Source organism: Ruania zhangjianzhongii, from assembly GCF_008000995.1.
Lineage (GTDB): Bacteria > Actinomycetota > Actinomycetes > Actinomycetales > Beutenbergiaceae > Ruania > Ruania zhangjianzhongii.
On the sequence record NZ_CP042828.1, the window covers coordinates 3083560 to 3313022 of the forward strand.

General features: G+C 69.1%; 216 protein-coding genes, 3 rRNA genes and 3 pseudogenes (2 of these 222 only partly in view). 74 read left to right on the top strand and 148 right to left on the bottom strand.

Annotated features, from left to right (window positions below; genetic code table 11):
- Positions 1 to 427, bottom strand: partial view of an SIS domain-containing protein gene (locus tag FU260_RS14360; RefSeq protein WP_147917687.1) — the 5' portion only. Its footprint begins 458 nt before the window's first position; 427 of the gene's 885 nt are visible here — the first part of the coding sequence; its start codon is at positions 425 to 427; the stop codon falls past the left edge of the window.
- A 108-nt stretch (positions 428 to 535) separates the two neighbouring features.
- Between FU260_RS14360 and FU260_RS14365 the strand changes: the two genes are divergently transcribed.
- Positions 536 to 1318, top strand: a complete 783-nt coding sequence (locus tag FU260_RS14365) for a DeoR/GlpR family DNA-binding transcription regulator (RefSeq protein WP_147917688.1) — start codon at positions 536 to 538, stop codon at positions 1316 to 1318.
- 40 nt (positions 1319 to 1358) lie between these two features.
- Here the strand turns inward: FU260_RS14365 and FU260_RS14370 are convergent, their stop codons facing one another.
- Positions 1359 to 2336: a 5'-3' exonuclease gene (locus FU260_RS14370; RefSeq protein ID WP_187368442.1), complete on the bottom strand. Its 978-nt coding sequence runs from the start codon at positions 2334 to 2336 to the stop codon at positions 1359 to 1361.
- 99 nt (positions 2337 to 2435) lie between these two features.
- Here FU260_RS14370 and FU260_RS14375 point away from each other — a divergent pair, with 99 nt between their 5' ends.
- Entirely contained in the window at positions 2436 to 3587 is a 1152-nt protein-coding gene (locus tag FU260_RS14375; protein ID WP_147917689.1) for an epoxide hydrolase family protein, read from the top strand.
- Between the two features lie 21 nt (positions 3588 to 3608).
- Here the strand turns inward: FU260_RS14375 and FU260_RS14380 are convergent, their stop codons facing one another.
- On the bottom strand, positions 3609 to 4556 hold the full coding sequence (locus FU260_RS14380) for an NAD-dependent epimerase/dehydratase family protein (protein ID WP_147917690.1): 948 nt from the start codon (positions 4554 to 4556) through the stop codon (positions 3609 to 3611).
- 186 nt (positions 4557 to 4742) lie between these two features.
- Here FU260_RS14380 and FU260_RS14385 point away from each other — a divergent pair, with 186 nt between their 5' ends.
- Positions 4743 to 5438 (top strand): TetR/AcrR family transcriptional regulator, encoded by a 696-nt coding sequence (locus FU260_RS14385; RefSeq protein ID WP_147917691.1) that lies wholly within the window; start codon positions 4743 to 4745, stop codon positions 5436 to 5438.
- A gap of 33 nt (positions 5439 to 5471) precedes the next feature.
- On the opposite strand, the gene FU260_RS14390 is transcribed toward FU260_RS14385, so the two are convergent.
- The 8 genes from FU260_RS14390 to FU260_RS14425 all read right to left on the bottom strand — a co-directional run bounded on the left by FU260_RS14390 (position 5472) and on the right by FU260_RS14425 (position 15323).
- Complete coding sequence (locus FU260_RS14390; RefSeq protein ID WP_147919506.1) at positions 5472 to 6260, bottom strand: TrmH family RNA methyltransferase; 789 nt, start codon at positions 6258 to 6260, stop codon at positions 5472 to 5474.
- 66 nt (positions 6261 to 6326) lie between these two features.
- Positions 6327 to 7499 carry a glycosyltransferase family 4 protein gene (locus FU260_RS14395; protein WP_147917692.1) on the bottom strand — a complete coding sequence of 391 codons (1173 nt, stop codon included), beginning with the start codon at positions 7497 to 7499 and terminating at the stop codon, positions 6327 to 6329.
- Between the two features lie 134 nt (positions 7500 to 7633).
- Positions 7634 to 9658: an ABC transporter ATP-binding protein gene (locus tag FU260_RS14400; RefSeq protein ID WP_210418092.1), complete on the bottom strand. Its 2025-nt coding sequence runs from the start codon at positions 9656 to 9658 to the stop codon at positions 7634 to 7636.
- Positions 9655 to 11385 carry an ABC transporter ATP-binding protein gene (locus FU260_RS14405; protein ID WP_147917693.1) on the bottom strand — a complete coding sequence of 577 codons (1731 nt, stop codon included), beginning with the start codon at positions 11383 to 11385 and terminating at the stop codon, positions 9655 to 9657. The genes FU260_RS14400 and FU260_RS14405 overlap by 4 nt, the downstream gene beginning before the upstream one ends.
- Before the next feature lie 56 nt (positions 11386 to 11441).
- The gene (locus tag FU260_RS14410) at positions 11442 to 12608 is read right to left on the bottom strand and encodes an SPFH domain-containing protein (RefSeq protein ID WP_147917694.1); all 1167 of its coding nucleotides are present in this window, start codon (positions 12606 to 12608) and stop codon (positions 11442 to 11444) included.
- 89 nt (positions 12609 to 12697) lie between these two features.
- The gene (locus FU260_RS14415) at positions 12698 to 13207 is read right to left on the bottom strand and encodes an NfeD family protein (protein WP_147917695.1); all 510 of its coding nucleotides are present in this window, start codon (positions 13205 to 13207) and stop codon (positions 12698 to 12700) included.
- A gap of 77 nt (positions 13208 to 13284) precedes the next feature.
- On the bottom strand, positions 13285 to 14127 hold the full coding sequence (locus FU260_RS14420) for an ABC transporter ATP-binding protein (RefSeq protein ID WP_147917696.1): 843 nt from the start codon (positions 14125 to 14127) through the stop codon (positions 13285 to 13287).
- Between the two features lie 11 nt (positions 14128 to 14138).
- Positions 14139 to 15323: an FAD-dependent monooxygenase gene (locus FU260_RS14425; RefSeq protein ID WP_235912492.1), complete on the bottom strand. Its 1185-nt coding sequence runs from the start codon at positions 15321 to 15323 to the stop codon at positions 14139 to 14141.
- Between the two features lie 60 nt (positions 15324 to 15383).
- Here FU260_RS14425 and FU260_RS14430 point away from each other — a divergent pair, with 60 nt between their 5' ends.
- Positions 15384 to 16136, top strand: coding sequence for a hypothetical protein (locus tag FU260_RS14430; protein WP_147917697.1), 753 nt, complete (start codon positions 15384 to 15386; stop codon positions 16134 to 16136).
- 9 nt (positions 16137 to 16145) lie between these two features.
- Here FU260_RS14430 and glgA read toward each other — a convergent pair whose 3' ends face one another.
- A complete protein-coding gene (gene glgA, locus FU260_RS14435; RefSeq protein ID WP_147917698.1) occupies positions 16146 to 17345 on the bottom strand; it encodes a glycogen synthase in 1200 nt (399 codons plus the stop codon).
- A gap of 97 nt (positions 17346 to 17442) precedes the next feature.
- On the opposite strand from glgA, the gene glgC reads away from it, so the two are divergent.
- From glgC to FU260_RS14455, 4 genes are all read left to right on the top strand, one after another.
- The gene (glgC, locus tag FU260_RS14440) at positions 17443 to 18687 is read left to right on the top strand and encodes a glucose-1-phosphate adenylyltransferase (RefSeq protein WP_147917699.1); all 1245 of its coding nucleotides are present in this window, start codon (positions 17443 to 17445) and stop codon (positions 18685 to 18687) included.
- Entirely contained in the window at positions 18684 to 19343 is a 660-nt protein-coding gene (gene serB, locus FU260_RS14445) for a phosphoserine phosphatase SerB (RefSeq protein WP_147917700.1), read from the top strand. The genes glgC and serB overlap by 4 nt, the downstream gene beginning before the upstream one ends.
- A gap of 8 nt (positions 19344 to 19351) precedes the next feature.
- The gene (locus tag FU260_RS14450; RefSeq protein WP_147917701.1) at positions 19352 to 20362 is read left to right on the top strand and encodes an endonuclease/exonuclease/phosphatase family protein; all 1011 of its coding nucleotides are present in this window, start codon (positions 19352 to 19354) and stop codon (positions 20360 to 20362) included.
- Positions 20363 to 20450: 88 nt separating this feature from the next.
- Positions 20451 to 21674, top strand: a complete 1224-nt coding sequence (locus tag FU260_RS14455; RefSeq protein ID WP_147917702.1) for a macrolide family glycosyltransferase — start codon at positions 20451 to 20453, stop codon at positions 21672 to 21674.
- On the opposite strand, the gene FU260_RS14460 is transcribed toward FU260_RS14455, so the two are convergent.
- Genes FU260_RS14460 through fabG form a run of 3 tightly spaced genes read right to left on the bottom strand, consistent with a single transcriptional unit; the run spans position 21671 to position 23753 of the window.
- Positions 21671 to 22204 carry a SixA phosphatase family protein gene (locus FU260_RS14460; protein WP_168211779.1) on the bottom strand — a complete coding sequence of 178 codons (534 nt, stop codon included), beginning with the start codon at positions 22202 to 22204 and terminating at the stop codon, positions 21671 to 21673. The genes FU260_RS14455 and FU260_RS14460 overlap by 4 nt on opposite strands.
- A gap of 4 nt (positions 22205 to 22208) precedes the next feature.
- On the bottom strand, positions 22209 to 22976 hold the full coding sequence (fabI, locus tag FU260_RS14465) for an enoyl-ACP reductase FabI (RefSeq protein ID WP_147917704.1): 768 nt from the start codon (positions 22974 to 22976) through the stop codon (positions 22209 to 22211).
- 36 nt (positions 22977 to 23012) lie between these two features.
- The gene (fabG, locus tag FU260_RS14470; RefSeq protein ID WP_210418093.1) at positions 23013 to 23753 is read right to left on the bottom strand and encodes a 3-oxoacyl-ACP reductase FabG; all 741 of its coding nucleotides are present in this window, start codon (positions 23751 to 23753) and stop codon (positions 23013 to 23015) included.
- A 127-nt stretch (positions 23754 to 23880) separates the two neighbouring features.
- On the opposite strand from fabG, the gene FU260_RS14475 reads away from it, so the two are divergent.
- The 3 genes from FU260_RS14475 to FU260_RS14485 are packed head-to-tail and all read left to right on the top strand — an operon-like array spanning position 23881 to position 25339.
- The gene (locus tag FU260_RS14475) at positions 23881 to 24189 is read left to right on the top strand and encodes a DUF3099 domain-containing protein (RefSeq protein ID WP_147917705.1); all 309 of its coding nucleotides are present in this window, start codon (positions 23881 to 23883) and stop codon (positions 24187 to 24189) included.
- On the top strand, positions 24186 to 24392 hold the full coding sequence (locus FU260_RS14480) for a hypothetical protein (protein ID WP_147917706.1): 207 nt from the start codon (positions 24186 to 24188) through the stop codon (positions 24390 to 24392). The genes FU260_RS14475 and FU260_RS14480 overlap by 4 nt, the downstream gene beginning before the upstream one ends.
- A complete protein-coding gene (locus FU260_RS14485) occupies positions 24389 to 25339 on the top strand; it encodes an SURF1 family protein (protein WP_147917707.1) in 951 nt (316 codons plus the stop codon). The genes FU260_RS14480 and FU260_RS14485 overlap by 4 nt, the downstream gene beginning before the upstream one ends.
- Here the strand turns inward: FU260_RS14485 and abc-f are convergent.
- The gene (gene abc-f, locus FU260_RS14490) at positions 25312 to 26910 is read right to left on the bottom strand and encodes a ribosomal protection-like ABC-F family protein (RefSeq protein WP_147917708.1); all 1599 of its coding nucleotides are present in this window, start codon (positions 26908 to 26910) and stop codon (positions 25312 to 25314) included. The two genes, FU260_RS14485 and abc-f, sit on opposite strands and share 28 nt — an antisense overlap.
- A gap of 89 nt (positions 26911 to 26999) precedes the next feature.
- Between abc-f and FU260_RS14495 the strand changes: the two genes are divergently transcribed.
- Positions 27000 to 27932 (top strand): GNAT family N-acetyltransferase, encoded by a 933-nt coding sequence (locus tag FU260_RS14495; protein WP_147917709.1) that lies wholly within the window; start codon positions 27000 to 27002, stop codon positions 27930 to 27932.
- 20 nt (positions 27933 to 27952) lie between these two features.
- Here FU260_RS14495 and FU260_RS14500 read toward each other — a convergent pair whose 3' ends face one another.
- From FU260_RS14500 to FU260_RS14535, 8 genes are read right to left on the bottom strand one after another with little or no spacing between them, the layout of a single operon-like run.
- Complete coding sequence (locus FU260_RS14500) at positions 27953 to 28291, bottom strand: metal-sulfur cluster assembly factor (RefSeq protein ID WP_147917710.1); 339 nt, start codon at positions 28289 to 28291, stop codon at positions 27953 to 27955.
- Entirely contained in the window at positions 28288 to 28785 is a 498-nt protein-coding gene (gene sufU / locus FU260_RS14505; RefSeq protein WP_147917711.1) for a Fe-S cluster assembly sulfur transfer protein SufU, read from the bottom strand. The genes FU260_RS14500 and sufU overlap by 4 nt, the downstream gene beginning before the upstream one ends.
- Complete coding sequence (locus FU260_RS14510) at positions 28785 to 30077, bottom strand: SufS family cysteine desulfurase (protein ID WP_147917712.1); 1293 nt, start codon at positions 30075 to 30077, stop codon at positions 28785 to 28787. Before FU260_RS14510 ends, sufU begins: the two co-directional genes overlap by 1 nt.
- Before the next feature lie 2 nt (positions 30078 to 30079).
- Entirely contained in the window at positions 30080 to 30838 is a 759-nt protein-coding gene (gene sufC / locus FU260_RS14515; RefSeq protein WP_147917713.1) for a Fe-S cluster assembly ATPase SufC, read from the bottom strand.
- A gap of 24 nt (positions 30839 to 30862) precedes the next feature.
- The gene (locus FU260_RS14520) at positions 30863 to 31210 is read right to left on the bottom strand and encodes a non-heme iron oxygenase ferredoxin subunit (protein WP_147917714.1); all 348 of its coding nucleotides are present in this window, start codon (positions 31208 to 31210) and stop codon (positions 30863 to 30865) included.
- Entirely contained in the window at positions 31207 to 32481 is a 1275-nt protein-coding gene (gene sufD / locus FU260_RS14525) for a Fe-S cluster assembly protein SufD (RefSeq protein ID WP_147917715.1), read from the bottom strand. Before sufD ends, FU260_RS14520 begins: the two co-directional genes overlap by 4 nt.
- Positions 32481 to 33923 (bottom strand): Fe-S cluster assembly protein SufB, encoded by a 1443-nt coding sequence (sufB, locus tag FU260_RS14530; protein ID WP_147917716.1) that lies wholly within the window; start codon positions 33921 to 33923, stop codon positions 32481 to 32483. The genes sufD and sufB overlap by 1 nt, the downstream gene beginning before the upstream one ends.
- Positions 33920 to 34612, bottom strand: coding sequence for a helix-turn-helix transcriptional regulator (locus tag FU260_RS14535; RefSeq protein ID WP_222848005.1), 693 nt, complete (start codon positions 34610 to 34612; stop codon positions 33920 to 33922). The genes sufB and FU260_RS14535 overlap by 4 nt, the downstream gene beginning before the upstream one ends.
- 318 nt (positions 34613 to 34930) lie before the next feature.
- Here FU260_RS14535 and FU260_RS14540 point away from each other — a divergent pair, with 318 nt between their 5' ends.
- Genes FU260_RS14540 through FU260_RS14550 form a run of 3 tightly spaced genes read left to right on the top strand, consistent with a single transcriptional unit; the run spans position 34931 to position 37538 of the window.
- Positions 34931 to 35809: an ABC transporter ATP-binding protein gene (locus tag FU260_RS14540; protein ID WP_235912493.1), complete on the top strand. Its 879-nt coding sequence runs from the start codon at positions 34931 to 34933 to the stop codon at positions 35807 to 35809.
- Entirely contained in the window at positions 35806 to 36549 is a 744-nt protein-coding gene (locus FU260_RS14545; protein WP_147917718.1) for an ABC transporter permease, read from the top strand. Before FU260_RS14540 ends, FU260_RS14545 begins: the two co-directional genes overlap by 4 nt.
- A 29-nt stretch (positions 36550 to 36578) precedes the next feature.
- Positions 36579 to 37538, top strand: a complete 960-nt coding sequence (locus FU260_RS14550; RefSeq protein WP_235912494.1) for a COX15/CtaA family protein — start codon at positions 36579 to 36581, stop codon at positions 37536 to 37538.
- A gap of 111 nt (positions 37539 to 37649) precedes the next feature.
- Here the strand turns inward: FU260_RS14550 and FU260_RS14555 are convergent, their stop codons facing one another.
- The 27 genes and pseudogenes from FU260_RS14555 to argC all read right to left on the bottom strand — a co-directional run bounded on the left by FU260_RS14555 (position 37650) and on the right by argC (position 69185).
- Positions 37650 to 38285, bottom strand: a complete 636-nt coding sequence (locus tag FU260_RS14555; protein WP_328593033.1) for an NUDIX hydrolase — start codon at positions 38283 to 38285, stop codon at positions 37650 to 37652.
- Positions 38278 to 39952 (bottom strand): annotated as a pseudogene (locus FU260_RS14560) (CTP synthase). Before FU260_RS14560 ends, FU260_RS14555 begins: the two are co-directional and overlap by 8 nt.
- Before the next feature lie 42 nt (positions 39953 to 39994).
- On the bottom strand, positions 39995 to 41080 hold the full coding sequence (locus FU260_RS14565) for a glycosyltransferase family 4 protein (RefSeq protein WP_210418094.1): 1086 nt from the start codon (positions 41078 to 41080) through the stop codon (positions 39995 to 39997).
- On the bottom strand, positions 41073 to 42683 hold the full coding sequence (gene murJ / locus FU260_RS14570; protein ID WP_235912495.1) for a murein biosynthesis integral membrane protein MurJ: 1611 nt from the start codon (positions 42681 to 42683) through the stop codon (positions 41073 to 41075). The genes FU260_RS14565 and murJ overlap by 8 nt, the downstream gene beginning before the upstream one ends.
- The gene (locus FU260_RS14575; protein WP_235912496.1) at positions 42680 to 43567 is read right to left on the bottom strand and encodes a hypothetical protein; all 888 of its coding nucleotides are present in this window, start codon (positions 43565 to 43567) and stop codon (positions 42680 to 42682) included. Before FU260_RS14575 ends, murJ begins: the two co-directional genes overlap by 4 nt.
- Positions 43564 to 44574, bottom strand: a complete 1011-nt coding sequence (locus FU260_RS14580; protein WP_147917719.1) for a copper transporter — start codon at positions 44572 to 44574, stop codon at positions 43564 to 43566. Before FU260_RS14580 ends, FU260_RS14575 begins: the two co-directional genes overlap by 4 nt.
- 27 nt (positions 44575 to 44601) lie before the next feature.
- Positions 44602 to 45795, bottom strand: a complete 1194-nt coding sequence (steA, locus tag FU260_RS14585; protein ID WP_147917720.1) for a putative cytokinetic ring protein SteA — start codon at positions 45793 to 45795, stop codon at positions 44602 to 44604.
- Positions 45796 to 45800: 5 nt separating this feature from the next.
- On the bottom strand, positions 45801 to 47528 hold the full coding sequence (gene recN / locus FU260_RS14590; RefSeq protein WP_147917721.1) for a DNA repair protein RecN: 1728 nt from the start codon (positions 47526 to 47528) through the stop codon (positions 45801 to 45803).
- Entirely contained in the window at positions 47525 to 48373 is an 849-nt protein-coding gene (locus FU260_RS14595; RefSeq protein WP_235912497.1) for an NAD kinase, read from the bottom strand. The genes recN and FU260_RS14595 overlap by 4 nt, the downstream gene beginning before the upstream one ends.
- Entirely contained in the window at positions 48370 to 49230 is an 861-nt protein-coding gene (locus FU260_RS14600; RefSeq protein ID WP_147917722.1) for a TlyA family RNA methyltransferase, read from the bottom strand. Before FU260_RS14600 ends, FU260_RS14595 begins: the two co-directional genes overlap by 4 nt.
- Complete coding sequence (locus tag FU260_RS23620) at positions 49230 to 49367, bottom strand: hypothetical protein (protein ID WP_168211780.1); 138 nt, start codon at positions 49365 to 49367, stop codon at positions 49230 to 49232. Before FU260_RS23620 ends, FU260_RS14600 begins: the two co-directional genes overlap by 1 nt.
- A gap of 61 nt (positions 49368 to 49428) precedes the next feature.
- Positions 49429 to 50487: an HAD-IIA family hydrolase gene (locus FU260_RS14605; protein WP_147917723.1), complete on the bottom strand. Its 1059-nt coding sequence runs from the start codon at positions 50485 to 50487 to the stop codon at positions 49429 to 49431.
- Positions 50480 to 51190 (bottom strand): hypothetical protein, encoded by a 711-nt coding sequence (locus tag FU260_RS14610; RefSeq protein ID WP_147917724.1) that lies wholly within the window; start codon positions 51188 to 51190, stop codon positions 50480 to 50482. The genes FU260_RS14605 and FU260_RS14610 overlap by 8 nt, the downstream gene beginning before the upstream one ends.
- Positions 51191 to 51938: 748 nt before the next feature.
- Positions 51939 to 52056 (bottom strand): 5S ribosomal RNA (gene rrf / locus FU260_RS14615).
- 143 nt (positions 52057 to 52199) lie between these two features.
- Positions 52200 to 55337: ribosomal RNA gene (locus FU260_RS14620) — 23S ribosomal RNA — on the bottom strand.
- A gap of 313 nt (positions 55338 to 55650) precedes the next feature.
- A 16S ribosomal RNA gene (locus FU260_RS14625) occupies positions 55651 to 57181 on the bottom strand.
- Together the 16S, 23S and 5S rRNA genes form the textbook arrangement of a ribosomal RNA operon.
- A 575-nt stretch (positions 57182 to 57756) precedes the next feature.
- The gene (gene tyrS, locus FU260_RS14630) at positions 57757 to 59055 is read right to left on the bottom strand and encodes a tyrosine--tRNA ligase (RefSeq protein ID WP_147917725.1); all 1299 of its coding nucleotides are present in this window, start codon (positions 59053 to 59055) and stop codon (positions 57757 to 57759) included.
- A gap of 73 nt (positions 59056 to 59128) precedes the next feature.
- Positions 59129 to 59770, bottom strand: a complete 642-nt coding sequence (locus tag FU260_RS14635; protein WP_147917726.1) for a DNA-3-methyladenine glycosylase — start codon at positions 59768 to 59770, stop codon at positions 59129 to 59131.
- Entirely contained in the window at positions 59767 to 60330 is a 564-nt protein-coding gene (locus FU260_RS14640; protein ID WP_147917727.1) for a nucleoside/nucleotide kinase family protein, read from the bottom strand. Before FU260_RS14640 ends, FU260_RS14635 begins: the two co-directional genes overlap by 4 nt.
- Positions 60331 to 60341: 11 nt before the next feature.
- Positions 60342 to 61766, bottom strand: coding sequence for an argininosuccinate lyase (argH, locus tag FU260_RS14645; RefSeq protein WP_147917728.1), 1425 nt, complete (start codon positions 61764 to 61766; stop codon positions 60342 to 60344).
- Entirely contained in the window at positions 61766 to 63196 is a 1431-nt protein-coding gene (argG, locus tag FU260_RS14650; protein WP_147917729.1) for an argininosuccinate synthase, read from the bottom strand. Before argG ends, argH begins: the two co-directional genes overlap by 1 nt.
- Positions 63193 to 63729: an arginine repressor gene (locus tag FU260_RS14655; RefSeq protein ID WP_147917730.1), complete on the bottom strand. Its 537-nt coding sequence runs from the start codon at positions 63727 to 63729 to the stop codon at positions 63193 to 63195. Before FU260_RS14655 ends, argG begins: the two co-directional genes overlap by 4 nt.
- 16 nt (positions 63730 to 63745) lie before the next feature.
- Complete coding sequence (argF, locus tag FU260_RS14660; protein ID WP_147917731.1) at positions 63746 to 64717, bottom strand: ornithine carbamoyltransferase; 972 nt, start codon at positions 64715 to 64717, stop codon at positions 63746 to 63748.
- On the bottom strand, positions 64714 to 65967 hold the full coding sequence (locus FU260_RS14665) for an acetylornithine transaminase (protein WP_147917732.1): 1254 nt from the start codon (positions 65965 to 65967) through the stop codon (positions 64714 to 64716). Before FU260_RS14665 ends, argF begins: the two co-directional genes overlap by 4 nt.
- Entirely contained in the window at positions 65968 to 66930 is a 963-nt protein-coding gene (gene argB, locus FU260_RS14670) for an acetylglutamate kinase (RefSeq protein ID WP_147917733.1), read from the bottom strand.
- 12 nt (positions 66931 to 66942) lie between these two features.
- Positions 66943 to 68118 (bottom strand): bifunctional glutamate N-acetyltransferase/amino-acid acetyltransferase ArgJ, encoded by a 1176-nt coding sequence (gene argJ, locus FU260_RS14675; protein ID WP_147917734.1) that lies wholly within the window; start codon positions 68116 to 68118, stop codon positions 66943 to 66945.
- Positions 68115 to 69185 (bottom strand): N-acetyl-gamma-glutamyl-phosphate reductase, encoded by a 1071-nt coding sequence (argC, locus tag FU260_RS14680; RefSeq protein ID WP_147917735.1) that lies wholly within the window; start codon positions 69183 to 69185, stop codon positions 68115 to 68117. The genes argJ and argC overlap by 4 nt, the downstream gene beginning before the upstream one ends.
- Before the next feature lie 176 nt (positions 69186 to 69361).
- On the opposite strand from argC, the gene def reads away from it, so the two are divergent.
- Genes def through FU260_RS14695 form a run of 3 tightly spaced genes read left to right on the top strand, consistent with a single transcriptional unit; the run spans position 69362 to position 71321 of the window.
- On the top strand, positions 69362 to 70018 hold the full coding sequence (gene def, locus FU260_RS14685) for a peptide deformylase (RefSeq protein WP_235912480.1): 657 nt from the start codon (positions 69362 to 69364) through the stop codon (positions 70016 to 70018).
- 5 nt (positions 70019 to 70023) lie between these two features.
- Entirely contained in the window at positions 70024 to 70626 is a 603-nt protein-coding gene (locus tag FU260_RS14690; protein ID WP_147917737.1) for a pentapeptide repeat-containing protein, read from the top strand.
- Positions 70623 to 71321: a YggS family pyridoxal phosphate-dependent enzyme gene (locus FU260_RS14695; protein WP_147917738.1), complete on the top strand. Its 699-nt coding sequence runs from the start codon at positions 70623 to 70625 to the stop codon at positions 71319 to 71321. Before FU260_RS14690 ends, FU260_RS14695 begins: the two co-directional genes overlap by 4 nt.
- Positions 71322 to 71327: 6 nt before the next feature.
- Here FU260_RS14695 and FU260_RS14700 read toward each other — a convergent pair whose 3' ends face one another.
- On the bottom strand, positions 71328 to 71795 hold the full coding sequence (locus FU260_RS14700) for a PPOX class F420-dependent oxidoreductase (protein ID WP_147917739.1): 468 nt from the start codon (positions 71793 to 71795) through the stop codon (positions 71328 to 71330).
- Positions 71796 to 71904: 109 nt separating this feature from the next.
- On the opposite strand from FU260_RS14700, the gene trxA reads away from it, so the two are divergent.
- On the top strand, positions 71905 to 72297 hold the full coding sequence (gene trxA, locus FU260_RS14705; RefSeq protein ID WP_147917740.1) for a thioredoxin: 393 nt from the start codon (positions 71905 to 71907) through the stop codon (positions 72295 to 72297).
- Between the two features lie 4 nt (positions 72298 to 72301).
- On the opposite strand, the gene lplAB is transcribed toward trxA, so the two are convergent.
- The gene (lplAB, locus tag FU260_RS14710) at positions 72302 to 73351 is read right to left on the bottom strand and encodes a lipoate-protein ligase LplAB (RefSeq protein WP_147917741.1); all 1050 of its coding nucleotides are present in this window, start codon (positions 73349 to 73351) and stop codon (positions 72302 to 72304) included.
- A 54-nt stretch (positions 73352 to 73405) separates the two neighbouring features.
- The gene (cimA, locus tag FU260_RS14715) at positions 73406 to 75025 is read right to left on the bottom strand and encodes a citramalate synthase (protein ID WP_147917742.1); all 1620 of its coding nucleotides are present in this window, start codon (positions 75023 to 75025) and stop codon (positions 73406 to 73408) included.
- A gap of 593 nt (positions 75026 to 75618) precedes the next feature.
- Here cimA and FU260_RS14720 point away from each other — a divergent pair.
- A complete protein-coding gene (locus FU260_RS14720; protein WP_147917743.1) occupies positions 75619 to 77301 on the top strand; it encodes a bifunctional 3'-5' exonuclease/DNA polymerase in 1683 nt (560 codons plus the stop codon).
- Between the two features lie 81 nt (positions 77302 to 77382).
- Here the strand turns inward: FU260_RS14720 and FU260_RS14725 are convergent, their stop codons facing one another.
- The 5 genes from FU260_RS14725 to FU260_RS14745 all read right to left on the bottom strand — a co-directional run bounded on the left by FU260_RS14725 (position 77383) and on the right by FU260_RS14745 (position 81819).
- Positions 77383 to 78495, bottom strand: coding sequence for a branched-chain amino acid aminotransferase (locus tag FU260_RS14725; protein ID WP_147917744.1), 1113 nt, complete (start codon positions 78493 to 78495; stop codon positions 77383 to 77385).
- A gap of 81 nt (positions 78496 to 78576) precedes the next feature.
- Complete coding sequence (locus FU260_RS14730) at positions 78577 to 79704, bottom strand: branched-chain amino acid aminotransferase (RefSeq protein ID WP_147917745.1); 1128 nt, start codon at positions 79702 to 79704, stop codon at positions 78577 to 78579.
- Between the two features lie 111 nt (positions 79705 to 79815).
- The gene (locus FU260_RS14735) at positions 79816 to 80859 is read right to left on the bottom strand and encodes a 3-isopropylmalate dehydrogenase (RefSeq protein WP_147917746.1); all 1044 of its coding nucleotides are present in this window, start codon (positions 80857 to 80859) and stop codon (positions 79816 to 79818) included.
- Positions 80860 to 80947: 88 nt separating this feature from the next.
- Positions 80948 to 81451: an ASCH domain-containing protein gene (locus FU260_RS14740; RefSeq protein ID WP_147917747.1), complete on the bottom strand. Its 504-nt coding sequence runs from the start codon at positions 81449 to 81451 to the stop codon at positions 80948 to 80950.
- Between the two features lie 110 nt (positions 81452 to 81561).
- Positions 81562 to 81819, bottom strand: coding sequence for a hypothetical protein (locus FU260_RS14745; RefSeq protein ID WP_147917748.1), 258 nt, complete (start codon positions 81817 to 81819; stop codon positions 81562 to 81564).
- On the opposite strand from FU260_RS14745, the gene FU260_RS14750 reads away from it, so the two are divergent.
- A complete protein-coding gene (locus tag FU260_RS14750) occupies positions 81808 to 82137 on the top strand; it encodes a DUF4870 domain-containing protein (protein ID WP_147917749.1) in 330 nt (109 codons plus the stop codon). The genes FU260_RS14745 and FU260_RS14750 overlap by 12 nt on opposite strands.
- 68 nt (positions 82138 to 82205) lie before the next feature.
- Here FU260_RS14750 and FU260_RS14755 read toward each other — a convergent pair whose 3' ends face one another.
- From FU260_RS14755 to FU260_RS14790, 8 genes are all read right to left on the bottom strand, one after another.
- On the bottom strand, positions 82206 to 82604 hold the full coding sequence (locus FU260_RS14755; RefSeq protein ID WP_147917750.1) for an ASCH domain-containing protein: 399 nt from the start codon (positions 82602 to 82604) through the stop codon (positions 82206 to 82208).
- A complete protein-coding gene (locus FU260_RS14760) occupies positions 82601 to 83233 on the bottom strand; it encodes a hypothetical protein (protein ID WP_147917751.1) in 633 nt (210 codons plus the stop codon). Before FU260_RS14760 ends, FU260_RS14755 begins: the two co-directional genes overlap by 4 nt.
- Positions 83234 to 83352: 119 nt before the next feature.
- Positions 83353 to 84381, bottom strand: coding sequence for a ketol-acid reductoisomerase (gene ilvC / locus FU260_RS14765; protein WP_147917752.1), 1029 nt, complete (start codon positions 84379 to 84381; stop codon positions 83353 to 83355).
- A 67-nt stretch (positions 84382 to 84448) separates the two neighbouring features.
- A complete protein-coding gene (gene ilvN / locus FU260_RS14770) occupies positions 84449 to 84973 on the bottom strand; it encodes an acetolactate synthase small subunit (protein ID WP_147917753.1) in 525 nt (174 codons plus the stop codon).
- Between the two features lie 12 nt (positions 84974 to 84985).
- Positions 84986 to 86824: an acetolactate synthase large subunit gene (locus FU260_RS14775; protein WP_147917754.1), complete on the bottom strand. Its 1839-nt coding sequence runs from the start codon at positions 86822 to 86824 to the stop codon at positions 84986 to 84988.
- A gap of 362 nt (positions 86825 to 87186) precedes the next feature.
- Positions 87187 to 87849 carry a VOC family protein gene (locus FU260_RS14780; protein WP_147917755.1) on the bottom strand — a complete coding sequence of 221 codons (663 nt, stop codon included), beginning with the start codon at positions 87847 to 87849 and terminating at the stop codon, positions 87187 to 87189.
- A gap of 81 nt (positions 87850 to 87930) precedes the next feature.
- A complete protein-coding gene (locus FU260_RS14785) occupies positions 87931 to 88380 on the bottom strand; it encodes an SRPBCC domain-containing protein (RefSeq protein ID WP_147917756.1) in 450 nt (149 codons plus the stop codon).
- A 187-nt stretch (positions 88381 to 88567) separates the two neighbouring features.
- Positions 88568 to 89176, bottom strand: coding sequence for a TetR/AcrR family transcriptional regulator (locus tag FU260_RS14790; RefSeq protein ID WP_147917757.1), 609 nt, complete (start codon positions 89174 to 89176; stop codon positions 88568 to 88570).
- A 132-nt stretch (positions 89177 to 89308) separates the two neighbouring features.
- Between FU260_RS14790 and FU260_RS14795 the strand changes: the two genes are divergently transcribed.
- The 12 genes from FU260_RS14795 (at position 89309) to FU260_RS14850 (ending at position 98450) form a co-directional block, all read left to right on the top strand.
- Positions 89309 to 90049, top strand: coding sequence for an SDR family NAD(P)-dependent oxidoreductase (locus FU260_RS14795; RefSeq protein WP_147917758.1), 741 nt, complete (start codon positions 89309 to 89311; stop codon positions 90047 to 90049).
- Positions 90046 to 90480 carry a DMT family transporter gene (locus FU260_RS14800; RefSeq protein ID WP_147917759.1) on the top strand — a complete coding sequence of 145 codons (435 nt, stop codon included), beginning with the start codon at positions 90046 to 90048 and terminating at the stop codon, positions 90478 to 90480. The genes FU260_RS14795 and FU260_RS14800 overlap by 4 nt, the downstream gene beginning before the upstream one ends.
- A complete protein-coding gene (locus FU260_RS14805) occupies positions 90480 to 90797 on the top strand; it encodes a DMT family transporter (protein WP_147917760.1) in 318 nt (105 codons plus the stop codon). The genes FU260_RS14800 and FU260_RS14805 overlap by 1 nt, the downstream gene beginning before the upstream one ends.
- Before the next feature lie 119 nt (positions 90798 to 90916).
- Positions 90917 to 91570, top strand: a complete 654-nt coding sequence (locus tag FU260_RS14810; protein ID WP_147917761.1) for a TetR/AcrR family transcriptional regulator — start codon at positions 90917 to 90919, stop codon at positions 91568 to 91570.
- Complete coding sequence (locus FU260_RS14815) at positions 91567 to 92691, top strand: acyltransferase family protein (RefSeq protein WP_147917762.1); 1125 nt, start codon at positions 91567 to 91569, stop codon at positions 92689 to 92691. Before FU260_RS14810 ends, FU260_RS14815 begins: the two co-directional genes overlap by 4 nt.
- 104 nt (positions 92692 to 92795) lie before the next feature.
- Positions 92796 to 93650, top strand: coding sequence for an ABC transporter ATP-binding protein (locus tag FU260_RS14820; RefSeq protein ID WP_210418096.1), 855 nt, complete (start codon positions 92796 to 92798; stop codon positions 93648 to 93650).
- On the top strand, positions 93647 to 94303 hold the full coding sequence (locus FU260_RS14825) for an ABC-2 transporter permease (protein WP_168211782.1): 657 nt from the start codon (positions 93647 to 93649) through the stop codon (positions 94301 to 94303). Before FU260_RS14820 ends, FU260_RS14825 begins: the two co-directional genes overlap by 4 nt.
- 9 nt (positions 94304 to 94312) lie before the next feature.
- Entirely contained in the window at positions 94313 to 94678 is a 366-nt protein-coding gene (locus tag FU260_RS14830) for a GntR family transcriptional regulator (RefSeq protein WP_147917765.1), read from the top strand.
- A gap of 81 nt (positions 94679 to 94759) precedes the next feature.
- Positions 94760 to 95287 carry a DUF6506 family protein gene (locus FU260_RS14835; RefSeq protein WP_147917766.1) on the top strand — a complete coding sequence of 176 codons (528 nt, stop codon included), beginning with the start codon at positions 94760 to 94762 and terminating at the stop codon, positions 95285 to 95287.
- Positions 95288 to 95402: 115 nt separating this feature from the next.
- Positions 95403 to 96596 carry a DUF418 domain-containing protein gene (locus FU260_RS14840; protein ID WP_147917767.1) on the top strand — a complete coding sequence of 398 codons (1194 nt, stop codon included), beginning with the start codon at positions 95403 to 95405 and terminating at the stop codon, positions 96594 to 96596.
- A complete protein-coding gene (locus FU260_RS14845) occupies positions 96593 to 97834 on the top strand; it encodes a sensor histidine kinase (protein WP_147917768.1) in 1242 nt (413 codons plus the stop codon). Before FU260_RS14840 ends, FU260_RS14845 begins: the two co-directional genes overlap by 4 nt.
- On the top strand, positions 97827 to 98450 hold the full coding sequence (locus FU260_RS14850; RefSeq protein WP_147917769.1) for a response regulator: 624 nt from the start codon (positions 97827 to 97829) through the stop codon (positions 98448 to 98450). The genes FU260_RS14845 and FU260_RS14850 overlap by 8 nt, the downstream gene beginning before the upstream one ends.
- A gap of 22 nt (positions 98451 to 98472) precedes the next feature.
- On the opposite strand, the gene ilvD is transcribed toward FU260_RS14850, so the two are convergent.
- Together ilvD and FU260_RS23625 are read right to left on the bottom strand one after the other, a co-directional pair.
- Complete coding sequence (ilvD, locus tag FU260_RS14855; protein ID WP_147917770.1) at positions 98473 to 100179, bottom strand: dihydroxy-acid dehydratase; 1707 nt, start codon at positions 100177 to 100179, stop codon at positions 98473 to 98475.
- A gap of 59 nt (positions 100180 to 100238) precedes the next feature.
- Positions 100239 to 100376, bottom strand: coding sequence for a hypothetical protein (locus FU260_RS23625; protein WP_168211582.1), 138 nt, complete (start codon positions 100374 to 100376; stop codon positions 100239 to 100241).
- Between the two features lie 172 nt (positions 100377 to 100548).
- On the opposite strand from FU260_RS23625, the gene FU260_RS14865 reads away from it, so the two are divergent.
- Complete coding sequence (locus FU260_RS14865; protein WP_235912479.1) at positions 100549 to 101103, top strand: aromatic ring-opening dioxygenase LigA; 555 nt, start codon at positions 100549 to 100551, stop codon at positions 101101 to 101103.
- Between the two features lie 9 nt (positions 101104 to 101112).
- Positions 101113 to 101733: an alpha/beta hydrolase family protein gene (locus FU260_RS14870; protein WP_147917772.1), complete on the top strand. Its 621-nt coding sequence runs from the start codon at positions 101113 to 101115 to the stop codon at positions 101731 to 101733.
- Positions 101734 to 101899: 166 nt separating this feature from the next.
- On the opposite strand, the gene FU260_RS14875 is transcribed toward FU260_RS14870, so the two are convergent.
- The 8 genes and pseudogenes from FU260_RS14875 to FU260_RS14910 form a co-directional block, all read right to left on the bottom strand.
- Complete coding sequence (locus tag FU260_RS14875; RefSeq protein ID WP_147917773.1) at positions 101900 to 102715, bottom strand: bifunctional allantoicase/(S)-ureidoglycine aminohydrolase; 816 nt, start codon at positions 102713 to 102715, stop codon at positions 101900 to 101902.
- On the bottom strand, positions 102712 to 104055 hold the full coding sequence (allB, locus tag FU260_RS14880) for an allantoinase AllB (protein ID WP_147917774.1): 1344 nt from the start codon (positions 104053 to 104055) through the stop codon (positions 102712 to 102714). Before allB ends, FU260_RS14875 begins: the two co-directional genes overlap by 4 nt.
- Positions 104056 to 104065: 10 nt before the next feature.
- On the bottom strand, positions 104066 to 105196 hold the full coding sequence (locus tag FU260_RS14885) for a glycerate kinase (RefSeq protein ID WP_147917775.1): 1131 nt from the start codon (positions 105194 to 105196) through the stop codon (positions 104066 to 104068).
- A 3-nt stretch (positions 105197 to 105199) separates the two neighbouring features.
- Positions 105200 to 106981: a glyoxylate carboligase gene (gcl, locus tag FU260_RS14890; RefSeq protein WP_147917776.1), complete on the bottom strand. Its 1782-nt coding sequence runs from the start codon at positions 106979 to 106981 to the stop codon at positions 105200 to 105202.
- A gap of 92 nt (positions 106982 to 107073) precedes the next feature.
- A pseudogene (locus tag FU260_RS14895) lies at positions 107074 to 107958 on the bottom strand (2-hydroxy-3-oxopropionate reductase); the annotation flags it as partial.
- A gap of 39 nt (positions 107959 to 107997) precedes the next feature.
- A complete protein-coding gene (locus FU260_RS14900; protein ID WP_147917778.1) occupies positions 107998 to 108810 on the bottom strand; it encodes a hydroxypyruvate isomerase family protein in 813 nt (270 codons plus the stop codon).
- Between the two features lie 94 nt (positions 108811 to 108904).
- Positions 108905 to 110143 (bottom strand): DUF6986 family protein, encoded by a 1239-nt coding sequence (locus FU260_RS14905; RefSeq protein WP_147917779.1) that lies wholly within the window; start codon positions 110141 to 110143, stop codon positions 108905 to 108907.
- Positions 110143 to 111594, bottom strand: a complete 1452-nt coding sequence (locus tag FU260_RS14910) for an NAD-dependent malic enzyme (protein WP_147917780.1) — start codon at positions 111592 to 111594, stop codon at positions 110143 to 110145. The genes FU260_RS14905 and FU260_RS14910 overlap by 1 nt, the downstream gene beginning before the upstream one ends.
- Before the next feature lie 152 nt (positions 111595 to 111746).
- Here FU260_RS14910 and FU260_RS14915 point away from each other — a divergent pair, with 152 nt between their 5' ends.
- Positions 111747 to 112520, top strand: a complete 774-nt coding sequence (locus tag FU260_RS14915; protein WP_147917781.1) for an IclR family transcriptional regulator — start codon at positions 111747 to 111749, stop codon at positions 112518 to 112520.
- An 87-nt stretch (positions 112521 to 112607) separates the two neighbouring features.
- On the opposite strand, the gene FU260_RS14920 is transcribed toward FU260_RS14915, so the two are convergent.
- The 12 genes from FU260_RS14920 to aceB form a co-directional block, all read right to left on the bottom strand.
- Complete coding sequence (locus FU260_RS14920) at positions 112608 to 114167, bottom strand: nucleobase:cation symporter-2 family protein (RefSeq protein WP_147917782.1); 1560 nt, start codon at positions 114165 to 114167, stop codon at positions 112608 to 112610.
- 33 nt (positions 114168 to 114200) lie between these two features.
- Positions 114201 to 115133, bottom strand: coding sequence for a factor-independent urate hydroxylase (gene pucL / locus FU260_RS14925; protein ID WP_235912478.1), 933 nt, complete (start codon positions 115131 to 115133; stop codon positions 114201 to 114203).
- A gap of 13 nt (positions 115134 to 115146) precedes the next feature.
- Positions 115147 to 115488, bottom strand: coding sequence for a hydroxyisourate hydrolase (uraH, locus tag FU260_RS14930; RefSeq protein WP_210418324.1), 342 nt, complete (start codon positions 115486 to 115488; stop codon positions 115147 to 115149).
- Positions 115485 to 115982 carry a 2-oxo-4-hydroxy-4-carboxy-5-ureidoimidazoline decarboxylase gene (uraD, locus tag FU260_RS14935; RefSeq protein ID WP_328593028.1) on the bottom strand — a complete coding sequence of 166 codons (498 nt, stop codon included), beginning with the start codon at positions 115980 to 115982 and terminating at the stop codon, positions 115485 to 115487. Before uraD ends, uraH begins: the two co-directional genes overlap by 4 nt.
- A gap of 344 nt (positions 115983 to 116326) precedes the next feature.
- Positions 116327 to 116992 (bottom strand): MBL fold metallo-hydrolase, encoded by a 666-nt coding sequence (locus FU260_RS14940; protein ID WP_147917784.1) that lies wholly within the window; start codon positions 116990 to 116992, stop codon positions 116327 to 116329.
- Positions 116989 to 118119, bottom strand: a complete 1131-nt coding sequence (locus FU260_RS14945) for an S-(hydroxymethyl)mycothiol dehydrogenase (protein ID WP_147917785.1) — start codon at positions 118117 to 118119, stop codon at positions 116989 to 116991. The genes FU260_RS14940 and FU260_RS14945 overlap by 4 nt, the downstream gene beginning before the upstream one ends.
- An 84-nt stretch (positions 118120 to 118203) precedes the next feature.
- The gene (locus FU260_RS14950) at positions 118204 to 119640 is read right to left on the bottom strand and encodes a nucleobase:cation symporter-2 family protein (RefSeq protein ID WP_235912477.1); all 1437 of its coding nucleotides are present in this window, start codon (positions 119638 to 119640) and stop codon (positions 118204 to 118206) included.
- Positions 119559 to 120173, bottom strand: coding sequence for a glutathione binding-like protein (locus tag FU260_RS14955; RefSeq protein ID WP_168211783.1), 615 nt, complete (start codon positions 120171 to 120173; stop codon positions 119559 to 119561). Before FU260_RS14955 ends, FU260_RS14950 begins: the two co-directional genes overlap by 82 nt.
- Positions 120174 to 120230: 57 nt before the next feature.
- The gene (locus FU260_RS14960; protein ID WP_147917787.1) at positions 120231 to 121997 is read right to left on the bottom strand and encodes a Rieske 2Fe-2S domain-containing protein; all 1767 of its coding nucleotides are present in this window, start codon (positions 121995 to 121997) and stop codon (positions 120231 to 120233) included.
- A gap of 29 nt (positions 121998 to 122026) precedes the next feature.
- Complete coding sequence (locus FU260_RS14965) at positions 122027 to 122923, bottom strand: aromatic ring-hydroxylating oxygenase subunit alpha (protein ID WP_147919521.1); 897 nt, start codon at positions 122921 to 122923, stop codon at positions 122027 to 122029.
- Between the two features lie 294 nt (positions 122924 to 123217).
- Positions 123218 to 123694, bottom strand: a complete 477-nt coding sequence (gene bcp, locus FU260_RS14970) for a thioredoxin-dependent thiol peroxidase (protein WP_147917788.1) — start codon at positions 123692 to 123694, stop codon at positions 123218 to 123220.
- Positions 123694 to 125292: a malate synthase A gene (gene aceB / locus FU260_RS14975; RefSeq protein ID WP_147917789.1), complete on the bottom strand. Its 1599-nt coding sequence runs from the start codon at positions 125290 to 125292 to the stop codon at positions 123694 to 123696. The genes bcp and aceB overlap by 1 nt, the downstream gene beginning before the upstream one ends.
- 327 nt (positions 125293 to 125619) lie before the next feature.
- On the opposite strand from aceB, the gene FU260_RS14980 reads away from it, so the two are divergent.
- The gene (locus FU260_RS14980) at positions 125620 to 126987 is read left to right on the top strand and encodes an 8-oxoguanine deaminase (protein ID WP_147917790.1); all 1368 of its coding nucleotides are present in this window, start codon (positions 125620 to 125622) and stop codon (positions 126985 to 126987) included.
- On the opposite strand, the gene FU260_RS14985 is transcribed toward FU260_RS14980, so the two are convergent.
- The 15 genes from FU260_RS14985 to FU260_RS15055 form a co-directional block, all read right to left on the bottom strand.
- The gene (locus tag FU260_RS14985) at positions 126984 to 128174 is read right to left on the bottom strand and encodes a PP2C family protein-serine/threonine phosphatase (RefSeq protein WP_147917791.1); all 1191 of its coding nucleotides are present in this window, start codon (positions 128172 to 128174) and stop codon (positions 126984 to 126986) included. The two genes, FU260_RS14980 and FU260_RS14985, sit on opposite strands and share 4 nt — an antisense overlap.
- Positions 128171 to 129070: a patatin-like phospholipase family protein gene (locus FU260_RS14990; protein WP_168211784.1), complete on the bottom strand. Its 900-nt coding sequence runs from the start codon at positions 129068 to 129070 to the stop codon at positions 128171 to 128173. The genes FU260_RS14985 and FU260_RS14990 overlap by 4 nt, the downstream gene beginning before the upstream one ends.
- Positions 129067 to 129996, bottom strand: coding sequence for a patatin-like phospholipase family protein (locus tag FU260_RS14995; protein WP_147917793.1), 930 nt, complete (start codon positions 129994 to 129996; stop codon positions 129067 to 129069). Before FU260_RS14995 ends, FU260_RS14990 begins: the two co-directional genes overlap by 4 nt.
- Complete coding sequence (locus tag FU260_RS15000) at positions 129986 to 130324, bottom strand: STAS domain-containing protein (RefSeq protein WP_147917794.1); 339 nt, start codon at positions 130322 to 130324, stop codon at positions 129986 to 129988. The genes FU260_RS14995 and FU260_RS15000 overlap by 11 nt, the downstream gene beginning before the upstream one ends.
- 18 nt (positions 130325 to 130342) lie before the next feature.
- Complete coding sequence (locus tag FU260_RS15005) at positions 130343 to 130795, bottom strand: ATP-binding protein (RefSeq protein ID WP_168211785.1); 453 nt, start codon at positions 130793 to 130795, stop codon at positions 130343 to 130345.
- The gene (locus FU260_RS15010; RefSeq protein WP_147917795.1) at positions 130792 to 131166 is read right to left on the bottom strand and encodes a response regulator; all 375 of its coding nucleotides are present in this window, start codon (positions 131164 to 131166) and stop codon (positions 130792 to 130794) included. Before FU260_RS15010 ends, FU260_RS15005 begins: the two co-directional genes overlap by 4 nt.
- Positions 131163 to 133325, bottom strand: a complete 2163-nt coding sequence (locus tag FU260_RS15015; protein ID WP_147917796.1) for a response regulator — start codon at positions 133323 to 133325, stop codon at positions 131163 to 131165. The genes FU260_RS15010 and FU260_RS15015 overlap by 4 nt, the downstream gene beginning before the upstream one ends.
- Positions 133326 to 133521: 196 nt before the next feature.
- Positions 133522 to 135012, bottom strand: coding sequence for an Asp-tRNA(Asn)/Glu-tRNA(Gln) amidotransferase subunit GatB (gene gatB / locus FU260_RS15020; RefSeq protein ID WP_147917797.1), 1491 nt, complete (start codon positions 135010 to 135012; stop codon positions 133522 to 133524).
- Positions 135009 to 136526, bottom strand: a complete 1518-nt coding sequence (gene gatA, locus FU260_RS15025) for an Asp-tRNA(Asn)/Glu-tRNA(Gln) amidotransferase subunit GatA (RefSeq protein WP_147917798.1) — start codon at positions 136524 to 136526, stop codon at positions 135009 to 135011. The genes gatB and gatA overlap by 4 nt, the downstream gene beginning before the upstream one ends.
- Positions 136523 to 136822 carry an Asp-tRNA(Asn)/Glu-tRNA(Gln) amidotransferase subunit GatC gene (gene gatC / locus FU260_RS15030; protein WP_147917799.1) on the bottom strand — a complete coding sequence of 100 codons (300 nt, stop codon included), beginning with the start codon at positions 136820 to 136822 and terminating at the stop codon, positions 136523 to 136525. The genes gatA and gatC overlap by 4 nt, the downstream gene beginning before the upstream one ends.
- Positions 136823 to 137050: 228 nt before the next feature.
- Positions 137051 to 138160 carry a DinB family protein gene (locus FU260_RS23845; protein WP_147917800.1) on the bottom strand — a complete coding sequence of 370 codons (1110 nt, stop codon included), beginning with the start codon at positions 138158 to 138160 and terminating at the stop codon, positions 137051 to 137053.
- Between the two features lie 28 nt (positions 138161 to 138188).
- Positions 138189 to 139058 carry a 5-oxoprolinase subunit C family protein gene (locus FU260_RS24190; protein WP_147917801.1) on the bottom strand — a complete coding sequence of 290 codons (870 nt, stop codon included), beginning with the start codon at positions 139056 to 139058 and terminating at the stop codon, positions 138189 to 138191.
- Positions 139055 to 139675, bottom strand: a complete 621-nt coding sequence (gene pxpB / locus FU260_RS24195; RefSeq protein ID WP_147917802.1) for a 5-oxoprolinase subunit PxpB — start codon at positions 139673 to 139675, stop codon at positions 139055 to 139057. The genes FU260_RS24190 and pxpB overlap by 4 nt, the downstream gene beginning before the upstream one ends.
- Positions 139672 to 140421, bottom strand: a complete 750-nt coding sequence (locus tag FU260_RS15050; protein WP_147917803.1) for a 5-oxoprolinase subunit PxpA — start codon at positions 140419 to 140421, stop codon at positions 139672 to 139674. Before FU260_RS15050 ends, pxpB begins: the two co-directional genes overlap by 4 nt.
- A 49-nt stretch (positions 140422 to 140470) precedes the next feature.
- On the bottom strand, positions 140471 to 141343 hold the full coding sequence (locus tag FU260_RS15055) for a hypothetical protein (protein ID WP_147917804.1): 873 nt from the start codon (positions 141341 to 141343) through the stop codon (positions 140471 to 140473).
- 93 nt (positions 141344 to 141436) lie between these two features.
- Between FU260_RS15055 and FU260_RS15060 the strand changes: the two genes are divergently transcribed.
- On the top strand, positions 141437 to 142642 hold the full coding sequence (locus tag FU260_RS15060; protein ID WP_147917805.1) for an aspartate transaminase: 1206 nt from the start codon (positions 141437 to 141439) through the stop codon (positions 142640 to 142642).
- A gap of 31 nt (positions 142643 to 142673) precedes the next feature.
- On the opposite strand, the gene FU260_RS15065 is transcribed toward FU260_RS15060, so the two are convergent.
- Entirely contained in the window at positions 142674 to 143561 is an 888-nt protein-coding gene (locus FU260_RS15065) for a helix-turn-helix domain-containing protein (protein ID WP_147917806.1), read from the bottom strand.
- Positions 143562 to 143641: 80 nt separating this feature from the next.
- On the opposite strand from FU260_RS15065, the gene FU260_RS15070 reads away from it, so the two are divergent.
- The 5 genes from FU260_RS15070 to FU260_RS15090 are packed head-to-tail and all read left to right on the top strand — an operon-like array spanning position 143642 to position 151555.
- Positions 143642 to 147088 (top strand): DUF5107 domain-containing protein, encoded by a 3447-nt coding sequence (locus FU260_RS15070; protein WP_147917807.1) that lies wholly within the window; start codon positions 143642 to 143644, stop codon positions 147086 to 147088.
- On the top strand, positions 147085 to 148386 hold the full coding sequence (locus FU260_RS15075; RefSeq protein WP_147917808.1) for a cellulase-like family protein: 1302 nt from the start codon (positions 147085 to 147087) through the stop codon (positions 148384 to 148386). Before FU260_RS15070 ends, FU260_RS15075 begins: the two co-directional genes overlap by 4 nt.
- Before the next feature lie 52 nt (positions 148387 to 148438).
- Positions 148439 to 149758: an ABC transporter substrate-binding protein gene (locus tag FU260_RS15080; protein ID WP_147917809.1), complete on the top strand. Its 1320-nt coding sequence runs from the start codon at positions 148439 to 148441 to the stop codon at positions 149756 to 149758.
- Positions 149755 to 150681 (top strand): carbohydrate ABC transporter permease, encoded by a 927-nt coding sequence (locus FU260_RS15085; RefSeq protein ID WP_235912476.1) that lies wholly within the window; start codon positions 149755 to 149757, stop codon positions 150679 to 150681. The genes FU260_RS15080 and FU260_RS15085 overlap by 4 nt, the downstream gene beginning before the upstream one ends.
- 1 nt (position 150682) lies before the next feature.
- A complete protein-coding gene (locus tag FU260_RS15090) occupies positions 150683 to 151555 on the top strand; it encodes a carbohydrate ABC transporter permease (RefSeq protein ID WP_147917810.1) in 873 nt (290 codons plus the stop codon).
- 25 nt (positions 151556 to 151580) lie between these two features.
- Here the strand turns inward: FU260_RS15090 and FU260_RS15095 are convergent, their stop codons facing one another.
- Positions 151581 to 151877, bottom strand: a complete 297-nt coding sequence (locus tag FU260_RS15095) for a hypothetical protein (RefSeq protein ID WP_147917811.1) — start codon at positions 151875 to 151877, stop codon at positions 151581 to 151583.
- Positions 151877 to 152173 (bottom strand): BrnT family toxin, encoded by a 297-nt coding sequence (locus tag FU260_RS15100; protein WP_147917812.1) that lies wholly within the window; start codon positions 152171 to 152173, stop codon positions 151877 to 151879. Before FU260_RS15100 ends, FU260_RS15095 begins: the two co-directional genes overlap by 1 nt.
- A gap of 470 nt (positions 152174 to 152643) precedes the next feature.
- Between FU260_RS15100 and FU260_RS15105 the strand changes: the two genes are divergently transcribed.
- Entirely contained in the window at positions 152644 to 152814 is a 171-nt protein-coding gene (locus tag FU260_RS15105; RefSeq protein ID WP_235912475.1) for a hypothetical protein, read from the top strand.
- Positions 152815 to 152823: 9 nt separating this feature from the next.
- On the opposite strand, the gene FU260_RS15110 is transcribed toward FU260_RS15105, so the two are convergent.
- The 5 genes from FU260_RS15110 to FU260_RS15130 are packed head-to-tail and all read right to left on the bottom strand — an operon-like array spanning position 152824 to position 159749.
- Positions 152824 to 154092 carry a hypothetical protein gene (locus tag FU260_RS15110; protein WP_147917813.1) on the bottom strand — a complete coding sequence of 423 codons (1269 nt, stop codon included), beginning with the start codon at positions 154090 to 154092 and terminating at the stop codon, positions 152824 to 152826.
- Complete coding sequence (locus tag FU260_RS15115) at positions 154089 to 156317, bottom strand: hypothetical protein (RefSeq protein WP_147917814.1); 2229 nt, start codon at positions 156315 to 156317, stop codon at positions 154089 to 154091. Before FU260_RS15115 ends, FU260_RS15110 begins: the two co-directional genes overlap by 4 nt.
- Positions 156317 to 157930 carry a type 2 periplasmic-binding domain-containing protein gene (locus FU260_RS15120; protein WP_147917815.1) on the bottom strand — a complete coding sequence of 538 codons (1614 nt, stop codon included), beginning with the start codon at positions 157928 to 157930 and terminating at the stop codon, positions 156317 to 156319. The genes FU260_RS15115 and FU260_RS15120 overlap by 1 nt, the downstream gene beginning before the upstream one ends.
- 38 nt (positions 157931 to 157968) lie before the next feature.
- Positions 157969 to 158889 carry a carbohydrate ABC transporter permease gene (locus FU260_RS15125; RefSeq protein WP_235912474.1) on the bottom strand — a complete coding sequence of 307 codons (921 nt, stop codon included), beginning with the start codon at positions 158887 to 158889 and terminating at the stop codon, positions 157969 to 157971.
- A complete protein-coding gene (locus tag FU260_RS15130; RefSeq protein ID WP_147917816.1) occupies positions 158886 to 159749 on the bottom strand; it encodes an ABC transporter permease in 864 nt (287 codons plus the stop codon). Before FU260_RS15130 ends, FU260_RS15125 begins: the two co-directional genes overlap by 4 nt.
- Positions 159750 to 160033: 284 nt before the next feature.
- Between FU260_RS15130 and FU260_RS15135 the strand changes: the two genes are divergently transcribed.
- Positions 160034 to 161149, top strand: a complete 1116-nt coding sequence (locus FU260_RS15135) for a LacI family DNA-binding transcriptional regulator (RefSeq protein WP_168211786.1) — start codon at positions 160034 to 160036, stop codon at positions 161147 to 161149.
- A 7-nt stretch (positions 161150 to 161156) separates the two neighbouring features.
- Here the strand turns inward: FU260_RS15135 and FU260_RS15140 are convergent, their stop codons facing one another.
- The 4 genes from FU260_RS15140 to FU260_RS15155 are packed head-to-tail and all read right to left on the bottom strand — an operon-like array spanning position 161157 to position 165338.
- Positions 161157 to 161990 (bottom strand): ECF transporter S component, encoded by an 834-nt coding sequence (locus FU260_RS15140; protein ID WP_147917818.1) that lies wholly within the window; start codon positions 161988 to 161990, stop codon positions 161157 to 161159.
- A complete protein-coding gene (locus FU260_RS15145) occupies positions 161987 to 163549 on the bottom strand; it encodes an ABC transporter ATP-binding protein (RefSeq protein ID WP_147917819.1) in 1563 nt (520 codons plus the stop codon). The genes FU260_RS15140 and FU260_RS15145 overlap by 4 nt, the downstream gene beginning before the upstream one ends.
- Positions 163546 to 164637, bottom strand: a complete 1092-nt coding sequence (locus FU260_RS15150; protein ID WP_147917820.1) for a CbiQ family ECF transporter T component — start codon at positions 164635 to 164637, stop codon at positions 163546 to 163548. Before FU260_RS15150 ends, FU260_RS15145 begins: the two co-directional genes overlap by 4 nt.
- Positions 164637 to 165338: a hypothetical protein gene (locus FU260_RS15155; protein WP_147917821.1), complete on the bottom strand. Its 702-nt coding sequence runs from the start codon at positions 165336 to 165338 to the stop codon at positions 164637 to 164639. Before FU260_RS15155 ends, FU260_RS15150 begins: the two co-directional genes overlap by 1 nt.
- Positions 165339 to 165648: 310 nt before the next feature.
- On the opposite strand from FU260_RS15155, the gene FU260_RS15160 reads away from it, so the two are divergent.
- The 4 genes from FU260_RS15160 to FU260_RS23635 are packed head-to-tail and all read left to right on the top strand — an operon-like array spanning position 165649 to position 167020.
- Positions 165649 to 165876, top strand: coding sequence for a ribbon-helix-helix protein (locus tag FU260_RS15160; protein WP_147917822.1), 228 nt, complete (start codon positions 165649 to 165651; stop codon positions 165874 to 165876).
- On the top strand, positions 165854 to 166213 hold the full coding sequence (locus FU260_RS15165; RefSeq protein ID WP_147917823.1) for a type II toxin-antitoxin system PemK/MazF family toxin: 360 nt from the start codon (positions 165854 to 165856) through the stop codon (positions 166211 to 166213). Before FU260_RS15160 ends, FU260_RS15165 begins: the two co-directional genes overlap by 23 nt.
- 45 nt (positions 166214 to 166258) lie before the next feature.
- Positions 166259 to 166807: a cob(I)yrinic acid a,c-diamide adenosyltransferase gene (locus FU260_RS15170; RefSeq protein ID WP_147917824.1), complete on the top strand. Its 549-nt coding sequence runs from the start codon at positions 166259 to 166261 to the stop codon at positions 166805 to 166807.
- A 60-nt stretch (positions 166808 to 166867) separates the two neighbouring features.
- The gene (locus FU260_RS23635; protein WP_168211787.1) at positions 166868 to 167020 is read left to right on the top strand and encodes a hypothetical protein; all 153 of its coding nucleotides are present in this window, start codon (positions 166868 to 166870) and stop codon (positions 167018 to 167020) included.
- A 25-nt stretch (positions 167021 to 167045) separates the two neighbouring features.
- Here the strand turns inward: FU260_RS23635 and FU260_RS15175 are convergent, their stop codons facing one another.
- From FU260_RS15175 to FU260_RS15230, 12 genes are all read right to left on the bottom strand, one after another.
- Positions 167046 to 167912 carry an EamA family transporter gene (locus FU260_RS15175; RefSeq protein WP_147917825.1) on the bottom strand — a complete coding sequence of 289 codons (867 nt, stop codon included), beginning with the start codon at positions 167910 to 167912 and terminating at the stop codon, positions 167046 to 167048.
- Positions 167913 to 168440 carry a MarR family winged helix-turn-helix transcriptional regulator gene (locus FU260_RS15180; protein WP_147917826.1) on the bottom strand — a complete coding sequence of 176 codons (528 nt, stop codon included), beginning with the start codon at positions 168438 to 168440 and terminating at the stop codon, positions 167913 to 167915.
- A gap of 60 nt (positions 168441 to 168500) precedes the next feature.
- Positions 168501 to 169385, bottom strand: a complete 885-nt coding sequence (locus FU260_RS15185; RefSeq protein ID WP_413038360.1) for an ABC transporter permease — start codon at positions 169383 to 169385, stop codon at positions 168501 to 168503.
- Positions 169375 to 170343, bottom strand: coding sequence for an ABC transporter ATP-binding protein (locus FU260_RS15190; protein ID WP_147917827.1), 969 nt, complete (start codon positions 170341 to 170343; stop codon positions 169375 to 169377). Before FU260_RS15190 ends, FU260_RS15185 begins: the two co-directional genes overlap by 11 nt.
- Entirely contained in the window at positions 170340 to 171383 is a 1044-nt protein-coding gene (locus FU260_RS15195; RefSeq protein WP_147917828.1) for a LolA family protein, read from the bottom strand. The genes FU260_RS15190 and FU260_RS15195 overlap by 4 nt, the downstream gene beginning before the upstream one ends.
- Positions 171384 to 171504: 121 nt before the next feature.
- Complete coding sequence (gene puuE, locus FU260_RS15200) at positions 171505 to 172437, bottom strand: allantoinase PuuE (RefSeq protein ID WP_147917829.1); 933 nt, start codon at positions 172435 to 172437, stop codon at positions 171505 to 171507.
- Positions 172438 to 172493: 56 nt separating this feature from the next.
- Positions 172494 to 172949: an alternative ribosome rescue aminoacyl-tRNA hydrolase ArfB gene (gene arfB / locus FU260_RS15205; RefSeq protein ID WP_328593027.1), complete on the bottom strand. Its 456-nt coding sequence runs from the start codon at positions 172947 to 172949 to the stop codon at positions 172494 to 172496.
- A 141-nt stretch (positions 172950 to 173090) separates the two neighbouring features.
- Positions 173091 to 174098, bottom strand: a complete 1008-nt coding sequence (locus FU260_RS15210; RefSeq protein ID WP_147917831.1) for a sugar phosphate isomerase/epimerase family protein — start codon at positions 174096 to 174098, stop codon at positions 173091 to 173093.
- 40 nt (positions 174099 to 174138) lie between these two features.
- Entirely contained in the window at positions 174139 to 175320 is a 1182-nt protein-coding gene (locus tag FU260_RS15215; protein ID WP_147917832.1) for a Gfo/Idh/MocA family protein, read from the bottom strand.
- A gap of 272 nt (positions 175321 to 175592) precedes the next feature.
- Positions 175593 to 176657: a substrate-binding domain-containing protein gene (locus FU260_RS15220; protein WP_147917833.1), complete on the bottom strand. Its 1065-nt coding sequence runs from the start codon at positions 176655 to 176657 to the stop codon at positions 175593 to 175595.
- An 85-nt stretch (positions 176658 to 176742) separates the two neighbouring features.
- Positions 176743 to 177819 carry an ABC transporter permease gene (locus FU260_RS15225; protein ID WP_147917834.1) on the bottom strand — a complete coding sequence of 359 codons (1077 nt, stop codon included), beginning with the start codon at positions 177817 to 177819 and terminating at the stop codon, positions 176743 to 176745.
- Positions 177812 to 179332: a sugar ABC transporter ATP-binding protein gene (locus FU260_RS15230; protein ID WP_147917835.1), complete on the bottom strand. Its 1521-nt coding sequence runs from the start codon at positions 179330 to 179332 to the stop codon at positions 177812 to 177814. The genes FU260_RS15225 and FU260_RS15230 overlap by 8 nt, the downstream gene beginning before the upstream one ends.
- Before the next feature lie 115 nt (positions 179333 to 179447).
- Between FU260_RS15230 and FU260_RS15235 the strand changes: the two genes are divergently transcribed.
- Complete coding sequence (locus tag FU260_RS15235) at positions 179448 to 180683, top strand: ROK family transcriptional regulator (RefSeq protein ID WP_168211788.1); 1236 nt, start codon at positions 179448 to 179450, stop codon at positions 180681 to 180683.
- 24 nt (positions 180684 to 180707) lie between these two features.
- Here FU260_RS15235 and FU260_RS15240 read toward each other — a convergent pair whose 3' ends face one another.
- The 3 genes from FU260_RS15240 to FU260_RS15250 all read right to left on the bottom strand — a co-directional run bounded on the left by FU260_RS15240 (position 180708) and on the right by FU260_RS15250 (position 187864).
- Positions 180708 to 181403 (bottom strand): 3-keto-disaccharide hydrolase, encoded by a 696-nt coding sequence (locus FU260_RS15240; protein ID WP_147917836.1) that lies wholly within the window; start codon positions 181401 to 181403, stop codon positions 180708 to 180710.
- Positions 181404 to 181533: 130 nt separating this feature from the next.
- Positions 181534 to 186402, bottom strand: coding sequence for a PQQ-dependent sugar dehydrogenase (locus FU260_RS15245; protein WP_168211789.1), 4869 nt, complete (start codon positions 186400 to 186402; stop codon positions 181534 to 181536).
- Between the two features lie 304 nt (positions 186403 to 186706).
- A complete protein-coding gene (locus FU260_RS15250) occupies positions 186707 to 187864 on the bottom strand; it encodes a polyprenyl synthetase family protein (RefSeq protein ID WP_147917838.1) in 1158 nt (385 codons plus the stop codon).
- A gap of 149 nt (positions 187865 to 188013) precedes the next feature.
- On the opposite strand from FU260_RS15250, the gene FU260_RS15255 reads away from it, so the two are divergent.
- The 8 genes from FU260_RS15255 to FU260_RS15290 all read left to right on the top strand — a co-directional run bounded on the left by FU260_RS15255 (position 188014) and on the right by FU260_RS15290 (position 196368).
- On the top strand, positions 188014 to 189207 hold the full coding sequence (locus tag FU260_RS15255) for an inositol-3-phosphate synthase (protein WP_147917839.1): 1194 nt from the start codon (positions 188014 to 188016) through the stop codon (positions 189205 to 189207).
- Positions 189204 to 190073, top strand: coding sequence for an SCO3242 family prenyltransferase (locus FU260_RS15260; RefSeq protein ID WP_147917840.1), 870 nt, complete (start codon positions 189204 to 189206; stop codon positions 190071 to 190073). Before FU260_RS15255 ends, FU260_RS15260 begins: the two co-directional genes overlap by 4 nt.
- The gene (locus FU260_RS15265) at positions 190070 to 190942 is read left to right on the top strand and encodes a sugar phosphate isomerase/epimerase family protein (protein WP_147917841.1); all 873 of its coding nucleotides are present in this window, start codon (positions 190070 to 190072) and stop codon (positions 190940 to 190942) included. Before FU260_RS15260 ends, FU260_RS15265 begins: the two co-directional genes overlap by 4 nt.
- Positions 190939 to 191625 carry an EboA domain-containing protein gene (locus FU260_RS15270; RefSeq protein WP_147917842.1) on the top strand — a complete coding sequence of 229 codons (687 nt, stop codon included), beginning with the start codon at positions 190939 to 190941 and terminating at the stop codon, positions 191623 to 191625. Before FU260_RS15265 ends, FU260_RS15270 begins: the two co-directional genes overlap by 4 nt.
- Positions 191626 to 191646: 21 nt before the next feature.
- Complete coding sequence (locus FU260_RS15275; protein ID WP_147917843.1) at positions 191647 to 192513, top strand: TatD family hydrolase; 867 nt, start codon at positions 191647 to 191649, stop codon at positions 192511 to 192513.
- Between the two features lie 4 nt (positions 192514 to 192517).
- Positions 192518 to 193696 carry a metabolite traffic protein EboE gene (gene eboE / locus FU260_RS15280; RefSeq protein WP_147917844.1) on the top strand — a complete coding sequence of 393 codons (1179 nt, stop codon included), beginning with the start codon at positions 192518 to 192520 and terminating at the stop codon, positions 193694 to 193696.
- A complete protein-coding gene (locus FU260_RS15285; RefSeq protein ID WP_147917845.1) occupies positions 193693 to 195072 on the top strand; it encodes an alkaline phosphatase family protein in 1380 nt (459 codons plus the stop codon). The genes eboE and FU260_RS15285 overlap by 4 nt, the downstream gene beginning before the upstream one ends.
- A gap of 108 nt (positions 195073 to 195180) precedes the next feature.
- Positions 195181 to 196368 (top strand): ROK family transcriptional regulator, encoded by a 1188-nt coding sequence (locus tag FU260_RS15290; protein WP_235912444.1) that lies wholly within the window; start codon positions 195181 to 195183, stop codon positions 196366 to 196368.
- 236 nt (positions 196369 to 196604) lie between these two features.
- On the opposite strand, the gene FU260_RS15295 is transcribed toward FU260_RS15290, so the two are convergent.
- Positions 196605 to 197573, bottom strand: a complete 969-nt coding sequence (locus tag FU260_RS15295) for a type IV toxin-antitoxin system AbiEi family antitoxin domain-containing protein (protein WP_147917846.1) — start codon at positions 197571 to 197573, stop codon at positions 196605 to 196607.
- A gap of 305 nt (positions 197574 to 197878) precedes the next feature.
- The gene (locus FU260_RS15300) at positions 197879 to 198244 is read right to left on the bottom strand and encodes a DUF4345 family protein (protein WP_147917847.1); all 366 of its coding nucleotides are present in this window, start codon (positions 198242 to 198244) and stop codon (positions 197879 to 197881) included.
- Between the two features lie 245 nt (positions 198245 to 198489).
- Between FU260_RS15300 and FU260_RS15305 the strand changes: the two are divergent.
- Positions 198490 to 198621, top strand: a pseudogene (locus tag FU260_RS15305) (type I glyceraldehyde-3-phosphate dehydrogenase); the annotation flags it as partial.
- A gap of 34 nt (positions 198622 to 198655) precedes the next feature.
- Here FU260_RS15305 and FU260_RS15310 read toward each other — a convergent pair.
- From FU260_RS15310 to ligA, 5 genes are all read right to left on the bottom strand, one after another.
- Positions 198656 to 199414 (bottom strand): metallophosphoesterase family protein, encoded by a 759-nt coding sequence (locus FU260_RS15310; protein WP_147917848.1) that lies wholly within the window; start codon positions 199412 to 199414, stop codon positions 198656 to 198658.
- Positions 199415 to 199505: 91 nt separating this feature from the next.
- On the bottom strand, positions 199506 to 199772 hold the full coding sequence (locus FU260_RS15315) for a hypothetical protein (protein WP_147917849.1): 267 nt from the start codon (positions 199770 to 199772) through the stop codon (positions 199506 to 199508).
- Complete coding sequence (locus FU260_RS15320; RefSeq protein WP_147917850.1) at positions 199769 to 200791, bottom strand: trypsin-like peptidase domain-containing protein; 1023 nt, start codon at positions 200789 to 200791, stop codon at positions 199769 to 199771. Before FU260_RS15320 ends, FU260_RS15315 begins: the two co-directional genes overlap by 4 nt.
- Before the next feature lie 79 nt (positions 200792 to 200870).
- A complete protein-coding gene (locus FU260_RS15325; RefSeq protein ID WP_147917851.1) occupies positions 200871 to 201281 on the bottom strand; it encodes a pilus assembly protein CpaE in 411 nt (136 codons plus the stop codon).
- A 9-nt stretch (positions 201282 to 201290) separates the two neighbouring features.
- Entirely contained in the window at positions 201291 to 203762 is a 2472-nt protein-coding gene (gene ligA, locus FU260_RS15330; protein ID WP_147917852.1) for an NAD-dependent DNA ligase LigA, read from the bottom strand.
- 462 nt (positions 203763 to 204224) lie between these two features.
- On the opposite strand from ligA, the gene FU260_RS15335 reads away from it, so the two are divergent.
- The 4 genes from FU260_RS15335 (at position 204225) to FU260_RS15350 (ending at position 207613) form a co-directional block, all read left to right on the top strand.
- The gene (locus tag FU260_RS15335; RefSeq protein ID WP_147917853.1) at positions 204225 to 204524 is read left to right on the top strand and encodes a hypothetical protein; all 300 of its coding nucleotides are present in this window, start codon (positions 204225 to 204227) and stop codon (positions 204522 to 204524) included.
- Entirely contained in the window at positions 204521 to 204955 is a 435-nt protein-coding gene (locus FU260_RS15340; protein WP_147917854.1) for a hypothetical protein, read from the top strand. The genes FU260_RS15335 and FU260_RS15340 overlap by 4 nt, the downstream gene beginning before the upstream one ends.
- A 108-nt stretch (positions 204956 to 205063) precedes the next feature.
- Entirely contained in the window at positions 205064 to 206908 is a 1845-nt protein-coding gene (locus FU260_RS15345) for an HNH endonuclease signature motif containing protein (RefSeq protein WP_147917855.1), read from the top strand.
- A 90-nt stretch (positions 206909 to 206998) separates the two neighbouring features.
- Positions 206999 to 207613: a class I SAM-dependent methyltransferase gene (locus FU260_RS15350; protein ID WP_147917856.1), complete on the top strand. Its 615-nt coding sequence runs from the start codon at positions 206999 to 207001 to the stop codon at positions 207611 to 207613.
- A gap of 55 nt (positions 207614 to 207668) precedes the next feature.
- On the opposite strand, the gene FU260_RS15355 is transcribed toward FU260_RS15350, so the two are convergent.
- A complete protein-coding gene (locus FU260_RS15355; protein ID WP_147917857.1) occupies positions 207669 to 208019 on the bottom strand; it encodes an ArsR/SmtB family transcription factor in 351 nt (116 codons plus the stop codon).
- Between the two features lie 79 nt (positions 208020 to 208098).
- Between FU260_RS15355 and FU260_RS15360 the strand changes: the two genes are divergently transcribed.
- Positions 208099 to 209271, top strand: a complete 1173-nt coding sequence (locus FU260_RS15360; RefSeq protein ID WP_147917858.1) for an MFS transporter — start codon at positions 208099 to 208101, stop codon at positions 209269 to 209271.
- A gap of 29 nt (positions 209272 to 209300) precedes the next feature.
- Here the strand turns inward: FU260_RS15360 and mnmA are convergent, their stop codons facing one another.
- Positions 209301 to 210425: a tRNA 2-thiouridine(34) synthase MnmA gene (gene mnmA, locus FU260_RS15365; RefSeq protein ID WP_147917859.1), complete on the bottom strand. Its 1125-nt coding sequence runs from the start codon at positions 210423 to 210425 to the stop codon at positions 209301 to 209303.
- Positions 210425 to 211633 (bottom strand): cysteine desulfurase family protein, encoded by a 1209-nt coding sequence (locus FU260_RS15370; protein WP_147917860.1) that lies wholly within the window; start codon positions 211631 to 211633, stop codon positions 210425 to 210427. The genes mnmA and FU260_RS15370 overlap by 1 nt, the downstream gene beginning before the upstream one ends.
- 71 nt (positions 211634 to 211704) lie before the next feature.
- Between FU260_RS15370 and FU260_RS15375 the strand changes: the two genes are divergently transcribed.
- Entirely contained in the window at positions 211705 to 212766 is a 1062-nt protein-coding gene (locus tag FU260_RS15375; protein ID WP_147917861.1) for a GNAT family N-acetyltransferase, read from the top strand.
- Here FU260_RS15375 and FU260_RS15380 read toward each other — a convergent pair.
- Together FU260_RS15380 and add (FU260_RS15385) are read right to left on the bottom strand one after the other, a co-directional pair.
- Positions 212757 to 213743, bottom strand: coding sequence for a LacI family DNA-binding transcriptional regulator (locus tag FU260_RS15380; RefSeq protein ID WP_168211790.1), 987 nt, complete (start codon positions 213741 to 213743; stop codon positions 212757 to 212759). The two genes, FU260_RS15375 and FU260_RS15380, sit on opposite strands and share 10 nt — an antisense overlap.
- Positions 213744 to 213765: 22 nt before the next feature.
- Positions 213766 to 214803 (bottom strand): adenosine deaminase, encoded by a 1038-nt coding sequence (gene add / locus FU260_RS15385; protein WP_168211791.1) that lies wholly within the window; start codon positions 214801 to 214803, stop codon positions 213766 to 213768.
- Positions 214804 to 214974: 171 nt separating this feature from the next.
- Here add (FU260_RS15385) and FU260_RS15390 point away from each other — a divergent pair, with 171 nt between their 5' ends.
- A complete protein-coding gene (locus tag FU260_RS15390) occupies positions 214975 to 216306 on the top strand; it encodes an NCS2 family permease (RefSeq protein ID WP_168211792.1) in 1332 nt (443 codons plus the stop codon).
- Here FU260_RS15390 and FU260_RS15395 read toward each other — a convergent pair.
- The gene (locus tag FU260_RS15395; RefSeq protein ID WP_147917865.1) at positions 216290 to 216574 is read right to left on the bottom strand and encodes a hypothetical protein; all 285 of its coding nucleotides are present in this window, start codon (positions 216572 to 216574) and stop codon (positions 216290 to 216292) included. The two genes, FU260_RS15390 and FU260_RS15395, sit on opposite strands and share 17 nt — an antisense overlap.
- Before the next feature lie 112 nt (positions 216575 to 216686).
- On the opposite strand from FU260_RS15395, the gene add (FU260_RS15400) reads away from it, so the two are divergent.
- Both add (FU260_RS15400) and FU260_RS15405 read left to right on the top strand, forming a co-directional pair.
- Positions 216687 to 217703 carry an adenosine deaminase gene (gene add / locus FU260_RS15400; protein ID WP_235912446.1) on the top strand — a complete coding sequence of 339 codons (1017 nt, stop codon included), beginning with the start codon at positions 216687 to 216689 and terminating at the stop codon, positions 217701 to 217703.
- Between the two features lie 143 nt (positions 217704 to 217846).
- Positions 217847 to 219199: an outer membrane protein assembly factor BamB family protein gene (locus FU260_RS15405; protein ID WP_147917866.1), complete on the top strand. Its 1353-nt coding sequence runs from the start codon at positions 217847 to 217849 to the stop codon at positions 219197 to 219199.
- A 6-nt stretch (positions 219200 to 219205) separates the two neighbouring features.
- Here FU260_RS15405 and FU260_RS15410 read toward each other — a convergent pair whose 3' ends face one another.
- The 4 genes from FU260_RS15410 to FU260_RS15425 are packed head-to-tail and all read right to left on the bottom strand — an operon-like array spanning position 219206 to position 222702.
- A complete protein-coding gene (locus tag FU260_RS15410; RefSeq protein WP_147917867.1) occupies positions 219206 to 220006 on the bottom strand; it encodes a hypothetical protein in 801 nt (266 codons plus the stop codon).
- The gene (locus tag FU260_RS15415; RefSeq protein ID WP_168211793.1) at positions 220003 to 220965 is read right to left on the bottom strand and encodes a phosphotransferase family protein; all 963 of its coding nucleotides are present in this window, start codon (positions 220963 to 220965) and stop codon (positions 220003 to 220005) included. The genes FU260_RS15410 and FU260_RS15415 overlap by 4 nt, the downstream gene beginning before the upstream one ends.
- Entirely contained in the window at positions 220955 to 221923 is a 969-nt protein-coding gene (locus FU260_RS15420; protein ID WP_147917869.1) for an electron transfer flavoprotein subunit alpha/FixB family protein, read from the bottom strand. Before FU260_RS15420 ends, FU260_RS15415 begins: the two co-directional genes overlap by 11 nt.
- Positions 221920 to 222702 (bottom strand): electron transfer flavoprotein subunit beta/FixA family protein, encoded by a 783-nt coding sequence (locus FU260_RS15425; RefSeq protein ID WP_328593023.1) that lies wholly within the window; start codon positions 222700 to 222702, stop codon positions 221920 to 221922. The genes FU260_RS15420 and FU260_RS15425 overlap by 4 nt, the downstream gene beginning before the upstream one ends.
- Before the next feature lie 76 nt (positions 222703 to 222778).
- Between FU260_RS15425 and glgX the strand changes: the two genes are divergently transcribed.
- The 6 genes from glgX to FU260_RS15455 all read left to right on the top strand — a co-directional run.
- Positions 222779 to 224971 (top strand): glycogen debranching protein GlgX, encoded by a 2193-nt coding sequence (gene glgX, locus FU260_RS15430; protein ID WP_244951240.1) that lies wholly within the window; start codon positions 222779 to 222781, stop codon positions 224969 to 224971.
- Between the two features lie 115 nt (positions 224972 to 225086).
- Entirely contained in the window at positions 225087 to 225674 is a 588-nt protein-coding gene (locus tag FU260_RS15435) for a GNAT family N-acetyltransferase (RefSeq protein WP_222848001.1), read from the top strand.
- Positions 225675 to 225727: 53 nt separating this feature from the next.
- The gene (locus FU260_RS15440) at positions 225728 to 227383 is read left to right on the top strand and encodes an FAD-binding dehydrogenase (protein ID WP_147917871.1); all 1656 of its coding nucleotides are present in this window, start codon (positions 225728 to 225730) and stop codon (positions 227381 to 227383) included.
- Between the two features lie 72 nt (positions 227384 to 227455).
- Complete coding sequence (gene trpS, locus FU260_RS15445) at positions 227456 to 228532, top strand: tryptophan--tRNA ligase (RefSeq protein ID WP_147919531.1); 1077 nt, start codon at positions 227456 to 227458, stop codon at positions 228530 to 228532.
- 7 nt (positions 228533 to 228539) lie between these two features.
- Entirely contained in the window at positions 228540 to 229370 is an 831-nt protein-coding gene (locus FU260_RS15450) for an aldo/keto reductase (RefSeq protein ID WP_235912448.1), read from the top strand.
- Between the two features lie 38 nt (positions 229371 to 229408).
- A protein-coding gene (locus tag FU260_RS15455) for a maleylpyruvate isomerase family mycothiol-dependent enzyme (protein WP_147917872.1) crosses the window boundary here: on the top strand, positions 229409 to 229463 show its 5' portion. 725 nt of this gene lie beyond the right edge of the window; only the first 55 of its 780 coding nucleotides appear in the window; its start codon is at positions 229409 to 229411; the stop codon falls past the right edge of the window.

Sequence of the window (229463 nt, forward strand, 5' to 3'; positions counted from 1 at the left end):
GGGTGGTGGTGGCGAACCGGGTCTGCACCACCGAGGTCTCGTCGGCGTCGGCCAAGACGATCTCGGCGTCGGCGTTCGCTGCGGCCGGCCCGCCCGCCACGGCGGTGATCAGCACGCTCGGGGTGGTGCTGGCCTGGAGCAGCTGCACGATTTCGGTGGTGGTACCGGAGCGGGAGATGGTCACGATCCGGTCGTACCGGCGCCCGGCCGGGAACTCGGACGCGGTGAACGCCTCAGTCTCGCCCTGGCCGAGACTCTCCCGGAGCGCGGCGTAGGACTGGGCCATGAACCAGGAGGTGCCACAGCCCACCACTGCCACCCGTTCGCCCTCGGCCGGTAGGCCCTCGGCAGTGGTCAGCGTGGCGCCAACACCGGCCCACAGCTGTGGTTGGCTGAGCACCTCACGGATGGTCGACGACTCGGTCACGGTGTACTCCTCGGGCAGCAGACGGGTTGCAGCCCCTCACGGCCGGCTGCATGATCATGATCAGTCTAGAGTGTTTCCAATCAGAATCCATCATGATCGGAGCGGGCTGTGAATAAGCACGAGCGGCTGGGTGCCCTGCTGAATCTGATCATCGAGCGGGAGCAGGTGCACGTCGATGAGGTGGCCGCCGCGCTCAGCATCTCCCCCGCGACCGTGCGGCGTGATCTGGACACTCTGGCCGACCAGCAGCTCGTCGTGCGCACCCGCGGTGGCGCCGCCGCGCACCCCAGTACCGGTGACCTGCCGCTGCGGTACAAGGCGACACGCAGCGGTGAACAGAAGGCACGGATCGCGGCCGCCGCTGCGGCGATGGTCTCCCCCGGCCAGGTGGTCGGTCTGAACGGTGGCACCACCACCACCGAGGTGGCCCGGGAGCTGGCGGTGAGCGCGCCGCTGCGCGCGCACGAGGGACCGCCCGCGGTCGTGGTGACGAACGCCGTCAACATCGCCGCCGAGCTCGCGGTCCGCCCGCATCTGCGGGTGGTCCTCACCGGCGGCGTGGTCCGGCCGCTGTCGTATGAGCTCACCGGCCCCTTGGCCGACCTGCTCCTCGGTCAGGTGAGCGTGGATGTGCTCTTCCTCGGTGTGAACGCCTTCGGCGCTGAGCTGGGTGCGGCGTCGCACGATGAGGGCGAGGCCGCGATCGGGGCAGCGCTGGCGGCCCGCGCCCAGCAGGTGGTGGTCGTCGCCGATGCGAGCAAGCTCGGCCGCAACGCCTTCGCCCGGATCATCGACACCGATCAGGTGCACACCCTGATCACGGACACGGCGGCCGACCCGGACGTAGTAGCGGCGGTACGCGCGGCCGGCGTCGAGGTGCAGCTCGTCTAAGCCCGGGTCGTCCTGTCAAAGGTGCGCTCTGGCGCACGCCTCACCTGACGACCTCGGCAGGCAGCGCGGCCAGCAGCCGGTCCACCGAAGAACCGAGCCCCCACCTCTCGGTCAGGGTGGTGAGCGCGTCCACGTCGGCCGGCGCAGGACGGTCCGCGGCACTGCCGGGCAAGCGCAGGTCCGGCTCGCCCAGGTCGAGGTCGCGGGCCACGGCGACGACCTGCACGGCGGCATCGAGGTAGTCCCCGGCGGCGTTCAGCTTGCCGCGCAGTCCGGCCGCCAGCGGCGTAGCCGAATCGGCAGCTGCTGACCGGATCCCGGCCAGGTCGCCGTAGGAGGCGAGCAGGGAGGCGGCCGTCTTGTCCCCCACGCCCGCTACTCCGGGCAGCCCGTCCGAGCTATCCCCGCGCAGCGTGGCGAAATCCGCATACTGATCCGCGCGCACGTGATATTTCTCCTGCACGACGGCGCCGGTCACCACTTCGTGCTTACTCACCCCGCGGGCGGTGTACAGCACCCGGATCGGGCCATCGCTGGCGTCGTCATCCACCAGCTGGAACAGGTCCCGATCGCCGGTGACCACATCAACAGGCATCCCGGCGCCGGTGGCCAGGGTGCCGATCACGTCGTCGGCCTCGTAGCCGTTAGCACCGAGCACCGGGATCCCGATGGCGGCCAGGGTCGCGGCGATCACCGGCACCTGCACGCCGAGCGGGTCCGGCACCTCTTCCACGTCGGTGCCGACCGGGACTTCCTCGACCACCCGGTGCTGCTTGTAGCTGGGGATCAGGTCGACCCGCCACTGCGGGCGCCAGTCGTTGTCCCAGCAGCAGGCCAGATGGGTGGGCCGGTACTGAGCGGTCAGCCGGGTGATGAAGTCCAGCAGCCCGCGCACCGCGTTCACCGGAGTTCCGTCCGGCGCCCTGATCGTGTCCGGAACACCGAAGTAGGCGCGGAAGTAGAGGCTCGCAGTATCCAGCAGCAGCAGTCGGCTCACAGGAGAGACCGTAGTCGTCATGTCACCCGTGCGCTATGACGCACCCCTGACATGACGACCTGAGGTGGGGTGGCGGATTGCGGCCATCAGCTGGCCTCAATGGTGCCTAGCGTGGCGATCATGACCGATGACACCGCTCTGATCCCGTTCACCATCGACATCCCGCAGGCCCAGGTCGACGATCTGCGAGCGCGCCTGGCCGCTGCCCGCTGGCCGGACCAGCTGCCCGACGTCGGGTGGAACCAGGGTGTCCCTGTACCGGAGGTGCGCGATCTCGCTGAGCACTGGCGGTCCGGGTATGACTGGCGCCGCCACGAAGCCCGGCTGAACGAGTACCCGCAGTTCACCACCGAGATCGACGGCCAGCACCTGCATTTCGTCCACGTCCGCTCACCGGAGCCGGCGGCGCTCCCGCTGGTGCTGGTGCACGGCTGGCCCGGCTCGCCGGCGGAGTTCACCGAGCTGATCGGGCCACTGACCGACCCGCGCGCCCACGGCGGCGATCCGGCGGACGCCTTCCACGTAGTCCTGCCGACGCTGCCCGGCTTCGGCTTCTCCGGGCCGACCCAGGCGGCAGGTCAGGCCTCCACTGACCGTGCCGCCGAGCTGATCGCCGCCCTGATGGACCGACTGGGCTATGCCCGGTATGGCACTCAGGGCGGCGATGCCGGCTCGTTCATCGCGCCACAGCTGGGCCGCCTGCATCCGGACCGGGTGGCCGGTGTGCACGTGAACGCGCTGATCACCATCCCGCCGTGGGACGAGGACGGTGCCGACTTCAGCCCCGCCGACCAGGCGAAGCTGGCCGAGCTGAACGACTGGAGCAGCAAGACCACGTCCGGGTACGCAGCCATTCAGTCCACCCGTCCGCAGGCGCTCGCCTACGGGCTCACCGACTCACCGGTCGGCCTGCTCGGGTGGATCGCGGACATCTTCCACATCTTCACCAACCCCGCCCATGACCGGCTCGCCGACGCTCTGGACGTGGACGCGTTCCTGACCAATCTGAGCATCATGTATTTCACTGGCACGGTCGGATCGTCGATGCGGCTGTACACCGAGGGCGAGCAGTGGGGCGCCGCCCTACCCTCCTCCGGTGTGCCGACCGCCTGTGCGGTGTTCCCCGGCGACAGCACGATCCGCGCGATCGCGCAGCAGCAGAACAACCTCGTCCGGTGGACGGAGTTCGACCGCGGTGGTCACTTCGCCGCGCTGGAGGCTCCGGATCTGTTGCTGACCGACCTGCGGGAGTTCTTCACGCCGCTGCGCTGAGGTCGTCCTGTCGGGAGTGCGCTATACCGCACTCCTCACAGGACGACCCTGGCGCCAGTACGCGATCGTGGTGGCCATCCCCTCCGGCAACGGGGTGGGTCGCAGGCCGAGCAGCTCTTCGGTCACCGCGGAGGTCATCACGAACGATCGATCGAACATGTAGCTGGTCTCCGCAGCCTCCCGGATCGCGGGAATGACCACGCCGAGCACGCGCAGCACCTGGGCCGGAACGGCGAGGATCCGGGGCATCGGTACACCAGCCACCTGGGCGAACTCTTCGACCAGGTCGCGCTGGGTCAGCGCCGGGGCGGTCGGGGCGTGCAGCACCCGGTTCCAGGCCTGCGGGCGGTCAGCGGCAGCGATCATCGCTGCGGCCAGGTCGGGCACATAGGTGAACGAGTGCGGCTGGTCCAGCCTGCCGATCACCTGCACGCTCTGACCCGCGAGCAGCCGCGTGACCATTCGCTCCCCCGCCATCGCCGCCCGCACCCGGGGGCCATAGAAGTCCGAGGCCACCACGCTCACCGTGTCCGCTGCGTGCTCGCGCCTCGCGCGCAGCAGCTCGGTACGGACACCGAGCTTGCCGGTAGTGGCCGCCGACGGCGTTCCTTCCGCCATCGGGCCGCTCACCTCGCCGTAGGAGTACAGGCTTTCCGGGAAGACCACGACCGCGCCGGCTTTCGCGGCGGCGTCCATCACCGCCTGTTCTGCGGCCGGGAGCTCAGCTCGCCAGGCGGCCGCCTGGTAACGGCTGCCGTGGATGGCATGGAACACGGCGGTCACGCCGTGCACCGCACGCTCAAGACCGGCGGCGTCGTTGACGTCCAGCCGGATTCGCTCGATCTTCTCGTGCTCGGGCCCGCTACCCGAACGGGTGGCCAGGCGGACCTGGTCGCCGCGCTCGGCGAGCTGAAGAGCGAGGGTGGCACCGACAGGTCCGGCGCCGGTGACGAGGTAGGTGGCAGACATGATTTCTCCTGGTCGAGTCGTGCGGTCAGATGAGGAGCAGGAAACTCAGAGAGCACTGCTCACACATTGACTATCCGCCCTTCCAGATCCGCTGTCAAGAGCGCTGCTCACTTTTATGTCCTACGCTCGCATCAGTGAGATATAGTCGGTAGGCTGAGCGGCGACGTCCAGCCCAGAAGGAGCACGATGACCCCCACGCCACGAGAGCTTGCCCGGGAGCGCACCGAAGCCGAGATCCTCCGCCTCGCCCGGGAGCAGCTCGCCACGTCCGGGCCCGCCGAGCTCTCGTTGCGGGCGATCGCCCGCGAGCTGGGCATCGTCTCATCCGCGATCTACCGGTACGTGCGCAACCGGGACGAGCTGCTCACCCTGTTGGTGATCGACGGCTATAACGACCTGGGTGACGCGGTGGACCAGGCGACCTCCGCCGTCGACGATGAGGACCACCTGGGCAGGTTTCTGGCCCTGGGCCGGGCGGTGCGCACCTGGGCGTTGGCCGAATCTGCACGGTACGCACTGCTGTATGGCACCCCGGTGCCCGGTTACGACGCGCCCGGTGAGCGCACGATCGAACCGGGCACCCGGGTGATCGTGTCGCTGGCCCGGATCGCCGACGACGCCTGGGCTGCCGGTGCGCTGGGCAGCGAAGGCCCGGCGATCCCGGAGACGGTGGTGGGTGACTTCGAGCAGATCCGCGAGGAGTTCGGCCTGGCCGCGCCGGCGGGGGTACTCGCCCGCGTCATGCTGATCTGGCCGGCGCTGTTCGGCTGCGTCACTTTCGAGACCTTCGGCCAGTACGGCACGGACACGTTCACCGACAACGCCGTGCTGTTCGAGCTACAGCTACGCCAACTGGCCGATCTGCTCGGCCTGACCGGCTGAGGCGCTAGTCCCAGGCGACCGCGTCCGGATCGCTCACCGTCGATCTCCTTGCGCGTGTGGCCATGACCGCGTCGCGTAGAACGCCACTGCTGAGGAAGCGGCGACGTTGAGCGAGTCGACGCCGCCGGCCATCGGGATCCTCACGTGCACGTCAACGACAGCCGAGGTTCGCCGTGACAGCCCATCTCCTTCGGCGCCGAAGACGAGCGCAAGGCGTGGGTGGTTCTGCTCGGCCAGCTCGTCCAGCGTGATCGCACCGTCGGCGAGGGTCATCCCCGCGACCACGAATCCGGCTTCCTGCAGCAGTGCGACACCTCCAGGCCAGGGATCGATGCGGGTCCACGGCACCTGGAAAATCGTGCCCATCGACACCCGGATGGCACGGCGGTAGAGCGGATCGGCACATCGAGGCGTCACCAGCACGCTGTCCACGCCCAGGGCAGCCGCCGACCGCACCACGGCACCCACGTTCGTATGGTCGACGATGTCCTCGAGCACGGCGACCCGCCGAGCACCGGCGAGCACGTCGGCCACCGGCGGCAGCACGGGGCGGTGCATCGCCGCGAGCGCACCCCGGTGCAGGTGGAAGCCGGTGATCGAGTGCAGCAGGTCCTCCTCGGCGAGGTAGACCGGGACGTCGCCGTACTCCCCCGCGCCCACCTCGCGAAGCAGCTCATCGAGGTCGGGCAGCCATTTGGGGGCCATCAGGAAGGAGCGGGGCCGATGTCCGGCGGCCACCGCCCGGCGGATCACCGTGGAGCTCTCCGCCATGAACAGACCGCGCTCGACCTCCAGCGTGCGGCGCAGCGCCACGTCGGTCATCCGGGTGTAGTCGGTGAGCTCGGTGGCGTCCGGGGAGTCCAGGGTAAGGATCGGCACCCGGTGAGGTTACCGGGTGATCAGCCAACGCCTGGCCGGCCGGTACCCGGCAGCCCGGTCCGCCGCGGCGAACTCGATCGCGTTCTCGTAGTGGCGCACCACCTGGGCGTTCACCGCGTCCCAGGTGCGCCCCGCCGTCGCCTCCCGGGCGCGCATCCCCATCGCGCCGCGGGTCAGCGGGTCCGCCGCCAGTGCCCGCACATGGGCGCGCAGCGCCCGCAGGTCCCCGGGCGGGTACAGGTAGCCGGTGCTGCCGTGGTCCACCAGGTCGATCGGCCCGCCGCGCGCCGGTGCCACCACCGGCACTGCGCTAGCGTGCGCCTCCTGGACGGTCTGGGCGAAGGTGTCCATCTCACCGGTGTGCACGAACACGTCCAGGCTGGCCATCGCCCGGGACAGGTCGGTTCCGCCGAGGTGACCGGCGAACAGTGCATCGGGCAGACGCCGAGCAAGCCGGGCCCGCTGCGGCCCGTCCCCGACGATGACCAGCCGGACGCCGGGCAGGTCGCCCAGCACGGCCAGGTCCTCCACCTGTTTTTCCCGGGCCAGCCGGCCGACATAACCGACCAGCACCTCACCACCGGGACCGAGCTCGGCGTGCAGCGCCTCGCTGCGGTGGGTGGGCGAGAACCGGTCCCGGTCCACCCCGTGCGGCCAGACCGCCACCCGGTGCACTCCGCGGTCGACGAGCTGCCCGCAGGCGTAGCTGGACGGTGCCAGGGACAGGGTGGCGCTCTTGTGGATGTCCTCGATCCGGCGCCAGAGCAGCGGTTCGATCTGGCGCACCTTGTATCGCTTGGCGTAGGTGGGCACCTCGGTCTGGTAGACCGCGACCGAGGGCAGGCCGAGGGCCTGGGCTGCCCCGATCGCCTGCCAGCCGAGCATGAACGGTGCCGCCAGGTGCAGCACGTCCGGCGCGAAGCAGCGCAGGTGCTCCTCCAGGGTGCGCACGCGGGGGTTGGACACCCGCATCTCGGAGTACCCGGGCAAGGAGACCGCGCGGTAGCGGCGCACGTCCGCACCGGCGTAGTGCGTGACCGCATCCTGACCGCGGCCGGGTGCCGGGGCGAGGACGAGCACGTCGTCGCCCCGCTCCCGGAGGTACTCCAGTAACCGGAGCAGGGTGACTGTCACCCCATTGGCCTGCGGGAGGAACGATTCTGCGACTACCGCGATGCGCACTCTCACATCGTGGCAGAGCGAGCCCCGCAGGCGGGTCAGCCGTAAGGCTGATGTTTCGCAGCCGTGCCTCCTCCTCGCGTATCCCTTCAGGCACCGTTCGCGAGCGCCCGGCTGGGGCAAGAGGCGGGAGTGGGTCAGTCGACCGGGGCAGCAGCAGCAGCGAACTGCGACTGGTACAGCTTGGCGTAGGCACCCTCGGCGGCGAGCAGCTCGTCGTGGCTGCCTTGTTCGACGATGTCACCGTGCTCCATCACCAGGATGATGTCGGCATCGCGGATCGTGGACAGCCGGTGAGCGATGACGAAGCTGGTCCGCCCCACCCGGAGCGCGTTCATCGCCTCCTGGACGAGTACCTCGGTGCGGGTGTCCACCGAGCTGGTGGCTTCATCCAGGATGAGGATCGGCGGGTCGGCGAGGAATGCCCGCGCGATGGTGAGCAGCTGCTTCTCCCCCGCGCTGACGGCGGTGCCGTTGGTGCCCTCATCGTCGAGCACCGTGTCGTACCCGTCGGGCAGCGTGCGCACGAACGGGTCCACGTGGGTGGCCTCCGCGGCCTGCAGCAGGCGCTCGGTGGGGACCTCTTGGTGCGCGCCGTAGCTGATGTTCTCCGTGACCGTGCCGCCGAAGAGCCAGGTGTCTTGCAGCACCATGCCGATCTTGCTGCGCACGTCCGCACGGGGCAGATCGCGGGTATCGACGCCATCGATGGTGATCCGGCCGTCGATCACGTCGTAGAACCGCATGATCAGGTTGACCAACGTGGTCTTGCCCGCTCCGGTGGGGCCCACGATCGCCACCGTCTGACCGGGTTCGGCCACGAAGGACAGGTCCTCGATCAGCGGCTTGTCCGGGAGGTAGGAGAATTTCACGTGCTCGAACGCGACCCGGCCCCTGACCTCGCCCAGGCGCGCCGGGGTGACCGGGTCACCCGACTCCTCCTCAGCGTCGAGCAGGTCGAACACCCGCTCGGCCGAGGCGGCTCCGGACTGCACCATGTTCATCAACGAGGCGATCTGGGTGATCGGCTGGGAGAACTGGCGGGAGTACTGCACGAACGCCTGCACGTCACCCAAGGACATCGTTCCCGACGTGATCCGCACCGCGCCGAGCACGGCGATGACCACATAGCCGATGTTGGAGATCCAGCCCATCACCGGCTGGATCGTTCCGGTGATGAACTGTGCCTTGAACGAGGCGGTGTACAGCTGCTCGTTCTCCCGGCGGAAGGTCGCCACCGCGTGCTTCTGCTGGCCGAACACGGTGACCAGGTCATGCCCGGTGTACATCTCTTCCACGTGCGCGTTCACCGTGCCGGTGCGCTTCCACTGCTCCACGAACTGGGGTTGGGAACGTTTCGCGATCTGGGACACCACGACGGCGGAGATCGGGATGGTCACGACCGCCACCAGGGCGAGCTGCCAGGAGATCCACAGCATCATGCCGAGCACACCGATCACGGTGAGCACCGAGGTGATCAGCTGGGAGAGGATCTGCTGCACGCTCTGGGCGATGTTGTCGATGTCGTTGGTCACCCGGGAGAGCACCTCGCCGCGGGCCTGTCGGTCGAAGTAGCGCAGCGGAAGGCGGGCCAGCTTGGTCTCCACCCGCTCACGCAGCCGGTACACGGTCTGCTGCACCACGGTGGTGATGATCCGGCCCTGCAGCCAGGTGAACAGGAACGCACCGATGTAGACGACGAACACCACGGCCAGACTGGACGCCAACCGGTCGAAGTCGACGCCCTGCCCGGGCACCACGTTCGGCATTCCGGTCAGCGTGTCGGCAAGGGTGTCCCGGCCGGCGGCGCGCAGCGCTTCGATGGTCTCCGCGCGGGTCATCGACGGATCGAGCATCGCCCCGACCACACCGTCGAAGATGACGTTCGTCGCGTTGCCGAGCAGCTTCGGCCCGACCACCATGCCGGCCGTGGCGAGGAGGCCGAAGACCACCGCGGTGATGATCCGCACGCCCTCCACGCGCAGCTCGGTCACCATCCGGCGCAGCGTGCCAGCCAGGTCGGAGGGCTTCTCCGCCGGCATACCTGCACCACCGCCGGGGCCATGCCCCCGCGGCGCGCGGGCTGCGGCAGAGCTGTCGGCCTTCAGCTCGGAGTCGTCGGCCTTCTCCCCTGCGGTCGGGTCGTGCTGCTCGGTACTCATGAGGCCTCCTGAGCGGTGAGCTGGGAGGAGACGATCTCCTGATAGGTCTGATTGCCGTCAAGCAGCTCGGCGTGCGTGCCCCGGCCGACCAGCCGGCCGTGCTCAAGCACCAGGATCTGGTCGGCGTCGCGGATGGAGGCGACCCGTTGGGCCACCACGATCACGCTGGACTGGCGGGTCTGCGGTTTCAAGGCGGCCCGCAGTGCCGCGTCGGTGGCGTAGTCCAGGGCGGAGAAGGAGTCGTCGAACAGGTAGACCGCAGGGCGCCGCACCAGCGCACGGGCGATCGCCAGGCGCTGACGCTGCCCCCCGGAGACGTTGGTGCCACCCTGCGCGATCGGGGCGTCCAGAGCGCCGTCCATCGAGGTGACGAAGTTGGCCGCCTGCGCCACTCGCAGCGCCTGCCAGAGCTCCTCGTCGGTGGCGTCCTCACGCCCGTAACGCAGGTTGGAGGCGACCGTGCCGGTGAACAGGTACGGCCGCTGCGGTACCAGTCCGATGATCTGCTGCATCAGCTCGGGGTCGAAGTCGCGCACATCCACACCGTCGATGCTGATCGAGCCACTGGTGGCGTCGAACAGCCGAGGCACCAGCGTGACCAGCGTGGTCTTCCCGGCTCCGGTGGAGCCGATGATTGCCGTGGTCTGCCCAGGTTCGGCGGTGAAGCTCAGCTCCTCGATCACCGGCTCCTCGGCGCCGGGGTACTTGAACGAGACTCCGGTGAAGCGGACCTGCCCATGCAGCGCCTCCGGGCGCTGCGCCCGCTCCGGTGGCAGCACAGTGGGTTCGGAGGACAGCACCTCCATGATCCGCTCGCTGGAGACGGCCGCCCGCGGGGCGAACATGAACATCATCGTGGAGATCATCACGGCCATCATGATGAACATCAGGTAGCTGAGGAAGGCGATGATCGAACCGACGTCGGCCGCCCCTTCCTCGACCCGGTGGCCACCGAACCAGATCACACCGATCGAGCCGATGTTCACGATCAGCATCACCAACGGCATCGCAAACGCCATCACTCGGCCGACCTTGACCGAGACCTTCCGCAGATCGGCGTTCGCGCGCTCGAAGCGCACCGCCTCCGCACCCTCCTTGACGAAGGCACGCACCACCCGGATTCCGGTGATCTGCTCGCGGAGCACGCCGTTGATCGCGTCCAGCCGCTTCTGCATCGCGCGGAAGAACGGCACCATCCGCCAGGCGACGACGGCCATCGTCCCGCCGAGCACCGGCACCACGGCCACCAGCAGCAAGGAGAGGCCCGGATCCTGGTTCACCGCCATGATCACCCCGCCGATCAGCATGATCGGCGCCATGATGATCACGGTCATGCCCATGAACACGAACATCTGGACCTGTTGCACATCGTTGGTGGACCGGGTGATCAGCGACGGTGTCCCCACCTGGGTCATCTCCTGGGTGGAGAAGTCCATCACCCGGGTGAACAGGCCCTCGCGCACGTCCCGGCCGAGCGACATCGCGGTACGGGCACCGAAGTAGATCGCCACGACGTTGGTGAGCGCCTGCACAGCGCTGATAGCCAGCATCAGGCCACCGGTGCGCCAGATCAGGTCGACGTCACCGGTGACTACACCCTCATCGATGATTTGGGCGTTCAGCGTGGGGAGGTACAGCGCAGCGAGGGTCTGCACGAACTGCAGGACGCAGACGAGCAGGACCTCCGTGCGATACGGCCGGAGGTATCGCCGGATCAGTTGGAGCACATAGCGAAACTACACCGCGTCAGATACCCGGTACCAAGCGCATTAGCCGAATTGAGCTACTGATTCGCTGACGGCGGAACGTCCCCGTCGTCGGCAGGACGCTGTCCCGCGGACGCACTCGGGTCGAACGGTGCACCGGAGCTCTCCCCCGCCTGGGTCGCCTCCGCGGTGGCCTCCGAGGCCTGGCCGCGAGCCTCCCGCAGCGCCTCTGCCGGGTCCTGCAGCGAGGTCTCCGGCAGCTGCACGTCGAGGGCGTCGAGGTGGTCCGGGGTCTGCACCGAGGGACGGTTGCCGCCACCATCGCCGGAACCGCGGCCACCGGTGGGGGCGCCGCCGGAGGGTTCCGGTCCGAAAGCGGAGGTGATCGAGCCGAGCGCGGCGGTGAACTCGGTGGGAATGACCCAGAGCTTGGAGGAGGTGCCGTTGGCGATCTCCGGCAGCATCTGCAGGTACTGGTAAGCCAGCAGCTTCGGGTCCGCATCGCCGCGGTGGATCGCATCGAAGACCTGCAGGATCGCCCGGGACTCACCCTGAGCTTTGAGGATCGAGGCCTGGGCCTGACCTTCGGCGGTGAGGATCGCCGACTGCTTCTCGCCCTCGGCGGTGAGGATCGCGGACTGCTTGACACCTTCGGCGGTGAGGATGGCGGCGCGTCGGTCCCGCTCGGCGCGCATCTGCTGCTCCATCGCGCCCTGCACGCTCGGCGGCGGGTCGATCGCCTTCAGCTCCACCCGGTTCACCCGGATCCCCCACCGCCCGGTGGCCTCGTCCAGCACACCACGCAGCTGTCCGTTGATCTGGTCACGGCTGGTCAGCGTCTGCTCCAGGTCCATCGACCCGATGATGTTACGGATGGTGGTGACGGTGAGCTGCTCGATCGCCTGGATGTAGTCGGCGATCTCGTAGGTGGCGGCCTTGGGGTCGGTCACCTGGTAGTAGACGACCGTGTCGATGCTGACCACCAGGTTGTCGGAGGTGATCACCGGCTGTGGCTGGAACGGGACCACCCGTTCACGCAGGTCCACCCCAGCACGGATCCGGTCGATGAACGGAATGAGGAAATGCAGACCCGCGTACATCGTGGACTGGTACCGGCCCAGCCGTTCGATGATCAGGGCACCCGCCTGGGGCACGATCCGGATCGAGCGTGAGATCGCGACGATGACGAAGATCGCCACCAGCGCGATGATGATGAAGCCGATGATCTGTCCGGGACTGTCCACGTGCTCGGTCTCCTCGTCTCTGCCAGCGGATCCTTCGCCGGTGCTCTGAGTCTACGGGGGATGGGTGACGGCGGGTGCCGCGGCCTGCCTCAGTGGCCGGAGGCCGCGGGCGGGTAGGGCTGGTCCGGTCCGGTGTAGCCGTAGGGCTGGCTCGGGTCGGCGACCGCCTGAGGACCGACGATCGCCGTGGCTCCGTCGATCCGCAGCACGGTCACCGTGCTCCCGGTCGGCAGCATCACACCGGCCTGCTCGATCCGGGCGGTCCACACCTCACCGTGCAGCTTGACCCGTCCGGCTCGGTCGGTCACGTCCGAGACCACTGTCGCACTGCGCCCGATCTGCGCGTCCACTCCGGTCTTCGCGTCCGGGGTGGAGGTCTTGAGCTTGGCCAGCGCCCAGGGCCGGACCCCGAACAGCAGCAGCACCGCGACCACGGCGGCCACCAGCAGCTGCACCCAGAACGGCAACCCGAGAGCACCGGCCACGGCGGCGGCCACGGCACCACCAGCGAGCATCAGGAACAGCAGGTCGACGGTGAGCATCTCGACGACCCCGAGCACCAGCGCGGCACCCAGCCACCACAACCAGCCCAGATCCATCCCGATCTCCGTCTCCTCAGGTCAACACCGCGCACGAGCAGGGTCGTCGACACCCTGGTGTCGAGTCTAAAGGAGAACTAAAACGGTCGCGCGGAAATCCCGGAATCGTGCGCATGGCGTGCCTCTGCGGTGAGGTCGCCGGCTGCTCGGGCGGACCAGCGCTGACCGTAACGCTGCACATCCAGCTCCAGCCCGAAGGTGCGGGAGAGGTGCTCCGGGGTGAGCGACTGCTCCAGCGGCCCGGCAGCGACCACCTGGCCCTCCCGGAGCAGCATGGCATCGGTGAACCCTGGCGGGATCTCCTCGACGTGGTGGGTGATCAGCACCAGGACAGGAGAGGCGAGGTCTCCGGCCAGCTCGCCGAGGGCACCGACCAGCTCTTCGCGCCCACCGAGGTCGAGCCCGGCGCCCGGCTCGTCCAGGATCAGCACCTCCGGGTCGGTCATCAGGGCGCGGGCGATCTGCACCCGCTTGCGCTCTCCCTCGGACAGGCTGCCGAAGTACCGGTCCTCGAAGGCCGCGACACCGAAGGCGGCGAGCAGGTCCCGGGCGCGGGCGGTGTCCAGGTCCTCATACGATTCCCGCCACCGACCGGTCACTCCGTAGGAGGCGGTGAGCACGACGTCGAGCACCCGCTCCCCGCCGGGGATCCGGTCGGCCAGTGCGGCGCTGGCCAGGCCCACCATCGGGCGCAACTCGAACACGTCCACGGCGCCGAGCCGCTCACCGATGATCTCCACTGTGCCGCTGGTGGGGTGCATCCGCGCGGCGGCGAGCTGCACCAGAGTGGTCTTGCCAGCCCCGTTCGGCCCGAGCACCACCCACCTCTCGCCCTCGTCGACCGACCACGACACCTGGTCCAGGATGGTCTTCTTGCCGCGTCGTACCGTCACGTCGTCGAACTGGAGCACGTCTCCCATAGCCCCTGAGCCTACGGCACTTGCCAGCCGACCAGACCCGCCCCGGACCGCACCACCAGAGCGCCCGGGACCAACCGGACGAGCGCGTTGCGCACCTGCTGCGGCCAGCCGCCGCGAAGGTCGGCACCGAACCGCGCCATCAGCAGGGCCTGCCGGGCGATCGCCGTGCACCGGGGGCGGCGCTCGGCGTCGAAACCGGCCAGCGCTGCCGCCAGTGCGGCTGGTCCGGTGCCGGCGGCATCGACCAGACTGCCCAGAGTGGCACCGTCCTCGAGCGCCGTGGCCGCCCCTTGGCCCATGGTCGGCAGGGCACCATGGGCCGCATCGCCGACCAGGACGGTGCGTTCCCGGGTGTAGCCGGGCAGTGCGGGCGGGAGGTGGTACACGTCGTGCCGCATCAGGTCTTCCGGCCGGGTGCGGGCGATCACGCTGTGCACCAGCGGGGCGAAGCTGGCGAACCGGTCGGTCACCGCGGCGTGCTCATCGGCGACGTGCCGGCCCTCGTCCTGGCGCACGTATCCGTACCAGTACACCTGGGTGGGGCTGATCCGCATGATGCCGAACTCCGCTTCCGGGCCCCACAGCTCCACCAGAGGCGCGGGCAGGGATGCGTCGGTGAGCAGTCCGCGCCAGCTACTGGATCCGGAGTAGGCGGCGCGAGCATGCGGGTACAGGGCGCTACGCACGGAGCTGAACATCCCGTCGGCACCGACCAGCAGGTCGGTGCTGAGCTGCTGCTCACCGTCGGCGCCGGTCCAGCGCAGCTGCGCCGGCCGGCCGTTCCGCTGACCAGGGTCCACGGAGCTCACCCCGGCGCCGGGGACCAGCTCCACCCCGGCGGCGAGGGCCTGAGCCAGGAGCAGACCGTGCAGGCGCTGCCGGTGCACGCCCCAGACCGCAGCGACGTCACGCCCCGGCCTCGGCGCCGGGATCCGCAGTAGTGCTCGCCCACTCTGGTCCCGGAAACCGGAGCCGTATCCCGCCGTGCCCAGCTCGTCGATCTCTGCCTCGGTGGCACCCAGAGCGCGCAGCGCGGTGATGCCGTTGGTCGGCAGCGCGACGGCGGTGCCCACCTCGGAGAAGTCGCTGTGGGCTTCCAGCACCCGCACCTGCCGACCTGCCCGGGCCAGGCCGCAGGCAGCGGCCAGGCCCGCGATACCGCCGCCGACGACGACGGCGGGAGCGGCAATGGTCACGTCACCTCCCGTAGGGGCTCCATCGTGCCACCGCCCGGCTCGGCGCGATACGTTCAGCCGGTGAGTATCGAACTGCCTCGGAGCGTGCTGACCGCCCTGTGGCTGGACGCGCTGTACCGCGGGTCCGGGGACCTGGCGGACGCCGTGGTGGCGATCCAGGGCGAGGATGAGCCACACAGCACCACCGACGGTGGCACGTTGACCGACCTGCTGACCACGCTGAGCACTGCGGCCGGGATCGAGGTGGTGCACGCGGCGCTGCCGGTGCCCGGAGCGGCCGGAGTACCCGCCGACGCTGCCGAACCGGCACTGGCCGCCGGGGAGGCGGTGCTGGTCCGCGCTGCCGGCGGGCAGACGAGGACTGCAGTACCCCTGGTGACGGAGTTCGGTTCCGCCTGGGAACCCGGCGCGATGGTGACCTGGCAGCTCAGCGTGAGCTCCGCCGTCGTGAGCATGCCGGACTCTCTCGGTGAGGCACGGCGAGATCTCACCGAGGCGCTCGAGCTGGCGATCGAGGCCCTCACCCAGATGGACGTGGCCCGCTGGCGGGAGGAGGCGGCCACCGAGATCGCCTCGCTCGCCTCCGCCGAGGTACCGGCGACGATCGCCGGCGTGCTGCCCCCGCAGCTGGACACCCGGGCCCGGGACCTGCTGGTCCGCGCCGCCCGCCTGCAGGCGATCGTGGAGCTGGCCACCGAGGACGACGGCGCCGCGGTGAACGTGTGGCAGGCGGATCAGCGGGCCGCAGCGATGCGGCATGTGGGCAGCACCGCCCGGCGGGCGATGATGGCCGCGACGGTCAGCGCACGCTGACCCGCCCGGTCACTGCCCGAGCACGTCGCGATAGACGGCCAGGGTGCGCTCGGCGATCGAGTCCCAGGCGAAGTGCTCCTCGGCGCGGGCCCGCCCGGCGGCGCCCATCGCCGCGGCCCGGGCCGGATCGCTGGTCAGCTCGGTGAGCGCGGCGGCCAGGTCGGCGACGAACCGGTCCGGATCCAGCGGGGTGCCGGTGCCGTCACTCAGCTGCTCCAGCGGGACCAGCAGCCCGGTGGTGCGATCGTCGACCACCTCGGGGATGCCCCCGGTGGCCGAACCGACCACAGCGGTGCCGACGGCCATCGCCTCCAGGTTCACGATGCCCAACGGTTCGTAGATCGAGGGGCAGACGAACACGGTGGCCACCGCCAGCAGAGCGGTCACCTGCTCCCGGGGAAGCATCTCGGAGATCCATACCACCCCGGTGCGGCGGGTCTGCAGCTGCTCCACCCCGGCGCTGACCTCAGCGGCCAGCTCGGGCGTGTCCGGGGCGCCGGCGCAGAGGATGAGCTGCACGTCCTCCGGCAGCGACTCGGCGGCGGCAAGCAGGTAGGGCAGGCCCTTCTGCCGGGTGATCCGGCCGACGAAGATCACCGCAGGGCGCTCGGGGTCGATTCCGTGCGCGGCGGCCACCCGGGTGATGGTCGCCTCGTCCGGGCGCTGCCAGGCGGCCAGATCGATGCCGTTGTGCACGACGACGACCTTCTCCGGATCGATCTGGGGATAGGCGTGCAGGATGTCGGCGCGCATCCCCGCACTGACGGCAATCACCCGGGCGGCCCCCTCATAGGCGGTGCGCTCGGCCCAGCTGGAGAGCGCGTACCCGCCGCCGAGTTGTTCGGCCTTCCACGGCCGGAGTGGTTCCAGGCTGTGTGCGGAGAGCACGTGCGGGATGTCGTTCAGCAGCCCGGCCAGATGCCCGGCGAGGTTGGCGTACCAGGTGTGCGAGTGCACCAGGTCCGCGCCGGCCACGTCCGCGGCGATGCGCAGGTCGACGCCGAAGGTGCGCAGCGCGGGATTGGCCTCGGACAGGTCGGCGGGTTCGGAGTAGCCGGTGACGTTCGGCGTACCCGGGCGCGGTCCGTCGAAACAACGCACCTGGACGTCGATGTGCCGGGCGAGCACAGCGGACAGCTCCGCGACGTGCACCCCGGCCCCGCCATACACGTGCGGGGGAAACTCGCGGGTGAGGAGGTCCACACGCATCTTCTCGCTCCTTCTGTGCCGAGGTGTCGACGATCACAGCGGATCCACACCGCGATACCGATGGTGTGCTCCGCTCTCTGACTCTATGGTTCAGAGCATGGCAGCACCACGAGTTCTCGCAATCGTTCTGGCCGGCGGTGAAGGCAAGCGGCTGATGCCGTTGACACAGGACCGCGCCAAACCCGCAGTGCCGTTCGGGGGGATCTACCGGCTGGTGGACTTCGCCCTCTCGAACGTGGTCAACTCCGGCTACCTGAAAGTCGTGGTGCTGACCCAGTACAAGTCCCACTCCCTGGACCGGCACGTGGCCAAGACCTGGCGGATGTCCCACCTGCTCGGCAACTACGTGGCCCCGGTACCCGCCCAGCAGCGCGTGGGCAAGAACTGGTTCCTCGGCAGCGCGGACGCCATCTACCAGTCGCTGAACCTGCTGGACGACGAGAAGCCGGACATCGTGGTGGTGGTCGGCGCCGACCACGTCTATCGGATGGACTTCTCCCAGATGGTCTCCGATCACATCGACTCCGGTGCGGAGATGACCGTGGCCGGGATCCGGCAGCCGATCTCTCTGGCCGACCAGTTCGGGGTGATCTCCGCCTCCGAGTCGGACCCGCGGCGGATCGCGGAGTTCCTGGAGAAGCCGACCGACCCACCCGGACTGGCCGACTCGCCCGAAGAAGTGCTGGCCTCGATGGGCAACTACGTGATGAACGCCGATGCGCTGGTGGATGCGGTCACCCGGGACTCCCGGTCGACGATCTCCCGGCACGATATGGGTGGGGACATCGTGCCGTACTTCGTGGACAAGGGGCAGTGCGGCCTGTACGACTTCATCGAGAACGACGTCCCTGGCTCCACCGCCCGGGACCGGGACTACTGGCGGGACGTGGGGACTCTGGACGCCTACTACGACGCCAACCAGGACCTGATCACCGTGGAGCCGGTGTTCAACCTGTACAACAACCAGTGGCCGCTCTACACCGGCTACACGGGCCTGCCGCCAGCGAAGTTCGTGCACGAAAGCGGCGACCGGGTGGGCCATGCCACCGACTCGATCATCTCCCCCGGTGTGGTGGTCTCCGGGGGTGAGGTGAGCTCCTCGGTACTCTCCCCGGACGTGCGGGTGCACTCCTGGTCCCAGGTCTCCGGGTCGGTGCTGATGGACGGGGTACAGGTGGGGCGCCATGCCACGGTCAGCAACGCGATCCTGGACAAGTCGGTGGTGGTGGCCGAAGGAGCCACTGTGGGAGTGGACCGGGAGCTGGATGCCGCCCGTGGCTTCACCATCACCGCCGACGGCGTGACGGTGGTGCCGAAGAACGGGCGCGTGGACGCGCAGTGACCGATCCGGCAGCAGCCCATGGCACGACCCGCTTCCTCCTGGTGCTGGACGTGGACTCCACGTTCATTACCGCCGAGCAGATCGATCTGCTCGCCGCCCATGCCGGCTCCGGCGAGCAGGTGGCCGAGATCACCGCGCGAGCGATGGCCGGTGAGCTGGACTTCGCCGCCTCGCTGACCGAACGGGTGGGCACCCTGGCGGGGGTGGCCGTGGGCGTGCTGGACCAGGTGCGCGCGCAGATCGAGCTCAGCCCGGGTGCCGCTGACCTGGTGGCGGGAGCCCACGCCCGCCACTGGCCGGTGGCCCTGGTCTCCGGAGGGTTTCACGAGATCGTCGATCCGATCGCCGCCGAGCAGCGGATCACCCGGGTGCGGGCGAACCGGCTCGCCGTCGCCGACGGTGTGCTCACCGGCGGGCTCGACGGTCCGATCGTGGACCGGGCCGCGAAGGCGCACTGGTTGCGCACCTTCGCCGCCGAGGAGGGCGTTCCGTTGGCTCGGACGGTCGCGATCGGCGACGGCGCGAACGACCTGGACATGCTCGCTGCTGCGGGTCTGGGGGTCGCCTACTATGCCAAACCGGTGGTGGCGGCCCAGGCGGACGTGGCCATCGACTCCGGGGGGCTGGAGCAGGTACTGGCACTGCTCGGAGCCTAGGGGGCGCTGTGGTCGATGAGCTAGTCGAGCCGGCTGCCGCCGGTCCGCGGCGCCGGCTGCGCTGGCAGCCGTGGCTGACCGTTCCGGCCGTGGTGGCCGCTGTGGTCGTGGCCCTGCTCCCGCACGTCGCAGTGGTCCGGCCCTGGGTGGTGCCCTCGCTGCAGGCCGTCGTTCCGGTGGTGGGCCTCGCGTTGGTGGTGCTCGCCCTGGTGCTGGCGCTGGTGCGCCGCTGGCTGCCGGCGCTCGTTCTGGTCCTCGGCGCGGTGCTCGGTGTGGCCCCGGCCCTGGTCCCGTGGCCGATCGGGACCGGTACCGAGCAGTCCGCCGGCGGCGCAGAGCTGACCATCCTGAGCCTGAACGTCCAGTACGGTCGCGCTGACCGCCAGGCGGTTGTGGACGCGGTGACCAGCCACGATGTGGACGTCCTGGTGCTGCTGGAGGCCGATGAGGCGTTGCTGGCCGACCTCGCGGCGCTCGGCCTGGCCGGCCAGCTGCCGCACCGGACGGAGCCGATCGCCTCCGGCGGGGCGGCCGGGAGCGCCATCCTCTCCGCCCACCCGCTCCAGCTCGAGGGTCGGATCCGCCTGCCGGAGGGGGTGGCTCAGTTCGACCAGCCGGTCGCCGTCGTCGAGCACCCGGAGCTGGGACCGGTCCGGGTGGCCGCGGTACATCCGGTACCCCCGATCGATGCCGTGGCTTCGTGGCAGGCGAGCTTGCGCGGGCTGGACGACTGGCAGGCCACCCACGCCGACCTTCCTCTGCTGCTGGCCGGGGACTTCAACGCCGGGTACCCGCACCCGCAGTTCCGGGCGATCGCCGCGGACCTGACCGATACCGCCTCGTTGGCCGGTCCGCTCCCCCGGCCGACCTGGCCGCTGGGTGCCCGGGTGCCCGCGTTCACCGCGATCGATCACGTGCTGGTGCGTGACCTGGTCCCGGTCGGCTGGGAGCAGGTCACCGTGCCCGGTACCGACCACCGCGGCATTGTGGCCACCGTGACGTCGGCCGCGGCGGATTGACCGGAGCCGCTGATATTTTCTCGCGACAACAGGCAGCTCCTGTGACAGGCTCACCAAGGCCCTGGGAGGTACCGTGCCCCGTCTTGTCATGACCGCCATGCCCGCCGCCGGCCATGTCAACCCGAGCGCCCCACTGATCGGCGAGCTGGTCGAACGTGGCGTGGACGTGGCCTACTACGCCACCGAGGAGTTCCGCCCCCTGGTCGAGCGGCTGGGCGCCGAGTTCTGCGCCTACCCGGAGCGGACGATCTCCTCCGGCGTCATTGCCGAGGCCACGAGAGATGGCGGCCCGCCCAAGGTCGCCCAGCGGCTCTTCGAATCGACACGCCTGGTGGTGCCCTTCCTGCAGGCCGAGCTGCGTGATCGCCCACCCGGGGCAGTCATGTTCGATTCCAACGCCCTGTGGGGACGGATCGTGGCGACGAGCCTCGGACTCCCAGCCATCTCGTTGATGACCACGATGCGGATCGGCGCCTCCGAACTACGCGCACTGAGCGCACGTGAGTCGCTGCCGCTGATCCGGGAGACCTTCGCCGCCCTGCCGGGACTGCTCCAGGCCAGACGTCGCCTCCGACGCGACGTCGGTGCTGGGCTGCTCCCGCCCAGTCCGATCTTGCCGGCGCAGGGTGATCTGACGATCTTTCCCCTGCCGGAGTGGATGCAGCCGGACAGCGATCGGAACGATCCCACGTGCCACTACGTCGGCCCGTCGATCGCTACCGACACGCGCACAGAAGAGGCCGATAGCCCACTGCGGGAGCTCCTGCGCCGCAACGAGCCACTGGTCGTGGTCTCGCTCGGCACGCTGCACAGTGGCGGCGAGGACTTCTTCCGTTCTTGCGTCGAGGCGTTCGCAGCGCTGCCAGCGACCGTGCTGCTGGTCGTAGGCCGGCGCACCGACCCGCCGGCTCCCGAATCACTACCGCCCAACGTCGCAGTACGCTCCGTCGTACCGCAGCTGGAGGTCCTTCAGCATGCCGCGGTGTTCGTGACGCACGGTGGAATGAACAGTGTGCTCGAGGCGCTCCAGCTCGGCGTACCGATGGTGATCATCCCGCAGCAGGTCGAACAGCTGTGCATCGGAGCGGCAGTAGCCGACCGGGGCGCAGCGATCGTGCTCCGGCACCACCTCCACGGGCGAAAGATCGGCGCCGAGGAGCTGCGCACAACCGTCCGGGCGCTGCTCAGCCGCAAGTCCTACCGTGCCGGGGCGAAAGCCCTGGAGCAGTCCTTGCACACGGGTGGCGGCGCCGCAGCGGCCGCCGACCAGATCGAACGCCTCCTCCCGGGTGCGGCGCCTTCGGCTGACTAGCCGCGGCAGGTCGCCAGTGCGGTGAGTACCCCGCCGTGCCGCTCCAACCGCTGCCACGGTCCGTGGTAGGTGAGCAGCGCGGCGGTGGCGGTGGACATCCCGGTGCGCACCCGCAGGGCCGCCGCCTCTTGGGAGGACGGTCCAGCCAGATAGTGCGCGACGGCGGAGGTCACCGGCTCGTGCCCGACCACGAGCACCTCGCTCACCTGCTCACTCACCCCGTGCAGCAGGTCGAGGACCTCCTCCAGGTCGGCACCGTAGAGCAGGTCCAGGAACTGGGTGTCGATCGCTTCGGCGGCATCGCCGTAGGCGTTCGCCGCCAGCTCCCAGGTCTGCCGGGCGCGGGTGGCGGTGGAGCACAGCACCAGTTGGGGCACGATGCCGCTCTCTTGCAAGCGCTGCCCGATCGCGCGCGCGTCGGCGCGCCCGTCCAACGTCAGGGTCCGGTCGATGTCGTGGGTGGCGTGGTGTTCAGCCTGGGCGTGCCGGAGCAACGTCAGCCGCTTCGTCGGAGCCTCGAAGTCACTCATGTCTCTAGAGTCCCATGGCATGCACGCCACCGTCGACGTGAACGATCTCCGCGGTCGTGGCCGGTAGCCAGTCCGAGAGCAGCGCGACGATCGTCCGGGCGGTCGGCTCGGTGTCCGAGACGTCCCAGCCGAGCGGGGCACGGTCTGGCCAGCCGCCCTCCATCTCCTCGAACCCGGGGATCGACTTGGCAGCCGTAGTGCGCAGTGGCCCCGCGGAAACAAGGTTCACCCGGATACCTTCCGGGCCCAGGTCCCGGGCCAGATAGCGGGCGGTGGACTCGAACGCCGCCTTGGCTACCCCCATCCAGTCGTAGACCGGCCAGGCGTACTGCGCGTCGAAGGTCAGACCGACCACGGAGGAGCCGCGGCCCAGCAACGGCTGAGTGGCCACGGCGAGCGACTTGAGCGAGTAGGCCGAGACCTGCAGGGCCGTCGCCACGTCCGGCCACTCGCCGGACAGGAAGTTGCCACCCATCACGCTCTGCGGAGCGAAGCCGATCGAGTGCACCACCCCGTCGAGGTGGTCGACGTGCTCACCGACCCGGTCGGCCAGAGCCGCCAGGTCATCGGCGTCGGTGACGTCCAGCTGTACCACCGGCGCCGGCTGCGGCAGACGGCGGGAGATCGCCTGGGTGAGCTTGAGCTGGCGTCCGAAGGAGGACAGCACCACCTGGGCGCCTTGCTCCTGTGCCAGCCTGGCCACGGTGAACGCGATGGAGCTTTCCATCAGTACCCCGGTGACGAGGATCTTCTTCCCGTCCAGCAGACCCATCTGTTGTGCCTTCCTCTCGTGATGAACAGGTGCGGTTCAGTGCCCCATGCCCAGTCCGCCGTCGACCGGGAGCACTGCCCCACTGATGTAGCCGGCCTGCTCCGAAGACAGGTAGGTGACGGCGTCGGCGACGTCGGCCACCTGCCCGAACCGGGCGGCCGGGATCGAGGCGAGGTACTGCTTCTGGGTGGCCTCGGGCAGCTCCTGGGTCATCGCGGTCTCGATGAACCCCGGGGCCACCACGTTCGCGGTGATGCCGCGCGCGCCCAGCTCCCGGGTGACCGAGCGGGCGATGCCCACCAGCCCGGCTTTCGTGGCCGCATAGTTCACCTGCCCCGGCGAGCCGTAGAGGCCGACCACCGAGGAGATCAGCACGATGCGCCCACCCCGGCGGCGGATCATGCCCTTGGTCACGCGGCGCACACAGCGGAACACCCCGGTGAGGTTGACGTCCACCACATCGGTGAACTCCTCATCGCTCATCCGCATCACCAGGGTGTCCTTGTTGATGCCGGCGTTCGCCACCAGCACGTCGGTGGGGCCCTGGTGGCCTTCGATCGCGGTGAAGGCGGCGTCGATCGATGATGCCGTGTCCCGCATGTCTCCGACCGCAGCGAACACGCCCTCCGGGGCCTCGCCGCTGCGGGAGATCCCCGCCACCCGGTACCCCTCGGTCATCAGGCGCTGCGCGATCGCGGCCCCGATGCCACGGTTGGCCCCGGTCACCACGGCGGTGCGGGGGGTGGCGTCCTCAGTCACGACAGTGCTCCGTTCCACGTGCTCACCTTTGGCTGCTCGGACACGCTAGCGCGGATTGCCGCCCCGGCGCCGCATCTGCCACGGCGCGGACGCCGAGGTACTCCCAGCGGACGTGCACACGCCCAACTCGGCGTACTCTGGAAAGGTGCCTGAGGTTCACACGATCACCACGGCCGGGCGCCCGCAGAGCGAGCGGTCCCGCGAGAAGATCAGGCGCTACCTGATCACCATGGGGATCCGCACCGCCTGCTTCATCGCGGCGATCGTGACCGAAGGCTGGATACGCTGGGTGTGTGTCGCGCTGGCGGCGGTACTACCGCTGATCGCGGTGCTGCTGGCGAACGCCGGGGGCGACGTCCGGCGGACAGGAGATTCCGTGGTGAACGCCTCCGGGCTGCCGACCGCCGAGAAGCACAGCGAGAGCGACGACGACCCCCCAGGAGCGAACCGATGAACGACCTGATGTGCAGTGCGAAGGGGTGCCGCGAGGTGGCTCTGTGGGCGTTGCGCTGGAACAACCCCACGCTGCACGATGAGCAGCGCCGGAAGACGTGGCTGGCGTGCGAGGACCACCGCGTGCACCTGGAGAACTTCCTGTCCGCCCGCTCGTTCCTGCGCGAAACGATCAGCGTGACGGAACTGCCCCGGGACGCATGAGGAACCGGTATGCGTTCCTGCGCAGCACCAGGTGGCTCGGTATCGCCGCCCTGGTGCTGGCGGTGAGCGTGACCTGTGTGCTCCTCGGGCGCTGGCAGCTGAGCCGGTACGAGACCAAGGCTGACCAGGCCGATCTGGTCACCACCAACTATGACGCCGCACCGGTCCCGGCCACTGAGCTGCTGCCTGGCCCGGAGGCCGCGCTCGTGCACCAGGACACCTGGCGCACCGTGCAGCTGGACGGCGAGTACCTGTCCCCCGGCCTGCTGCTGCCGCAACGTCCGATCGAAGGGTCCGCGGCCGACCATGTGATCGGCGTGTTCGCCGCCGATACGGCGCAGGGCACCTGGTTGTTCGTGGTGGACCGCGGCTGGTATCCGACCGACTCGTTCACCGACCACTCCGCCCAGGCCGAGCTGCCCGAGGGGGAGGTGAGCCTGACCGTGCGCCTGCGGGCCGCCGAACCGGCCAGCGATCGAGACCTCGGACCCGGCCGGCTGCATGCGCTGCACCCGGAGCAGGTGCTGGCCGAGCTGGCGTCGCTCAGCGGTGCCGGCACCGACCTTGAGGACGCGGCACTGGTCACCGGTGCGTACGGCACGCTGGCCACCGAGGTGCCGAGCACCGCCGAACCGCCGGCGCCGCTGCCGCGCCCGTCCACGGACCTGGGCAACCACCTGTCCTACGCGTTCCAGTGGTGGGTGTTCGCCATCGGAGCCTGGGTGGGCTTCGTGGTGCTCGCCCGCCGGGAGGCGGCAGGTCTCGGTGCGGCCCAGCCCGGCGCCGGCGATAGCGATGCGACCACTGGCAGCAGGCCGGCATCGGCCACCGGGCCGCGACGGCGGAGGAGCTTCGCGGACGATGCCGAGGAGGATGCGCTGATCGATGCCCAGCTCGGCGGGCAGCACGCGCAGTCGCTTCAGGCCAGGGACACCAGCTCGAGGTAGGACTCGTTCCACAGGTCTTCGTCGCCGTCCGGCAGCAGCAGCACGCGCTCCGGCTGGAGCGCGGCGACCGCACCTTCGTCGTGCGTGACCAGCACGACGGCGCCGGTGAAGCTGCGCAGGGCGGCGAGGATCTCTTCCCGGCTGGCCGGGTCAAGGTTGTTCGTCGGTTCGTCCAGGAGCAGCACGTTCGCCTGGGAGACCACCAGCAGCGCGAGCGCCAACCGGGTCTTCTCCCCGCCGGAGAGCACCCCGGCGGGCTTGTCCGCATCGTCCCCGGAGAACAGGAACGAACCGAGCACGCTGCGCACCTGGGTGTCGGTCAGGTCCGGCGCGGCAGTGCGCAGGTTCTCTACCACCGTGCGGCTGGTGTCCAGCGTCTCGTGCTCCTGGGCGTAGTAGCCGATCTTCAGCCCGTGGCCGGGCAGCACCTCACCGGTGTCGCTGGGCTCGATGCCGCCGAGCAGCCGCAGCAGCGTCGTCTTGCCGGCACCGTTCAGACCGAGCACCACCACTTTGCTGCCGCGGTCGATGGCCAGGTCCACATCGGTGAACACCTCCTGCGATCCGTAGGACTTGGACAGTCCCTCGGCTCGCAGCGGGGTGCGCCCACAGGGTGCTGGGTCCGGGAAGCGCAGCTTGGCCACCTTGTCCGCGGCCCGCACCTCCTCGAGGCCCGAGAGCATGCGCTCGGCCCGGCGGATCATGTTCTGCGCGGCGACCGCCTTGGTGGCCTTGGCGCGCATCTTGTCCGCCTGGGCCATCAGCGCCGACGCCTTCTTCTCCGCGTTCGCCCGTTCTCGGCGGCGGCGGCGCTCGTCGGTCTCTCGCTGCTCCAGGTAGGCGTCCCAGCCGAGGCTGTACACGTCCAGCACCGACCGGTTGGCGTCCAGGTGGAACACGGTGTTCACGGTCGAACGGAGCAGGCCGGTGTCGTGACTGATCACGATGAACCCACCGGGATAGCTGCCGAGGAACTCCCGCAACCAGGCGATCGAGTCGGCGTCGAGGTGGTTGGTCGGCTCGTCCAGGAGCAGCGTCTCGGAGTCGGAGAACAGAATCCGGGCCAGCTCCACCCGGCGGCGCTGACCACCGGAGAGGGTGCGCAGCGGCTGGCCGAGTACCCGGGTGGGCAGGCCCAGGTTGGAGGTGATCCGGGCCGCTTCGCTCTCTGCGGCCCAGCCGCCCTGGGCGGAGAACTCGGCATCCAGGCGCGTGTAGCGGTCCATCGCCTTCTCCCGCACCGCGTCGTCCTCGCTGGCCATATCGGTCTCGGCGCGACGGATCCGCCGGAGCACCTCGTGCAGGTTGCGTGCGGAGAGCACCCGGTCCCGGGCCAGTTGGTCCAGGTCACCGGTGCGCGGGTCCTGCGGCAGGTACCCGACCGTACCGTTGTTGGTGATCGTGCCGCTGGTGGGCTGTCCTTCGCCTGCGAGCGTCCGGGTCAGGGTCGTCTTCCCCGCACCGTTGCGACCGACCAGGCCGATCCGCATCCCGGCGTCGATGCGAAAGCTCGCCCCGGAGAGGAGCTGACGAGCCCCGATCCGGAGCTCCACGTCTTGCGCACTAATCACTGGTCGCACTCTACCGGCGGGGTGAGGACCGAATGCACAGGAATTTCGGTCCCGGCACGTGAAGTTGCTCGCACTGAGATACTCGGGCCATGACGATCAGCTACCGCCCCTGGCGGGAGGGGGACGAGGTCGCAGTGCGCGAAGCGCTCGGCGACCCGGACACCCCACAGTCAGCCCTGGACCGCCCTCTGCTCGGTCCGGACGCCGCCGACCCGTGGCGCCGGTGCCTGGTCGCCGTCGAGGGCGAGCAGGTCGTGGCCGCTGCCGCGGTCAGCGAGGCCCGGCTCCACCCCACCCGGTTATGGCTGTACGTGGAGGTAGCGGCCAGCCACCGGCGTCAGGGCATCGGTACGGAGCTGGTACGGCGTCTACGCGAGGAGGAAGCGCCGTCGGGGGTGCGGGCTGTACGCAGCCGGTACACCGGTGCGGCCACCGCGGCGGCGGGCTTCGCCGCTGCCCTGGGGATGGCCCAGATCCAGCAGAGCAAGATCGTACGCATCCCGGCGGGGATACTGCCCGAGCCGATGCTCGGGCCGGCCGGCCCGGTGCTGGAGGACCTGGCCACAGGCAGCGTGGAACTGACCAAGCTGGTGGCGGCCTACTACGACGAGGTGCACTCCTCCTGGGACCCGTCCGAGATGACGCTGGGCCGGGCACAGGACCTGCTCCTCGCCCCGCAGACAGGTGCCCACGGTGCTGTGGTGCTGCGGGACCGGGCCAGCGAGCTGGGTGGGCGCATGCTGGCGTTCGCGGTCTCCTATCCGCCGGCACCCGCGGAAGGCGAGGAGTCGGCGCCGCGGCCGGAGACCGAGCTGCTGGTCGGGTATGCCACCGAGCTGGCGGTCTCTCGGGCCCGGGCAGCGGTGCGTCAGCTGCTGGCGATGACCACGGCGCGCTACCCCGTGCAGGTCGAGGTCGACGATGCGATGACCCCGGTGGCCGACGTCGTCGCCGCTCTGGTGAGCGCTGAGCAGGCCGAACTGGTCACCGAGACCACCCTGGTCGCCTCGGACGCGAGCTAGCGCTCAGCCGTTCACGCCGCTCAGACGTTGAAGCCCAGCGCCCGCAGCTGCTCGCGGCCGTCGTCGGTGATCTTCTCCGGGCCCCACGGCGGCATCCAGACCCAGTTGATCCGCATCCCGGCGGTGATGCCTTCGAGCGCTTGCGACGCCTGGTCCTCGATCATGTCGGTGAGCGGGCAGGCGGCCGAAGTCAGCGTCATGTCGATGACGGCCTCGTTCGTCTGGTCGATAGTCACGCCGTAGACCAGGCCCAGGTCGACGACGTTGATCCCCAGCTCGGGGTCGATCACGTCGCGGAGGGCTTCTTCCACATCGGCGGCAGTGGGTACCGCGGTGACGTCGTTGGTGGTGTCAGTCATCGTTGTTCATCCCGTTCTTCTCCTGGGCGGGCGCCTTGGGTGAGTGCGTGTGCGAGGGCGTCCCGCAGAGCCATCCAGCCGAGCAGGGCGCACTTGATCCGGGCCGGGTACTGCGCCACACCGGTGAAGGCGGCTGCATCTCCCAGCATCTCATCCTGCTCGGCCGAGAGCGAGCGGCCGCGGTTGTTCATCAGTGCCCGGAAGGTTTCCGCCAGCTGATCCGCCTCGGACACACTCACCTGGCGGACCAGGTCGGTGAGCACGGAGGCGGAGGCCTGGGAGATGGAGCAGCCCACTCCCTCCCAGCTGACCTTCTCGATCATCGGGGCAGTGCCGGTGACATCCAGGTGCACCCGCAACCGGATCTCGTCCCCGCAGGTGGGGTTCACCTGGAAGGACTCCCCCGCGTGCGGAGCCACCAGGCCGTAGCCGTGGCGTTCCCGGGCATGGTCCAGGATCACCTGTTGATAGAGCTGGGTCATCGCATCGTTCATCAGGGCCTCCCGAAGAACTGCCGCACCCGGGCGAGGTGCTCAGCGAAGAAGTCGATCTCCTCGATAGTGGTGTGTATCCCGACCGAGGCGCGCGCCGAGGAGTGGGCACCCAGGCGGCGGTGCAACGGCTGGGCACAGTGGTGCCCCACCCGGACGGCGATCCCGGCGGCATCCAGCAGCTGGCCGACGTCATGCGGGTGTACGCCGTCCACGACGAAGGACACCACACCGATCCGCGTCGCCGGGTCGGTGGGGCCGAGGATCCGTACCCCTGGCACATCCCCGACCCGCCGGAGCAGGTGGGTGGTGAGCTCGGCCTCGTGCGCGGCCAACGCCGGCATCCCCAGCTCGGACAGGTAGTCCGCAGCGGCGCCCAGGCCAACGGCTTGAGCGACCATCTGGGTGCCGGCCTCGAACCGGGCCGGCGGCGGGGCGTAGGTGGTCGAGGTCATCGTGACCACCTCCACCATCGACCCGCCGGTGAGCACCGGCGGCATCGCCTCGAGCAGCTCACGTCTGCCGTAGAGCGCGCCGATCCCGGTGGGGCCGAGCATCTTGTGCCCGGAGAAGGCGGCGAAGTCGACGTCCAGGGATCGCACATCCACCGGCAGGTGCGGCACGCTCTGGCACGCGTCCAGCACCACCAGTGCCCCCGCTGCGTGAGCGGCGGCGACCACCTCGGCCACCGGGGAGATCGCGCCGGTGACGTTCGAGACATGGGTGAGGGCTACCAGCGCGGTGCGCTCGGTGATCACGTCCAGGCTGGTGGTGTCGATGCGGCCGTCGTCGGTGACCGTCAGATAGCGCAGGGCGGCACCGGTGCGCGCACACAGCTCCTGCCAGGGCACGAGGTTGGCGTGATGCTCCGCCTCGGTGACCACGACCTCGTCTCCGGGGCCGATCCGCAGCCGCTCGGAGGCCGGTGCGCCGCGCCCGGCGGAGGCGTTCGACATCGCATAGGCGACCAGGTTGATCGCCTCAGTGGCGTTCTTGGTCCAGACCAGCTCATCCGCACCGGCGCCGATGAAGCCGGCGACTGCGGCCCGGGCGTGCTCGTAGGCGTCGGTGGCTTCTTCGGCGAGTGCGTGTGCACCGCGGTGCACGGCCGCGTTCCGGCGCAGGTAGAAGTCCTGCTCGGCGTCGATGACACACTCGGGCTTCTGGCTGGTGGCTGCCGAGTCCAGGTAGACCAGTGGCTGACCGCCCCGGACCGTGCGCTCCAGCAGCGGGAAGTCCGCCCTGACGGCGGCCAGCTCCGCCGCCGTCAGGGTGTGCTCCGCTGTGGTGGACATGCTCAGGCCGGGGTGAGGAAGCGGTCGTAACCCTCGGCCTCGAGCCGGTCGGCCAGCTCTGGGCCGCCCTGCTCGGCCACCCGTCCGTTCACGAACACGTGCACGAAGTCCGGGGTGATGTAGTTCAGGATCCGGGTGTAGTGGGTGATCAGCATGATGCCGACCTCCGTGTTGTCCTTCACCCGGTTCACCCCTTCGGCGACGACGCGCAGGGCGTCCACGTCGAGGCCGGAGTCGGTCTCGTCCAGGACGGCGAACTTCGGCTTGAGCAGCTCCAGCTGGAGGATCTCGTGACGCTTCTTCTCACCGCCGGAGAAGCCCTCGTTCACGTTCCGCTCGGCGAATACCGGGTCCATCCGCAGGTCCTTCATCGTGCCGCGCACGTCGGAGACCCAGTGGCGCAGTGCGGGTGCCTGGCCGTCGATCGCGGTCTTGGCGGTGCGCAGGAAGTTCGAGACGGTCACGCCCGGTACCTCCACCGGGTACTGCATGGCCAGGAACAGGCCGGCGCGGGCGCGCTCGTCCACGCTCATCTCCAGCACGCTCTCCCCGTCCAGCAGCACCTCGCCGCTGGTCACCTGGTACTTCGGGTGGCCGGCGATGGAGTAGGCCAGAGTGGACTTGCCGGAGCCGTTCGGTCCCATGATGGCGTGCGTCTCGCCGCTGTTGATGGTCAGGTCGACCCCACGCAGGATCGGCTTGGCGGTACCGTCCGGAATGGTGACGCTGACGTGCAGGTCGCGGATCTCAAGGGTGGACATACGTTCTCTTCTTTCGTTGCTGTATCAGTCTGTGACGGTGGCCGGGACGTCCACGTCCACCAGGACGTGGTCTCCGTCGTAGGTCACCGGATATACGGGCACCGGCCGGGTGGCCGGTAGAGCGAGCGGGCGGCCGGTGCGCAGGTCGAACATGGAGCCGTGCAACCAGCACTCCAGCGTGTCCCCGTCGATCTCCCCCTCGGAGAGGGAGACCTGACCGTGGGAGCAGATGTCGTTGATGGCGTAGTACTGCCCGTCCTCGGCCCGGGCGAGCGCTACCTCCACCAAGGATCCGTCTGCGCCGTCCAGCTCGAGCCGCATCGCCTCACCGGGCTCCAGATCATCGCGGGAGGCGACCACCTGTGCGGTCACTGCCTCGCCCCGGACTCGATCGCCTCGATCACGGCGCGCTCGTCCTCGGTCTCGTCGTAGGCACCGGTGAGGTGTCCGAGCACAGTGTCCAGCTCGGCGTCGATCGCAGCGAGCAGCCGCTCCTCCACCGAGGCGACACCGATCTTGTGGATCATCTCGGCGAAGAATCCGCGCACCACCAGGCGGCGGGCGGCGTCCTCGGGGATCCCGCGCGAGCGCAGGTAGAACAGCTGCTCGTCGTCGAACCGGCCGGTGGCCGAGGCGTGCCCGGCACCCTCGATCTCGCCGGTCTCGATCTCCAGGTTCGGCACCGAGTCGGCGCGGGCACCGTCGGTGAGGACCAGGTTCCGGTTCAGCTCGTAGGTGTCGGTCCCTTCGGCCTCCTTGCGGATCAGCACGTCGCCGATCCACACGATGTGCGCGTCCTCGCCCTGCAGTGCGCCCTTGTAGGTGACCCGGGAGATGCAGTTCGGCACCGCATGGTCCACGAACAGCCGGTGCTCCTGGTGCTGGCCGGCGTCGGCGAAGTACAGACCGTCCATCTGCACGTCCCCGCCGGCACCGGTGAAGATCGACTCCGGGGTGAGCCGGACCACGTCCCCGCCGAGAGTGACCACGACGTGCCGCAGGGTCGCGTCCCGGCCGAGCGTCGCGCGGTGGCTGCTGGCATGCACGGCACCGGCGTCCCAGTCCTGCACCGAGACCACCCGCAGGTGTGCGCCGTCGCCGACGTGCACCTCCACGGTCTGGGTGAGCGCGGCATCACCGCGGTGGTCGAGCACCACGACCGCCTCGGACAGTTCCTCGGCGATGATGCTCACGTGCTGCGCCGCGGGCGTGCTGTCGGTCCCGGTGAGGGTGATCAGCACCTCCTTGGTGGCGGCGTGCTGGCGGGGGATGGTCACCACGAGGGCTTCGGTGAAGGACTCCCAGGCGATAGCGGCGAGCCGGTCACCGGGGGCGCCGGCGGTGCCGAGGCGTTCGTCCGCACGTCCGACGTGCTCGATCCGCACCTGCTCGTCGGCGTCCACCTGCACCTGCGGGCCGGTACCGGTGAGCCCGCCGCCCATCAGCGGGGCGAGGCGGTTCATCGGGGAGAACCGCCACTCCTCCTCGCGCCCGGTCGGGGCGGGGAAGTCCGCCAGGGCGAAGGACGTCGCGCGGTCTCCGCGGGACGATTCCGGCACCAGTCCGTGGCTGTGCGCACCGTCGGCCGACGCCTGGGAGTGATCGGTGCTCAGCGTGGTGTTCTCAGTTGTGGTGGTCGACATCAGCCGACGGCCCCTTCCATCTGCAGTTCGATGAGCCGGTTCAGCTCAAGTGCGTACTCCATCGGCAGCTCGCGCGCGATCGGCTCGACGAAGCCGCGCACGATCATCGCCATCGCCTCGGTCTCTTCCAGGCCGCGGGACATCAGGTAGAAGAGCTGTTCCTCGCTGACCTTGGAGACGGTGGCCTCGTGCCCCATCTCGACGTCGTCCTCGCGCACGTCCACATACGGGTAGGTGTCCGAACGGGAGATCTGGTCCACCAGCAGCGCATCGCAGAGCACCGTGGACTTGGAGCGTTCGGCGCCGTCGAGCACCTGCACCAGTCCGCGGTAGGAAGCCCGGCCGCCGCCGCGTGCCACCGACTTGGACACGATCGAGGAGGAGGTGTGCGGGGCCATGTGCACCATCTTGGAACCGGTGTCCTGGTGCTGGTCCGCGCCGGCGAACGCGATGGACAGCGTCTCCCCACGGGCGTGCTCGCCCATCAGGTACACCGCCGGGTACTTCATCGTCACCTTGGAGCCGATGTTCCCGTCGATCCACTCCATGTTGCCGCCCTCAGCCACGGTGGCCCGCTTGGTCACCAGGTTGTAGACGTTGTTGGACCAGTTCTGGATCGTGGTGTAGCGCACCCGGGCGTCCTTCTTCACCACGATCTCCACGACCGCTGAGTGCAGCGAGTCGGAGGAGTAGATCGGGGCGGTGCAGCCCTCGACATAGTGCACGTAGGAGCCTTCGTCGGCGATGATCAGCGTTCGCTCGAACTGGCCCATGTTCTCGGTGTTGATCCGGAAGTAGGCCTGCAGCGGGATCTCCACGTGCACGCCCGGCGGGACGTACACGAACGAGCCCCCGGACCAGACCGCAGTGTTCAGCGAGGCGAACTTGTTGTCCCCGGCCGGGATGACGGTGCCGAAGTACTCCTCGAAGAACTCCGGGTGCTCGCGCAGCGCTGTGTCGGTGTCCAGGAAGAGCACACCCTGACGCTCGAGCTCCTCGTTGATCTGGTGGTAGACCACCTCGGACTCGTACTGGGCGGCCACCCCGGCGACCAGTCGCTGCTTCTCCGCCTCGGGGATGCCGAGCCGGTCGTAGGTCTCCTTGATCTCCGCCGGCAGGTCTTCCCAGCTCTGCGCCTGCTTCTCCGTGGAGCGCACGAAGTACTTGATGTTGTCGAAGTCGATCCCGGAGAGGTCGGCACCCCAGTGCGGCATCGGCTTCTTCTCGAACAGCCGCAGCGCCTTGAGCCGGTTCTTGCGCATCCAGTCGGACTCGTCCTTCAGGTCCGCGATGTTGTTCACCACGTCCGCGGACAGACCACGCGCGGCGTTCGCGCCGGCGTCATCGGCGTCGTGCCAGCCGTAGCCGTAGTTGCCGAGGGACGCGATCGTCTCTTCCTGCGCCAGCAGCGCCTGTTCCTTGCTGGTGGTCGGTGTCGTCATTGGTGTGTACTCATTCCTTTCCCCGGGCTGGGGATCGTCACCGGGATATGGGTTGTGCAGACATGTTCGCCACCAGCGAGGGTGGCCAGGCGCTGCACGTGCACGCCGAGCAGGTCGGCGAAAGCTCGGGTCTCTGCCTCGCAGAGCTGGGGGAACTGGGTAGCGATCTGCTGCACCGGGCAGTGGCCCTGGCACAACTGGACGGCGAAGCCTCCGAGCGGCCTGGAACTAGCAGCGTAGCCGTCCTCGCTGAGCGCATCGGACAACGCTGCGGCGCGGGCGTGCAGATCCTCACCGGCAGCATCGACCTGGGCCTGGTAGCGGCGTTGCAGGTCGTCGGAGCGTTCTTGTGCGAACGCCTCGATCGCTTCCGGTCCAACCTTCTCGCCGAGTTCGGTGAGCGCGCGCACGGCCATCTGGGCGTAGGCGGCGCCGGCCTGCGGGTGCGCGGCCGAGGTGGCGATGTAGCGCTTGGCGGGGCGTCCTCGGCCCCGCGGCAGCGCCGAGGTGTCTTCCCGGACCGCTACCTGTCCGGAGCGCTCCAGGACTGCCAGATGTCTACGGATGGCCGCTGAGGTCAGCTCCAGCTCGGCAGCCAGCTCGGCGGCAGTGATCGGCCCGAGCTCGATGATCAGCCCGCGGACCCGCTCCCGCGTGGTGGCCTCAGCTTCCTCGATGTCGGTCGTCACGCTCTCACCTCCTCAGGGCTCAGCCACCGGCAGCAGTGGCCGTGAATTACTCAACATTCTCGTTGCCCAAATCAGGTTGTGCAAGCAAGGCAAGCCTTAGAAGTGACCAAAGTCTCATCGGTTCGACGCAGCTGGTCGATGCCACCCGGCCGGCAGCTCGATGCCACCCGGCCGGCAGCCGGGCATCGGAGCTCACTGCGACGATCTGAGGTTGGCGTGGCTGACCTCCGATCGCCGCCGGTACCTGCGATGGATCGGACCGGGCGTCGGAGCATCAGGTGGGGCGGCGGGTGCCGCTATCTCGCATACCCTTCAGCGGTGACCTTCTGTGTCGAGCTGACCGGCGTGCGCAAGGCCTTCGGGGCCACCCGCGCGCTCGACGAGCTCTCCTTCTCCGCCGCGCAGGGCCAGATCACCGCAGTGCTCGGGCCGAACGGTGCCGGCAAGTCCACGGCGATGGCGATCTGCGAGGGTCTCACCCGCGCCGACGCCGGCACCGTCCGGGTGCTCGGACTGGACCCGGCCACCGACGGCGGGCGTCTTCGCCCACGGGTCGGGGTGATGATCCAGGACGGCGGTCTGCCGGTGATGGCCCGCTCCGAGGAGCTGCTCCGACATGTGGCCCGGCTGTACGCCCGGCCGCGGGACGTCGACGAGCTGACCAGCACCCTCGGGCTCGGCGCGTTCGCACGCACGTCGGTGCGCCGCCTCTCCGGTGGTCAGCGCCAGCGGCTGGCGATGGCGATCGCTCTGGTGGGCCGGCCGGACCTGGTGTTCCTCGATGAGCCGAGCGCCGGGATGGACCCGCAGACCCGGCTGGCGGTGTGGGAGATGATCGAGACCCTGCGCACCGACGGGGTGAGCGTGCTGCTGACCACGCACCTGATGGACGAGGCGGCGCGGCTGGCTGACCAGGTGGTGATCATCGATCACGGGGCGGTGATCGCCCAGGGCACCGTGACCGAGCTGACCGGACCGGAAGCCGGTGACGGCGCCCTACGCCCGGCCACCGAGCCCTCCCCTGCCGCACCGACTGCCGCCCACCTGACCGGCAGGTTCACTCCCGAGGCGAGGACCGCCGTCGAGAATCTCGCCCGCACCCACGGACTCCGCCTGCAGATCGAGACGGAAGCCGCCTCCCCTGGGCGCACGCTCGAGGACGTGTTCCTCGAGCTGACCGGACGGAGCCTGCGATGACCGCTCACGCCGGGGCCAGCCCGTGGCCCACCCGGGTGCTCGCGCACGCCGGGTTCGAGATGCGCAACCTGCTCCGCAACGGGGAGCAGCTCCTGCTCATGGTGATCCTGCCGGCGATCGTGCTGGTGGTGCTGGCCCGCACCGACCTGATCCGCCTGGACCTCGGCGGCCAGGACCCGGTCCAGGTGGCTGCTCCCGGCGTGCTCGCCCTGGCGGTGATGTCTACTGCCTTCACCTCGAACGCGATCGCTACCGGGTTCGACCGGCGCGCCGGTGCGCTCCGGCTGCTGGCCACCACCCCGCTGGGCCGCAGCGGCCTGCTCGGGGGCAAAGTCGTCGGGGTGTGCGCGGTGGAGGTCGTGCAGATCGTCCTTCTCGGTGCCCTCGCCCTGGCCCTCGGCTGGCGCCCGATGCTGGCTGGGCTCCCGGTGGCGATCGTGGCGGTCCTGCTGGGTACGGCTGCGTTCACCGCACTGGCCCTGCTGATCGCCGGCACGCTGCGCGCCGACGCCGTGCTCGCGGGCGCGAACCTGCTCTGGCTGCTCCTCGTGGTCGGCGGCGGGGTGATCGTGCCGATGGGTGGTGTGCTCGCCTACCTGCCGTCCGCCGCGCTCGGGGACGCCCTGCGAGCCGGCCTGACCGACGGCGCTCCCTCCGATGCCCTGCTCCCGCTGGCGATCCTGGCGGCGTGGACCGTGCTGCTCGGCGCTGCGACGGTGCGCTGGTTCCGCTGGGACTGACCCGGCGCCGGGCGGGATATCGTGATGGGGTGTCCGCGCTGACGTACTCCAAGCTCACCGGTCGGGTGATCGTGGCCAACCTGGTGGCCCAGATCGTCATCATCGCCACCGGTGGTGCCGTGCGGCTGACCGGCTCGGGACTGGGCTGCTCCAGCTGGCCGAACTGCGAACCGGGCGAGTTCAGCCCGCAGTTCCACACCGCTTCCTCGATCCACCCCTACGTGGAGTGGGGGAACCGGATGATGGGCGCAGTGGTGGTGATCGTGGCGCTCGCAGTAGCGGTGCTGGTGTTCTTCGCGGCGCGGCGGGGAGTGCGGCCGGTGCCGTCCACGCGGCTGCTCTGGCTGGCCACGGTGCCGCTGCTGCTCTCCCTGGTGCAGGCGGTGCTCGGCGGGCTGACCGTGGTGCTGGCGCTGCACCCGGCGCTGGTCGGCTCGCATTTCCTGTTCTCGGCGGCCCTGGTGTGGCTCTCCACCTGGCTGGTGATCGAGTGGTACCGGCCGGGGCGGCCGCACCCGATCGTGCCGGCAGGGCTGCGCACCACCGGCTGGGTGCTGGCGGCGGTCGGGGCCGTGGTGGTGGTGCTGGGGATGGTGGTCACCGGTGCCGGGCCGCACTCTGGTGACGATGAGGTGGGCTACCGGTTCGCTGTGGACCCGGTTCTGATCGCCAGGACGCATGCGGGGTTCGTCTGGCTGTTCCTGGCGGTGCTCGCCGTGTTCCTGGTGCTCGCCTTCCGCGCGGCCGACGACGGCGCCGGTCAGGTGCGCAGACTGCGGCACCGTGGGATGGCGCTGCTCGCCGTAACGCTCGCCCAGGGCGCGATCGGCTATGTGCAGTACTTCACCGGGCTCCCGGAGCTGCTCGTGGGCATCCATATGGTCGGTGCGGCGCTGCTGCTGGCCACGTTGGCGTGGACGGTGGCCGGGATGTCCGAACGCGCCACGCGTGCAGAGCTGACCCGGGCCGACTCCGCGGTGCCCGCTTAGACCCCCGAGGGCATTCGTCACGTACTGCGGCAGCTCGATACCCGGGAGCACGACTCACCGCAGTGGGTAACGAGTGCATCGATTCAGCGCGCAGTGGGTGGGTCGGGTGGTTCAGGGGTGCGGGGCGTCGGCGGACCGCAGCGTCTGCCAGCCGGAGGCCCGGGCGGCATGTGCGGCGAGGATGCCGGCGACGGCACTCGGGTTGTGCAGGCGACCGTCGAGGACTGCGGCCAGCGCCTCGTCCAGGTCCACCCAGCGCAGCGGCATGTCGAGCTCCTCGGCCTCCCGCTGATACCGGTCGGCCTCGGGCACCTCGCCCAGGTCGCGGGCCAGGAAGATCCGGATCCGTTCGTCGCTGCCGCCGGGCGTGGTGCAGAAGTCCACCAGGGTGTGCCACGTGCCGGCCACCAGGTCCGCCTCTTCGGCGAGCTCACGCCGGGCCGCGGCGGCCGGCTCCTCCCCGGGCACGTCCAGCAGCCCCGCAGGTACCTCCCACAGGTAGGCCCGCACCGGGTGCCGGTACTGGCGCACCAGCGCCACCTGCTCCTGGTCGTCGAGTGCGACGATCGCCACCGCGCCGGGGTGGGCGAGGAACTCCCGGTAGACCACTCCCCCGGCACCGAGATCCACCTGCTCACCGACCAGGTCGAATACCTTGCCGGTGTGCAGCATGGTCCGGTCCGTCACCGGGAGTTCGGCCGCCTCGTCCTGCAACCTGCTCTGCTGCGGATCCCCGCCCTCAGCCACGGGGGCTGGGCTCCACCTCGAGCAGCCGGGTCTCCCGCTGGCGCTCCAGGGCCGCACCGATCAGTCCGATGAACAACGGATGCGCCCGGGTGGGCCGAGACTTGAACTCCGGATGCGCCTGGGTGGCCACGTAGTACGGGTGCTTCTGGCGGTCGAGCTCCACGAACTCCACCAGCGAGGAGTCCGGTGACCGGCCGGAGATCAGCAGCCCCGCTTCGGCGAGAGCGTCCCGATAGCTGTTGTTCACCTCGTACCGGTGCCGGTGCCGCTCGGAGACCCGTTCGCTGCCGTACACCTCGGCCACCAGGGAACCGGGCTCGAGCACGGCGTCATAGGAGCCCAGGCGCATCGTGCCGCCCAGGTCACCGGCACCCTCGACGATGCTGAGCTGTTCTTCCATCGTGGCGACCACCGGGTCGGCGGAGTCCGGGTCGAACTCGGTGGAGGAGGCTCCGCTCAGGCCGAGCACGTTGCGGGCGTACTCGATCACCATCGCCTGCAGGCCGAGGCAGATGCCGAGCGTGGGGGACCTGGTGCTCGCGGGCCCAGCGTAGGGCGCCGAGCTTGCCTTCGATCCCGCGGACGCCGAACCCGCCGGGAACGAGGATGCCGTCGACGCCGCTGAGCGCCTTGCGGGCACCGTCCTCGGTGGCACAGTCGTCGGAGGGCACCCAACGCAGCTTCACCCGGGTGTTGATGTGGAAGCCGCCGGCGCGCATCGCTTCGGTCACCGACAGGTAGGCATCCGGCAGGTCGATGTACTTACCGACCAAGGCGACCTCGACCTCGTCCGCCGGGTGGTGCACCCGCTCGAGCAGGGTGTGCCAGGTGTTCCAGTCGACATCCCGGAACGGGATGGTCAGCCGCCGGATCACGTAGGCGTCCAGCCCCTCGCTGTGCAGCACCTTCGGGATGTCGTAGATGCTCGGGGCGTCCACACAGGTGATCACCGCTTCCCGGTCCACGTCGCACATCGCGGCGATCTTCGCCTTGACGCCCTCCGGGATGTCCCGGTCGGCGCGGCAGACGATCGCGTCCGGCTGGATACCGATGCTGCGCAGTGCGGCCACCGAGTGCTGCGTGGGTTTGGTCTTCAGCTCACCACTGGGCCCGAGGTAGGGCACGAGGGAGACATGCACGAAGAACACGTTGTCCCGGCCGACGTCCTGGCGAACCTGGCGGGCGGCCTCGAGGAAGGGCTGAGACTCGATGTCACCGACCGTGCCGCCGATCTCGGTGATGATGACGTCGGGCAGCGGTCCGGGGCCGCTCGCCTGGGCACGCATCCGCCGCTTGATCTCGTCGGTGATGTGCGGAATGACCTGCACGGTGTCGCCGAGGTACTCCCCGCGCCGTTCCTTGGCGATCACCGTGGAGTAGACGACGCCGGTGGTCACGTTGGCGCCGGCGTCCAGGTCGACGTCCAGGAACCGTTCGTAGTGGCCGATGTCCAGGTCGGTCTCGGCGCCGTCGTCTGTGACGAACACCTCACCGTGCTGGAACGGGTTCATCGTGCCCGGGTCCACGTTCAGGTATGGGTCGAGCTTCTGCATCGTCACCCGGAGACCGCGGGCACGGAGCAGATGGCCCAGGCTGGAGGCGGTCAAACCCTTGCCGAGCGAGGAAGCGACCCCGCCCGTCACGAAGATGTGCCGCGGAACATTCACGAGTTGCCCGGAGTGCCGGTCCGAAGAGATCACCACGGGCTTCTACGCTATCACCCTGGCGTAGATTCCGAGGCTCTGTCGCAGCGCATCGGCGAGGCCGGGCAGCTCGCCGGCTCGTCGACGCCCGGCGCGCCGCAGATCGTCGGCGAGCTCCGGATCGGTGAGGACGGCGGTGATCTGCGCCGCCAGTGCGTCCGGATCCGGGTACGGGACCAGGCGCGCGGCATCGCCGGTGACCTCCCGGGTGCCGCCGACGTCGGTGGCCACGACCGGCACTCCGGCGGCGAGCGCTTCCTGCACGTTGATCGGCTGCCCCTCCCAGGCGCTGGTGGAGACCAGCAGCTCGGAGCTGGCGAGCAGATCGGGCACGTCGCTGCGCCGACCGAGCAGGATCACCGGAAGGTCCTCGCCGATCACCTGGTCGGCGAGCTCGTCCAGCAGCGGGCCGCCGCCGGCCACCAGCCAGCGCGCCTCGGGTACCCGATCGGCAAGCAGTGCTGCGGAGTCGGCAAGCAGACCGAGACCCTTCTGCGGTGCCAGGCGCCCGACGGTGAGCACCACCCGGTGCTCGGGGGCCAGACCGAGGGCGCGCCGGGCCGGGCCGTGCAGCGGTGTGCCGGCGGTGGTCTCCGGTGCCGGCACCAGGGCTCGCTCGGTCAGCCGTGCGCCGTGCCGGGCGGCCCAGTCCACCAGGTCCGCACTGACGCCGAGCACGGCGTTCGCGCGAGCGGCGATCGCCCGGAGCAGCGCGCCGGCCACGGTGCGCACCCCACCAGAACCGACGGGAGAGTTGTGCAGCGTGACCACGAGCGCCGTGTGCGCCAGCGCTGGGGTGCTCAACGCGAGGGCGGCGAGTGCGCCGGCGCGCAAGCCGTGCGCGTGCACCACGTCCGCCCCGCGGGCCAGCGTCCGGATCCGGGTGAGGTTGCGAGCGTCGGCCACCTGCGGCCGGTCGCTGATCTCGACCCGGACCGCGTGCACTGCCCCGCTCGCTCCGGCGATCACGTCCGCCGGGCCCGCCAGGATCACCCGGTGGTCAGCGGACATCGCAGCGGCCAGCGAGCGCACGTGGCGGCCGATACCGCCGGCAGTGCTGCCGGTCAGCTGAACGATGCGTAGATCAGGCACGGGTCCTCCTCAGGGTGCTCAGGATGCCACGATCTGCCACGAACACGGCACCGGCGACCATGCCGGCGGCGAGGATCGCACCCAGGCCGCCGGCCATCACCGCGGCGAGCAGGGACGAACCGGTCAGATCGAGCACGAGCGTAGTGGCCCACCGACCGGCGAGCGCGCCGAGCCCGGCGCTGACGATGCCGACCGCTATGGTGCGGACCGTCCCGGCCGTCACCGAGCCGGGCAGCGCTCGGGCCAGCGCGAGCAGCAACGCGACTGCGGCAGCGGACATGCCGATGCTGTGCGCCAGACCGAGGGCGGCGAGCGTGTCCGCAGGGCGCCCGCCGTCCGGCGCCACGATCTGCACGCCGATCACGGCAGCCAGGCTCACCACCAGCCAGCCCATCGCTGTGCCGGCGACTGCGGATCGCTGCCGGTCCAGGGAGAACAGCGCCCGGGAGATGTGGAAGATCAGCGCCAGCCCGATCACCCCCGGGGCCATCAGGGTCAGTGCCGTGGTCATCCCGGTGGTGTCGTTGCGCTGGGCGAAGACCAGTTCGGCGGCCGGGGCGACGGCGATCAACGCAGCCACGCCGAGGAAGGAGACCGCCAGCACGGCCCGGGTGGAGCTCTGCGCGGTGCGGGCGAACAGGTCCCGGTGGCCGCCGGAGGCAAGCTCGGCCAGTTTCGGGAACACCGCTGTGGCCAACGGGATGGCGAGCACCGCGTACGGCAGCAGGTACACCGCCTGGGTCCACTGGAAGATGTTGATCGTTCCCTCGGAGCCGCCGGCACGAGAGAGCCAGACCACCACGATCACCGAGATCTGCTGAGCCACCAGAGAGCCGAGCCCGGCCATCGCCAGAGCTCCCGCGCGGCGGGCCACTCCGGGTGGGAACCGGAGCGTGGGGCGCAGGCGCACCCCGCAGCGCCACACCGGGATGAGCATCGGCAGCGACATCACTGCCACCCCGGCGGTCGTTCCCCAGGCGAGCCAGGCCAGGGCAGCATCGGAGAGGCCCTCCGGGCTGTCCTGCATCCCGGCGGCCAGTCGACCAAACACCAGATAGCTGGCGATCACCACAGCGGTGGAGGCGATCGGGGCCAGCGCGGGGGCGAGGAACCGGCGGTGGGCCTGGAGCACTCCGGTGAGCACCACGCCGATCCCGTAGAGCACGATCTGTGGGGCGAAGACGATCAGGAAGTAGGTGGTCAGCTCGACCTGTGCGGCCGGGTCGCCACCGGCCGACTGCGGCAGCAGCTCGGCGATCGGGCGGGCCAACAGGGTGACCACCAGCCCGACCGGCACCAGGGCGAGCACCGCCCAGGTGAGCAGGGCCGAGGACGTCCGGTTGACGTCGTCGGCGACCTTGCGAGCGATCGGTGCCGCGAGCAGTGGCACCACGGCACCGGCCAGGGCGCCTCCGGCGACCACTTCGTAGAGCACGTTCGGGATGGTGTTCGCCGTGGCGTAGGCGTTACCGACCGCACCGGCCTGGACGGTGGCCGCCTGCGCGAGCCAGCGGCCGAAGCCGAGGACCCGGGAGACGATCGTCAGCACGGCGATCATCGTCGCCGCGCCCGCCACCCCGGTGATCAGGCGCCGCGTACTCACGGGAGGCGACCCCAGCGGTCCGCGGCGTGAGCCAGTGGCGTGCGGTCGATGACGGCGGAGAAGCTCACCTTCTCGCTGAGCACGATCAGAGCGACCACACCGGTGAGGGCTCCGGCGCGTACCGCGGCCGAGGGCACCAGTGCCAGCCCGGTGCCCACGAGTGCGCCGAGGGCGTTGGCACCGGTGTCGCCGAGCATGGTGCGCTCGCCGAGGTCGTCGGCCCAGGCAGCGGCTACCACACCGCAGGCGCCTGCACCGAGGCGGCCAGCAGGTCCGGGAAGCACGGCCAGCGGCGCGGCGATCACGGTGGTGGCCTTCAACGCCCGCCCGGGCCGCAGGTCGAACAGGTTGATCAGGTTCGCGGTGCCAGCGATCAGCGCCCCGGAGGTGAGCACGTCCAGGCCACGCCGGATCAGGCTGCTGCCGATCGGGCGGCCTTCCCGGTCCATCACCGCCGCGGCCACCAGGGACAGCGCAGGAATACCGAAGAGCTTGAGGGTGCCGGTGGTGATCTGACCGTGGGCGAGCGCGCGCAGGTGCCCGCGCAGGCCGCGAGCCGTGCCCGGATCGGGGTCACGGTCATCGACCAGGCCGAAGGCGGCGGCACCGGCGGTGGCCAGGGCGGCTGCTGAGGCGGTGCGGACCGTTCCGCCACCGGTCGCGGCAGTAGCGGTGGTGCCCGCCGCAGCCGCGATCCCCCCGCTGAGGCTGACCGTGCGGCCGCGGTAGTTGGTGCGCTCCCAGCTCTGTGGGGGGCTGTCGACGTCGCCGGTGGCACGATCGGGCTGCCCAGTCGCTGCTGCGGGTCGCTGCTGACCGGCCCATACTCCCGCAACAAGTGCGGTGACGGCGCCGCCGGCCAGCGCAGCGACCGCTCGCTTCACCCCTGCTCCTCGATCGGACCGACGGCGAACTGCTGCGGATCGGGTGCGGAGAGGTTCTCCTGTGCCGGAATCACGGCGTCGACATTCTCGGCGACCCCGAAGTGCCCGCCGTCACCAGCCACAGCGGCGGCGACCGCCAGTGGCACGGTGACCTGGCCGGTGATGGTCCCGACGCCGTCGACAGTGGTCAGCCCCTCGGCGAGGTCGTCGTCCGCGCGCAGCGCGGTCAGCAACGAACCCGGGCCGTCGTCGGAGCCGGCGAGCACCGAGGCCTCACCGGTGGAGCTCATCCCGGTGGCGACGGTGGCGAAGGCGGCGTTCAGCTCATCCAGGTGAGCGGCCTCCTCCTCGGTGGGTGCTTCCTCCAGCGACGGCGGGCCGACGATCACCGTGGTGTAGGCGGGACCGTCGATCGCCGAGTCCTCGGTGATCAGCTCGCTGGTGCGGAGCAGCTCCAGCATCTGGGTGGCCTCCGCAGAGCTGGCATCGGTCTGGTCCGGGTTGCGCAGCGTGAGTGCCTGGCCGAGTGCCTGAGCGAGGATCTGGTCCGACGGTGCGTCCGCGGCCGGGGCCGGGTTCATCGACGGCACAAGGTTCTGCGCGATCCCGGAACGGAAGGACACCTGCCCGGTGTCCACCCAGGCATCGCTCAGCGTGACGGTGCCCGTGACGGTGGCATCGGCCTGGTCCAGCCGGGCAGTGACCGCCTCGGTGACGTCTTCGTCGGCACCGGGCAGCTCCACGATCGCCACGGACCGGTCGGTCAAGGTGCCGGCGAGCAGCCGGCCGGCGGACTCGGTGATGAAGGTGCTCCGGTTCTGCGAGGAGATCTGCGCGGCGTCCAGCTCGGCGCGCAGCGACTCCTTCTCTGCCCGGAGCTGGTCCACCTGTCCGGTGAGCTCGTCGGCGATGGAGTCACGCAGCGGGCCGGCACCGAGCACGATCCCCACGGCGAGCGCGAGGAACACCGAGATCAGCGAGACGATGTGGTAACGGAAGTCGATCACGTAGGTGGTCTTTCTCGAGCCGGGGGCTTAGAACAGCCCAGAGAACAGGTCACCGATCCAGGACCAGATGTCATCGAACCGGGCGAGCAGGAGGCCGAAGAATGTCTGGCCGGCGGGCGTGGCGGCAAGTGCCGCGATCAAAGCAGCAAGGCCGGCGAGGATGAGCACGCTCACCTGCCAGTTGGAGATGCGGTGCCGGTAGAGCCGGGAGACGCCTTTGGCGTCGATCAGCTTGCCGCCCACGCGCAGCCGGGTGAGGAAGGTGCTCGCCATCCCGGCCCGGCCCTTGTCCAGGAACTCCACCAGGGTCTCGTGCGTACCGACCGCCACGATCAGGGAGGCCCCCTTCTCGTCCGCGAGCAGCATGGCGATGTCCTCGCTGGTGCCGGTGGCGGGAAAGACCACGTGCTCCACGCCGAGGTCCTTGACCCGGTCGATCCCCGGGGCGGTGCCGTCCCGGTAGGCATGCACCACGATCTCGGCGCCGGATTGCAGCGCCTTGTCCGAGACCGAGTCCATATCACCGACGATCATGTCCGGGCGGAGGCCTTCGTCCAGGATCGCATCGGCGCCGCCGTCCACCCCGACCAGCAGCGGCCGGTACTCGCGGACGTAGGAGCGGAGCATCGCCAGGTCCTCCTTGTAGGAGTACCCGCGCACCACGATCAGCACGTGCCGACCCTCGAACTCGGTCGCGACAGTCGGCACCCCGACACCGTCGAGGAGGAGCTCCCGCTCTCGGCGCATGTAGTCCATCGTGTTCGCCGCGAACGCCTCGAGCTGAACGGACAGACCTGCCCGGGCCTCCTCCATCGCCGTACCGACGGACGCCTCAGTCTGCCGGGTTCCCTCGGCGATGAGCGTCCCGTCGGCGCCGTAGACGCTGTCGCCGTCGATCCGCACTCTGCTGCCCTCGGTCAGCGTCATCACGTCCGAGCCGAGGTCGTCGATGAGCGGGATATCCGCAGCGAGCAGGATGTTCGGACCCATGTTCGGGTAGCGGCCGGAGATCGAAGCGGCCGCGTTCAGCACGGCAGCGGGCCGGCAGGCCACCAGCGCCTCGGCTGAGACCCGGTCGATGTCGAGGTGGTCGATCACGGCGACCTCACCGGCGCCGAGCCGCTTGGTCAGCGACTTGGTCCGCCGGTCCACGCGCGCCACAGAGAGCGCCTCGGCGGAGGCGTCCTCGTCGCGAGAGCGACCACGGAGCAGAGAGATCATGGCTCCTATGCTCCCACGCCGGGGCGCGCGAGGAGCTCGGCTGCGTGCTGGCGGGCCGTAGCCGAGTCCGGGTCGCCGGAAAGCATCCGGGCCAGCTCGGTCTCCCGGTCCGCACCGGTGACTGCCCGGATGTCGCTCGCGGTCACGGCTTCGCCCCGTTCCCGAGTGCTCTTGGTGACCACCAGGTGCCGGTCGGCGAACGCGGCCACCTGAGGGAGGTGGGTGACCACGATCACCTGGGTGTGCTCGGCGAGCTCGGCGAGTCGGCGGCCCACCTCGACCGCGGCTCGACCCCCGACGCCGGCGTCGACCTCGTCGAAGACGAACGTGGGCAGCGGCAGGTCGCCGGTCTCCGCCTGCTGCCGGGCCAGGGCCACCTCGAGCGCGAGCATCACCCGGGAGAGCTCACCACCGGAGGCACCCTTGCCCAACGGCCGAGCCGGCGCTCCGGGGTGCGCGCTGAGCAGCAGCTGCACGTCCTCGCCGCCCCACGGGCCGAGCTCGGCCAACGGGGTAGTCTGCACCGTCAGCGACGCACCGGGCATGGCCAGTCCGCGCAGCTCGGCGTCGGTGGCCTCGGTCATCGCCGCTGCGGCGCGAACCCGGCCGGCGGTGACCCGCTCGGCGAGGCTGCGCTCGGTCTCCTGCAGATCGGTCAGGCGAGCGATGAGGGCGTCCCGGCCGGCGCCGGGGGCGGTCAGCTCCGCGACCCGCGCGCGTGCTTGGTCGGCAAAGGCGAGCAGGTCGGCGAGCGTGCCGCCGTCGGTGTGGGCACGGACCAGTTCGTTGACCGCGGCACGCCGTTCGTGCACCTGCTCCAGCCGGTCCGGGTCGGCCTCCAGACCGGCGAGGTAGCTACCCATCTCGGTGAGCAGGTCGGAGAGCTGGTAGCTGACCGTGTCCAGCCGTTCGGTCCACTCGGACAAGGTCGGATCGTGCTCGGCCGCCGGCGTCAGCGTGCGGCGGGCGTGGTCGATGACGGCGAGCACGCCCTCGGGCGCGTCCGGGTCCTCGATCCCGCCGACCGCGTCGCGGGCGGTGCCGGCGGCCAGGCGGAGGTCCTCGACGTTGCCCAGCCGCTCCGCCTCGGCCCGCAGGTCACCGTCCTCACCGTCCCGGGGATCCAGGGCGTCGATGGCCTCGAGCGCGCGGGTGAGGTGCTCCAGCTCGTCCTCGCGAGCGCGGGAGTCTGCGTCCCAGCCCGCCAGCTCCTCCTCGGCACTCTGCCGGGCGGAGTGTGCCTCGGTGTAGCGGTGCAGCTCGGCGAGGTGGTCGCCGCCGGCGAAGCTGTCCAGCGCTCGGCGCTGCTGAGCGGGTGAGCGCAGCCGGAGCTGGTCGCTCTGCCCGTGCACGGTGATCAGGTCCGCCCCCACCTCGGCGAGCAGGCCCTGAGGCACGGATCGACCACCCAGATGTGCCCGAGAACGCCCCTGGGAGGCGACGGTGCGGACCACCAGGAGAGCGCCGTCGTCGAGAATCGCACCGGCCTCGGTGGCGCGCTCCAGGGCAGGGTGACCAGCGGGAGGGACGAACGTCCCTTCCACCGTGGCCCGCGCGCAGCCGGGCCGGACCGATTCCGGGTCGGCCTTACCGCCCAGGAGCAGGGAGAGGCCGGTGAGCACCATCGTCTTGCCTGCACCGGTCTCTCCGGTGATCACGGTCAGTCCGGGGTCGAGCTCGATCGGCGCCGACTCGATCACCCCGAGGTCGGTGATCGCGATCTCTTCGATCATGGGGCGTCCTTGCCGCCGCGCCAACCCGCCACCGGCAGGTTGAACTTGCCGACCAGGCGGTCGGTGAACGGGCTGAGGTTGAACCGGGCCAGACGTACTGGCTCGCTCCCCCGGACCACGTCGATACGTGAGCCCGGTGCGGCATCCAGGCGGCGGCGGCCGTCGCACCAGAGCACCGCCGGGGTGAAGCTGCGGCCGAGGACCTCCACGGTCATCCGGGAGTCCGGGCCGACCACCAGCGGGCGGGCGAACAGGCTGTGCGCGCTGATCGGGACCAGCAGCATCGCCGCCACGTCGGGCCAGACCACGGGCCCACCGCCGGAGAAGGCGTAGGCGGTGGAGCCGGTCGGGGTAGCCATCACCACGCCGTCGCAGCCGAACGTGGACAGGCCGCGATCGTCGATCCCGATCGCCACCTCGATCATCCGTTCCCGGTCCACCTTCTCCACACTGACCTCGTTCATCGCCCAGCCGTGCTCGCCAGGGCCGCCACCGGGTGGGGTGAGCGTCAGGTCCAGGGTCATCCGCTGCTCGACCTGGTAGTCATGGTCCGCGGCGCGGGCGACGACGTGCGCCACTCGGTCCACCTCGGACTCGGCGAGGAAGCCGACGTGGCCGAGGTTGATCCCGACCAGCGGGGTGCCCCGGCCGCGGACCAGCTCGGCGGCACGCAGGATGGTGCCGTCCCCGCCGAGGACGATCGCCAGCTCGATATCCCCGCCGTCGATCTCGTCCTCGCCGATCGGGGTCATCGCGTGCCGGCGCAGCTCGGTAGCGACCAGCTCGGCGGTGTGCAAGGCAGCGGGGCGGCTGGGGTGGGTGAGGATGAGGACGCGGCGGCTCACAGGTCCCTCTCCTCTGCCCGCTGCGGTGCCTCGCCCCGGCCTGCGGGGCCGGCGGCGATCGCATCGTCGATCATCTGCTCGATCTTCTCCTGGCTGTCGGTGCCACCGGCGTGCAGGTGCAGGAAGTACTCCACGTTGCCACTGGGCCCGGGCAGCGGGCTGGCGATCACGGCTCGCACTCCGCGGCCGAGCTCACCGGCCTTGGCGGCGACGGTGCGGACGGCCTCGGCGTGCAGGGCGCCATCGCGGACCACTCCCCCAGCGCCGAGACGGTCCTTACCGACCTCGAACTGCGGTTTGACCATCAGCAGCAGATCGGCGTCCGCAGCGGTCGCTGTCACCAGCGCAGGAAGTACCAATGTCAACGAGATGAAGGACAGGTCTGAGACCACCAGGCCCGGTGGGGGCGCGACAGCGGCGGGATCGAGCGTGCGGACGTTCGTGCGGTCCAGGACGGTCACCCGGTCATCGGTCTGCAGCGACCAGTCGAGCTGGCCGTAGCCGACGTCCACCGCCACGACGTGCACCGCTCCACGGCGCAGCAGCACATCGGTGAATCCGCCGGTGGAGGCGCCCGCGTCCAGAACCCGGCGGCCCGCGACCTGCGGAGCCGCGTCACCGAGGCCGTCCAGGGCGCCGGCGAGCTTGTGCCCGCCGCGGGAGACGTACTCCTCGGTCCCCTCCGGTGGGTCGAGCAGGCGTACGGCCCGGGCCGGATCGAGCTGGGTAGCCGCCTTGGTCGCCACGGTGCCGTCCAGCAGCACCCGCCCCTGACCGATCAGCTCCGAGGCGTGCTGCCGGGAGCGCGCCAGCGAGCGGCGCACGAGTTCGGCGTCGAGCCGTGCTCGGCGCGCCATCAGTCCTCCGCGTGCGCGAGCTGGTCCTGCAGCGTCGCCAGCACGTGCTCGAAGGCCGCCACATGCTCGGGGAGCGGTCGGTCGGCCAGGCCTTCCACGGCAGCGACGGCGGACTCGACCGGCTCGTCTGCATCCATGGCGGATTCCTCCCACTGTGTGTCGGCTGTCGGTCGTTACGCTACCTGGCCGGAGGCTCGCTCAGTCGGAGGCTAGGGCCACGGGTGCTGCGTTCGCGGCGAGCACGGTGGGCACGTCGGCCTCGTCGCTGGCTGCCCAGGCGGCGGCGCATGCGGCGCGCAGCTCGTCCAGCGTCACCTCTCCACCATCGACCGGCACGTCCCCGTCGGGGCGGCGCACGATGACGGTATCGCCACGTACCTCGGCGACGGCGTCCCGGCAGGTCCAGCTGCCATCCTCACCTCGGTCGGGGGCCGGGTGGGGCTCTCCGAGAGCGCGCAGGTCCGCGCCGAGGAACGTCGGGCGTTCCTCGGGCCGGGCGCGCAGCACCTCGGCCGGGCCGTCGACGCCGGTGAATACGTGCAGGCCCGGGTACCCGGCGGCGCGGGCGCCGGCCAGATCGGTGTTCAGCCGGTCACCGACCACTACCGGGTTCCGGGCGCCGGCCCGGCTGGCGGCCTGGGCGAAGATTCCCGGTTCCGGTTTGCCCGCTGACCGCGGCTGGACTCCGGTGGCGTGCACCACGGCAGCCACCAGCGCACCGTTGCCGATCGCCATCCCCCGGTCAGTGGGCAGGGTCGCGTCCAGGTTGCTGACCACATAGGTGGCACCGGCATTCAGCGCGTAGGTCGCTTCCGCAAGGTCGTACCAGCCCAGGCCCTTGTCCAAGCCCTGGACGACGACCGTAGGTCCTTCGTCCGCGCTCTCGACGACGGTGAGCCCCTCGTCCAGGAGTGCGCGGCGCAACCCCTCGCCACCGACCGGGAGTACCCGGGTGCCGTCGTCCGCATCGGCGGCGATCAGCCGCGCAGCGGCCTGCGCGGCCGTGGTCACCTCTTCCGGACCGGTCGGCGCACCGAGGTCGGTGAGGTGGCGGGCCACTGTGTCCGGGGTCCGGGACGCGTTGTTCGTGACGAACATCATCTGCATCCCGGCCTCGCGCGCCTCGGTCAGTGCACCTGAGGCGAACGGCACGGCGAGATCGCCGCGGTAGACCACCCCGTCCAGATCGAGCAGCGCGACATCGAAGGCCACTCGCAACGGCTCTTCGCAGCCTTCCAGGGTGTTCGGGTCAGCCATCGGCCGCCCCGTCCTCTCGGCCGTGGCCGGGTGAGCGTCGATCATTCGCTCCGGCGGGGGCGTCATTCTCGACAGGGATCGCCAGCTCCGCGAAGGACACCTCTTCCTCCTCGGGCTCCACGTCGGGGATCGTGGCCTCCAGTGCGTCAGCGTCCGCATCCCGACCGGCGGCGCGCAGTGCGGTGACACGTGCGTGCGCTACCCGGACCTTCATGTCGTCGTCGCTCACACCGCGGACGAGGTCCTGGTCCAGTACGAGCAGAGCGGCTTGGGGCTGATCCAGGTCCAGCCGGGCGCCACTGGCCACGATGGCCAGCTCGACCCGGTCCGTCTCGGACATGTCCTTGCTCGGTGGCGCGGCGGCAAGGTCCAACGCACGCTCGGGCCGGCCCAGCCCGCGTTCGCAGTCCGCCTCGATCGCCCGGAGAGCGTCCAGGCCGCTGAGCCGGCGGACGGTACGGATCTCGCGGAGCGCTTCGGCATACCGACCGGTGGCATACGCGGTCAGCGCCACGGCCTCGCGGACCACGTCCACGCGACCTGCCCGACGCATAGCGGACTGTGCGTGCTGGTAAGCGAGCTCGGGGTCACTCTCGACAAGGTTTCCGGCCATCACGAGGTGACGACCGACCCGATTCGCGCTCTCCTTGCTCAGCGTGCGCAACCGCTGCCGGGCCTGCCGGTCCAGCTGATCGAACGTCACGTCGTCATCGATGACCGGATCGAACGGACGGTCGGCCTGTGGCGGTCGCGCTTCACCGCGCGGCAGCGGCCGCCGTTGCTCCCCGTCTGACCGCGGTCCACGGCCGCCGGGCCCTGATCCTCGTGTCGCGGAACTCATCGGACGCTCGCCGCGGTACCCGCGCCGAGCGTCCTCCCCACGACCGGCACGCGGGGCTCCTGCGCCCCCACGCCCGGCACCGGGACCGCCGGAACGGCGTCCGTCACGAAAGGAACCGCCGGCGCTGCGGGAACCGTCACCGGTACCGGGGGCGCCGCCAGAACGACCTCCGTCACCGCCACGTTGCCGATCGCCGTAGCCGCCACGGGAGCGGCCACCGTCCGGCATGCCGCCGCTCCCGCGGGGCCGGCCACCATCACGAGCGCCGCCCGCGCCACGGCCCACACCGCGATCCTCCCGACGCGGGCCGGACGGCCGGAACTCCGCCCGCGACTCGCCAGAACGGGTCTGATCGCGACCGGCGCCCTCGGCCCGACCGTGGGGGGATCGCCGAGACGGCTCGCCGTCTCGTTCGTCGCTGTTCTCAGCCTCGCCGGCCATCACAATCCCTCTCCGCTGTTCAAGTACTCCGCCAGCGTACCCGCCAACAACCTGGTGCAGCCGCGCAGCAACGCCAGTTGTGCCCACTCCCACAGTGGCGCCTGGTTGGTTAGGGGGTGGTTAACGCAGTCAAGCCACCCCGGGGTGGGGTGGCTTGACTGGAATGGTTGTCCGGCGGTGTCCTACTCTCCCACGACCTCGCGGTCGCAGTACCATCGGCGCTGAGGGGCTTAGCTTCCGGGTTCGGGATGGATCCGGGCGTTTCCCGCCTCGCTATGGCCGCCGTAACTCTATGGAGATATCAAACCCCGGGGCCCCCCGTGTTGACACCGGTGGTGTGGTGGGGGTGGTGGTTGCCGGTATCTCGGGAACCGCACAGTGGACGCCTAGCAGTGATGATTTTGGGTCACTACCCCCTTGGGGGTGGTGTGTGTTTAAGTCTTTGGCGTATTAGTACCGGTCAGCTTCATGAGTCTTGAGTCCTCACTTCCACATCCGGCCTATCAACCCAGTGTTCTAGCTGGGAGCCTCTCGGGGCACAAAGTCCCCTAGGAAATCTCATCTTGAAGCAGGCTTCCCGCTTAGATGCTTTCAGCGGTTATCCCTTCCCAACGTAGCTAACCAGCCGTGCTCCTGGCGGAACAACTGGCACACCAGAGGTTAGTCCGTCCCGGTCCTCTCGTACTAGGGACAGGCCTTCTCAAATTTCCTGCGCGCGCAGCGGATAGGGACCGAACTGTCTCACGACGTTCTAAACCCAGCTCGCGTACCGCTTTAATGGGCGAACAGCCCAACCCTTGGGACCAACTCCAGCCCCAGGATGCGACGAGCCGACATCGAGGTGCCAAACCATGCCGTCGATATGGACTCTTGGGCAAGATCAGCCTGTTATCCCCGGGGTACCTTTTATCCGTTGAGCGACGGCGCTTCCACGAGCCACCGTCGGGTCACTAGTTCCGACTTTCGTCCCTGCTCGACCTGTACGTCTCACAGTCAAGCTCCCTTGTGTACTTACACTCGACACCTGATTGCCAACCAGGCTGAGGGAACCTTTGAGCGCCTCCGTTACTTTTTAGGAGGCAACCGCCCCAGTTAAACTACCCACCAGGCACTGTCCCTGATCCGGATCACGGACCGAGGTTAGATATCCAGAACGACCAGAGTGGTATTTCAACGTTGACTCCACACCCGCTGGCGCGGATGCTTCAATGTCTCCCACCTATCCTACACAAGCCGTACCGAACACCAATACCAAGCTATAGTAAAGGTCCCGGGGTCTTTCCGTCCTGCTGCGCGTAACGAGCATCTTTACTCGTAGTGCAATTTCGCCGAGTTCACGGTCGAGACAGCGGAGAAGTCGTTGCGCCATTCGTGCAGGTCGGAACTTACCCGACAAGGAATTTCGCTACCTTAGGATGGTTATAGTTACCACCGCCGTTTACTGGGGCTTAAATTCTGAGCTTCGCCCACAAGGGGCTGACCCGTCCTCTTAACCTTCCAGCACTGGGCAGGCGTCAGTCCGTATACATCGTCTTGCGACTTCGCACGGACCTGTGTTTTTAATAAACAGTCGCTTCTCCCTGGTCTCTGCGGCCCTCAAACGCTCTCTACCGCAAAGGGTAGGTCACGCCTCAGGCCCCCCTTCTCCCGAAGTTACGGGGGCATTTTGCCGAGTTCCTTAACCATGATTCTCTCGATCGCCTTAGTATTCTCTACCTGACCACCTGAGTCGGTTTAGGGTACGGGCGGCTAGAACCTCGCGTCGAGGTTTTTCTCGGCAGCATAGGATCACCCAATCATCCAGCATACGCTGTCACCATCAGTTCTCAGGCTATATGAGGTGCGGATTTGCCTACACCTCGCCCTACAACCTTGGACGTGCCAAGCCATAAGACACGCTGGGCTACCTTTCTGCGTCACCCCTGTTAATACGCTTACCTACTGCCGGTTCGGGTCACGCGCTCCACCAATACTCCTTGTCCCGAAGGACTCGGTAGCACTGGTTTCGGGCGTTTAGCATCACCGGGCTCGGTATGGGCGGTTCTTCGCCGGTAGCAGAATATCAACTGCTTGTCCATCGACTACGCCTGTCGGCCTCGCCTTAGGTCCCGACTTACCCAGGGCGGATTAACCTGGCCCTGGAACCCTTGGTCATTCGGCGGACGGGTTTCTCACCCGTCTTTCGCTACTCATGCCTGCATTCTCACTCGTGTGGCGTCCACGGCTAGGTCACCCTGCCGCTTCACTCCCCACACGACGCTCCCCTACCCATCCACACACCTGGACCAAGTCCCACAAGGAGACCAGGCCTGGTTACTGCATGAATGCCACAGCTTCGGCGGTGTACTTGAGCCCCGCTATATTGTCGGCGCAGAATCACTTGACCAGTGAGCTATTACGCACTCTTTCAAGGGTGGCTGCTTCTAAGCCAACCTCCTGGTTGTCTGTGCAACTCCACATCCTTTCCCACTTAGCACACGCTTAGGGGCCTTAGCTGGTGGTCTGGGCTGTTTCCCTCTCGACTACGAAGCTTATCCCCCGCAGTCTCACTGCCGCGCTCACACTTACCGGCATTCGGAGTTTGGTTGACGTCAGTAACCTGGTTGGGCCCATCAGCCATCCAGTAGCTCTACCTCCGGTAAGGAATACGCGACGCTGCACCTAAATGCATTTCGGGGAGAACCAGCTATCACGAAGTTTGATTGGCCTTTCACCCCTATCCACAGCTCATCCCCCAGTTTTCAACCTAGGTGGGTGCGGTCCTCCACGCGGTTTTACTCGCGCTTCAACCTGGCCATGGATAGATCACTTCGCTTCGGGTCTAGAACACGCGACTATGGCGCCCTATTCGGACTCGCTTTCGCTACGGCTCCCCCACACGGGTTAACCTCGCCACATGCCACTAACTCGCAGGCTCATTCTTCAAAAGGCACGCTGTCACCCCAACTAAGGAGGCTCCAACGGATTGTAAGCACACGGTTTCAGGTACTATTTCACTCCCCTCCCGGGGTACTTTTCACCTTTCCCTCACGGTACTTGTCCGCTATCGGTCACCAGGTAGTATTTAGGCTTACCAAGTGGTCTTGGCAGATTCGCACGGGATTTCTCGGGCCCCGTACTACTTGGGATACTCATCAGGAGGCTACGCAATTTCGTCTACGGGAGTCACACCCTCTATGCTTGGCCTTTCAAGACCATTCGACTACCACGTAACTTTGTAACTCCTCACCAGCTCGGCAGAACCAGTCAACGAGTCCCACAACCCCACAAGTGCAACGCCTGCCGGCTATCACACACCCATGGTTTAGCCTCATCCGCTTTCGCTCGCCACTACTCACGGAATATCTCTTCCTGCGGGTACTGAGATGTTTCACTTCCCCGCGTTCCCTCCACGCACCCTATATATTCAGGCACGGGTAACCGGGCATGACCCCGGCCGGGTTTCCCCATTCGGACATCCTCGGATCAAAGCTCGTTTGCCAACTCCCCGAGGCTTATCGCAGGCTACTACGTCCTTCATCGGCTCCTGGTGCCAAGGCATCCACCGAATGCTCTTACTAACTTAAACCACAAAAATCAAAGATGCTCGCGTCCACTGTGCAGTTCTCAAGCTACCGACGATCCCACCACCAACCACAGAAAACCCTGCAGCCGACCAGCAGGCCGTACCACCAAACAACAACCCACCCCTAACGGAGTAGCTCGCTGCCCGGGAGCCCAACAGTGTGCCCCCACACCACCAGCCCCGCATAAAACAGGACCCGATGTGGGGAGTAATGATCGATGTTCCACCCATGAGCAACCAACCCACACACACTCGGTGTAGGCCTGGCCCTGCACACCCCCACCACATGAGCGGGGAATGTGTAGAAGCTCCTTAGAAAGGAGGTGATCCAGCCGCACCTTCCGGTACGGCTACCTTGTTACGACTTCGTCCCAATCGCCAATCCCACCTTCGACAGCTCCTCCCCACAAGGGGTTAGGCCACCGGCTTCGGGTGTTACCGACTTTCATGACGTGACGGGCGGTGTGTACAAGGCCCGAGAACGTATTCACCGCAGCGTTGCTGATCTGCGATTACTAGCGACTCCGACTTCATGGGGTCGAGTTGCAGACCCCAATCCGAACTGAGACCGGCTTTATGAGATTCGCTCCACCTCACGGTATCGCAGCCCTCTGTACCGGCCATTGTAGCATGCGTGAAGCCCAAGACATAAGGGGCATGATGATTTGACGTCATCCCCACCTTCCTCCGAGTTGACCCCGGCAGTCTCCTATGAGTCCCCACCATCACGTGCTGGCAACATAGGACAAGGGTTGCGCTCGTTGCGGGACTTAACCCAACATCTCACGACACGAGCTGACGACAACCATGCACCACCTGTACACCAGTGTCCAAAGAGCACTCTATCTCTAGAGCGTTCTGGTGTATGTCAAGCCTTGGTAAGGTTCTTCGCGTTGCATCGAATTAATCCGCATGCTCCGCCGCTTGTGCGGGCCCCCGTCAATTCCTTTGAGTTTTAGCCTTGCGGCCGTACTCCCCAGGCGGGGCACTTAATGCGTTAGCTGCGGCGCAGAATCCGTGGAATGGACCCCACACCTAGTGCCCAACGTTTACGGCATGGACTACCAGGGTATCTAATCCTGTTCGCTACCCATGCTTTCGCTCCTCAGCGTCAGTAGTGGCCCAGAGACCTGCCTTCGCCATCGGTGTTCCTCCTGATATCTGCGCATTCCACCGCTACACCAGGAATTCCAGTCTCCCCTACCACACTCTAGTCTGCCCGTACCCGATGCAAGCTCAAGGTTGAGCCTTGAGTTTTCACACCAGACGCGACAAACCGCCTACGAGCTCTTTACGCCCAATAATTCCGGACAACGCTTGCGCCCTACGTATTACCGCGGCTGCTGGCACGTAGTTAGCCGGCGCTTCTTCTGCAGGTACCGTCACCCCGAAAGGCTTCTTCCCTACTGAAAGAGGTTTACAACCCGAAGGCCGTCATCCCTCACGCGGCGTCGCTGCATCAGGCTTTCGCCCATTGTGCAAGATTCCCCACTGCTGCCTCCCGTAGGAGTCTGGGCCGTGTCTCAGTCCCAGTGTGGCCGGTCACCCTCTCAGGCCGGCTACCCGTCGTCGCCTTGGTAGGCCATTACCCCACCAACAAGCTGATAGGCCGCGAGTCCATCCCCCACCAATAAATCTTTCCGAATCCCACCATGCGAAAGGACCCGAATATCCAGTATTAGACGCCGTTTCCAGCGCTTATCCCAGAGAAGAGGGCAGGTTACTCACGTGTTACTCACCCGTTCGCCACTAATCCCCCAGTGCAAGCACCAGGATCATCGTTCGACTTGCATGTGTTAAGCACGCCGCCAGCGTTCGTCCTGAGCCAGGATCAAACTCTCCATACAAAGCCATAAACACCACACCCAAAATAAAGGCGCAGCATCAACAACCATACGAAAACAAAAACCCTGACCAAACAACCACCCCCAAGACGGGATCCCGAAGGCAGCCATTCAACCAATAAAAAACTGGCATCAATCACTACAAACACACTGTTGAGTTCTCAAACAACGAACACACACCATCAAACCCACCCACAACAGGCAAGCCATCCGGGGCAACCGCTCTACTATACCCCACCGTCTCGAGCTTGGTCAACGTGGTTCCGTGCCTCTCGGCCGGCTTCCGTGACCGCGACTCAACGCGACGATCCGGGTCCGCCCGGTGAACCACTCTCGTGTCTCACCGGCCGTGTGTCCCTACGGGGATCCGGCCACCAGATCGGTGTCCGTTCCTCCCTCGTTCGGGGCAACGGATATGAACATTACGGGTCCTGCGGCGAAGCGTCAAGTTCGCACCGAACCGGGCCGCGAGCGCCCGGCTTCGACCGCATTGACCGCTCTGACCTGCGGTTTCATGGCGCCACTGGTGGTTGGCGCAGCGCCCTCCGGGCACCGGCCGACCACCGATGTGGCGTGACTCACGCGGGTGGTGCGGTGTGCTCGCCGGCAGAGTCGGCGGCGGCAGAGGCAACCGCCAACGATTTCCGGCCACGGCGGACCAGCGCCAGGTTGCCGGCGAGCAGATCAGCCGCGGCGATCGGCGCATCGGCGTCAGCGACCTTCACGTTGTTCAGGTACGCGCCACCGGACTCGATCACGCGGCGAGCCGCCTTGCGGCCCTTCTCCAGCCCGGTGGCCACCAGTGCGTCCACTGCCGTCGACTCCCCCGGCGTGATGCCACCGCGTGGCAGCTCGGCCACAGCGTCGGTGAGGGTCGCCGCGTCCAACGCCTGCAGGTCCCCGCTGCCGAACAGCGCGGCGGAGGCGGCCTCGACCCGATCGGTCGCATCCGGCCCGTGCACCAGCGCGGTGACCTCTCGGGCGAGGCTGCGCTGGGCGGCACGTGCTTTGGGGGCGGCGCGGGTCTGTTCGGCCAGTTCCTCGATCTCCACTCGGCTGAGGAAGGTGAAGGTCTTCAACCAGTCGATCGCGTCCGCATCCGCGGCGTTCAGCCAGAACTGGTAGAAGGCGTAGGGACTCATCATGTCCGGCGCTAGCCAGACCGCCCCGCCTTCGGTCTTTCCGAACTTGGTGCCGTCGGCCTTGGTGATCAGCGGGGTGGTGAGCACGTGCGCGCTCTTGCCCTCCACCTTGTGAATCAGGTCCACCCCGGAGAGCAGGTTGCCCCACTGGTCGTTGCCACCGGTCTGCAGAGTGCACCCGTACCGCCGGTAAAGCTCCAGGTAGTCCATCCCCTGCAGGATCTGGTAGCTGAACTCGGTGAAGCTGATTCCGTCCTCGCTGGCCAGGCGCCGCGCGACGGTGTCCTTGGCGAGCATGGTGCCGAGCCGGTAGTGCTTGCCGATCTCCCGGAGGAAGTCGATCGCGGACAACGGTGCGGTCCAGTCCAGGTTGTTCACCAGCAGCGCGGGGTTGTCCCCGTCGAAGTCGAGGAACCGGGAGACCTGCGCCTTCAACCGTTCGGTCCACTCGGCCACCACATCCTTGGTGTTCATCGTGCGCTCACCGGACATCCGCGGGTCACCGATCATCCCAGTGGCACCGCCGACCAGCGCGATCGCCCGGTGTCCGGCCTGCTGCAAGTGACGCAGCAGGACGAGCTGCACCAGGTGGCCGTGGTGCAGGCTGGGTCCGGTCGGGTCGAACCCGCAGTAGTAGGTGACCGGTCCGCTCGAGAGTGCCTCCTCCAGGGCCGCTAGGTCGGTGGACTGGGCAATCAGTCCACGCCAGCGCAACTCGTCGAGAATCTCGTTCACGTCTACCTTCCTTCGCTGCAGCGCGCCTACCGTCTGCCGACTGGTGCCGACAGTCCGGGACGCCGGGCCAACCCTACCGGCGGCGGCTGCGCACCTGGCCCGGCCGGTAGGCACTCACGTGCCGGTCCTCGGTCAGCCAGAACCGCCACGGGAAGCGCTTCTCGCCACCGGCACCGCTGACCCCGACGCGCGGTCCGGTGCTGATCTGCTCGGCGCCGACCTGGCCTGCGCCGGTGAGCAGCAACCCACGCCCAGGGGCGGGCTCGGACAATCCCACGGCCACGCCGTCGTCCTCCCGGGTGAGAGCTAGCGCCACAGTGAGCCGCGCCGGCCCCCGGGCGAGATCGACGTCGGTGCGGCACACCCCGGCGGCCTGACGCCGCCGCCGGGCGGTCTCCACCCCAGCCATCACCTCCCCGGAACGCAGCAGCACCGCTGACGACTCGCCGTCGGGCGAACAGACGAGATTCATACAGTGGTGCAGCCCCAGATGCCGGTAGATGTAGAGATGGCCAGGCGGGCCGAACATCGTGACCGTGCGGGCACTGGCGCCGCGGTAGGCGTGCGATCCCGGGTCCGATGTGCCCTGATAGGCCTCCACCTCGGTCAGTCGCACGCTGACCGCGTCGGCACCCTCGCCGCAGGTGAGCACGGCCCCGAGCAGCAGCGGAGCGACCTCGGTTGCTGGCCGGGTCAGGTCGAGCACGCGAGTCATGAGGTGATCCTGCCCCAACCGTCCACGCGCACCTGCGCCAGATCGCGGGTACGGACTCGGGCGAAGACCTCCCGTTCCTCGCGCATCCACTCGCGCCAGTGCCCCTCGGCGGCCACACCGTCCCGGGCCAGGCCGCGGGCCAGGCGCATAGCGTCGTCGGCCGACACCCAAACGATCACCGAGAAGAAGCCGCGGGTGCCGGCGCGCACGCAGCCCACACCTTCCACCACGAGGGTGCCGCCGGGGTGCACCTCGTGGGTCTCGGCGAGCTCTTCGGCGTGCCAGTCGTAGCGGCGGTAGCGTCCCACCCGGCCCAACCAGAGTGGGGCGAGGATCTCCTCCCGGAGCCGGTCGGCGGAGCCTTCCAGCCCGCTCCAGCCCAGGTAGAGGTCGTCCATCTGCACCAGCTGGGCACCCGCGGCGTCGGCGAGCGCACCGGCCAGAGTGGTCTTACCCGAGCCGGCCGGCCCGTCCACAGCGATCACTGTGGTGGTCCCGCACTGCGGTCCGCGCGCCCGGGCCAGCCGGGTGATCGACTCGAGAGTCTCGGTCGGGATCATGTCCGTGCCGATCAAGCACTCGCCAGGTCGGCGCGGTAGATCTCCACGTGGCGGCGGGCCACGGTGAGCTGTTCGGCCACCCGGGCCGGGGCGGTCCCGCCGACGGCGTCACGCGAGCTGAGCGAACCGGTGAGGGTGAGTACCTCGCGCACCTGGGGGGTGAGTGCCGGATCGATACCGGCCAGTTGGGCGTCGGTCAGGTCCCAGAGCTCGATCCCGTGTTCCTCGCACACGCGCACGCACGCGCCGGCAAGCTCGTGGGCGCGCCGGAACGGCACCCCCTGGCGCACCAACCACTCGGCGATGTCGGTGGCCAGGGCAAAGCCCTGCGGGGCGAGCTCGGCCATCCGGTCGGTGTGGAAGGTCAGGGTGGCGACCATCCCGGCCACTGCCGGCAGCAGCAGGTCCAGGGTGTCGATCGCGTCGAACACCGGCTCCTTGTCCTCCTGCAGGTCCCGGTTGTAGGCCAGCGGCAGCCCCTTGAGGGTGGCCAGCAGGCCAGTGAGGTCACCGATCAGCCGGCCGGCCTTTCCGCGGGCCAGCTCGGCCACGTCCGGGTTCTTCTTCTGCGGCATGATCGAGGAGCCGGTGGAGAATGCGTCGTCGAGGGTGACGAAGCCGAACTCCTTGGTAGCCCAGAGGATCACCTCTTCGCTCAGCCGGGACAGGTCCACGCCGATCATCGCGGTGACGAAGGAGAACTCGGCGACCACATCCCGTGCGGCAGTGCCGTCGATGGAGTTCTCCACAGGTGCGTCGAAGCCGAGGTCGGCGGCCACCGCCGCAGGGTCCAGCCCGAGCGAGGACCCGGCCAGGGCACCGGACCCGTACGGCGACCGGGCGGCGCGGGCATCCCAGTCCCGCAGCCGGTGCACATCGCGCAACAGCGGCCAGGCGTGCGCCAGCAGGTGGTGGGCCAGCAGCACCGGCTGGGCGTGCTGCAGGTGGGTGCGGCCGGGCATCGGGGCATCCGGGTGTGCGCCGGCCTGCTCGGTCAGCGCGTCGACCACGTCCAGGACTCCGGAGGCGATCTCCCGGGCCCGGGCACGCAGGTACATCCGCACCAGGGTGGCGATCTGGTCGTTCCGGGAGCGTCCGGCGCGCAGCTTGCCACCGAGCTCGGGCCCGGCGCGTTCGATCAGGCCGCGCTCCAGCGCGGAGTGCACGTCCTCGTCGTCGGCCGCGGCCAGGAACTCCCCGGAGCGCACGTCCGCCTCGAGCCGGTCGAGCGCCTGCAGCATGCCCGCCAGCTCGGTGTCGGTGAGCAGCTCGGCATGGTGCAGCACGCGGGCGTGCGCGCGAGAACCGGCCAGGTCCTCACCGGCGAGCCGCCAGTCGAAGTGGGTGGACTTGCTCAGCGCGGCGAGCGCGTCCGCCGGCCCGCCGCTGAACCGCCCGCCCCAGAGCGAGCCGGAAGCGCCTGGGTTCTCGGCCATCAGTCCGTCCCCTCCTCCATGGCTGCGGCCTCCAGTGCGGTCTCGGCGTCGTCGGCCGCACCCGGGTTGGCGGAGATCGTCTCGGCGCCGCCCGCGGGCAGCTCACCGAACAGGGTGCCGTTCTCCACCAGCACCTGCCCCTGGTCCACCGGCTGCTCGGCGTACTGTTCCAGCCGGGCGCGAGAATCGGCGATGTCCAGGTTGCGCATGGTGAGCTGACCGATCCGGTCGGTCGGGCCGAAGGCGGCGTTCTCGGTGCGTTCCATGGACAGCTTGTCCGGGTGGTAGGAGAACGCGGGGCCGTCGGTGCGCAGGATGGTGTAGTCCTCGCCGCGGCGCAGCCGCAGGGTCACCTCGCCGGTGACCACCGAGGCGATCCACCGCTGGATCGACTCCCGAATCATCAGCGCCTGCGGGTCCAGCCAGCGGCCTTCGTAGAGCAGCCGGCCCAGCCGACGGCCCTCGGCGTGGTAGTTGGCGATGGTGTCCTCGTTGTGGATCGCAGCCACCAGGCGCTCGTAGGCGATGAACAGCAGCGCGATCCCGGGGGCCTCGTAGATGCCGCGGGACTTCGCCTCGATGATCCGGTTCTCGATCTGGTCGGACATGCCGAGGCCGTGCCGACCACCGATCGTGTTCGCCTCGTGCACCAGGGCGACCGCGTCGGTGAATCGCTGGCCGTTGATCGCCACCGGGCGGCCCTGCTCGAACCGCACGGTGACGTCCTCGGGGGCGATGTCCACGGCCGGGTCCCAGAACTTCACACCCATGATCGGGTCGACGACCTCCAGCGGCACGTCCAGGTGCTCCAGGGTCTTCGCCTCGTGGGTCGCGCCCCAGATGTTGGCGTCGGTGGAGTACGCCTTCTCGGCGCTGTCCCGGTAGGGCAGGTTGTGCTCGGTGAGCCATTCACTCATCTCGGAGCGCCCGCCCAGCTCGGACACGAACGCCGGGTCCAGCCACGGCTTGTAGATCCGCAGCGACGGGTTGGCGAGCAGCCCGTAGCGGTAGAATCGCTCGATGTCGTTGCCCTTGAAGGTGGAGCCGTCGCCCCAGATCTCCACACCGTCGGCCTGCATGGCGCGCACCAGGAGGGTGCCGGTCACCGCCCGTCCCAGCGGTGTGGTGTTGAAGTAGTAACGCCCGCCACTGCGGATGTGGAAGGCGCCGCAGGCCACTGCCGCGAGGCCTTCCTCGACCAGCGCGGACTTGCAGTCCACGGCACGGGAGAGCTCGGCGCCGTAGGCCAGGGCGCGGCCGGGGACCTGGTCGATCTCCGGCTCGTCGTACTGGCCCAGGTCGGCGGTGTAGGTGCACGGGACGGCGCCGTGGTGGCGCATCCACGCGACGGCGACCGAGGTGTCCAGACCTCCGGAGAAGGCGATGCCTACCCGCTCGCCGACCGGCAGTTCTGTCAGTACCTTGCTCACTGGTTCTCCTCGGGGGTGGTGGGGTCTCGTTCAGTGTCGCGGCCGGAGGCCAGGTCCAGGAAGAGTCCGGCCACAGCGGCTCCGCCATCAGGGTCTGCGGCGATCACCAGCACAGTGTCGTCCCCGGCGATCGTGCCGATCACCGGCGGGAGCACGGAATGGTCGATCGCCGATGCCAAGAATTGTGCCGCGCCCGGTGGGGTGCGCAGGACCACGAGGTTGCCGGAGTACTCGGCGGCCACCAGCAGCTCGGTGCACAACCGAGCCAGCCGGGCAGCGAGCTGTTCCCGCGATCCGGGGTCGGCGTACCCGAACGGTCCTTCCGGCGGCAGGGCGTACTGCTGGTTTCCGTCGGCGCTGCGTACCTTGTGCGCGCGCAGCTCGTCCAGGTCCCGGGACAGGGTCGCCTGGGTCACCGTCGCACCCCGATCGGCGAGCAGCGCCTGCAGGTCCGCCTGGGAACGCACCGGACGGGCGGTGATCACCTCGCGGATGAGGGCGTGCCGGGCAGCTTTGGTGGCCGGGATGCTCATCGGGGGCACCCCGCCCTCATCGCTCGCCCAGGAGGTAGGCCAGGATCGCCTTCTGCGCATGCAGCCGGTTCTCCGCCTCGTCCCACACCTTCGAGGCCGGGCCTTCGATCACCTCGTCGGTGATCTCCTTGCCGCGGTAGGCAGGCAGGCAGTGCAGGGCGATCGCTGCGGTGTCGGCCGTCCCGGCCTGACGAAGCAGGTCGTCGTTCAGCTGGTAAGGACGAAAGGGGCGCTCCCGCTCGTCCTTCTCCTCCTCCTGGCCCATGGACACCCAGGTGTCGGTGGCCACCACGTGCGCGCCGGCGACGGCGGAGCGTGGGTCGGTCTGCACGCTCACGCGTGCGCCGGTGGTGGTGGCGATCTGCTCCGCGCGGGCGAGGATGTCCGGGCGGGGGTGGTAGCCGTCCGGGGCGCCGATGCGCACGTCCATGCCGGCGAGCGCCCCGCCGAGGAGGTAGGAGTGGGCCATGTTGTTCGCGCCGTCACCGACGTAGGCGAGGGTGCGTCCGGCCAGGGCCGGCCCGGTCGGTGCGAAGCCGCCGGTGTGCTCGGCCACGGTGAGCAGGTCGGCAAGGATCTGGCACGGGTGGTAGTCGTCGGTGAGCGCGTTCACCACCGGTACCCCCGCGTGGGCGGCCATCTCCGCCAGGGACTCCTGGGCGAAGGTCCGCCAGACGATCGCCGAGGTCATCCGACCGAGCACCCGGGCAGTGTCCGCGATGGACTCCCGTACCCCGATCTGGGCGAGCGTGCCGTCCACCAGCATCGGGTAGCCGCCCAGGTGGGCGATCCCGGCGGTGAACGACGCCTGGGTGCGCAGCGTCGGCTTGTCGAAGATCACCGCGACCGCCTGCGGTCCGGTAAGCGGCGTGGCAGAGAACGGGTCGGCCTTCAGCGTGGCAGCCAGCTGGAGGACCTCGCGCTGTTGCTCGCTGCTGAGGTCATCATCGGCGAGAAAGTGGCGAGCGGTGGCGTTGCTGGTCGTCACTGCTGGGCCTCCGTGAGGATCTGCGGCAGGGCAGCGACGAAGCTGTCCGCCTGCTCGGTGGTGAGGATGAAGGGTGGAGCGAGCCGGATCGCGTCCGGGGCCACCGGGTTGACGATGAACCCGGCCCGCAGCGCCGCCTGGGCCGCCGCCGCGGCCACCGGCGCGGAGAGCTCGACCGCGATCAGCAGCCCGGCACCGCGGACCCCGGCGACCAGCGGGTGACCGGTGGCCGCGAGCGTGGTGCGCAGGTGCTCACCGGTGCGCTGGACCGCCTCGAGCAGGTTGTCCCGCTCGATCACGTGGATGGTGGCCAGAGCCGCGGCGGCCGCCATCGGGTTGCCGCCGAAGGTGGTGCCGTGCTGACCGGGCTGGAGCAGTGCGGTCGCGGTCTCGGTGAGCGTGATCAGCGCCCCGACCGGGAACCCGCCGCCGAGGCCCTTGGCCACAGCGATCGCATCCGGAACGATGCCGCCGCCGATCTCCGGGTGGTGGTGAGCCATCCAGGTGCCGGTGCGCCCCATCCCGGTCTGCACCTCGTCCAGGATCAGCAGGGCGCCGTGGGCGTCGGTGAGCTCACGGGCGGCCGCCAGGTAGCCGGCCGGCAGCGGCCGCACCCCCGCCTCCCCCTGGATCGGTTCCAGCACCAGGGCGGCCACCTGACCGGGGGCGGCGAAGGCTTCCTCGAGCGCGCGCAGGTCACCGAACGGCAGGTGCTCCACGCCGCCGGGCAGCGGTTCGAACGGCTCGCGGTAGGCGGGTTTGGCGGTGAGCGCGAGGGCACCCATGGACCGGCCGTGGAAGGCACCGTCGAGGGCCAGGATGCGGGGCCGCTCCGTGCCGCCGTGCCGGCGGGCCAGCTTGAACGCGGCTTCCATCGCCTCGGTGCCGGAGTTGGTGAGGAACGCCCGGGCCGACTCGGGCCGCGCACCGATGGTGGCCAGTGCGGTCAGGCGTTCGGCAAGGGTGATCTGCACCGGGGAGGCGAAGAAGTTGGAGATGTGCCCGAGGGTGCCGAGCTGGGCGGAGATGGCGCCGGTCAGTGTGGGGTGCGCATGGCCGAGGCTGTTCACCGCGATCCCGGCGAGCAGGTCGAGGTAGCGCTGGCCGTCGGCGTCCCACACGTAGCAGCCCTCACCGCGGACCAGCACCCGTTGCGGCGGTCCGAAAGTGTTCAGCAGCGCACCGGTGTAACGCTGGGTCCACTGGTCCTGGCTGAGCGCCTGAGTGACGCCCGAGATCAACTCGCTCACTTACGACTCCTTCTGGGTGGGACCAGCGGCAGGTGCGGTCTGCACCTGGGTGGCTGCGCCGTCGTCGGTGGGCACGACCATCGTGCCCACCCCTTCGGTGGTGAAGATCTCCAGCAGCAGCGAGTGTGGCTGCCGGCCGTCGATCACGTGCGCCTGGGACACTCCGCCGGTGACGGCGCGCAGGCAGGCTTCCATCTTCGGCACCATGCCGGAGGCAAGGCCGGGCAGGATCTCGGCCAGGTGGGCGGCGTCGATCTGCCGGATCAGCGAGCTGGGGTCCGGCCAGTGGGCGTACAGACCCTCGACGTCGGTGAGCACCACCAGCTTCTGCGCGCCCAGGGCGGTGGCCAGCGCGGCCGCGGCGGTGTCGGCGTTGACGTTGAGCACGTCACCGGGCTGGTCCACATCCGGGGCGATCGTGGAGATCACCGGGATCCGGCCGGCGTCCAGCAGATCGACCACAGCACGCGGGTTGACCCCGATCACGTCACCGACCAGTCCGACGTCCACGCTCTCGCCGTCGACGATCGCCTGCCGTTTGCGGGCGGAAAACAGGCCGCCATCCTCACCGGAGATGCCCACGGCGAGTGGCCGGCGCTCGTTCAGCCGGCTGACCAGATCGCGCTGCACCTTGCCGGTGAGCACCATCCGCACCACGTCCATCACCTCGGGGGTGGTCACCCGGAGCCCGCCCCGGAACTCGGTGACCAGGCCGAGTCGGTCGAGCATCGCGGAGATCTGTGGTCCGCCACCGTGCACCACCACCGGTTTGAGTCCGGCGTAGCGGAAGAAGCGGACGTCGTCGGCGAAGGCGCGCTCGAGGTTCGCATCGACCATGGCGTTGCCGCCGAACTTGATCACCACGATGGCGCCGGCGAAGGACTCCAGCCAAGGCAGGGCTTCGACCAGGACCTCAGCCTTCTGCTGCGGGGCGAGGCCGTCGGGGATAGTGGGAGTGTTCATGGGAGGAGGCCCTCACGTGGAGTAGGCACTGTTCTCGTGCACGTAGTCGTGGGTCAGGTCGTTGGTCCAGATGGTGGCGCTGGCCTCGCCGGCGTGCAGGTCGATGACCACGTGTACCTCTCGGTCGGCGGCCAGGTCGAGCTGGGTGGGGTCCTCGTGGGCGCCGCCGGCGCGGCAGATCAGCAGCCCGTTGATGCGCACGTCCAACTCTGCGGGGTCGAACGGGGCGACCGTTTCCGGGACGGTGCCGACCTGGGCGATGATCCGGCCCCAGTTCGGGTCGTTGCCGAACATCGCGGCCTTGAACAGGTTCGAGCGGGTGACCGCGCGGCCGACGGCGACCGCGGCGGCCTCGTCGCTGGCGCCGACGACCTCGACGGCGATGTCGTGGCTGGCGCCCTCGGCGTCGGCGATCAGTGCTCGGGCGAGCTGGGCGCAGGCGGACTGGATCGCGGCGGCGAGCTCGTCGGCGCCGGGAGTGACGCCGCTGGCGCCGGAGCTCATCAGCAGCACGGTGTCCGAGGTGGACATGCAGCCGTCGGAGTCGATCCGGTCGAAGGTGGTGGCAGTGGCGGCGCGCAGGGCCGCATCGGCGGTGGCGGCGTCCACGACGGCGTCGGTGGTGAGTACCACGAGCATCGTGGCCAGTGCGGGGGCGAGCATGCCGGCACCCTTGGCCATCCCGCCCACGGACCAACCCGGCCCCTCGACGAGCACCTGCTTCTGAACCGTGTCGGTGGTCATGATCGCGGTGGCAGCGGCTGGGCCGCCGTCGGTGGACAGTCCGGCGACGGCGCCGTCCAGCCCGGCGAGCAGGGTGTGCGCGGCCAGCGGGACGCCGATCAGACCGGTGGAGCAGACCACCACATCGGCGGCCGAAGCGCCGAGCAAGTTCGCGGTCTTCTCCGCGGTGGCGTGCGCGTGCGCGAAACCTGCCGGTCCGGTGGCCACGTTCGCACCGCCGGAGTTGAGCACCACGGCGCGGACGATGTTGTCGGTGACCACCTGGCGGGACCAGGTCACCGGGGCACCGACCACGCGGTTGCTGGTGAACACGGCGGCACCGACCTGGTCCGGGCCGTCGTTGACGACCAGGGCCAGGTCCGGGGTGCCGGAGGCCTTCAGTCCGGCGGTGACGCCGGCGGCCCGGAAGCCCCGTGGGGCGGTGACGCCGGCGGTGCCAGTCATGGGGCTACTCCCTCGGTGGTCAGGCCCAGCGTCTCGGAAAGGCCGAGGGCGAGGTTCATCGACTGCACGGCGGCGCCGGCGGTGCCCTTGACCAGGTTGTCGATCGCGCACATGCTCACCACCCGCCCGGCTCGCTCGTCAATAGCCACCTGCACCAGCGCGGTGTTCGCACCGGTGGTGGCCGCAGTGGTCGGCCACTGCCCCTCCGGGAGGAGCTGCACGAACGGTTCACCGGCATAGTGCTGGGCCCAAGCAGCCCGGATCGAAGCGGCGTCCGCACCCTCGGCGAGCGGCGCCGTCGTGGTGGCAAGGATGCCCCGGGACATCGGGACGAGCACGGGGGTGAAGGAAAGACGCACCGATGCTGCGCCGGCCACCCGCAGGTTCTGCTCGATCTCCGGGATGTGCCGGTGCGTGCCGCCGACGGCGTACGGTGCGGCGGAGCCGATCCCTTCGGCGGCGAGCAGGTGCGGTTTGAGCGCCTTGCCGGCACCGGAGTAGCCGACAGCGAGCACGGCGACCAGGTCGCTCGCCTCGATCACCCCGGCGGCCACGCCGGGCTGGATGCCCAGGGTGACGGCGGTGACGTTGCAGCCGGGGACGGCGATCTGGCGGGCGCCGGCCAGCGTCTCCCGCTGCTGCGTTGCGCGCACCTCGCCGGCATGGAGCAGCTCGGGCATCCCGTAGGGCCAAGCACCGGTGTGTGCGCTGCCGTAGAAGGCTTCCCAGTCCTCGGCATCGGTGAGGCGGTGGTCGGCCCCGCAGTCCAGGATCAGTGCGTCCGAACCCGCCGCCTCGAGCTCGGCGGCGATCGCGCCGGAGGCCCCGTGCGGTAGCGCGAGGATGACCACATCGTGGCCGAGCAGGCTCTCGACGGTGGTCGGAGCGAACGTGCGGTCGGCGACGGCGCGCAGGTGCGGGTGGTGCTTGCCTACGCTCTCCCCCGCGTTCGTGTGCGCGGTGAGCGCGCCGACCTCGACTTCCGGGTGCGCGAGCAGCAGCCGGAGCGCCTCCGAGCCGGCATAGCCACTGGCCCCCGCGATCGCGACAGATACAGTCATGTGCATAACTATACATCGTATTTGGCGTGCGTGTTCAGATTGCCGAGGCCACGACGTTCAGATGGCCGCGCCCGGTGTGTTCAGTTCGCCGTTTCCCATGCGCTCGGGCCGCTGACCACAGATGCTCGAACCGGTGTCGCGCGGTTCCGAGCAATGCCCTCGGATGCGGAAGAATGGACACCATGGCTTCTACCACCATCGTTCAGGGCGCCGAGGTCGCCGACTATCCCACCATCCCTGCGGAGGCCGACCGCGGCCGGGTGCTGCGGGTCACCGAAGTAGGTGAGGATGTGTTGCACCACCCGTGCCGCCCGGTCACCGAGTTCGGCACCGAGGAGCTGCGCACCCTGGTGGACGACATGTTCGCCACCATGCTGATCGCGGAGGGGGTCGGCCTGGCGGCCAACCAGGTCGGCGTGGACCTCAAGCTGTTCGTCTACGACCTGACCACCGATGACGGCGTTCGGTACGTGGGCCATGTCTGCAACCCGGTGATCGAAGTCCTTGGCGAGGAGACTGAGGAGATCGAGGAAGGCTGTCTGTCCGTGCCCGGACCCGGGGTGGACCTGTTCCGGCCGCTGCAGGTACGCCTCACTGGCGCGGATATCGAGGGCGAACCACTCAGCTATGCGGCTGAGGGGTACCTGGCCCGCTGCTTCCAGCACGAGAGCGACCACCTGAACGGGCGGCTGTACATCGACCTAATCAGCAAGCGGAGCCGCAAACGAGTGCTCAAGGACATGGCGGAGCTGCGTCCGGAGGTGCTGGACCGGCGCGCTGAGCTCACCACCACCCACGGCAAGGAACCCGTCGCCTACCCCGACCAGCCGAACGTCTGATCGAGATGGAACCGAGCGAGCTGTGCGGAGCGACCCTGACCGGGGCGAACTTCGAGGGTGCGGTGTGGATCGGCGCCGAGATCGACGAGCTGGAGCTGGACGAGGGCTCGCTGCGCCGGCTGCGCGCTGCCGAGGGCACCTGGGAGCGATGCACGTTCACCGATTGCGACGCCGGCGGAGCGGACCTGGCCGGCCTGACCACCCGGGACGTCGGGCTGATCCGCAGCACGCTCGACGGCGCCCGGCTGACCGGGTCCTCCTGGCTGCGGTCCCGCTGGCGCGAGGTCTCGCTCGAGGACGCCGTCGCGGACTCGCTGTCCGCCCACTCGGCACGCTGGACGGACGTGACGTTCACCCGCACCTCCCTGCGCCATGCGGACTTCACCGGGGCCGAGCTGTCCCGGGTGCGGTTCATCGACTGTGACCTGTCCGCTGCCCGGTTCGCCGGCCTGCGCGCACACCGGGTGACCTTCACCGGCTGCCGGATGGAGGGGATCTCGGGCGCGGACTCACTGCGCGGCGTCGAGCTCGCCTGGTCCGATGCGGTCAGCGCGCTACCGTCGTTGGCAGCCCAGCTCGGCATCAGCATCCAAGGAGAGAAACCGTGACCACGGTGAGCACCGCCGTCGCCGATATCCGAAGGCGGATCGACCGCGCCGCCGAGGCAGCCGGCCGCACCGACCAGGTGCGGCTGCTGCTCGCCGTCAAGACCGTGGACGCGCCACGGATCCGGGAGGCGCTGGCCACCGGCGAGACGCTCATCGGGCACAACCGCGCCCAGGAGCTGCGCGCCGTCGAACCTGAACTCACCGACGTGGCGCACGAGAGCCACTTCATCGGTCACCTGCAGTCGAACAAGGTGAACCAGGTGATGGCCTGGGCGGACTGTGTGCAGAGCGTGGACTCGCTCCGGCTGGCCGAGCGGCTGGACCGCGCGGCAGCAACCCGGGGCCGGGATGCCGGCGTGCTGATCCAGGTGAACACCTCCGGTGAGGACACCAAAGCCGGTGTGGACCCAGCCGAAGCGGAAGCGCTAGCCGAACAGGTCGCGGCCCTGGAGCACCTGCAGCTGCGCGGGTTCATGACGATCGGGGCGAACACCTCCGACGAGACTGCGGTGCGCGCCAGCTACACCGCGCTCGCACAGATCCGCGACCAGGTGGCCGGCAGCGGCGCGCCAGGTACCGAGCGGGCCACCGAACTGTCCATGGGGATGTCCGGCGACCTGGAGATCGCGATCGCCGCGGGGGCGACGATGGTGCGCGTGGGCACCGGGGTGTTCGGGACGCGGCCGGCGCCCTGAGGCGGTCTACTCCTCGGCGAGGTGCGGCGGGAAACCACCGGTGGCGATCGGCCCCCAGCGCTCGATGGTGATCCGGAGCAGCGACTTCGCCTGAGTGCGCATCGCCTCCCGGTACTCGTCCCAGTCCGGGTGCTCGCCCGCGATACACCGGTAGTACTCCACCAGCGGCTCCACCGAGTCCGGCGGGTCGATCACCTCGGCAGTCCCGTCGAGCTGCACCCAGGCACCGTTGAACTCCTCGGACAGCACGCACACCGATACCGCCGGCCGGCGCCGCAGGTTCGCCGCCTTGGCCCGGTCCGGGTAGGTGGAGATCACCACCTGTCCCTGCCCGGACAGGCCGAGGGTCACCGGGGAGAGCTGGGGGCCGCCGTCGGTGCGGGTGGTCATCAGCACGCCGTGGTGGCGCGGGCGGACGAAGTCGTCCAGCTCGGCGCGGTCGACGCGGGTGGTGGTCGCGATCTGTCGAGGCATGGACTCAGCCTGGCACACCGACCGTGCCACGGGTGACTTGAGTCACCGGTGGAATACCTCATCCGCAGCGGCGTTGTCCGAGGCAGCCCCCACATGCAAGGAGATACTTATGCCTACCGTTGACGTGACTACCGAGAGCTTCGAGCAGACGATCTCGGACAACCCGATCGTGCTGGTCGACTTCTGGGCCGAGTGGTGTGGCCCGTGCAAGCAGTTCGCGCCGGTATACGAGAAGGCCTCCGGCGAGCACGACGGCATCACCTTCGCGAAGGTGGACACCGAGGCCGAGCAGGACCTCGCCGCGATGGCCGGGATCCAGGCGATCCCCACGCTGATGGCGTTCCGCGACGGGATCATGGTGTTCAACCAGGCCGGCGCGCTGCCGGCGTCCTCGCTGCAGCAGCTCATCGACGGCGTCAAGGACCTGGACATGGACGAGGTCCGTGCCGAGCTGGCCAAGCAGCAGGCCGAGCAGTCCGAGGACAGCGCACCCTCCGCCTGAGCTGTTACGGCACCCGGGCGAGCCAGTCCGGGTCGGAGAACTTGGTCCGCGCCAGCTCTTCGGCCCGGGCGAGGTCCTCCGGGCGCAGCTCGCCATCGAGAGTGGCATAGCGGGATCTGAAGTGGTTCTTCATCGCCTCGATGATGTCCGCCCGCGCCATCCCGGTCTGGCTGCGCATCGGGTCCACCCGCTTGTTCGCGCTGGTGGTGCCCTTGTCGGAGAGCTTCTCTCGGCCGATGCGCAGCACCCGGGTCATCTTGTCCGCGTCGATGTCATAGGCCATCGTCACGTGGTGCAGCACCGCACCGCCCGCGAGCCGCTTCTGTGCCGCTCCCCCGATCTTGCCGGCCGGTGAGACGATGTCGTTCAGCGGCACATACCGGGCATCGATGCCCAACTCCTCGAGGGCGCCGAGCACCCAGTCGTCCAGGAACGCGTACGACTGCTCGAAGCTCAGCCCCTCCACCAGGGATCCGGGCACGTACAGCGAGTAGGTGATGCAGTTGCCCGGTTCCATGAACATCGCCCCGCCGCCGGAGATGCGCCGCACCACCTGCACCCCGAGCTCGGCCGCCTGGTCGTAGTCCACCTCGTTACTCAGCGACTGGAACGAGCCGATCACCACACAGGCGTCGTTCCACTCCCACATCCGCAGCGTGGGCCCGCGACGCCCGGCACCGACCTCCTCGAGCAGCACCTGGTCCAGCGCCAGGTTGATGATCGGCAGCAGCGCCTCCGGGTGCACGATCTCGAAGGTGTGGTCCGACCAGCCGGTGGCCCGGCCGAGCGCCCTGCGCACGGCGATCGCCACCGCCGCCGGCGTGAAGCCGACCATGCTGGCACCCTCGACAGCGTTGGTCAGTACCTGGGTCATCTGCTTCACCGTGGCGGTAGCCGGTAAGTCGACCAGGGCGGCATCGAGCTGCTCCAGGGCCTCGTCGGGTTCGAGGAAGAAGTCCCCGCTGATATGCACCTGGCTCAGCCGGCCATCGGTGACCTCGACCTCTGCGGCAACCAGCTTGCCGCCCGGGACCTTGTACTCGCCTCTACTCACGTTCCCAGCCTAGCCACTGACCAGGTGAGGAACGTCGTCGGGCTCGAGGCCCTGCTACAGCGGCGCGACGCCGCCGAGCAGCAGCCCGTAGACCATCCCGTCCACCAGCGCTTCCCAGGAGGCCTCCAGCAGGTTGCCGCCCACGCCGACGGTGCTCCAGGACCGCTGCCCGTCGGTGTGCTCGATCAGCACCCGGGTGATCGCATCGGTGCCGTGCGCACTGTCCAGCAGGCGCACCTTGTAGTCGATCAGCTCGAAGTCCTCGATCTGCGGGTAGGCCGTGCGCAGCGCGAGCCGGAGAGCGTGGTCCAGGGCATTCACCGGACCGTTTCCTTCGCCGGTGCTGACCACCCGGGTCTCCCCCGCGTGGATCTTCACCGTGGCCTCCGAGCTGACCTCACCGGCGGCGCCGACGGGCGTGCTGTTGTGCTCGACGATCGCCCGCCAGGACTCCACCCGGAAGTAGCTGGGCCGCTTCCCGGTGACCTCCTCGCGCAGCAGCAGGTCGAACGAGGCGTCGGCAGCGTCGAAGGTGTAGCCGTAGGCTTCAGCGTCCTTGACCCGCGCAGTGATCCGGCCGAGCAGGTCCGGCTGGTCGGCCAGGTCGAAACCGAGCTCGCGACCCTTGAGCTCGATGCTCGCGCGTCCGGCCATGTCCGAGACCAGCATCCGCATGTCGTTGCCCACCTGCCGCGGGTCGACGTGCTGGTAGAGGTCGGGGTCGATGCGGATCGCGCTGGCGTGCAGGCCGGCCTTGTGCGCGAAGGCGCTGGCGCCGATATAGGGCTGCCGCGCGAACGGGGCGATGTTGGTGATCTCGCTGACCGCGTGTGCGATCCGGGTGACCTCCTCCAGGCCGGTACCGGTCAGGGTGCGTAGGCCGAGCTTGAGCTCGAGGTTGGCCACGACGGCGAGCAGGTCGGCGTTGCCGGTGCGTTCGCCATAGCCGTTCACGCAGCCCTGCACCTGCCGGGCACCGGCTGCCACGGCGGCCATCGAGTTGGCCACGGCGCAGCCGGAGTCGTTGTGGGCGTGGATGCCTAGCGTGCCGTCGGTGCGCGCGGTCACCTCGGTCACGATCTCGTGTACCCAGTCCGGCAGCATGCCGCCGTTGGTGTCACAGAGCGCGACGACGTCGGCACCGGCTTCCAGCGCGGTCGTCACCGCCCGCAGGGCGTACGTGGGGTCGTGCCGGTAGCCGTCGAAGAAGTGCTCGGCGTCGAGCACCACCCGCCGGCCGGCGTCGCGCAGGTAGGACACGGTGTCGGCGATCATTGCGAGGTTCTCCTCGCCGGTGGTGCGCAGCGCGCGTTCCACGTGCCGGATGTCGCTCTTCGCCACCAGGGTGATGATCGGCGCCTCGGAGTCCACCAGCGCCCGGACCTGGGTGTCGGTGTGGGCGGTGGTACCGGGCTTACGGGTGGAGCCGAAGGCCGCGAGCTCGGCATTGGTCAGGGTGAGCTCCTTGGCGGCCTTGGCGAAGAACTCGGTGTCCTTGGGAATCGCACCGGGCCAGCCACCCTCGATCGAGGTCACGCCGAGCTCGTCGAGCAGTGGTGCGATCGCGAGCTTGTCGGCTACGGAGAGGTTCATCCCCTCCTGCTGGGCTCCGTCGCGCAGCGTGGTGTCATAGACCTCCACGCTGGTGGTCTCGGTGCGGGGTGCGGTGCTCATCTTCATGACCTTCGTGCGTTCAGCGGTGTCGACGTGCGCTCCGGCGGGGTGCGCCTGGGGTCGCGATCGTCCGGACGGCCATCGGTGTTGCCGGAGCGGGTGGCTGTGGCAACAAAAAGACCCCCCGAAGTGCGGGAGGTCTGCGCGTTCACCGAAGTGGTGAGCGCGCTAGCCGATAATCAGGGCGCTGGTGTGCGTCATGACGGCATTGTGTCACATCCACCGCCCGGGCTGGACCCACCTGGCCGGGTACCCGACCTTGCCCACGTCTGGGTGTGGGTCATGGATGTGGTGATTGAGCGTGTGCGCAGGTCAGCGCCCCTCGTGGTGGTGCACTGCACCCTCAGGTGCGAGGACACCCACCGGGGGCGTTTCGCAGAGCTGATGGGTGCTCGCGCGACGCTCCTCGACTGTGGTGTCGTTTTGACGTACTGGGCACGTCACAACAACACCGTAACGGCACGTCCGGCGGGTACCGGGTCCACGAGTTGCCTCTTCCAGCACCCACGGGTTCTGCCACACCAGACACTCGACCCACACCTCACGTGTGGCTCTAGCGTCGAGTGTCCCCGCTGCCGCCTACTCTGAGCGGTGTGGAGTCGGTGGTGGCGGTGTGGGGCGAGCAGGTCGACGTACTCGACCTGGCCGCGGACCACAGCGTGGCGGCACGCACCCGGCTGCCTCGGACCAGGCTGCCAGAGCTTGTGGCAGAGCGGGAGCGGGAGAACGCTCCGCGATGGGTATGGACGGACACCAACCAGATCACCCCGCAACTGCTCGCGGCCGGCGTACGCGTCCAACGGTGCCTCGATCTTCGGCTGTCTGGGACGATCCTGCAGCATGCCTTCCCGGACCGGCCCTGGCCAGAGCCACACTGGCCGACGGTGACTCTGGGCGAGCAGCCGGAGCCCACGTTGCTGGACGCCCTCGCCAGCCAGGAAGACGCCCCGGCACCGGGCGGTTCGGCCGAGGACGTGCTTGCCGAGCATGTCCGCCAGCAGGAGACGGTCGCAGCCGCTGCGCAACCTGGCCGGCTCCGGCTGCTGCTGGCGGCGGAGTCGGCCGGAGCACTGATCGCCACCGAGATCTACCAGGACGGGCTGCCGTGGGACCGACAGGTGCACGACGAGATCCTCACCGCCGAGCTCGGCGCGCGACCAGCACCGGGCGGGCGTCCGGAACGGCTGGCCGCGTCGGCCGAGGTGATCCGGGACCGGCTCGAGGCGCCCACGTTGAACCCGGACTCCCCGGTTGAGCTACTGCGTGCGCTGCGCCGCGCCGGGTTGGACGTGAGCACCACCTCGAAGTGGGCCCTGCGTGAGCTCGACCATCCAGTGGTCGAGCCCCTGCTGGAGTTCAAGCGGATGGCTCGACTGCTCTCGGCGAACGGCTGGGCCTGGATGGACGCGTGGGTGGCAGCCAGCACCGATCCTGCCCGGCGGGACCGGTTCCGCCCCGAGTACGTACCCGGTGGGGTGATCACCGGCCGGTGGGCGACCAGCGGCGGTGGGGCGCTGCAACTACCGAAGCAGATTCGAGCGGCTGTGCGCGCCGACCCCGGCTGGCGCCTGGTGGTGGCCGATGCCGCGCAGATCGAACCGCGGGCGTTGGCGGCGATGTCCGGCGACCGCGGCCTCGCCGACGCCAGCCGCGGCACCGACCTCTACCAAGGGCTGGTGGACGCAGGCGTCGCCGCCACCCGCAACGAGGCGAAGGTGGCGATGCTGGGCGCGTTGTACGGCGCCACCACCGGTGCAGCCGGGCAGCTGATGCCGCGGCTGATTCGCACCTATCCGCGGGCCACCGGTGTGGTGGAGGAAGCAGCCCGGACCGGAGAGCGCGGCGGGGTGGTGCGCACCTGGTTGGGCCGGTTCTCGGTCCCTCCTCCGGACACCTGGCAGGAGGCACAGGCTGCGGCCAGCCAACCTGGGGCGACCCCGGCGGTGGAGGCCAAGGCTCGGCAGCAGGCTCGGGACTGGGGCCGGTTCACCCGCAACTTCGTGGTGCAGGGCACCGCAGCGGAACTCGCGCTGTGCTGGCTGGCCGAGCTCCGCCGTCGCCTGGCCGGGCTCGGGGATCCGGCCGAGCGCCCTCACCTGGTGTACTTCCTGCACGATGAGGTGATCGTGCACAGCCCGGAGCCCCTGGCCGAGCAGGTGGCCGCCGAGGTGGCGGCCAGCCTGGCCGAAGCCACCCGGATCGTGTTCGGGCGGATCGGCGTGGATTTCCCGCTGCAGACGGCGATCGTGGAGAACTACGCCGATGCGGAGCACTAACCCCAGTCTCGCGAGTGAACTGGCTGCGGGGCCGGGCCCAGCTGCTTCACCCGCGAGCAGCGCGAACGTCTACCCGCAGGCTCAGACCAGGCGGCGCATCCAGCCGTAGTCGTCCGGGCGGCGGCCGAACTGCAGGTCGGTCAAGTGGGTGTACAGGCCCTCGGTGACCGGTCCAGCGGTCCCGTCGCCGACGGTGAGATCGAAGTCGGTGCCCTTCAGAGTGCCGATCGGGGTGACCACCGCGGCAGTGCCGCAGGCGAACACTTCGGTGATCGTGCCGTCCGCCACGCCCTCCTTGACCTCAGCGAGACTGATCGCACGCTCCTGCACCTCGCGGCCGTCGTCGGCGAGGATCTGCAGGATGGAGCGACGGGTGACGCCCTCAAGGATGGTGCCGGACAGCTCCGGGGTGTGCACGTTGCCATCGGCGGTGACGAGGAACATGTTCATCCCGCCGAGCTCTTCGAGATAGGTCTCGGTGGCGGCATCGAGGAAGCACACCTGCGCGCAGCCGTTCTCGGCGGCCTGCTGCTGGGGGAGCAGGCTGGCCGCGTAGTTACCGCCACACTTGGCCGCGCCCGTCCCGCCCGGACCGGCGCGGTGGAAGCCCTCGGCCACCCAGATGCTCACTGGGGAGAAGCCGGAGGTGAAGTAAGGGCCGGACGGTGAGGCGATCAGCAGGTACTGCACCTCGCGGGAGGGACGCACGCCGAGGAATGGCTCCGAGGCAAACATGTACGGGCGCAGATACAGCGTGGAGCCGGGGCTGGCGGGCACCCACTCCATATCGGTGTGCACCAGCGCGTCGATCGAACCGAGGAAGTCCTCCTCGCTCAGCTCCGGCAGCGCCAACCGCCGGGCGCTGGCGGCGAACCGGGCTGCATTGGCCTCGGGCCGGAACGCCCACACCGAGCCGTCCTCGTGCCGGTAGGCCTTCAGCCCCTCGAAGATCTCCTGTGCGTAGTGCAGCACGGCCGCGGCGGGGTCCAGCGAGAGCGGCCCGTAGGCTTCCACCCGCCGGTCGGTCCAGCCGTCGGCGTCGCTCCAGGTGGCGCGGGCCATGTGATCGGTGAATACCGTGCCGAACGCCAGGTCGGTCAGTGCCTGCCGCCGCTCGGCCAGCGACCGCGGGTGCGCGGATGGCCGGATCTCGAACGGGGTGGTGGCCGTGCGGCCGGATAGATCGCTGGTCATGTGATGTCCCTCATGCCGTGACTGTCTCATTAGACGGTACCGTCCCGCGGGCGTCCCTCGTGCCCGCTCCGCCTGGCCCGCTCAGGCCAGCCGGAACATCCAGCCACGGTCATCGGGCGCGCTGCCGCGCTGGATGCCGGTCAGCTCGTCGTAGAGGGCAGTGGTCACCGGTCCGGGGGCGCGGTCGCCGACGGTCAGGTCGAAGCTGGTACCGGCGAGCCGGCCGATCGGGGTGATCACCGCGGCCGTACCGCAGGCGAACACCTCGGTGACCTCCCCGGTGCGGAGCCCGCCGATCACCTCGGCCAGCGGGAGGGGGCGTTCGTGCACATCGCGGCCCTGATCCCGGCAGAGGTCGAGCACCGACCGACGTGTCACTCCGGACAGGATGGTGCCGGTCAGCTCCGGAGTGTGCACGGCGCCGTCCCGGGTCACCACCAGCACGTTCATGCTGCCGATCTCCTCCAGCAGCGTGTTCGTGCCGGCGTCCGGGAAGCAGACCTGGTCGCAGCCCTGCTCAGCGGCCTGCTGCTGCGGCAGCAGGCTGGCGGCGTAGTTGCCGCCGCACTTGGCCGCGCCGGTGCCACCCGCGCCGGCACGGTGCTGACCGTCGGCCACCCAGATGTCCACCGGCGCGAAACCGGCGGAGAAGTACGGCCCGGAGGGCGAGGCGATCACCAGGTAGTCCACCACCTGTGCCGACCGCACCCCGAGGAAGGCCTCGGAGGCGAACATGAACGGCCGCAGGTACAGGCTGGACCCGGGCGTGCTGGGCACCCAGTCCACATCGGCGCGCACCAGAGCGGCGATCGAGGCGAGGAAGTCTGCTTCGGTCAGCTCCGGCAGGGCCAGACGCCGGGCGCTGGCGGCGAACCGGGCCGCGTTCAGCTCCGGCCGGAACGTCCAGACCGAGCCGTCGGGATGCCGGTACGCCTTCAGTCCCTCGAAGATCTCCTGGCCGTAGTGCAGCACTGCGGCAGCGGGATCCAGTGACAGCGGCGCGTAGGGCTGCACCCGGCGGTCGGTCCAGCCCTCGCGCGCGGTCCAGGTGGTGCGGGCCATGTGATCGGTGAAAGCCTGCCCGAAGCCGGGCGCGGCCAGCGCCCGGTCCCGTTCGGCAGCCGAGCACGGATCAGGGTGCCGCTGCAAGCGATAGTGCGGTGCGCCGTCGTCGGCCGTAGGTGGGTACGAGAAAGCGGTAGTGGTCATGGCCCTTCCACCTGGGTGAGGGAACGTCTGGCCCTGGCAGGACGCGCGGGGTCAGGTGGGAAAGAGCGCTGGCGGGCGGGCTGTGCGGGTGGGCTCGCGGGCGCAGGCTCGTCAGCCGCGTACTCGTGCGGCCAGTGCGTCACCGATCTCCGTGGTGCTGCGGGCGCTGCCATCGCGTGCGGCGATGTCCGCACCGACGGCAGCCTCGATGGTCGCGGCGGCGTCGGTCAGCCCGAGGTGACGGGCCAGCAGCGCGACGGACAGGACCGCTGCCGTCGGGTCGGCCTTCTGTTGGCCGGCGATGTCCGGAGCGGAGCCGTGTACCGGCTCGAACATCGACGGGAAGGTACGGTCCGGGTTGACGTTGCCGGAGGCTGCCAGTCCGATGCCGCCGGTGATCGCAGCGGCGAGGTCGGTGAGGATGTCGCCGAACAGGTTGTCGGTGACGATCACGTCGAATCGGGACGGGTCGGTCGCCAGGAAGATGGTGGCGGCGTCCACGTGCAGGTAGTCCACGGACACCTCGGGGAACTCGGCGGCCACCGCATCCACCGTGCGCCGCCAGAGGTGACCGGCGTGCACCAGGACGTTGTGCTTGTGCACCAGGGTGAGCGTGCGCCGCGGGCGGGCCTGAGCGCGGGCGAAGGCGTCCCGGACCACCCGCTCCACCCCGAACGCGGTGTTCACGCTGACCTCGGTGGCGATCTCGTGCGGGGTGCCCACGCGCAGAGCGCCGCCGTTGCCCACGTACGGGCCTTCGGTGCCCTCCCGCACGACGACGAAGTCCACCTCTCCCGGATCGGCCAGCGGCGAGGGCACTCCTGGGTAGAGCCGGGAGGGGCGCAGGTTGACGTAGTGGTCCAGGGCGAAGCGGAGCTTGAGCAGCAGGCCGCGCTCAAGCACGCCGGAGGGCACGGTCGGGTCGCCGACGGCGCCGAGCAGGATCGCGTCATGGGTGCTGATCGCGGCGAGGTCCTCCTCGGTGAGAGTCTCGCCGGTGGCGTGCCAACGGCCGGCGCCCAGGTCGAAGTCGGTGCGCTCGATGGTGACGTCGGTGCCGGCAAGGGCGGCGTCGAGGACCTTCAGGCCTTCTGCGGTGACTTCCGGGCCGATTCCGTCGCCGCCGATCACGGCGAGCTTGATGCTGCGTGCCATGCCTCGCATGCTAACCGGCGTATCAAGGGTCGGACAAACTGTCTCATTAGGTGAGCACTGGGCCGGCGCGCTCGGGCTGTCCGGGCGTCTAGGTGATCGGGTCGAGCAGCTGGAATCGCTCCAGCACGACGGCGGAGCTCACCGTGAACTCCTCGCCCACCTCGGCCAGCCCGTCGGTGAAGAACTTCGCGTGCACCGCGCGCCAGTGCGCGAGCGAGAGGTCCCCCTCCCCCTCGGCAGCGGCGTGTTCGGCGTCCACCTGCTCGAACCGGCACACGCTGACCTCGGTGGTCACGATCAGGGCCCGGGGTTCGCCGCGACCGTCCAGGATGATCGAGAGGCCACCGGCGCGGGGCAGTGGCTCACCCTCGGCTTCGAAGCTGGCCATCGCACTCGCAGTACCGGTCTTGGTACCGGCAAGCACAAGGACGAGCAGCGCGTCCGCATCCTCCGGACCCGCGCCGAACGACCATGCCGGCGGAGCCGCCGTGCCGGCAGCCTGCCTGCCGGTGGCTGCGGCGAGAGCGGACGGGCCGACTCGCCGGCGCGCTGCCGTCCAGTAGTCGTCAACGGCAGTGCTACTGGTCACCATGACGACCATCGTGCCAGCCACACCGCGCCCGACGACCCGGCGATCCGTAGGCTGGTGCCAGGCAGCATCCGTCGACTCGAGGAGTTCGCGTGAGCACACCAGGTCAGCCGTCAGAGCCCGGCCCCGGACCGCATGGGGCACCCGGCGGGCCGCAACAGCCCGGCCCCAGCGGTCAGCAGCCGCACCAGGACTACCGCGGCCAGCCGCAACCGCCTGGCCAGCAGCCGCACCAGGACTACCCCGGCCAGCCGCAACCGCCTGGCCAGCAGCCGCACCAGGACTACCCCGGCCAGCCGCAGCAGCCTCATCAGGACTACCCCGGCCAGCGACCGCGCGGCGATGACCGCGCCCTCGCCGTGCTCGCCCACCTCTCCCCACTGATCGCTCTCGTGCTCAGCGCGGGGTTCCTCAGTTTCCTCGGCCCGCTACTCGTCTGGCTGATCTGGCGAGAGCGCAGTGACCTGGTGCGCAACGCCGCCGCTAGCGCCTTCAACTTCAATCTCACCGTGTGGCTGGCAAGCATCATCGCCTGGATCTGCCTGTTCACGGTGGTGCTGATCCCGCTCGCTATCGTGCTGTGGGCGGTGGCCTTTATCGCGCAGATCGTACTCTCCATCCTTGGCGCGATCCGCGCGAATAATGGCGTCGTCTACCGCTACCCGTTCCAGGTGCCGATCCTGCGCTGACCGGCGGCTACGGAGCCGCGACCTCACGCCGCAGGTAGCCGTGACCGCAACCTCACGCCGCAGCCGGCTCAGACCGCAGCGGGCTCGCGTACCTTGCGCCGCTGGCGCGGATACAGCAGGGTGAAGCGCTCGGCGACCACATCCTCACCCTCCTGCGCCACCTGAGTGACTTCCACGGTGCGGATCAACGCGCGAGGGTGAGCTCCGCCGTCGAGCACGATCGCCAAATCACCCACCTGGGGCAGATCGTCCTCCTCGGCGAACTCCGTTCGCGGAGTGGTCAGCTCGGTACGCGACCGGGTCAGCACCTCCTCGACCATCTGATCGGCCTCAGCGGAATCGGCGGAGAACGCGAACGCCGGCGGACGCAGCGTGCCGCGGCGCAACTGCCCCATCACCGGCTCCAGCACGGCCACCCGGCCCTTGACCCGGGCCACCTGCCAGAAAACCTCGATCTCCTCGCTCATACGACTCCTCCGATACGTAGTCCGATGAGAATCAGCAGCCCAGCCCAGCTCACCGCTGTGGTCCAGATCAGGATAGTCAGGCGCAGCACGGTGGTCGCCGGCATCGGCGGGATGAACCAGCGCGCGGCGTCCAGGTCCTCGATCTCGGAGGTGAGGTAGTCCGGGATGCGCACCACCCGCCACACTGCCCGGAGCCGGTAGAACAGGCGCAGGCCACCGGCCTCGAATACGGCGAGCAACCGGGGAAGGATCTCGCCGTCGTCGATGAGCGCGAACGCCTGAATGAGCTGCCCGCGCAGCCGGTCGGGGTCGCGGACGGCATCGCTGTAGCGCTTGATCCGGATCCACCACAGGGCCACCGCGGTCCAGCCGACGGCGCTCGCCACGAGCAGTCCGAGGCGCCACCAGCCCGAGGCCGTCGCCGCCAGGACGGTGAAGGCGAGCAGCGCCGGGATCGCCGGCAGCCCGACGAGGATCGCCGGGACGCGCAACACCTTGACGGCGAGCACCACGGTGCCCAGGTGCTGATCCACCAGTCTGCGCACGTGGCGGGCGGCTGCGGACTCGGCGGGCTCGGCCGGTGAGTCAGTGGACCGCTCGGCGGGCAGGTCCGCGGGCTCGGTTGCCATAGGGCGATCATCGCCGCAAACGGCAACGGAGCCAAGTTCGGGGGGCGGAGGCAGGTTGTATCTTGGCTCCGACCCCCGAACTTGGCTCCGTTCGGCCTACCGCGTCGCGGGTACCTCCGTCAGCGTCCGGCGCTTCCCTCGGTGTAGTCGGCGTCCGTGGACTTCACCCAGGCGAACATCTTCCGCAGCTCGCGGCCGGTGACCTCGATCGGGTGCTGCTCACCCTTGGCGCGCAGCTCCTTGAACTCCGGCGCACCGGCGTCCTGGTCGGCGATGAACCGCTCGGCGAAGGCTCCGGACTGGATGTCCCCCAGCACCGCCTTCATGTTCTCCTTCACGTTCGGGTCGATCACCCGCGGGCCGGAGACATAGTCGCCGTACTCGGCCGTGTCCGAGATGGACCAGCGCTGCTTGGCGATCCCGCCCTCGATCATCAGGTCCACGATCAGCTTCAGCTCGTGCAGCACCTCGAAGTACGCCACCTCCGGCTGGTAGCCGGCCTCGGTGAGCACCTCGAACCCGTACTGCACCAGCTGCGAGGTGCCACCGCAGAGCACCGACTGCTCACCGAACAGGTCGGTCTCGGTCTCCTCGGTGAAGGTGGTCTTGATCCCGCCGGCGCGCAGGCCGCCGATGCCCTTGGCGTAGGACAGTGCCAGCGGCCAGGCGTCGCCCGAGGCGTCCTGCTCCACCGCCACGATCACCGGCACACCGCGCCCGTCGGCGAACTCGCGGCGGACCAGGTGCCCGGGGCCCTTCGGCGCGACCATGATCACGTCGACGGTGTCCTTCGGCTTGATGTAGTCGAACCGGATGTTGAACCCGTGCGCGAACACCAGAGTGTCGCCGTCGGCGAGGTTCGGGGCGATCTCCGCGGCGTAGATACCCCGCTGGTGCTGGTCCGGAGCGAGGATCACGACGACGTCGGCCTCCTGGGCAGCATCGGCGACGCTGAGCACCCGCAGGCCCTCGTTCTCCGCCTTCTCCCGCGAGGCAGAACCCTCGCGCAGGCCGATCCGCACGTCCACACCGGAGTCGCGCAGGTTGAGCGCGTGTGCGTGGCCCTGGCTGCCGTAACCGATGACGGCGACCTTCTTGGCGGCGATCAGGGACAGGTCGGCGTCGTCGTCGTAGAACAGCTCAGCCACAGTGTTTCTCCTTCATTGTCTGCTACTTGGGTTTCGACCCGCCACCGTCGCGGCGGGCAGGTGGTGCTCAGGCGGAGCGGTGGATGCGCTCCAGGGCCCGGTCGGTCATGGATTTTGGGCCGCGGCCGATCGCCACCGCACCGGACTGCACGATCTCACGGACGCCGTACGGCTCCAGCGAGGAGAGCAGGGCGCGGAGCTTGTCCTCACCACCGGTGGCCTCGATGGTCACCGCCTCCGGAGTCACGTCCACCACGTGCGCCCGGAACAGCTCGACCACCTGCAGTACGGCGGTCCGGGAGGCGTCGTCGGCCTTGACCTTGACCAGGAGCAGCTCACGCTGCACCGACGAGGTGGGTGCCAGCTCGACGATCTTGATCACGTTCACCAGCTTGTTCAGCTGCTTGGTGACCTGCTCCAGCGGGTTGGACTCCACATCGACCACGACAGTGATCCTGGAGATCTCCGGGTACTCGGTGGGGCCCACGGCGAGGGAGTGAATGTTGAAGGCGCGGCGGGCGAACAGTGCGGAGACGCGGGTGAGCACGCCTGGCTTGTTCTCCACCAGCACCGAAAGGGTGTGTCGGGTCATCTTCTCGATCCCTCACTCGTCGCGTTCGAACGCCGGGCTGATGCCGTGGGCGTACTGGATCTCGTCGTTGCTGACGCCGGCGGCGACCATCGGCCACACCATCGCGTCCCGGCTGACCACGAAGTCGACCACCACAGGCCGGTCGTCGATCTCCTCCGCCTTGCGGATGGTGGCGTCCACGTCCGCCACGCTCTCGCAGCGCAGCCCCACGCAGCCGTAGGACTCGGCGAGCTTGACGAAGTCCGGGATCCGCCTGGTCTCGTGACCGGTGTTCAGGTCGGTGCTGGAGTAGCGCTGGTCGTAGAACAGCGTCTGCCACTGCCGGACCATCCCGAGGGAGGAGTTGTTGATGATCGCGACCTTGATCGGGATGCCCTCCAGGGCACAGGTGGCCAACTCCTGGTTGGTCATCTGGAAGCAGCCGTCACCGTCGATCGCCCACACGGTGGAGTCCGGCATGCCGACCTTGGCGCCCATCGCCGCCGGCACCGAGTAGCCCATCGTGCCCAGCCCACCGGAGTTCAGCCAGGTGCGCGGATTCTGGTAGCGGATGAACTGCGCGGCCCACATCTGGTGCTGCCCCACCCCGGCCACGTAGATCGACTCCGGGCCGGAGATCTCGCCCAGCCGGGAGATCACGTGTTGCGGGGCCAGCAGGCCGTCCTCGGTGGGGGTCCAGCCCAGCGGGTAGGTCTCCCGCAACTCGTCCAGCGAGGCCCACCAGCCCTCGACGTCCGGCCTTCCGTGCTGGGCCTGCTCCCGCTCCACCTCGGCTGCCAGGTCCGCCAGGACCTCCTTGAGGTCACCGACGATCGGCACGTCCGCGATCCGGTTCTTCGAGATCTCGGCGGGGTCGATGTCGGCGTGCACCACCGTGGCGCCGGGGGCGAAGGAGTCCAGCCGGCCGGTGACCCGGTCGTCGAACCGGGCGCCGAGCGCAACCACCAGGTCCGCCTTCTGCAGAGCGGCCACGGCGGCCACCGTGCCGTGCATCCCGGGCATGCCCAGGTGCTGGGGGTGAGAGTCGGGCAGCGCGCCACGGGCCATCAGCGTGGTCACCACCGGAGCACCGGAGACGTTGGTCAGCGCGAGCAGCTCGGCCGACGCGTTCGCGCGGATCGTGCCGCCGCCGGCGTAGAGCACCGGACGGCGGGCGGTGGCCAGCAGCCGGGCCGCCTCCTTGATCTGCTTCAGGTGCGGCTTGGCGGCCGGCCGGTAGCCGGGGATGTCCAGGTGGGCGGGCGGCCAGGCGAAGGTGGTGTCCGCCTGCATGGCGCTCTTCGCGATATCCACCAGCACGGGCCCGGGTCGGCCGGTGCTCGCGATGTGGAAGGCCTCCGCGATCCGAGCCGGGATCTCCGCCGGATCGGTGATCAGGAAGGAGTGCTTGGTGATCGGCATGGTGATGCCGACGATGTCCGCCTCCTGGAATCCATCGGTACCGATGAGCGATTCGGCCACCTGGCCGGTGATGGCCACCAGCGGGACCGAGTCCATGTGCGCATCGGCCAGCGGCGTGACCAGGTTGGTGGCTCCCGGGCCGGAGGTGGCCATGCACACGCCCACCTTGCCGGTCGCCGCGGCGTAGCCCTGGGCGGCGTGCCCGGCGCCCTGCTCGTGCCGGACCAGGATGTGCCGCATGGAGGAGTCGAACAGCGGGTCGTAGATCGGGAGGATCGCCCCGCCGGGGATACCGAATACCGTGTCGACGCCGGCCGCCTCAAGCGAGCGGACGACCGACTGGGCTCCGGTCACCTGCTCACCGGTCACGGGTGCGTGCGCACCGGCCGGGGCCAGGGCTGGCTTCGGCGGCTGCGTACGCGGCGGCGTGGGATGTGGCGCGTTCGCCATCTCTCCTCCTGCGTTCGACGGGGTTGTGCTGGGGGACATTGCCTGGACAAACAAAAACCCCTCGGCCCGGTCCGGGTGGTCGAGGGGTGCGCGCTCAGCTGGGATCGTCGAGTCAGACGGTCGCGTGAGCGCGCCCGGTAAGTACTACGACGATCGACAGTGTGGCCATGTCTTGCATCGTAGACCCGGAAGAGCCGTGTCGTCACCTTCCCTCACTTCCCGTCTCGCATACTGGAACTCGGGCTCGCATAGTGGACATCGTGCGGCCTGCCGGGGCAGGCAGCACGGCGGACTCGCGAACACGCAGTGGTGGTGGGTGCTAGGCGTACCCCACCCTGCCGGACTGCGGGTTCGGCGAGCGATCAGCCGTCCTCGCGGTCGAGATTCGTGCAGATGCAGGCCTCGTTGCCCTCGGCGTCGGCCAGTACCCAGAACGACGGCGCAGCATCAGCGGAGAGCAGCCGCCCCCCGGCATCGAGGGTCGCCTGGAGGCGGGCCTCAGCCTGGTCATGCGGGACCGACACGTCCAGGTGGATGCGGTTGCGCTGCGGGCGTGGGGCGTCCATCTGCTGGAACCAGATCGTGGCCCCGCGGCCCATCGGATCGCTGAGCTCGGTCTCGTCCGCGGGATTGGCCGCGTAGCCGAGGACCGCCTGCCAGAACGGGCGCACGGCCGGAATGTCCAGGGCGTCGATCGCGATCTCCTGGGCGCCGACCTTCTCCGGGGACGCTGCGATGCCCAGGTCGGCGGCGATCTGGCTGATCCGCTGGGCCAGGGCAATGTCCCGCTCGGTGAGACCGCCGACGTCGTGGCTGGTGGTGGTGACCAGCACGTGCGGGTACCGCAGCAGCACATCCGGGTGGTGGTTGAGTTGCTCGGCGACCGTGGTGATCTTCGCGACCAGGTCAGCGCCGACGGCGAACGAGCCGGTCTCGAAGCAGGCCTGCAGGATGCGCGTGCGGATCAGTACCCGCCAGTCCGAGAGGCCTTCGTCGATCACCTGCTGGGTAGTCAGAGTGGTCATCACGCTGCTCCTTATCCTCGGACGCCGGTGGTGGCTGGTTCGCTTCCGGCGGGCGCCGCGGTTCCCTCCCGCGAGCCTCGGTTACTCGGGCGGGGCCTGCGGTGGGCGCAGGTCGAACTCGCTGGTCTCGGCGAACTCGTCCAGCTGCTCCACCCAGTTGGCAAAGTTGGCCCGATCCTGGTCATTGTCCTCGGTCCACCCGCCGTGCCGGAAGTACAGGTCCGAGCCGCCCTCGGTCCGGTCGACGAAATCGGCGGTCACCACACTCGGCACCCCTGAGGTATGGGCGTAGGTGAACGTGTGCTGCAGTCGGCGACCTTCGTCGTAGACGAGCACCTCGCCCCAGTCCTCCTCAGCTCCGCCGGCGTACCGGCCGAGCACTCGACCCCCGACGCGCGGCTGGATCACCAGGCGCTCGAAGTCCCGGGCGTCGTCGGACCAGGCAGCCGGCCACCAGCGCCCTGCCACGAATACCGAGAAGGCATGCGCAGCATCGGCCGAGAGCGGCACCCTCACATCGATGTCCTCCATCCCGCCATCGTGCGCCGGGTAAGCCGGCCCAGCAACCGGGGCCAGGGGCGGGTCGCCCGATCAACCTATCGAGGCTGGACAGCGTCGCTCGCCTGCCACGGTCTTCCTGGTCTGCCTGGCGCTGGAGCCCTTCTGGGCTTCCTGGATCCTGGCCGCCCCGAAGTCCGTACCGACACCACCGGAGGTGTCACTCGGACCGAACGACCATCGCGTCCCAGCCGACCAGCGCAGCATCGACGATGATGTGGGCCTGATCGCGGGTGCAACCATCGCGGGCCTGGATCGACAGCCCGTGCAGCACGGTCTGGATGTAGGACGCGGCTGCTCCGGCGGCGAATCCGGCGGGGAGGTCACCGTCGGCGATACCGCGCTCGATGCGTGTCTGAATCTTTTCCCGGTCGCGCCGGCGACGAACGGTGAGCCTGCGGCCGATGTCGTCGTGGCCGCGGCCGAGGTTGACGGCCGACAGCGCGATCATGCATCCGGGCGGGGTTGCGGTGTCGGTGTAGGCGTCGGTGTTGTCCCGCAAGACGGCTTCGATGGCCTCTCGGCTGCCCGCATGAGCAAGCGCCAGGTCGGTAGGAGTGCTGCCAGGGGTGTCATAGAGCTCGATGGCCTCGTCGAAGAGTTCTTCCTTGGCGCCGAAGGCCGCGTACAGGCTGGTGGGCGTGATACCGAGCGCCTCGGTGAGCATCGCCACCGAGACTCCCTCATAGCCGCGCCGCCAGAACAGCTCCATCGCCGTGCGCAGCGCCGCATCCCGATCGAAGGTTCGAGGACGTCCGCGTACCGCCATCCCGACCACCTCTCTCGTTCTCGTCGCGGGTGTGATCCGAGCTTGCCATTTCAAGAGTGAACACTACACAATGGCGCCAAGTAGTGATCACTACATAAACGAGGCAGACCCCCCACAGACCTGGAGAGCCCGATGCGCCCATTGACCGACAAGACCGCTCTGGTGACCGGAGGGAGCCGAGGGATCGGCGCCGCCATCGCGACCCGACTGGCAGCCGACGGCGCCCGCGTCGCACTCACCTATCACTCCTCATCGGACCGGGCTCAGACCGTCGTCGAGAAGATCACTGCCGACGGCGGCACGGCGATCGCGATTCCCGCGGCGATGGAGGACCCCCAGCAGGTGCGGGCTGCGGTCGACGCGAGCGTGGAGGCGTTCGGCGGGCTGGACCTCCTGGTGAACAATGCCGGAATCTTCCCCTACGGCCACATCGATGAGCTCACCCTGGCGGACTACGAACACACCATGGCCGTCCACGTCCGAGCGGTGTTCGCCGCGGTGCAGGCCGCCGTTCCACACCTCGGCCCGGGTAGCCGGATCATCAGTATCGGCAGCAGCCTGGTCGAACGCGTCCCCGGGCCGGGGATCAGCCTGTACGCGATGAGCAAGTCTGCCCTGGTCGGATTCACGAAAGGTCTCGCTCGCGACCTCGGCCCACGCGGGGTCACCGCGGTCGCGGTGCACCCTGGCTCCACCGACACGGAGATGAATCCCGCCGACGGACACGGCGCCGAGTCCGAGCGGGCGCTGACCGCCCTGGACCGATACGGCAGCGCCGAGGACATCGCCGCCACGGTCGCCCATCTCGCCGGACCCGGAGGCGCCTACATCACCGGCACCACCATCACGGTCGACGGCGGAGTCACCGCATGAGGAACACCGGAAGCGCTGGCTCCGCCCCGCCACGGATTGCAGCCACTGCCTGGGGTCTGGTCCTGCTCGCCGCCGGACTGGAGATCATCTGGGCGCTCGCACTGGCCGAATCCGATGGGTTGGCACGCCCGGGCTGGGCCATCACCGCATTCGTCCTCGCGATCGTCAGCCTGGTGTCGCTGACACTCGCGCTGCGCAACCTCCGGCTGAGCAGCGCCTACCCGGTCTGGGTCGGCCTGGGTGCCGTCGGTGTCGCACTCGCCGGGACGCTCGCTCTCGGAGAGCCCCTGACACCCGCGCGGATTGCCTGCCTCGCCCTGATCGTGGCAGGGGTGATCGGACTCACCTGCACCGATGCGCCCTCCGGCCGGTCCCGGACCGGCCGCACAGCAGAGGCCCACCACGACTCATGCAGAGCGGGTGAGCACTGATGGCTTGGGCCTTCCTTGTCATCGCCGGGCTGCTCGAGATCGCCTGGTCCTCGGCACTGAAGAACGCCGACGGGCTACGACGACCAGGCTGGTCCGTGACCGGGATCGCACTAGCAGTGCTCAGCCTTGCCCTGCTCTCCGTTGCGCTCCGGGACCTGCCCGTCGGCACGGCCTACGCCATCTGGGTCGGGATCGGCACCGTCGGCGTGGCTGTCACTGGCATCCTCGCCTTCGGCGACCGGGCCACACCGGTCCGGCTGCTCAGTATCGCTGCCGTCGTCGTCGGCATCGGTGGACTCAAACTCCTCGGTGGTTGACCAGCGGATGGCTGCCGATCAACGAGATTCGGAGGTCCGAGCGGTAACTCCGTTGACGCGAACTGACCCGCCGTACTAATCTTTGGCCCATTGGTCAGTACGCCGAGAAGGAGTCAGTGATGCAGGACCCACGAGCCGCGTCGGAGCCGGGCCGGACCCGAGGCGGAGCACCGACATTCACGGAACTGTCCCGTCGCAGACAGTTGGTGGACTGCTCGATCGCGGTGCTCGGTGAGCAGGGCTACTCGGGCACCACGTTGAGCCGCGTCGCCGACCGCGCCGGGGTCAGCAAGGGGGTGGTCTCCTATCACTTCACGAGCAAGTCCGACCTGCTTGAAGCCACGGTGCATGATGTGTTCGCCCGCGGCCGGGAGTATGCCGAGACCGAGTGGTTCGCCCACCTCGACGACTCGGCGACCCCTGCGGATCTGCTGCGCACCTATCTCGAGAGCAACCTCGCCTACATCGCCGCCCATCCGGACCAGATCGCGGCGGCGATCGAGATCATCCGGAACCATCGCGGCGCGGACGGATCCCTGATATTCGGGCCCCCGTGGTCCGGATCCCTCCGCGAGCCGCTGGAGGAGATCTTCAAGGCCGGCCAGCACGAGGGGCTCTTCCGCCCGTTCGCCCCTGGAGTGATGGCCACTGCGGTCCGTCGGGTCATCGACGGATTCAGCTTCGAGGTTCTCGGCACGGCGGAGCTCGACACCGCGGCGTACACCGCGGAGATCGTCGAGCTCTTCGATCGGGCGACCCGGGCAGCGCCATGACTACCGACTCCGTTCAGACCCGCCCCCGGGTGCGCCTGGCATTCATCGACAACCTGCGCGTTGCCCTGACGGTTCTCGTGGTGGCTCACCACGCAGCGCTCCCGTACGGCAACCTCGGGCTGTGGCCGAACTGGGAGCAGCCACCGACGGTCGCCTCTGCTCTGGCACTGGACGTGTTCGTCCTGCTCAACCAGACGTTCTTCATGGGCTTCTTCTTCCTGCTCGCGGGCCTGTTCGTGCCGGGCTCGGCCGACCGGCGCGGGGCAGGCGGTTTCGCCCGGGAACGGCTGCGCCGGCTCGGCATCCCCTTCCTCGTCGCGCTGGTCGTCGTGCGGCCCTTGTACTCGCTGCCCACGTATCTCGGTAGGCCACCAGCCGAGCGCGTGCCGTACTGGGAGCACTTCCTGACCAGCTGGGACATCGGCCCGCTGTGGTTCCTCGAGGTGCTGCTCGCACTGAGCCTGGGCTACGCGTTGCTGCGCCGGTGGCGACCATCGCCTGCCGACGCCACCCCCACCCCGCTGCGAGCGCACCAGGTCGCGCTCTTTGCGATCGGCCTCGGGCTGGTCTCCTACGTCTGGCGGATGATCGTACCCATCGGCACCATGGCGTGGGGCCTGCCCACTCCTGCGTACCTCCCCCAGTACGTCGCGCTCTTCGTCGTCGGAGTGCTCACCTATCGTCGGGGCTGGTTGACGGCGTTGCCTCACCGCGCCGGGACGCTCAGCGCGTGCCTGGTGATCGCGTCACTGCTCCCGATGGTTCTCCTCGGCGGCCTGGAGTCGCTCGATCCCGGGCTCGGGCTCCACCGGGCGAGCCTGTACCACCTCGGCTTCGCGCTGTGGGACGCCATGTTCGCCACCGGGGTGATCCTGGCGCTCGTCGTCGCCTTCCGACGGCACGCCACCGGCGACGGGCCGGGTGGGCAATTCCTGGCACGGAACGCTTTCGCGGTCTACCTGATCCATGCGCCCGTCGTGGTGGGCGTCGTTGCGCTCATGGGTCCGCTCGCCCTGCCTCCGCTGGCCAAGTTCGCCGTGGCACTGTTCCTGACCCTCCTGATCAGTTGGGCACTGGCAGCACTTATCCGGCGCCAGCCGAGGATCGGGTCGATGATCTAGCCCGGCCGGTTCGACATCGAGGCTTGACCCCCAGGAAAAGCCATTGACGATACATCCCTAGGTGTGCCTAGTGTATATACACACTAGTTACAGGAGGTGTGCTCGTGCTAGCCGTTGACCGACTTTCCAAGACCTACCCCGCGTTCACGCTCCAGGACGTCTCGTTCGAGCTTCCGGCCGGCTTCATCACCGGCTTCATCGGTGTCAACGGCGCCGGGAAGACGACAACCCTGAAGTCGATCATGAATATCGTGCGACCCGATGCGGGAACCGTCACGTTCCAGGGACAGGACCTGCATGCGCATGAGGCCGAGGCCAAGCAGCGCATCGGCTACATGCTGGGCCCCATCGATGTGTATCCGAAGCAGACGGTCCGCAAGGTCGTGGACGTGTACCGCCGCTTCTACCACCAGTGGAACAACGACACGTTCGCCGGGTACTTGAACCGGTTCCGGATCGATGACCGCAAGAAGATCAGTGAGCTGTCCACGGGAATGCGGGTGAAGCTCGGCATCGCGATGGCACTCTCCCACGGTGCTGAGGTCATTCTGCTGGACGAGCCCACCAGCGGGCTCGATCCGGTCGCCCGCGACGAACTGCTCACCCTGCTCGGCGAGGTCGTCGACGACGGGCAGCGCAGCGTCCTGTTCTCCACCCACATCACCAGCGACCTGGACAAGAGTGCCGACTACGTCGTCTTCATCCGCGACGGCCGGATCGTCGCCAGTGACACCAAGGACGATCTCCTCGCGGGCCACGTCCTGGTGCAAGGCGGCAGTGCGGATCTCACCGACGATCTGCGTCGGCAGCTCATCGGGCACAAGGCCAATGCCTTCGGGTTCTCGGGCCTGGCTCGTAGAGAAGACCTCGATGGCCCGCTCGCGGACCATCAGCTCCAGGTCGCCCGACCTGACCTGGAATCACTCATGCTGTTCTACGATCTGGAGGTGGCCAAGTGAGCTCCGTGGCCGCTCTGCTCCACAAAGAGTTTCGACTGGTCCTGCCGCCTGCCTACCTCGGCGTCGCGGCCCTGGCCCTGTTCAATCTGATCCCGCACTATCCGATGATCCTGGGGATCTCGTACTTCCTGCCCGCACTGTTCATCGCACTGTCCGAGGCGAACGGGAACAAGGACCACGAGTTCACGATCTCGCTGCCGGTCACCCGCAACGAGGTAGTGCTGGCCAAGCACCTCACCGTTGTTGTCGTCGAGCTGGTCCAGCTCGCCGCGCTCGGCGTGGTCGCGATCTTCGCCGCGCAGATCACGCCCGAAGGCAACGCCGTCGGTATGGACGGAAACTTTGCCTTCTTCGGGTTCGTCCTGATGGCGCTGGGACTGTTCAACGCGGTCTTCCTGCCCGGGTACTTCACCACCGGATACCGGACCGGCCGCCCCGGCGTGTTGGCAGCGATCGTGTTCTTCCTGACCTATGGGGCCTTCGAGCTACTCGTCGCGCTCGTCCCGGGTGCTGCGGACATCTTCGATACGCTCGATCCCGCCATGATTGCTCCACAGCTTCTCGTCCTCGGCGCCGGCGCGCTGGCCTTTGCCGGGCTCACCGCCCTCGCCTACCGCAGGTCTGTCGCGCGGTTCGACCGGGTGAACCTCTGATCACCACCCATGGACATCGTGATCGCGGACCGCAGCAATGTGCCGATCTATGCGCAGATCCACCTGCAGATCGCCTCGCAGATCCTCGACGGCCGACTGTCCCCGGAGCAGCTGCTGCCCTCGATCCGCGCGATCGCCCGCGAGCTCGGCATCAGCGTCATCACGATCAAGAAGGCGTGGGAGCTGCTCGAGGCCGACGACCTCATCTACACCCGCCCCGGCAAAGGCTCGTTCGTCACCGCTCATCCGACCGACAGTCTGAGCGTCAAGCGCACGTCGCTGGCGGTCGAACGATTCCGGCAGGAAGCGCCCTACTACCGGTCGCTGGCACTCACCACCGATGAACTCCTCGCGATCGTTCGCCAGGAGTACTGAAAGCACCCGCATCGCCGGGAATGAACCACCATCCAGCCAACCAGGAGCATCGGGCTGCCGGGCTCCGGAGTGGAGCACGTCATGACGCACACCACAGCGATTTATGAAGGGACCCCGGGGCGGCGCCTGCGCACCGACCAGCTCGACGTGACAGGCATCGCCGACGACGGACTCGAGCAAGCGCTGCAGCAGGCTCTCGACGGGGGTACCGGTCGCATCGAACTGTGCGGCGGGATGGGCGCGGCTCAGGCGGCACAAGCCCTGGCGGTGGTCGCCGGCCGAGTGCCGGTCGGCCTGCTGCGGTACGCCTTCGAATCGTTGGAGCTGATCTCTGACTACAAACAAGCCTTCGCATCCGGCAACCCTCCTCCAGCGGTGTTCCTCTACCCCACACCCGCCCCCGGTACTGCCGGTACCGAGGCGGTCGAGCACCCGGACGTGACCATCCTGCCGGTCGACGGCATCGACCACGCCGAGCAGCTGGGTGCCCAGTTCGCCCGCGACGGCGTCGGAATGGTCGAGCTCTACGGAGGGCTCGGCACGGCCACCGCTGCTGCTGTCCTGCGCGGGGCGGACGGCGGCGTCCCGGTGGGGTTCGTCAACCCCTGATCCCTCCCGGTGGTGAACGGGACGTCACAGCCGATGGGCTGACTGACTCCGGCCGACCCACGATCCCCCGATCGGTGGATACTGCGCGCGCTCAGCGCTGCCTAGCGTCGCAGTTATGGTCACCACCTCTCCCCCGAACCTCCCGCCCGGGCGGCGCCCGCGCTTTCTTGCCCCGGATCTCGCCCGTGGTGTGATGCTGGCGATGATCGCCCTCGCCAACGTGATGATCTACTTGCACGGCCGGCCCTACGGCCTTCGGCAGCAGGTGCTCACCGACAGCGGGCTGGACCGGGCGGTCGGCGCCGGGGTGGGCCTGTTCGTCGACGCTCGTGCCTATCCACTGTTCGCAGCGCTGTTCGGATACGGGATCGTGCAGATGATCCGCAGCCGGCAAGCACGAGGGGTGGCAGAGGACGAGATTCGCCGCATCGTGCGACGTCGGTCGGTAGGTCTGATCCTGTTCGGCGGAGTGCATGCCCTACTGGCGTTCTCCGGGGACATCCTCGGCTGGTACGGGCTGATCGGGCTCGCTCTCGTGCGGCTGCTGCGTCTGCGGGACCGCGCCCTGCTCCGTCTGGCGATCATCTGGCTGGCGGTGGCAGCAGTGATCCAAGGGGCCATCTTCGCTGACCCGACACCGAGCATGCAGCGCTCCTACTTCTGGTCCTACGCCATCCCGGATCCACTGGAGGCCGCCGGATGGCGGATCGTCGAGTGGGTGACGGGACCGTTCGGGCTGCTCGCCGTGGTCAGCGCCATGCTGGTGGGGGTGTGGGCCGGCCGGCACCGCATCCTGGAACAGCCGCAGCAGCACCGGCGGCTCCTGGTCCGCACCGCCGTGATCGGCCTCTCCATCGGGATACTCGGCGGTGCGGGGTCGACGCTGGTGGGCGCCGGCCTGTGGTCGCCGCCGGTTGCGGTAGCAGCCGCCCTGGCCTGGCTGCACGTGGTCAGCGGGGTGTTCTGCGGGCTCGGCTACGCCGCGCTGCTCGCGCTCCTGGCCGCGCGGCTGACCGCCACCGGCCGGGACCGGCACTGGAGTGTGCGGGCGCTGCAGGCTACCGGGCAGAAGTCGCTGTCCTGCTACCTGGCGCAGTCGATCGTGTTCGCCACCCTGCTGGCTGCGAGCACCCTGGGCTGGGGCGCACACCTCGGGCCGGCCGGCGCCGCAGCCCTGGCGCTGCTCACCTGGGCAGGGACCGTGGCGGCAGCTGCTGCCACGGCGGGACGGATGGGCCCGGCGGAAACCCTGCTGAAGAAGTTCGTGCGCGGTCCTCGACTGCGTGCACGTGCGACGATCAGCGGATGACGGCGCCAGGCACCGGGACACGGCAGCCCAGCCGGACCGACTGGGTCTTGCTGCTGCTGCCCTACCTGCTGCTGCCCGCCACCTCCGTCTATGCCGCCCTGAGCGGAGACATCAGCGCCGCCGAGGTTCCGCGCGCCATTGTCGCCGGACTGGTGCTGATCGCGTGGCACACGTACTGGACGCTGGCGAATCGGCACTGGTTGGAGCAGGCACTGCTGCCGATGGCGGTGTACTACCTCGGTCTGCTCGCGGCGTGCGCCGTGCTGCTGCAGGTGTCGATCAGCTATCTCCCGCTCTACCTGGTCAGCTATGCCCTGACCTTCGTCGTGCTTCCGGGTGCGTGGGCCTACGCGGGCCTGGGCCTGGCGACGGTGGTCCCGTTGCTTCTTCCGGGCCCGATGAGCCTGACCGGATCGAACGTGGCGATCACCCTCGGGGGCGTCGCGCTGGCCGCCGCCATCGGCTGGAGCATCCGCCGGTTGGAGGCGGAGACCGCAGCCCGCCAGGTAGCACTGGCGGACCTGGCCGAGGCTCATGCCGACCTCAAGCGCGCACTGGCGGACAACCTGGACCTTCAGGACCGGCTGGTGGCGGAGGCCCGTGAGTCCGGCATCACTGCCGAGCGGGCCAGAATCGCCGCTGATATTCACGACACTCTTGCGGCGGCACTGACCGGGATCGTCAGTCAGCTCGAGGCCATCGATGCACAGGCTCCCCCGGACGAGCGAGTGCGTTCTCGCGTGCAGGTGAGTATGGAACTGGCCAGGGACGCGTTGCGTGAGGCGCGGCAGTCGATCCATGCGCTGCGTCCCGCCGTCCTGGACGGGCGCGGTCTCCTCGGCGCCTTGTCGTCCCTGGTCTCCGAGCTGGAGCGGTCCGGCTCGCTCCGGGCTGCCTTCCATCTCTCCGGCTCGCAGGTAGCTGTGCCCGAGGAGGTGGAGGACACGCTGGTCCGGATCGCCCGGGAGGCGCTGACGAACATCCGCCGGCACGCCGGCGCCACCCAGGTGCACGTCACTCTCTCCTACCTCGGCGACGTTGCCGCACTCGACGTCGCCGACGACGGGGCCGGGTTCGACAATGCACAGGTGCCCTCAGATGGCCACGGCCTGCCACTCATGTCCGAGCGGGCGGCCAGCCTCGGCGGCACCCTGGACATCCAGACCGCACCAGGGGGCGGCACAACGATCACAGCGACCCTGCCGGTGACCCGACCGCCGGAGGGCCGCGATGACTGATCCGATCCGAGTCCTCCTGGTGGACGATCACCCGGTAGTGCGCGACGGGCTGCACGGCCAGCTGCAGACTGCGCCGGACATCGTGGTCGCCGCTGAGGCGGGCTCGGCGGCCGAGGCGCTCGCGCTGTTGCACCGCCACCAGGTGGAGGTGGTCGTCACCGACCTGCGGATGCCGGGGATCGACGGGATCGAGCTGATCGCCCAGATCCGCAGCACCTACCCCGAGGTGGAGGTCCTGGTGCTGACCACCTACGAGAGCCGACAGGACGTCCGCGGAGCGCTGGCCGCCGGCGCCCGCAGCTACCTGCTCAAGGACACTGAACGGGCCCGGCTGTTCGACGCCGTCCGGGCCACAGCCCGTGGCCGGCGCACTCTGTCCCCCTCGGTGCAGCGCCAGTTGGACGCCGAGGAGCGAAGCGTTGACCCGGTGCTCAGCGAACGCGAGCGCGAAGTCCTCGCCCTGGTGGCCGCCGGCCGCACGAACGCACAGGTCGGCGCAGCGCTGTTCGTCGGTGCTGCGACCGTCAAGACCCACCTGCAACACATCTTCGCCAAGCTCGGTGCCTCCGACCGGGCGGCAGCCGTGGCGATCGCCTACCGGCGCGGGTTGCTCTGAGCAAACCCACGCCGGATCCCGCTCAGCTGAGCACTGCCCCCTGGGAGGCGGACTGCACCAGCTTGCTGTACTTGGCCAGCACGCCCCGCTTGAAGGTGTGCGGCACCGGCGCCCAGCCCTCCTTGCGCGCCTCCAGCTCTGCCGGTTCCACCAGCAGATCCAGCGTCTTGTTCGCCACATCCAGGCGGATCGGGTCGCCGTCACGGACGAAGGCGATCGGTCCCTCGTCGACGGCCTCGGGGGCCACATGCCCCACGCACAGGCCAGTGGTGCCGCCGGAGAACCGGCCGTCGGTGAGCAGCAGCACGGTCTTGCCCAACCCGGCTCCCTTGATCGCGCCGGTGATCGCGAGCATCTCCCGCATCCCGGGCCCACCCTTGGGACCCTCGTAGCGGATCACCACCACGTCCCCATCGGTGACAGTGCCGTCCTCGAGGGCGTCCATCGCGGCCCGCTCCCGGTCGAACACCCGGGCGGTGCCCTCGAACACAGACTCGTCGAAGCCCGCGGACTTCACCACCGCCCCCTCCGGGGCGAGGCTGCCACCAAGGATGGTGATCCCGCCGGTGGGGTGGATCGGCTCGGACATCGCCCGCAGAATCTTGCCGTCCGGGTCGGGTGGGTTGATGGCCGCGAGGTTCTCACTGACGGTCTTCCCGGTCACGGTCAGGCAGTCCCCGTGCAGCAGCCCGGCATCGAGCAGCGCCTTCATGATCACCGGGACGCCGCCGATGCGGTCGACGTCGTTCATCACGTACCGGCCGAACGGCTTCAGATCACCCAGGTGCGGCACCCGGGAGGCGACCCGGTCGAAGTCCGCCATGGTCAGCTCCACCTCAGCCTCGTTGGCGATCGCCAGCAGGTGCAGCACCGCGTTCGTGGACCCACCGAAGGCCATCACCACGGCGATGGCGTTCTCGAACGCCTCCTTGGTCATGATGTCCCGGGCGGTGATGCCGAGCCGGAGCATGTTCACCACTGCTTCACCGGAACGGTGCGCGAAGGTGTCTCGCCGCCGGTCCGCCGAGGGCGGTGCCGCGGAGCCGGGCAGGGACATGCCCATCGCCTCAGCCACCGAGGCCATCGTGTTCGCGGTGTACATCCCGCCGCAGGCGCCCTCGCCCGGGCAGATGGCCCGCTCGATGCGGCCCACATCGTCCTCGCTCATCAGCCCACGAGCACAGGCACCGACCGCCTCGAACGCGTCGATGATCGTCACGTCCTTCTCTGTGCCGTCAGAGAGCTTGACGAAGCCCGGCATGATCGAGCCGGCATAGAGGAACACGCTGGCCAGGTCGAGCCGGGCGGCGGCCATCAGCATCCCCGGCAGCGACTTGTCACAGCCGGCGAGCAGCACCGAACCGTCGAGGCGCTCGGCCATCATCACGGTCTCCACACTGTCGGCGATCACCTCGCGGGAGACCAAAGAGAAGTGCATCCCCTCGTGGCCCATCGAAATGCCGTCGGAGACGGAGATGGTGCCAAACTCCAGCGGGTACCCGCCACCGGCGTGCACCCCGGATTTCGCGCCTTGGGCGAGCCGGTCCAGGGACAGGTTGCACGGGGTGATCTCGTTCCACGAGCTGGCGATCCCGATCTGTGGTTTGGCCCAGTCCTCGTCACCCATCCCGACCGCGCGGAGCATCCCTCGGGAGGCCGTCGCCTCGATCCCGTCGGTGACCACTCGTGAGCGTGGCTTGATGTCAGGTGCGGCGTCAGCGGTCGTCATGTCTTCACTATAGGAGCCGAACGGACGAAGGCCAGACCTCCTCCGCCGTCGACCTCGGTTCAGACTCGGCGGATCAACGACAGGTCCCGCACCGCACCCCGGTCCGCCGAGGTGGCCATCACCGCGTAGGCCAGCAACGCCCGGGAGACGTGCCGCTCCCGGCCCACCGGCTGCCACGGATGCTCGGAGGCCTTCATCTTCGCCCGCCGCTCGGCGAGCCCGGACGGTCCCTGACGCAGCGTATGACTGCCGCACGAGTGGTGTCGGCGGTGTCCGTGGCGTGGTCGCCGGCGCCGATCGGGACCTTCGGCCCAGATCAACTGGGACCTTGGGCCCAGGCCGCCGATGTTCTGACTTGAGATCCTAGGAGTGTCAGAAAAGGAACTCGATCTGGAGGACAAGATGGCCACCGCCGCTCGCAGTGACCGCTTCATCAAAGGCGTGGGAATCGCCTCGTTCGTCGTCGGACTGGTGTTGCTGCTCGCGGGAGTGGGTACCTGGACGATGGTCTCCAGCCAGCTCGCCGATGAACAGATCACCGTGGCCGAGGACGCCCGCTGGTTCGCCGGCGATCCGGTCCGCGGACCGCTGACCGCGTACGCCCAGGCGGACATCATCAACACGCACGCACTCGCCAGCACCGAAGGCCGAACCTATGCCGAGCTCGGCGATGCAATGTCCGAGGTGGACCCGGAGTCGGAGGAGCACGCCGAGCTGCAGGCACAGCGCACCACGGTGATGAACGCCTCGTTCCTGCGGGCCTCGCTGTTCACCTCGGTACTCGCGTTCGGGGTCTCGGTGATGGTGATGGGACTGGGCGTGATCCTCTCCCTGACCGGACTGGCGATCCGCAGGCTGGCACTGGCCTCCCGGACGGCACCGGTAGCGGCCGGTGACGAACCGCAACTGGCAGCGACCACCTAACCTGTCCGGATGAGGTTGCCGGACCCGCAGCTCCGCACGATCGACACCCCGCACGGCCCGGCCCGGGCGCACCTGCACCGCCCGGCCGGGCCGCCGGCCGCTGCCCTGGTGCTCGGGCACGGAGCCGGTGGTGGTGTGGCCGCCAAAGATCTGGTCGCCGCCGCCGGAGCGGCGCTCCAGGCGGGCTGGTTGGCCGTGCTGGTGGAGCAGCCCTACCGCGTCGCCGGCCGGCGCGCCCCCGCACCGGCGAAGCAGCTGGACGCGGCCTGGCGGTCCGTGCTCGCCGAGCTGGCCGAGACCGAGCTGACCGGGCTCCCGGTGGTCACCGGGGGTCGCTCCTCCGGAGCGCGGGTCTCGTGTCGCACGGCCGGCGACGGCGCAGCCTCCGGGGTCCTCTGCCTCGCCTTTCCGCTGCTTCCGCCGGGGAAGGATGCGAGCAAGTCGCGACTGGCCGAACTCGCGGCGGTCGAGGTGCCGGTGCTGGTGGTGCAAGGCAGCTCGGACCGATTCGGGATGCCACCGGCGGCACCGGGGCGGCAGGTGGTCACCCTGCGCGGTACGCACTCCCTGGACTCCGACCTCCCCGGCCTGGCCACAGCGGTCGGTGACTGGCTCGGCCACCTGGGGTGACGCCGTCGGGCGTGGCTCGCCTGGCCCCGCCGCACTCGCCCGGGCCCTGGGCGCTCGTTACCGCGGCCGGTGACTCGCTATCCGAGAGCACGACTCGGTGCAGGAAGTGACGAGTGAATGGATTCACGCGAGTGTGGGGGTGGGTGGACAGGGGGTGGGGCTGCGGTCAGAGGGTGAGGTTCACGTGCCGGTTCACGTCCTTGTAGAGCAGGTAGCTGAACGGGCCCGGGCCGCCGGCGTAGCAGGCCTGCGGGCAGTAGGCGCGCAGCCACATGAAGTCACCGGCCTCCACCTCCACCCAGTCGGTGTTCAGCAGGTAGACGGCCTTGCCCTGCAGCACGAACAGCCCGTGCTCCATCACATGTGTCTCCGGGAAGGTGATCGAGGCCCCGGGCTGCAGGGTGACGATGTTCACGTGCATGTCGTGGCGCAGGTCGGCCGGGTCCGCGAACCGCTGCGTGCTCCACGCCCCGTCGGTGCCGACCATGCCCACACCCTCCACATCCTGGGCGCGGGTGACGAACGAGTCCGGGGCGGCCACGCCGTCGGCGTACTGGTACGCCTTCCGGATCCAGTGGAAGCTGGCCTTGGACCCGGTGCGGTTGTGCAACGACCAGTCTGCACCCGGTGCGAGGTAGGCATATCCGCCGGAGACCAGGGTGTGCGCCGCTCCATCCAGAGTGAGCTCCAGCTCCCCGCCGACCACGAACAGCACGCCCTCGGCGCCCGGGTCCGGTTCCGGGGTGTCGCTTCCGCCGCCGGGCGCGACCTCCACCAGGTACTGGGCGAAGGTCTCGGCGAAGCCGCTCAACGGCCGGGCCAGCACCCACAGCCGGGTGTCGGTCCAGTGCGGCAGCAGGCTGGCGGTGATGTCGCTCATCGTCCGAGCGGGCAGCACAGCGTAGGCCTCGGTGAACACGGCGCGGTCGGTGGTCAGCGCCGTCTGCGGCGGCAGCCCGCCCTGGGGAACGTGGTAGGTCATGCTTTTCCTCTCCAGATGAGCTCACCGGCAGGCTTGTCGAAGTCGATATCCTGACCGGCCAGCAGAGTACGACGGACCACCCCGGAGAGCGAGCGCTCGTCGTAGGGAGTGATCGGGTTCTTGTGCTCGAGCTGCTTCGCATGCACCACGAACGCATCGTCCGGGGCGAAGATGGACAGGTCGGCGTCATAGCCGACGGCGATCGTGCCCTTGGACCGCAGACCCGCCAGGGCCGCCGGTTTGCTGGCCATCCACTCCACCACCTGCTCCAGTTCGATGCCCCGGGCACGGGCCGCGCTCCACACCACCGGCAGGCTGATCTGCAGCGAGGCGATACCGCCCCAGGCGGTACCGAAGTCACCGGTGTCCAAGTGCTTCAGCTCCAGCGTGGACGGCGAGTGGTCGGTGACGATGCAGTCGATGACGCCGTCGGCCAGTCCCTGCCAGAGCAGGTCCCGGTTGCTCGCCTCGCGGATCGGCGGACAGCACTTGAACGCGGTGTTCCCGGCCGGGATGTCCTCGGCGGACAGGGTGAGGTAGTGCGGGCAGGTCTCCGCGGTGATCTGCACCCCGTCCCGCTTCGCGCTGGCGATCATCGGCAGGGCGTCGGAGGAGGACAGGTGCAGGATGTGCACCTTCGCACCGGTCCACCGGGCGCGGGCGATCACCTCGGCGATGGCGAGGTTCTCCGCGCTGCGGGGGCGGGAGGAGAGGAACTTCTCGTACTGGTCGCCCTCCGGCTGGGTGGCGCGGTCGATCGTGCGGGAGTCCTCGGCGTGCACGATCATCCGGGCATCGAAGGTGACCAGCTCACCGAGGTCCTCCTCGAGCTGGTCCGGGTCCAGCGGCGGGAACTCGTCCACGCCCGAGTGCAGCAGGAAGCATTTGAACCCGAACACCCCGGCATCGTGCAGACCGCGCAGATCCGCCTTGTTCCCGGGGATCGCCCCGCCCCAGAAGCCGACGTTCACATGCCGTTTGCCCTCGGTGGCGGCAACCTTCTCCGCCAGGGCGGCCACGTTCACCGTGGGCGGGATGGAGTTCAGCGGCATATCGATGATCGTGGTCACCCCGCCGCGGGCGGCGGCGCGAGTGGCGGTCTCGAACCCCTCCCAGTCGGTGCGGCCCGGCTCGTTCACGTGCACGTGCGTGTCTACCAGCCCGGGTAGCAGCACCTCCTCCCGCGTCAGCTCGATCACCTGCTCACCGGACAGGTTGTTGCCCAGCGGCTCCATCGCCTCGATCCGGCCGGCAGTGATGGCCACCTCACGGGGCTGGAAGCCCGCTGTGGTACACACCCGCTCGGCCCGAATCACCAGGTCATAGGTCTTCTCCGCCATCATGGCCTCCTCACAGGTGCTCGGCGACGATCGTCGCCGCCAGTTCTTCGAGCAGCCGGCCGGCCTCCCGGATCGAGGTCGCCGGATCCGGGGCCAGGGCGGTCAGCGGGTAGCAGGCGGCGATGCCGTGTCGGCCAAGGTCGGCATCGCTGAGCAGCGAACGCCCCGCCACCGCGACTGTCGGCACCCCGGCGGCTGCCGCCGCGCGCGCCACCCCGACCGGGGTCTTGCCGTACAGGCTCTGCTCGTCCAGGCTACCTTCGCCGGTGATGGCCAGAGCGGCACCGTCGAGCCGGTCGGCCAGGCCGGTCAGCTCGATCACCACGTCGATCCCGGACCGGCGGGCGCCGCCGAGCAGTGCCAGCACCGCATAGCCGAGACCGCCGGCTGCTCCGGCCCCGGGCTGGTCGGCGGCCAGTGCGGCTCGGGGTCGTTCGGCCGCGAGCGCCTCGACCCAGCGGGCCAACCCGTCCTCCAGCTCGGCCACGGTCGCCTCGTCGGCTCCCTTCTGCGGGCCGTAGACGGCGGCGGCCCCGCTGGGTCCGAGCAGCAGGTTGTCCACATCGGCGGCCAGGATCACCTCCGTCTCGCCCAGGCGCGGGTCCAGCCCGGTCAGGTCGACGGCGGTCAGGTGGTTCAGCGCTGCCCCTCCCCCGGGTAGCTCGCTGCCGTCCTTGGCAAGCAGCCGTCCGCCGAGCGCCTGGACCAGGCCGGCGCCGCCGTCGGTGCTGGCGCTGCCGCCCACGCCGAGGATCACCCGGCGGGCGCCGTCGTCCAGGGCATGTGCGATCAGCTCTCCGGTGCCGAAGGAGGAGGACCGGCGGGCGGCGTCGACGTCCGCGCGGGTGAACTCCAGACCGGAGGCGAGCGCCATCTCCACCACGCACGATGCGCCGTCGGGCGAGAGCGCGTACGCGGCCTGCACGGACTCGCCGAGAGGACCGGTGACCGTGGCCGCCCGCTCCCGCCAGCCGGCGGCGACAGCCGCGGCCACGGTGCCCTCACCGCCGTCGGCCATCGGTACCTGCACCGCGGTCAGCTCCGGGCGGGCCCGGAGCAGACCGGTGGCAAGGTGCTCGGCGACCTGCGCGGCAGTGAGGGATCCCTTGAACTTGTCCGGGGCGAGCACGACGGTGGCCATGGCTCAGTCAAGCATGCCGGCCACTGCGGTGGGTGCGTCGTCCGTGGACAGGGCGAGGTCCTCGAACTCGTTCACCCCGTCGAGCTTGGCGGCGCCCATGGAGATGTTCGTGACCCGCTCCAGGATCACCTCCACCACCACCGGCACTCGGTACTCCTCGGCCATCGTCTGGGCTTTGGCGAAGGTGCTGGCCAGCTCCTCCGGGTCTCGCACCCGCAGCGCCTTGCAGCCCAGCCCCTCCGCGACCTTCACATGGTCCACGCCGTAGCCGTCGGTCTCCGGGCTGTTGATGTTCTCGAAGGAGAGCTGCACGTGGTAGTCCATGTCGAAGGCGCGCTGGGACTGGCGGATCAGGCCCAGGTAGGCGTTGTTCACCACCACGTGCACATACGGGATGTTGAACTGGGCGCCGACCGCGAGCTCCTCGATCATGAACTGGAAGTCGTAGTCGCCGGAGAGCGCCACCACGTTCTCCTCCGGCGCGGCTGCGGCCACCCCGATCGCCGCCGGGCCGGTCCAGCCCAGCGGACCCGCCTGGCCGGCGTTGATCCAGTGCCGCGGCCGGTAGACGTGCAGGAACTGCGCGCCGGCGATCTGGGACAGGCCGATGGTGGACACGTACCGGGTGTCCCGGTCGAAGGCGCGGTTCATCTCCTCGTACACCCGCTGCGGTTTGATCGGCACCTCGGTGAAGTGCGTCTTGCGCAGCAGGGTCCGCTTGCGCTCGGCACAGTCGGCGGCCCAGGTGGAGTAGTCGCGCGCGCTGCCGGCGGCCACCCGCTCCTTGGCCACCTGCACGAATAGCTCCAGAGCGGCCTTGGCGTCGGAGACGATGCCGAAGTCCGGGGCGAACACCCGCCCGATCTGGGTCGGCTCGATGTCCACGTGCACGAAGGTGCGCCCGGCAGTGTAGGACTCCACCGCCCCGGTGTGCCGGTTCGCCCACCGGTTGCCGATGCCGAACACGAAGTCCGAGGCGAGCAGGGTGGCGTTGCCGTACCGGTGCGAGGTCTGCAGCCCGGCCATCCCGGCCATCAGGGCGTGATCGTCCGGGATCGCACCCCAGCCCATCAGGGTCGGGATCACCGGCACGCCCAGCGTCTCGGCGAGCTCGACCAGCAGCGCTTCCGCGGAAGCGTTCACGATGCCACCCCCAGCGATGATCACCGGGCGCTCGGCCGCCAGCAGCATGTCGATCGCCTTCGCGGCCTGCTCGCGCGAGGCTGCCGGCCGGTGCACCGGCAGGGGGGTGTAGGTGTCCGGGTCGAACTCGATCTCGGTCTGCTGCACATCCAGGGGCAGGTCGATCAGCACCGGGCCAGGGCGGCCCGAGCGCATCAGGTGGAAGGCCTGGGCGAACACCTGCGGCACCTGCCCGGCCTCGAGCACCGTCTTGGCCATCTTGGTCACCGGTGCGGCGATCGAGGCGATGTCGACCGCCTGGAAGTCCTCCTTGTCCAGCTTGGCCACCGGGGCCTGGCCGGTGATGCACAGGATCGGCACCGAGTCCGCCCAGGCGGCGTACAGCCCGGTGATCATGTCGGTACCGGCCGGGCCGGAGGTGCCGATGCAGATCCCGATGTTGCCGGGGGTGGTGCGGGAGTAGCCGTCGGCCATGTGCGAGGCGCCTTCGACGTGCCGGGCGAGCACGTGCGAGATGCCGCCATGCAGCATCATCGCGTTGTAGAACGGGTTGATCGCGGCGCCGGGCAGGCCGAAAGCCTGGGTGGCCCCCTCCTTCGCCAGGATCGCCACGGCGGCATCCACTGCGCGCATACGAGGCATGGGTCTTCTCCTTCGAATCAGGTCTTCACTGCGGACGGAGCGTCGGTGCTCCGTCCTGGGGTGCTCAGCTGTCGGTGTTCAGCTCTTGGTGCTCAGCTGTCCGTGCCGGACAGGCGGGCCACCCCTCGGTAGAGGCCGGAGTGGTCCAGGGCGCCGTCGCCGTTGACGCGAGCCGAGCCCATCAGCTGAGCCACCAGCGCCGCGGCGGGGATGGTGACCCCGGCCTCGCGTGCGGTGGAGGTCACGATGCCGAGGTCCTTGTGGTGCAGGTCGATGCGGAAACCGGGAGAGAACTCCTTGTCCAGCATCTTCTGCGCCTTTTGGTTCAGCACTGCGGAGCCGGCGAGGCCTCCGCCCAGTACCTCGACGGCGGCCGGCAGGTCGACGCCGAACGCCTCGAGGAAGACCAGTGCTTCGGAGAGCGCCTGGATGTTCGTGGCCACGATCAGCTGGTTCGCGGCCTTCACGGTCTGCCCCGAGCCGTTCGGTCCGACGTGCACGATGGTCTTGCCGACCGCGTCGAAGACGCCCTGGGCCGCTGCGAAGTCCTCGGCCGCGCCGCCGACCATGATCGACAGCGCGCCGTTGATCGCTCCCGGTTCACCACCGGAGACCGGGGCGTCCAGGATCCGGAAACCCTTGTCCTGTGCCTCCTCGGCGAGCTCTTGGGTCACATCCGGGCGAATGGTGGAGAAGTCGATCAGCAGGGCGCCGGGCTTGGCGCTCGCGAACACACCATCGTCGGCTTGCAGCACGGCGGCGACGTCCGGGGAGTCCGGCACCATGATCGCGACGATGTCGGCGTCGGCGACCGCTTCGGCGATGCTCGCGGCCGACTTTCCGCCAGCGTCGACGAGCGGCTGGGCCTTCTCCGGGGTGCGGTTGTAGCCGACGACGTCGAAGCCGGCCTTGGTCAGGTTGACCGACATCGGGGAGCCCATGATGCCGAGTCCGATGAATGCGATGGTGGTCATAGCACAGTCCTTACAGAGGGTGGGGGCGGCGGCCGGGTGGGGTCAGTGTGCGGAGCGCTGCTCGCGCGGGAGCCAGGCGAACGGGTCCGCCTGGGAAGCCGGCGTGGCGGGCTTGTACTCCAAGCCGAACCAGCCGGTGTAGCCGCCGGTGAGCAGGTCCTGGGTCCAGCGTGCGATCGGGGCCTCACCGGTGCCGGGCTGGTCGCGGCCGGGAGCGTCGGCGATCTGCACGTGCGCGATCCGGCTCGCATAGGCCGCACGGGCAGCGTCGACGTCGTCACCGTTGGTGGCGAGGTGGTAGACGTCGAAGAGCAGGCCGATATTGGCCTCCCCGGCCCGGTCGATCGCGGCGACCGCATCGCCGGCGGTCTTCAGCGGGTAGCTGGGGGTGCCGGAGACCGGCTCCACCAGCACTGTGCCGTCGATCCGGGCGACCGCCTGGGCGGCGAGCGCGAGGTTCTCGGCGCCGAGCTCGTCCTGCTCGGCCGGGGCCACGCCGTCGATCCGGTTCCCGTAGAGGGCGTTGAAGCCGTTGCAGCCGGTGCGCTCACCGATGGCGGTGACCGCATCCAGGTTCGCCCGGAACTGCGCCGACCGCTCCGGCCAGGACACCAGACCACGGTCCCCACCGGGCATGTCACCGGCGTTGAAGTTCAGCCCGGTCAGCTCGACGCCGGCGTCGGCGATCGCGGACACGAACGCGTCCACGTCCTCTGGCTCCGGCGTGGAGGTCGGGAACGGCCACCAGAACTCCACCCCGTCGAAGCCGGCGGCACGGGCAGCGGCCGGACGCTCCAGCAGGGGCAGGTCGGTGAGCAGGATCGAACAGTTCACCGTGTAGCGGGCGTTGGTCACGTCGGCCTCCTTGTTCGGATCAGGTCCATGATGTTCCGTATTGCGGAAGTTATTTTCTACTAAATGAAAGAGTACGGGAGAAGGTGGACCATCGTCAACCGGTGTGGCCCAGCAGACGGCGCAGGGCACTCACCTCGAAGGGCACCTCGCTCCCGCGGACCGCACCGCAGTCCAGGCCGCGGAGCAGGAAGCCGGCCATCGCCTTCGCCGTCGCTGGTTCGTCCAGGACCGCACCACCGGTGTTGTTCAGGTAGTTCTCCAGCCGGAGCAGCACATCGGCGAGGCCGCCGCGGAAGAAGGCATAGGTGGCCGCATATCGGCTGGGCAGCTGGGCCGGGTGCATATCCCAGCCTTGATAGAACCCGCGCCGCAGCGAGCGCATCACCAGTCGCCCGTGCAGCGCCCAGGCCGCGTCCACCTCGTCCTGCTCCCCCACCGGCAGCACATTGGTGGACCCGTCGGAGAGCCGCACTCCCGTCCCGGCGGCACTGACCTGCATCACCTGCTTGGCGAAGTCCGCGGCCGGGTGCTCCATCGACTGGTAGGCGGCAGCGATCCCGAGCGAGGCGCTGTAGTCGTAGGTGCCGTAGGGCATCCCGGTCACTCGGCCCGCACCGGCGGCGATCATCGGCCCGATCAGCGCAGAGCCCTCGGGTCCGAGGACTGCCTGAGGGGTCTCCACCTGGATCTCGAAACCGAGCCGCCCGTTCGGCAGCCCGAGCGGACCTTCGAGGGCCTCCAGGGCGAGCACCATAGCCTGCACCTGCGCCACGGCGGTGACCTTGGGCAGCGTGAGGACCAGACCGTCCGGGAGCCCGCCGGAGGCGAGCCCGGTGACGAACGACTCCAGGGTGCGCAGCCCCCGCGCGCGCGTATCCGGCTCCAGGCACTTGAACCGGATTCCGAGAAATGGGGGTGCCGTCCCGGCCGCCTGGGCGGTACCGATCGCAGCGACGGCGGCAGCGACAGCGGCGTCCTCCGCGTCGTCGCCGCGGTCGCCGTAGCCGTCCTCGAAGTCGATCCGCAGATCCTCCACCGGCTCCCGGGCGAGCTTGTCCAGCACCAGCTGACCGATCGTGGCCACCTCCGACTCGTCGGAGACCAGACCGTGTACCTGGAGCAGGTGGCCGATACCCCCGCCCTGCTCGACCGCCTCGAGCGCCTGCGCCCCCCAGCGGGCGGGCAGGTCGGCATCGAAGGTATCGGCGGGAACGTAGACCGAGTGCACCGGCTGGCGCCCGGCCGCCTCCCCCGGATAGCGAGCGGCGGTGGTGGCATCCGAGTCGGTCAGCAACGCTTCGATCCGGTCCCGGATACCGTCCAGCGCCGCCATCACTCCTCCCCTGCGCCGAGCGGCAGTGCGCCGGTGAACGGCGCCGGCTCGCCGGAAGCCTCCCGTTCGGCGCGGACCACCTCGACCACAGCCCGGGCCACCGCCTTGGCTACCGAGGGATCGAACACGCTCGGGATGATGAACGAGGCGTTCCGCTCGGAGTCGCTCACCGTACCGGCGATCGCCACTGCAGTCGCGCGCAGCACCTGGTCGTTGATCGAGCGGGCGCGTGCGTCCAGCAGGCCGCGGAACAGGCCGGGGAAGGCAAGCACATTGTTGATCTGGTTCGGATAGTCGCTCCGGCCGGTGGCGACGACGGCGGCGTGCTGGGCAGCATCCAGCGGGTCCACCTCGGGCGTGGGGTTAGCCAGAGCGAAGACGATCGCCTCCTCGGCCATCGTGGCGATGTCGCCGCCGGTGAGGATGTTGCCGGCAGAGACGCCGATGAACACGTCAGCGCCGGCCAGACCTTCTTGCAGAGTGCCGGAGAAGCCGTCGGCGTTGGTGTTCTCGGCGATCCACTGGCGGTGCTCATCTTCATAGCCGTGGTCGGCGGTGATCGCCCCGCGGCTCCCGAAGCCGATGATGTCGCTCGCGCCCTGGGCCTGCAGCAACCGAATGATCGCCGATCCCGCTGCGCCGACCCCGGAGACCACGATCTTCACGTCCGCGAGGGACTTGCCGACCACTTTGAGCGCATTGATCAGCGCTGCCAGGACCACGATCGCCGTCCCGTGCTGGTCGTCATGGAAGATCGGGATGTCCAGCTCGGCCCGCAGCCGTCGTTCGATCTCGAAGCACCGCGGGGCGGAGATGTCTTCCAGGTTCACCCCGCCATAGGCCGGGGCGATCGCTTTGACCGTGCGGATGATCTCCTCGGTATCGGTGGTGTCCAGCGCGACCGGCCAGGCGTCCACACCCCCGAACTGCTTGAACAGCGCAGCCTTGCCCTCCATCACCGGCATGGAGGCCTCCGGGCCGATGTCGCCCAGGCCGAGGACGGCGGTGCCGTCGGTGACCACGGCCACCGTGTTGCGCTTGATGGTCAGCCGCCGGGCGTCCTCGGGCCGGTCGGCGATCGCCAGGCACACCCGGGCTACCCCAGGGGTATAGGCACGGGAGAGGTCGTCGCGGTGGCGCAGGTTGACCTTCGGCCGGACTTCGAGCTTGCCGCCCAGGTGGAGCAGGAAGGTGGCATCGGAGACGTGCCGCACCGTCGCGCCGTCCACCTCGTCGATCCGCTCCCGAATCTCCTGCACGTGCGCCTCGTCACGCGCGTTCGCCGAGATATCGACCACCATCTGGGTGTCGGTGGACTCCACCACGTCCACGGCGGTGACCGCCGCGCCGGTCGCACCCACGGTGGCGACGATATCGGTGGTGGTGTGCGGCCCTGTCGGAGCTCCGATCCTGAGGGTGATCGAGTAGCTGGGCCCGGGGATTGCTGCCATGACTGCCGTCCAATCTCTCAATACGTGGAGTACTGTTTCCGCTATCAGGAATACTAGGTGATCGTAGTGCGGGAGCAACCTACGCGGAACCCTGATCCTCGGCGGGTCGGGTGCGAGACCGTAAGATCACTCGGGAGGAAAGGGAATTCCGGATGACAGACATCGAGACCGAGGCGAAGCCGCGAACCGGCGGCGTGCAGTCGGTGGATCGCGCCATCGACCTGCTGGAGCTGCTCGCCGACGCCGGCGGGGAGTCCACGCTGAGCGAGCTCGCCGGCCGGACGGCGCTGCCGCTGCCGACGATCCACCGGTTGATGCGTACTCTGCTGGCCCGCGGCTACGTGCGCCAGCTGCCGTCCCGGCGCTACACGCTGGGGCCACGGCTGATCCGCCTCGGGGACGCCGCATCCCGGCAGTTCGGCGCTGACGCCCGCCCGTACCTCGCCCGACTCGCGGACGAGCTCGGTGAGAGTGCGAACCTGGCGATCATCGACCGCGATATGGCGGTGTACGTGGCCCAGGCCTCCTCGACCCGGTCGATGCGGATGTTCACGGAGGTGGGCCGGCGGGTGTTCACCCACTCCACCGGAGTCGGCAAGGCGATCCTCGCCCAGCTGCCCGATCCCGCGGTACAGGACATCGTCACCCGGGCGGGAATGCCCGCGGCGACCTCGAAGAGCATCGACGCCGTTCCCGAGCTGCTCGCCGAGCTGGACCGGATCCGGGAGCGAGGCTACGCCGTCGACGACGGTGAGCAGGAGATCGGGGTGCGCTGTTTCGCGGTGCCGGTGCTCGGCGCCCCGACCCCGACCGCACTGTCCATCTCCGGACCCGACGCCCGGGTCACGCTCGAGTTCGGCGACCATGCGGTGCCCGTGCTGCAGGAGATCGCGGGCGATATCGCCGATCTGCTCCGGGCCGGCTGAGCCGAACGAGCGGGCACACCCGCTACTGACCGAGCCAGTCTCGATCGCTGTAGGAGGCACGCGCCCGCTCCGTTCGGCCCGACCCGATCAGTGCTTCGGATCCTCGGTCCGTTCGATGACGCGTTGGACGTCGTCGTCCGAGGCGATCTCGCCGGACTCGACGGCCTCGGTGACCGCGATCGCCTGCTCCTTGGTCACGATCGGGACCGGCGCACCGTCCGCCCGGACGAGTTTGCCGTCCTCGACGTGGTCGCCCTCGGCAAGCCGCTGGAACTGCTTCTTCGTGATCACCCGGCCTGTCCCGGCGGCGAACACCGACGGCTGGTCCGGCGTCCCGGCCCTCAGGTGGTTGAACAACAGGTTCAGCGTGACCGCCATCAGGGTCGCCGCCGAGATCCCGGAGCCGAGGATCACCTGCACCCAGCTCGGGAACTGGTCGTAGAGGCCCTCGACCACTTCGGGCAGGACCCCGAAGGAGATCGCGACCGCCACGATGATGAGGTTCATGTTGCCCTCGTACTTCACCGCGGCGAGGGTGCGGATACCCGCTGCGGCCACCGAGCCGAAGAGCACCACACCCGCACCACCGAGCACCGGCAGCGGTACGGCCGCCACGACGTCACCGATCACCGGCAGCAGCCCCATCACCACCAGGATTCCTCCCCCGGTGGCGACCACGAACCGGGACTTGATCCCGGTGATGGCTACCAGACCGACGTTCTGCGCGAACGCCGACTGGGTGAAGCTGTTGAAGACCGGCGAGACCGCCGACGCTGCCATATCGGCCCGCAGGCCGGCGGCGATCCGCTTCGAGTCCACCTTGGTGTCCACGATCTCCCCGAGGGCGATCATGTCCGCGGTGCTCTCGGTGAAGGTCACGATCACCACGATGAGCATCGAGATGATGGCCGCGAGCTCGAAGCTCGGCGCGCCGAAGGCGAACGGTGTGGGTATCGCCACCGCCCCGCTCTGCCCCACGTCGGAGAAGTCGGTGAGCCCGAGGAGGGCGGCCACCACGGTGCCGACGACGATCGCGATCAGGATGGACAGCCGGGAGATGGTCGCGATCCCGACCTTGCTCAGCAGCAGCACGAGCACGAGCGTTCCGGCCGCGAGGGCGAGGTTGCTGGGGTCACCCCATCTCTCCGATCCTTCCCCGCCCATCGCCCAGCCGCCGGCCACTGGCAGCAGGCTCAGCCCGATGGTGGCGATGACGGTCCCGGTCACCACCGGTGGGAAGAACCGGATGATCTTGGCGAAGAACGGAGCGAGCAGGACGCCGATTGCTGCCGCGACGATCACCGAACCGAAGATCGTGGTGATATCGCTCCCGCCGCTGAGGATCGCCAGCACGGTGGCCACGTTGGCGAAGGACACACCCTGCACCAGCGGCAGCTGAGAGCCGAAGAACGGAATACCGAGGGTCTGCAGAACCGTGGCCAGTCCGGACATGAACAGGCAGGAGGCGATCAGCAGGCTGATGCCGGCCGAGTCCAGACCTGCGGCGTTCCCGACGATCAGCGGGACGGCGATGATCCCGCCGTACATGGTGAGCACGTGTTGCATGCCGTAGGCGAGGTTCGCCCCGATGCCCAGGCGCGCATCCTCCGGGCGCTTGCCCTTCGGGAGTTCGACTGCGGTCGTCATGGTCTCTCCTTTGAGATGGTGGTCGACTGCTGATCAGGTGAAGGACGGGATCGTGGTCCAGGCCAGCTCGCTCGGGGTAGTGCCCTTGCGGACGACCTCGCTGGTGATGTCCCCGTACGGCCGGTCGGCCGCGTAGAAGACGACGTTCGGGTTGTCCTGGCCGAACGGGTCCAGATCGACGACGAAGTGGTGGTTGTTCGGGCACTGTAGCCGGACGGTGTTGATCTCCGGGTGGGTATCGATGATCCGTGCGCTGATCGCCCACATCGTGTTCTGCAGCGCCATCGAGAACCGCTCGGCGAACTCGCTGAGGATGATGTGCCGGATCGAGTCGAAGATCCCGTCCCAGTCGGCGTCGAGAGTGTTGTACTCCCACCAGGCGGAGACGTCGGTGGACATCACCCGGTCGGTGGTCTCGGCCAGCGTGGTGTACGTGCCCTTCGGGTAGCCGACGAACGCCGAGCCCGAGGACTTCAGCACCGTCAGCTCCTTCAGCCCGGCGACGACCTTGAAGTCCTCGCCGGCAGCCTGGACCACGGCGTAACGCTCCTCCTTGCCCTTGCGGACGAAGGAGAAGTCGTGCGGGCCGTTGTCCCCGACGATCCGGTCCCACTCGACCTTCATGACCTCCCAGCGACCGCCGTCGACGATCTCCGGCCACTCCGCGTACATGAAGCGGCCGAACTTGAGTGCGAACTCCTCGGGAGTGCCCACGCCGTCGCGAGCGAGGGAGAAGGTGAGGTTCTTCTGCGTGTCCGTGGCGACGCAGGTGGAGTTGTCTCCGTGGGTGTAGATGCGGTCCAGGTCGCCCCGGATCGCCGAGGAGACGGTGTAGTCGGTGATGTGGTGGACCGAGCCCTCCCGTTCGACCCGGACGAGGTGGACCCCGCCCTTGCCGTGCGAGGCGGCATGCATCTCGGCGTTCTCGCTGGTCAGTTCTCGGGGGGTGGTGTCGACGCTGGTCATGGCAGTCTTCCTTTCAGCTTCCGCGGTAGGTGGTGTAGGCGAACGGGCTCAGCAGTACCGGCACGTGGTAGTGCTTCTGGTCGGAGTCGACGGCGAAGGTCACCGTGATCTCCGGGTAGAAGGTAGCTGTGCCGGTGGCAGCGAAGTAGTCGGCGACGGCGAAGGTGAGCCGGTAGGTACCGGAAGCCAGCCGCTCGGGACCCAGCTGTGCGATCCGACCGTCGTCGTTGGTGGTGCCGGTGGCGATCTCAGTCCAACCGGCCCCGTCCTTGTGCTCGAGCAGGACGTCGATCCCGGTGGCCGGGTGGCCGGCGGACGCGTCCAGTACGTGCGTGGTCAGGTGGGAGGTCATCAGCTCAGGGCTCCTCTCAGCCGGAGGGCAGCGATCTCGCGGAGCTGCTCCGCTGCGATCCGGCGTTCGTGATCAGGGGTGTGGGTCACTCGCTGCTCCAGCGAGTCAAGGATCTCCTCGGCGCTTCGGCCGGCAGCGCGAATGAGGAAGACGTGTCCGAACTTCGCCTCGTAGGCGGCGTTTCCCTCGGTCAGCCGGGTCTGGGTGTCGGCATCGGCCGAGACTCCGGACTGTTCGCGGCGAGACATCTGCGCATCGGTGTGTTCGCCCTGGGCGCGCTCACCGATGCGCGGGTGACGCGCCAGTGCCGAGTCGACCTCGGCGTCGGTCCAGGGATTGGCGCGCTGCTGCGCCGCGTCGACAGCCTCGTCGATGCTGGCATACGGACGGCCCGCGACGACCGCCTCGACCCACCGCTCGACGTGGGCGCAGGCGCGCACCAGCTCGGCGGCCTGATCGGCCGGTGCAGTGTTGAAGTCCGTCAGCTCCATTGCCATACCCTCATGCTTCTGGACGCCGCATGGACGTCCGAACTCGACTCGAATTCTTCCGTCCACATGAGCGTGCTACACCGGGATGGCTTCCTCGGAGAGTTTCCGTCAAGTGGAAACAAACTTCTAGAATGCAGACGCTAGGCCATACTCGGTGACGATGTCAAGAGAGTACTGACAAGTAGTGACGCGCGCTCGGCGTCCCGCCAGGCATCGGAGGTAGCTTCCGGGATCGGAGCCAAGTTGTAACTTCTCTCTGATCCCGGAAGCTACCTCCGTTGGAGACGGGGCATCCGAGGCTGCGCGCTTCGGGCACCTTCCCCGGCGCCCCAACCCTGGTCGGGGAGACCTCAGTGCCCCCGGGCGATCCACTCCTGCAGATGCGGTTTCTCCGCCCCGATCGTGGTGGCGTCTCCGTGTCCGGTGAGTACCTCAGTGGCCTCCGGCAGGGTAAAGAGCTTCTCCCGGATGGAGGTGATGATCGTGGGGAAGTCGGAGTAGGAGCGGCCGGTCGCACCGGGTCCGCCCTGGAACAGGGTGTCCCCGGAGAACAACACTCCGCCTGCGCCGAGCCCGGGTGCCCAGAAGCACGTCGAGCCGGGCGAGTGCCCGGGAGTGTGCACGGCACGTAGCTCCACCCCACCGAGGGCGAAGGTGTCGCCGTCGGTGATCTGCCCGTCCGGCGTCGTGCCGGGGTAGACCTGCTCCCAGAGGAGCTGATCGGCCGGGTGCAGATGCACCGGCGCCCCCACCTGCTGCGCGACCTCGCCGACGGCACGGATGTGGTCATCGTGACCGTGGGTGAGCAAGATCGCCGTCACCTGCCGCCCGCCGACCGCCTGGGCGATGGCAACCGGGTCGTGGGCCGGATCGATGACCAGGCACTCACTCTCGTCACCGACGATCCAGACGTTGTTGTCCACCTCCCACGTGCCCCCGTCCAGGGAGAACGTGCCGCTGGTGACCAGATGGGTCACCAGCACCTGGCCGGTGGCATCGCTGCGTTCGGCGCTCATCGGGCACCTCCTGCTGAGACCGCGCCCGGGGCGGGGTTGATCTCCACCACCGAGCGGAGCACCTTCCCGGCCCTCATCTTCTCGAACGCGGGCTCGATGTCCTCGATCCCGATCCGCTCGGAGACGAACCCATCCAGATCCAGGCGCCCCAGCCGGTACTGCTCGACCAGCATCGGGAAGTCCCGCGAGGGCAGGCAGTCCCCGTACCACGCGGACTTGATCGCCCCACCCCGGCCGAACACCTCATCCAACGGGATCTCCCACGTGGTCCCCGGATCGGGCACCCCGACCAGTACCACCCGACCGGCCAGGTCCCGCGCCTCGAAGGCCTGTTTGAACGTGGCCGCGATACCGACGGCGTCGATCACCACATCCGCGCCGAAACCGCCAGTCAGCTCCTGGATCGCCGCCACCGGGTCCTGATCACCAGCGTTCACTGTGTGGGTGGCACCAAAACCCCGGGCAGTGGCGAGCTTCGCCTCATCCAGGTCCACCCCGATGATCGTGGTCGCTCCGGCCAACACCGCCCCGGCCACTGCCGCAGTACCGACTCCGCCGCAACCGAGCACCGCCACCGACTCCCCGCGCTGCACAGCGCCGGTATTGAGCACAGCACCGATACCGGCCATCACCCCACAGCCGAGCAACCCGACCGCGGCGAACTGCTCAGGTGCGAGGTCGCCCTCGATCTTGGTGCACTGCCCGGCAGCCACCAGCGTCTTCTCCGCGAATGCTCCGATGCCCAACGCCGGGGAGAGCTCGGTGCCATCGGTCAGGGTCATCTTCTGCGTGGCGTTGTGAGTGGCGAAGCAGTACCACGGCTGGCCCTTGCGGCAGGCTCGGCAATCCCCACACACCGCTCGCCAGTTCAAGATCACCCGGTCGCCGACCTCGACCTCGGTGACCCCCTCGCCCACAGCGGCCACCACACCGGAGGCCTCATGACCGAGCAGAAACGGGAAGTCATCACCCACGCCACCCACCTGGTAGTGCAGGTCGGTCTGGCACACCCCGCAGGTGATCACCTCCACCAGCGCCTCCCCCGGCCCCGGGTCGGGCACCAGAATCGTCTCTACAGTGGCGGGCTCGTTCTTCCCCTTCACCACAACAGCTCTGACCTCATGCATGCCTACAGCTCTCCCTTCCAGTCGAAGTTCCTTGCGCCGGCCGGCGGATCGGACCGTGCGTATCGTGCACCCGAACCACTGACCCTAGGCTGGTATCGAGGTCTTGCGCCGACCGGTCCAGTGATGGAACGCCAGGTTCAGCACGATCGCGGTCAGGGCGCCGATGGTGATGCCGCTGCCCAACAGGTCCGCCATCCAGGTCGGCACGGCCTCTTTGACGTCGGGCTGTGCGGTGACATACATGGCAATGCCGAGGCTGCCCGCCACGATCATCGAATTGCGATGATCCTTGAAGTCGACTCCACCCAGGATCTCGATACCGACGACCGCCACCATGGCGAACATGGCCAGCGACGCGCCGCCGAGCACAGGTGACGGTATCGCCAGCACCAGGGCGGCCAACTTCGGGAACATCCCGAGCAGGATCATGATCACCCCCGCGGCGGCGATCACCCAGCGGCTCTTCACTCCGGTCAGGCGCACGAGGCCGACGTTCTCGGCGAAACAGGTGTACGGGAACGAGTTGAACACACCGCCGAAGGCCACCGACAGCCCGTCGGCCCGCATGGCCCGGGTGATGTCCTCCGCCTTCGGTTTCCGCTCGACGATCCCGGAGACGGCAAACACGGCACCGGTGGTCTCGATAGCCGTGATGACGATCACCAACATCATCGTCAGGATCGCACTGGGTGAAAAGATCGGTGCACCGAACTGGAACGGCACCGCCATGCCGAAGACCGCTGCATCACCGACCGCCTGGAAATCGGTGTCGCCGATCAACGCCGCCACGACCGTTCCCAGCACCATGGCCAGCAGCACCGCGACGGTCGCGATGAAGCCCTTGAACAGGCGCCGGGCCAGCACGATGAACGCCAGGGTTCCGAGTGCGTACAAGAGATTCTTCGTACTGCTCGGATCCATCGCGTCACCGCTGCCGCCGACGGCCGCGTTGGCCGCTTCTGGGAGGAGTGCCAGTCCGATGATCGTCAGGACAGTTCCGGTGACGACCGGAGGAAAGTACCGCGCCATCTTCCCGAAGAGCGGGGCGAGCGCGAAGGTCGCGATACCGCAGACGATGATCGCCCCGTAGACCGTGCGCAGGCCGTGAGCGCCTCCGCCGGCCGCCATCGCGATGGCGATCATCGGAGCAACACCTGCGAAGGCAATCCCTTGCAGGAGCGGGAGGCGAACGCCGATCTTCCAGATGCCGACCGACTGGAGCAGGGTGGCGACGCCGCAGGTCAGTAGCGCCGCGTTGATCAGGTGGACGAGTTCATCATCACTCAGGCCAATGGCGGATGCGACGATGATCGGAATGATGATCGCGCCGCCGGCGAAGAATGCCAGGACGTGCTGGAACCCGTAGATTCCCAGCTTGGAGATCGGCAGCCGTGCATCGACCGCATCAGGGGTGGCCCGGTCCCGTTGGGTATCTGCACTCATGACAACGCCGGCGCTCCTGTCGGATAGATTCCTGGCATCAGGGGGTAGTGCGGTACTCGTTTGACGCGATCGCACCACCGCCGGATCGCTGGATAGTCCTGGCGGTCCACTCCCCCTTCTTCGGCGAGGGCGACGTCGCCGAAGCACGCGATATCGGCGAGCGAGAGGTTCCCGACGATGAAGTCGTGCCCGCCCTCCTCGGCGAACCACAAGTGTCGGTCCAACAGCTCGAGAAGGCGATGCCCCTGCGCTCGTGCTGCCTCGACGTCTTGCCCCTGACCGTTGAACAGGATCGGGTCGCCGAACGCCTCGTAGCGTCGTGCGGCGGCGAGGCTGTCCGCCAGTCTGTGCGCGAAGAACACCCAGTCGAAGATTCGGGCGCTCCGGTGGGCATCGGTTCCACCAGTCAGCCGGCTGTCCGAGTCGTATCGGCGGCACAGGTAGAACAGGCAGGCCTCGGTACCGTGGACCACCGGACCCGGTTCTCCGGCCGGCGAGTCACGGACGGCCACGGTCAGCGGTTCTCGAGGAACTTCACCGTCGCCCGGCCGGTACGTCTCCAGGGCGATCGACTGGTACTCAAGACCCAGGATCTCCAGGAGCGTCCGCACCGTATAACCTTCAGATGAGGTCTCGTCATCGTAGAGCGTCAGCATGCTGGGCCGTCCTCAGAGGTCGAGCGTGAGCGTCGGGGACAGGGAACGAGAGACGCAGGTCATCAGGGACCTCCCGGCCGCCTTCTCCTCATCGTCCAGGTACACGTCCTGATGGTCCGGCTCACCGCCGATCACCGTGACCCGGCAGGTACCGCATGCGCCCTGCTCACAGGAAGAAGCCACGGACACGCCTGCGGCGCGCACGGTCTCGAGGATCGTCGCGCCCGGTTCGACCGTGAGGTTCATCACCGAGCGGGAGAGCACGATCTCGAACCGGCTGCTGTCGTCGACGGGCCGGTCGTTGCGGAAGTACTCGAAGTGGACGTTCTCCGACGCCCACCCAGTCTCCCGCGCGATAGCGCGCATGGCATCCAGCATCGGCGGGGGGCCACAGATGTAGAGCTGGGTTCGCTCCCGCTCGGTCCTGCCGAGGATGGCTCGCAGCTCTGCCTCGGTCGCCGTGGGGTTCAGGCCAGAGCGGATGTGGACTCCGTCGAGCTGGTCCAGGCGCTCCTGGAAAGCGACGTCCTCCGCATGCGTGACGAAATAGTGGAGCTCTGCTCCCAGGCCGTGGTACTGGAGCGTCTGGGCCATGGACAGCAGAGGCGTCAGTCCGATGCCACCTGCGATCAGAATCGTTCGCTCGTGGTCCTGCCGGAGCGGGAAGTTGTTGCGCGGCAGCGATACCGCCAGGACGTCGCCGGTGCGCACCGACTCGTGCAGGGCACGCGATCCGCCGGTCGAGTCCGGGGTGCGACGCACCGCGATCACGTAGCTGCCGGTCTCGCCGGGGCCGTTGATCAACGAGTACTGCCGGACCAGGCCGTTCGGGAGCATCACGTCGATGTGCGACCCGGGCTGCCCGCTGGGCAGCGGGACGTCCGTCGTCGATGTCAGCTCGAACGCGCGGATCCCAGGCGCGGTCTCCCGTGCACTGACCACTCGGACACGGGTGGGGAACTCCCGGTACTCGCCTGCCGAGGGAATGGACGAGATCTCAGCCGGGACAGGTTCGTACCTCGGCGATAGACGTTCCGGCTCCGGCCCTAGACCGGTCAGCTCCTCGGCGCGCCGGCGGATCCCGGTCAGCTCGGTGTCCACTGCGCGGAACAGTGCCAGCCGCCCCCTCGCCGAGTGCACCGGTAGCGCGGGATCCAGCACCGTCCTGATGATGGAGCGCCCACCGTCCACCGGCTGGACAAAGAAGACCGCGACCCCCGGCACGTTGACGCCGAGCGCACCCTGCTGCGTCGCGGCGCGGTCCTGGCCCGCCACCTGCGGCGGGCTGGTCAGCAGCACCTGCAGGACGTCTATCGGCTTCGCTGCCACCGGCATCGGCCGCGCCACCAGACCGGACGGTACGGCCGGCGGCTCACCGACTGGCTCGCCGATACTGCTCCAGACCAGCCCGGAGGCCACCCGGGTCGGGAACGTCCGATTGGTGATCGTGCGGGCAGGAGCGTTCGCCGGGTGCGCGGGAATGTAGGTGCACGCGGCAGTACGGTTCGCGTACCTCCACCCGTGGTACTGGCACTTCAGCTCGCGGCCATCGTTCTGCGCGATGGTCAGCCGCACCCCTCGGTGCAAGCACCGGTTCTCCCACACGTTGATGTAGTCGTCCTCGGCACGCCAGATCGCCAGCTCCTGGCCGAGCAGCTGACCGTGATAGACGTGGAACTGTGGCACCTTGTCGGCGGCGGCCACCGGGTGCCACAGGTTCGTCAGCTCACCGAGGAAACCTCGAGCCTCATCGTCGGGCTGGTCGCTGGGCTGCGTCATGACACTGCTGCCGTCGTGCGTCGTCATCGTCAGACCGCCCCGGGAATGACGCCGTAACGGACACCGAGCTGTGACAGCATCCGTCGATAGGAGACGCCGGTCTTGTCCGCGCGGATCGGTGTTTCCGCACGCGGGTCGAGCGGGAGGCGCCGGGGCAGCTGATTCTCCAGGATGGGTTTGTCGTGGCCGAAGATGTCGACCTGAAACCGGCGCAACGCCCAGTCGGGACTGTCGTCGTCCAAGAGACAGAGCCACATATGCGCACGAATGTGCTCTTCGTCCAGCGGCTGGATGAACAACGCCACCGTGTCGAAGCGTTCCGGTTGCTTTGCGTTCGACTTGAAGAGCGCTGCGCAGTTCGGGTGCATCACCCGGTAGGCGTAGTCCACCTCGGCCCCCTCCGTGCTGTCCATCGCCGCTTGTGGCTGGTAGAACACACACTCCGTGGCCCAGATCTCGTGATCGGCCACCGAGGACGTGACCGTGTAGTCCTTGACCTCTGTGCGCGGCTCGTCGCCCAGGACACCCGGATGGACGAAGGGGAAGTGCCCCATGTCGAGGAAGTTCTCCATACCGCGACCGGCCGACGTATGCACCATGATCGATCCCGCGTGCAACAGGCGGCGATCGGCCTCGTGTGCCTCGGGGATATCGAAAAGGTCCCTGGGCTCACCCAGCGAGGTCCACAGGTAGCTGAAGCGTTCCTGGACCGGGAGCTCCTCATCGGGTCGGTCCTTCCGGGTCGCTCGGAACGCGCCGCCCGCGGTCCGCTCGATCCGCAGCGGAACACCCAAGAGCTGGTCGTGCCATTCTCCGTGCGAGGGAAGCTGGGACAAGGCGCCGATCGGATGCCACAGGTCCAGCAGCACCCGATCCCGGCACTCGGCCGAGTTTCGGGCGTCAGAAAGCACAGCCAAGGAGTTCATCGTCGATCCTTCCTCTACCGTGACCGGGAGGGGATCGTTACACTCACGCCGTGCGCATGGTGCCGTTCCGGAGGTCATCACTAACCACGGACCTAGCAGAAAGTCACTCCCGCTTGCTGCTTAGTTCGGCAAACTAACACGCGTCGATGAGCGGTGCAAGCACCTGACGACGCGTCGATCTCGGATGGCGACATGGTGCACGTGAGGCGCCTGATCGGCCGCTCCGTCTGGCGACCAGGCGGCCCGGCGTGGCGGAGCGGCCGGGCCACCTGTGCAGCAGTGACGGTGTCGCCGTCAGGAACCGAGCAGCTCCGCACGCAGCCGGGCCACGTGCCCGGTGGCGTCGACGTCGTACTGGGCGAGGCGCACCGACCCGTCCGGGTTCACCACGAAGGTGGACCGGCGCACGCCCTCGAAGGTCTGGCCGTTCATCGTCTTCGGACCCCAGGCACCGTAGGCCTCGGCCACCGAGTGATCGGTGTCGGCGGCCAGCGGGAAGGTCAGCGATTCGGCCTCGGCGAAGGCGCGCAGATCCTCGACCGGGTCCGGGGACAGACCGATCACCTGGTAGCCGGCAGCGGCCAGCGAGGACAGGTTGTCCCGGAAGTCGCAGGCCTCGGTGGTGCATCCGGGAGTAGCCGCCTTCGGGTAGAAGTAGACGATCACACCCTTGTCCGCTCCGGCCCGGGCCTCGGTCAGCGAGACCTCGGCGCCGTTCTGGTCGCTCAGGGTGAAGTCTGGGGCAGTGTCCCCTGCAGTCAGCGTGGTCATCAGGCCATCCTTTCGTAGGCAGGCACGGTGAGGAAGTCGGCGTACTCGTCGGAGACGGCCACCTCCAGGAACAAGGACTTGGCGTCGTCGTAGTCGGACGGCTCGCCGGGCAGGGTGGGGACCACCTCGGCCACCAGCTGCTCGACCAGGTCGGCGGTGACCACCCGGTGGGTGTCGGCGAGTTCGATCTCGTTGTGCAGCCACTGCCAGATCTGTGAGCGGGAGATCTCCGCAGTGGCGGCGTCCTCCATCAGGTTGTGGATCCCGACCGCACCGAGCCCGCCGAGCCAGGCGCGCAGGTACTGCAGCGCCACGTCGATGTTGTTGCGCAGGCCCTCCTCGGTGACCTCGCCGGGCGTGGCGGCGATATCGAGCAGGTCGGCTGCCGTGACGGACACGTCCTCGCGCTTGTTGTCGATCTGGTTCGGGCGCTCACCCAGCACCTCGGTGAACACCTCCCTGCAGGTGTCCACCATGCCGGGGTGGGCCACCCAGGAGCCGTCGAAGCCGTCGCCGGCCTCGCGGGACTTGTCCGCACGAACCTTCTCGTACGCAGCGGCGTTGACCTGCTCGTCCTTGCTCGGGATGAATGCGGCCATCCCGCCGATCGCGTGCGCCCCGCGCTTGTGACAACTACGCACCAGCAGCTCGGTGTAAGCCCTCATGAACGGCACGGTCATGGTGATCGCGTTCCGGTCCGGCAGGAGGAACTCCTTGCCCCGGGTGCGGAAGTTCTTGATCACCGAGAACAGGTAGTCCCAGCGGCCGGCGTTCAGGCCCGCGGAGTGCTCCCGCAGCTCGTAGAGGATCTCCTCCATCTGGAAAGCTGCCGGAATCGTCTCGATCAGGCAGGTGGCCCGGATGGTGCCGCGGGCGAAACCGAGCGTGTCCGAGGCGAGGTTGAAGGCGTCGTTCCACATGCGCGCCTCAAGGTAGTGCTCCATCTTCGGCAGGTAGAAGTACGGGCCCTGACCCTTCTCGATCTGCCGCAGACCAGCCGTCGCCACGAACAGCGCAAAATCCACCAACGCGCCCGAAGTGGGCTCACCGTCCACCAGGATGTGCTTCTCGTCCAGGTGCCAGCCGCGCGGGCGGACCACGATCGTGGCCAGCTCCTCGTCCGGTTTCAGGGCGTAGGACTTGCCGTTCTCCGCGGTGAAGTCGATGCTGCGGTTGATCGCGTCCAACAGGTTGACCTGCCCGCCGATCACCGAGCTCCAGTGCGGCGTGTTCGCGTCCTCCTGATCGGCCAGCCACACCTTCGCACCGGCGTTCAGGGCGTTGATCGTCATCTTCTTGTCGGTCGGGCCGGTGATCTCCACCCGGCGGTCCACCAGTCCGGGCGCCGGCGCGGCGACCTGCCAGGTCTCGTCCGCCCGGACGTCGGCAGTCTCGGCCAAGAAGTCCAGGGTGCCGCCGGCGGCCAGATCGGCCACCCGCTTCTCCCGAGCGGCGAGCGCCTCGGCCCGGCGGCCGGCCAGCATCCGATGCAGTTCGACGATCAGCTCCTGGGCCGGTTCGGTGAGCACCTCCTCCGCACGCTCGGGTAGATCGCCGACGATCTCGATTCCGCTGACGTTGCCCATCTCGTCTCCCATGCCTCGAAGCTCCTCGCGCCTGCCCGCGGTCGCCACGGTACCGCCGCCCGCCAACGTGCGCTCTCGGGCGAGCGAACCAGGCTGCCCCAGATCGGTGACGAGTGGAGATTCCGCATTGCGGACTTCCGCTTTCTGAAAACGATACCAGGTCTCTCGATCTCAAGAGAAATTCTGATCCGCTATCGCCTCTTGACGTCGATCGAGTCAGCGGGCTAGCGTGCCGTTCGCCGGATGAGGACGTCCGGTCGGCGGAGCAGCAGACGCCGCAACACCTGAGCTGGCGGCGCTTCGCCCCGGCCAGTGCCGCCGCAGAGAGGCAGCACGGCAATGAGCACACTGTGGTTGCAGAACCCGTTGGCGATCCACCTGGGCGCCGAGACCCCGTCCGAAGCCGCTGCCGGTGGCATCGTGGTAGACACCACGGCTGGCACCGTCACCGAGCTGGTCGCTTCCGGCGCGCAGCCGTCGACCGTGCCGGAGGCGACCTTCGACGCCTCGGCGCACGTGATCACCCCGGGCCTGATCAACACCCACCACCACTTCTATCAAACGCTCACCCGGGCCTGGCCGCCGGTGGCCAACAGCAAGCTGTTCGACTGGCTGGTGGCGCTCTATCCGGTGTGGGCGCGCCTGGACGCCGAGGCGATGCGGCTGGCCACCACTGTGGCGATGGCCGAGCTGCTGGAGTCCGGCTGCACCACCGCCGCCGACCACCACTACCTGTTCCCGGACGGCGCCGAGGTCAGCATCGACGTACAGGTCGAGGTGGCCCGAGAGCTCGGGATGCGCGCTGTGCTGACCCGCGGCTCGATGAGCGTGGGAGAGGACGAGGGTGGTCTGCCGCCGCAGCACACGGTGCAGGACTCGGCGACGATCCTCGCCGACTCGGAGCGGCTGGTCCGCGCTTACCACGAGCGAGGTGACGGCGCGCAGATCCAGATTGCCCTCGCCCCCTGCTCACCGTTCTCCGTCTCCACCACGCTGATGGCCGACAGCGCTGCCCTCGCCGAGGACCTGGACGTTCGGCTGCACACCCACCTGGCGGAGACGCTCGACGAGGAGGACTACTGCCTGGAGCACTTCGGGATGCGCACCGTGGACTACCTGGAATCGGTCGGCTGGCTGACCGACCGGGCCTGGCTGGCGCACGGCATCCACTTCGACGACGGTGAGATCGCCCGCCTCGGTGCCGCCGGCACCGCCGTGGCACACTGCCCCAGCTCGAACATGCGCCTGGCCTCGGGAATCGCCCGCGCCGTGGAGCTGGAGGATGCCGGCGCCCCTGTGGGCATCGGCGTGGACGGCTCGGCGTCGAACGACTCTTCGAACATGATTCGGGAGGTCCGGCAGGCCCTCTACCTGCAACGACTGCGCTACGGCGCCGAGACCGTCACCACCGGGAGGGCGTTGGACTGGGCCACCCGCGGTTCGGCCGCGGCCCTCGGTCGCACCGATATCGGCACCATCCGCGCTGGCGCCCAGGCCGACCTGGCGCTGTTTCGCCCCGAAGGGCTGGCCTTCTCCGGGTCGCACGACCCGCTGACCGCGCTGCTGCTGTGCGGTGTGGAGCGGGCCGACCGGGTGATGGTGGCCGGCAGCTGGCGGGTGGTCGACTCCCACGTGGTCGGCCTGGACACCGAGTCGCTGATCGCCCGGCACTCCGAAGTCGCTCGGCGGCTGGTCGCCGGCGCTTAGGCCGGTGCCACCTCGCGTGCATCTCGGTGCGCGACGAACAGGGTGATGTCATCGAACAGACCGGCGGAGGGATCTGTGTCGAGGTCGGTACGGATCCGCTCCACGGTCGCCTCGGCGGAGCCTGGTGCGTGCGCCACGAGCTCGAGCAGTCGCTCCTCGGAGTACCGCCGGCCGTCGGCACCGACGGCATCGGTGACCCCGTCGGTGTAGACCAGGAGCGTCTCCCCCGGCGCGATCTCCTCACTCTGGGCGGCGAAGGTCATCTCCGGCAGCATCCCCACCGCCGGCCCGGTGGGCTGCAACTGTGCGCGCAGACCGCCCGGGCCGGTGATCACCGGTGGCTCATGACCGGCGTTGACGTAGATCAGAGCGCCGGTCTGGGCATCGATGATCCCGAAGAACATCGTGGCGAACATGTGGTCGCGATCGTGAGTGCGGGCGATGTAGTCGTTCACCGTGCTGACCAGCTCGCGCGCCTGCGCCACGGTCTCTCCGCCGGCGGTGATGATCCGCGCAGCCAACGCCCGCATCAGGCTGCGGACCAGCGCCATGAACAGCGCGGCACCGACTCCCTTGTCGCACACATCGGCCACGACCACGCCGGTGAGCCGACCGCCCGGCAGGGCGAAGGCGTCGTAGAGGTCGCCGCTGACCCGGCGCGCAGGCTGGAACCATGCCGCCATGTTCCAGCCTGCACAGGTCGGCAGCGTCTCCGGCAGGAAGCCGGCCTGGATCTCGCGGGCGATGTCCAGCTCACGCTCCAGGCTCCGCGCGTGCAGCTGCTCCCGGTCGTGCAGCCGTTTGCGGGCGAGGCTGGCACCGACCCGGGCGCGCAGGATGTGCGGGTTGAACGGCTTGGGCAGAAAGTCGTCAGCGCCCAGCTCCAGCCCCTTGATGATGCTCTCGGTGTCGTCGAGTGCGGAGATCAGGATCACCGGCAGGTGGCGCAGGCTGTCGTCGGCCTGCATCTGCTCGAGCACCTGGTAGCCGTTCACCTCCGGCATCATGATGTCCAGGAGCACCAGGTCGAAGGTGCCGTCGCTCAGCTGGTCGAGCGCTTCGCGCCCGTTACCGGCGACGGCGGTGGCGTGCCCCTCGCGGTGCAGTCGCCGCACCAGGAGCTCACGGTTGACCTCAGTGTCGTCGACCACGAGGATTCGCGCCTGGTCATCGGCCATCGCGGTCATGGCGCCACCTCGGCCGAGACCAGACCGAGCTGGCGCAGGTAGGGCAGCACGTCCAGGGTGGCGCGCTCGCCGCGGTCGATGATGTCCGGGATCCGGTCGGTGTCGGTGACGCTGATCGGTGTCTCGAACTCGGGCATGATCGGCACGATCTCGGCGTGGTGCACGGCGCTGTAGAAGGCGTAGGTGGACCGCAGCAGGTGGTTGGTGGTCATCGACAGCGACTGCCGGGCGACACCGAGCAGCGAGCTCATCTTTCCCAGCGCTGGTGTCTCGAACCCCATGGCGAGGATGATGTCGGCGCCCTCCCGGATCGCCAGGCTGATCGGCAGCGGATCGGAGACGCCACCGTCGACGAGCAGCCGGCCGGCGATCGGCCAGGGCCGGAGCAGCAGCGGCATCGCGATACTGGCCCGGACGGCGTCGGACACGGTGCCCGAGGAGAGCCCGACCCGTTCTCCCGAGTGCAGGTCGGTCGCGGCGATGTGTAGCGGGATGCGAGTATCGGCGAAGCCGGCATCGCCGTAGAGCTCAGCCAGTGCGGTCTCGATCCCGCGGTCATCGACCAGGCCCATCCGTTCACTGAAGCCCAGCCGGCCCGGCAGGAGGCTGCGCAGCAGCGAGCGGTAGTGCACCCGGCTGAACAGCCCGTGCCACATCCGGAAGCTGTGCGCCTCCGCCTCGCGCGCATCCATGCCGAGCGCCATCGCCGCGGCATACAGGCTGCCACCGCTGCAGCCGACGACGAGGTCGGGCCGGATGCCCTCGCGCTGCAGCACCCGCCACATCCCCACGGCGGCCGCGCACTTCACACCCCCGGAGCCGATCACGATCGCCAGCCGGGTTCGCCTGCCAGGCGAGCCGACGCCGTCGGCCGGGTGAGGCTGTTCCGCAGTCATACCGGCCCCTCCAGTGCCTGGCGCAGATAGTTCAGCTGTGCCTCGGCCGCTCGCTCCCCCTCCTCGATCACGTACGGGATCTCGTGCGTGTCGAACAGTCGCACCGGCCGGTCGAACTCCGGCAGCACCGGGATGATCTCGGCATGGTGGGCCAGGTTGTGAAAGGCGTAGTTCGCCCGGAACAGGTTGTTGGTGTAGATGCTGTTGACCTGGAACGCGTAGCGCGTGGCCGAGCGGACCCGTTTCGGGAACGGGCTCTCGAACCCCATCGCCAGGATCACGTCCGCACCCTCCCGGATGGCCACATCCACCGGTAGCGGATCCGAGGCGCATCCGTCGAACAGCGAACGGCCGTCCACGGTCCAGGGCTTCCAGATGTACGGGATGGCGATACTGGCGCGCACCGCATCGCGGACGTACCCGCTGCCCAGCGGCACCATCTGGCCGTTGGCGGCATCGGTGGCCACGATGTGCAGCGGCACACCGGTGTCCTCGATGCGGCTCTGGCCGAACAGCTCTTCGAGCGTGGTGAGCAGCTGCCGGTCGCTGATCATGCCGAAGGAACCGTCGAAGCCGAAGGCACGGGGCATCGCCGCGGACAGCAGCGAGCGGAGGTCCCTGCGTCTGGTGAGCTCCGGTGTCCACAGCTCCCGGGTCAGGCGTTCGCAGGTGTCCACATCGTGCCCGAGCGCCATCACCGAGGCATAGAGGCTGCCGCCGCTGCACCCCACCAGCAGATCGATGTCGATCTGCTCGCGCTGCAGCACCTTCCACAACCCCAGGGCAGCGGCGCACTGCACGCTGCCCGAACCGATCACCAGCGCCACCCGCTTGCGCGACGACCGCGCCGCCGCCACCTCGGCCGTGGCCGCCGTGTGCACCCCGGCCGTCTCGACCGAGCCCTCCCCCGCACGCTCAGGCGGCATAGCTGCTCAGTGCGCTCGGCACATCGTCGTAGACCTTCAGGATGCTGGTGAAACCGCTCAGCTCCAGCACCTTGCGCACCGGCGCCTTGATGCTCGCCAGGCGAAGGTCGCCGCCGTGCTGGCGGGTCTGCTTCACCGTGGCCAGCAGCGCGCGCAGGCCGGCGCTGCTGGTGTAGTCGACCTCGGCCAGGTCAGCGACCAGCTGGGTATGGCCCGCCTCGACGTAGCCCTGCAGCGTGCCCAGCAGGGTCTGCGCCGTCAGTCCGTCGACGCTGCCGGTGATCACCACGACCGCGGCATGCTCCTGGCGGTGAATCTCGATCTCCATGGATTCCTCTCCCGTCACCTAGTGCGATGGCCCGTCGGGCCCCGCGGAAAGTTCTTTGACCAGCGTGAACACGTTGCCCATCTCGGCCACGTCCTCATGTCTGACCTCGTCCATCACCCGGCGCACCAGATGCCAACCCAGCCCACCCAGGGCGCGGTGCTCGCCGCCGGTGGCGAGGTCGGGCGTCGGCAGCTCCGCCGGGTCGAATGCCGGCGCCTCATCGGTGAGCGTGACGGTGATTCGCGCCGGAGTGGCGTCGATCCGCACGCTGACCGGACCCGGCCGGCCGCCGTAGCCATGCTGGAGGATGTTGACGAAGACCTCCTCGGTGGCCAGGCGCACGTCCGAGGCATCGTCGGCATGGGCACCCACGCTGGTACAGGAGCGCTCGACGAACGCCACCAGACCGGCGAGGTCGCTCACCTGGGTGGCCTGGTAGCGGCCATCGTCTCCGCCCCGATCGCTGCTCACGACTGGGCGCCGTCTCGAGTGACGGCGGCGATCTTGGCCGTCAGGCGTTCCAGGTCCACCGGCTTGGTGTCGAAATCGTCGCAGCCGGCCGCGAGGGCACGCTCGCGGTCCTCGGTCATCGCATGCGCTGTCAGCGCGATCACCGGGATCGTCGCAGTACGCGGGTCCGACTTGATCTGGCGCGTGGCTTCCCAGCCGTCGGTCACCGGCAGACCGAGGTCCATCAGCACCACGTCGGGCTGTTCGGTCCGGGTGGTCGCCACGGCCGCGGCCCCGTCCGTCGCCGTCACCACGAGGTGCCCGCGGCGCACCAGTCGGCGGGAGAGCATGTCCCGGTTCATCTCGTTGTCCTCGACCAACAAGATCTTCATACCGCCGCCTCACCGGTCACGCGCGAGCGTCCCTTCGGTCGAGGATCGTCGAGGGCGCGGCGCACCTCCTCCTCGAGCTGGTCACTGGTGTAGCGACCCTTCGCGATGATCGTGCCGGCCCGCGTGGACAGTTCGCTGCGCTCGGCGTGGCTGAGGTCCTTGCTGGTGAGCACGATCACCGGCAGCTCCTGCGCATCCGGCCGGCCGCGCAGTTCGTCGAGGAAGGCGAAGCCGTCCATCCGGGGCATCACCAGGTCGAGCAGCACCAGTGCCGGCTCGCCGGCGTCCAGGTGCGAGATCGCCTCGACGCCGTCCGCGGCCTCGATCACGGGCCAGCCCGCCCGTTCGAGCTGGCGGCGCAGCATGTCCCGGGTGGTGGTGTCGTCGTCGACCACCAGGATCGGCTGGTCCGGTGTCGCAGCGCCCAGGTGGCGCCGAACCGTCTGCACCAGGCGGTCGGCAGCGACCGGTTTGACCAGGTAGTCGGCCGCACCGAGCGCCAGGCCGAGCGTCTGTTGGCCGGTGACCGAGATCATCACCACCGGGATCGGCGCGAGCTGCGGATCGGCTTTCAGCTGCGCGAGCACGTTCCAGCCGTCCGTGCCGGGCATCCGCACATCGAGGAGGATCAGGCTGGGCTGCAGCTCATGCGCCCGGTGCAGACCGTCGTCACCATCGCTCGCCGACTCCACGCGCAGCCCTTGTCCCGCAAGCACCCGCTGGACGAGCTCACTGCCCGGGCCGTCATCGTCGATCACCAGCACGACCGGGCCGGGGGCGGGCTCCGCGACCGGTCTGGTCTCGCCACCGGCGTCGTCCTCAGCCCCAGCCCCGCGATCAGCACCGTCCTTCGCCATGGCGTCGACCGGGATCCGGATGGTGAACGTGGTGCCGGTCCCGGGCGCACTGCGCAGGTCGATGTCCCCGCCCAACAGCTGCGCGCAGTGCCGCGAGACTGCCAGGCCGAGGCCGGTACCGCCATACTGGCGCGTGGTCGAGGAGTCGGCCTGGGCGAACGGCTGGAACAGGCCCGCCTGCTGCTCCGGCGTCATGCCGATGCCGGTGTCCTCCACCTCGAACACCATCCACTCCCCCGCGGCCAGCGTCTCTCGTCGCGCGCGGAGAAAGATCTCGCCGTCGGTGGTGAACTTCGCGGCGTTGCCGAGCAGGTTGAACAGCATCTGCCGCAGCTTGGTGACGTCGGTGTGCATCTGCCCTGGCGCTGAGGCGTCGAGCGTCAGCCGGTTGTTCGACTTCTCCGCCAGCGGCCGGACGGTGGCCAGTACGTCCTCGAGCACCGGGGAGACGTCCACGGCTTCGAGGTGGACCTCCATCTTCCCGGCTTCGATCTTGGACAGGTCGAGCACCTCGTTGATCAGGCCGAGCAGGTGCTGACCAGCGCTGTGGATCTTGTCCAGGTCGGGCACGAGGTGGTCATCGCCCGCGTCCCGGGCTTCCTCCTCGAGCAGTTCGCTGTAGCCGATGATGGCGTTCAGCGGGGTGCGCAGCTCGTGGCTCATGTTCGCCAGGAACAGGCTCTTCGACCGGTTGGCGGTGTCGGCCTCCTCCTTGGCCTGCGCCAGCTGGTCGTTCTTCTCCTCGATCTGGAGGTTCTGCGCCTCGAGCAGCTTGCGATTGTGCACGAACCGTTTGCTCTGCAGGTACGCCTGCAGCGCAAACACGGAACTGATCAGGAAGATGCCGACGATGCTCGCCGCCGTCGGCAGAGTCGGGGCGTCGAGCTCGATCGCGAAACCGGTGAGCAGCCCGCCGCCGAGCACACCGAGTGCCAGGCCGACCGCACCACGCGCCCCGAGGCGTGCCCCACCCACCCCGAGATTGCCGAGGTTGACCCCGGTCACGAACATGATGCTCGGCCACAGGCTGAAGTGCATCCCCGCCGCCCAGGCGCCGACCAGCACGGAGTCGATGAACAGGTTCCAGTGCTCAGCGCGTTTTGAGTCGCGGCTGTAGCGGGCGTGTAGGTACGCCAGCTGGGGCCAGACCAACCCCCACAGCAGCAGTAGGGCGATCACCCTGGCATCGGCCCGGCCGGAGGCGTGGAAGACCGAGTAGAAGATCGCGATCAGCAGCGGAAAACAGGTCATCCGGACGATGTAGTCGAGCCGGACGATCGGGTGCAGCCTCGGCCTGGTCACCTGCGCACCCTCCTCGGCACGCGGACCACAAACCCTCGCGTAGGCAGCACAAAGCGCACTCGGGGTATACCTGCGGACCGGTTCTCCCCCGAGGGCGGGTCCACTCCAACGAAGTGCACGGCACCACTCTGCCGTACCCGCGACCTCGTGTCAGCAGTTTGACTGGTCAGGTGTCCGGCGAGTCGCTATTCAGATGTCAGCCGAGCCGCTCCTGCACCAGTTCACGCACCCGTCCGGCGTCGGCCTGACCACGGGTGGCCTTCATCACCGCACCGATGATCACACCCATCGGCCCGAGATTCCCCGAGCGGATCTTCTCTGCGATGTCCGGCTGCGCAGCCAGGGTGGCGTCGATGACCTCCAGCAGCGGGCCGTCGTCGGAGACCACCTCCAGACCGCGGGCGGTGACCACCTCCTCCGGCGAACCCTCACCGGCGAGCACCCCCTCGAGCACCTGGCGGGCGAGCTTGTCGTTCACCCGGCCGGCCTCGACGAGACCCTGCAGCTCGGCCACCTGCTCCGGGCTGGCACCGACCTCGGCCAGCTCCACACCACGTTCCTTGGCGGCACGGGCCAGCTCGCCCATCCACCATTTGCGCGCGGCAGGGGCGGTGGCGCCGGCCGCCACGGTCGCCTCGATCACCTCGAGTGCGCCCGCGTTGACCACGTCCCGCATCTCTTCTTCGGAGTAGCCCCACTCCTCACGGAGCCGGCGACGGCGCACGGCCGGCAGCTCCGGCAGGTTGCTGCGGATCTCTTCGACCCAGTCTCGAGACGGTGCCAGCGGCACCAGATCCGGCTCGGGGAAGTAGCGGTAGTCATCCGCATCGGACTTCACCCGGCCACTGGAGGTGCTCGAGTCCTCCTCGTGGAAGTGGCGCGTCTCCTGCAGAACGGAACCTCCGCCGTCGAGCACTGCCGCCTGGCGGGAGACTTCGTACCGCACCGCCCGCTCGATGGAGCGGAAGGAGTTCACGTTCTTGGTCTCGGTGCGCGTCCCGAGCGGTGCGTCCGGGGACGGGCGCAGCGAGACGTTCACGTCCGCGCGCACGTTACCGCGCTCCATCCTGGCCTCGGACACCTGAAGGGCGCGGAAGATGTCCCGCAGCGCGGACACGTAGGCCCGCGCGACCTCGGGGACCCGGTCTCCGGCTCCGGTGATCGGCTTGGTGACGATCTCCACCAGCGGGATACCGGCGCGGTTGTAGTCCACCAGGGAGTAGTCGGCGCCCTGCAGCCGGCCGGTGCTGCCGACGTGCGTGTTCTTGCCGGCGTCCTCCTCCATGTGCGCGCGCTCGATCTCCACCCGGAAGATCTCCCCGTCCTCGAGCTCGACGTCCAGGTAGCCCTCGTAGGCGATCGGCTCGTCGTACTGGGAGGTCTGGAAGTTCTTCGGCACGTCCGGGTAGAAGTAGTTCTTCCGGGCGAACCGGCAGGTCTCGGCGATCTGGCAGTTCAGCGCCAGCCCGATCCGGATCGCGTACTCCACCGCCTTGCCGTTGACCACCGGCAGCGCCCCGGGCAGGCCGAGGGAGACCGGGGTGACCGAGGTGTTCGGCACCTCACCGAAGGAGGCGGGTGCGTCGTCGAACATCTTCGTGGCGGTGCCCAGCTCCACGTGCACCTCGATGCCGAGCACTGGGTCGAACCGGGAGATGGCGTCGTCGTAGTCGACCAGCGTGGTCATGCCTTCACCTCGATCTCAGGGGCGCGGGCCAGCAGCGGTCCGCCGTTCGCCTCGTTCAGCCGGGCCTCCAGCGCGGCACCCACCCGGTACAGGCGCTCATCCGCGCGGGCCGGGGCGAGTACCTGGAACCCGACCGGGAGGCCGTCGTCGCTCAGCCCGTTCGGCACCGAGAGGCCGGGCACGCCGGCCAGGTTGGCGGGGATGGTGGCCACATCGTTGAGGTACATGGCCATCGGGTCATTGGTCTTCTCCCCGAACCGGAACGCGGTGGTCGGCGCCGTCGGCGAGACCAGCACGTCCGCAGTCTCGAAGGCGGCCGCGAAGTCCCGCTGGATCAGGGTGCGGACCTTCTGCGCGCTGCCGTAGTAGGCGTCGTAGTAGCCGGCGGAAAGCGCGTAGGTGCCGAGGATGATCCGGCGCTTGACCTCATCACCGAACCCGGCGCCGCGGGTAGCGGCCATCACCCGCTCAGCGGTGACCGGGCCATCGGATGGCTCCACCCGCAGCCCGAACCGCATCCCGTCGAACTTGGCCAGGTTGCTGGAGGCTTCCGAAGGCAGGATCAGGTAGTAGGCGGCCAGCGCGGCGTCGAAGCTCGGGCAGGAGACCTCCACGATCTCCGCCCCTGCGCCGCGCAACTGGTCCAGGCTGGCCTCGAACGCTGCGCTCACCCCGGCCTGGTAGCCCTCGCCGCCGAGTTGGGTCACCACGCCCACCTTGAGTCCGGTCAGGTCGCCGCTGGCGCCCTGTCTCGCGGCGTCGGCGTACGACGGCGGAGCTTCCGGGAGGGAGGTGGAGTCACGTGGGTCATGGCCTCCGATGAGGTCGTGCAGCAGCGCGGAGTCGAGCACCGTGCGCGAGCACGGCCCGGCCTGGTCCAGGCTGGAGGCCAGCGCGATCAGGCCGTAGCGGGAGACGCCGCCGTAGGTGGGTTTGACCCCGACGGTGCCGGTGACCGCGGCCGGCTGGCGGATCGAGCCGCCGGTGTCAGTGCCGATCGCCAACGGGGCCTCGTAGGCGGCCACAGCGGCAGCCGAACCGCCACCGGAGCCACCGGGGATCCGCTCGGTGTCCCACGGGTTGCGGGTGGGGCCGTACGCCGAGTGCTCAGTGCTGGAGCCCATCGCGAACTCGTCCATGTTCGTTTTGCCGAGGATCGGCATCCCGGCCCCGCGCAGCCGGGAGACGATGGTCGCGTCGTAGGGCGGGATCCAGCCTTCGAGCATCTTCGAACCGGCGGTGGTGGGCTGGCCCTGGGTGACCACGACGTCCTTGACGGCGATCGGTACCCCAGCCAGCGGGCCGAGCTCCTCGCCGGCTGCACGGCGGGCATCGACCTCGGCGGCGGCGGTGAGTGCTTCGTCGGTGTTCACGTGCAGGAAGGCATGCACGGCACCGTCCACGGCAGCGATCCGGTCCAGGTGCGCCTGCGTGGCGGCCACGCTGGAGACCTCGCCGGCGGCGAGCTTGGCGGCGAGGTCTGCGGCGGTCAGGCGAGTCAGGTCGGCGCTCATACGTCTTCCCCCAGGATCTGCGGTACCGCGAACTGCCCGTCCTCGGCGGACGGCGCCTGCGCGAGCACCTCGTCGACCGGCAGCGTCTGGCCGACCACGTCCTCGCGGAGCACGTTCGTCAGCGGGATCGGGTGGGAGGTCGCGGGCACGTCATCGCCGGCTACCTCGGAGACCGTGGCCACGGCCTGGACGATCACGTCCAGCTCCCCGGCCAGCTTCTCGATCTCCTCGGGGCCGAGGTCGATCCGGGCCAGCGCAGCCAGGCGTGCGACCTCGTCAGAGTTGATGGTGGACATAGCCAGAAGTCTACCGACGGCGCGGACGACTCCCGACCGTCGGCGGACCCCGATCACAATCCCTCGAACCCGCTCCCGGCCCGGCGATCTCCCCGGCTGCCTGCCCCACGGAATCCACGTGGAGACTGGGAATCCGGTTGCAACTGGATTCCCAGTCTCCAAGTGGATTCCGACGGGTGCGAACGCCAGGACGAGCGGGCGGGCGCGCGAGGCCCCCTGAATGGCGGTTCAGAGCATCCTGGCGGCCAGGTAGATCACCCAGCACGCCACCGCCGCGTAGGCGATCACGTTGATGATCTGACGGCGCACGGACAGCGCCCAGGTGATCGCTACCGCGCCGATCAGCGCCCAGATGGCGGGCACCGTCCAGTGCACCAGGAACGCCCGGACACCGCCGCCGGTGGTGGTCGGCGCAGCCACTGTCGCAAACGCGACCGCGAGCGCGGCGCAGACGATCGCGATCAGGATGCCGAGCGCCCGGCGGTGTCGGTGGGCGAATGCCTGCAGCGGTGGTACCGGGCGGTCCTCGGCCTCGGTGGGAGCCGCTTCCGCGGAAGCGGGTGCGTCGGCCTCTTCCGCGGAGGCGTTCGCCTCGGCCTCTTGCGCGCCAGCGCCGCCGGGCACCGACCCTGCCTGGGCCGCCACAGCGCCCGGCGCGGGGTCCTCGCCACCGGAGGCTCCGCCGTCGGGCATCGCACCGGAAGGACGGACCTCGCCGAGCACCTCGGCGCGCGGACGGGTGACCTGCACCGCCTCGGCCGCAGCCTCGGCCGCAGGCGCTTCCGCGGAAGCGCCCGGCAGCTCGCCGCTGACGTCCCACAGGTGGTGCACCAGATCGTGCACCAGGTACTGCAGCAGCGTGGTGACCGTGAACGGTGCGCCGTCGCTGCGCAGTCCGCGCCGCTGCACCGCCTCCGGCGGCACGGCCTCGGCCGCCGCGGCCAACGTCTCCGCGGCCGCGAGGATCTCCGCGGACACGGCCTCCGGGTCCAGCTCGTGGTAACGGCCGGCGAGCGCCGCCTCGTTCGGATCCCAGTCCGGAAAGGTCGGCTCGTCCTCGGTCAGGATCAACGCCAGCCGATCGGTGAACAGGCCCAGCGCGTCCCGGGTGTGCGCGCCGTACTCCAGCGGCGACCACACCTGCGGTTGCGGCCGGTCCCGAACGTCCGCGCGGAGCAGCACCACCGGCCACACCTGCACCTGGGCACGGATCACTGCGGGGATCTCCGCCAGGGTGAGCACACCGGCGTCGAGGCTGCACTGCGGGCAGCGCTGCTGCAGTACCCAGGTCCAGTCCTTGGTCTCCGGTGGCACCTCGGGGAGTTGGCTCGCAGGCATGGGGCTCACGCTACCGGTCCCGGTCGCCTCACCAGTCTCCGCGGCGACGGAACCGGATCTGCCCGCCCGGGCGCAGCTGCCCCGACGCGTCGGCCGCATCGTCGGTGAGTACCCCGATCACCGGGTAGCCGCCGGTGACCGGGTGGTCGGGGCCGAAGATCAGCGGCTGCCCGTCCGCCGGTACTTGCACCGCGCCGCGGACCACCCCCTCCGAGGCCAGCTCGCCACGGCGGGCTCGCTCCAGGCCGGCCCCGTGCAGCCGCACACCCACCCGGTCACCCAGGTCGGTGACGGTGTACGGCTCGGCGAACAGAGCGGTGAGGGCGCCGTCGGTGAACCAGTCCCGCCGCGGGCCGGGGAGGAGGTCGAGCATGTAGGGCGCTCCGTGCCAGCCCGGCGCCTCGGCTTCAACAGTGGCGATCACGGCTTCTCCGGCGCCCGCCTGCAGCACATCGCCGGCCTGCAGTGGCGGCGGGCCGAGCGCTGCGAGCGTGTCGTAGCTGGCGGAGCCGAGCGTCCGGCCGGTCAGCACGCCCTGCGGCAGCGCCAGGTAGGTGCGCATCCCCCACTCCGGCACCCCCAGGCGCAGCTCGGCACCCGCCGGTAGCCGGAGGACCGGACCGCCGGTCCGGGTGCTGCCGCCACCGGCCACGACCTCGATCGGCGCGGGCGCGCCCGCGAGCGCGACCACCACGGTCTCCTCGGCCCGCAGCACGAGCCCGCCAAGGGTGGTCTCCAGAGCGGGGGCGCCGTCGTCGTTGCCGAGGAGCCGGTTCGCCCGGCGCAGCGACCGGCGGTCGGCGGCACCGGACTCGGTGACCCCGAGACCGGCATACCCCGGGCGGCCCAGGTCCTGCACCAGAGTGAGCCCGCCGGGGTCGAGCACGGTAAGCGTCATCGAACCGCCTCGAACCGCACCCGCATCCCGGCCTGCAGCCGCGCGGGCGGGTCGGCGGCCGGGTCGAACATCACCGTGTCCGTGTGCCCGATCAGGTGCCACCCGCCCGGGGACGTACGCGGGTAGACGGCCGAGTACTCCCCGGCGATCGCCACCGCTCCCGCGGGGACGGCCGTGCGCGGTGAGTCCAGGCGCGGCACGTGCAGGCTCTGGTCCAGACCCGAGAGGTAGGCGAACCCGGGCGCGAAGCCCAAGAAGTCCGCGGTGTAGGTGGCCGCACTGTGCCGCGCGATCACCTCGGCGGTGCTCAGCGAGGTGAGCCGCGCGACCTCGGCCAGGTCGGCGCCGTCATAGACCACCGGGATCGCCGCCGTGGCCGGCTCGGGGGCGGCGTCGCCGGGTTCCCGAGCCAGCTGCTGCAGCCGGGTGGCCACCCGGCTGAGCTGATCGGCCCGGTGCACGGTGACCAGCACGGTGCGGGCGGCGGGCACCACGTCAAGCACTCCGGGCAGCTCGGCGGCGAGGATCGAAGCGGACAGGGCGTGCGCAGCGGTCAGCGAGTCCAGCTCCACCAGTACCGCCCGCTCGCCACTGGGGCGCAGCACCGCTGCGCTCATGTGAACGCCCGCGGCGCGAGCCGGGCATCCTCGAGTGCGGCGCGCACCCGGCGGGCGAGGCCAACGGCTCCCGGGGTGTCACCGTGCACGCAGAGCGTGCGCACGGGGAGCGACACCGAGGTGCCGTCCGCCGCTGTCATCGTGCCGGTGCGAACAAGCTGGGCGACCCGGGCGGCCACCTCGTCCGGATCGGTGATCACCGCACCCGGCTCGGATCGTGGCAGCAGCGCGCCGGTCACGGCGTAGCCGCGGTCCGCAAATCCCTCCGGGTAGGCGAGCAGGCCGCGGGCTTCGGCCAGCCGGAGCATCAAGCCACCGGGAGGTCCGACGACGGCGCAGCCCACCTCGGCCGCGACCTGCACCACGGCCCGGGCGTGCGCGGGTTCGCGAGCAGCCGCGTGGTACAGCGCGCCGTGCGGCTTCAGGTAGGTCACAGCCGCCCCGACGGCGGTCGCTGCCTGGATCAGTGTGCTCACCTGGGTGCGCAGCTGCTCGGTGAGAGTGTGCTCGTCGATCTCCTGTGGGTTGCGGCCGAAGCTCTCCCGGTCCCAGTAGGAGGGATGTGCGCCGATCCGTACGCCGGCCGCCGCTGCCTGAGCGCACACGGAGCGCATCGAGCCGGCGTCGCCGGCGTGTCCGCCACAGGCGACGTTGGCGCTGGTGACCACGGTGAGCATGGCGGCGTCGTCGCCGATGCCTTCACCGAGATCGGCGTTCAGGTCCAGGACGGTGGGTGCCGAGGTCACCTCCCGATGATCCCACGCCCGCCTCCACCCGGGCAGGTGCGCAGGCCCGTCAGGACTCGGTCCAGCCGCAGTAGGAGACGAAGTTCGGGTCCTCGTCCTGCAGATAGGTGACAAAGTCCCAGCCGTCGATCTCCTCGCTCAGCCAGCTGTCCGCGCCGTCGACGATCACCGGCGTCACCTCGGGTGAGGCGGGCTCGAGGCCGGGGGCCACGACCACCTCACCGTCGCGGTCACCGGGTTCGACCATCATCGGGCAGGCACCGCCCCAGGAGGCGAACGGCTCGGTCTGCACCAGCCACGGCTGGCCGTCCTCGCCAGTGCTGACCTGCACGGTGCGGGTCACTTCGATGTTCGCCCCGGCCGCACAGGAGGACTGCCAGCCCAGCTGGGCCTCCTCGATCACGACCCCACCGCCGTCTGCCGCGGTGACCGAGTCCACCTGGGTGTCACAGTCGCCGGAGCCGGCCAGTGGGTAGGGCAGCTGGGTGAGCTGCTCGCCGTCGTTCAGCCAGACGAACCAGGTGGTGGAGACCCACTGGAAGTTCTCTCCGCCGAGGTCGGCGGAGAAGGACAGCGAGGCGACCACGTCCTCGTCGCCGTCCTCGTCCATGTCCAGCAGCAGCGGGTCGTCCTCGCCGAGCTCGAACCGACCCTCACCCTGGTCGAGCTCACCGGTCCCCGCCCCGTCGCTGAGCTCGATGGCCACCGGGGCCTGGTAGGCGGTGGCGTACTGCCACTCCTGCTCGCCCAGGTCCACACTGGCTGGGTCGAACGGTTCCGGGCTCGGCTCGGTCGTCTCCTCCGGCGGCTCGCTCGGCTGGCTGCTCGACGGTGTGGACGGTGGCGGCTCCGGATCCTCGCCGGCACAGCCGACCGCCAGCAACAGCACGGCCACCCCGCACCCGATGCCAGCTCTGCGCATATCCCCTCCCCGGTCGATCCTTCTGCCCGGGCAGGCTATCGCTCTCGGCACCCGCCGATGAACGCGGGTGGGCTCAGACATTAGTCTGGCCCGATGGCTATTCACCTCGCGGATCGTGTCACCCGGATCAAGGAGTCGCCGAGCACGGCGGCCACGCAGCGGGTGCGGGACCTGCGCGCGGAGGGGGTGGACGTACTCAGCCTCACCGTGGGCGAACCGGACTTCGACACTCCGGACTTCGTGAAGGCAGCAGCGGAGCAGGCGATCCGGTCCGGGGACACCAAGTACACCGCGGTGAACGGCACACCGGCCCTGCAGCAGGCGATCCTGGACCGGGTCGAAGCGCGGATCGGGCTGCGCTACTCCCGCGGTGAGCTCGCCGTGGGCGGGGGCGGTAAGCAGGTGATCTTCCTGGCACTGATGGCTACGGTGCAGCAGGGCGCCGAGGTGATCATCCCGGCGCCGTACTGGGTCTCCTACCCGGACATGGTGGCCGCGAACGACGGCACGCCCGTAGTGGTCGCCACCAGCGAGGCCGACGGTTTCCTGCTCACCGCCGAAGCATTGGCCGAGGCGATCACCCCACGCACCACCTGGCTGATCCTGAACTCCCCGGGCAACCCCACCGGTGCGGTGTACGGCCACGCGGAGCTCGAGGCTCTCGCGGCCGTATTGCGGGCGCATCCGCAGGTGAACGTGCTCACCGACGAGATCTACGACGAGGTCTCCTTCGGTGCGGAACCGGTGCCGAGCCTGCTGCAGGTCGCCCCGGACCTGCGCGATCGGGTGCTGCTGGTCAACGGCGTCTCGAAGACCTACGCGATGACCGGGTGGCGGCTCGGCTATGGCATGGGTCCGCAGGCGTTGGTGCAGGCGATGAACAAGATGCAGTCCCAGGTCTCCACCTGCGCCTCCTCCATCAGCCAGGCGGCGGCTGCTGCGGCACTCTCCGGAGATCAGTCGTTCGTCGCCGAGGCGAACGAGATCTACCGGCGCCGGCGAGAGCTGGTGGTGGCCGGGATCAACGCGATCCCCGGGCTGAGCTGTACTTCTCCGGACGGCGCGTTCTACGTCTACGTCAACTGCGGCGAGGTGCTCGGCAAGGCAGCTCCGGACGGCCGGGTGATCGACTCCGACGAGGCGCTCACCCTCTACTTGCTCGACCGCGCCCGGGTAGCGGTCGTGCACGGTGCGGCATTCGGCCTTTCCCCCTACTTCCGGGTCTCCTTCGCCACCAGCGAAGAGGTGCTGGAGGCATCGCTGCGCCAGATCCGCGAGGCCCTGGCCGAGCTCAGCTGAACCGAACTCAGCTGATCCACCGGGCGCCGGCTCACGGCACCCGCTCGGCCCGCGACGCGCTCCGGAACTGCGACGGGCTCGCCCCGGAGACCGCCCGGAACTGCCGGGAGAAATAGAACGGGTCCTCGTAGCCCACGGCGTGGGCGACCTCGGCCACGGTCAGGTCGCTGGTCACCAGCAGCACCCGGGCCCGGGCCATCCGGATCCGCTTCACATACTCCAGCACCCCGCCGCCGGTGGCCCTGCGAAAGGTGGCCGCGAAGTGCGATGCGGACAGTCCCACCCGGGCCGCGAGCTCAGGCACCCGCACCGGCTGGTCGAAGTTCTCCAGCAGGTAGTCCCGGGCTCGCTGCACCGGTGAGGTCGCATCGCGCGGGCCGGCGAGCTGGTCCGAGGCGATCTGGGCCAGTGCGTGCCAGGCCGCACCGCTGGCACTGACCAGGGACGGCGCCGTCTCGTCCCGCTCCAACGCCTGCATCACCTGTTCCATCGCGTGCACCACCGGCGCCGGGTCGTGCAGCGGCACCAGGCCGTGCCCGTCGTCATCGACGATCGGCGTCAACAGATCGTCCAGATCACTGCCAGTGGCATGGAACCACCACAACGTCCAGGGATCTACGGCATCGGCCCAGTACAGGTGCGCCCGCCCCGGGGCGAGCACCAGTGCCTGCCCGGGCCGCACCTCGACCACCGAATCACCGAGCTGACACCGGCCCCGCCCGGCGACGCAGACCAGCACCACCGCTTCCCGTGCACCGTGCCGCCGGCGGCGCCCGTGATTGGCGGCGTGCGGGAAGTAGCCGGCATCGGTGACCAGGAGCCGGCCGGTCAGCCCGCCGGCCAGGGCCCGCTCCAGCAGTGGTCGCGGCAGTACTCTGATCCGCTCGCCGGGGAATCCGTCCCGGAGGTAGCCCGTCATGGTAAGAATCATAGAATCGTCCAGGCAGAGCCGTCGGATCGGCCATTCATCTTCTCCCCCGGCCGACCTAGTCTCGTGCCATGCTCACCGACGAGTCGCGCGGACACCTCGACCCGGTCACGCTGCCGCCCCGGCCCGCCGACCAGGCCGAGCAGGCGGTCGCCGTCTGGCGCGGGCGGCTTATCCTGCCGAGCTACCTGCCCGAGGACCCGTCCACCCTCCCGGCCTACCTGGATCAGCGCGTCTACCAGGGCTCGTCCGGGCGGATCTACCCGCTGCCGTTCCATGAGCGGATCGCCGCCCACCCCACACCGCACCCCTGGGACGCGGTCCACCTGGAGAACGAGTGGCTGCGGGTGGTGGTGCTGCCCGAGCTGGGCGGGCGGATCCACTCGGTGATCGACCGCGCCTCCGGCACCGACCTGTTCTACGGCAACCCGGTGATCAAACCCGCCCTGGTGGGCCTGGCCGGGCCCTGGCTGGCCGGCGGGATCGAGATGAACTGGCCGCAGCACCACCGCCCGGCCACGTTCCTGCCCACCGACGCCCACATCGAGACCCACGACGACGGGGCGGTCACGGTGTGGTGCTCCGACCACGACCCGTTCGAACGGATGAAGGGCATGCACGGGGTCCACCTGGCCCCGGGATCGGCGGCTCTGGAGCTGCGGGTCCGGCTGTACAACCGCACCCCGCTGACCCAGACGTTCCTGTGGTGGGCGAACGTGGCGGCCCGGGTGCACACCGACTACCAGGCGTTCTTCCCCGAGGACACCGCGATGATCGCCGACCATGCGAAGCGCGCGGTCTGCGCCTACCCGGTGGCCGACCGGCCCTACTACGACGTGGACTACCCGGCCCGCCGGGCCCGCACGTTCACCTCGGCGGCCGGGGAGCAGGTCACCGGGGACCGGCTGGACTGGTGGGAGAACATCATCGTGCCCACCTCGTACATGGTCACCCACACCGACCACGACTTCTTCGGCGGCTACGACCACCGCACCGGCGTGGGGTTCGTGCACGTGGCCGACCGGCGGATCTCGGTCGGCAAGAAGCTGTGGACCTGGGGGAACTCGGCTTTCGGCCGCGCCTGGGAGGCGAACCTGGCCGACGATGCCTCCGCCTATGTGGAGCTGATGGCCGGTGTCTACACCGACAACCAGCCGGATTTCGCCTTCCTCGCCCCCGGGGAGACGAAGGTGTTCAGCCAGCGCTGGTTCCCGATCCGGAGCATCGGACCGGTCCAGGAGGCCACCGAGGAGGCGGCCCTGGCCGTCAATCGCACCGCCACCGGTCTGCACCTCGGGCTGGTCACCACGCGCCGGCACGAGGACCTCGAGGTGCTCGTCCTGCCCGACGGCGCAGCTCAGCCGGGTCTGCAGCGTTCCGGTGCGCTCCGCTCGCCTGGGCAGGAGGAGGTGCTCGCCGCCTGGTCCGGACCGGCCGCTCCGGACCAACCGGTCCGTTGGGACGCCGACCTCCCTGCCGGCCTCCGGGACCTGAGGATCGAGGTGCGCAGCGCCGGCCGGACGCTGCTGGTCAGCCACCTGTCCGCTGCGAACGAGCCCGCCCCGGCCGCCGAGCTGCAGCCGGCCCGCGAGCCTGCGCCGCCGGCCGAGGTGAACACGGTCGCCGAGCTGGTGGACATCGCCGGACACCTGGTGCAGTACCGGCACGCCACCCGCTCCCCGGAGCCGTACTGGGCTGAAGCGCTGCGCCGGGACCCGGAGAACTCGGGGGCGCACACCGCGGTCGGCATCCGCCGGCTGCGGCAGGGCCGGCCGGATGAGGCCGCCGAGCACCTCGGCCGTGCCGTCGCTGCCGCCACTGCCTATCACCCCACCCCGGCGGATATGACCGCGCACTACCACCTCGCCCTGGCCCTGACCGCGATCGGTGACCGGTCCGCGGCCCACGACCTGCTCGGCCGCGCCTCCTGGGACCGGCGCTGGCGGGCCCCCGCGGGTTATCAGATGGCCCGGCTGGATGCTGCTGCCGGGCGGGACCTGGCCGCCCGGCACCGGCTGGTGGATGTACTGCGCACCGAACCGGAGCATCTGCAGGCTCTGACCCTGGCCGCCCTGGTCGAGCGCCGGCTCGGCCAGGGCGAAACGGCCACCGAGCTGCTGCAGCGCACGTCGGCTCTCGACCCGCTGCACTGGTGGACTCGGCATGCCGCCGGTGAGCAGCTCGACTGCGATGCGCAGACCTGCCTGGACGTGGCAGGCGAGTACGCCGCCATCGGTGACCTCACAGCGGCACTGGCGGTGCTCGACCGCGCGGACGAGCAGGAAACCCGCCTCGCCCGCGGGCAGAGCGCCGCCGGCCCGTTGATCGCGTTGCACCGGGCGGACCTGCTCGCCCGGTCCGGGGACGCCGACGCCGAGCAGCGCGCCCTGGCCGCCGCGCAGGCCGCGGACCCCCGCTGGTGCTTCCCCGGCCGAGCCAGCGACGCCGCCATGCTGGAGCGCACGGTGGCCCGCCACGGCGACCACAGCCTCGCCTGGGCGCTGCTGGGGCACTGGCGCTACGCCGTCGGCCGGGAGAACGAGGCGATCGACGCCTGGCGAGCGGCGGACGCCCACGGGAGCGACGCCGTCGTGAGCCGGAACCTGGGCCTGGCGGCAGTGAACGTGACCGGTGACCTGGAGCTCGCCCGCCGGCACTACGACCGCGCCCTGGCTCTGGATCGCCAGAATGCGCGGCTGCGGTTCGAGTCCGACCAGCTGGACCGGCGCCGCGGGGTCAGCCTGACCGACCGGTTGGCTGCGTTGCACCAGGCCGGGGACCGGGTGGCCGAGCGGGACGACCTGACGGTCACCGAGGTGGGGCTGCTGGTCAGCGCCGGTGAGCCGGAGCGTGCCCAGCAGCGGATCCGCACTCGCGTGTTCCAGCCCTGGGAGGGTGGCGAGGGTGAGGTGCTGCGCACCTGGGAGCGCACGTGTGTGGCCCTGGCCCGCCGCGCTCGGGCCGCCGGGGATGCAGCCACGGCGACGGCGCAGCTCACCCAGGCGATCCACCCCCCTGCCTCGCTCGGGGAGGCCAGACATCCGCTCGCCTCCACCGCCCGGTTGCAGCTGTTGCTCGGGGACGCCCATTCCCTGGCCGGCGCAGCTGCGCAGGCGGAGCTGGCCTGGCGCGATGCCGCCGAGCGGGTGGGTGACTTCCGAACGATGAGCGCCGCCCGGCACAGCGAGAACACCTACTTCAGCGTGCTCGCGCTGCGCCGCCTCGGGGCCATCGACCGCGCCGAGGCGCTGCGGGTGGACCTTGAGGCGTTCGTGACCGAGCTGGTCGGTACCGAGCCGCGGATCGACTACTTCGCCACCTCGCTGCCGCAGCTACTGCTGTTCCCGCCGGACCTGAGGCAGGTGCGGGACCAGCAGGTGCTGTTCCTGCGCGCCCAGCTGGACACCCTTCGCGGGGATGCGTCCGCGGCTCGGACCCGGTTGGCCGAGCTGCTCGCCGCGGTGCCCGACCATGCCGATGCCCATGACCTGCTCGCCGAGCTGGAGGAGAAGCGATGACCTACACCCCGGTCCCCATTCCCGACCACCTGCCGGAGAAGCTGACCATCACCCTGTGGGACTTCTCCTGGTACGTGCGCACCGGGGCGGGTGAACCGTTCGAGGACCTGGACGCCGCCTTCGCCCAGGCCAAGGAGCGCGGCTACAACACGATCCGGATCTGCGCGATGCCGTACCTGCTGTTCGGCTCCGGGCTGGACACCTCCGCACTGGAGCTCGGTCCGATGGGTGGAGAGGTGGGGCAGCGGATGCGCTGGTACGACGTGCAGGCCCCCGCCACGATCGATGCTCGCGCGCACCTGCTGGAGCTGTTCCGGGCGGCGGCGCGGCAGGACATGTTCGTGATCGTCTCCTCCTGGGAGTACCAGCAGAGCCCGGCGTTCGCCGCCACCGACGACTGGTACCGGGCGCTGCACGCGGTCGAGGCGCAGGACCGGGCGGTGGAGCTGGCCCGATCGCTGGCCCGCCTGGTGGACTTCCTGGCCGAGCATCACCTGGACGACCGGGTGGCGTTCGTGGAGCTGCACAACGAGGTGCAGATCGGGCACCTGACCGCTGGTCTCGGGGCTCGCGGAGCCGGCGCGGTGCCACTGCTCACCGACCGGCTGGAGCGGGGGCTGGCCGAGTTCCACCGGCTGTGCCCGCAGATGCCGGTCACGGTGAACTACGCCGAGGTGCCGGTCGCGGCGATGAGCGCGATCCCAGAAAGCGTGGACGTGCTGATCTTCCACCCCTACATCTACGGGGTGCTGCAGGCGCTGATCGACACCTACGGGCTGCGCGGGTCGCCCGAGGACTTCGCCCAGGAAGCCGCCCGGGCGGACCTGCTGCGCGCCGGGGCACCGGACCTGGCCGACTGGGCGCTGCCGGCCGAGCACGCCTGGCGGCTGGAAGCCTCGATCATCGCGAAACCGGAGATGTACGTGCACGACTGGTGCGACCCGGCCGCATTCGACCGATGGCTGTACGAGCACTACGGCAGCTGGCGGGAGGAGATGGCCACCACGCTGACCCTGTGGCTGGAGGTCGCCGCCGACGTCGCCCGCGACCGCGGCGTGCCGCTGGCCTTCGGCGAGGGCTGGGTGGGCTACACCCCGCTGCACGGCACCTTCGAAGAAGGCCCGGTCGGGGCACAGATCTGCCGCCGAGCCGTGGCCGAGTCCGCGCGTGTCGGCGCCTGGGGCACGATCGTGTGCTCCAACGCCGCACCGCAACACCCGATGTGGGCCGATGTGGCTCTACAGGTCGAGTGCAACGACCTGTTCACCCGACGGACAGCAGCAGCACCACCGGCCTGAGCATCCGGCTCCGGCCATCGATCAGCGCCAGCGTCGGCGCAAGGAGGATCAGATGTCCACTTACCAGCTTTCCCGCCGTTCCCTGCTTACCGGTGCCGCCGGCCTGGGTGCCGCGGGTCTCCTGACCAGTTGCGTCGGTGCCGGTGGATCCGAGGACGCCACCACCGAGGCCAGCACCGAGCCACCACCCACCGGTGACCCGGAGGGCCCGGTCACGCTGCAGAACTCCCAGTCCGACCCGGCCCCGAAGGAGGCCGTGGAGCAGATCGTTGCCGACTACGACGGCGACGTCACCCTGAACACGGTGGCGCTGGAGCAGTTCCGCGCCCAGCTGTCCACCTACCTCACCTCCGCGACCCCGCCGGACGTGCTCTCCTGGTACGCCGGCGCGGTCGCCCGGGACTATGCCGCCGAGGGCTTGCTGATGGACGTCTCCGACCTGTGGACCGGCGACGGCGCGTGCGCGAACTTCTCCGACGCGCTGAAGAACCTCTCCAGCGCCGAGGACGGCACACAGATCTTCGTGCCGACGAACTACTACTGGTGGTCGGTGTTCTACAAGAAGTCCGCGTTCGAGGACTGGGGGGTGAGTGCCCCGGAGACCTGGGAGGACTTCCTCGCCCTGTGCGAGGATCTCAAGGGCCAGGGCGTGAACCCGCTGGCGAACGGTATCGGCTCCACGCCGTGGATGGCCTCCGGCTGGTTCGACTATCTGAACCTGCGGATCAACGGCGCCGCGTACCACCGGGAGCTGCTCTCCGGAGAGCATGCGTTCACCGACGAGCAGGTCACCGCTGTGCTGGAGGAGTACGCCACGCTGATTCCTTACTTCGACCCGAACATGGCGAGCTACTCCCACCAGGAGGCGGTCACCCCGATGGCACAGAACGAGTCCGCCATGTACCTGGTCGGGGCGTTCGTGACGCAGTTCTTCCCGGAGGACCAGCGCGAGGATCTGGACTTCTTCTCCGTGCCGGCGATCAACCCCGATGTACCCACTGCGGAGGAGGCGCCCACGGACGGCTACTTCGCCTCCTCCGGGTCGCAGAACCCCGCCGGGGCGAAGGCGCTGCTGAGCTACCTGGCCTCGCCCGAGGCGCAGCAGACGTTCATCGAGGTGTCCCAGTCCTCCAACCTGCCCACCAGCCCGGACGTGGACACCTCCGCGTTCTCCCCGCTGGTGCAGAAGGGCATCGAGCTGCTGAACAACACCGAGGAGATCACCCAGTTCTTCAACCGGGACTCCTCCGATGCGCTGCAGACCACCGCAGACGATGCCCTCACCCGGTTCCTCGCCGACCCGTCCGACATCCCGGCCATCCAGGAGGGCTGGCAGGCGGCCGCCGAGCGGGTCTGGGACTCCGAGCAGTGACCACCGCCGCCCCGGCGGTACCAGCCCAGCGCGGCCCGGCGGCCCGCTGGTGGGCCGGCGTGCGCCGGGTGCCGGTGGTGGTGTGGCTGTTCCTGCTGCTGCCGGTGGTGGTGGAGGCGTTCTGGGTGTTCTGGCCCGCGATGAACTCCTTCTCCCTGTCCCTGACCCGGTGGAACGGGATCGGGGCCGCCGAACCGGTCGGCCTGCAGAACTACTCCGATCTGGCTGCCGACCCGATCTTCCGGACCGCGGCGACCAACAACGTGATCTGGGTGATCGGGTTCGGTGGGCTGAGCGTGATCATCGGGCTGGTCATGGCAGTGCTGCTGAACCGGCCAGGGCGCGGTATCGGCCTGTACCGAGCGGCGATCTACTTGCCGATGGTGTTCTCCCTGACCGTGACCGGCATGTTCTGGCGCGTCCTCTACTCCCCGGACGGTCCGGTGAACGCCTCTCTCGGCCTGCTCGGCCTGGACAGCTGGCAGCGGCAGTGGCTGGCGGACCCGGACGTCGCGTTGTACGCAGTGCTGGTGGCAGCGGTGTGGCGCCAGGTCGGCTACATCATGGTGCTCTACCTGGCCGGGCTGAAAGGGGTCGACCCGTCCCTGGAGGAGGCAGCCGCCGTGGACGGGGCGAACCGGTGGCAGCGGTTCACCAGGATCGTCTTCCCGCAGCTGCGCGGGGTGAACGCGGTGGTGTTCGCGGTGACCGTGATCGACTCGCTGCGCACCTTCGACATCGTCTGGGCAATGACCCGCGGTGGCCCGTACAACTCCACCCAGCTGCTGTCCACCTACATGTTCGAGCAGGGTTTCACGCTGGTGAACCTCGGCTACGGCTCGGCGATCGCCGTGGTGATCTTCCTGCTCGCGATCCTGTTCATCATCACCTACCTGGTGCGCTCGGCACGGGAGGAGAACTGAGATGGCTGCCACACCGCTGACCGAGACGGAACGCCCCCGCCGCCGCTCGTCCACGTCCGGCGGACGGTCCCCGTGGTTCCACGTCCTGATGATCCCGTTCACCCTGGCCTGGGTGGCACCGATGGTGTTCGTGCTGATCGTCTCGCTGCGGCCGTTCGAGGACCTGATCGCCCGCGGGCTGACCGCGTTGCCGGTCGAACTGAGCCTGGAGGGCTTCACCACCGCCTTGTCCTCCGGCGGCATCGGCGGCGCGCTGCGTAACTCCCTGATCGTCACCGCCGTGGCAGTGGTGCTGTCGTTGTTCCTGGCCTCGCTCGCTGCGTTCGCGCTCAGCCGGTACCGGATCCCGGGCCGACTGGCGATCCTGCTAGTGATGCTGGCCGGGAACCTGCTGCCACCGCAGATCCTGCTCATCCCGATCGCGAAGATCGCCCAGGCGCTGGGCATCTACGACTCCCTGGTGGCGCTGATCGTGGTGCAGGTCGGCTTCGGGCTGGGCTTCTACACGTTCGTGTTGCACGGGTTCATGCGCGCCCTGCCGAACGAGGTGTTCGAGGCAGCCGTGATCGACGGCGCCGGCCCGGCGCGCATCTACGCCCAGGTGGTGCTGCCGCTGACCCGCCCGGCGCTGGCGGCGCTCACCGCGCTGGCCACCACCTGGATCTTCAACGACCTGATCTTCGCAATGACCGTGCTGCGCACCGAGACGAAGTTCCCGATCACCGCCGCGCTGCTGAACCTGCAGGGCGGGTTCGTCAGCCAGTGGAACGTGGTGGCGGCCGGGTCGATCATCGCAGCCATCCCGACGGCGATCGTGTTCTTCATCTTCCAGAAGCAGTTCGTCTCCGGGCTGCTAGTGGGTACGAACAAGTAGCTCCGGTCAGCAGACGCGAGATCACTCAGGCGCTGCGCTCTTCGTGGTCGCTCTCGCCGCGATCCACCAGTCGACCCGTCACATACTTGTGCACCACGCTGGCTATCAGCGTTTGGTACGGAATACCTTCCTGAAGTGCCCGCGTCTGGATATCACTCAGCTCAGCGGAGGACAGGCGAAGATTGACCCGTCGATCCTTCGTTCCAGTCGCACGCGCGGCGGCGCGCAGCCGAGAAAGCTCGTCTTTCGTCGCAACCGAAGTTAGCTCACCGCGTTCGTAAGCGGCAAGCAGCTCCGCCTCTTCGTCGTCGACCGTAGACATCAGTCGTTTCCTTCCTCGTCGACCCCTCGGCTCAGATAGTCCCGAGTCGCCTTCCGGCTCGGTATCACCGTCTTCAGGAAGAGATGGTTCTCGTCCTCCACATAAGGCACCAGGTAGGCATACCCGTCGCACGCCACCACCAGGACGCGTTGGTTCGGGTAGTGCGCGCGATTGGGATGTTCGTACACATCGAGCAGTCCCTGGTCTCCGATTGCCACCACGATCCGCTCGAAGGTAATGCCTCTTTCGGCGGCCAGGAGGCGGTTCTTCTCCGGGTTCCACCGATACGGTTTCACCCCTTGAGCCTACCCGACTGTGTGCCTATTGTCATCAGGGGCATCCTGTTGTTCCGACTCGACGAACATTGCCCGCTTCGCGGCGTCACAGCAGCGTCTCCAGCGCCAGGCTGAGCGGCGGGCGAGCCTTGGGGAACGCACTAGCCATCCGCATGATCTCGGCGGGCTGTTGCCCCGCACTCGGAGCCAACTACGGAGCGCGGTGTATGCGACGTCGCTGCCTTCTTGGTGCATCAACCGGAAGCAGTCGATGACGGTTCGCTGGGCGGAGTAGACGAGGAGTTCAAGTCCACCGCCCACCTGCACGCGTTCCCTACCGATCGCGAGCGTCGCGCGATCGAAACTGTGCCAGGCCGCGTGCTGAAAGCCTGACGGGTGGCGAATGCGCGGTCAGGCGATGTCGGTGGTGAACGGAATCATGTCCGTCAGATCATGATGTGCGAGCGCACTGGTGAGGCACATGGTCGCCTGTGCCTGCATGTAGACGGATCACCGGAGTACGGAACCTGCAGGGCGGGTTCGTCAGCCAGTGGAACGTAGTGGCGGCCGGATCGATCATCGCGGCCATCCCGACGGCGATCGTGTTCTTCATCTTCCAGAAGCAGTTCGTCTCCGGACTGCTGGTGGGCACGAACAAGTAGGGCAGTGCCTCAGTCATCCACACTCTCCGCTGCCGCAGCGGCCTGCAGCAGGCCCATCGCCGGCCGCACCTGGGGCTGGTCGCCGTCAGTGAGCAGCAGGCGGGACGGGGAGCCGATCAGGTGCGTGTAGTACAGCCGCGTGTAGCGGGGCGTCGATTCGGCCAGGCCGAGCAGATACTCCATCGCCTCGACCTGGACGTCATCGGTGATCTCCTCGTGGGTGAAGAATCCTGGCTGCCCGACGCCATCTTCGGTGTTCCAGATCTCGGCACCACCCCAGCTGCCGCGGAACGCATAGAGCACGCGGTCGAGCAGGCAGTCGTCATAGCCGGTGCAGGTTCGCACTCCGGTGAGGTAGGCGTTCGTGTCCGACCATCCGTGGTAGGCCACGACCTCGGGCCGGAAGCCCGCCGGCAGCCCGAAGTCAGGGGCGGCGTTCGCGATCTCGTTGCGGTACTCGTCCAGGTAGGACGGCGGCAGGCCGGTCGTATTGTGTTCGCTCGGTTCGTCACAGTGCTCCTGCCGAGGAACAGCGGCCATCGTGCAGTTGGTCTGGTAATCGACCCAATGACCCCCGTTCGAGCCGAAGTTGACCGCCGCCACGGTGCACCCACGCGAGGCGCACACGCTGGTAGCCGCCAGGTAGTACTGCGCCGCGAGCCGAGGACCGATCACCGAGTCCGCACCGGGAGCGGGTGCTGGGTAGCCGTTTCCGGACGTCGCATTGAGGTTGGGCTCGTTCCACGCTGCGAAGGCGAGGTCACCGGTGTAGCCGGCCAGGGCCGCCCAGTCGGTGTCCACGTAGTCGGTGAACGCCGCCTGGTACTCGGTGACCGTGGGCGGATCCGGGTCGAACTCGTCATCGGGGTCTGCCGAGGAGAGCGCCTTGAAGGAGATCAGCACTTCGTCACAGCCGCTGGCCTGGGCTGTCTCCAGCCACGCGATGTTGGCGGCAAGGCCACTGGGGTGATCGGGTTCACCCTCGGTGTGCACCGCCGTGTCCCAGCCGGTGTAGTACTGGCAGAGCCGGGGGCCGTGGTCCGGATCAGGCGCGTAGAAGTGATCGATCATCTCGATCTGTTCACTGCGCCCGTTGAAGCCGACCTGTAGCGGCTCGGATGCGCTCACCGCCCAGCGGTCGCTGTGAGCCTGCTCTCCCGGCTCGGCCGGGGGTTCGCCGGCAGCTGCGGCGCTCCCGCCGGCGGCAAGTACCGTCGCCACGAGGCCGGTCGCCATGATCGAACGCACCGCTCGAAGGCGGCCCTGGTGTGTCGTCATCGGTGCTTCTCCTCGGTAGTCGTGGACAGGGCGCTGAGGGTGACCTCACCCACCGCATCTCCCCAGATCGATCGGTCGGCTCCGTCCAGGTCGAGCTGAAGTCGCCATCGGCCCGCCGGAGTAGACACCTCGACCCGATACCGGCTCTGACTGCTCTCCGCGGAGAGCCGGGGTACCGGGTCTGCTGCGTCACGTACCCGGACCACCCAGGCGCTGGTCAGGATCGGCTCGCCGGCGCCCACCCAGTATCGTCCGCGCCGTGCCCCGGCGCTGATCTGCTCGACGGCGATGCTGCGCAGCCCCGAGTGGTCCGTCACCGGATGGGAGGTCACCCCTAACGGCGCATCGGCAACCACGTCGAGCACATCGTCCACGCATAGGGCATTCTCGGCCAGCGGCACGATCGAACGCCGGTGATCGTTGTGCACATCGTTCGGGATCAGCAAGTTGAGGCCGTGGGCGCTCAGCAACGGGGGGCGCAGGTCCCGCGCTCTGGACACGTGCAGACCGACCACTGTCGCGTCGTCGGGCAGGGCGGCCACGACGATCCAGCTGTCGGCGACCGGGCCGGTACCGCGCCAGCCTTCGGCGACCGCCAGGGACACACCCTCTTCGACCCTGGCCGCACTGACGAAACCGCCGGTGAACTCCTCCAGCGTGTAGCCGGCGACCCGCCGTTGCGCATGGGGGGACTCGGTGGGGCTCGGGGCTCGACCGTCGCCCTCGAACCGCAGCACCGGGCAGAGGTTGAGCGCCCACTCGGCCATGTCCGGCCGTTCGGTCGGGAACGCGAGCGCCTGGGTCCGACTGGCCGCACGCCAGGAGACCGACGCAGTCCGCCGGGCGCCCCGGAGGCAGGCGAACCCGTGCTCGGCGTCGCTCCAGGCGCCGGGCTCCTCCTCGGGCCGTCCACCGGCGGAGCGGAGTTGGACGGCCTCGGTCTCGGAGCTCTCCGCGACTGCGGCGCCGTTACTGCGCCCCGCGGCGTTACTGTGCTCGGCAGCGCTACCGAGCACGCTGTGGTGCCACCAGATGCCCAGCGCGCACGCCCGGTCGGTCTCCAGGCGAGCACGATAGTAGGGCTGGTCGGAGCCGAGCGCCCGCAGACGACGACCGTAGAGGAGACCATCGGGAGTCTCGGCACGTTCACGCCCCACCATGCGGAGGTAACGATCGGCGAGCCCTGCCGCGCCCGCGTCGCCGAACTCGCGCTCGGCCAGCAGAAGTGCCGGAAGCAGGTACTCCTGGCAGTAGGCGTACCGGACGCGAGCGTCGCCACCGATACGTACGAGCCGCCCGTCCGGTCCGATCAGGGGTCGAATCCGCTGCCACAGGTCCCGCTGGTGCCACAGCAGCGCCTCCGGGATCGGGTGGCCCTGGGCCCTGAGGTCGAGCAGGGCCAGCGCAGCGTTGCTGGCGCAGATCACCATGTAGCCGACGTTCAGGTACCCGTGGTGGTCGAGAGCGTAGGACTCGAAGAAGTTCGCGCCCCGATGGGCCGCCGCCACCGGCACACCGTCGACGACGGCAGTGCTGTCGGCATCGCTGGGTACCGATACCGCATTGATGAGGAAGTTCACGGCCACCTCCCGCCACTTCGGGGCGCGAGGATGGTCCGGGTACCGCTGCGCCGTGCGCCACAGATGTGCTCCGCACCAGAGGTTCGACTCCGGCCGGTTGAGACCGTCCTTCTCCCAGCGGCCCCCTCGGATCCCGGTCACACCGCCGCGCTCATGGTGGTCGGCCTGCCAGTCGGCCTCGTCAATGAGCAGCTCGGCCAGTCCGTTCCGATACTGGGGTTCCAGCTGTGGACCGAGCTCGTCGATCACCCACCCCGCTCGCTCCAGGCCGAGCACGCTGATCCAGGAACGTCCCCAACGGCGGCCGTCCTCAGCCGCAGCGAACCCGCTCTCGTGGGTGGCGACCACAAACCTCAGGGCGGCGAGGGCGCGACGAGTAGCCCACCTGCGCCTCGCCTCGTCGGGCGCATGCACTGCGACGGCGCCAGCACCGGCGAGGTACTGCAGCGTGGTCTGCATCCCCCACGCCGTGTAGCCGGTTCCGTACCAGCCCTGCTCGAGTCCGTCCGGATCGCTGCGGGTGTGCCAGTCCTGCTCGGCCGACCGCAACCACTGCATGAGCCAGTCGCCCACCTGTGCGGGTGAGACGCCTGCCGAAGAGCTCCCGGACGTGTCGGTCGCCGCGACGACGGCGCCCGACACCATCACTGATCAGCCTGCTGCGCGTCGTAAGACTCCTGGTACTCCTCAATCATCGTGGTACCGCCGCCATCGAGGAACGCCTGTGCAGCCGGCTCCCAGTCGCTGACTGGGCGCCGCCCGTAGATGATGTCGTCCTGGACGCTGCTCAGCTCACCGGCAAGCGAGTTCAGCTGCCGCGAAGCGGTCTCGGAGATCAGCCCATAGGTAGGGTCCACCACCGACTTCTCGGTCACGGCACTCTGATGGTCCCAGGCGTCCTGGACGGTGTCCGGCCGACCCGGTGAGTAGATGACGCGAGCGGTGTCACTGAAGTACAGCGACCCGATGTTCACCTCGGTGGCGAGGTCGCCTGGCACCGGGTCGGAGCCGTCCAGCTCGTAGTTGCGGCCAGCGATCCCGTACTTGTTGAACAGGTACTCCTCCGTCCCGAACGGAGCCGCCAACCAGTCGGCGATCCGAAGCAACGTCGGGAGCCGGTCACCGGCGTCGGCGGAGAAAGCGGTGAATCCGGCGTTCGGACGGGGAAGGTCCTGCGTCCCGGCTCCCTCGGTCATGCCCGGGATCGACATGGCCTGGATGTCCAGGCCCTCGACCCCGGCGTTGGCGACGTACAGGCTGAACCAGGCGATGAACGAGTCGGACATGAACACGATCTGCCCACCTCCGAACCACTGTTTGCGGGTGGAGGCGGGGGTGCCCGCGGCATCGGGATTGACGCTGCCGTCGTCGACCAGCTTCCGAGTCGCCTCCAGCGCCTCGAGCTGTCGCTCGTCGAGCAGGTTGGTACCGATCGTGCCGTCCTCGAGCGTCCATCGGATCGGGATGTCACACATCCGGCGCAGGTGGCCGATCGGCGCGTCCGCCCAGGCCCACCGGTTGCCTCCGGTCAGCTCGGCCGAGATCTCCTGCAGCGTCTCGAAGGAGGCGATCTCGCCGCGGTCGATGCCGGCCTCATCGAGCAGGTCGTTGCGCATCAGCACACTCGGCAGGGAGACCAGCCCCCGATTCAGCGGGATCGCTCGGATACTGCCCTCGAAGACGCACTCCTGCCACGAGTCGGTCGGGATCGAAGCCAGCCCTGGGTAGTCCTGGACGGCGTCACCGGCGAGGAACTCGGTCAGGTCCGCGGTCTTTGACGTCATGAACCGCGGCCGCGACGGCATCGAGCCGACGTAGAAGGCGTCCGGGAGGCTGTCGCCGGCGATCGTGGTGGAGAATTTGGCGTCGTAATCCCCGGCCGGGGTCAGTGAGATCTGTAGCTCGCTACCGATCCGTTCGTTCATCTCCTGCCAGAACGGGTTGTCCCCGAGTGCTGGCGGCAGACCGAAGCTGGTCGGACCCATGAACGTGACCGGATCGCCGTCCCCGGGTGCTTCGGTGCTGAAGGTGACCGGAGACTCCGGATAAGCGAAGAAGGCACCCGAAGTGCGGCCGAGCTCCGCCGGCAGATCGGGTTCGACGTCGGCATAGGGAACGTACGTGGGAAGGGCCGCTGAATTCGCCTCGAGGTCAGCGCCGGGGTCGTTGCTGCTGCCAGAGGAGCAGCTTCCGAGCACGACGGCCGCGCCGGCTCCGGCGACGCCGCCGAACAGGGCTCTGCGGGAGATACTGGTCATCGTTGATTCAGCCTTTCTGTGGGTGTGTACATAGACGGTCAGCCCTTGATCGCGCCGGTGAGCGCGCCTTTGGCGAAGTGCTTCTGCAGCCACGGGTAGACCAGGAGGATCGGCACCACCGAGACCACGAGGATCGCCATCTGCAGCGAGGGCTGAGCCGGAATGGCTTCCGCCGCGAGGTCGTAGCCGGTGATGGCGTTGTCGTCGACGACGTAGGTCCGCAGCACGAGCTGCAACGGCCACATCGTGGAGTCGTTGAGATACAGGAGCGCGGAGAAGAACGCGTTCCAGTAGCCGACGGCGTAGAACAGCCCGATCACCGCAAGTGCCGCCTTGGACAGCGGCACCACGATGCTGGTCAGGATCCGGATCTCCGAGGCCCCGTCGATCTCTGCCGCGTCCAGGATGTCGTCCGGCAAGCTGCCGAAGAACGCCCGCAGCACGATCACGTTGAATGCGCTGAGAGCGGTGGGGACGATCAGCGAGGCTAGCGAGTTCAGCAGTCCGTACGACTGCACCGCCAGGTAGGTGGGGAGCAACCCGGGGCTGAAGAACAGACTGATCACGACGAGCATGGTCAAGGCGCGCCGGAATGGCAGGGCACGGCGGGTCAACGTGTACGCGAGCAGCGAGCTCACGGTCAGGCTGAGCAGCGTGCCGCAGACGGTGACGATCACGCTCACACCGAGGGCGCGGGTGACGATACCGCCGGAGAGGATCGCGTCATAGGCGGAGAAGTCGAGGCGTTCCGGGAAGAGGACGAGGCCGCCAGCCCGGGAGACTTGCTCCGGTGGAGCCATGGACGTCGAGATGATCCCGACGAACGGCAGGATGACCAGGGCGCAGGCCACGGAGAAGACGACGGCCTTGACCACGGTAGCCGCGGGCGACGGGGGCAGCTGGCCGCCGACCATCGGCCGGCGACGGCGGCGTACAGGAGTGCGGGCGTGGGTACTCATCTGCGGTACAGACCGTCCTCTCCGAAGACGTGCGCAAGCTTGTTGGCACCCAGAACAAGCACCACCCCGACGGCCCCCTTCACCAACCCCACGGCAGCTGCTTCGCTCCAGTTCTGGTCGACGATGCCGTTGTTGTAGACGTAGGTGTCGAGCACTTCTGAGGCCTGCAGGCCCACCGCCTGCTGCTGCAGGATGATCTGCTCGAAACCGACCGAGAGGGCGTCACCGAGCTTGAGGATGAGCAGCAGCACCACGATCGGTCGCAGTGCCGGCAAGGTCACGTGCCACATCTGCCGCCAGCGACCGGCCCCGTCCACGCTCGCCGCCTCGTACAGCTCCGTGCTGACCTGCGACAGGACTGCCAGGAACAGGATCGTGGCCCAGCCGGAGTCCTTCCAGACCACTTGGGCGGTGATCAGCGGGATGAAGGCATCCGGATCACCGATGATCGAGAACGTGTCCCACCCCTGGCTGCGCAGGAAGTTGTTGATCATCCCTGCTCCGCCCAGGAACTGCTGGAAGACCGCAACCACGATCACCCAGGACAGGAAGTGCGGGAGGTACAGCACGGACTGCACCAGGCGTTTGATCCGCTCCGACACCAGGCTGTTCAGCGCCAGGGCGAGACAGATCGGTATCGGAAACACCAGGACCACCTGGACCAGGGTGATGATCATGGTGTTACCCAGCGCGTTGACGAAGCGCGGGTCTCCCCCGGTGATGATCTCGAAGTTCTCGAGACCGACCCAGTCGCTCTCCGCGATGCCGATGAACGGCAGATAGTCCTTGAACGCGATGATGTTGCCGGCCAGCGGCACGTACTGGAAGGCCAGCAGCAGCACCACCCCTGGGACTGCCATCAGGATCAGGGGAGCCGCGCCTGGTGGCCGTCGCCGTCGGCGTGGCCGGGGTTGCGCGCTTCGTCGGTTCGCCTTCCCAGGCACGGATGTACGACGTCCGGTCTCAGTCAGTGTGGGCAAGGAGTCTCCGCATGTGTCGTCGTTGTCACCGAGCAGGCTCTTGTCTATCCACCGCAGCGGGCGTCTAGCAAGGTAATCGATCAGAATCAATCACCTTTCGCTCGGAAGAGTGCATGATTCGATCAATCATTTGGCAAGATGGTCGAATCGAGGAGGGAGCCACGATGCCGGACCACCTGCCCACCAAGCGGCGCGAACGTCTGCTCACCCTGCTGCGCACCCGTGGTTCGATCCGCGTCAGTGAGATCGCGGCTGAGCTCGGGGTATCCCAGCCCACCGTGCGCCGCGACCTCAGCATGCTGACCCAACGTGGTCTGATCAGCCGCGAGCACGGTGGCGCCACCCCAGTGGCGCCGGAGCCGGTCTCCGGACGCCACACCTCAGACGGACCGCACTGGGTCGTCGGCATGGTGGTGCCCAGCCTGCACTACTACTTCCCCGCGGTAGCCCGAGGAGCAAAGGCGGCAGCCGACGCCGCCGGGGCACGGCTGATCCTTCGCGGCTCCGAGTACGATCCGAACGCCGATCGTGAACAGATCGGCGGGCTCGTCGCCCGGTCCGAGATCCAGGGGCTGATCGTTGCCCCGGAGCTGCGGCGGCCGACGTCACCGGAGCTGCTGCACTGGCTCGATGCCCTGCCGATCCCGGTCGTCCTGGTCGAGCGCCAACCGGCTCCCGACCAGGTCATCGAACAGCTGCAGTGGGTGGCCTCAGACCACGTACGTGGCGGCGCCGCCGCAGTGGAGCACCTGCATGCCCAGGGACACCGATGGATCGGCCTGTTCGGAACGGACAACGTCACCGGCACTCAGGTGGCGGTGGGCTGGCACGCCGCACTTCGCCGGCATGGGCTGGATCCGGACCGTCAGCTCGTGGGCCGGATGGGGATGTTCCACCGGGACTCGCACGAGTCAGCAGTGACCGATGTCGTCCAACGGGTCCGCAACGGCACACTGACCGCCCTCATCGTGCAGCCCGACCCCGATGCCCTGGCGCTCGCGCAGCGATGCGGGGAGGCCGGCATACGGATTCCCGAGGATCTCGCCATCGTCGCCTACGACGACGAGATCGCCTCGATGGGAGAACCGGCACTGACGGCGGTGCGGCCGGCGAAGAGCTACGTAGGCACGCTGGCGATGAAGGTCCTGCTGACCCGACTCCGGCAAGGGGCCGAGGCACCGCCACAACAGCTGCTCGTCCGCCCCCAGCTCATGGTCCGGCAGTCGAGTATCGGTCGTGCAGCCGACGTGCCGGACCTCCCGCTGCTCTCCGGGGCCTAGGCCGCTGTCACTCCTCGACGAACACCGCCCGCTTCGCGGCACGCCGCAACGTCACCAGCAGCACATGGCCCAAGACCGCTACGCCGATCACCGTGACCACCGCCCGAGTGAGGTCCCAGGGCAGCGACGTCACCACCGAGTACGCCAGGAACCGTGGCACGTTCTCCACCAGCGGCGCACCGGCCACGAACGAGATCCCGGTCCCGGCACCGGCCAGGAACGGCCAGTAGGACAGGTTCATCACCAGCCCGTAGCCCACTGCCGCGACCGCGCCGTAGGCCGCCAACAGCACCAGCTCACCGATGCCGCGCAGCTCCCGGCGACCCAGCCGGTCCGGCAGCAGCCCGGCGCCCAGGCCCACCCAGCCGGCGGCGAGCATCTGGTACGGCAACCAGGGTCCCACCCCGCCGGTGAGCAGTGCCGAGGCGAACATCGTGCTCACCCCGAGCAGGAAGCCGAAGCCCGGCCCGAACACCCGCCCACCGAGCACCAGCAGCACGAATACCGACTCCACTCCCCCGGTGCCGGCCGCCACCGGGCGCAGCAGTGCCCCCACTGCGGCGAGTACGCCCAGCATCGCCACGGCGCGCACGTCCATCCCGCCGTCGGAGACGGCCACCAGGGTGACCACCAGCGACACGGCGAGCACCACGGCTAGCATCAGTGGCGCCGTCGTGGACTGGCTCAGCGCGGATCCGGGCGCGATCAGCAGCGGCCAGCCGAAGGCGAGCACGCCGACCAGCGATACCGCCGCCAGCACTGCCGCGAGGCGCCGGCCCAGCGGTACCGCCGCACCTGCCCGCCAGGTGAGGTCGCCGGCCCACTCGGGCTCCGCCGTCATCCTCCTTGCTCCAACGCTACCCGTACCTCGCCCACGGTGAGCAGTGGTACCGGGGCGAGCACCCGGGCCACCTGGGGAGCGGTGAGCATCGAGTCGGTCAGCAACGTCCGCGCCGGGCCGTCGGCCACCACCTGCCCCTCGGCCAGCTGGAGCAACCGGTCGGCCACCAGCGCCACGAACTCCACGTCGTGGCTGGCCACGAGGACGGCGTGCCCGCTGCGGCGCAGCCGGTCCAGGTGCGCGGCGAGGTGCTCCTTGGCGGCATAGTCCAGGCCTCGGGTCGGTTCGTCCAGCAGCAGCAGCCGGGGCCGGGCCGCCAGCTGGATCGCGACGGCGAGCGCCAACCGCTGCCCTTCGGACAGGTCCCGCGGGTTCGCGTCTCCGGGAATGTCGGGAGTGAGCTGGTCCAGCACCGTCCGCGTGCTGCCGGGCTCGGCAAGTTCGTCAGCGGCGGCGGTCTCCGCGTCCACGGTGAGCCGGTAGAGCAGGTCCTCCGGGGACTGCGGCACCAACACCGCCCGGTGCCTGCTGTGCACTCGCCCGGCATCCGGCCGCTGCGCTCCGGCCAGGGTCCACAGCAGCGTGGACTTTCCGGCCCCGTTGCGGCCCATCACGGCGGTGACCGTCCCGGCACGCAGGCTCAGGTCCACCCCGGTCAGCGCCGGGGTGCTGCCGTAGCGCACCTGCAGGTGGTCCGCGCGCAGCACCTCCTCTCCCGGTTCCGGTTCTTCGCCGACGACGGCGCTGCTCACCCGGGTGCGCAGCTCACCAGCGCGGCGGCGTGCGTCCCGTACCGTCACCGGGGCCGGCTGCCAGCCGGCGAGCCGGCCGAGCCGGGTCACCGGTGGTGCGATCAGGCTGGTGGCGAGGATCTCCCCCGGGGTGCCGCTCCGGGCGGTGGCGCCCTCGGCGCCGGGCTCGAGAGCCAGCACCCGGTCCGCGAAGCCGGCCACCCGTTCCAGCCGGTGCTCGGCCAGCACCACGGTCAGGGCGGCATCGTGGGTGAGCCGGGCGAGTGCAGCGAGGACGTCCTCGGCGGCGCCCGGATCCAGGGCGGAGGTGGGCTCGTCGAGCACCAGTACCCGAGGCTGGGCGGTCAGCACGGCCCCGATCGCCACCCGCTGCGCCTCGCCTCCGGAGAGCGTCGCGAGCTGGCGGCGGCGCAGCCCGGCCAGGTCGAGCAGGTCCAGCACATCCTCCACGCGGCGGCGCATGAGCGGTTCGGGCACGCCGAGCTGTTCCATGGTGAACGCGAGTTCGTCCTCCACAGTGTCGGTGACGAAGGAGGAGCGGGGGTCTTGGGCGACCACACCCACCAGGTCGGCCAGATCCCGGGGACGGGCATGCCTGGTATCCCGGCCACCCACCTGCACCCGGCCACTGACGGTGCCGCCACTCAGGTGCGGCACCCGGGCCGCGATCGCACCGAGCAGCGTGGACTTCCCACTGCCGGTCGGCCCGATCACCAAGCACATCTCCCCTTCCGGGATGTGCGCATCGATCCGGTGCAGCACCGGCTCGGCGCCGTAGCGGACGCTGAGCTGATCGAGGTCGATCATCGGCTCTCCTTCCGCGGCGGGGCCAGCAGCACCGGGGCGGCGGCCAGGAGCACCAGCAGCAGCGCGACGGCCGGTACCCCCGGCCAGGGAGCGCCGGCTCGCCAGGCACCCATCCCGGCCGGGTCCGCGCCGACGGTGAACCAGCCGATCGCGGCGACGAGGAGTCCGCAGCCGGCGACCGCCGTCTCGCGTCGCTGCCAGCGCTGCGGCCGGTACCGGGTGCGGCGCACCGATCGGGCGGCGAGCACCGAGGCGCCGACGGCAAGCACCAGCCCACCGGCCAGGAGTCCTGCGGACAGCGCTGGCGGCGAGGTCGGATCGAGCAGAGCGTAGCTGCCGGCCACCGCCGCCAGCAGGGCCACCACCAGTGCGGCACCGACGAGCCGGCGCCCGCCCCGGTGGGCGCGGGCATAGCCGCGGGAGTCCATCGAGGCGGCCAGGTCCAGGGCCTGGTCGAGGGCGCCGGCGAGTACCGGGATCACCACTGCTGCCAGGCCGCGCAATCCGCGCGGGGGTGTACCGCGCAGCCGCTGGGCCCGGCGCACCCGGGCGGCGGCGGTGAACAGCTGCGGGGTGGCCGCCACGGCGATCACTGCGGCCGTGCCCAGGTGGTGCAGCGAGGAGGGCAGGCTGCGCAGCGCGATCCGGGGGTTGGCGACGGCGTTCACCGCCCCGAAGATGACGATCAGCACCGCGAGGCTCAGCCCGCCGATCGCCGCCTGGACCAGCCCGGCCTGGTGCACCGGACCGAGCAGGACGAGGTTGTTGACCCAGTCCGGCAGTGCGATCTCGGGCAGGTGCAGCAGCACCGGGCTGGAGTCCGGCAGCCCGACGAGCAGATAGAACACGCAGCGCACCAGGATCACCACGGCCCCGAGGATCAGTGCAGCCTCCAGGGTGCGTGCCCATGGGCTGGCGGTGCGGGCGCCGAGGCCCACGAGCACCACGGCGAGCAGCAGCAGGACGAGCACTGCCGGGTTGCCGATCCGGCTGGCGGCCACGGCGCAGCCGATCCCCCAGGCCCACCAGGCGAGCGGGTGGGTGGTGGCGGCGACCGGGGTGGCACGCACGGGGGCGGTGCTGGTCATCAGTCCTCGCGCAGCGCCGATCGGCGGCGCAGCACCAGCACGATGCCGGCGATCAGCACCAGAGCGAGGACACCGGCGGCGATCCAGCCCGAGGGGTCGAAGTCGTCAGCCTCCTGGGCCATATCACCGGCAGCATCCTTGTCCGAAGTAGCGTCCTCGGTGCTGTCTTCCGCATCGCCAGCAGTGTCCTCGGCCGGCACGGCGGCCAGTGCCTCGGCCGGGTCGACCTGTGGGCCGGCGCTGCCGTCGAAGTAGCGCCAGCCTTCCACGCTGCCCGGGGCGGGGTCGGCCTCGTCGGCGCCGACCTGGTAGCTGGCCCAGGTCTCGTCCTCGGCGTACCAGTAGGACCAGAACGACCCCTCGAACTCCTCCGGGCACGGGTCGGGCAGGCCGTCGACGGTGCAGATCATCCCCGGCTGGGAATCCTCCGGGGTGAACCCGGCGGCTTCGAGCGCCTCGCGGCCGCTGGCCGGGTCACCGTCAGCGCAGCCGACTTCGATCTCGCCACCGACGTCGGTGAAGTCGACCACCACGGTGACCCCGTCCTCACCGGTGCAGCCAGCGCCGGAGACGACCTCCGCCTGGGCGGCCGGCGTGGCCACGGCGAGCATCGCCGTCGTGAGCGGCAACAGTGCCATGACCGCGAGAGGGCGCACCCACGCAGGCGTGCTGGGGCGGCGGTGGGTGGTGGGCTGGATCATCGAAACCTTCCTCAGGCTCGCGCGCGAGCAGCCCAGCCCGGCGCGTGGCGCCGGGTGAACTCACTCCCGCAGTCCGCGACGGGGTGGAGTGGCCCTGGTCAGGTGCTCCGACTCGCCGACAGGGCCGGCACACGGTTGCGGGACAGCGCCGGACTTTCCACCGGCTTCCCCTGGCTCCAGGGCCTGTGAAGTTGTCTCGCTAGTGTCCCACCTGCGCGATGGCTGTGAGCGAGACCGCACCGGCAAGTGGATCCCGATCTGACCCGACCGCGAGTATACCGACTCGTAGCCTGATAGGTATGATTACGTCATGGCTACGACCATCAAGGTGAGCGAGGAGCTGCGCGACCGGATCAACCGGGACGCACAAGAGCGCGGTGTCACTGCGGCAGGCCTGATCGAGCGCCTGCTCGATGCACATGAGCGACGTCAGCGGATGGAGGCATTCGGCCGAGCGTTCCGCGGCGCCGAGGGGGCGTACTGGGATGAGTTCCGGTCCTGGGACGTGACTCTCGATGACGGCCGACCCGTTGACTGAACGTCGTCGAGGGGACGTTGTCTGGGCCGTCCTCGATCCCGCGCGTGGGCGCGAGCAGTCCGGGCGTCGACCAGCACTGGTGGTGGCGAGCGACTTGTACCTCGAGCAGGCAGACACGCTCGCGATCGTCCTGCCTGCCACCACCGTCGATCGGGGCTGGCCCAACCACATCCTCCTGCGTGGTCCTCGGCTCGGCCTGTCGACGCCGACGTTCGTGATGACCGAGCAGCCGCGCACTGTGACCCGGGATCGCTTCGTGAGCGACATCGGCGCCGTCGACGCTGCCACGATGCGCGAGGTGGACAGCTGGTTGCGGGACTTCCTCGGTCTGCCGTGACGGGAGATATCGAACTCATACGCTGGACTGCGCCATGCTGGTGCCATGCGGATCTACACAGGCACTGGTGATGACGGCAGCACTGGTCGCTGGCTGGGCGGCCGGGTGGCAAAGACCGATGCGGTCGTCATTGCCTGCGGGGACGTGGATGAGCTGGTGGCGCTCCTCGGCGTGGCGCGGGCTGCCGGTCCGGACCCGGAGCTTGCGGGCGTGCTGCTGCGCCTGCAGCGCGAGCTGTTCGTGCTCGGTGCGGACCTGTCGGTGAACCCGGACCACCGGGACCGGCTGGAGCCGGGCACCTCGCTGCTCACCGAGGAGAACGTCGCCGGCCTGGAGCAACTCATTGACGAGTGCGTGGCCGCCCACCCGCTCCGGCCGGTGTTCATCGTGCCCGGCGCCACGCTGGCCAGCGCACACCTGGACCACGCCCGCACCGTTGCGCGCCGGGCCGAGCGGGCCACCCTGACCGCGCGCGATGCCGGCGCCACGGTGAGCGACGCCGTCGCCCGCTATCTGAACCGGCTCTCCGACCTGTTGTTCGTGCTCGCCCGGCAGGCCGCCGGGGACGCGGAGGAACCGGCCAGTCACGACTGACGTCTCGGACCGAGACCCCGATCGCGCAGCCCAGCCCCGACACCCGCCTGGACTGTCTGTATGACCCGGAAGCTGGCGGAATACATCGAAGCGGGCAAGGCTCTCGATGCAGACGAGCGCGAGATTGCGTCGCTGGCGCTGGCGCTGCAACCGGACGAGACGTCGGAACAGGGCGAGATCGACTCCGCCTGGGCCGAGGCCATCGACCGCTGACTCGACGAAGTGACGCGCGGCGCGGTCACCCCAGCACGATCAGCGTCGTCGCGAGCAACGCGGCCGCCAGTCCGAACACCTGCGCGGCACGGAGCCGTTCGCCGAGGAAGAGCAGACCCACCACCACCGGCACCACCGGGTACAGCGAGGACAGCACCACCGTGACGGTGAGGAGCTCACCGCGCAGGGCGAACAGGTACGCAGTCAGCGCCACTGCGGCCAGCACGCCCGCGACGAGGCTCAGCACGAGCACGGAGGGTGGCGCCGCCCGGAGTTCCCGGCGCGCCGCACGGCCGGTGGCCCCGCGGAACAGGGTGAGGGCAGCGACGACGATCACCGCGAGCGCTGCACCGCGACCACTCAGGATCGGCCACAGGCCTGAGGCCGGCCCCGCCTGGGCAAGGCAGAGGTATTGCAGGGCGATTCCGCCGCCAGCCACCAGGCCGTCGATGATCGCGGCACGCGAAGCGTGGCTCGGCCCGTCCGTGCTCCTGCACATCAGCCAGAGCGCCGGAAGCGCGATCAGAACACCGATCCAGGTCAGCCCGGTCGGTCGTTCACCGAGGAACGCGGCCCCGACGAGCACGGGAAGCGCTACTCCGCCCACCGCGCTGAGTGGCACCACCAGGGACATCGCACCCCGGCTGATTCCGCGGAACAGGAAGGTCATGGCCGCGCCGGTACCGACACCCGAGGCGGCACCCCAGGCCAGGTCTCCACTGGTGGCCGGCGTCGGGGCCGCGATCAGTACCACGACGGCAGTGGCCACCAGGCCCCCGGCCTGACCGAGGAACGCGGCGTGGACGAAGGAGATGCGCCGGGAGGCGAGGCCGCCGGCCACATCGGAGAGGCCGTAGCTCAGCGCGGAGCCGAGCGCCAGGAGGACGCCCATTCACCTCGGCTCCCCTCGCTCAGCCCGACCGATCGGGCAGGCGGCGGTGCGGATGCACGCCTCCCGGTCGCACAGGCGGCAGATCCGCTGCCCCTGTCCTGTCCCCTCCTCCAGCTCGTACAGTATCCGCTCCAGCAGCCCGGCCAGTGCGTGCTGGTCGTCGGGGTCCAGCTTCTCGACTGCTTGCCGCAGTGGCACCCGTCGCGCACCGAGAAGCTCCTGCGCCAGCGCGCAGCCCTGGTCGGTCAGGTGCACGGTCATCCAACGCCGGTTGACGGTGCTAGGCGCCCGCCGAACCGCGCCGTCCGCCTCGAGAGAGTCCACCATCCGCGCCGCCGCCGGCTGGCTCAGCCGCACCCGCCGTCCGAGCTCACTCACGCTCAGTCCCGGGGTGGCATACAGCGAGATCAGGGCGGCTGTGCTGCTGGTGCTCAGTCGCCGGACCTGGGCTGCGCCGTCGAGCGCCCGATCCGTCAGTCCGAGAGCCGCCGCGCCGAGCAAGTTCGCGATCCGGTCTACGTCATGCATGGTGCATGGTTCCATGCTGCGTGCATGATCGCATCCTGGGTCAGGACGGCACGTCCTGAGTCAGGACAGCACATCCTTCGTGCTGAACCGGCCGTAGGCCAGCGCGCCGAAGAAGGCGATGTAGCCGACCTGGAGCACCGCGTTGTCGGTGAACGAGGCCCAGCTGATCGGTTCGCGCAGCACGTCCACCGAGGCGAACCACCGATCGGTGAACAGCCACGGATGGAGCCAGGCGAGCTGGTCCAGCTGGCCGAGCACCTGCGCCACCACGGCAAGTACGGCAGTGGTGGCCATCGCGCCGACCGGGATGTCGGTGAGGGTGGAGACGAACAGTCCGATCGCCGCCAGCCCGAGCATCGCGATCGCCACGTGCGCGGCCACCAGCGCCGAGCGCACCAGCGCGCCGCCGACTCCGATCTCGTCCCCGGACAGCAGCGTGGCCGGCCCCACTCCGAACAGCGCCGATCCGATCGCCCACCCGGTCAGCAGCACCACCGCGGGTGCGAGCACGCAGAACACCGCTGCTCCGGCGTACTTCACCAGCAGCAGCCGCAGCCGCCCGGCCGGGGCGACCAGCAGGTAGCGCAGCGTGCCGTGCCCGGCCTCGCCGGCGATCGTGTCCCCAGCGGCCACCGCCACCGTCAGCGGCAGGAACAACGGGGTGGTCATCACCAGGGCGGTCACCGAGACGAACATGCCGTTCTGGGTGATCCGGTCCAGGAACGGCGGGCCCTCCCCGGCCGCGGGCGGATCGGCGGAGAAGAACACCACCAGGGCGAGCACCACCGGGATCGCGGCCAGCGCCGCGAACATCGCCCAGGTGCGCCGACGGCGCAGCAGCAGGATCAGCTCCGAGCCGAGCAGGGACCAGCCGGTGCCTCGAGCCGCACCGGCGGTGCCGCCATTCGCGCGGGCGGCCTCGGTACCGACGCGCTCACCGGGCAAGGTCGAACCCCTCCCCGGTCAGCACCACGAACAGCTCTTCCAGGCTGGGCCGGCGCAGCTCGAAACCCCGCACCCGCACGCCGGCGGCGACCAGTGCGTCGACCAGCCGCTCCGGCTGTTCCTCGACCTGCTCGGCGCTCTCCTCGCCGGGCACCGCCAGCACCTCCACGCCCTCCCCCGCCACGGGCCGGTGCTCGGTCACCTCCAGCCCGTGCCGAACCAGTTCGGCGGCGGCCAGGTCCGGGTCGGGGGTACGCACCAGTACCTGGGCCCGGCCGGCACCGCGCAGTTCGGTCAGACTGCCCTGCGCCTTCAGCAGGCCGAGGTGCATCACCGCCGCATGCGTGCACACCTGCTCGACCTCAGCGAGCAGGTGAGAGGAGACGAGAACTGTCGTTCCGCCGTCGGCCAGGCCTTTGATCAAGGTGCGCACCTCGCGGGTGCCCTGCGGATCCAAGCCGTTCGTGGGCTCGTCCAGCGCCAGCAGCCGGCGCGGGGCAAGCAGGGCGTTCGCGATCCCCAGCCGTTGCTTCATGCCCAGGGAGTAGGCGCGCACCTTCTTGCCCGCGGCCCGGGTCAGCCCGACCCGTTCCAGAGCCTCACCGATCCGGCGTGCCCGGCTCCTGGACTCGGCGCGCGGGTCGGCAGCATCGAGCCGGGCGAGATTGGCGGCACCGGAGAGGAACGGGTAGAACGCTGGTCCCTCGATCAGCGCGCCCACCTGCGGCAGGGCCGCGGCGAGACCGCCGGGAACCTCCCGGTCGAGCACCCGCGCGCTGCCGGAGGTGGCGGCGGCCAGGCCGAGCAGCACGCGGATGGTGGTGGTCTTGCCGGAGCCGTTCGGGCCGAGGAAACCGAACACGCTGCCAGTCGGGACGGCCAGGTCGATACCGTCGACCGCGACCTGCCGGCCGAAACGCTTCGTCAGTGCGGAGGTCTCGACGGCAAGGTCGGTCATGCCGCGGCCTGCAGCCGCTCCAGTGGTACGGCGCCCGCGAGCACCCGTCCGTCGTCGGTGATCAGTACGGTCAGCAGGTCGGTGGTCAGCACACGGCCACCGTCGACGGCGGAGGTCAGCTGGGTCAGGATCGGTTGCGTGCTCAGGTCGAGCGTGCCGGCGGGGGCGGCCAGGACGGTCTCCCAGCCGGTTCCGGTGGCCTGCGGGCGCGGCTGGCTCGAATCGGCGCCGTGCTGCCCGTCGTGGCCCTGCGGGTCGACCTCCTCCACGGTGGCGTCAGCGGGCGGGGTGAAGTCGAACAGGTCCGCATCCGGCGGGCTCAGGTCCAGCTCTGTGTAGGCGACCTCGACCGCGGGGCTGTCCGCGCCGCTGGCTGTGATGCTCACCCGCAGCGGGAGGCCGGTCTCGCCGTCGACGGCGATGCTCACCTCGCCGACGAGCGTGCTGTCGGTGCGGGGCGTGAGCACCAGATCGTAAGCGGTGCGCCCCGCGACCTCGACGTTCCCGCGGACGCTGAGCTCAGTGCTCGGATCGGCAGCCGCGACGACCTGCTCGGCGAGCGCCTCCGGAGTGAGCTGCTGCGCGCCCCGGGCCTGGTCGGAGTGCTCCCCCTCGGGTGCGGTGACATGGGTGGCGGAGTTGTCGGCGGAGTCGTAGAACCAGGCGTCGCTGCCGTTGACGATGGCGTTCTGCTCGCCGAAGCTGTCGAAGAGCTGGATCCTGGCCTGGTCCTGGTCACCGACGAACACCCGGCCCGTGTGATCGCTGGTGATCAGCTCCAACCCGTCCAGCACGGCGGCGGCGTCACCATCGGTGCCAGGGACGTCCGCGGGCAGCTCGGGCAGACCGAGGTCGCTGGTCTGGGTGAATTCACCGGACAGCGGCTGATGCTCGTGTCCGGCGAGCAGGGTGAGCACATCCTCGGGGCTGCGCTCGGGCAACTCGTCGGCGCCGGCGGTGGTGGTGGCCACGGCGAACGATCCGGCCACGACGAGCGGGACGGCGGCCGCCGGCAGCCAGCGGGTCCAGGTACGTGCCATGGTCACAACTCCTCACAGACGTCTAGTTCGACGGTACGCTGCGGATCGCGGATATGCCAGGGGTGGTGGGGCGTTCAGACGGGGCGTACCTGTGCGCGGCGCGGCGGCCCGTGCCGTCCGCTCAGCCTGGGTAGTGGTGGGTGTGCCAGTGCTGGGCGATATCGATGCGCCGGGGCAGCCAGACGTCCTCGTGCCCGAGCACGTAGTCGAGGAACCGGCGCAGGCTCGCCGTGCGGCCCGGGCGGCCGATGAGCCGGCAGTGCAGACCCACCGACATCATCTTCGGCGCTCCCTCCTGCCCCTCGGCGTAGAGGACGTCGAAGGCATCTTTGAGGTAGGCGTAGAACTGGTCCCCGGAGTTGAAGCCCTGCGGTGTCGCGAACCGCATGTCGTTGGCCTCCAGCGTGTAGGGGATGATCAGGAACGGCTCGCCGGCGCCGGTGCACACCCAGTAGGGCAGATCGTCGCTGTAGGCGTCCGAGGAGTACAGGAATCCACCCTCCTCCATCACCAACCGGAGCGTGTTCTCCGAGGGCTTGCCCTGGTACATGCCGTACGGGCGCTCACCAGCCACCTCGGTGTGCAACCGGACTGCCTCACGGATGTGCGCACGCTCGAGCTCCTCGGAACAGTCCCTGTACTCCAGCCATCGGTAGCCGTGGCTGGCGATCTCCCAGCCGGCTTCGTTCATTGCCGCCACCGCTTCCGGGTTTCGCGCCATCGCGAGGGTCACGCCGTAGACGGTGACCGGCACGTCCAGCCCCGTGAACAGGCGGTGCAGGCGCCAGAACCCGGCACGGGAACCGTACTCGTAGATCGACTCGATGTTGAGGTTGCGCTGCCCCGGCCAGGGATCGGCGCCCACGATCTCGGAGAGCAGGCTCTCCGAGGCGGGGTCGCCGTCGAGGATGCAGCTTTCGGCCCCCTCCTCGTAGTTGACCACGAACTGCACGGCCAGCTTCGCGCCTCCGGGCCACTGCGGGTCGGGTGTGTGCCGGCCGTAGCCGACCAGGTCGCGCGGTGTGCTGATATCGAGCAGACCGTCTGCCGTCATGGCTCCCTCGTCCTCCAGGATGGGCCGGTGCCGGCCGCAGGTTGTGCCGAGCGCCCTCAGGCTACGATGCGGCTCGCCTGGTCGCCCGGCTGGTTCGGCCGCCGGCGCAGGGACTTGGTCTGCCCACGCTGCTTCTTCGCGTCGATGCGGCGCTGCCGGGCCCGGCGGCTGGGCCTGGTCCGCCGGCGGGTGGGCGGTGGCGGCATCAGCGCGTCCCGGAGCAGGGCGGCGAGCCGGGCCCGTGCCTCGTTCCGGTTGCGCAGCTGTGAGGCGTGCGCGCTGGCGACGATGCGAATCTCCCCGTCCACCAACAACCGCCCCACGGCGCCCAGGACCCGCTCTCGTTGCGCCGGCGTGAAGGCACTCGACGTCCCTGGGGTAAACAAGAGCTCGACCCGCGTGTCGGTGGTGTTCACCGACTGCCCGCCAGGGCCGGAGGATCGGCTGAACCGCTCGGTCAGCTCGCTGCCGGGGACCACCAGGCCGCCGGGATTGCCGGGGCCTGGCGGCACAGGGAGATCGTTGGCGGCCATGTCACGGCCGAGGTTACCGTCGGCCGGAGTCCAGCCACCCCGCAGTGGGTGACATTTCCGTCGCCAGATCGTCGATTGGCGACGGAAATGTCACCCAGCCGGGAAGGGGTGGGGGTGGGCTCAGCGGGTGGAGAAGGCCGAGTCGAAGGCGGCCTCCGAGGGCTGGTACTTGCTCAGCTGTCGCACGAACTCCAGCGCCTCCGGTGCACCGACCAGGCGGTCCATCCCGGCGTCCTCCCACTCCACCGAGAGCGGGCCGTCGTAGCCGATGTGGTTCAGCGCGCGGAACGCGTCCTCCCACGGCACGTCCCCGTGACCGGTGTTGATGAAGTCCCAGCCGCGGTGTGGGTGTGCCCAGGGCAGGTGCGAGGACAGCCGGCCGTTGCGGCCACTGTCCATCCGCACCTTGGTGTCCTTGCAGTGCACGTGGAAGATCTTCTCCGGGAAGTCCAGCAGGAAGCCCACCGGGTCCAGCTGCTGCCAGACCATGTGGCTGGGGTCCCAGTTCAGCCCGAAGGCGTCCCGGTGGCCGATCGCCTCGAACGTCTTCACCGTGGTCCAGTAGTCGTAGGCGATCTCGCTGGGGTGCACCTCGAGCGCGAACCGCACCCCTTCCTCGTCGAAGACGTCCAGGATGGGATTCCACCGGTCGGCGAAGTCCTGGTAGCCGGCCTCGATGATCTCCTCGCGCACCGGCGGGAACATCGCCACGTACTTCCAGATCGCTGACCCGGTGAATCCGGTCACTGTCTTCACGCCGAGCCGCTTGGCTGCACGAGCGGTGTTCTTCAGCTCCTCGGCGGCGCGCTGGCGCACCCCTTCCGGGTCACCGTCGCCCCACACCGAGTCCGGCAGCATGTCCTGGTGCCGGATGTCGATCGGGTCGTCGCACACGGCCTGACCCTTGAGGTGGTTGGAGATGGTCCAGACCTTCAGTCCGTTCTTCTCCAGGGTGGCGAGCTTCTCGGCGACGTAGTCATCATCGGTGGCCGCGCGGTTGGGGTCCAGGTGGTCGCCCCAGCAGGCGATCTCCAGGCCGTCGTAGCCCCATTCACCAGCCAGGCGGCACACCTCCTCGAACGGCAGGTCGGCCCACTGGCCGGTGAACAACGTGATCGGTCGTGCCATTGGTCTTCTCCTCTGGTCGGTCGGATCGGGTCGGCCGGTCTCAGCCGGGCACGTCCACCCAGGTGCTGCCGGCGGTGGCGGAGGATTCCACGGCGGCGAGCACTCGCTGCACCGTCAGTCCGTCCGCGAACGAGGGTTCGGGCTGCTGCCCGGCGGCGAGCGCTGTCACCAGGTCCACCACCTGGTGGGTGAAGCCGTGCTCATAGCCGAGGCCGTGCCCGGGCGGCCACCAGGCGGCGATGTAGGGGTGGGAGCCTTCGGTGACCAAGATGGTCCGGAAGCCGCCGGTGCGCGGGTCCTCGTTCGAGTCGAAGTACTCCAGCTCGTTCAGCCGTTCCAGGTCGAAGGCGAGCGCGCCCTCGGTACCGGAGATCTCCACGCGAAGGGCGTTCTTGCGGCCCCAGGCGTACCGAGTGGCCTCGAATGTTCCCACCGCTCCCCCAGAGAGCCGGGCTAGCCAGATCGCGGTGTCGTCCACGGTCACCGGGCCGAGCTCGTCCCCGCCGACTCCGGCGATCCCCACCCGCTCGGTCTCGATCGGCCGCTCGGTCACGAACGTCTCGGTCATGGCGGTCACGCCAGCGATCCGCTGGGCGGTGAGGAACTGCACCAGGTCAGTGATGTGCGCGCCGATGTCCCCCAGGGCCCCGGATCCGGCCTTGGTCTTGTCCAGCCGCCAGCTCAGCGGCGCCTCGGAGTCCGCGAGCCAGTCCTGCAGATACTGGGCGCGGACCTGACGGATGTCCCCGATTCTCCCCTCGGCGATGAGTTGCCGGGCCAGCTGTATCGCCGGCAGGCGCCGATAGGTGAACCCCACCATGGCCCGCACTCCCTGGCCGGCCGCCTTCTCAGCTGCCGCCGTCATCGCCTCAGCCTCGGCCACCGAGTTGGCCAGCGGCTTCTCGCAGAGCACGTGCTTGCCGGCTTCGAGGGCACCGATCGCGATCTCGGCGTGAGTGTTCCCCGGGGTACACACATCCACCAGGTCCACATCGTCGCGGGCGACGGCGGAGCGCCAGTCGGTCTCGGTGCTCGCCCAGCCGAGTCGGTCGGCCGCCGCGGCCACCTTGGCCTGGTCGCGTCCGCACAGCACGTGCTGCACCGGGGTGAGCGGCAGGTCGAAGAACCGTGGCGCCGTGCGCCAGGCCTGGGAGTGCGCCGCTCCCATGAACGCGTAGCCGATCATCGCTACCCGCAGCGGCGGCGGTGGATTGCTGGTCATCGAAGGAGTCCTCCTAGATCACTCTTCACGAAGATAGTCCTCTCGGTACGGGTGAGCCGGGGCATTTCCGCACTCGCACCGCCTGCTAGTTGGTCCCTCGACCGGAGGTCGACGATGGCAGAGGGCTTAGGGGCCCAGGTGCGCAGGGGCTTTCGCGCCCTTGCCCTGGTGGTCGCCGTATCCCGCGGCGGTTCGGTCTGCGGCATCTGGAAGGTCCGTGGCGCAGACCGCCGCGGTGCACCGAGGGAGTTCCCCGGTGCACCGCCGGGGGCTCAGGACTCGAAGGCCGAGTCGATGTACTCGTCGACGTTGTCCCCGGTGACCACCGGTGCGTAGAGCTGGATGAGGCGCGGGATCTCGTTCTCCACCAGGTCGGACATCGCCTTGTCCTGGGCGAGGAGACGAGCGATCCGCACGCCGTCCGCGGCCTGGCTGGCGGGGTAGAGGACGGTGGCCTCGACCACGGAGTCACCTTCCTGGATGTGACGCATCATGTTCGCGGAGCCCGCACCACCGACCAGGAAGAACTCGTCCCGTCCGGCGTTCTCGATCGCGGAGAGCACGCCGACGCCCTGGTCGTCGTCGTGGTTCCAGATCGCGTCGATCTCCGGTGCAGCCTGCAGCAGGTTCGAGGTGGCCTGCTCACCACCCTGAACGGTGAAGTCGCCGGCCACCCGGTTGTCGACCTCCTGACCACAGTCGGAGAGCGCGTCCTCGAAGCCCTGGCTACGGTCCTGGGTCAGCGGGAGGGAGTCGATTCCGGCGATCTCGGCGATCACTGCTTCCGAATCGTCCCCGACCTGCTCGCAGATGTACTCCCCGGCGGAGACACCCATGCCGTAGTTGTCACCGAGGATCGTCGACCGGGAGGCGTTCGGGTCAGAGAACTCCCGGTCGACGTTGACCACCGGGATTCCGGCTTCCATCGCCTCGAGGGCGACACCGGTCAGCGCGGCGCCGTCGAATGGAACGACGACGATCGCGTCAATCTCGTCGTTGTTGATGAAGGTCTCGATCTGGCTGATCTGGAGGCTGACGTCGTTCGTGCCCTCCGCGACCAGGAGTTCGATGTCCTCGTACTCGTCGGCCTCCGCCTGGGCGAGGGTGGTCATCGCACCCATCCAGCCGTGGTCCGCCGCAGGTGCGGAGAAGCCGATGGTGACGGTGTCCCCGATCTCGTCATTGCTGCTGCCCGCTGCGGCAGCGTCACCGCCGCCGCCGTCGTCACCTTCCGACTCTTCGGGTGCGTTGGAGGTACAGGAGGCGAGGATCGCCGCGGAGGCGAGTACTGCGAGCGAAGCTGTCACACCGCGACGCCACGTCGTTGATTCGGTCATCGGAACTACTCCTTGCATTGGTGAGTGGGGGGACACAGTGAAACGGCGCGCCCGGGCTGGGCGGGCAAGTGGGAGGTGGATGAGGTCATGGGGAGGTGCCCCGGACCGCGAAGCGCTGCTGCAGAAGGACCGCCACCACGATGATCCCGCCCTGGACCAACGCCTGCACCGAGGTGGACAGGTTGTTCAGGACGAAGACGTTCTCCAGGGTGGTGAAGATCAGCACGCCGATCACCGTGCCGATGATCGTGCCTCGCCCGCCGATCAGCAGGGTGCCACCGACGACCACTGCGGCGATGGCGTCGAGCTCGAGCAGCATGCCGTGGGTCGAGGTGCCGGCACCGGTGCGCCCCATCATCATCACCGCCGCGATCCCGGCCGTGAATCCGGACAGAGCAAAGACGTAGACGAGGTGCCGCTTGATGTTGATGCCCGCCAGGCGGGCCGCCTCGGCGTTCCCACCCACCGCCACGGTGCGCCGACCGAAGGTGGTGCGATTCAGCAGCACCCACGCGATCGCAGCCACGATCGCGAAGATCCACACGATGGTCGGCACGCCGAGGAAGTTGCCGTCGAAGAAGCCTTCGAAGCCTGAGTCGGTGACGAGCTGGGTACGTCGTCCCGAGATGATCTCGGCGAGTCCGCGGGCGGCGATGAGCATGGCCAGGGTGGCGATGAAGGAGACCACCTTGCCATAGGCGACGATCAGTCCGTTCACCAGCCCGGCGGCGGTCCCCACCGCCGCTGCGGTGAAAACCATCACGAGCCAGTGGGTGTCCTCCGCCATTCGCTGTGTGGCCAAGGTGGTGGCCCAGACACTGGCCAGGCCAAGGACCGAGCCGACGGACAGGTCGATGCCGCCGGCGGTGATGACGAAGGTGACTCCGATACTGACCACGCCCAGGACGGCGGCGGCGCGCAGGATCGTCAGGACGTTCGCGGTGTCCACGAACCGGTCCCCGGCGGTAATCGCCCCGACGAGACAGATCAGGATCAGCGCGACGATCAGCCCGAGCATCCGGCCACGGCCGCCACCACCACCCAGGCTCTTCAAAAACCGTCGGCCAGCGGATCCGCCCGCCGGCGCAGGTGCCTGGTCGCCCGGTGGCGAGGAGGCGGCGCCGCCACCGGCTGCGACGCCTGCCGGCGCATTGTCATTCATGTGCGGTTCCTTCCATGACGAGGTCGAGCACACCGTGCTCGTCGATCTGATCGGCGGGCCCGTGGTGCACTACCGCACCTTCGGCGATAACGAAGACCTGGTCGGCGAGGCCGAGGACTTCCTCGATCTCGCTGGAGACGACGACGATCGCGGTTCCCTGGCGGGCGAGCTCTCGGATCAGTCCGTAGATCTCGGCACGAGCGCCGACGTCGACACCGCGCGTCGGCTCGTCCAGCAGCAGAACGTCACAGCCGTGCACCAGCCATCGGGCAAGCATCGCCTTCTGCTGGTTTCCTCCGGAGAACGTCCGGCCCGGCCGGTCGGGATCCGCCGGCACCAGGTGCAGCGCTTCCATCTGCTCTCGTGCGGCCTTACGCTCGGCCCGTTCGTCGAGGAAGCTGCCCCGGGCGAACCGGGCGAAGGACGACAGGGTGATGTTGCGGTAGACCGGTTCGTCGAGCAGCAGCCCTTGGCTCTTCCGCTCTTCCGGCGCCAGCCCGATTCCGCGGGACACGGCGCTCGGCACCGAGCCTGGACGCACTCGCTTCCCGTTCACCCGGACGGTACCCGCCGAGGCGGGCCGGGCGCCGTAGATGGTTTCGACGATCTCGGAGCGACCGGCCCCGACCAGACCCGCGAGGCCGATGATCTGCCCCGCCCGGACCTGGAAGCTCACGTCCTCGAACACGCCGGCCAGCGCAAGCCCGTCCACATCCAGGACCACGTCGCCCGGCTCAGCCACACCGCTGCCACCAAAGTCGGTCTCGACGCGTCGGCCGGTCATCAGCTGGATGAGGTCGGCAGTCGGGGTGTCGGCGACTGCGAGGCCGGAGGCAACGGTCTCACCGTCCTTGAGGACCGTGATCCGGTCGCCAATGCTGCGGATCTCCTCGAGCCGATGGGAGATGTAGATAACCGCGACGCCCTCGGCGGTCAGCATCCTCACCACCTGGAAGAGCTTGTCCACCTCCTCCGGGTCAAGCACCGCTGACGGTTCGTCCATGACGATGACTTTGGCGTCGTGGGAGAGCGCACGCGCCATCGAGACGATCTGCTTGCCGGCAGCGGAGAGCTGCCCCACGTCCCTGCCGGGTGGGATCTCCGGGTGCCCGAGGCGCCGCAGCAGCGCACGGGTGCGCTCCTGTGCCTCAGCGAACCGCAGCACTCCGCCCCGCGACAGTTCATGACCGAGATAGATGTTCTCTGCCACCGTCAGGCCATCGACGACGTCGAGCTCCTGGTACATCGTGGCGATGCCGAGATCGAGTGCGGCGAGAGGTGAAGCGATCTTGACGACGTCGCCCTGCCAGCGGATCTCCCCAGCGTTCGGCTGATGGGCTCCGGCGAGGACCTTGATGAGTGTCGACTTGCCGGCACCGTTCTGGCCGAGCAGGCAGTGGACTTCGCCTTCGCGCACATCGAAGTCCACTCCGTCGAGAGCCTTGGCTCCGGGGAAGTGCTTGATGAGATTAGTGATCGTGAGGATGGGCTTGAGGGGGTCTACCGTGACCATGCGCAGCATCGTAGGCATGGGTTATGCAACTCGTCAACCAAAAGTCGCACAATCTTCACACGCCTACAGCCAGATAATCGCTAGAAGTACTCAGAAGTGATGGTTTACTGGTGAGGTGAGCGAAACCGCAATCAAGGGGACCCACGTCAAGGGGACAATCAGCGAGCCGAAGGGCTCCCGCGACTCAGACCCGCGTTCAGCAGGGATTCTGTTCCAGTACGTCCGTGACGGCCAGCCGCGCACGCGTGCCGATATCGTCGCGGCCACCGGGTTTGCCCGGCCCACTGTTGCCGCACGTATCGATGAGCTGGAGCGGGTGGGCTTGATCGTCCCCACCGGGGAGGCCTCGTCCACAGGGGGACGGCCGCCGGCGACGTTCGCGTTCAATCCGGGGGTGCGGCTCATCCTGGTCGCTGACCTCGGCGTACGGCACGGCCGGCTGGCGATCACAGATCTCGCGGCGCGTGTGCTGAGCGAGCGTTCGGTGGAGATCACCATCAGCGACGGACCGGAGTCCGTGCTGGATACAGTCGTCGCTGAGTTTCTCGAGATGCTCGAGGCGTTCGGTCGTCCGTTGGATGAGGTGCTCGGCGTCGGGGTAGGACTTCCCGGTCCGGTCGAGCATCATGCCGGCCGTCCGATCAGTCCGCCGATCATGCCTGGCTGGGATGGGTTCGACGTGCCGGCTTACCTGCAGCGGCAGATCCCGGCTCCGATCCTCGTCGACAATGACGTCAACATCATGGCGCTCGGTGAGCACCGGGCTTATTGGCAGGACGTGCAGGACCTGATCTACGTGAAGGTCGCCACCGGTATCGGTGCGGGCATCATCACCGACGGCGAGCTTCGCCGGGGTGCTCAGGGTGCTGCCGGCGACCTCGGTCACATCGCTGTGCCGCAGGGCAGGCAGGTGCCGTGCCGCTGTGGCAACATCGGCTGCCTCGAGGCACTCGCGAGTGGCTATGCCGTGGTCGAGTCGTTGCGCGAACAGGGCTATGACATCCAGTGGGCGGACCAGATCGTGGACCTGGTGCGACACGGGGACACCAACGTGATGCAGACTGTGCGCCACGCTGGCCGTGACATCGGTCAAGTCCTGGCCAGTGGTGTCAACCTGCTCAACCCGACAGTGATCGTGATCGGCGGTCAGGTCGCGAACGTCGGTGAGCACCTGCTCGCCGGTATCCGGGAGGTCGTCTACAGCCGATCTCTCCCCCTCGCCACACAGCACCTGCGGATCGTGGTCTCCAAGGCGGGGGGCCAGGCCGGAGTTCTCGGCGCCGCTCAGATGGTCATCCAGCAGGTGCTCGCTGCACCAGCGATCGACCGCCTGGTCGGGTCCGCCGACTGAGCTGGTCCGACCCTGTCGGCGCCTTCATTCGGATCGGGCCAGCTCGAGGATCTGCACGTTGCGGAACCGGACGACGTCGTCCTCGCCATGATTCTGCAGGCCGATGTGCCCAGAGTCGAGGTCACGGTCCGGCTGATCGCTGGTGAACTCGTTGACGAGCACACCGTTGAGATGGACGCGGATGCGTCCATCCCGGACGGCGATCCGGTAGGTATTCCAGTCACCGGCCGGGTTGACTGCCCGATCTCGTGCCTGAGCATCGGCGCCTTGGAAGGTATAGATCGATCCGGTGGTCCGGTCTGGGGCGTCGGAGGGGTCGATCTGGACCTCATAGCCCTCGTTCACCGCAGTCCACACCTCGTGCCCAGGATCCGGAAACCCGACGAACACTCCGGAGTTGTCGTCATCGGTGATCGCCCAGTCCAGCCGGAGGATGTAGTCCTCGAACTCCTCTGGAAACCACAGCAGCCCCATTCCGCCTCTGGTCACCATCGAGCACTCTGCGCTCAGCTCGAACGCTCCCGGGCCAGTCATCTGCCACTGCTCGAGACTTACCCGGCTCCCGTCGAACAACACCCGGTAACCGGACTCGTGCAGTCCTGCCGCGCACTCCGGCGCTTCGGCGGGGGCGCACGCAGGAACGGTCATGATCAGCAGAGCCACGAACGCACCCAGCACGTCACGCACTCGCCGCCGGCCGTCACCAGCACGTCGCGGCATGACCTGGCTCCCTGGTCTCCACGGCTTCCGGCCGTGGACGCACCAGTGTGACACTTCCGGGTCCACGGCCGGCAGACGAACCAGTGGCCGGGCTCCTGGTGGGGTGTCCGGCCACTGGCGTTTCTGGGCGTCAGGCGTGCTGTCGGCGTGCCCGGGTTGCGATACCGGTACCGACCAGGAGTAGGAGTGCGGCCAGGGCGGCCAGCACACCGACGTCGGCTCCGGTGGTGGGCAGGTCACCACCGGTGGACCCCTCGGTAGGCACCTCACCCGAACCCGTGGGGTCCTGGCCCGGGCCGGTCGGGTCCGCACCTGGGCCGGTGGGGTCCGCACCCGGGTCGGTCGGGTCCGCACCCGGGTCGGTGGGCGCCTCCTGGCCGGCGGTGCTGAACTCGAAGGTCCACTCCGTGGTTGCACCCTCCGGTAGCACGTAACCTGCTGCTGCCCGGGCGATGATCGTCACCGAACCCTGCGCCGCATAGGTCCCTGGTTCGAGGACCTCATCCGGGGTAGGCACCAACGCCGCAGCGATATCGCGGGCGAGCACCGAGCGTGAACCCGCCACACCAGGACTCCCCCCGGCGCTCTCACCGAGCAGGACATACTCCACCCCCTCGACCTCAGGGATCGTGAACGCATCATTCTCGGTACCGGGTTCGTCGGTGAAGACCACCTCTTCCGGGGTCACCTCCACCAGTTCCCCCGGCCCACCGGTGGCATCGAAGGTGTGCGACCACTCCACCGTCGCACCCTCCGCGAGCTCATAACCCTCCACGGCCTGCGCGGTCACCGTCACCGTGCCTTCACCGGGGTGGGTCCCAGCCTCGATCACGTCACCACCGGCCAGGTACTGCACACCCTCGACCTCAGGAACCACGAACGAATCGGAGTCCGTACCGGGCTCGTCGGTGAACGTCACCTCCTCCGGAGTGACCTGCACCGGTTCCTCGGGTTCGGGCTGCCCAGCTTCGATGCCGGTCAGGTACTCAAACCCCGACGTCGCGAAGGACTCCCCATCGCCAGCCATGTCGTACTCCAACGCGTAATACGCGATCGGAGCCTCCTGCGCGGCAGCGAGGATCTCCTGCAACGCCATCTCGCCCTCACCCAGATTCGTGAACGTCGGACCATCCGCACCACCCAGGTCGGTGGCGTCCTTGATGTGCAGCAACTCGACCCGATCCCCATAGGTACCGATCAGCTCGACCACATCCACACCCGCATGCGCAGCCCAGGCCACATCCAGCTCGAACGTCACATACTCCGGGTTCGTTTCGGCCACCAGGATCTCCCACGCCGACAACTGCTCACCCTCATGCTCATACATGGTCGTGAACTCACCATCATGGTTATGACCGAAGAACTTGCCCACCCCGGCCGCCACCGAAAGCTGACCCAGCCGGTTCATCGTCTCCGCAGTCGCCAACGTGTCCTCATACGTGTCGATACCCGGGGCAGCGAAACCACCCGAGCCCACATACTCCTGACCCAACGTGTCCACGAACTCCAACGTCTCACCGAACGAGTCCTCATCGACGTTGTAATGCGAGGACGGAACACTCAACCCATACCCCGCAGCCAGCTCACGAAACTCCTGCGCGGTGTAGCCCTCGAAGTTGCCACCAAAAGGCTCAATATTGACAAAACCGATCTCACCCAGGCGCTCCAACACCGCCTCCAGACCAACCTCATCCACCCACGGAATCAGAGAGAACATCTGCAACGAGACATCCTCCACCGGAACCTCGATGGGCTCAGGTGACTCCTCGCCGTCGACCACTCGGAAGTAGTCGAAGCTCACTGTGGTGGGTTCGGCCTGCTGGGCGCCGAGGGCGTAGAGACCTGGGGCCGCGTCCGCGAGTGAGGCGTTGGTGACGGCACTGGGCAGTTCTTGCCAGTCCTCGCCGTCGGTCGAGAACGCACCGGTGAAGGTGTCGCCGTCCCGGGTCAGCTGCACGTGGTAGGTGCCGTCGGTCGGCAGTGCGAGATCAGTCAGGTCGTCCTGTGGGTCCTGCACCTCGCCGTTCACCTCGCTCCGCAGCTCGACGCGTAGCGGGGTATCGCCGCCGTCGCCGGCGTAGACCGGGTCGATCTTGACGTAGTTGTCCTCATCGGCCCGGACCATGATGCCGCCCTGCTGGTACGAGCTCTCCAGGTCGGCGGTGAAGGCCGCCTCGACCGTCCACTGGTCCCCGCTGAGGACCTTGGACTGGAGAATGTTCGGCACCGGGCTGTTGTCGGTGCCGTAGAAGTCGGCATCGGTCGTGGAGACGTGGTACGACCCGTCACTGACGTGAGCCAGGTCGCTGTCGTAGTCCACGATCTCCCACCGGCAGGGATCGACCTGCGTGCCGTCGAACTCGTCATCCGCGGGCACGTCGGCCTCCGGGTCCTCGCACACCGGGGGTTCGGACCCGCTGTCTCCCGATGCGGCGAAGGTGAGGGCATCGAGGTCGACGCCGCCCGTGCTCGTCACGACGACCGCACCGGATCCCTCCGGGGCCTGTTCGAGAGCAGCGGTCACGTCCTGCCATCCGGTGTCGCCGGAGAAGTCGAACGACGCGAGCGTCTCGTCCTGCCAGTTCAGCGAGAGAGTGCCCTCGCCGCTGCCGCGGGCGGTGACGGTGTCGATGGGCTCACCACTCGGGGCGTGCGTCAGTGCCACCGGCTCGAAGGTGATGGAGTCACCCTCCTCGAACTCGGTCACGTACGACCCGGCGCTGGCGTCTGGGTCGTCGGCAACGCTCACGCCCTCAGCAGAGTCGTACCACTCGGCCTGCTGCACCTCTGGCTTGAGAACCAGAGTCGCCTCGCCGGTCGTGGCAGGGACGTCGCCCTGGGCCTCGTCGGTGTAGCTGACCACCAGGGTGCCGAAGATCTTTTCACCCTCACCGTGCTCCACCGCGTTCTCACTGGTCTCGAGGGTGAACTCACAACCCGTGCCGGAGACCTCGGGGTGAGCGTGCAGGTTGTGGCCCAGGCCGAAGGTCCAGTTGACCCGGTCGCACACCGGCTCGTTGCCATCCTCGGCGTCGGTCACCGATACCGAGATATCGACGCTGTCGCCCCAGTTGAAGATGGCGCCGTTGTCAACGTTCAGCTCGATCTCCGGGGCGGTGTTGCCCACGGTGATCTCCTGGACGGCGAGGCCGAACAGTCCCTGCGGGTCGGTGACACGCACGACGGCGGTGTACTGACCGAGCTCGTCGTAGGTGAAGCTCTCCACGGCCTCACCCTCGACGAATTCACCATCGCCCTCGAAGTCCCACTCATAGGTGACGTTCTCGGCTTCGGGGTCGACCGACGCCGAAGCATCGAACTGCACCTCCAGCGGAGCGTCACTGCTGGAGATCTGGTCCGCCTCCAGCACGGCGCGCGGAGTCTTGTTGTTCGGGTTGTAGTCGATCCGGTAGATGCCGGCTTCCGGGTTCTGCCGGAAGAAGCCCTTGCCGTACTCCAGGACGTACAAGCTGCCGTCCGGGCCGAACTCCATGTCCATGATGCCGGACCACTCGGGGACCGCCTGCTCATAGAGGTGCGCATTGGGCAGGAAGTTGTAGATGTCGGTCACTTCGCCGTCGCTACTGAGCTCATCCAGCCCGAATGCGGCGACGTAGTCCTGAGAGAACTCGGCCATGAACGCATGGCCGTCCCAGACCTCGGGGAACTGCGTGGTCGATTCGTTCTCGGCGTCGTAGCGATAGATCGGGCCACCCATCGGGGCCTGGCCGCCACCGTCGGTGAAGCTGACGAGTCCGTCCCACGCCTCAGGCTGGTCACCGGGCTCGTCGCCATACCAGATCTGCGGCTCGGTCACCGGCGGGAGCTGCTCCAGCCCGGTGTTGAAGGTCGAGTTGTTCACCGGTCCGGTGGCGCAGTCGAAGGTGACGTCACCGGCAACACCGTCCTCGAAGTTCCACTCGTTGTAGGCACCGCCGTCGTTCGGGCCGTGGCAGTAGGGCCAGCCGCCGTTCATCGGCTCGGTCGTCAGCTGCCACTCCACATACCCCATCGGGCCGCGGTCGGCCTGCGCTGAGCCGGCGTCCGGGCCGTAGTCACCCCAGACCAGGGCACCAGACTCGGTGTCGAAATCGATCCGGAACGGGTTCCGGACCCCCGTGACGTAGATCTCTTCCCGCACCAGTTCGGCGTCGTACTCGCCAGTGTTGAAGAGATTGCCCTCGGGAATCGTGTAAGTGCTCTCGGGCCCCGGCTCGGCACCGGAGGCGATGTCGTCCAGTACGTTGATCCGCAGGATGGAGCCGCGCAGGTCGTTGGTGTTACCCGAACCGCGGCGTGAGTCGAAACCCGGGTTCATCCCTGGGGCGTTGTTGATCGGGGTGTAGCCGTTCGCGCCCGGGGTACCGGCGGGTGTGTTGTCACCAGTGGACAGGTAGAGGTTGCCGTCACCGTCGAACGCGATGTCGGCGCCCACGTGGCAGCACTGTCCGCGCTGAGCGTCGATCTTGATGATCTGCTGCTCACTGTCAAGGTCTAGGTTGCCCGTCTCCGGGTCGAACTGGAAGCGGGAGAGCACGTTGTAACCGAGCCACTGGTCCCAGTAGGTCTCCGGGTCGGCACCCTCAGGGAGCTGTTCCGGTGCACTACCCGACGGAGTGGTCTGCGGATAGTCGACACCGGTCGCAGACGTGCCCGACATCTCTCGCGGGGCATAGGCCATGTAGACCCAGTGGTTCTCCTCGAAGTTCGGGTCCAGCGCGATGCCCTGCAGCCCGTCCTCGGAGTTGTGGTAGACGTCGAGCTCGGCGACCTGAGAGGTCAGGCCGCTGGTCGGGTCGGTCAGTCGCAGCACGCCGTCACGTGCCGTGTGCAGGACGCGTGAGTCCGGCAGGACCGCGAGGTCGATCGGTTCACCGGTGTCCTTGGTGAGGAGGAGTTTCTCGTAGTCGCTCCAGTCGACACCTTCGGGCGCATCTGCCTGGACCGCGGCCGTGGCACCGGCATCATCATGCCCCGGGTGCGCACTGGCCCCACTCAACGTCAGTGGCGCTATCACCGCGGCGGCTAGCGCGGCGGCTGCACCTCGCCCCAGCCATTGGCTCACTCTGGAAGGTCTCGACACAATTTCCTCCTCGAAATCTCCACCAACCACGTCTGCCGACGTGTGCGCGGAGCCATCTCCTACAGACATCGCCTCGGCCGGCCCTGGTGTTCGGAGCCCGCGGCAATGCCGGACCCTGTGTGCGGAACTACCAGCGGGCCGCTGCCGCACACCCGAGCAACCGTAACAGGACTTTCGTCGCTGTCAACACAAAAGTCCTGAATTGCCGAACATTCTTCGGCTACGCACCTGCCTGATCCTTGATGTCTCTCGCTCCGAGCGCAGCCGCGTACCTGATCGCCATATCGAGCTGGTCCGCCACCATCGACCAGGCAGGCATGACGACGTCGATCACCGGCTCCAGGCCGGGCGTTGTCAGCAGGCAACGCCGCGCCAGCACCAGCTCGTGGCGTGCTTGCGCGTCGACCCGAGCGGGCGCGTCGGATGCACCGAGCTCACGGCGGATCAGGTCGGCCGCCGCCACGTCCAGGTCCGCTCTGCCCACGGCTGAGCCGATGCGGTCCCAGACCGGGAGTTCCCGGGCGTAGAGCATGAGCGTGGTCGCTTTGCCTTCACGCAGATCTGACAGCTGACTCTTCCCGGTGACCGCCTCTGGTGCGAACACCCCCAGCAGGTCGTCAGCGAGCTGGAATGCCTTGCCGAGCGCTTGTCCGACACGGTCGAGCGGCTCCTGGACATCGTCGGGGGCTTGCGCGAGCACTGCGCCAGCCCGTAGCGGAGCCTGGAAAGAGTAGAAGGCAGTCTTCTCTGCCGCAGTGGTCAGCGCCTGCTCGGCCGAGACCTCCCAGAGCCCATGCGCTGCCGCTACATCGCCAAGTTCGCCGGCGACGCTGACGAACACGGTGCGCCAGAGCAGATCGGCGAGTACGGTGCGAACCGCGACCGGGGCCTCGACGGTGGCGGTGAGCCGGTGTGCGAGCGCGATCGCCAGGTCGCCGGCGAGCACTGCGGAGGCTTCGGCCAGGTGCTCAGCCGTCGTGGTGTCTGCACCCTCGGCCGTAGCTGCGGAACTCATTCCGGCGGCGAGATTAGGGTGTCCGCGGCGCAGCGTGTCGTGGTCGATGAGATCGTCGTGCACCAGAAAGCCCGCGTGCAGCAACTCGAACGCGGCACCGAGCCGCGCTGCTGCCGGAAGATCCTTCCCGCACAGGCCAGTGTAGGTCTCGATGACGAGCCGGCCGCGAAAGTGCTTGCCACCCGAGATCGCCTGCTCCAGGTGCCGCCAGAGCAATTCGTACGGCCGGCCGTGCCCTGCTGCCTGGCGCCACTCCTGGGCCACCACCTCCCGGAGAACCTCGGCCACCGCCGCGGAGGGATCTCCCCGCCCGGACTCGGCCACACTCCGCTCCGCTTCGAGCTGTTCTGGCCGCTCGCTCATATCGACACCTTCGGGTCCCGTCTTCTTGTCTACCGCTCGAACTTTCCCTGCTATTGTGAGTCTGTTACCAGAACTTGTTCAAGTTCATCGCTATCAACGTCGATTGTCGTTGTTTCTACAACGCGGTTCGGGACAAAGAGGTGTTAGGCATGAGCACAAGCCCAGGTGAGAAGGCCACCGCACGCGATGGTTCTCAGGTCCGTACCGGCATCTGGTTCATTGGTGCTCGCGGGTCGGTCGCGACGACGGCCACCATAGGCTCCCTGGCCGTGGCCGCCGGACTCGCAGACCGGACCGGACTGGTCAGTGAGCTCGCGCCGATCGCCGCGGCAACTGCCCCGATCGAGATCGGGAGTCTGGTCACCGGGGGGCACGACGTCGCCGATACTCCGCTGCCTGAGCGCGCCATGGCGCTGGCGGAGTCGGGGGTGTTCCCGTTCGCCCTGGCAGCTGCCCTGCGCGACGAGCTCGCCGAGGCCGATAAGCGGATCAAGTCGGCACCCCGGCGGGCGACCCAACGAGAGACAGCGTCCGCGATCGCGGACGATCTGCACTCCTTCCGCGAGGAGCACGGGCTGGCTCGCGTGGTCGTCGTGGACGTCAGCAACACTGAAGCGCCAGTACAGCCAGGACCGGAGCTGAACGATCTGGCAACACTCGAGGAAGCGCTGGACGCCGGACGCTCACCCCTGCCGCAGAGCTCGCTCTATGCCTACGCGGCCTTCCGTGCCGGCTGTGCGCTCGTTGCATTCACGCCGAGCCCGGGCCCGAACCTCCCCGCTCTGGTGGAGCTGGCCCAGCGGCAGAGCGTGCCGTGGGCCGGTCGCGACGGAAAGACCGGTGAGACGCTCGTCAAGACCACGCTGGCGCCGATGTTCGCGACCCGAGCGTTGAAAGTCCGGTCGTGGGCGTCCTATAACCTGCTCGGCGGCGGAGATGGCCAGACCCTTGCCGACCCAGATGCCGCGATGAGCAAGACGGCAACCAAGGGTGCCGGGGTCGACGCGATCCTGGGCCACCACGTCGACGGCCCGCTGCGGATCGACTATGTCGAAGACCTCGGTGACTGGAAAACCGCGTGGGACCACGTCTCCTTCGAGGGTTTCCTCGGCACCAGGATGACGATGCAGTTCACCTGGCAGGGGTGCGACTCGGCCCTTGCGGCACCGCTGGTGCTGGACCTCGTGCGACTCGTGGCGCGAGCGCACGAGACCGGCGAAGTGGGCGTCATTGGTGCGATGGCCTTCTTCTTCAAGGAGCCTCTCGGTGGCGAGGAACACGCCCTCAGCGGACAGTGGCAAGCGCTCAGCGAGTGGTGCGAGAAGCTCGCCATCGCTCGATGACCGCCCTTCGGGACCTGATCGAGCTGACCCGGCTGCCGGCAGCGCTGACCGTGCCAGGAGACACCCTCGCGGGAGCGGCCGCCGCCGGCAGCCTGCCCAGCTGGCGCGCGGCTCCGCTCGCCGCCTCGTCCGCGTGCCTCTACTGGGCCGGGATGGCCCTGAACGACTACGCGGACCGCGAGCTGGATGCGCAGGAGCGCCCGGAGCGGCCGATTCCTTCCGGGCGGGTCAGTCCATCTACTGCGCTCCGACTTGCCGGTGGCCTCACGCTCGCGGGACTCACGCTGGCCGCCACCGCCGGACCCCGTCCCCTGGCCGTCGCCCTGCCCCTAGCGGGCGCCGTGTGGACCTACGACCTGATCGCGAAACCGACCGTCGCCGGTCCGCTGGTCATGGGCACCACCCGGTTTCTCGACGTCCTGATGGGTGGCACGGCCAACCCGCGACGCGCTCTGCCGGCCGCTCTCGCGTTGGGCGTCCACACCACAGCGGTCACCGTGCTGAGCCGGGGAGAGGTACACGGGACTTCGACCCGGACCGCGACCGCAACGGTGGCGACTACGGGCGTCGTGGCGTCCGCAGCGGCGATCCAGTCGCTGCGCGATACCTCCCAGCCACCGGCTGCGAGGATCGCCGGTGCCGCCCTCGCCGGCACGTACGCGAGTGCCGTCGGGCAAACGCAGGGCGACGCCGTGGCACGCCCCGATCCGGCGACAGTACGACGGGCCACCCGCCGCGGGATCCACGGGATGGTTCCACTCCAGGCCAGCCTGATCGCCCGGCGCGGTCATCTCGGCATCGCCGCCGGGCTGCTCGCGCTCGGCCCGCTCCTGCGGGCCGCAGCGAAGGTGGTGTCCCCCACGTGACCCTTCGCCTGTCCTATGGAACGAACGGGTTCGGCGACCACCGGTTGTCGGATGCTCTGGCGATCATTGCCGACCTCGGCTATGACGGCGTGGCCCTCACCCTTGACCATCATCACCTCGACCCGTTTGCGGTCGATGTCGCGACCCAGGTCGGCACCATCGATCGGCTCTTGACGACCCACGGCCTGGCCGTGGTCATCGAGACCGGTGCCCGATACCTGCTCGACCCCCGGCGCAAGCACGAGCCGACCCTGGTCTCGGCCCACGGGCGGGAGCTCCGCCTCGACTTCCTCCACCGGGCTATCGATATCGCGGCCGACCTCGGCAGCGACATCGTGCACTTCTGGTCCGGGACGCTTCCTGCCGGCACGTCGATCGACACTGGCTGGGACCGGCTGCTCACCGGTATGGCGGAGATCCTCCCGCACGCGGAGTCCGCAGGTGTGCGGCTGGCCGTTGAACCCGAACCCGGAATGCTCATCGAACGGCTCGCCGACGCCCAGGAGCTCCGCATGAGGCTCGGTTCGCCCGACGCGCTCCGGCTGACCCTCGACGTGGGCCATGCCCTCTGCAACGAAGACCTCACGCCGGATGCCGCGATTCGTGCGGCCGCCGGCGATCTCATCCACGTCCAGATCGAGGACATGCGCCGCGGGGTGCATGAGCACCTGGAGTTCGGCGACGGTGAGCTCGACCTGGACCGCTCGGTCGAAGCCCTGCTCGAGGTGCGCTACGCAGGGCTGGTCTCTGTGGAACTGGCACGGCACAGCCACGCAGCCCCAGTGACAGCCGCACGCTCGATCGACGCGCTACGCACCGCCGTCGCCAGCTGTGAATCGCGACTGGCGACGACTCAGGAGCCGAGATGACCGAGCGGTACCACGCGATCCTCGCCGACAGACTGTCACCGCAGGCGCAAGACCGGCTGCACCAGATGACCACGGCCATCGGCGAGAAGCCCGCCGCCATCGCCGTGTTGTTCCCCGCCGCGGCGAGGGAGGTGGGCCGCGGACCGGTGGACGAGGGCGACCCGGGCGGTGTGCTGGGGCCGACGCTGGACGACATCGTCCGCGGCGTCCTCCTCCTCGCCCTCGCGGAGGCCGAACCCGATCCTTCGGACCTGCTGCGCCATGTCGGTCAGCTGTACCGGTTCGGCGACAGCGAGGAGCGGCGCGCCGTCCTACGCGCTCTGGCGGACCTCGGCCTGGGCCAGCCGGCCCAGTACCTCGTCGAGGATGCGTTACGCAGCAACGATGTCCGGCTGATCGGTGCCGCAATGGGTGACTGGGCCGGTGCTCACCTCGAGGACGCCGCGTGGCGGCAGGGCGTGCTCAAGTGCCTGTTCGTCGGAGTGCCCCTCGCAGCCGTGGCCCGCCTGACTGACCGTGCCGACGCCGAGCTTGCTCGCATGGTCGCCGCTTTCGCCCATGAGCGTCTGGCCGCGGGGCGAACCATCCCGCCGGATGCGCACCCGATCCTCGACCTGTTCCCCGGGTCGCTCGAACAGTTCCCCGACGTCGGCGCAGCACTGGACTCTGCGTCCTCACCCTGATCGTCATCTCCAGGAGGCACCATGCGCATCTTCGACCCGCACATCCACATGACGTCCCGGACCACGGACGACTACCAGAACATGCGCGAAGCGGGGGTCCAGGCCCTCGTCGAGCCGGCATTCTGGCTCGGTCAACCACGCACCAGCGTGGAGTCGTTCATCGACTACTTCGACGCCCTGATCGGCTGGGAGCGATTCCGGTCCGCACAGTTCGGGATCGCGCACCACGCGACGATCGCGTTGAATCCCAAAGAGGCCAACGACCCTCGGTGTGCGGAGGTCCTCGACCTGCTGCCCCGCTACCTGGCCAAGGACGGCGTTGTCGCTGTCGGAGAGGTCGGTTTCGACTCGATGACCGATGCGGAGGAGCACGCATTCGGCCGGCAGCTGGAGTTGGCGATTGAGCACGGTCTTCCGGCGATGGTGCACACTCCGCACCGCGACAAGGCTGCCGGCACCCGGCGCACCCTCGACCTGGTGCGCGAGGTCGGTATCGACCCAGGGATGGTGGTGGTCGACCACCTGAACGAGACCACCGTGGACATGGTCAGCGACTCCGCCTGCTGGATGGGTTTCTCCATCTACCCCGACACCAAGATGGACCCCGGCCGAATGGTCGCCATCCTGGCCCAGCACGGCCTGGACCGGGTGATGGTCAACTCAGCGGCCGACTGGGGGCACAGCAACCCGCTCAGCACGCTCCGGACGGGCGAAGCGATGCTCGCCGCCGGCTTCAGCGACGACGACGTTGACCGGGTGCTGTGGCGCAACCCGGTGGAGTTCTTCGCGCAGAGTGGGCGCCTCATGCTCGAGGACAACGCGAGCGACGGCGCGACCTTCGAGGGCAACTCGATCCAGCGCGGCGAGCGCAAGGCCCAGGACGCCTGACGCGATGCGGCTCCGACACCCCGACGGCACCCTCGTCCACCTCGCCTACTGCAGCAATGTGCACCCGGCCGAGGACCCTGCCGGGATCCACGAACAGCTGCGCCGCTTCGCGGGCCCGGTACGGGAACGCCTCGGCGTGCAGCGGCTGGGACTCGGCCTGTGGCTGCCGGCGGCCACCGCCGCCCTGCTGGCCAGCGACGAGGGTGAGCTCGCGGCGCTGCGCGCGGTCCTCGATGAGCAGGGACTGGAGGTCGTCACGCTCAACGCGTTCCCCTACCGCGGCTTCCACGACCCGGTCGTCAAACACCGCGTCTACTCCCCAGACTGGACCGAGCGCGCACGACTGACCTATACCCTCGACGCGGCGAAGGTCCTCACCTCGCTGCTGCCCGATGATGTGCGGCGAGGCAGTATCAGCACGCTGCCGCTGGCCTGGCACACCGCGTGGTCACCCGAGGCACGCAGTGCCGCACGAGCGAATCTCGACGAGCTCGCCGCGGGACTGGCCCGACTCCAGGAGAGCACCGGGCGGCAGGTGCGGGTCGGTTTCGAGCCGGAGCCGGGGTGCGTCATCGAGACCACGACGCAAGCGGCCGAGGAACTCGCCGGTGTCGACACCGACTACCTCGGCGTGTGTCTGGACACCTGCCACCTGGCGACCGCTTTCGAGGACGCCGACGACGCGGTGGCCCGACTGACTGCGGCGGGGCTGCCGGTGGTGAAGAGCCAGCTGTCGGCAGCGCTGCACGTCCCCGATCCGGCCGCCGCCTCGGGCGTGCTCGGCACGTTCGTCGAGGACCGCTTCCTGCACCAGGTGCGCGAGACCGGTCCGGACGGCCGGCTGCTGGCCCGGGACGACCTGCCCGAGGCGCTCGGCGGCGAGGCACTCGGCAGCGAGCCGCTTCCGGGCAAGCGGCCGTGGCGCGTCCACTTTCACATGCCATTGCATGCCGCCCCCCAGCCTCCGCTGGTGAACACCGATGACGAGCTCTTCGCCGCCGCCCGGGCACTACTCGGCGGCAAGCATGCGCTCACCGACCATCTGGAGGTCGAGACCTACACCTGGAGCGTCCTACCGGCCGAGGCGCGGCCGACCGACGACGCCGGACTCATCGCAGGTCTGGCCGCCGAACTCGCACATGCGCGTGGCCACCTGCACGCCCTCGGACTGGAGGATGTATGAGCAAGCTGCTCGTTCTGAACGTCGTCGCCCTCACCCCCCGCATCCTGGAGCACATGCCGCGGCTGAAGAAAGTTGCCCAGTCGGGGTACCAGGCCACCCTGGAGACGGTGCTGCCTGCGGTCACCTGCTCGGCCCAGTCCACCTACCTCACCGGCAAGACACCCGGTGAGCACGGCATCGTCGCCAATGGCTGGCTGTTCCGCGACCTCGGCGACATCCTGTTGTGGCGTCAGCACAACGGCCTGGTCGCCGGTGAGCGGGTGTGGGAGACGATCCGCCGCACCCGGCCGGAGTACACGGTCGCGAATGTGTGCTGGTGGTACGCGATGGGGGCAACGGTGGATGCGACCGTGACCCCTCGCCCGGCCTACTACGCCGATGGCCGCAAGGAGCCGGACTGCTGGACCTGGCCGCCGTCCCTGCACGACTCCCTCGTGTCCGAGCTGGGACCGTTCCCGCTGTTCACCTTCTGGGGCCCCGGTGCCTCGATCGACAGCTCCCGATGGATCATCGGTGCCACTCGCCGGCTGATGCCGGAGCACGACCTCACGCTGGCCTACGTGCCGCATCTCGACTATGACCTCCAGCGCTTCGGTCCCTCCGGGCCGGAGGCGGTCCGCGCCGCCCAGGAGCTGGACGAGGCCCTGGCTCCGCTGCTCGACGACGCGGAGGCGCTCGGGGCCACGGTCGTAGTCCTCAGCGAGTACGGCATCACCGATGTCTCCCGCGCCGTGGACGTCAACCGAGTGCTGCGCCGAGCCGGCCTGCTCCATGTGCACCACAACGAGACCGGCGAACTCCTCGATACCTGGACCTCACCGGCTTTCGCCGTGGCCGATCATCAGGTGGCGCACGTCTACGTCCGCAACGAGGAGAACCTGCCTCAGGTCAAGGCCCTGCTCGAGGAGGTCCCCGGGGTCGCGCAGGTGCTGGATGCGGAAGGAAAACGTGCGCACGGCCTGGACCACGCCAGGGCCGGTGAGCTCGTGCTCGTTGCCGAACCGGACTCGTGGTTCACCTACTACTACTGGCTCGACGATGCGAACGCACCCGATTTCGCCAAGCTCGTCGAGATCCACAAGAAGCCGGGCTATGACCCGGTGGAGCTGTTCATGGACCCCGAGGACCGGTGGGTGAAGCTGCGCGCGGCAACGGCGGTGGCCCGGAAGAAGCTGGGGATGCGGTACAAGCTGGACGTGGTCCCTCTCGATCCGGCACCGATCCGAGGCAGTCACGGGCGGCTGCCCGACGATCCGAGCGAAGGCCCCGTTCTGCTGTGCTCGGACGCCGAGAATGCTCGTGACCTCGTCGGTGCCACCGAGGTGCGAGATCTGCTGCTGGACCTCGTCGGGGTCCCTGCTCCGCGCGTGGGCTGACCGGGCGCTGCGGATCGGGCACTGCGGATCGGGCGCCCGGCAACGGCTGACCGGGTAGAGTCATCGATCTGTCCGTTGTCCGCGGTACGTTGATCCCAGGAGCCGCGCGTGGCCGTGTCACCGACGTCGCGAACCACCGGCCCCGGTGAGTTGCTGCAGATCCTCCGTGATGGCGCGCCGCGCGCCCGCGCGGACCTGGTTGCGGTCACCGGTCACGCCCGGACCACGATCGGCAGCAGGATCGATGCCCTGCTTCGGACCGGCCTGGTGCGTACCGAAGCGGCGTCCTCCACCGGTGGCCGGCCGCCGTCGGTGTACGTCTTCGATCCGGGTGCGCGGGTGGTGCTCGCTGTCGATCTGGGCGCGGTGCACCTGTCAGTGGCCGTGCTCGACCTGGCCGGCACCGTGCTCGCCGAGGAACGCACCGTCTGCGATATCGCCGAGGGGCCGGATCCGGTGCTGGCCCATGTCAACGAGCTCGGCCAGCAACTGCTGGACCGGCTGGGCCGGCCCGCTACGGACCTGGCCGGGGTAGGGATCGGCGTTCCCGGTCCGGTGCAACAGACCACCGGCCGGCCGATCACCCCGCCGATCATGCCGCACTGGGATGGTGTGGACATCAAGGGGATCCTCGGCCGGCAGTTCGGCGTGCCGGTGCTGGTGGACAACGATGTGGACCTGATGGCGCTCGGTGAGCACGGTGCCGTTTATCCCGAGGTGTCCCACCTGTTGTTCGTCAAGGTCGCCACCGGGATCGGCGCCGGGATCATCGCCAACCGCACCCTGGTCCGTGGCACCGACGGTGCAGCCGGGGATCTCGGCCACGTCGCGGTGCCCGGCGGGCGTGCCGAGCTGTGCCACTGCGGGAACTCCGGCTGTCTCGAGGCCGTCGCCAGCGGCGGGGCCCTGGTGCGAGCACTGCGCGCCGCGGGTGAAGAGGTCGCTACCAGTGCAGACGTGGTGGACCTGGTGCGCCGCGGCGATCAGCGGGCCACAGCGTTGCTCCGGGATGCGGGCCGCGATCTCGGCGCCGTGCTGGCCGGCTGCGTGAATCTGCTCAACCCGTCCGCGATCGTCATCGGCGGAGTGCTCGCCCAGGCCGGCGAGCACCTGCTCGCCGGGGCGCGCGAGGTGGTCTACCGGCGTTCGCTGCCACTGGCCACCAAGCAGCTGCGGATCGTCACGGCGAGCACTGCCGGCCGGGCCGGGCTGCTCGGTGCCGGCCGGGTGGTTGCCGACCATGTGCTCGCTCCGGCCGCCGTCGATGCGCTCGCCGCCGCACAGACACCCGTCTGAGTACTGGTGCCGGAGGCGCTGGCGCGCACCCCGCACAGACGATCGTCTGCAGACGGATTGGCAGGTGGAGCACCGACTTCCCGGTCCTCAGCCTGCAAATTCATACTCAGACGGTGGAGGTGGATGGCGGCAGCGGATGATGGTGGCGGTGGATGGCAGCAGCGGATGGTGGTGGAGGTGGATGGCGGCAGCGGATGGCGGCACAAGGTGCGGTCCCGGCGTTGGCGGGCACGGCCTCACCAGAACCGTGCGACCGATGAGCGGACTTGCGGTACCCCGACCTGGAGCAGCTTTCGCCGCAGTGGACTGCCCTGCCATGCATCGCGCCACCCCCACCGGGCCAGACCGCGCAGTTTCGCACGCATCGCGTCCTCCCGTTCCTTCTCGGCGAGGAGTCGGGCCGCAGTTGCCACTGTGTTGTCTGGTGCAAGGTACTTGCTGTCTCCGTCCGACTCGCCACCAATGTCCTGCTCCCATCCGAAGTCCAGGTATACGTCACCATGGGGGGCGTCCAGGTGCAGTCGCACCTGTAGCTGCGGAGTAGCGAGTCCGAGCTCCTCGATAGCCAGGCGACTGACCGATTCCAGCGCACTGGCCGACAGGTGGGTGGCGCGGTCCAGCATCGCCTGCACCCGGTTGGACCTCGGGTAGGGCAGTAGGCGCTGGTGCATCGCCATGAGCTCGGTCAGTGTGGTCAGCGGAGCGGCCTTCGGTCCGTACGGCAGGTCACGAAGGGCCGCATCGGCCGCGACCACCGCTGCACCGAGGCGCGCTTGACGGGCGAGTTGGATGAGGGTGTACGCAACCGACGTGATCCGCAGATCACCATTCTCCATCAAGGGTGGATCGCAGCGGGTCGCGAGGCGAACAAGTCGGCCCTGCCGCGACCCGGTAGCCCGTCCAGACAGGATGAAGATCTCGTCCGGCCATGTACCGATGATGGGCAGCCCGAGCAGGGCCGCGGCCGAATACGAGGCGAAGACGGGGCGGCGAAGTCGACGCGCTGCTGCCAGCACCCGTGCGCGGTACGCCTCGGCCGCACGTTCTGCGGGCGTTCCGATGCTGAGCGGACGCCGGTACACGCCGGGCCACAGTCGCTCGAGTTTTCCGGAGGCGACCATTCCTTGCAGCACCGCCCGCATACCGGCGCGGGTCGCGTCGGCGCTGGTGACCAGACCGTGGGTGTCGAACGGTAGGGCGGGCACCCTGGAGGATTGCGCCAGTCCCGGCGATCGGGAAACTGCGACTCCGGGCGATGGGGCGACTGCTGGATTCTGGCGAGTATTTCCATCGCCGAGGACGCTGTGAGTCATGCCGCCACCCCACCACGCGACAGGATCTCGTTGCTTCACCAACCGTGGGGGCTGTGGAAACCGGTGCAGAAGCGGATGGCAGCGGGCGCTGTCCGCTGGGCTGAGTACCGATTTGCAGGCTGAGGACCGGAAATCTGGTCCTCAGCCTGCAGACCGGTACTCAGGCGTCGCCGCGGAGGCGCTCGTGCGGGGCTGATTCAGCGCAGCAGCCGCACGATGAGTGGCATGGCGAGCTCCTGCACGGTCAGCGCACGAAAGAGCGGGTGCGGTGGACCCGATTGCCGCCAGGCGAGTGCACGGGCTGCGCCACCGGCCGCCATCAGCCAGCCGATCCCGGCGATCTCCTCGTGATCGAGATCCTTGCGAGCAGCCGCCCGACCGACCACGATCGCCTGCGCGGCCCAGATGACGGCATAGAACCGCAGCACGCTGCTCGTGCTTGCATCCGTTCGGTCCGTCGCCCCCGGGATAGCCCGGTTACCGCGGATTGCTACGAGCAACCCGGTCAGGGTGGCGACTCCAGAGATGCTCCACAGCAGCCCACGAAGTAGTCCGGTCCGCATGCACAGGACCCTACACGGGCGGGCGTGGGCCTGATCCACAGCGGACGAATCGCCTACCGCCCATGGATGAGTTCTGCATGGCAGCTCGTGCACGGGATACTCAAGCGATGGCGCCGCAGCGACCTCACCTCATCCTCATCGTCTCCGACGACCACGGCTACGGCTACGGCTACGGCTACGCCGATCGTTGAGCACCGGCATCACCGTGGTCGAGCACGCCGAACCCGGCGCGGGCCTGCGACTATCCAGCGTCCTCGATCTTCGACGCGCCGCTCACCCGGGTGGAGGGGCGGCACGTGAAGGTGGTCGCCTGGTACGACAACGAGTGGGGCTTCTCCCACCGGGTGGTGGACGCGCTCGGCCTGCTCGCCCGCTGAGCCGGGCGGGAAGGTTGGACTGACTGAGCGGTCCTCAGCCCAGACCCAGTGCGGCGTGCAGCCCCCGGTAGACGGCGGTGCGCAGCTCGATCGCGTAGGTCGCCGTGGTCGGCATGTCCAGCGAGGTGGCGACGGCGATCTCCGCCTCGACGTCATAGGGCACCCGCACGAACTGGATCCCGAGCGCGACCTGCTCCTGACCTGGTGTGCCTTCGAGGATGGCGTAGGCGGCCGCCGGCTCGTCCAAGGCATTGCCGACGCTGCCCACGTTCAGCAGCGTCCGCGAGCCCGCGACCTTCAGGAAGGTTTCGTGGATGTCGCCGTAGGCGACCACGTCCGGGACTGGCCCCGGGCCGGTGAGCTCGGTGGCGGCAAACATCCCGTCGAACTCCTCGGGCGTGTGTTGAGACCACACTCGGGTGTAGACGCTCTGCGCAGAAGCGTGGAACAGCCGGATCCGTCGTCCGCTGAGCACCAGGTCGTGCACCAGGGGCAGATCACGCAGCCACTGCCGATCCGCTGGGCTGAGTTCCTCGCGCCACCAGCGCAGCGGCTCACTATCGGTGGGCTGCTCGTCGGGGAGGAAGTCGTCCCAGTTGCCACCGATGGTGACGGCGCACCGCTGGCGGCTGAGCTGGATCGCTGCGGAGCCCCGCGGCCCCTTCCCGGCCACATCCCCGAGGTTGTAGATCGTCTCGATCCCGCGGGCATCGATGTCGGCGAGCACTGCGGTCAGGGCAGTCAGGTTCCCGTGGATATCGGAGATCAGGGCGATGCGCTGTGGCTGGGTCATCGCCGCTCAGCGTAGCGCGGCCGCTGTCCGGACGGTCCTCCGCCCAGCGGGCCACGTCCCCAGCAGGCCCCGTCCCCGGGCCGACTGGGAGTCAGCCCTCCGGCGGGTCACTCGAGGCGTGGACTGTGCCGGTGACCCGCACTCGCACGGGCGCTGCCTGCGTCTCCCCCGGCAGCCGCTCCGCCACAGCCTCGGCGACCTCCGCACTGGTGACGTTCACGCGGACGCACCAACCGCCGTCGGGCTGCTTCTCCAGACCGATCCCCACCACCCCGGGAAGCTCGGCGAGGCGCTCCGTAGCCTGCGCCTTGGCAGCACGCGCCTGGTCACGGGAGCACTGTCCTCCGCGGGCAGTCATGGCTGCAGCAGGCCCACCTCGAGGCCGCGGAGCACCTGATCGATCGGGTTCAGGAACGTCAGTCCGGTGCCGGTCGGTCCGCCGGTCTCCGAGCCGGCGAACAGCAGTCCGACGGCTACTCCGTCCTCGCGGTAGACCAGCGATCCGGAGTCGCCGCCGGCGGAGAACGCCCCCTGGTCCCCGGTGACTTCGATCTGGTTGTCGAAGGTCAGATCGCCCAGATCCTCGCCATAGTTCACCCGCATTCCGTCGAGCTCCACCGCGCTGACCCGGCCGGCGGTGATCCCCGTGGTGCGGCCGATCTTGCCGACCTGCTGGCCGCCGTCGGCGGGCGCCGTGCTGGTCACCGCACCGATCGGGTACCCGGCGTCCTCCTGCTGCTCGGTGAGCAGCGCCAGCGCCGCATCCACGATGTTCGGTGCACTGGGGTCCAAGGCGACCACCCGGTCCAGCGTGCCGACCTGATCCGCCGAAGTTCCGCCGTCGGCCGGGCCTGGCTGCAGGATGGGATCACCGGCGACGGCGGTGGTCGAGCCCGCGAGCACGTGCCAGTTGGACAGGGCATAGAGCGTGCCGTCGGAGTCAGCGACGAAGGCTCCCAGGGTTCCGGCGGTCACGTTCGCGTTCGCGATCGAGAGTCCTGGACGCAGTGGCCGCACCCGGCTGCGCAGGTCGCCGAGCTGGCCACCCGGTGGCTCGGGCTGACCCGGCTGCCCCGGGCCACCTGGCGGGCCTGGCGGCTGCGGCGGGCTCGGCCGATCCGGCGGCAGGGTCTGGGCGACGATCTGCCCGACATGGCGGATATCGGCGTCGGAGTCCGCCTCGGCGATCTGGCCGAGAAGGTCCGAGCACTCCGCCTCGTCCCGGTAGCGCACGGCGAGCCCGTACTCTCCGCCGTCGCGCACCGCCAGCCCGAAGGCCACCGCCACTGGAGCGGCAGTGCTTTCCGGGGTGATCAACGCCTCGCGGGCGAAGGTGAGCCAGTGGGCCTTGCGTTCCCGCGCCAGGTCGATGTGCATAGGTCGAGTGTGCGCGCGGGGGCGGCGACTCGCACCTGGGGTCGGCGCCCCCGACCCGCGCCCCAGGGCCGGCGCCCGGTCACGCTACCGCGCGGTGCACCAGCTCCAGGAGGGCGTGGGCGTAGGCATCCTCCACGTCGTCGGCGGCGAATGACTGGACCTGCCCGTCCGGTCCGGAGGTCTGCACGGCGAACTCGCCGCCGCTGCGCTCCATCCGTAGGAACGTGCCACCGAGCAGCTCGCGGAGCTGGTCCTCGCGCGGCAGCCAGAGCGCATCCTCCTGCGCCACACTGTCCAACGCCCACTCGGTGGTGCCGTTGAAGTGCAGCACCGTGCCGGTCTCGTAGTGCCGCGGCTCGATCACCATGTGGGAGAGGATGAACACGTCCTCGCCGAGCGCTTCAGCCTGGATCCGGAACCGGTCCCCGGGAGCAGGGTCCCAGCGCACCCCGGCGTTCCGCAGCTCGTGGGCGAGAGGGTCACTGATCATCTCTCCAGCCTAGGCGTCTCCTGGGCTCTCGCTCTCAGCGGTGGCCTCATCGTCCGCATCGGGCTGCTCACCCACCAGGTGGGCGACGGCCTCGGGCCCGCCGTCGAGCAGGAGTTGGAATCCGGCTTCGTCCAGGATCGGGCGGCCGAGATCGCGGGCCTTGGTCTCCTTGGAGCCAGCGCCGGGACCGACCACCACGAAGTCGGTCTTCTTCGACACCGATCCGGCAGCCTTGCCGCCGCGGGAGATGATCGCCTCCTTGGCACCGTCTCGGGAGTAGTTCTCCATCGATCCGGTCACCACGATGCTCAGACCAGCCAGCGCCCCGCCGTCGCTCGCCGCCCCGGGTCCTGGATGGTCGGGGATCGCGAACTGCACACCGGCGGCCCGCCAGCGCTCGAGGATCTCGGTGTGCCAGTCCACAGCGAGCCACTCCTCGAGCGCACCGGCGATCGTCGGCCCCACCCCATCCACCTGGGCGAGCGCCTCCTCCTCCGCAGCCTCGATCGCGGTCAGCGACCCGAACCAGCTCGCCAGCGCACGCGCGGCCACCGGGCCCACGTGCCTGATGTTCAGCGCCACCAGCTGGCGCCAGAAGTCCTTGGTCTTGGCGGCCTCCAGCTCGGCGACCAGGGTGAGGGCCTGTGCCGACGGCTCCGTCACCGTGTGATTCTTGCGGTAGCCCGCCTTGCGCCGCTCCGCCGCCGACATTCCCTCAGCCTCTGGCGGATAGTCCAACCGGGTCTTCTGGAACGGACGGCGGACGGTCACCTCGCCGGTCTCCTCGTCCGTCTTGGGCTCACCGGTCTCCGCATCGCGCACCACCACCGCGATCGGCACCAGCTCCTCGATGGTCAGGCCGAACAGGCCGGCCTCGGTGACCAGCGGCGGGGTCGCCGGTGTCTGTGGCTGGGTCAGCGCCGCGGCTGTCACCTCACCGAGTGCCTCGATGTCCAGCGCCCCACGGGAACCGATGTGCTCCACCCGGCCGCGCACCTGCGCCGGGCAGGAGCGCGCGTTCGGGCAGCGCAGGTCGATGTCCCCCTCCTTCATCGCCCGCAGCTCGGTGCCGCACTCCGGGCAGTGGCTGGGCATCGTGAACTCGCGTTCGCTGCCGTCCCGCAGCTCCACCACGGGGCCGAGGACCTCGGGGATCACGTCCCCGGCCTTGCGCAGCACTACGGTGTCGCCGATCAGCACCCCCTTGGCGCGTACCACGTCCTGGTTGTGCAACGTCGCTTGTCGCACCACGGTGCCGGCCACCTGTACCGGCTCCATCACCGCGTACGGGGTCGCGCGGCCGGTCCGGCCCACCCCGACGGCGACGTCCAGCAGCTTGGTGTGCACTTCCTCGGGCGGGTACTTGTAGGCGATCGCCCACCGAGGGGCGCGGCTGGTGGCACCGAGCTCGTCGTGCAGCGCCAGCTCGTCGACCTTGACCACCACACCGTCGATCTCATGCTCGACCGAGTGCCGGTTCTCGCCGTACCGTTCGACGAAGGCGAGCACCTCCTCCACGGAGCCGGCCACGCTCGAGTACGGGCTGGTCGGCAATCCCCAGCCAGCGAGCAGGTCGTACACCTCGCTCTGGCTGGCCACCGGCGGCCGGGACCACGCGCCGATACCGTGGACATACAGCGCTAGCGACTTCACCCGGGCATCGCCGGCTTCGCGTTCTAGACCTTCCTTCTTCTCCAGCTGCTGGCGCAGCCCACCGCTGGCAGCGTTGCGCGGATTCGCGAAGGCGGGGAACCGGCGTGCCGCACTGGTTGTCTCCCGCTCGTCGTCGAACGCGGCGCGGGTCGCGGCCGGGCGCTTCTCCCAGCGTTCCCGGGATGCGGCCACCGCACGGCCCTGCAGTTCGGCCTGCAGCTCGTTCAGGTCTGCGAACGCCGCCGTCGGGATGAACACCTCGCCGCGCACCTCCACCAGCTCGGGGTGCCCGGTGCCGGACAGCCGCCGCGGGATCGCGCCGACCCGGATGGCATTGGCGGTGACGTCCTCACCGATCCGGCCATCGCCGCGGGTGGCAGCGCTGACCAGTCGCCCGTTCTCGTAGCGCAGCGCGATCGCCAGACCGTCGATCTTCAGCTCACACAGCCAGCGCACCTGCCGCCCAGCCGCCTCTTGAGTCTTGGTGAGCCAGTCCCCCAGCTCCTCCACCGTGAACACGTTGTCCAGGCTGAGCAGACGCTCGGCGTGCTGCACCGGGGTGAACAACGGTGACGCGGAGCCGCCGACCTCCTGGGTCGGCGAGTCCGGCCGTTGCAAGAACGGATGCGTGGTCTCCAGGGCCTGCAGGTCGCGGAGCAGTTCGTCGAACGCAGCGTCCGACATCAGCTGGGCGTCCTCGCTGTAGTAAGCCTCGCGTGCGCTGCGCACCCGGTCGGCGATGTCCTGCCAGCGCGCGCGCAGCTCCTCGGCACTCTCGTCGGTGGTCGGGTCCTGCCCCTCGGGCGCCTGCTCGTTCACGTCTGCCATTCTGTCCCCTTCCACCGACATCGCCCAGCTCCGCACCGCCGACGGCGCAGCTCACCGGTCGTTGTTCGGCCCGCCGGGGCGGCGGGGGTGTGGTGAGATGAGCGCATGACCTCGGGCCTGCCGGACTGGATGCGGGGCGCTCGCACGCAACGCTTCGGCGGGGCGCCGAACGAGCTCGGCCGCAGACCTCCTCCGCACGTGCTGGGACGGAGCAGCGCGGACCCCTCTGGGACGGGACGAAGCGGTACCCACAATCCCTACGCCGTCGGCAGGCCTGGCCCTGCCACCACCACAGGTCACCCCCCAGCGCCACCGAACCCTGCGCCGTCGGGCAGCTCCGCACAGCACGGCTACGCACACTCGGGCCACGGAACCACCCCACCGGACGCCACCGCGCACTACGAGCCCGGGTCTCCTGCCGCCGCGCCCATCGGCTCGGACCGGAGCCGGAGACCGGGGCTGGTGGCGCTGGCCGTGTTGCTGGTGCTGGGCTCGTTGGCCTACCTGGTCTGGCACTCGGTCACTTGGCTCGAACCGCTGGTGGAGTCGCTGGATGGCTGTCCGGTCGAACGCGGGACGGCCTGCTTCACCAGCGAACCGTTCCGGCGCTGGCTGTATGCGCCCATTCTCGCTGCCGTCCTCGCCTGGGGCTTCGCCTCCGGTGCGGCCACGGAGGGGCGGCAAGGCCGAGCACGGGGCTACCTGCACCTGCTCGCCGGTATCGCCGCGCTGGTCATCGCAGGGTTGGTGAGCAACCTGTGAGCGGGATCTACTCGAGCGCGTCCAGCGATCCCTTCGGCGGCCGCTACGCCGATCGTGGCCTGATCTTCGGCCGGGACAGCGCCGAGAACCGTCCCGACCGGCCCCGGTACGTCTCGGGCGTCGCGATGGCGATCGGAATGGTCCTGGTGTGGGCCTCGTTCTTCGGCCCGCTGCTCACCGCTGGCCTCGTGGGACTGAGCTGGTGGGGCACGACCGAGGGATGGGTGATGCCGGACTCAGCGCCGAGTGCGGCGGTCAGCGGGGCGGCGCTCCTCGGGGTGTGGCTGGTCAGCTCGATCACCGCCCTGGTGGCACGCCGTGATCTTCGCAGGCTGCGAGTCACCGGCGGCCTGGTGAAGCTTGCGGTGAGTGCCCTCGTGCTCGGGGCCGGGCTGTGGTGGGCGGTCTCGGTCAATCAGATCCCGCTCTGAGCGCCCGCCCCGCGTGCGTACGTCGTCCCAGCCGACGGCGGTGGGCGAGTTTCGTTGAGATCGTGCGGTTTTCCTGGACTGTCGGTGGTGGCGAGTAGCGTTTCGGGTATGGCACAAAAGTTCGATCACGAGCACCGCCGGGACGGTTCGGTCCCGATGGTGATCGAGCTGTACCCGGACGTGGGGCGGTGCGGGCCGCGAGCAATGATCGGCGGGGCCGCGCCCTCCCGGAGACCTGGACGGGCTGGGTGCGTGGAGCCGGTACTGCCTCCGGCTGCAGTAGCGGGTCCGGGCAGCGCGGCACTGGGGACGCTCGTCGATCACACCCGGAGCAGCGACTCCCCGGCCGAGCGGGGGCTGGTGGGGCTGATTCGCCACACCCAGGGCCTCGATCTGGATGAACGGTTGGCCCAGCACTCCACCGACCAGCACCTATTCGGTCTGCTCACCCGGATGGACCTGGACCAGATCGACGACCCAGCCGTGGTCGAGGCCGCTGCAGCGGCGGACCGGCTGGAGGCCGCCGCGCACGCGCTCAAGCTCCGGGCCGCAGCCACGCTGGCCGGGCGAGTCTCGATGACCTCTGCCGCCCTGGCCGACCACACTCAGGGCCCCGCCGGGGTGGCCGGAGACGAGCTCACACTGCGATTGCGAACCTCGGCCAAAGCGGGAGCCGATCTGGTCCGGCGCGGCAAAGCACTGGCCGGGCACCTGTGCGCCACCGGTGATGCCCTTGCTGCGGGCCAGATCAATGCTGCGCGGGCGCAGGTGATCGTCGACGGCCTGGAGCACGTGTCCTGGGAGGTCGCCGCCGCCGTCGAGGAGATCGTGCTGCCCAAGGCACCGGACCGAACTCCGGCACAGCTGCGTTCCGATGTGGCCAAGGCTCTGATCGCGGTCGATGCGACGGCAGCTGAAGAGCGCGCCCGCCAGCGGGCCACCTGTCGGCGGGTGACCCGTCCCCGTACGGAGCACGATCAAACTGCCTCGATGCGTATCGAGGGACCGACTGCCGACGTGCTCGCCCTTGATCTCGCCCTAGACGCCAGCGCTCGAGCTGCCAAAGCCGCCGGCGACCAGCGAACGGTCGACCAGCTGCGCTTCGACTCCCTTGCCGGGGTCGCCCACCACGCCCTGGCCACCGGTCACCTCGGCGACCCGGCGACCGGTACCCGCCTGGCTACCACCAACGGGCAACTCCCCCGGATCCACGTCACTATGCCGCTGGACCAGCTCCTCCCGCGGTCCGCCGCAGACCGCGCCGGGACCGCCCAGGGTGGCGCCGGGACCGCCCCGGGTGCCGCGGGCACCACCGCGACGAGCACCGGAGGGTGCCTCGGCAGCTCGGGTACCACCACGACACCCGGGCCGAGCACCGAGCCCGGGGAGCTCACCTGGCCGCCAGCCCTGCCCGGGGAACGGCTCTCTCCCGAGGCAGTGCCCGAGCTGGCCGGGTACGGGCCGATCACGCCCGCCACCGCCCGGGCGCTGGCCGCCGGTGGGATCTGGAGCCGGATCGTCACCGATCCCCTCACCGGCGCTGTCCTGGACGTCGGCTCCACCCGGTATCGCCCCACCCGAGCGATCGCCGAGCATGTCATCGCCCGCGATCGCACCTGCGTCCGGCCCGGATGCACCCACCAGGCTCGCACGTGCCAGCTCGACCACACTTACCCGTACAACCACTCCCATCCCGAAGAAGGCGGCAGTACCAGCGTGGCCAACCTGGGTCCGCTCTGTGGCCGAGACCACCAGACCAAGACCCATGCCGGCTTCCTCCTCACCCAGCCCGAACCCGGCGTCTTCGAGTGGACCACGCCCACGGGTCACCATTACCGGCGCGAACGCGACGGCACCACCCGGCCACTCACCCACCGGCCGCCTCTCGACGGGGATGATCTGCGTCCGAAAGCTAGCGACCCACCCGCCGACTACGGCCCACCGCCCTTCTGAACCCCCCGGGGGACGCCCGAGGAGTAGCGACCCACCCGCCGAGTACGGCCCACCGCCGGCCCATCGACCCACATATGCGACCCTGGAGTCGTGGTGGAGAAGAGCCTGTGGGCCCGCAAGGTGGAGCAGAATCCGGACCACTCGCACTGGTACGTGCAACGGTTCCGGTCGATGGCCGCGGCCGGTGCGGACCTGCACGGCGAAGCGCGCTTCATCGACGCGATGGCCGAGCGCGGATCGCGCATCCTGGACGCCGGGTGCGGTCCCGGCAGGGTCGGCGGTGAGCTCGCCCAGCGTGGCCACCAGGTGATGGGTGTCGACGTGGATCCCGTGCTGATCGAGGCAGCCGAGACCGACCATCCCGGGTCCACCTGGGTGGTGCAGGATCTGGCCGAGCTCGACCTGCACGGCAGTGCCGAACCGTTCGACGTGATCGTCGCCGCCGGGAACGTGATGACCTTCCTCGCGCCGAGCACGCGGTATGAGGTGCTCCGCCGACTGGGCAGCCACCTCGCGCCGGAGGGAAGGATGGTGCTCGGCTTCGGCGCCGGCCGCGGTTACCCGTTCGAGGAGTTCTTCGCCGACGCCGAGCAGGCCCAGCTCACGATCGAGCTCCGGCTGGCTACCTGGGACCTACGCCCGTGGACGCCGGAGTCGGACTTCCTGGTCGCGGTGCTCAGCGTTCCGGATCCACTCAGCCTCTAGCGGCCGGCCCGCAACCCGGCCAGCAATCGAGAGGCAACAGCCGACACGTACGCGATCAGGCTGACTGCCGTGGCTCCTTGATCGTCACCGTGGTTGCGCCATCGTCTGCCGTGGCCAGCAAGCTCTGCAGAAGCCCAGGAAAACGCTGCTCGAGGTCGTCGGCGCGCAGATGCACGTAGCAGCGCGTGCCCTCGTCCCGAGTCCTGGTGACCCCGGAGGACCGGAGCACCTTCAGATGGTGGCTGAGCGTGGACTTCGCCACCGGCGCATCCAGCTCACCCCATTGGCGCTCCACCCCGTCGGAGAGCAGCCGCACCAGACCCAGGCGCAACGGGTCCGACAGGGCAGCCAACACTGTGGTCAGTGCTACCTCGTCCAGGTCCGGGTGTTGCGCATCCTTCGCCACGGACCCAGTATCTCACTCCTCACGGCAACACCCTTTTTATTGTTCGATGTTCGACGAACATCGAATAGAGTGTCGCCCTATGACTTCTCGACGCATCCCCGGCTGGCTCGCCGGACTGTTCGTGGCCACGCTCGCTCTGGGAACCGACGAGTTCGTGATCGCCGGGCTCCTGCCCGAGCTGGCCACTGACCTCCAGATCAGCACGGGCGCAGCCGGTCAGCTCATCACCGTCTTCGCCCTCACCTTCGCCATCGGTGCACCAGTGATGGCGGTCGCGCTGGACCCGTTACCCCGTCGCCACGTCATCCTGGCCGGCCTGGCGGTCTTCATCCTCGCCAATGGTGCTGCCGCCATAGCGCCGACCTTCGGCATCCTGCTTGCCTTGCGCGCCGTTGCCGGCCTCGCTGCGGCGGTGGTCTCCGCCACGGCGTTCGCCATCGCGGCCCAGGGCGCACCTCCTGATCGCCAGGGTCGCTACCTCGCTGTCGTCACCGCCGGGCTGACGGTGGCGCTCTTCACCGGAGTTCCGGTCGGCACCTGGGTCGGCGCCCTCTTCGGCTGGCGTTCGACGTTCGTGCTGATCGCCATCGTTGCACTCGGTGCGATGTGCGTCCTCGCGGTCACCACGCCCCGCCTGCAGGGTTCCCCGGCCATGGGTCTGGGCCCGCGGCTGAGCCCTCTTCGGGACCCGCGCGTACTCCGGCTCGTCCTCGCGGTCTTCCTCTCCGGCGCCGGTGGGCTGATGTTCTACAGCTACCTCTCTGTCCTGCTTGATCACCACCAGGGCGATACCTCCGCCCTGCCAGGGGTTCTCCTGCTTGTCGGTGTGATCGGTGTCCCGTCCGCGCTTCTCGGTGGCTGGTTCGCCGACCGGTTCGGTGGGCGACGCAGCCGTCTGATCGTCCTCGGCGGCCACGCAGGCGCACTCGCCCTTGCCGGCCTCCTGTTCGCACTCAGTGCTCCCCTACCGGTCCTGCTGCTGAGCATCGCCGCCTGGTCCGTCTTCGCCTGGGCGCTCAACCCACCTCTGCAGGCCAGCACGATCGAAGCCGCACCTCAGGCGCCGATGACCGCAGTCTCGCTCAACATCTCCGGCCTCTACCTCGGCACGGCGGTTGCTGCCGGGCTCGGCGGGATGATCGTGGACGGACCCGGCCCGCTGTGGATCCCCGCTGTAGCGGTCCTCGCACTGGTACTTGCGTGGGTCAGCGCCGCCTTCCGCGTACCGCAGCACGCGAGCGTCAACGCGTGACCCCCAGCACGCGAGCGTGAACGCCGGACCTAGGCGCCAACCGGCTGAGCAGCCGCACCACGGCCCGCGCGCGAGATGGCCGCCTGCCCCAGCACCCGGGTGCCGTCGTAGACCACGATCGACTGTCCCGGGGCGATGCCCCGCAACGGCGACTCCAGCACAGTGACCAACGCGTCCTCGTCACGGCGGACCCGAGCCGGGACCGGATCACCGTGCGCCCGCACCTGCACGCTCACCTGCGCCCACTCCCCCGCTGGCACGTCCTCAGCCAGCCAGGTCACGCCGTCGGCCGCGATCTCGCTCACCGAGAGCAGCTCGCTCGGCCCGACCACCACCTGGTTCGCGGCCGGGTTCACCTCGAGCACATACCGAGGGCGCCCATCCGCCGCCGGCCGGTTCAGGCCCAGACCGCGGCGCTGCCCGACGGTGTAGGCGTAGGCGCCCTGGTGCTCACCGACCACCTGTCCCTCGGCGTCCACGAACTCGCCCTGCCGCTCGCCGAGCCGATCGCGCAGAAAGCCCTGGGTGTCACCGTCGGCCACGAAGCAGATGTCGTAGGAGTCGGGCTTGGCCGAGACACTCAGCCCGCGGGCCGCGGCCTCGGCACGCACCTCGTCCTTGGACGCGACCTCGCCCAGCGGGAACATCGACCGGGCCAGCCGCTCGGCACCCATCACCGCCAGCACATAGGACTGGTCCTTGGCCAGATCACGCGCCCGGTGCAGCTCCCGGCGCGGGGCGTCGCCGCCGCCGGGCCCTTCGACGATCCGCGCATAGTGCCCGGTCGCCACGGCATCGAAGCCCAGCGCCAGCCCACGGTCCAGCAGAGCGGAGAACTTGATGTGCTCGTTGCAACGCACGCACGGGTTCGGCGTGCGGCCGGCCTCGTACTCGGAGAGGAAGTCGGCCACCACCGTCTCCTCGAACTCCTCGCTCAGATCCCACACGTAGTACGGGATGCCGAGCACGTCGGCGGCGCGGCGCGCATCGGAGGCATCCTCGATCGAGCAGCAGCCGCGGGAGCCGTTCCGGTGCTGCGCCCGCGAGCGGGAGAGCGCCATGTGCACACCGACCACGTCATGCCCGGCGTCCACCGCCCGGGCGGCCGCTACGGCCGAGTCCACTCCGCCGGAGAGGGCTGCCAGTACTCGCATCAGGATGCCTCCTTAGTTATCGCGCCGGTTCGCTGTGACGGTCGCGGCCGGTACGCCGCACGTGCCCGGGCGACCGCCTCTGGCAGGGCCACCAGCAGCGCATCCACGTCCGCCTCGGTGGAGTCCCACCCCACGGTGAGCCGCAGGGCCGACCGTGCTGCGCCGTCGTCGGCTCCCATCGCGAGCAGTACGTGCGAGGCCTGCTGCACCCCGGCCTGGCAGGCGGACCCGGAGGAGGCGCACACTCCGGCGGCGTCCAGGGTGAACAGCAGCGCGTCGGAGTCGGTGCCGGTGAAGGTGAAGTGCGCGTTCCCGGGCAGACGGCCCTGCCCCGGCGCTCCCCGCAGCTGCGCGTCCGGGACTGCCGCGAGTACCTCGGCGATGATCCGGTCGCGCAGCCGGGCGCGCCGCACCGCCTCAGCTTCCAGGTCCACCGCTGCCGCGTGCACCGCTGCCGCGAGCGCGGCGAACGAGGCCACCGGGAGTGTGCCGGAACGCACCGCGCGCTCCTGACCGCCGCCATGCTGCACCGGGCTGATCGTCAGGTCCCGGCGGGCGAGCAGGGCGCCGATGCCGATCGGGGCACCGAGCTTGTGTCCGGAGAAGGACAGCGCATCGAGGCCGCTGGCAGCGAAGTTCACCGGTACCTGCCCCACGGCCTGCACCGCATCGGAGTGCACCGCTATGCCGTGGGCCGCGCCGAGTGCGGCGACCTGCTCGACCGGCTGCAGTGTGCCCACCTCATTGTTCGCCCACATCAGCGAGATCAGCCCGATCTGCTCCCCCTGCTCGGCCAGTAGTGCTTCGAGCTCGTCGATTCGGGCCACTCCGGTGGCGTCCACCCCCAGCTCGCGGGTCTCAGCGCCTTCGTGGGCGGCCAGGTGGTGCGCGGTCTCCAGGACCGCGTGGTGCTCGACGGCGGAGATCACCAATCCAGGCCGCCCCGCCTGGGCGGCAGCGCGCCAGATCCCCTGGACGGCGAGGTTGTCCGCTTCGGTGCCGCCGGCGGTGAGGATCACCTCGGCCGGGTCGGCGCCCAGGTCCGCGGCGATCGACTCCCGGGACTCCTCCTCCAGGACGCGGCGGGCGGCGCGGCCGGCGGCGTGCAACGAGGACGGGTTTCCGGCCACCTGCGACGCTCGGAGATAGGCGTCGGCCGCCTCCGGGCGCACCGGGGTGGTGGCCGCGTGGTCGAAGTAGGTGGTCACGACCGTCAAGTGTACGTTCCGCGCGGAAATCACTGGCGCGTGGAGGGGGGTCTGATGCGACCGTTTCGGCTATGAGTCGCCTCACTCCCGCCGCCGATCCGGCCGTCGCCGACGGCCTGACCATCCGACCGATCGATCTCGGCTCGGACGCTGATCTCGACGCCATCAACCGGATCAACGCAGCGGACGAGGAGCTGGCCTTCGGAGCGTCGACGGCACCCACCGTTGAGCAGACGCGCGCCGATGCTGCGAACACCACGTACTGGCGGCAGCACCGGCTGCTTGCCGAACGGGACGCGGACGGGCACCCCGAGGCGGTCGGCACCGGGTGGATCGGGCTACCCCTGGCGGAGAACACCGATCAGGCGATGGTGGCGCCGGTGGTGCACCCGGACCATCGCGGCCAGGGCGTCGGCACCGCCCTGCTGACCGGGTTGGCACAGATCGCCCGGGACGCAGGGCGCACCATGCTGAGTGCCTGGGGTGCCGTGCCGCTGGACGGCGATGTGGACGACCCGGATCTGCCGGCCAATCGGCTCGCTGTCCGGTTCGGGATGAGTCGCAAGAACGTGGCCGTCACCCGGGTGCTCGACCTGCCCGTGGACCCGAACCTGCTCGACCGGCTCTGGGCCCGGGCCGAGCCGCACCTGGACGGGTATCGGATCCTCAGCTGGACCGACCGGACCCCTGCTGAGCACCTCGAGGCCTACGGGGTGCTGCTGCGCCAGCTCGAACTGGATGAGCCGGACGAGGACGTGGTGCACGAGGCACCGGAGTACACGCCCGAGCGGATCCGAATCGCCGAGGACCGCAAGGCCCGCAAGGGTCTGCGCAGCCTGGTGGCCGTCGCGCTTGCCCCGGACGGCTCCTTCGCGGGCAACAGCGTGGTGGAGTTCCACGGCGGCGCGGCGACCACGCTGGGGTTCCAGGAGAACACCCTGGTGATGCCGGATCACCGCGGCCACCGGCTCGGCTACGCGCTGAAGGTGACGACGCACCGGATGCTGGCCAGCCACGCCCCGCGATTGCGACGCCTGGCCACCTGGAACTCGCATGTGAACCCGTGGATGATCCAGATCAACGAGGACCTCGGCTACCGGGCCATCGGGCGGGAAGTCACCTATCAGGGTTGAGCCGCCACGGCTCTGGTGGAATCGCCTAGGAGGAGCGGGGTCGCGATCTGCACCGCCTCGATATCCGTCCTGCCAGCGATGATCTCGCCGAGCAGATCGACGGCACGGCTCGCAGCCTCGTCGATCGGCAGGTGTACCGCCGTGAGGGTGGGCGCCTCCATGCCGCGCGTCTCCATGTCGTCCCCTGCCACAATGCTCAGGTCGGTGGGAAGGTCGATGCCGTCGATCCGGAGACGGTAGGCCAGTCCGAGCGCGATCAGGCTGTTGTAGGCGATCACCGCGCTCACCCCGGACGCCATGACCTCCTCGGCCACGGTCAGCCCGGACCGGAACACTGGAGCCAACGGTCCCAAACTCTCCACCCGCATGTCATGGAAGCGTGCCCGGTCATGCACCCGTCGACGCCTCCTCTCGTCCGACCAGGTTCGAGTGGGGCCCGATACGTAGGCGATGTGCCGGTGCCCGAGGGCGGCGAGATGATCCACAGCCCGGGACAGCCCGGTCGGGACGTCCAACGTCACCGAGGTGACACCGGTCACATGCCGGTTGACCACCACCAACGGAAGCCTGGCGGCCGCTGAGGCCAGGGCTTCGTCCGAGAGCCGTGGCGCCACCGCGATGATGCCATCCACCCGATTCAGGAGTGAGCGAATCCGCTCCTGTTCAAGCTCAGCGGTGCCCTGGCTGTCGACAATCTGCACGCCAAGGCCTCTCTCCTGGGCATAGTGCTGGATGCGCGTGACCAGCCGAGCGAAGAGTGGATTCGCAAGATTGTGGAGCATGATGGTGAGTCCGCCGTACCTGCCCGAGCGCAGCGCGACACCTGCGGCGTTCGGTGCGTACCCGAGGGCGGCGGCAACCTCACGCACCCGATCTGCTGTGCGCGGATTCACCAGGTCTGGCCGTGAGAGCGCCCGGGAGGCTGTCGAGACGGAGACGCGAGCACCGGAGGCCACGGCACGCAGATCAACTGTCATGCGCCAAGCATCGCAGGAAGGATCAGAACAGTTCCGCTGCCAGCGCGGCGGTCTCGTGTTGGAAAGCGGCACGTAGCTCGTGCCGCTCGCCGTCGTCGAGCCACGCAGCATCGAGCGCGGCCAGCGCGAGTTCGGCCATCGCACTCGTGTCGAGTCCAAGACTGCCCGCCCCCAGCTGATAGACCTCGCCAGGAGTGGTCCGGTGCATCGTGGGATCGTCACTGTGCAGACTGACCGGCAGACCGGCAGCCATCATCGAGCGGATACTGGCGACCCGGTCCGCGCGCAGTGCGGGATTGGAACCAGGAAGGCACACGGTGAACGGGACCCCGGATTCCCGGCACCGGGAGACAACCGTGGGGTCGGCGAGAATGTTGTAGCCGTGATCCAACCGGTCGCACCCGAGCTCATCGAGACAGGCGATCGCGTTGGCTGGCGGGCCGCCGTCTAGACCGGCGTAGTCCTCGCAGGCGTGCGCCGTGCGCCGCAGCCCGGACCGTCCGGCCAGCTGGAAGGCCTCGACGAACCGCTCGGGCGGCCCCGCGGGCTCAGCAGCGTCCAGGCCGATCCCGATCACTTCATCGCGCCGATGCGCCGCCACCTCTTCGACCAAGCCGAGCGCGACCTGCGCGGATTCCATCCGGTTGATCGAGGGAATGAGACGGCACCGTACCCCAAGGTCTGTCTCGGCTGCGGTGATCCCCTCGACCAGGCCGGCCAACATCTCGGCGTAGCTGAGCCCGCCGGAATAGTGGTCGGTCGGATTGAAGAACACCTCGCGATACTGCACATTTCCGTGCCGCAGCCCGTCGTCCAGGATGGCGTACATCGCCTCGGCAAAGTCAGAGGGCTTCCGAAACGCGGTGGCGATCCGCATGTACCGCTCGATGAAATCGTGGAAGTTGTCGTACACGTAGAGGTCGGCTGCACTAGTGGCTGGCAATGCCACCTCGTTGCGGGTGGCGATGCGCCACGCGACGTCGGCCGGGATGGCACCGACGAAGTGGCAGTGCACCTCTGCCTTCGGGAGCCGGTACAAGAATTCGCTGACGGCGTTCATCGCTCTCCCTGTCTTTGCCGATCGGATGGATCCTCGGTACCCAGCCAACGTGGTGCGCCGAAGACACGTCAACCTCATCGTCGCAAACGTTTTCACTCCCGGCGTTGACCCTGGAGAACGCCACACCGCACAATGCGTGGTTGCCACCCCGCCTTGTTCCGTTGGAGCGAAATGAGAACCCCCGAGCACGATGCACCACCCGGCGCCCTGAACCGGTGGTTCCGGATCCAGCAGCGCGGTTCCTCCGTCCGTACCGAGGTGATCGCCGGCTTCACCACTTTCGCCACCATGGCCTATGTGCTCGCGGTGGTGCCCGGGATCCTGGAGGCCGGCGGAGTGCCGCGAGCAGCGGTGACAGTTGCCATCATCGTGATGGCTGCCGTCTCCACCCTCGCGATGGGGCTGTTCACCAACCGCCCGCTGGCACTGGCACCGGGACTGGGCTCGGTGGCCTTCATCGCGTTCACCTTGAGCGCTGTCGAGGGCATCGGCTGGCAGACCAGCATGGGCATGGTCTTCATCAGCGGAATCGCCTTCGTGCTGCTGACGATCTTCGGGCTCCGGGAGATCATCGCCGCGATCATCCCCAAAGAGATCAAGACCGCTATCGGTGCCGGGGTCGGCCTCTTCATCTGCTTCATCGGCTTCCGCAGCGGCGGCCTGGTCCAGGCAAACGAATCCTCCAATGCGCTCGTGCTCGCGAACCTGGGCTCCTCGGAGGCGATCCTCGCCCTGATCGGGCTCGCCCTGGTGCTGATCCTCTACCTCCGCAAGGTTCCCGGCGGCCTGCTGATCGCGATTCTGGCGGCCACGGCGATCGGGATCCCCCTGGGCGTCACCACCCTCCCGGACTCCTGGTTCCAGCTCCCGACAGGTCTCGGTGAGGTCGCCTTCCAACTCGATATCGTCGGAGCCCTGAACTTCAGCTTCTTCCCCTACATCTTCGCCTTGTTCGTCGCCGACTTCTTCTCCACCCTCGGCACCCTTTTCGCAGTCGGCGCGAAGGGGAACTTTCTCGACAAGGACGGGAACTTCCCAGAGATCAACAAGCCGTTCCTCGTGGACAGCGGCAGCACCGTGGTCGGCTCGCTCTTCGCCGTGCCGGTGATGACCACCTATGTGGAGTCCACCTCGGGGGTGGAGGCCGGTGGCCGCACCGGGCTCACGGCCGTCACCACCGGTGGGTTGTTCCTGGCCACGCTGCTCTTCACTCCGGTGGCACTGATGATTCCGGAGCAGGCGACTGCACCGGTGCTGATCCTGGTGGGGCTGCTGATGCTGCAGCCATTACGCGAGATCGATATGACCAACCTCGCGGCGGCACTGCCGGCGTTCTTCACCATCGTGGTGACGATCTTCAGCTTCAACATCGGCACCGGGATCGCTGCCGGCATGGTCAGTTACGTAGCGGCCAAGGTGATCGTCGGTGAGATCCGCAGCATCCCGGTAGGAATGTGGGTTCTGCTCGTCCCGCTCGTGTACTACTTCACGACTCTCGCCTAGCTGGCCCGCTGCCATCTCGACTGGCCGCACTGTCACTACTGAGCGCCTGAATCACCACAGCGGCTCCGATCAGCGCGGCACCGGTGGGAAACAGCGACCAGCGCAGCCCGTTCAGGACGGTGGTCAGCACCGCCGTGCCTACCTGGGCGTTCGCCCCCATCCGGTCGGCGATGAGCATATAGAGGTCGGTGGTCCAGGCCATCGCCAGCGCGCCGAAGACGAACAGGCAGACCGCCCAGATCACGCATTTCTTCGCTGTGGGATACATCGGTGGCCTCCTCGCCCCTCGGTGCCGTTGTCCCCGGATCACTCTATCCAGACCGGGTAGCCTCTGCCTCAGTCGCTGCCCGCCGACCGGCAGCCGTCCCCGAGGAGCATCTGTGAGCACCATCCGCGAGTTCGCCATGGGCCTGCCGAAGGCCGAACTACACCTGCACCTGGAAGGCACGCTGGAGCCGGAGCTGAAGTTCGAGCTCGCCCGGCGCAACGGCATCGAGCTGCCGGAGCGCACCGTCGAGGAGGTGGTTGCCACCTACGACTTCACCGACCTCACCTCGTTCCTCGCGGTGTACTACCCGGCGATGCGGGTGCTGGTCACCGCCGACGACTTCCGCGACCTGGCGTACGCCTACCTCACCAAGGCCGCCAGCCAGGGAGTGCAGCACGTGGAGATGTTCTTCGACCCGCAGGCGCACACCAGCCGTGGCGTGCCCTTCCACACGGTGATCAGCGGTTACCGGCGCGGCATCCTGGACGCCCGCCGTGAGTTCGGCATCTCCGCCGAGCTGATCCTGTGCATGCTGCGGGACTTCTCCGCCGAGTACGCGATGGCCACGCTGATGGAGGCGCTGCCCTACCGGGACTGGATCATCGGCATCGGGCTGGACTCCGACGAACGCGGCAACCCGCCGGAGAAGTTCGCCGAGGTGTTCGCCCGAGCCCGCACCGAGGGCTTCCTGCTGACCATGCACTGCGATATCGACCAGGTCGGCTCGATCGACAACATCCGCACAGTGCTTACCCAGATCGAGGTGGACCGGATCGACCACGGCACCAACATCGTGGAGGATCCCGCCCTGGTGGATCTGGCGATCGAGCGTGGCCTCGGCTTCACCACCTGCCCGATCTCCAACTCCTTCGTCACCGCGCAGATGAAGTCCGCGGAGATCGTGGACCTGCTCCGCCGCGGGGCGAAGATCACCGTGAACTCCGATGATCCGGCGTACTTCGGTGGCTACGTCGGGGACAACTACGCGGCGCTGGCCGAGCAGGCCGACCTCACCCCGGCCGACCTGGCGCAGATCGCGAAGAACTCCTTCGAGGTGTCCTGGATCAGCGAACGGCGCCGCGCCGATCTGATCGCGTCCGTGGACGCCTACCTCACCACCTGGAGCTGATCCTGGCTGCTGACCGCAGGGAGGACTCCCGCGCCCCGTCGCCGTACTATTCGCCGCCATCCGAACCCGGCCCGCCGCCTGGCGCTGGACCGGGCTACACCTACACCCCACCCCCGCCGCAGAAGCCGACCACGGCCAAGTGGGTGCTCGTGGGCGGCGCCTGCCTGATCGTCCTGGCCATCGTCCTGAGCGGGATCTTCACCGACGGCGGGAGCGATGAGGCCGACCCGCCCACCGCTCCGACCGCGACGGAGGACCCCACCCCCGATCTCGCCGAGGACTGGCTGCTCACCCCGGCCGAGGCAGCCGGCGCCGACGACGTTCTCGAGTTCAACACCTCCCCGGATGGCGCCTTCACCGGCCCGCGGGTGATCGCCGGCGAGGATCGGTGGGCGATGCTCACCGAAGCCGGCGAGAGCACGCCGGAGCAGATCGTCGGGATCGACCCGGGCATGGGTGAGGTCACCTGGCGCCACGACGCTCCCGGTGGGCTGTGCGGGGACGAGATCGTCGATGGTGTCCTCGCCTGCCTGATCAACGACGGCGGATGGTCGGGTCTGGTCGTGGACGTCGCCACGGGCGAGGCGCAGCAGTGGCACGCGCCCGACGTCGATTCGGCCTTGGTCGTGCACCTCACCTCCGAAGGGCTGCTCGTCGTCGGTGACCTCGCGCCGCGCGCCCCGCACACGATGGTCACCCTGCTCGCTGTGGACGGGGACGTCCGTTGGCAGGTGGATCTGGCCGATATCCCGGCGGCCAAGACGCTGTTCACCGACTTCCTGCAGACCGATGTGGACGGCCAGTCCGAAGGTGAAGCGATCATGGAGCGGCCCCGGTGGCGCGATCTGGACGATGGCCGGGTCCTGCTCTGGTCCTCCCCGGGCGCGGCGCTGATCGACCCGGCTTCCGGAGAGATCAGCGCGAGCGAGTGCCGTCGGGCCACCGCTGCCGGGGACCATTACTTCTGTGCCACCGACGAGGGAGTAGTGCGCCACGAGCTGGATGGGTCGGTCGAGTGGACGATGCCGGACCTGGACCTCCTCTCCCCGCCGGACACCACACCCGCGCGGCCACTGGCGGTAGCGGATCAGACCCAGCTGGTGGGCGCGGACTGGACCGATGGCACCGAAGGGCAGGTGCAGTACCGGTTCAGCCTGACCAGCGGCGGCTTCGTCAACGGCGCCATACCGCTACGCAGCGGTGGCACCCCCGAGCACACCGTGGTCTGGGCCGAGAACGCGATGGTCGGCCTGAGTCCCGAGGCGGACGAAGTCCTCTGGACCATGGACCTCGCCGACGCGCCGCATCTCAGCGAGGTGTTTGCCGTCGACGGCACGCTGGTGACCGATTCGCACCCGGTACTCGGCCTCGACCCGGCGACCGGCGAGCAGCTCTGGACCGGGCGCACCGAGCACGGGTTCGCCGTCGAAGTGGTCGGCGATCGGTTGGTGAGCGTCGGCTACGACGCGATCGCGCCGCTCGCCCTGCCCGAGTAGCGGCGACTACCTCCCAGGCCGTGCGCGGACCGGCGCGTCCACCGTCTCGATCCGTACCTCGTGCCCGGCACCAGCATGCGGGCCGTCCAGCTCCTGAGTGCTGACGCAGATCCCGGTCCCGACGTCCAATCGCACCAGGAACCACGTGGCATAACCGCCCACCTGGCGCGGCTCGTCCGGGCGGAGGTACTCCTCGGCTGCCTCGGCGCAGTTGAGCAGTGCGCAGCAGGAGCATCGCGGGTCGTAGAACCGGGTCGGCCGTAGCACCGCCTCCCACGCCGACCGGCCGTGATGATCCACGGTGCGCACGGTCTCCATGCTGGTGCCGTCGGGGTCCCGTTCGTCGAGCTCGACGGCGTCCAGATCGGCGCCGTCGGTGAGCTCACGCGGGTCGAGCATCGCCACCCAGTGATAGTTCTGGTACATCGGGGCGTCGTGGTCGAACAGGTAGCCCAGCCGCTCGGCCACCAGCCCGTCCGAACGTCGCCGCGGCTCCGTAGGTGGAGGTGGCGAAGCGACGGGCGCCGAATGCGGCGCGAGCCCCGGCGCCGGAACCGGGGACCAACCGGAGGAGTCGCTGGTGAACATCGTGGTCGCCGGCCGCGGGTCTGCATCCGTCTCCTTCAGCACTTTCCCGGCCAGATCCTCCACCCGCATCCGGTTCGGCCGCTCAATCCACGCCCGCACCGGCCCGCCCGCGTGCGGGCCGGTCCAGGACGCGGTGAAGGAGATCGTGTCCCAGAGCCACGGGCTGGACCGGGCGAGCGCGCGAAAGTCCGCCTCGGTCACCCCACCGCTTGTGCTCACGGCTCTAGTGTCCGCGTCCCGTCCAGGCGATTGCCCAGCCAGCGCGTGCAGACCAGGCCCTGGTCCCGCTGGAAGCGGCGCACATGCGGGATACCCGGCGGAGGCGGCTGCAGCGAGGAGTGCAGGAAGTAGCCGGCGATCGCAGCAAGCACCACGTTCACGGCCTCGGCGTCGGCCGCGGCCGCATGGCGGGACATCGCCAGCAGCTCCTCCGCCTCCCCGGCACCCTCGAGCACCATCGAGGGCAGCAGGCAGACCAGGTCGACCCACGGGGCGCCGGAGACGGCAGAGGGCCAGTCCACCGCAGCGGCCGTCCCGGCGAGGGTGACCATATTGTCCGCCCGCAGGTCGCCGTGCACCAGCGCGGTGCCGGCCACCGCGTCCGCCCAACCGTCGGCGAGCCCCACGAGGCGGTCCACCTGCTCTCCCGCCCACGGGTCCAGGGCCGCGATCCCGGCACTCAGCTCGGGGTCGGCGGCTACCTCGTGCCAGTGCCGGAACTGCTCATCGGCGAACGCAGGCAACCCGGCAGGGGCGTCCAGGTCCCCGATCCGGTCGGCCAGGTCCACCGCCGCGGCAATACCGTCGGCGGTCCACGGATCGCCCGGGCCGGGTCCGTCGGCAGCATCGAAGGCGAGCGCCACCCAGTCGTCGCCGCCGATGCTCTCTTCAGCGCTCCACCGGAACGCCGGCGCCGGCACGCGCTCATCGAGCAGCGGCGCCACTGCTGCCTCCCGCCGGTAGAGCTCCACGGCGAACGTGTTCATCGACTCCCCCACCGCCTTCACGAACACTCGCTCCCCGGACCCGGTGACCAACGTCGAAGCCAGACCAGGGCTGTAGCCGCCGTCATGGCTGACCGAGGCGACCACCTCGGACCCGAGCTGCTCCTGCACGAGGTGAGCAACGCCGTCGGGCAAATCCGCCCAGACCAGCCGGGAACGACCCTCAGCGCTCATCACGATAGGCGCGCAGCGCCTCAGCGGCATCGGCCAGCACCGAGGACAGGTCCCCGATCACCGCGAAGTCGGCGAGCTGCACCAACGGTGCCTCATCGTCCAGGTTCACCGCGATCACCGTGCCCGCCGCGGACATCCCGCCCACGTGGTGCGGCGCCCCGGAGATCCCCGCGCCGATGTACACCCGGGGCGCGATCGTGGTGCCGGTCTGCCCGACCTGTGCCTCATGAGGCAGCCAGCCCTCGTCCACGCAGTCCCGGGTGGTGCCGATCGCGCCGCCGAGCACATCGGCCAGCTCCTCGACCGCTTCGAAGTCACCGAACGTCCCGCGCCCGCCGGCCACCACGATCGCCGCTTCGGCCAGGGCGGGACGCACGTCACCGGAGTGGTCGGCCACCTGCCGCTCGAGCAGCTCCAGCCCTGCCGGTGCCGCGGCCTCGGTGGTCACCGGCTGCACCTGCGGTGTGGCCGGTGTGGTGGCCGCGGTGGGGAGCACAGCGTTCGGCCGCACCGTGGCCACAGCCACCTCCGTGGTCGCGGCACACTCGGTCTCCCAGGTGCCACCGAACACCCGCTTGCCCCCGACCAGCCGACCGGCGTCCAGCCGCAGGTCACCGACGTCGATGAGCAGCCCCGCCTGCAGGTGGTGCGCAGCGTGCGCGGCCACCTCTTTGCTGGTGAACGTCGAAGGCAGCAGCACGACGGCGCCGCTCACCTGCCGTACCGCACTCGCCACGGCCTGGCCTACCAGGGCCGAGGAGGTCGCCGGCTCGGGGAGCTGTGTCACCAGCACGCGACCCACGCCATACCGGCCGAGATCGGTGAGCAGCTCCTCGCCCGGTTCGGCAAAGGCCAGCACGGTGACCTCGCCCAGGTCCCGGGCGAGGGTGAGCACCTCGAGGGTCGCCGGGCGCAGCGGCTGGTCGCCCTGGTCGAGCGGGACAAGCACAGTGGTCATCGGCTCTCCTTGATGAGCAGGTCATGAGCGATCAGGTAGTCGGCCAGCTGCTGCCCGCCGGTGCCGTCATCGGCGACGATCTCGGGTTCGGGCTCCGGGCGACGGGTGGCGCTGCGGACCGCGGTCCGCACGGTCAGATCCGCCTCGGTCAGACCGAGATCTGCGGCGGTCACCGTCTGCACCGGTTTCTGCCGGGCGGCGAGGATCTCCTTCATCCGGGCCAGCCGGGGGCTGTTCGCCACGTCGGTGACCGACACCACCGCCGGTGGAGTGGCCCGCCAGGTCTCGGTGGCGCCGTCGACGTCGCGGGTGGCGATCAGCACACCATCGGTCAGCGTCACCTCCCCGGCCACGGTCAGCTGGGGCCAGCCCAGGTCCGCGGCGAGCAGCGACGGCAGCACCGCGCCCAACCCGTCCAGCGCGGCCATCCCGGTAACCAGCACGTCCACCTGGCCCTGAGCCCGGACCGCCGCCGCCAGCCCGCGGGCGGTGACGGCATAGTCGGCGCCGGCGAGCGCGTCGTCGCAGACGTGCACCCCGGAGTCGGCACCCATCTGCAGAGCGCGGCGCACCGCGTCCACGGCCGGCGCGGGGCCCAGGGTCAGGGCGATGACCTCGGCAGCCGGGGTGCCGGCAGCCTGGGCCGCCTCCTTGAGCAGCAGCGCGGTCTCGACGGCGTTCTCGTCCACCTCGTTCAACGTGCCGTCGTCAGTGGTGCGCACGGTTCGGCCGTCGGAGCCGAAGCCCCGATCTGACGAAAGGTCAGGAACGTGCTTCACGCAGACTACGATTCGCATACGCCCAGCCTGCCACCACCTGGCCGGGCGGCACACATCCCCCGACCCGAAATCCGCTGTGACCTCGACCGCTTCCCGTACCGATCCCGTGACGCCCGCCGAGGAGCTCGCGTTCCGCGACCAGGTCCAGCCGACGGCGTTCGGGGTGCACCTGACCCCGGGCGGGGTACGGGTGCTGGTGCACGCGCCGCACGCGGACCGGGTGGAGATCTGCTTCCCCGGTGCCGGCGCGGACAGTACGGAGCGGCGCGTCCGGCTGCACCGAGGCCGCTGGGGTCGCTGGTTCGGCACCGTGCCCGGGATCGGTGCCGGGCAGGCCTACGGGTTCCGGGTGAACGGACCGTGGGAGCCCGCCCGCGGGCTGCTGCACAATCCGCACCAGCTACTCCTGGACCCCTACACCCGGGCCGTACAGGGTGAGGTGGACCTGCGCCCGGAGATCTACGGGCACCGGGTGGATGAGGACCTGATTTCGGTCGACCGGCGGCGGACCGCCGACGACCGGGACAGCGCGGGGCACGTCCCGGTGTCCGTGGTGGTCACCGACCGTTTCGACGGCCCGGTGGTGGACCATCCGCGGGTGCCGTGGCGGGACACCGTGATCTATGAGGCGCATGTGCGCGGCCTGACCCAGCGGCTACCGGGAGTGCCGGCCGAGTTGCGCGGCACCTACGCCGGCCTGGCGCACCCCACGACCGTGGCGCACCTGAAGGATTTGGGGATCACCGCCGTCGAGCTGCTGCCGATCCACGCGAAGACCAGCGAACCGGCCCTGACCCAGCGTGGGCTGACCAACTACTGGGGCTACAACACGCTGGCCTTCTTCGCCCCGGAGCCCTCCTATGCCACCACGGCGGCACAGCAGGCAGGCCCGCAGGCCGTGCTCGATGAGGTCAAGGGCATGGTGGCACTGCTGCACGAGGCCGGCCTGGAAGTGCTGCTGGACGTGGTCTACAACCACACCTGCGAAGGCGGGCTGGACGGGCCGATGCTGTCCTGGCGGGGACTGGACAACCGGGGCTACTACCTGCACCGGGGCGGGCGGCACAGTGAGTACGAGGACGTCACCGGCACCGGCAACTCGCTGGACTTCCGCAACCGGCCAGTGGTGGCGATGGCCCTGGATTCTCTGCGGTACTGGACCCAGGTGGTCGGCGTAGACGGGTTCCGGTTCGACCTGGCCACCACTCTGGCGCGCCGCGGGCACACCTTCGACCCCGACCACCCGTTCCTGGTGGCCCTGTCCACCGACCCGGTGCTCGCGAGAGTGAAGCTGATCGCCGAACCGTGGGATGTGGGCCCCGGAGGCTGGCGCACCGGGCAGTTCCCGGCGCCGCTGGCGGAGTGGAACGACAGGTTCCGGGACACGCTGCGCAGGTTCTGGATCACCGACGCCGCCACAGCGACCAGCGGCGGAGTGGGCCACGATCTGCGCGAGCTGGCCACCCGGCTCTCCGGCTCCGCCGACCTGTTCTCCCCGCGCCCGGCGCCCGAGGGCCGTGGGCCGGGGGCGAGCATCAACTACATCACCGCCCACGACGGCTTCACTCTGGCCGACCTGGTCTCCTACGACCACAAGCGCAACGAGGCCAACGGTGAGGACAACCGGGACGGCACCGACAACAACCTGTCCTGGAACCACGGTGTGGAGGGTGCCTCGGACGATCCTGAGGTGCTCGCCCACCGGCGCCGCACGATGCGCAACCTGCTCGGCTCGCTGCTGCTGGCCGGCGGCACCCCGATGCTCACCGCCGGGGACGAGATCGCCCGCAGCCAGCAGGGCAACAACAACGCCTACTGCCAGGACACCCCGCTCTCCTGGGTGGACTGGGACGTCGAGGACTGGCAGCAGGACCTGACCGCGACCGTGGCGCACCTGCTCCGGCTGCGCGCTGCGATACCTGCCCTGCGGCCGGACCGGTTCCACCACGGCGAGGCCACTGACGTGCACCCGACGCTGGCCTGGTACGACGAGCACGGCGCCGCGATGACCCACCACCGGTGGCACGACCCGCACCGGCGGGTGCTGCAGATGTACCTGCGGGATGAGCGCGACCCGGCCGGGGCGCTGGTGGTGCTGAACGGGGCGGCGAACGGGGTGGGGGTGACGCTCACCCCGGACGGCGCCGCCGATCTGGAGCTGGTCTGGGACTCGTGCTGGGAGCGTCCGGTGGCCGGGGAGAGCGTGCCCGCCGGGTCCACGGTCGAGGTGCCGGAGCTGAGCATGCGGCTCTACCGGGGCCACCGCTGACGGGCGCACGCGCGCCGAAATTTCCTTCCGTCGCCGATGACCGGCCCGTTACGATCATCCGACTCCGGCATACGGCGGATCTGCCGCTGACCGGTCGACCCGAAGGAAGGGACCTGTGCACGCCACCGACGTCGTGATCCGCGAGTACCGGGACGAGGATGCCGCCGGCTGGGTGCGCTGCCGCGCGCTGTCGTTCTTGGGCTCGCAGTACTACGACGACATGCATCCGGTGCGGACCGTGCTGGCCGAAGGCGCGATCGCTCTGGTGGCCACCGCCGGTGAGCACGTGGTGGGGCTCCTGGACATCGAGATCGAGGGGGCCGAAGCCACGATCGACTCGATCGCGACCGATCCCGACCACCAGGGGCGAGGCATTGCCACCGCACTCCTGGCCCGAGCGCTACCGCTGCTGGAGGCCCGCGGCGTAGGCAGCCTGGATGCCTGGACCCGCGAGGACATCGCCGCGAACGGGTGGTACCAGGCGAATGGCTTCACCGAGCAGTTCCGCTACCTGCACGTCTACCTCGGCCATGACGAGGACGCCACCGGGTTCGCCACACCCGAGGGGCTGAGCAGGCCGGTCAGCGCGGTGATGCACGGATCGATCGAGGACGAGGCGGTGCTGCGCGCCCGGTACCGGAAGGTGTACGTGTGCCGGCAGTATCTGCGCCCGCTCAGCCCACCAGCACCGTTGCCGACCTGACCCGCTGCACCCTGGCGGGCCGCGCCCGAAACCGTCCCGGGTAGGCTTTGGCCATGACCGACACCGACGTCATCGTGATCGGAGCCGGCTTGGCCGGTCTGGTCGCAGCCACCGAGCTCACCCGCCGGGGGCAGCGGGTCATCATCCTGGACGCCGAACCGGCCGCGTCGCTGGGCGGGCAGGCCTTCTGGTCCTTCGGCGGGCTGTTCCTGGTCGACTCCCCCGAGCAGCGGCGCCTCGGTCTGCGCGACAGTGCCGAACTCGCCTTCTCCGACTGGCTCGGCTCGGCAGAGTTCGCTGCCGGCGCTGAGCGTGGCGAGGGTCCGGACGCGATGGGCTATGCCTGGGCGCAGCGGTTCGTGGAGTTCGCCGCCGGTCCGATGCGGGAGTGGCTGCACGAGCTCGGAGTGCGCTGGTTCCCGTTGGTGCAGTGGGCCGAACGTGGCGGATACCTGGCCGGTGGGCACGGGAACACGCTGCCGCGGTTCCACGTCACCTGGGGTACCGGGCCCGGGGTGCTCGCCCCGTTCCTGGCCGCGGCCCGGTTCGCTCGCTCCGAAGGGCTGCTGCAGATCCGGTTCCGGCACCGGGTCACCGATCTGGTGGTCACCGACGGCCAGGTCACCGGCGTGCGCGCCGATGTACTCGCGCCCACCACCGCCCCACGCGGAGAGCCCACCTCCCGGGAGGTGACCGACCAGATCGAACTGGCTGCGCACGCCGTCGTGCTGGCCACCGGCGGGATCGGCGCGAACCATGACCTGGTCCGCTCGGCCTGGCCAGAGGCGGCCGGTACGCTGCCGGAGCAGCTGCTCTCCGGGGTGCCGGACGGCACCGACGGCTCCGGTCTGCAGCTCGCCCGGGATGCCGGTGGCGCGGTGGTGCACGCGGAGCGGATGTGGCACTACCCCGAGGGGATCGCCATGCCTGAGGGCATCTGGTCTCGGCACGGGGTGCGGATCCTGCCCGGGCCGAGTTCGCTCTGGCTGGACTCGACCGGGCAACGGCTGCCGGCTCCGCTGTTCCCCGGCTTCGATGCGCTCGGCGCGCTGGAGCACCTGACCACTGGTGGCCACCCGCACTCGTGGTTCGTGCTGAACAAGGCGATCATGAACACCGAGTTCGCCCTCTCCGGTTCGGACCAGAACCCGGACCTGACCGGGAAGGACCTGCGGCTGCTCGCCCAGCGGGTGCTGCCCGGGGCGGTCGGCCCGGTGGAGGCGTTCGCACAGCACTCCCCCGACTTCGTCTGGGCCGATACCCCGGCCGAGCTCGCCGCCGGGATGAACGCACTCACCGGCAGCAGCGATATCGACCCTGCGGCGCTGAACCGGCTGATCGAGCTCCGCGACGCGCAGGTGGCCTCCGGTCTGGGTAAGGACCCGCAGATCGCAGCGATCCACCACGCCCGCGGGTACGTGGTGGACAAGCGGATGCGGGTCGCCCCGCCCCGACCACTGACCACCGCGAAGGATGGGCCGCTGCTCGCCGTGCGGCTGCAGGTACTCACCCGCAAGACCCTCGGCGGCGTGCACACGGACACCTCCGGCCGAGTGCTCGATGCCCGCGGCGAAGCGATCGGCGGCCTGTATGCCGCCGGCGAGGCCGCCGGGTTCGGCGGGGGCGGGGTGCACGGCCGCCGTGCCCTGGAGGGCACCTTCCTGGCGGGGTGCCTGTACAGCGGGACAGTTGTCGGAACGTCGATCTGAGGCGGCTAGGGTGTGGTCGTGAGTTCTGACGCTGCCACTGCCGACACCCCCGCCGAGGCCACCGAGGCCGAGCTGAGCACCGAGGCCACGGCGCATGCCTCCTTGGACCGGGCGGTAGCGCGCAGCGCCGCGATCGAGAGCGAGCTGGCGACCGATGCCAGCCGGTACCGGGTGCTCACCGGGGACCGGCCCACCGGCCGCCTGCACCTGGGGCACTACCTGGGCACCCTCGCCAACCGGGTTCGGCTGCAGGATCTCGGCGTGCAGACGATGCTGCTGGTGGCCGACTACCAGGTGATCACCGACCGGGACGATGCCGGCCCGATCGCCGAGCGGGTCCGCGACCTGGTCACCGACTACCTCGCGCTCGGGATCGACCCGGAGCGCACCACCATCTTCGCCCACTCCGCAGTGCCGGCCCTGAACCAGCTGATGCTGCCGTTCCTGTCCTTGGTGACCGACTCCGAGCTGCGCCGCAACCCGACGGTGAAGGCCGAGTACGAGGCCACCGGCGGGCGGCCGATGAGCGCCCTGCTGCTCACCTACCCGGTGCACCAGGCCGCGGACATCCTGTTCTGTAAGGCGAACCTGGTGCCGGTGGGCAGGGACCAGCTGCCGCACCTGGAGCTCACCCGGGTGATCGCCCGCCGGTTCAACGAACGCTACGCCGGTGGCGCGGGGGTGTTCCCAGCCCCGGACGCGCTGCTCAGCCCGGCCACGAACGTGCTCGGGATGGACGGGCAGAAGATGTCCAAGTCCCGGCACAACACCATCGATCTGGCGATGACCGAGGACGAGACCGCCAAACAGCTCAAGCGGGCAGTCACCGACTCCGACCGGTTCATCACCTACGACCCGATCGCCCGCCCGGAGGTGGCGAACCTGCTGCTGATCGCGGCGCAGATGACCGGCCGCGCGCCGGAGGAGATCGCCGCGGAGATCGGCGACGGCGGTGGTGGCGGGCTGAAGAAGCTGGTCACCGAGGCAGTGAACGAGGGCCTCCGCCCGATCCGGGAACGCCGCCGCGAGCTGGAGGCCGACCCGGCCGTGGTGGACCGGGTGCTCGCCGCCGGCAACGCCCGCGCGAACGAGATCGCCGACGCCACCCTCGCCGAGGTGCGCGCCGCGATGGGCATGGTCTACGCCTGAGCCGGCCATGGCCACAGCACCTGAGCAGATGGCGACGGCGGACGGCCAGGTGGTCTGCGCCGTCGGGCAGGGCACGTGGTATCTCGGCGACGACCCGGGCACTCGCGAGGAGGAGATCGCAGCGCTGCGCGCCGGGATCGAGGCGGGGCTGAACCTGATCGACACTGCCGAGATGTACGGCGGCGGGCGGTCGGAGGACCTGGTCGGTGCGGCGATCGCGCCGGTGCGCGAGCAGGTCTACCTGGTGGACAAGGTGCTGCCGAGCAACGCTTCTCGATCTGGGACCATCGCGGCGTGCGAGCGGTCGTTGCGGGCGCTGGGCACCGACTGGATCGACCTGTATCTGCTGCACTGGCCCGGACCGTACCCGGAGGCGGAGACGGTCGCGGCGTTCGAGGAGCTGATCGAGCGTGGTCTGATCCGGTCCTGGGGAGTGAGCAACTTCGATCCTGGGGACCTGGCAGTGCTACCGGCCGGCCCGCTGGTGAACCAGGTGTTGTACAACCCGAGCCGGCGCGGTGTGGAGGTGGACCTGCTGCCGGCGCACCGAGCGGCGGGCATCACCACGATGGCCTACTCCCCGATCGAGCAGGGCCGGCTGCTGGACGATCCGACGCTGGCTGGCGTGGCGCGGCGGCACGGGGTGAGCGTGGCGCAGGTGCTGATTGCCTGGGCGGTGCGCGAGGGCGGTGTGATCGCGATCCCGAAGGCGTCGACCGTGGCGCACGTGCGGGAGAACGCGGCGGCGCTGGAGCTGCGGCTCGATGCGGACGACCTGGCCGCGATCGACGCAGCGTTCCCGGCGCCGGATGGCCCGGTGCCGCTGGAGATCCTCTGAGCCTCCCGGGTGTCAGTCCGGCCCGGTAGCGTCCACCTATGAACCACGAAGACGTGATCGTCGCTGAGGCCGCCCGGTTCGCCGACGTGCTCG

Coding starts and splice junctions, on each gene's coding strand:
- FU260_RS14370 (WP_187368442.1), bottom strand. CDS start 2,336: ATGACGACTACGGTCTCTCCTGTGAGCCGACTGCTGCTGCTGGATACT.
- FU260_RS14375 (WP_147917689.1), top strand. CDS start 2,436: ATGACCGATGACACCGCTCTGATCCCGTTCACCATCGACATCCCGCAG.
- FU260_RS14380 (WP_147917690.1), bottom strand. CDS start 4,556: ATGTCTGCCACCTACCTCGTCACCGGCGCCGGACCTGTCGGTGCCACC.
- FU260_RS14385 (WP_147917691.1), top strand. CDS start 4,743: ATGACCCCCACGCCACGAGAGCTTGCCCGGGAGCGCACCGAAGCCGAG.
- FU260_RS14390 (WP_147919506.1), bottom strand. CDS start 6,260: ATGACCGACGTGGCGCTGCGCCGCACGCTGGAGGTCGAGCGCGGTCTG.
- FU260_RS14400 (WP_210418092.1), bottom strand. CDS start 9,658: ATGAGTACCGAGCAGCACGACCCGACCGCAGGGGAGAAGGCCGACGAC.
- FU260_RS14415 (WP_147917695.1), bottom strand. CDS start 13,207: ATGGATCTGGGCTGGTTGTGGTGGCTGGGTGCCGCGCTGGTGCTCGGG.
- FU260_RS14420 (WP_147917696.1), bottom strand. CDS start 14,127: ATGGGAGACGTGCTCCAGTTCGACGACGTGACGGTACGACGCGGCAAG.
- glgA (WP_147917698.1), bottom strand. CDS start 17,345: ATGCGTGTGGACCTCCTCACCCGCGAGTTTCCCCCGCACGTGTATGGC.
- glgC (WP_147917699.1), top strand. CDS start 17,443: ATGGCAGCACCACGAGTTCTCGCAATCGTTCTGGCCGGCGGTGAAGGC.
- FU260_RS14455 (WP_147917702.1), top strand. CDS start 20,451: ATGACCGCCATGCCCGCCGCCGGCCATGTCAACCCGAGCGCCCCACTG.
- FU260_RS14460 (WP_168211779.1), bottom strand. CDS start 22,204: ATGAGTGACTTCGAGGCTCCGACGAAGCGGCTGACGTTGCTCCGGCAC.
- fabI (WP_147917704.1), bottom strand. CDS start 22,976: ATGGGTCTGCTGGACGGGAAGAAGATCCTCGTCACCGGGGTACTGATG.
- FU260_RS14480 (WP_147917706.1), top strand. CDS start 24,186: ATGAACGACCTGATGTGCAGTGCGAAGGGGTGCCGCGAGGTGGCTCTG.
- FU260_RS14485 (WP_147917707.1), top strand. CDS start 24,389: ATGAGGAACCGGTATGCGTTCCTGCGCAGCACCAGGTGGCTCGGTATC.
- FU260_RS14495 (WP_147917709.1), top strand. CDS start 27,000: ATGACGATCAGCTACCGCCCCTGGCGGGAGGGGGACGAGGTCGCAGTG.
- FU260_RS14500 (WP_147917710.1), bottom strand. CDS start 28,291: ATGACTGACACCACCAACGACGTCACCGCGGTACCCACTGCCGCCGAT.
- sufU (WP_147917711.1), bottom strand. CDS start 28,785: ATGAACGATGCGATGACCCAGCTCTATCAACAGGTGATCCTGGACCAT.
- FU260_RS14510 (WP_147917712.1), bottom strand. CDS start 30,077: ATGTCCACCACAGCGGAGCACACCCTGACGGCGGCGGAGCTGGCCGCC.
- sufC (WP_147917713.1), bottom strand. CDS start 30,838: ATGTCCACCCTTGAGATCCGCGACCTGCACGTCAGCGTCACCATTCCG.
- sufD (WP_147917715.1), bottom strand. CDS start 32,481: ATGTCGACCACCACAACTGAGAACACCACGCTGAGCACCGATCACTCC.
- sufB (WP_147917716.1), bottom strand. CDS start 33,923: ATGACGACACCGACCACCAGCAAGGAACAGGCGCTGCTGGCGCAGGAA.
- FU260_RS14545 (WP_147917718.1), top strand. CDS start 35,806: ATGACCGCTCACGCCGGGGCCAGCCCGTGGCCCACCCGGGTGCTCGCG.
- steA (WP_147917720.1), bottom strand. CDS start 45,795: ATGATCTCTCTGCTCCGTGGTCGCTCTCGCGACGAGGACGCCTCCGCC.
- recN (WP_147917721.1), bottom strand. CDS start 47,528: ATGATCGAAGAGATCGCGATCACCGACCTCGGGGTGATCGAGTCGGCG.
- FU260_RS14600 (WP_147917722.1), bottom strand. CDS start 49,230: ATGGCGCGCCGAGCACGGCTCGACGCCGAACTCGTGCGCCGCTCGCTG.
- FU260_RS23620 (WP_168211780.1), bottom strand. CDS start 49,367: ATGGATGCAGACGAGCCGGTCGAGTCCGCCGTCGCTGCCGTGGAAGGC.
- FU260_RS14605 (WP_147917723.1), bottom strand. CDS start 50,487: ATGGCTGACCCGAACACCCTGGAAGGCTGCGAAGAGCCGTTGCGAGTG.
- FU260_RS14635 (WP_147917726.1), bottom strand. CDS start 59,770: ATGACTCGCGTGCTCGACCTGACCCGGCCAGCAACCGAGGTCGCTCCG.
- FU260_RS14640 (WP_147917727.1), bottom strand. CDS start 60,330: ATGATCCCGACCGAGACTCTCGAGTCGATCACCCGGCTGGCCCGGGCG.
- argH (WP_147917728.1), bottom strand. CDS start 61,766: ATGGCCGAGAACCCAGGCGCTTCCGGCTCGCTCTGGGGCGGGCGGTTC.
- FU260_RS14655 (WP_147917730.1), bottom strand. CDS start 63,729: ATGAGCATCCCGGCCACCAAAGCTGCCCGGCACGCCCTCATCCGCGAG.
- argB (WP_147917733.1), bottom strand. CDS start 66,930: ATGAACACTCCCACTATCCCCGACGGCCTCGCCCCGCAGCAGAAGGCT.
- argJ (WP_147917734.1), bottom strand. CDS start 68,118: ATGACTGGCACCGCCGGCGTCACCGCCCCACGGGGCTTCCGGGCCGCC.
- argC (WP_147917735.1), bottom strand. CDS start 69,185: ATGCACATGACTGTATCTGTCGCGATCGCGGGGGCCAGTGGCTATGCC.
- def (WP_235912480.1), top strand. CDS start 69,362: ATGGCTTCTACCACCATCGTTCAGGGCGCCGAGGTCGCCGACTATCCC.
- FU260_RS14690 (WP_147917737.1), top strand. CDS start 70,024: ATGGAACCGAGCGAGCTGTGCGGAGCGACCCTGACCGGGGCGAACTTC.
- FU260_RS14700 (WP_147917739.1), bottom strand. CDS start 71,795: ATGCCTCGACAGATCGCGACCACCACCCGCGTCGACCGCGCCGAGCTG.
- trxA (WP_147917740.1), top strand. CDS start 71,905: ATGCCTACCGTTGACGTGACTACCGAGAGCTTCGAGCAGACGATCTCG.
- cimA (WP_147917742.1), bottom strand. CDS start 75,025: ATGAGCACCGCACCCCGCACCGAGACCACCAGCGTGGAGGTCTATGAC.
- FU260_RS14725 (WP_147917744.1), bottom strand. CDS start 78,495: ATGACCAGCGATCTATCCGGCCGCACGGCCACCACCCCGTTCGAGATC.
- FU260_RS14730 (WP_147917745.1), bottom strand. CDS start 79,704: ATGACCACTACCGCTTTCTCGTACCCACCTACGGCCGACGACGGCGCA.
- FU260_RS14735 (WP_147917746.1), bottom strand. CDS start 80,859: ATGGCACGCAGCATCAAGCTCGCCGTGATCGGCGGCGACGGAATCGGC.
- FU260_RS14740 (WP_147917747.1), bottom strand. CDS start 81,451: ATGGTGACCAGTAGCACTGCCGTTGACGACTACTGGACGGCAGCGCGC.
- FU260_RS14755 (WP_147917750.1), bottom strand. CDS start 82,604: ATGAGCGAGGAGATCGAGGTTTTCTGGCAGGTGGCCCGGGTCAAGGGC.
- FU260_RS14760 (WP_147917751.1), bottom strand. CDS start 83,233: ATGGCAACCGAGCCCGCGGACCTGCCCGCCGAGCGGTCCACTGACTCA.
- ilvN (WP_147917753.1), bottom strand. CDS start 84,973: ATGACCCGACACACCCTTTCGGTGCTGGTGGAGAACAAGCCAGGCGTG.
- FU260_RS14775 (WP_147917754.1), bottom strand. CDS start 86,824: ATGGCGAACGCGCCACATCCCACGCCGCCGCGTACGCAGCCGCCGAAG.
- FU260_RS14780 (WP_147917755.1), bottom strand. CDS start 87,849: ATGACCACTCTGACTACCCAGCAGGTGATCGACGAAGGCCTCTCGGAC.
- FU260_RS14785 (WP_147917756.1), bottom strand. CDS start 88,380: ATGGAGGACATCGATGTGAGGGTGCCGCTCTCGGCCGATGCTGCGCAT.
- FU260_RS14790 (WP_147917757.1), bottom strand. CDS start 89,176: ATGGCGGTACGCGGACGTCCTCGAACCTTCGATCGGGATGCGGCGCTG.
- FU260_RS14795 (WP_147917758.1), top strand. CDS start 89,309: ATGCGCCCATTGACCGACAAGACCGCTCTGGTGACCGGAGGGAGCCGA.
- FU260_RS14800 (WP_147917759.1), top strand. CDS start 90,046: ATGAGGAACACCGGAAGCGCTGGCTCCGCCCCGCCACGGATTGCAGCC.
- FU260_RS14805 (WP_147917760.1), top strand. CDS start 90,480: ATGGCTTGGGCCTTCCTTGTCATCGCCGGGCTGCTCGAGATCGCCTGG.
- FU260_RS14810 (WP_147917761.1), top strand. CDS start 90,917: ATGCAGGACCCACGAGCCGCGTCGGAGCCGGGCCGGACCCGAGGCGGA.
- FU260_RS14815 (WP_147917762.1), top strand. CDS start 91,567: ATGACTACCGACTCCGTTCAGACCCGCCCCCGGGTGCGCCTGGCATTC.
- FU260_RS14830 (WP_147917765.1), top strand. CDS start 94,313: ATGGACATCGTGATCGCGGACCGCAGCAATGTGCCGATCTATGCGCAG.
- FU260_RS14835 (WP_147917766.1), top strand. CDS start 94,760: ATGACGCACACCACAGCGATTTATGAAGGGACCCCGGGGCGGCGCCTG.
- FU260_RS14840 (WP_147917767.1), top strand. CDS start 95,403: ATGGTCACCACCTCTCCCCCGAACCTCCCGCCCGGGCGGCGCCCGCGC.
- FU260_RS14845 (WP_147917768.1), top strand. CDS start 96,593: ATGACGGCGCCAGGCACCGGGACACGGCAGCCCAGCCGGACCGACTGG.
- FU260_RS14850 (WP_147917769.1), top strand. CDS start 97,827: ATGACTGATCCGATCCGAGTCCTCCTGGTGGACGATCACCCGGTAGTG.
- ilvD (WP_147917770.1), bottom strand. CDS start 100,179: ATGACGACCGCTGACGCCGCACCTGACATCAAGCCACGCTCACGAGTG.
- FU260_RS23625 (WP_168211582.1), bottom strand. CDS start 100,376: ATGAAGGCCTCCGAGCATCCGTGGCAGCCGGTGGGCCGGGAGCGGCAC.
- FU260_RS14870 (WP_147917772.1), top strand. CDS start 101,113: ATGAGGTTGCCGGACCCGCAGCTCCGCACGATCGACACCCCGCACGGC.
- FU260_RS14875 (WP_147917773.1), bottom strand. CDS start 102,715: ATGACCTACCACGTTCCCCAGGGCGGGCTGCCGCCGCAGACGGCGCTG.
- allB (WP_147917774.1), bottom strand. CDS start 104,055: ATGGCGGAGAAGACCTATGACCTGGTGATTCGGGCCGAGCGGGTGTGT.
- FU260_RS14885 (WP_147917775.1), bottom strand. CDS start 105,196: ATGGCCACCGTCGTGCTCGCCCCGGACAAGTTCAAGGGATCCCTCACT.
- gcl (WP_147917776.1), bottom strand. CDS start 106,981: ATGCCTCGTATGCGCGCAGTGGATGCCGCCGTGGCGATCCTGGCGAAG.
- FU260_RS14905 (WP_147917779.1), bottom strand. CDS start 110,143: ATGGCGGCGCTGGACGGTATCCGGGACCGGATCGAAGCGTTGCTGACC.
- FU260_RS14910 (WP_147917780.1), bottom strand. CDS start 111,594: ATGGCAGCAATCCCCGGGCCCAGCTACTCGATCACCCTCAGGATCGGA.
- FU260_RS14915 (WP_147917781.1), top strand. CDS start 111,747: ATGACAGACATCGAGACCGAGGCGAAGCCGCGAACCGGCGGCGTGCAG.
- FU260_RS14920 (WP_147917782.1), bottom strand. CDS start 114,167: ATGACGACCGCAGTCGAACTCCCGAAGGGCAAGCGCCCGGAGGATGCG.
- pucL (WP_235912478.1), bottom strand. CDS start 115,133: ATGACCAGCGTCGACACCACCCCCCGAGAACTGACCAGCGAGAACGCC.
- uraD (WP_328593028.1), bottom strand. CDS start 115,982: ATGGCAATGGAGCTGACGGACTTCAACACTGCACCGGCCGATCAGGCC.
- FU260_RS14940 (WP_147917784.1), bottom strand. CDS start 116,992: ATGAGCGCCGAACGCAGCGATGCCACCGGCCAGGTGCTGGTGACCCAT.
- FU260_RS14945 (WP_147917785.1), bottom strand. CDS start 118,119: ATGCATGAGGTCAGAGCTGTTGTGGTGAAGGGGAAGAACGAGCCCGCC.
- FU260_RS14960 (WP_147917787.1), bottom strand. CDS start 121,997: ATGACGCAGCCCAGCGACCAGCCCGACGATGAGGCTCGAGGTTTCCTC.
- FU260_RS14965 (WP_147919521.1), bottom strand. CDS start 122,923: ATGAACTCCTTGGCTGTGCTTTCTGACGCCCGAAACTCGGCCGAGTGC.
- bcp (WP_147917788.1), bottom strand. CDS start 123,694: ATGACCACGCTGACTGCAGGGGACACTGCCCCAGACTTCACCCTGAGC.
- aceB (WP_147917789.1), bottom strand. CDS start 125,292: ATGGGAGACGAGATGGGCAACGTCAGCGGAATCGAGATCGTCGGCGAT.
- FU260_RS14980 (WP_147917790.1), top strand. CDS start 125,620: ATGAGCACACTGTGGTTGCAGAACCCGTTGGCGATCCACCTGGGCGCC.
- FU260_RS14985 (WP_147917791.1), bottom strand. CDS start 128,174: ATGACCGCGATGGCCGATGACCAGGCGCGAATCCTCGTGGTCGACGAC.
- FU260_RS14990 (WP_168211784.1), bottom strand. CDS start 129,070: ATGACTGCGGAACAGCCTCACCCGGCCGACGGCGTCGGCTCGCCTGGC.
- FU260_RS14995 (WP_147917793.1), bottom strand. CDS start 129,996: ATGCCGCCTGAGCGTGCGGGGGAGGGCTCGGTCGAGACGGCCGGGGTG.
- FU260_RS15000 (WP_147917794.1), bottom strand. CDS start 130,324: ATGGAGATCGAGATTCACCGCCAGGAGCATGCCGCGGTCGTGGTGATC.
- FU260_RS15010 (WP_147917795.1), bottom strand. CDS start 131,166: ATGAAGATCTTGTTGGTCGAGGACAACGAGATGAACCGGGACATGCTC.
- gatB (WP_147917797.1), bottom strand. CDS start 135,012: ATGACCACGCTGGTCGACTACGACGACGCCATCTCCCGGTTCGACCCA.
- gatA (WP_147917798.1), bottom strand. CDS start 136,526: ATGAGCGCCGACCTGACTCGCCTGACCGCCGCAGACCTCGCCGCCAAG.
- gatC (WP_147917799.1), bottom strand. CDS start 136,822: ATGTCCACCATCAACTCTGACGAGGTCGCACGCCTGGCTGCGCTGGCC.
- FU260_RS23845 (WP_147917800.1), bottom strand. CDS start 138,160: ATGCCTGCGAGCCAACTCCCCGAGGTGCCACCGGAGACCAAGGACTGG.
- FU260_RS24190 (WP_147917801.1), bottom strand. CDS start 139,058: ATGACGCTTACCGTGCTCGACCCCGGCGGGCTCACTCTGGTGCAGGAC.
- pxpB (WP_147917802.1), bottom strand. CDS start 139,675: ATGAGCGCAGCGGTGCTGCGCCCCAGTGGCGAGCGGGCGGTACTGGTG.
- FU260_RS15055 (WP_147917804.1), bottom strand. CDS start 141,343: ATGCGCAGAGCTGGCATCGGGTGCGGGGTGGCCGTGCTGTTGCTGGCG.
- FU260_RS15060 (WP_147917805.1), top strand. CDS start 141,437: ATGGCTATTCACCTCGCGGATCGTGTCACCCGGATCAAGGAGTCGCCG.
- FU260_RS15065 (WP_147917806.1), bottom strand. CDS start 143,561: ATGACGGGCTACCTCCGGGACGGATTCCCCGGCGAGCGGATCAGAGTA.
- FU260_RS15070 (WP_147917807.1), top strand. CDS start 143,642: ATGCTCACCGACGAGTCGCGCGGACACCTCGACCCGGTCACGCTGCCG.
- FU260_RS15075 (WP_147917808.1), top strand. CDS start 147,085: ATGACCTACACCCCGGTCCCCATTCCCGACCACCTGCCGGAGAAGCTG.
- FU260_RS15080 (WP_147917809.1), top strand. CDS start 148,439: ATGTCCACTTACCAGCTTTCCCGCCGTTCCCTGCTTACCGGTGCCGCC.
- FU260_RS15090 (WP_147917810.1), top strand. CDS start 150,683: ATGGCTGCCACACCGCTGACCGAGACGGAACGCCCCCGCCGCCGCTCG.
- FU260_RS15095 (WP_147917811.1), bottom strand. CDS start 151,877: ATGTCTACGGTCGACGACGAAGAGGCGGAGCTGCTTGCCGCTTACGAA.
- FU260_RS15110 (WP_147917813.1), bottom strand. CDS start 154,092: ATGACGACACACCAGGGCCGCCTTCGAGCGGTGCGTTCGATCATGGCG.
- FU260_RS15115 (WP_147917814.1), bottom strand. CDS start 156,317: ATGGTGTCGGGCGCCGTCGTCGCGGCGACCGACACGTCCGGGAGCTCT.
- FU260_RS15120 (WP_147917815.1), bottom strand. CDS start 157,930: ATGACCAGTATCTCCCGCAGAGCCCTGTTCGGCGGCGTCGCCGGAGCC.
- FU260_RS15125 (WP_235912474.1), bottom strand. CDS start 158,889: ATGAGTACCCACGCCCGCACTCCTGTACGCCGCCGTCGCCGGCCGATG.
- FU260_RS15130 (WP_147917816.1), bottom strand. CDS start 159,749: ATGGCAGTCCCAGGGGTGGTGCTGCTGCTGGCCTTCCAGTACGTGCCG.
- FU260_RS15135 (WP_168211786.1), top strand. CDS start 160,034: ATGCCGGACCACCTGCCCACCAAGCGGCGCGAACGTCTGCTCACCCTG.
- FU260_RS15140 (WP_147917818.1), bottom strand. CDS start 161,990: ATGACGGCGGAGCCCGAGTGGGCCGGCGACCTCACCTGGCGGGCAGGT.
- FU260_RS15145 (WP_147917819.1), bottom strand. CDS start 163,549: ATGATCGACCTCGATCAGCTCAGCGTCCGCTACGGCGCCGAGCCGGTG.
- FU260_RS15150 (WP_147917820.1), bottom strand. CDS start 164,637: ATGACCAGCACCGCCCCCGTGCGTGCCACCCCGGTCGCCGCCACCACC.
- FU260_RS15155 (WP_147917821.1), bottom strand. CDS start 165,338: ATGATCCAGCCCACCACCCACCGCCGCCCCAGCACGCCTGCGTGGGTG.
- FU260_RS15160 (WP_147917822.1), top strand. CDS start 165,649: ATGGCTACGACCATCAAGGTGAGCGAGGAGCTGCGCGACCGGATCAAC.
- FU260_RS15165 (WP_147917823.1), top strand. CDS start 165,854: ATGACGGCCGACCCGTTGACTGAACGTCGTCGAGGGGACGTTGTCTGG.
- FU260_RS15170 (WP_147917824.1), top strand. CDS start 166,259: ATGCGGATCTACACAGGCACTGGTGATGACGGCAGCACTGGTCGCTGG.
- FU260_RS23635 (WP_168211787.1), top strand. CDS start 166,868: ATGACCCGGAAGCTGGCGGAATACATCGAAGCGGGCAAGGCTCTCGAT.
- FU260_RS15175 (WP_147917825.1), bottom strand. CDS start 167,912: ATGGGCGTCCTCCTGGCGCTCGGCTCCGCGCTGAGCTACGGCCTCTCC.
- FU260_RS15180 (WP_147917826.1), bottom strand. CDS start 168,440: ATGCATGACGTAGACCGGATCGCGAACTTGCTCGGCGCGGCGGCTCTC.
- FU260_RS15190 (WP_147917827.1), bottom strand. CDS start 170,343: ATGACCGACCTTGCCGTCGAGACCTCCGCACTGACGAAGCGTTTCGGC.
- FU260_RS15195 (WP_147917828.1), bottom strand. CDS start 171,383: ATGGCACGTACCTGGACCCGCTGGCTGCCGGCGGCCGCCGTCCCGCTC.
- puuE (WP_147917829.1), bottom strand. CDS start 172,437: ATGACGGCAGACGGTCTGCTCGATATCAGCACACCGCGCGACCTGGTC.
- FU260_RS15210 (WP_147917831.1), bottom strand. CDS start 174,098: ATGGCACGACCGATCACGTTGTTCACCGGCCAGTGGGCCGACCTGCCG.
- FU260_RS15215 (WP_147917832.1), bottom strand. CDS start 175,320: ATGACCAGCAATCCACCGCCGCCGCTGCGGGTAGCGATGATCGGCTAC.
- FU260_RS15220 (WP_147917833.1), bottom strand. CDS start 176,657: ATGACCGAATCAACGACGTGGCGTCGCGGTGTGACAGCTTCGCTCGCA.
- FU260_RS15225 (WP_147917834.1), bottom strand. CDS start 177,819: ATGAATGACAATGCGCCGGCAGGCGTCGCAGCCGGTGGCGGCGCCGCC.
- FU260_RS15230 (WP_147917835.1), bottom strand. CDS start 179,332: ATGGTCACGGTAGACCCCCTCAAGCCCATCCTCACGATCACTAATCTC.
- FU260_RS15240 (WP_147917836.1), bottom strand. CDS start 181,403: ATGCCGCGACGTGCTGGTGACGGCCGGCGGCGAGTGCGTGACGTGCTG.
- FU260_RS15250 (WP_147917838.1), bottom strand. CDS start 187,864: ATGAGCGAGCGGCCAGAACAGCTCGAAGCGGAGCGGAGTGTGGCCGAG.
- FU260_RS15255 (WP_147917839.1), top strand. CDS start 188,014: ATGAGCACAAGCCCAGGTGAGAAGGCCACCGCACGCGATGGTTCTCAG.
- FU260_RS15260 (WP_147917840.1), top strand. CDS start 189,204: ATGACCGCCCTTCGGGACCTGATCGAGCTGACCCGGCTGCCGGCAGCG.
- FU260_RS15270 (WP_147917842.1), top strand. CDS start 190,939: ATGACCGAGCGGTACCACGCGATCCTCGCCGACAGACTGTCACCGCAG.
- FU260_RS15275 (WP_147917843.1), top strand. CDS start 191,647: ATGCGCATCTTCGACCCGCACATCCACATGACGTCCCGGACCACGGAC.
- eboE (WP_147917844.1), top strand. CDS start 192,518: ATGCGGCTCCGACACCCCGACGGCACCCTCGTCCACCTCGCCTACTGC.
- FU260_RS15285 (WP_147917845.1), top strand. CDS start 193,693: ATGAGCAAGCTGCTCGTTCTGAACGTCGTCGCCCTCACCCCCCGCATC.
- FU260_RS15300 (WP_147917847.1), bottom strand. CDS start 198,244: ATGCGGACCGGACTACTTCGTGGGCTGCTGTGGAGCATCTCTGGAGTC.
- FU260_RS15310 (WP_147917848.1), bottom strand. CDS start 199,414: ATGACCCAGCCACAGCGCATCGCCCTGATCTCCGATATCCACGGGAAC.
- FU260_RS15315 (WP_147917849.1), bottom strand. CDS start 199,772: ATGACTGCCCGCGGAGGACAGTGCTCCCGTGACCAGGCGCGTGCTGCC.
- FU260_RS15320 (WP_147917850.1), bottom strand. CDS start 200,791: ATGCACATCGACCTGGCGCGGGAACGCAAGGCCCACTGGCTCACCTTC.
- FU260_RS15325 (WP_147917851.1), bottom strand. CDS start 201,281: ATGATCAGTGACCCTCTCGCCCACGAGCTGCGGAACGCCGGGGTGCGC.
- ligA (WP_147917852.1), bottom strand. CDS start 203,762: ATGGCAGACGTGAACGAGCAGGCGCCCGAGGGGCAGGACCCGACCACC.
- FU260_RS15345 (WP_147917855.1), top strand. CDS start 205,064: ATGGCACAAAAGTTCGATCACGAGCACCGCCGGGACGGTTCGGTCCCG.
- FU260_RS15360 (WP_147917858.1), top strand. CDS start 208,099: ATGACTTCTCGACGCATCCCCGGCTGGCTCGCCGGACTGTTCGTGGCC.
- mnmA (WP_147917859.1), bottom strand. CDS start 210,425: ATGCGAGTACTGGCAGCCCTCTCCGGCGGAGTGGACTCGGCCGTAGCG.
- FU260_RS15375 (WP_147917861.1), top strand. CDS start 211,705: ATGAGTCGCCTCACTCCCGCCGCCGATCCGGCCGTCGCCGACGGCCTG.
- FU260_RS15380 (WP_168211790.1), bottom strand. CDS start 213,743: ATGACAGTTGATCTGCGTGCCGTGGCCTCCGGTGCTCGCGTCTCCGTC.
- add (WP_168211791.1), bottom strand. CDS start 214,803: ATGAACGCCGTCAGCGAATTCTTGTACCGGCTCCCGAAGGCAGAGGTG.
- FU260_RS15390 (WP_168211792.1), top strand. CDS start 214,975: ATGAGAACCCCCGAGCACGATGCACCACCCGGCGCCCTGAACCGGTGG.
- FU260_RS15395 (WP_147917865.1), bottom strand. CDS start 216,574: ATGTATCCCACAGCGAAGAAATGCGTGATCTGGGCGGTCTGCCTGTTC.
- FU260_RS15415 (WP_168211793.1), bottom strand. CDS start 220,965: ATGAGCGCTGAGGGTCGTTCCCGGCTGGTCTGGGCGGATTTGCCCGAC.
- FU260_RS15420 (WP_147917869.1), bottom strand. CDS start 221,923: ATGACCACTGTGCTTGTCCCGCTCGACCAGGGCGACCAGCCGCTGCGC.
- FU260_RS15440 (WP_147917871.1), top strand. CDS start 225,728: ATGACCGACACCGACGTCATCGTGATCGGAGCCGGCTTGGCCGGTCTG.
- FU260_RS15450 (WP_235912448.1), top strand. CDS start 228,540: ATGGCCACAGCACCTGAGCAGATGGCGACGGCGGACGGCCAGGTGGTC.